This is a genomic window from Streptococcus sp. 2018110 (assembly GCF_019754115.1).
Taxonomy (GTDB): domain Bacteria; phylum Bacillota; class Bacilli; order Lactobacillales; family Streptococcaceae; genus Streptococcus; species Streptococcus hashimotonensis.
This window is the reverse complement of the sequence record NZ_JAIJZO010000002.1, coordinates 61,520-258,886: the sequence shown is the minus strand read 5'-3', so window position 1 is coordinate 258,886 and position 197,367 is coordinate 61,520. Positions and strand designations below refer to the sequence as shown.

Sequence of the window (197,367 nt, the reverse complement as noted above, 5' to 3'; positions counted from 1 at the left end):
CAGTTGGTACGGTCGGTGAAGACAATAACCTTACTGAAACGTCAACATCATTTGGTGTAGCGCCAGTAACAGGTACAGTTGCTGAAGGTGTAACAAAAATCACTTACGTCTACAAAGAAAAAGTTGAAACACCTAAGACAGGTAACGTTGTCATTACTTACGTTGACACAGAAGGTCTTGAGTTGAAGACAACTGTTAAAGATACAACTGACGGCGAAGTTGGTTCAACTTACAACACTAAAGAATCAGCGGATGAGTATCCAGAAACAATCGAAAAAGATGGCGTGACTTACAAACGTGTCGTTGCAGGTACGCACAAAGTTGGTGAAACAACAGAAGACGGTCACTTGGTAAGTTCAGATGCGGCAGAAGGAACTGTTGAAGAAGGTACTAAGACAGTCACTTACGTATACGAAAAAGTAGAAACCCCAGTTGTTAAGACAGGTTCAGTTGTAGCTCGTTATGTTATCGAAGGAACAGAAGATGAAATCGCAGATGATAAATCAGTTAAACCGACCGATACACCAGTAGATGAGCCATACGGTGATACACCACCAGCAACAATCGAAAAAAATGGTAAGACTTACGAGCTTGTTCGTACACGTACAAACGAAGGTGACGCCCCAGAAAACGGTGTTGTTAAAGAAGGCGAACAAACCATCACATACGAGTACAAAGAGAAAGTTGAAACACCAGTTGTTAAGACAGGTTCAGTCGTAGCTCGTTACGTTATCGAAGGTACAGAGACTGAAATCGCAGACGATAAGACAGTTAAACCAACCGATACCCCAGTCGATGAAGTCTATGGTGACACCCCACCAGCTACTATCACAAAAGATGGTAAGACTTACGAGCTTGTTCGTACACGTACAAATGAAGGTGACGCCCCAGAAAACGGTGTTGTTAAAGAAGGCGAACAAACTATCACATACGAGTACAAAGAAAAAGTTGAAACGCCAGTCGTTAAGACAGGTTCAGTCGTAGCTCGTTACGTTATCGAGGGGACAGAAACTGAAATCGCAGACGATAAGACGGTTAAACCAACCGATACCCCAGTCGATGAGCCATACGGTGATACTCCACCAGCTACTATCACAAAAGATGGTAAGACTTACGAGCTTGTTCGTACACGTACAAATGAAGGTGATGCCCCAAGCAACGGTACAGTTGTAGAAGGTGAACAAACTATCACATACGAGTACAAAGAGAAAGTCGAAACACCAGTTGTTAAGACAGGTTCAGTCGTAGCTCGTTACGTTATCGAGGGTACAGAAACTGAAATCGCAGACGATAAGACAGTTAAACCAACTGATACACCGGTCGATGAAGTCTATGGTGACACCCCACCAGCTACTATCACAAAAGATGGTAAGACCTACGAACTTGTTCGTACACGTACAAATGAAGGTGATGCCCCAGAAAACGGTGTTGTTAAAGAAGGCGAACAAACCATCACATACGAGTACAAAGAAAAAGAAGAAACACCAGTTGTTAAGACAGGTTCAGTCGTAGCTCGTTACGTTATCGAAGGCACAGAAACTGAAATCGCAGACGATAAGACAGTCAAACCAACCGATACCCCAGTCGATGAAGTTTATGGTGACACACCTCCAACTACAATCGAAAAAGATGGTAAGACCTACGAACTTGTTCGTACACGTACAAATGAAGGTGACGCCCCAAGCAACGGTACAGTTGTAGAAGGTGAACAAACTATCACATACGAGTACAAAGAAAAAGAAGAAACACCAGTCGTTAAGACAGGTTCAGTAGTAGCTCGTTACGTTATCGAAGGAACAGAGACTGAAATCGCAGACGATAAGACAGTTAAACCAACCGATACACCAGTCGATGAAGTTTATGGTGACACACCTCCAACTACAATTTCATTTGGTGGTAAGACTTATACACTTGTACGCACTCGTACAAATGAAGGCGATGCCCCAAGCAACGGTACAGTTGTAGAAGGTGAACAAACTATCACTTACGAGTACAAAGAAGTTGTTGATACACCAGATCCAGTTGAGAAGAAAACAGGTAGCGTCCTTGTTCGTCACATTACTGATAAAGGTGAGGTTCTTGCGGATACAACTGATGTCGTTCGTGACGGTGAGGTAGGTTCAACCTATGAAACAACAGTTGGTAATTTCGAAGGCTACACATTTGTTAAAGTTGATGAAACAGGCGCAACACCAACAGGTGAAGTTGAAGAAGGTGAGAAGACTGTAGTTTACATCTACACTAAAGTTGAAACACCAGTTGTTAAGACAGGTTCAGTAGTAGCTCGTTATGTTATCGAAGGAACAGAGACTGAAATCGCAGACGATAAGACAGTTAAACCAACCGATACACCAGTCGATGAAGTCTATGGTGACACCCCACCAGCTACTATCACAAAAGATGGTAAGACTTACGAACTTGTTCGTACACGTACAAATGAAGGTGATGCCCCAAGCAACGGTACAGTTGTAGAAGGCGAACAAACTATCACATACGAGTACAAAGAGAAAGTCGAAACACCAGTTGTTCCACCAGTTGTTGAAAAACAAGGTAAAGTAATTGTTCATTATGTTGATGAAAATGGTAATGTTATCAAGACACCAGTAGTTGATACTGAGAATGGTACAGTGGGCGGAGACTACGATACTTCAGACAATCGTCCAAAAGTGATTGTATTCAATGGAAAACGTTATATTCTTGTAGAATCTCGTATTCCAAATAATGCAAAAGGTAAAGTAGTTGAAGGTGAAACTCATGTAACTTACGTTTATAAGCAAGAAAATGAGGAGCCAACAACACCTACTACTCCACCAACTCCGAACCAACCAACAACTCCGTCAACTCCACCGGTGACTGAGACAACAAAAGTAACACCTAAGACAAGCGCAATCTTGCCAGAAACAGGTGAAAGCACATCTGCACTTGCATTGGTAGGTTTAGCTTTGTTGGGTACAGTTGCAGTGGCGTCACGTCGTCGCAAAGAAAAATAATAGGCTTTAGTTAGTAGCCCAAAGAGAAAAATCAGAAGTTCAAAGCGAACTTCTGATTTTTTTTGATGAAAATTGGTGAAGGAAGCATAACAAAAAAAGAAGGGGGTTACCCTTCAAAATACAGTAATTCTTTTGGTGTTTTTGTAAAGACTTCAAAGCCATTTTTGGTAACGTAACCACAATCCTCGATACGAACACCAACTTTTCCAGGGATGTAAATACCTGGCTCGACAGAGAAACACATACCTTCTTCGATGACCAAATCATTGCCTTCCATAATTGATGGGAATTCATGGACACTCATTCCCAAACCGTGACCGAGTCGGTGGTTGAAGTACTCGCCATAACCTGCTTTTTCAATCACAGAGCGAGCGGCATAGTCAATCTCACCAGCAGTCACACCAGGCTTAATCATATTGACAGCGGCCATGTGAGCCTCCAGAGTCAAGTTGTAAATATCTTTTTTAAACTGATCAGGTTTACCGACAGCGACAGTCCGTGTCATATCAGACGTATAGCCCAAAGTTTCCACGCCTAGGTCGAACAATAGCAGAGCGTTATTCTCGATTTTGTTTGTTGAGGGAATACCGTGTGGATTTGCGGCATTGTCGCCTGTTAAGACCATGGTCTCAAAGCTCATTTTTGAGATGCCTTGCTTCTTCATTTCAAATTCAATCTGAGCAATAATATCCGTTTCGGTTACGTTGAGTGAGATATTGTTAAACCCAACCTGCATAGCCTTATCCGCAAACTCTCCAGCAACCAGCATTTTTTCAATTTCATCACGAGACTTGATCAATTTCATAGTATTAATCAGAGGTGTAATGTCTGAAAATGGTTGGCTAAAGATAGACTGAAGACCATGGTAGCGGGTTAAATTCAAATTATCAAATTCTGCACCGATTGCTGAGAAAGATTTTTGTGGCAATTTGCTCTTGATAATCTGCCATGGATTTTCTGAGTCCATATAGCCGGCTACAGGAAAGTCAACCGTCGCAACCGCACGTTCTACATCCAAGGCAGGGAGAAAGAGTAGTGAGTCGTGGTCAGGCATAACAAAGAGCATCATGTGGCGCTCATGAGGAGCGCTATGATAGCCAGTCAGATAATAGATACTAATTGGATCAGAGAAGATGGCCAAGTCCATTTTGTTGGCTTCTAAGTAGGATTTAACATGATGTAATTTTGACATAGTGGAGACCTTTCTAGCATGTAGTGGTAAAAAAAGTGAAAATTTCGTTTATTATATAGACTATTGTTCCAAAAAATGAAAAAAATTGCAAGTATTATCAAAAAAATGGCGTTTTTCTCTTGAAAGTGGTTTCAAAAAGTGATACACTATACTTGAGTGAAAGCGTAATTTTCATAGAACTAGAACTATTGAAAGGGAGTACATAACGTATGTTAAACACTGACGATACGGTAACGATTTATGACGTTGCCCGCGAAGCAGGTGTATCCATGGCGACAGTATCGCGCGTGGTAAATGGGAATAAAAACGTAAAGGAAAATACTCGTAAAAAAGTATTAGAAGTCATCGACCGTTTGGATTATCGTCCAAATGCTGTTGCACGTGGATTGGCCAGCAAGAAGACTACCACTGTGGGGGTTGTGATTCCAAACATTGCTAATGCTTATTTTGCAACCTTGGCCAAAGGTATCGATGATATTGCCGATATGTACAAATACAATATCGTCCTAGCAAACAGTGATGAAAATGATGAGAAAGAAATCAATGTAGTAAATACCCTATTCTCAAAACAGGTGGACGGAATCATTTTCATGGGCTATCATTTGACAGACAAGATTCGTGCGGAGTTTTCACGCTCACGTACACCGATTGTTTTAGCTGGTACCGTGGATTTGGAGCACCAATTACCTAGTGTCAATATTGACTATGCTGCCGCTAGTGTTGATGCAGTCAATCTGTTAGCTAAGAACAACAAGAAAATTGCCTTTGTATCAGGGCCGCTTGTAGATGACATCAATGGTAAAGTTCGTTTTGCAGGCTACAAACAAGGCTTGAAGGACAACGGAATCGAGTTTAACGAAGGATTGGTTTTTGAATCCAAGTATAAATACGAGGAAGGCTACGCTCTAGCAGAACGTATTTTGAATGCCGGAGCAACTGCAGCTTATGTTGCAGAAGATGAGATTGCTGCTGGTCTATTGAATGGTGTCAGTGATATGGGCATCAAGGTTCCAGAAGACTTTGAAATCATTACAAGTGATGATTCCCTAGTGACCAAGTTTACCCGTCCAAACCTGACCTCTATCAATCAGCCCCTATACGATATTGGTGCAATTGCTATGCGCATGCTCACCAAAATCATGCACAAGGAAGAGTTGGAAAACCGTGAGGTAGTTCTTAACCACGGAATCAAAGTACGGAAATCAACTAAGTGATAAATGAAAATAGCACTTCATCTACTGTGAGTGCTATTTTTATAAACTAAGGAATACTCTAATCTATATAAAAATAAAAGAGCAGTCACAGTTAACGTGATTGCTCTCTCTTTTTACCAAGCAAGTGTAAAAGCGAGTTGTATATTACCTGGGGGAGGATTTTACAACATATTTTTGAGTGATTGACTGTATATTTTTGGGGGAATAGTTTGCTTATGCTTCTATCAAATATAGCATCAATCAAAATTAACTTATAAAAATAGATAAGTTAATATTTATCAGTTTTCTCAATGACACTTGCTTTATAATAATATCAAAATAAAATAAGATTAGACTGTATTTGATGTACTTTTTATCTGTTTTTTACACAACTTGACTAAGTAATTAAATCGCTACGTATGCTTGTTTTATTATAGAATACCTTATTTGCCTTTTTGGGCAATTAGGTATATAATACTTTTTGCTAAAATGAAAGGTCTTTATTGAGTATAAGGTATGATCTTGGCTTAAAGAAACCAGCTAACTCCGAAGGGATTAGGGTCTATTTAGGTATTTATTTTGTTATTCCTAATGAGAAATCAAGAATCCTATTCTGTGTGCATGTTTTATTATGGAAAAGGAACGGTTGCTTGTTGGATAGGTGGTTTTGAGGCCAGGGTGTGGGATTTTTGACAGATACTTGGGAATATACATATGAAACTATTAATTTTTTACTCATGGTTTGAACAGATTATTAATTTTTAGGAGAGTTATTATCATTTTAGGAAAGGGTAAAGAGAGATGGCAAAAATTTTAGTATTGGAAGACGACATAGCTATTAATAAGGTTGTTTGTGAATTTTTAAGAGACAGTGGTCATGATGTTTTGCCGTTGTTTGATGGTGGGCAAGCTCTAGAAGAAATTAGAAGAGTCGAATTTGATTTACTGATATTAGATATCTTGGTGCCGACATTGACAGGATTGGAGCTACTGACAGAAATTAGAAAGACTTCATCCGTTCCTGTACTGGTTTTGACGGCTTTAAGTGATGAGTATACCCAATTAGTCAGTTTTGGGTATGGCATCAGTGATTTTGTGGCGAAGCCCTTTTCTCCACTTGTTTTAATGAAGCGAGTTGAAAATATTTTGAAAGCAAAACATATTGATGAAATGATTAGAATAGGTGACATTGTCATCGATCAACAAGCTGGTTTTGTTCATATGGGGGATAAGGAAGTGCAGTTAACGAGAAAGGAATACGAGGTCTTCCTTTATCTTGCTAAAAGAAAAGATAAAATTGTGAGTCGAGATAATCTGATGATGGGAATTTGGGGGTATACGGAATTGGATAGTCGTGTGTTAGATAACCATATAAAAAATATTCGGAAAAAGTTACCAAGTTTACACTTGAAAACAATTATTGGTCGTGGTTACCAAATTGAAGAGGTGTAAATGAAGCACGCTCGTAAACAGTTTATCATTGTTACTTCATTGATTTCGATTACTTCTTTAATCCTTGTTGCCTTACTTTATTTTGCTATGCCAATTTATTATAATCAGCAGAGGCGTCAGGAACTTCGTGATAATTTTAATATGGTTATTTCTAATTTGGATGGTCAGTCGAATGAAGATATTCTGATCCATATTGAAAAGTATGATTTGAATCGTCCAGATTTATTGTATAGCCTGTTTGATAGTAATGGTGAACGGCTTTGGCCAAGAGAAGAATTGATAACTGATGATCAGGGGAGACATCCTGGCTATAAAAATCTTAGCTCATATGATGAGGTGGGGTCATGGTCGACAACACTTGTTTCTAAAGAAAATTCAACCTATATATTGATGGCGGAATATGGCTTTACTAGCCTTTCGCAAGTTAGTCAATCACTCTTGACCCTCTACCCTTTCGTGATGATTTTAATCGTTATTCTGGCACTGATTGTGGGGGCTATTTATAGTAAATTGTCTACTCGACGAATTGCTTTGATTTCAGAGACTGCACGTAAGATGCAAAGTTTAGAAAGCGGGATTGAATGTCAAGTTATTGGTCAAGATGAAATTGCTATTTTAGCGCAAGATGTGAATAGACTCTATTCAAAGCTATTAACAAGTATTGAAGGGTTGAAAATAGAAAGTGAACAGGCGCGGGTTCGAGAGCGAGAAAAATCAGAATTTCTTCGAATGACATCGCATGAATTAAAAACCCCTATTGCTAGTATGTTAGGTTTTATAGACGGGATGATTTATAATGTGGGTGAATTTGCAGATCGTGATCGTTATTTGAGAGAATGTCGGATTATTTTACAAGAGCAATCAGAGTTGGTGCATTCAATTTTAGATGCGACAAATGTGGAAATTTCTACTCGGAATCGTCAAGAGTTTTTCCAGCTAAACGAACTGCTTCAAAGTACGATGTCAAATTATCAAGCCTTAGCGCTTGTTAATCGGTATCAATTTTCGACAATATTGTCGCCGACCGCAATAAAAGGTGATCGTATTTTATTGATGAAAGCTTTGAAAAATATTATTGATAACGCTTTTCGATATAGTCGTCCAGAGGGGAAGATTAGTCTAATTTGCAAACAGGGGACATTTATCATAGATAATGAAGTGGCTCAGGTGTTGCCTGAAGAGGAAATTGCAAAAATATTTCTTCCTTTTTATAGACCAGACTCTGGTAGGGCCAAGCAGGATGGTGGGACAGGAATCGGGCTGTATTTGGTAAAGCAGGTTCTTGATAAACATGGTTTCTCTTATAGCTTTACATCGGTCGGAGATTCTACTATGCGTTTCAGGATTGATTTTGAATCCTAACCACTTTTCATTACACCACTCTCTACAAGAAATATTTTCTGGGCTTATTCTTCCTAAGGGGATAGTAGGTTTAATTGTGTAAATTTTAATGTAATTTATGTGAACGGAATAGGTAGGGAAAATATTTATATATATATAAATTATTTTAAATAGATAGGGTGACCAAAACTCTTAGAAAGGCTATGGCAACTTTCTGAGAGTTTTATTTTTTATCATGTAAAAATAGCTTTAATAAAACTGTCTTTAATAACTAGATGCAACCAATTGATATTATCTCTAAGATTTTTAATAGATCAATCATTTTGCGTATTTTGTGATGTTACACTATATTTTCATATCTATATATAAATATTGCGGGTTGTTATTTGCAAATTTTCAAAAAATTAAATTGTATTTAAAATAAGTACAAAAAACTTACAGTAAAAACAGATGGATTTGCATATATTTCCTTTCTAAAATTTAATTACAATGTTAAAATAATGATAGATAATATTGCAAAATAATTTTAGGGAATAATATTAAGGAGGTATTCCAATGGGCAGTAATGAAGATGGAAGGCGAAGTGTTGAACTGATTAAGGAGACCAAGATTCGTCTTCACAAGGTAAAGAAGCAGTGGCTACGCAGAGTAACACGTCTTATTCGCAAACGAAGGTTGACCAGAGATTTGGATGATATCAGAATTTCAAGTCCGTCGATAACAAAGGGAATAGTGTCCATAGGGGCATTGTTGAGTGGTGTAGCGACAGAGCATGCTCTGACTGAGGATGTTGTATATGCGTCAGAATATACAGAAGAAACTGCACTGGCAATGGCTGATGAAGTTGTTATGGACACGGTTGTGTCGGAGAATACTGAAGGTGCTCTCAATGAAAGTCAGTCTCTTGAAGCGGTAAATACAGATCCTCCGATGGAGAAGGTAGTGGAGGAGGTCAGTGAAGAAGGTCCTGGAGGTTCGAAGGAAGTTGTACACAACGTATCTGAGGAAGTGATGGAGGTTATTAATGACGTATCTGAAGAAGGGGAAATAGTTTCTGATCGGAGAGATACTAGTCGATTAGAAGAAGTGATAGCTTCTATTAAGGTTGCGCTAACTGAGTTGGTTAATCCAGGGGAACATATTGAAACGCAAGCATATAAGGACTATCTGGCAGCTCGTACACATTTGGAAGAAGTACTGAAACAAGCGGAACAACTTTTGCAAGATAAGAGTCGGACACAAGAGGAGTTGGATCAAGCTGTTTTGGTGTATGGTCAGGATGCAATCAATTTGACACGTTTGGCTGAAGAGTTTCGGACTTATTCGGCGAGTATTGGTAGTGGTTTTAGGCGGTTGACCAATCAGGAAGTGATTACTTCGGGAACGGTTTCATTATCCATTCCTCAGCCCGTTGAACCGATGGGCTTATCGGGAGGGCAGTTAAGAGCAAATTTAACATTCTCTATTAATGATCAAGCTAAAGAAGGTGATCAATTTACCGTAACGTTATCTAATACATTAAATTTATCTGGTAGCGGTATACCGGAAGATGTAAAAATTCCAGATATTGTGGTAAATGGAAAAGTTGTTGCAACTGGTATCTGGGATCATAGCACTCGTACAATTACCTATACCTTGAACTCAAATGTTGATAGCTTAAAGTCTGTTAGAGGTAGTATTAACTTGTCGGTGTTTGTTGACCAGAAAGAGGTGCAGGGTGAAGGGAGTCAGCAGTTTACTGTCACTTTGAATGGACAATACCAAGATAGTCAATATTCTAACGTTATCTATTCGAATCCAGCTGTGAATTTAAACGGCATGTATTCAATTCGAGCTTATCTGACGAATATTAATTTAACCGATGGAACTTATGACCATGTTATCTATCTAAACGAGAATGGAAGAAACAATAGTAATTACAATGAAATTTTGCAGATTGTTTCCAAAGGAGCATCCAGTTTTTCAGCAGCCACAACTACTATTCGTGCCTATAGTGTGCCACAAGGACAGTTTATCGATAGTATGGAGGGGGATTTTTCGAACTATGCAGATGCTTCCAGTAAAATATCATCTAGTTTTGGAGTAAATGGTAAGTCTTTGCAGTTGAATATTCGTGGTCGAACTGCTTCGCCGTTGCTAATTGTTGTTAGCAGCCGAGTTGATGTCAATTCAACAATGAATATTTTAACTGAAACAACATATGCGAACAGTGCGATGAATACTGGAAGTAGATGGACTAATGAAAACTACATGTTTTCTAATGCGGCAATTGCCAGGGGTGAATACAATTCTACCTCCATATCGTTATCCACTTCTGAGTCAATATCTACATCTATTAGTGAGTCTATCTTTGAATCTACCTCAGAGTCCATTTCTACTTCAGAGTCAGAGTCGATTATTCGATCCGCTAGTGAGTCCATATCCGAGTCGGTTCGTGAGTCAGTTTCCGAGTCCGTCTCCGAGTCGGTTCGTGAATCGGTTTCTGAGTCTATCTCCGAGTCAGTTCGTGAGTCCATCTCCGAGTCGGTTCGTGAGTCGGTATCCGAGTCCGTCTCCGAATCGGTTCGTGAATCGGTTTCTGAGTCCGTCTCCGAATCGGTTCGTGAGTCAGTAAGTGAGTCCGTCTCCGAGTCGGTTCGTGAGTCCGTATCTGAGTCCGTCTCCGAATCAGTTCGTGAATCGGTATCTGAGTCCGTCTCCGAGTCAGTTCGTGAATCGGTTTCAGAGTCCGTCTCTGAATCGGTTCGTGAGTCAGTAAGTGAGTCCGTCTCCGAGTCGGTTCGTGAATCGGTATCCGAGTCCGTCTCCGAATCGGTTCGTGAGTCAGTAAGTGAGTCCGTCTCCGAGTCGGTTCGTGAGTCAGTAAGTGAGTCCGTCTCCGAATCAGTTCGTGAATCGGTTTCAGAGTCCATATCCGAATCGGTTCGAGAGTCCGTATCTGAGTCCGTCTCCGAATCAATTCGTGAATCGGTTTCAGAGTCCGTCTCCGAATCGGTTCGTGAGTCGGTATCCGAGTCCGTCTCTGAATCGGTTCGTGAGTCAGTTTCTGAGTCAATATCTGAATCAGTTCGTGAGTCAGTATCTGAGTCCGTCTCCGAGTCGGTTCGTGAGTCAGTATCTGAGTCCATCTCCGAGTCAGTTAGCGAATCAATTTCCGAATCCGTCTCTGAATCGGTTCGTGAGTCAGTAAGTGAGTCCGTCTCCGAGTCGGTTCGTGAGTCAGTAAGTGAGTCCGTCTCCGAATCAGTTCGTGAATCGGTTTCTGAGTCTATCTCAGAGTCAGCGAGCGAATCGATTTCTGAATCTACATCTGAGTCAATCTCAGAGTCAGTTAGCGAATCCCTTTCAGAATCTGTATCTGAGTCCCTTTCCGAGTCAGTCAGCGAATCCCTTTCCGAATCCGTATCTGAGTCAATTTCCGAGTCAGTCAGCGAGTCGATCTCTGAATCTACATCTGAGTCCATCTCAGAGTCAGTCAGCGAGTCGATCTCTGAATCTACATCTGAGTCCATCTCAGAGTCAGTCAGCGAGTCTCTTTCCGAATCCGTCTCTGAGTCAATTTCAGAATCGGTATCTGAATCTCTTTCAGAGTCAGTGAGTGAATCAATTTCCGAATCTGTCTCTGAGTCCATCTCAGAGTCAGTTAGCGAATCCCTTTCAGAATCTGTCTCTGAGTCCCTTTCCGAGTCAGTCAGCGAGTCGATTTCAGAATCTGTCTCTGAGTCCATCTCAGAGTCAGTTAGCGAATCGATTTCAGAATCAGTTAGCGAGTCTATCTCAGAATCAGTCTCTGAATCAATCTCAGAGTCAGTGAGTGAGTCCCTTTCTGAATCTGTATCTGAATCAATTTCCGAGTCAGTAAGTGAATCCATTTCGGAATCAGTCTCAGAATCTATCTCCGAGTCAGTAAGTGAGTCGATTTCTGAATCCGTATCTGAATCGATTTCCGAGTCAGTAAGTGAATCGATTTCAGAATCCGTATCTGAATCTACATCTGAATCAATTTCCGAATCAGTAAGTGAATCCATTTCGGAATCCGTATCTGAATCTATCTCAGAGTCAGTCAGCGAATCCATTTCTGAATCAGTCTTAGAATCAATTTCAGAATCAGTTAGCGAATCTATTTCCGAATCCGTCTATGAATCTATTTCGGAGTCAGTCAGCGAGTCGATTTCAGAATCTGTATCTGAGTCCATCTCCGAGTCAGTTAGCGAATCCCTTTCAGAATCTGTATCTGAGTCCCTTTCCGAGTCAGTCAGCGAGTCGATTTCCGAATCTATCTCTGAATCGGTCAGCGAGTCTCTTTCTGAATCGGTAAGTGAATCAATTTCCGAGTCAGTCAGCGAGTCAATTTCTGAATCTACATCTGAGTCCCTTTCAGAATCAGTTAGCGAGTCTATCTCTGAGTCAGTGAGCGAGTCGATTTCAGAATCTACATCTGAATCCATTTCTGAATCCATTTCTGAATCCGTATCAGAATCTCTTTCAGAGTCGGTCAGCGAGTCAATTTCTGAATCCACCTCTGAATCAATTTCAGAGTCAGTGAGTGAATCCATTTCAGAATCTACATCTGAGTCAATTTCAGAGTCGGTTAGCGAGTCAATTTCCGAATCTGTATCTGAGTCCCTTTCCGAGTCGGTTAGCGAGTCAATTTCAGAATCAGTATCAGAATCTATCTCTGAATCGGTCAGCGAGTCTCTTTCAGAATCAACATCTGAGTCTATCTCCGAGTCAGTCAGCGAATCAATTTCAGAGTCAGTAAGTGAATCAATTTCCGAATCCACATCTGAGTCAATTTCAGAATCAGTCAGCGAGTCTCTTTCCGAATCAGTTTCTGAGTCCATCTCCGAGTCGGTCAGCGAGTCGATTTTAGAATCCGTATCGGAGTCCCTTTCAGAATCAGTCAGCGAGTCTATCTCTGAGTCAATTTCCGAATCAGTATCAGAATCTATCTCTGAATCGGTAAGCGAGTCTATTTCGGAATCCACATCTGAATCTATCTCCGAGTCGGTCAGCGAATCTCTTTCCGAATCCACATCTGAATCAATTTCCGAGTCGGTTAGCGAGTCAATTTCAGAATCAGTATCAGAATCTATTTCAGAGTCAGTTAGCGAATCTATTTCGGAATCTACATCTGAGTCCCTTTCCGAGTCAGTAAGTGAGTCCCTTTCCGAGTCAGTCAGCGAATCAATTTCAGAATCTGTATCTGAGTCTATCTCCGAGTCAGTCAGCGAGTCTATTTCTGAATCTACATCTGAATCTATCTCCGAGTCAGTAAGTGAATCCCTTTCAGAATCTGTCTCTGAATCCATCTCAGAATCAGTCAGTGAGTCGATTTCGGAATCCGTATCTGAATCAATTTCCGAGTCGGTAAGCGAATCTATCTCAGAATCCGTATCTGAATCAATTTCCGAGTCAGTAAGTGAATCCATTTCGGAATCCGTCTCTGAGTCCCTCTCCGAGTCAGTCAGCGAGTCTCTTTCCGAATCTGTATCTGAATCTATCTCCGAGTCAGTCAGCGAGTCTCTTTCAGAATCAGTCAGCGAGTCTATCTCTGAGTCAGTCAGCGAATCAATTTCTGAATCAGTCAGCGAGTCTCTTTCAGAATCTGTATCTGAATCTCTCTCAGAATCAGTCAGCGAGTCTCTTTCAGAATCTGTATCTGAGTCAATTTCCGAGTCAGTAAGTGAGTCAATTTCTGAATCCACATCTGAATCTCTTTCAGAGTCAGTGAGTGAATCAATTTCCGAATCAGTCAGCGAGTCTCTTTCAGAATCTGTATCTGAGTCCATCTCCGAGTCAGTCAGTGAATCAATTTCTGAATCAACTTCAGAATCTATCTCCGAGTCAGTCAGCGAATCAATTTCAGAATCAGTCTCTGAGTCTATCTCAGAGTCAGTTAGCGAATCCCTTTCTGAATCCGTATCTGAATCAATTTCCGAATCAGTTAGCGAATCCATCTCAGAATCAGTTAGCGAGTCAATTTCCGAATCTGTATCTGAATCTATCTCCGAGTCAGTTAGCGAGTCAATTTCTGAATCTGTATCTGAGTCCATTTCAGAGTCAGAATCAACCCCGCCTCGTCACTCTCAAGCTCCGCGTAGACAAGGTGCATTACCGAATACTGGTGAACAATCATCAGCTTGGGCAGGAATCCTTGGGGCAGGTCTCCTTCTTGGCGGTTTGTATAAGCGACGCAGACAGAATAGGGAGGAAGAAGAGGAGTAATTCTCTGAAAAGAAGAAAAATTAGCTAGTTTCGGCTGGCTAATTTTTTTGATAGAATACAGTTTAAAATATGAAAAAATGTAAAAAAGGGCTATAATGGTATTATGAAAGTACTATTGTATTTAGAAGGTAAAACTGTTTTAGAGAAATCAGGAATTGGCCGGGCACTTCAACACCAGATGGAAGCGCTAGATATGGCAGGCATTCCTTATACAACAGACCTGCTGGGAGATTATGATGTCATTCATATCAATACCTATGGTCCACGCTCCTGGTTATTGCTACATGCAGCCAAACGGAGTGGAAAAAAGGTAATCATGCATGGACATTCCACGAAGGAAGATTTTCAAAATTCCTTTATCGGTTCGAATACCCTAGCTCCTTTTGTAGGGAAATATCTAGCAAGCATGTACCAAAAGGCAGACTTTGTTATCACTCCTTCAGAGTATTCAAAAAAACTCATCCAGTCTTACGGTGTGACAACGCCAATTATAGCCGTTTCGAATGGTATTGATTTAGATAGATATAAGAAGGATGAACGTAAGGAAGCAATCTTTCGAGAGCATTTTAAAATTGAAGAAGGTCAGCCAGTCGTTGTCTGTGCAGGGCTCTACTTCCGACGTAAAGGAATTGAAGACTTTGTCAAGGTAGCCGAAAAGATGCCGCATGTCCGCTTCATTTGGCTCGGTTCAATCAATAAGTGGCTGATTCCGTCATATATTAGAAAAATTGTTGAGGGAGATCATCCAGCGAATGTCGAGTTTCCAGGTTATTTTAAAGGTGCTGTTTTTCAAGGTGCAATGAGCGGAGCGGATGCCTTTTTCTTCCCATCGTATGAGGAAACAGAAGGGATTGTTGTTCTGGAAGCTCTTGCTAGTCATCAGCATGTTGTTCTAAGAGATATTCCAGTTTACGATGGTTGGATTGACGAAAACGTTGCCGAATTGGGACATACAGTGGATGATTTTGTTGATTCTATTCAGAAAATCTTAGACAAGCAGGTTGATAAACGTGAGGCGGGCTACCAGGTTGCGGTTAGTCGCTCGATTGACAATGTTTCCCACCAATTGGTGGATGCCTATCGACAAGTATTGGAGATGTAAATGCGGATTGGATTGTTTACGGATACCTATTTTCCACAGGTTTCAGGAGTCGCGACTTCGATTCGGACTCTTAAGACAGAGTTGGAGAAATTGGGACATACGGTATTTATCTTTACGACGACAGATGAGGATGTGAATCGCTACGAAGATTGGGACATTATCCGAATTCCTAGCGTACCTTTTTTTGCCTTTAAAGATCGTCGAGTGGCTTACGCGGGTTTTACAGATGCCTTAAAAATTGCAAGTCGCTATAAACTAGATATTATTCATACTCATACAGAATTTTCTTTGGGGATTTTGGGGAAAATGATTGCCAAGGAACTTGATATTCCAGTGGTACACACTTATCACACCCAGTATGAAGACTACGTACACTATATTGCCAAGGGGAGGATTATTCGTCCCGGGATGGTTAAATATTTAGTACGGGCATTTTTAAAAGATCTGGATGGGGTAATTTGCCCCAGTGAGATTGTTGAAGATCTTTTAATGAGTTACAACGTTCCGATTTCTAAACGAGTAATTCCGACAGGAATTGACTTGGCAAAGTTTGATAGACCAGAAATTGGCAAGGATGAAACAGATGAGTTGCGGGAACAACTAGGAATTGCTAGTGATGAAACGATGTTGTTAAGTCTGTCTAGGATTTCTCATGAGAAGAATATCCAAGCAATCGTTCAGGCAATGCCAAAAATTTTGCAGGAAAATCCCAAGGTGAAGCTGGTCATTGTCGGAGGTGGACCTTATACAGATGATCTTCAGGAAATGATAGCGGAGCTTAATCTAGATGAACACGTCCAGTTGACGGGAATGATTGCTCCAAGTGATACAGCGCTTTATTATAAAGCTGCGGATTTCTTTATTTCTGCTTCGACCAGTGAAACACAGGGACTAACTTTCTTAGAAAGCTTAGCTTCTGGAACTCCTATTTTGGCACATAGCAATCCCTACTTAAAAAACGTTATAACAGATAAGATGTTTGGGACACTCTTTATTCGAGAACAGGAATTGGCAGATGCTGTCGTTGAGGCAATTATTGCTACACCACCAATGAATCCGTATGTGCTTGATAAGAAGCTCTATGAGATTTCTTCTACGAATTTTGGGCGCAAGGTTTTTGAATATTATCTAGATTTGAAGATTTCGTATGATTTTAGAAAAGAACATACTAATCAAGATAGTGTAGCAGAAGCTTTGATAAAAGAGGCTATTTACCTACCGCAAAAAGTAGTAGTTAAATCAACAGACACAACAGCAAAAATATTGAAAAAATCAGTCGAACAAGTAAAATCAATCCGGAATTTCTTTGAATAATTTGGAGGTTTCAAATGGAAAAACTTCGGAAAGAGAGTTGGAAGAATCTGGTTTTGGCAACTCTCATTGTTCTATCCATGTATGCAGGTGTTTATCTGATTGCCTTTCATCTGATTAGTGACACCATGCTTTCTAAGGAGCTGGTGGTTGGGAATATACTGCTCTATACTCCCATTGTGTTATTCCTAACGGGTCTTCTTTATGGATTTTTTAATGGTTTTTCTCCTAGCCTTCTTGCCTTGGTTTTACTGCTTTATCCTGTAACCATCTTTTTCTTTAAGGAATGGATTATTCTCTATCAGATTGTCTACACCTTATGTGCTCTGATTGGAAATGGGATAGGAGCTCTGCTATTTTCTCTAAGAAAGAAAATGAGGAAAAATCCTTGAAAAATCAGGAAATCCTGTTATAATAGCTTTTAGAGACTTATCAATTCTAGGAAATCTTTGAGAGAGTGTGCGGTGGGTGCAAGCACATAGAGGATAGGATTGACACTACTCGGTATGATTTTATGCAAACATAAAAGGGTGGTTCCCTTATCGCCAATCTGAGGTAGTCAGGCTTTTTAGCGTGACTGCGAATGAAGGTGGAACCACGTTACGACGTCCTTTTGCGAGGGCGTCGTATTTTCTTTTTTGACAAAACAAGGAGATGAAGTTGACCAGCATTCCACAAGAAACGATGGACCGTTGCCAAGCCATTCGCAAGGCTTACAGAGAGTTGGAAGTCAAGCACCACGATAAAGAGTGGTCCATTGAGGAAGACCTCTTGGCTTTGACCAACGATATTGGCAACATGAACCGCCTGATTATGACCAAGCAGGGTCGTTACTATGATGAAACGCCCTATACCTTGGAGCATAAACTGGCTGAAAATATCTGGTGGTTGATTGAATTAGCCGACCGCCTGGATATTGATATTCAAAAAGAAATGGAAACCTTTTTAACTCAAAAAGAAGAGTTATTGGGGATTAAAAAATAAATAAAAAAATAGAAAGGACTAGGGCCACCGTATTTGGTTGAACTGAATACGGGCTACGGACTGGGCCAAAAAGATAAACGAGAACTAGACGCTCGTGTCGTCGTTCTGTTTCCTATTTTGTCTGTGTCCGCTTAACGCCCTTTATATCTTATATTATGATTCATATTACTTTCCCAGATGGTGCTGTTCGTGAGTACCAAGCTGGTGTGACAACTGTTGAAATTGCGGAGAGCATCAGCAAGTCTTTGGCTAAGAAGGCCCTTGCTGGTAAGTTCAATGGTAAATTGATTGACACTACTCGTGCCATTGAAGAGGGCGGCACGCTTGAAATCGTAACGCCTGACCACGAGGATGCTTTGGACATCTTGCGTCACTCAGCTGCCCACTTGTTTGCCCAAGCGGCTCGTCGCCTTTTCCCAGACATCAAGTTGGGGGTTGGTCCAGCTATTCAGGACGGTTTCTACTATGACACTGACAATGCGGCTGGTCAGATTTCAAATGAAGACTTGCCACGCATTCAGGAAGAAATGATGAAGATTGTCAAGGAAAACTTCCCTTCAGAACGCCGTGAGGTGACCAAGGAAGAAGCTCTTGAGATTTTCAAAAATGATCCATATAAGCTGGAATTGATTCAGGAGCACTCTGATGACGAGGGCGGTTTGACCATTTATACCCAGGGAGAATACGTTGACCTCTGCCGTGGCCCACACGTTCCGTCAACAGGCCGTATCCAGATTTTTGAATTGCTCAATGTGGCTGGTGCATACTGGCGTGGTAAGAGCGAAAATCCGATGATGCAACGTGTTTATGGTACAGCTTGGTTTGACAAGAAAGACCTCAAAGCTTACCTGCAAATGCGTGAGGAAGCCAAAGAACGTGACCACCGTAAACTTGGTAAGGAATTGGATCTCTTCATGATCAGCCAAGGAGTTGGTCAAGGCTTGCCATTCTGGTTGCCAAATGGTGCAACTATCCGTCGTACCTTGGAGCGTTACATCACAGACAAGGAATTGGCTTCAGGCTACCAGCACGTATATACGCCACCATTGGCTTCTGTTGAACTCTATAAGACTTCGGGTCACTGGGAACATTATTCAGAAGACATGTTCCCAACTATGGACATGGGCGACGGTGAGGAGTTTGTGCTTCGTCCGATGAACTGTCCGCACCACATTCAAGTTTATAAAAACCATGTGCGTTCTTACCGCGAATTGCCAGTGCGTATCGCTGAGCTTGGTATGATGCACCGCTATGAGAAATCAGGGGCATTGACTGGTTTGCAACGGGTGCGTGAGATGACTCTTAACGACGGTCATATTTTCGTGACACCTGAGCAAATCCAAGAAGAGTTCAAAAAAGCTCTCCAGTTGATTATCGATGTGTACGCAGATTTCAACCTAAACGACTACCGTTTCCGCCTGTCTTATCGTGACCCAGAGGACAAAGAGAAGTACTATGATAACGATGAGATGTGGGAAAATGCCCAGCGTATGCTTAAGGGTGCCATGGATGAAATGGGCGTGGACTACTTTGAGGCAGAAGGTGAAGCAGCCTTCTACGGTCCGAAGTTGGATATTCAGGTGAAAACTGCCCTTGGTAATGAGGAAACTCTATCAACCATTCAGTTGGACTTCCTCTTGCCAGAACGTTTTGGCTTGACCTACATTGGTGCTGACGGTGAGGAGCACCGCCCAGTCATGATTCACCGTGGTGTTATCTCGACTATGGAACGCTTCACTGCCATCTTGATTGAAACCTACAAGGGTGCCTTCCCAACTTGGTTGGCTCCAACCCAAGTGACCATGATTCCAATCTCTGTGGAAGCTCACTTGGATTACGCTTGGAAGGTTGCCAAAGAATTGCAAGACCGTGGCGTTCGTGTACACGTGGATGAACGTAACGAGAAGATGCAGTACAAGATTCGTCAGAGTCAGACTAGCAAGATTCCATACCAACTCATCGTCGGTGATAAGGAAATGGAAGATAATGCAGTCAACGTCCGTCGCTACGGAAGTAAAGCAACGCAAACTCAGTCTGTATCAGAATTTGTGGACCATATCCTAGCAGATATTGCTCGCAAATCACGTCCAGCTGACGCTGAATAAATAGAGCAAGAAGTCCGAAAGGGCTTCTTTTTTGGTATAATAGTCAAGGAAAGTGATGGTAATAATGAAAAGAGTAATAAAAGTTATTGTAGGTCTGATGTTAGGAATTGTTGGTTTCTTTATTGTCATGATAGTTGGTTTGTATCTCTTATTTAGTCCCAGGGTGGCTAGTCGAGAGGAATTAATATCGTATCAGATGATGCTTGAACAGGGCATGGAGTCATATGGTTTCACTGGTAAGGTGGAGTTGACAAAATTTCGTCCTATAGCCATTGGTAACCCATGGGATGTTTTAGAGTATGATTATACTGAGGTTATAGATGGTCAGTCAATTACACTTCAAACCTCTGATACTTTGGTCAATAACCGAATTGAAGGACAGGAGGCATTAAACGGACTACTAAATATGACTGTCTATTTTGATGATAGTCCAAGCGGAATGTTGTATCAATTTGATGGTATCGTTGACCAAGCTATGTGGCATCAGCCGAGAGGTAAATATTTACTGAATCAGGCACAGCAGATATTTAAATTGATGGAAGAAAAAGATTTCACTTTGTTTGAAGTGGATGGTAGGCTTGAAACTCAGGATGAAAAACTGATAAAGTTTTATGAAAAGGTAGAGGAAAATCGCTATAATGGTCAGGCTTTTGCAGGTTTTTATGATATTAATTTAGACTGGCTCATGGAGGAAGAGATGGCGGTAATCGAAGTTGAATTTTTTAATAAGAAGGACCTTGGTTTAGAAAACGACTTAGTAGAGGAAGATAAATTACTAGCTGATTTAAAACAGAAAGTCGAAACATTTGACTATTCTAATGTGGAAGACGGAACCTATAGAATTGGTTTTCGTAGACCTGGAGTGCAGTCGACAAGTTTTTTCGTAACAATCAAGGTAAAAGATCATCATTATTCATTCTTAAAATAGTTGTTACAAACACAAAAACTCCCAACCAATTGGCTGGGAGGTTAGGTAGTACTCAATGAAAATCAAAATTAGGCTAGGCGACGCAGATGCAGATAGAACTGAAGTTCATCAAATCAAGTCAACAACGGCTGAGTTTGATTTTCGAAGAGTATTATTCAATACTGCTCGCCCAAGACTTCGCCACATAACGTGACAGGCTTGAGATGGCAAAGTTGATGCTAAAGTAAATCAAGGCGACCATGAGATAGAGGGCGAAAACTTGTTCTGCCTCAAAGTAGCGTCCCATGAGGATTTGACTAGAACCAAAGAGTTCTTGCAGGGCGATAACGGAGTAGAGGAAACTAGTGTCCTTGATGCCCGTTACAATCTGCGAGATGATGGCTGGCAGCATCTTGCGAATGGCCTGCGGCATGATGATATAGACCATGATTTGCACTGGAGTAAAACCCTGTGATAAACCAGCTTCGGTCTGGCCCGGTCCGATGGCGTTGAGACCACCACGGATAATCTCGGCCATGGCTGCCGTGGTAAAAATAGTAAAAGCAGTGATACCAGCAGGCGTTGACTTCATTTGGAAGACCAAGAAGACAGTGAAAATCCACAACAAGTTTGGGACATTACGCACAAATTCGATATAGATGGTCGCAATCCACTTGAAGAGTGGATTTTTTCCATTTCGCATAATGGCCAAAATCATACCAAACAGGACAGACAAGACCACGGAAATACTGGAAATATAGAGAGTGAGTCTCAAGCCGTTCCACAAGAGTTGGAAGGTTGAAGGTTTGAGTAATTCTAAAACATAATTCATCGTTCAACCTCCTATTAGTGTGAAAAAGCTGACTTATTCTTTTCTTCAATGCGGCGGCCCCAGCTTGCAACAGGGAAGCACATGATGAAGTAAAGGAAAGCAGCACCAGCAAAGGCTGGGATGTAGTTGGCATTCATGGCAGACCAAGATTTTGTCATAAACATAATATCAGCTCCAGAGATAATGGCAACAGTAGCCGTATTCTTAATTAAGTTTACTACTTGGTTGGTCAAAGGTGGCAGAATCGTAGGAATGGCCTGTGGCAATATGATGATTCGCATGGTTTCAGCCTGGGTAAATCCCTGTGAAAGTGCGGCTTCAGTTTGCCCGGTAGGCACAGCCTCAATCCCTGCACGAATGACCTCTGCGATATAGGCACCGTGATAGAGGCCCACGCAGATAACAGCTGTCCAGTAGATGGACGGCATGAGGACATAATTTGAAATCAGTGGAAGTCCATAATAAACAATCATGAACTGAACCAAAAGCGGTGTATTTTGATAGTATTCAACATAGACACGTGCGATGATTTTTAAAACTTTATTTTTACTTGAAGAGAGACTACCAAAGACAATTCCTAAAAACATGGCCATGATAAAGGCCCCGACAGAAATGGCTAAGGTAAAGAGAAAGCCTTGGAAAAAGGTTGGGAAATCCTTGAAATAACTGACCCAATTCTCCCAAGCGTAAGGACTAGTTGTTAAAACTGTCATATTGTTTCACCTTTCTATTCGTCAGTTTCTGTGACTGGTTTGAGGCCATTGGCATCATAGATGCTTTGTAGGCTACCATCGGCAGTCCATTTTTCTACGAGACTATTTAAGTAGTCGTTAAGGTCTTTGTTAGATAATTTAGTAACAATTCCATAGTCAGAAGCTGAGAAGCTAAAGTCCATGAGTTCAGATTTCGAGCTGATATACCCAGAAAGGATAGATTGGTCTACAGAAAATGCGTCTGTACGGTGAGCACGTAGCGAGACAGAGAGTTCTGGATAAGAACCAAGTTCAGCAAAATTAACTGAAATGCCATACTTATCTGCTAGTTCAGAGATGAGGGTACGTGTAATGGAACCCTGAGCTACACCGATTGTCTTTCCATCCAGGTCGGTAAAGGTCTTAATTCGACCAAGAAGCCAACGGCATCTGTGTAGTAAGGAGTTGTGAAATTGTAGAGTAACTTGCGCTCCTCGGTGATGGTAAAAGTTGCGATGACCATATCGACTTGACCGTTATCAAGCAGTGGTCCGCGAGTTTGTGCTGTAACAGGGGTAAATTCAATCTCCACCCCTAACACGTCTGCAATTTTGCGAGCGATGTCAATCTCCATTCCCTCAAATTCACCAGTATCAGGGTTTTTGTAGCCAAAGTTAGGAACGTCCTGTTTCACTCCGACGCGGAGCACGCCCCTATCGATGATAGCTTGAACCTGATCACTATTGGTTATGGATGCGGGTGTTTCTGTTTGAGCTGCTGGTTGTTTTGCGAAAACGAGAAGAATAAGTCCGAAGACCAATAATCTAATTGCAAAGAAAATGTTGATTTTTTTCTTATCCATAGACTTCCTCCTAGAGTTTTACTTTGTCAGATTCGTGGTTGATAATCTTGCTGAGGAATTGTTGGGCACGAGGCTCTGTCGGGTTGTCAAAGAAGTCATTCACATCTGTTGTATCAACTAAAACTTCTCCCTCGGCCATGAAGATGATGCGATCAGCTACTTCACGGGCAAAGCCCATTTCGTGTGTTACGACAATCATGTTCATCCCGTCACGTGCCAATTTTTGCATAACAGCAAGTACATCGCCGATAGTTTCTGGGTCCAAGGCAGATGTTGGTTCATCGAAGAGTAGAAGCTCAGGTTTCATAGCTAAGCCGCGAGCGATGGCGACACGTTGTTTTTGGCCTCCGGATAGCATAGCAGGGTAGGAATCCTTCCGATCCCAGAGGTTAACAAACTCAAGATACTTTTGAGCGGTTTTTTCAGCCGTAGCTTTATCGATTCCCAAAACCTTAATAGGTGCCAAAGTAACATTTTCTAACACGGTTTTGTGTGGGTAAAGGTTAAAATGCTGGAAAACCATGCCAACTTCTTTGCGAAGTGATACGAGCTCTTTGATAGAAGTAGAGGAAATATCATGTCCGTTGACAATGAGCGTTCCTTCATCAATTGCCTCTAAACCGTTAATCGTGCGAATGAGAGTAGATTTTCCGGATCCGGAAGGTCCAAGGAGAACGACGACCTGTCCAGGTTCGAATTCCAAGTTGATATTGCGTAGGGCGTGGTAGTCGCCATAGTATTTGTTGACATCTTTAAATTCTACTAAAGCCATAAAATTCTCCTTGCATAGTGTTTTTTAGGTATTCCCATCTTAGCACTGCCTATATACAATGTCAAGTAAATTCTGACAATTTAATGTATTGTATGTTATAAAATATGACATAGCTGTGTCAGGTGGTTTTGAAATATGAATTTTTTAGGTAAGTTTGATATAATAGAAGAAATAAAGCAAAGGTAAGATACTAATGAAAAAAATATTAATTGTAGATGATGAAAAACCAATCTCAGATATTATTAAGTTTAATATGACGCGTGAGGGATACGAAGTTGTGACAGCTTTCGATGGACGTGAAGCCTTGGAAGTATTTGAGGCCGAGTTTCCTGACATTGTCATTTTGGACTTGATGCTGCCAGAATTGGACGGACTAGAGGTCGCTCGAACGATTCGTAAGACCAGCAATGTTCCAATCTTGATGTTATCTGCTAAAGATAGCGAATTTGATAAGGTTATCGGGCTTGAAATCGGGGCGGATGATTATGTGACCAAGCCCTTCTCTAATCGTGAATTGCAGGCGCGTGTTAAGGCTCTTCTTCGTCGTAGTGAATTGGCAGAAACGCAGACAAATATTGAGTCAACAGGAACTCCAGAGTTGGTGATTGGCGATTTGGTCATTCTGCCTGATGCGTTTGTCGCTAAGAAGCATGGTAAAGAGCTGGAGCTGACCCATCGTGAGTTTGAATTGCTCCACCATTTGGCCAAACACTTAGGTCAGGTTATGACTCGAGAACATCTATTGGAAACAGTTTGGGGTTATGATTACTTTGGTGATGTTCGCACGGTGGATGTAACGATTCGTCGTCTGCGTGAGAAAATTGAAGATACACCAAGCAGACCAGAATACATTCTTACTCGTCGCGGAGTGGGATATTTTATAAAAGGAAATGATTAATCAATTACGTTATTTAATGACCACGGCAGAATTTTGGTTTGTTGTCATTTTGATTGGCTTTCTAATTGCTCTGACGGTCCTTTTGATTGAAAACTATCGGGATAATAAGCAAATTAAACAACTCAATCAAAAAGTCAATGCCTTAATTGAGGGGAATTATGCAGATGTGTTAGACATGAGGGGAAGTCCTGAAATCACAGACATGGCGAATTCTCTTAATGATTTGTCGGAGGTCATCCGCTTAACTCATGATAATTTAGAACAAGAAAAGACACGTCTGACTTCCATCCTGTCCTATATGAGTGACGGTGTTATTGCTACAGACCGTATCGGACGGATTATCATGATTAACGATATGGCCCAGAAACAGTTGGGGCTTTCTAGCCAAAAGCAGGAGCAATATCACCTGCTAGAGGTTTTAGATTTATCAGATCGTTATACATTGAGAGATTTGTTGGCTCAGACACCTGAGATTGTGATTGATCACACCAATGAAAACGAAGAATTTTTGACTTTACGCGCTAATTTTGCAACGATTCGTAGTGAGAGTGGTCTGATTTCTGGCTTGGTTGTAGTCTTACATGATATGACCGAGCAGGCCAAGGAAGAACGGGAACGTAGGCTCTTTGTGTCAAATGTGAGTCATGAATTGCGTACGCCATTGACTTCCGTCAAATCCTATCTAGAGGCTCTGGATGAGGGAGCGTTGACGGAGTCTGTTGCACCGAGTTTTGTTAAGGTATCCTTAGATGAGACCAACCGCATGATGCGGATGATTACAGACCTCCTAAGTTTATCGCGTATTGATAATCAAGTTGGTCAGATAGATGTCGAACTGATAAACTTTACTGCTTTTGTGACCTTTATTCTTAACCGTTTTGACCAAATGAAAAATGCTGATTCTGATAAGGTCTATACGATTGTTCGTGACTATCAAATCAGTCCTATTTGGGTTGAGATTGATACAGATAAGATGACTCAGGTTTTGGATAATATCTTAAATAATGCCATTAAATATTCGCCAGACGGCGGGACAATTACCTTCAGCATGAAGACCACAGATAGCCAGTTGATTGTGTCCGTCTCAGACGAAGGTCTGGGGATTCCGAAAGCAGATTTACCTAGAATTTTTGACCGATTCTATCGCGTGGACAAGGCACGATCTCGTGCCCAAGGTGGTACAGGTCTTGGTTTAGCTATTGCAAAAGAAATCGTAAAACAACATAAGGGCTTTATCTGGGCTAAAAGCGAATATGGTCATGGATCAACGTTTACAATTGTCTTGCCGTACAGCAAGGACATCGCACTAGATGAGTGGGATGATTCAGATGAGGAAGAATAGGAGAGTATGATCGGAAAAGGTTTTAATTATAGTATTTTAGCTTCGGGGTCCAGCGGGAATTGTTTTTACCTGGAAACAGATAAAAAGAAAATCTTAGTGGATGCGGGCTTATCGGGGAAAAAGATTACCAGTCTTTTGGCGGAAATTGACAGAAAGCCTGAGGATATTGATGCTATCCTGGTAACGCATGAACATAGCGATCACATCCATGGTATCGGTGTTTTAGCACGTAAGTATGGGATGGACATTTATGCCAATGAATTGACCTGGCAGGCTATGGAGAGCAAATTGGGCAAGATTGATGTGGCTCAAAAACATATCTTCGAATTGGGTGCTATGAAGACTTTTGGCGACCTAGATATTGAGTCCTTTGGAGTTAGCCATGATGCTGCATGTCCGCAATTTTACCGTTTTATGAAGGATGACAAATCCTTTGTTATGTTGACGGATACAGGCTATGTCAGTGACCGCATGGTTGGAATTGTAGAAAATGCCGATGCTTATTTGATTGAATCGAACCATGATATTGAAATTTTGCGCTCGGGTTCTTATTCATGGAATTTGAAGCAACGGATTCTATCCGATAAGGGCCATCTTTGTAATGAAGACGGTGCTGATGCCATGATTCGCTCGTTGGGAAATCGGACCAAAAAGATTTACCTAGGGCATTTGTCAAAGGAAAACAATATCAAGGAATTGGCTCACATGACCATGGTTAATCAGTTGGCGCAGGCTGATTTAGGAGTTGGAGTAGATTTCCAAGTCTATGATACATCGCCAGATACAGCGACTGCCTTGACCAAGATTTGACAAATGATACAAACTAAGTTACACTAAAATTACTAATTATACGAGGTAAAGTTGCATGAATAATTAATACTCTTCGAAAATCAAAAGCAGACGTTGTTGACTTGATTTGATGAACGTCAGTTCTATCTGCATCTGCGTCGCCTAGTCTGTTTTTGATTTTCATTGAGTATAACGCTACTTATTAGTCGTTCTTAAAACTTGTTGAAAATCAATTATTTGATAATTTAGTCTTTTAGTTTGCTTTTAGTACTAGGCAACGAGCTGCAGGCTGTACTGAAGTACGGCAAAGCGAGTTAACGAAGTAATAGAAGATAAACTAAATGACTACACAAGGGATAAGACTGCTCATAAGGGCTTACTATTCATGTGACTTTTTCCATAGGGAAAGGTCATGTTTTGCATGGCTTTTTTCTTGTGTCATTTTTTGAAGAATAGATATATCCGAAGGAAGTGTCCTCTTGATTTCCCATGATCAACAGTTTGTGGAAACATCTGTTCACAGTCAATGGGAGATAGTGCAAGCTTGTCTCGTGAAGAAATCATAAGAAAATATTTTCTGAAAAGGAGGCTCTGCCTAAAAAATATTTTTTGCCTGTGGTATAATAAGAAGGATATTTCTAGAATGAGGTCTTTGAAGTGAAAAAAAGAAAGAACAAGCCTTTGGAACACGATGGAAATTTTATTTCCCTTCGTTTAAATATTTTATTTTCTATCGTGATTTTCCTTTTCCTAGTTTTGATATTGCGTCTGGCAGACATGCAGATTATCAATCATGATTTTTATAGTAATAAGCTGTCTACTGCCAGTCAGAAAATCATCAGCAATGGCTCTATCCGTGGGCAGATTTACGATGCACAGGGAAAACCTTTGGTTGAAAACGAGATTCAGCAGGTTGTCTCCTTCACACGTTCCAACAAGATGTCTGCTCAGGAAATGAAAGAAGTAGCTAATAAACTCTTGCAGTGGGTCAATGTGTCGGACGTAACAATTACTCAACGTGATAAGGCAGACTATTATTTGGCGGATGAAGAAGTTTATCGTCAGGTAGTCGAGGCCTTGCCAGAAGATAAAAAATACGATTCTGATGGCAACTACCTGAGTGAATCGACAATTTATTCTAATGCGGTTGATAGTATCCCTGCTGAAGCATTACAATATTCTGAGCAAGATAGCAAAGCGATTGAACTGTTTAAGCAGATGAATGGAGCTACTTACTTCTCTACTGTGAATTTGGTAACAGATACTCTAACTGCTGAACAGGTTGCTCATATTGTAGCCAATGAAAGTCAACTTCCAGGCATTTCAACGACTAACAACTGGCAACGGACGATTTTACCAACTTCCCTCAGCTCTATTATTGGTACAGTAACGAGTGAACAGGCTGGTTTGCCTGCGGAAGATGCGGAATACTATCTCTCCAAGGGCTACTCATCAAATGACCGTGTGGGAACTGCCTACCTCGAGAAACAATATGAAGAAGTCTTGCAAGGTCAACGTGAGAAAAAACAAATCAACCTTGATCGAAATGGCAATGTCGAAAGTATTGAGACAATCCAAGAAGGGCAGCAGGGAAATAATATTAAACTGACCATTGATTTAGCCTTTCAAGATGGGGTCAATGCTATTTTGAAAAAATACTTTGAAAGTGAGCTGGCTACTGGTAGTGCACTTTACTCGGAAGGGGTTTATGCAGTTGCATTGGAACCTTCAACAGGTGCGGTGCTTGCCATGTCTGGATACAGTCATGAAAAAGGGGCAGGTAGCATAACAGAAGATGCCCTTGGTACTATTACAAGTGTTTTCACACCAGGTTCCATCGTCAAAGGAGCGACAATCAGCTCTGGTTGGGAAAATGGAGTTATCAGTGGCAATCAAGTCCAGTTAGACGAACCAATCTATTTTGCAGGTTCAGCACCAATTACATCTTGGTATGGGGCCTATGGTAGTTTTAATATTGATGCGACAGAGGCTCTGGAATATTCTTCTAACGTCTACATGGTTAAGATTGCCTTAGGACTACTTGGTCAGACCTATTCAGCTAACATGTATTTGAATGATGGCGATACATTGACAAATGCCATGACTAAGCTTCGTTCGACTTTTGCAGAGTATGGTTTAGGTGCGTCAACAGGTATTGACCTGCCACTCGAATCTACAGGATTTTTACCAGAAGAGTATTCGACAGCCAACTTTATTACCAACGCTTTTGGACAGTTTGATAACTATACACCGATGCAGATGGCACAGTATGCAGCGACCATTGCGAATAATGGAACACGGGTTTCTCCACACCTCGTTGAGGGAATTTATGGGAATAATGCCCAAGGTGGTTTGGGAGAATTAATTGAAACCGTATCTGGTAAGGAGATGAATCAGGTTAATATTTCCGCTGAGGATATGTCTCTTCTTCGTCAAGGTTTCTACCAAGTTGTCAATGGTAGTGGGCGCTTTAATACAGGTAGTGCTATCGGTCGTGGTGCGGCCGTGACCATCAGTGCCAAGACTGGTACAGCCGAAACCTATACAACGACAGCTTCTGGGGATGTGGTTACTGCGGTCAATACCAACGTTGTTGCTTATGCGCCTAGTGATAATCCTCAAATTGCGGTAGCAGTTGTCCTACCAAATTTGACCAATCAAAGTTCAACAACTACTAAGACAATTACTCAAGAAATTATCAATCTATATCAATCACTTCACCCAATGAATTAAGGAGGCTTATGCTTTACCCTACACCTATTGCCAAGTTAATTGATAGCTATTCTAAATTGCCAGGTATCGGTATAAAAACGGCTACCCGTTTAGCTTTTTATACTATTGGCATGGAGGATGATGTCGTTAATGAGTTTGCAAAAAATTTATTGGCAGCCAAGCGAGACCTATCTTATTGCTCTATTTGTGGTAATTTGACAGATCAGGACCCCTGTGCCATTTGCCAGGACTCAACGCGAGACCAATCTACTATTTTGATTGTAGAGGATAGTCGAGATGTTACAGCTTTGGAAAATATTCAAGAATACCACGGTCTTTATCATGTCTTGCATGGCTTGATTTCTCCCATGAATGGTATCGGACCAGATGATATTAATTTGAAAACTCTCCTCACTCGCCTGATGGGCAATGAGGTTACAGAAGTTATTGTGGCGACCAATGCAACAGCAGATGGAGAGGCTACATCTATGTATATCTCACGTGTCCTCAAACCTGCGGGAATCAAAGTGACCCGACTAGCTCGTGGCTTAGCGGTAGGCAGTGATATTGAATATGCAGATGAAGTGACCCTGTTGAGGGCTATTGAAAATCGCACAGAGCTATAGCTGCTCTGTAGTTAGATACGTTCCTAATTTTAAGATAGGATAGATATGATTTGTTAAATTATGCTATACTAAGAGTAATAGCGTTGATACAGGAAGGAAAATATATGTCAAAAGAAACCTTGATTTTACTATATGGTGGGCGTTCTGCAGAGCGTGAGGTATCCGTTCTGTCTGCCGAAAGCGTCATGCGTGCCATCAATTATGATAAATTTTTTGTCAAAACCTATTTCATTACACAAACTGGGGACTTTATTAAGACGCAAGAGTTTTCTCAAACACCGTCTGCCGATGAAAAACTCATGACAAACGCGACAATTGTTGAAGAGCAAAAAATCCGTCCGAGCGATATTTATGAAGAAAAGGCAGTCGTTTTCCCTGTTCTTCATGGACCAATGGGAGAAGACGGGTCAATTCAAGGCTTCTTGGAAGTTCTCCGTATGCCGTATGTTGGTACCAATATCTTGTCTTCCAGCGTTGCTATGGACAAAATCACTACCAAGCGTGTTCTTGAATCAGCAGGAATCTCCCAAGTACCTTATGTGGCAGTTATCGAGGGTGAAAATATCGACGATAAGATTGCAGAGATTGAAGGGAAATTGACTTATCCGGTCTTTGTAAAACCAGCTAATATGGGGTCAAGCGTCGGTATCTCAAAAGCTGAGGATTTAGCTGGCTTGCGTAAGGCACTTGATCTGGCCTTCAAGTATGACAGCCGTGTCCTCGTTGAGCAGGGGGTTAATGCGCGTGAGATTGAGGTTGGTCTTTTGGGAAATGCTGACGTGAAAACGACACTTCCTGGTGAAGTAGTCAAAGACGTTGCTTTTTATGACTACGATGCCAAATACATCGACAACAAAATCACCATGGAAATTCCAGCTAAGATTGATGAGTCTATCATGGATACCATGCGGGACAATGCTGCCAAGGCCTTCCGGGCTATCGGTGGTTGTGGCCTTTCTCGCTGTGATTTCTTCCTGACTGAAGACGGAGACATCTTCCTGAATGAGCTCAACACCATGCCAGGCTTTACTCAGTGGTCTATGTATCCACTCCTTTGGGATAATATGGGACTTGCTTACCCAGACTTGATTGAAGAGCTTGTTCGTTTGGCCAAGGAAATGTTTGAAAAACGTGAAAGTCATTTGATTTAATGAGAATGAAAAGGATTGGAAAACTTCCAATCTTTTTCTAGTTCACATTCTTGCAAAGGTTTGCAAAAAAGAATAGAATGGTTTCAAGTATGTGGAGGTGTTTATGTATCAAACGACAGTAAAAGGGGAAGGTCTGTTTCAGGCAGTTTCTCAAGGTTATGGAGAACCAGTTCATACTTTTGGTGTAACAGAGCAGGGAGAAACTCCCGTAAGCCTTGTGAACATTGGCTTAGCTGCCTGTGTGACCATGTGTGTGCAGGGCTACTATGCCAGCCAAGAAGGCAATAAAACCATGCCTGTTCAGGTGGAAAGTCGCTTGGACAATCAGCATTTTGAGGTGTTGATTGGAATTGGAGAGTCGGTTTCAGCGCAAAAGCAGAAAGAGATTCTTGCCTATGTGGAAAAGAAATGTAAAGTCAAAGCTCTTTTGAGGGAAGACTTGAAGTTTGAGACAAGTTTTTATGTCTTAGAAAGTGTGGAGTAGATGTTTTTAGCAATTGAAGAAATGCGACAAAATAAGTTGCGTTACGGCTTGATTTTAGGTTTGTTAATACTGATTTCCTACTTGGTCTTTTTCCTGACAGGTTTGGCTTATGGCCTCATGCAGGAAAACAGGACAGCAGTTGATAAATGGCAAGCAGATTATGTCTTGCTCAATTCAGAAAGTAATCGTTTGATTACAGCTTCAAAAATTGATACAGCCTTGCTTGACCAGGTGGACGCTGGTAACAAGGCCTTGATTCGCCAACAAGCTGGAGTTGCCTATGTGGATGAAAATGCCACCTCAGACGAAAAAGAAAAGGTAAACATCTTTGCCGTTGAGTCTGATAGTTTTATCATCCCCAATATTGTAGAAGGTCGTTTGTATGAAAAAACGGGAGAAGTCGTCGTAGACAAAACCTTGTCAGAAGTAGAAGGTTTTGGGCTTGGAGATCAAATCTATCTATCGGGTTCGGATGAAAAAGTGACGATTGTTGGGTATACAGATAATGCTTATTTTGGAGTGGCGCCTGTTGTCTATATGGACTTTACGGCATTTGTAGAATTGATGCAGGCTGATAAACAACAAGCAGCAACGAGTAATCTTGCCAGTGCCATTGTCGTTCGTGGAGATGTCGCATCTGTACCAGATGAGCTGGAAAAAGTTGCCATTGCAGACTTTATTGAAAATCTGCCAGGATATAAGGCACAAAATATGACCTTTGGCTTTATGATAGGATTCTTGATTGTCATCTCAGCCATTGTTATTGGTATTTTTATCTTTGTTTTGACAACACAGAAATCACCGATTTTTGGCTTGATGAAAATTCAAGGTCTTTCAAATGGCTATATTTCAGGTTCTGTACTGGCTCAAACCTTCCTACTTGCTGGTTTGGGAACCGTCCTTGGATTGGCTGGAACTTATTTGTCATCCCTTGTCTTGCCAAGCGCTGTTCCATTTGAGAATAACTGGACCTTCTATATTGTAATCGGCCTAGCACTAGTTGTATTTGCCCTATTGGGTGCTAGTTTCTCTGTACGTTCTATCTTTAAGGTAGATCCATTACGAAATCTATCTTAGGAGGTTGTTATGAAAACACTTATTTTTGAAAATATTAGTAAGACCTTCCAAGATGGCAGTCAAACCATTACGGCTCTTAAACCGACTAATTTTAGCATTGAAGAAGGCGAATTTGTTGCCATCATTGGACCATCTGGTTCTGGGAAGTCAACATTTTTGACCTTGGCAGGTGGTTTACAAACACCGACAACAGGTCGTGTTTTAATCAATCAATCGGATTATTCTGATTTACCTGAGAAAAAACGTGCCAAATTGCGCTATAAGGACATAGGTTTTGTCTTGCAGGCTTCCAATTTGATCCCCTTTTTAACAGTCGAAAAACAATTAACCTTGGTTGATAAGGTCAATAAGAAAGCTGATCCGAGCAAGCGAAACGAACTTCTATCTGAATTGGGTGTGGACCATCTCAAAAACAAGTTCCCTAAGGATTTATCAGGCGGAGAACGTCAGCGTGTAGCTATTGCCCGTGCACTTTATAACGATCCAGCCTTGATTCTAGCTGATGAACCAACAGCCAGTCTAGACAGTAATCGCGCTTTTGAAGTGGTTGAGTTATTAGCTAAGGAAGCCAAAGAGCGGAACAAATCCATTATCATGGTAACGCATGACCAGCGCATGATTGAAAAATGCGACAAGGTATATGAGATGAAAGATGGTGTCCTCACTCAAGTGCGATAAAAAATGGTATAATGGGAGCGGGAAAGAACTCAAACATTCAAAGAAGAGTTCCCCTCACTTTCAAACAGTAGGTTCGGGCTAAAATAGTCCGCTGGACTATTTTACTCCCACCCCCGTACAGCTCCAACTGTCTGGGAGACAGTTGGAGGTTGGAAATGGAGCGAACTCTGTTCGCATCAGCCGTAGAGGACAGATTTGGAGTGTAAAACACGAACAAATCTGCCAATCAACCACTGCGCTGAGATGTTGACTCAAACTTTGAGAAACGGTGCTGGGCTTGTGCCCAGCCTCTAGTTTATTGGAGAAAACAATGAAATTAACCTTACACGAAGTCGCTCAGGTCTTGGGCGCAAAAAATGATATTAGTCTTTATCCTGATACAGCACTCAACAAGGTCGAGTTCGATAGTCGACTCGTCACAACTGGCGACCTCTTTGTTCCCCTCAAGGGGGCGCGTGACGGTCATGACTTTATTCCTGTAGCTTTTGAAAATGGCTGCGCAGTAACCCTTTCGGAAGTCAGCCTTGATGTTCCCCACATCCTAGTAGATGACTGCTTGGCTGCGCTTCAACAATTAGCGGCCTACTACCTAGAGAAAACAGGGGTAGAAGTCATTGCTGTGACAGGCTCAAACGGTAAAACGACCACCAAGGACATGATTCACGATGTTCTGGCGACGACTTACAAGACTTACAAGACACAAGGCAACTACAACAACGAAATTGGTCTGCCTTACACCGTCCTCCATATGCCTGACGATACAGAAAAACTGGTATTGGAAATGGGCCAAGACCACTTGGGAGACATTCATCTCCTATCTGAAATTGCCAAACCAAGTCTATCAGTTATTACCCTTTTTGGAGAAGCCCATCTGGAATTTTTCGGCTCACGTGAAGAGATCGCCAAAGGGAAGTTACAGATTGCGGATGGAATGGAGCCAGGTAGTAAACTCTTGATCCCAGCTGATCCGATTGCGGACAAACTCTTGCCAAGCCATGTAGAACTTATTCGCTTCGGTGAGCAGGCTGATTTGCAGGTGACCAGTCTGGTCGAGTCAAAAGATAGCCTGACCTTCACCGTCAACTTTATGGACGGCGACATTTTCCTACCTGTAACGGGCAAGTACAATGCCACCAACGCAATGGTAGCAAGCTATGTGGGTAAGACCTTGGGTGTTCCTGATGAGGCCATCAAGTCGGCCCTTGCCAGTCTTAACTTGACCCGCAATCGCACCGAGTGGAAGAAGGCGGCAAATGGAGCAGATATTCTCAGCGATGTCTACAATGCCAATCCAACCGCTATGCGATTGATTTTGGAAACCTTCTCTAGCATTCCAGCCAATGAAGGTGGCAAGAAAATCGCCGTTTTGGCAGATATGAAAGAACTGGGTAGCCAATCCGTCGATCTCCACAATCAGATGATTCTTAGCCTGTCGCCTGATGTGCTAGACACCGTCATTTTCTACGGTCAGGACATTGAAGAATTGGCCCAGCTGGCTAGTCAGATGTTCCCAATTGGAAAAGTCTATTTCTTTAGGAAAAATGCAGAGCAGGACCAATTTGAAGACCTGGTGAAGCAAGTCAAGGAAGTCCTTGGTGGGAAAGACCAAATCCTCTTTAAAGGCTCTAATTCTATGAACCTTGGAAAAGTGGTGGAAGCAATAGAAAAGTAGAGAGGTGAGACCTCTCTTTTTTAGCAAGTCTTGTCAAAATGTCGAAAAGTTGATATACTGATTCCTGGGGAAAGAAAGGAATTTAATAAGATGAGTGATTTTTTTAGTAATCAGATTTCTGAAGCACCGAACCTGAACGTATTGGAACATCTGTTTCTCATGATTATTTGGTTTTTCATGCTCCATCTTTGTTTTCGTTGTTATCAAAAAAGATGGTTTCATATTGTTTTTTGGTGGCTTCAATTTATACAGATTGTCTCCCTTTATACTTGGTATATCGTAGCTGATTTTCCTCTTTCAGAGAGTCTTCCTTTTTATCATTGTCGCTTGGCCATGCTCTTTATTCTTTGGGCGAAGCCTGGGCCTTTGAAACGTTATTTTGCCTATCTGGGTCTTTTTGGATCGCTTTCAGCCTTTATTCATCCGGTATTTGACCCGTTTGCTTTTCCACACCTTACCTTCTTTACTTTTGTTATTGGCCACTATGCCTTGACCGTTAATTGTATGTTGTACCTGTTATCTGATTTAGAAGGGGAGATGTTGAAGGGGAAAGAGATAGTGAAATATACGCTTATTATGAATATACTGATTCTAGGAGTAGCTCTTTTAACTGGTGGAAATTATGGATTTTTAAGACAGGCACCTTTAGTGAATACTAATAATCTTCCTTTGAATTTCTTCTTGGTAACTTGCCTACTCTGTTTCTCTATTTTGAGTATACAAGCTATGCTGATTGCCTATTTGAAAAAAGAAAGCAAACAAATGAATTCGCAGATATTGAAAAAATAAGACTTGAAATTAGTTTTTCAAGTCTTTTTAAATGCGCCTTGTTTGTAGCTAATCCAGAAAAAGACAGGGATAAAAATAAGCATTAATCCAGAATAGATTGGCAATGTGTGACTGTTTAAGGGGTGAATTTCAATCAGATCATGTAGGAAATGGGAGCTGATGAAGAAACCGAAAACGGAATAAATAATAAGAGCCAGTCGAGCTTTTGTCAGTGGCAAACAGGCACGAATGACAGCCAGTAGACCTGTTGAACCAAGAACATAATAAGAGAGGGTTTGCATGTCATGCAAGTTTAAGTATCCAAAGACTTGCATTAAATGGAAAATAAGGACACTGAGAACAACCATGAGAGCATTTGGTAGAGCTAAGAGAAGAGATTTTCTGAGAAAATGTTTTTCTACGGGGCGGATATTTCGTTCAAAAGTTAGGATAAAAGGAGGAAAACCTTCAACAAATTGACCAATGAGGGTCATTTGTATCTGAATAAATGGGAAAACTAACAAATATTCTGCTTTACCAAGGGTGATACTAGCGATACAGATAAGGCCAAGTAAGAAAGAGTAGATTGTTTTGATAAGAAAGATGGGCGCAATGTGGGAGATGTTATTAACAACGCGTCGTCCCTCAAAGAGAATCTCAGGAATATCTCGAAATTCAGAATCTAGGAGGACTAGATTAGCGATTTGTCTAGTAGCGGGATCACCTTCTGCCATAACAATGGAACAATCAGCTTCGCGTAGTGCGAGAATATCATTGACCCCATCACCGGTCATTGCAGTAGTATGTCCCTGTGCTTTGAGGGTTTGGATGAGCAATTTTTTCTGATGTGGGGATACGCGACCGAAAATGGCGGTTGTTTCAGCTCTGGCAATTAGTGCTTCGTCGTCAACTTTGGAACAATCGATATAACTATCGTAGTCAGCAAATCCAGCTTCCTTAGCAATGTGTGAGACAGTCACAGGATTGTCGCCAGAGATTATTTTTAGTATCACCTCTTGCGAGCGAAGATAGGCTAGTGTTTCTGCGGCATCTTCTCGAATTGGGTCGGCAATTTCTAATAGAGCTAGAGGTTCAATATTCTCAGGTAGCTGATTTTGAGAAGAAGGAAGGGACTGTTGACTAAGCGCAAGAATCAGGACACGGGAACCACGAGCCTGTGCCTCAGAAACAGAAGGAGGATTTTGTGTTAGCAACATTTCTGGTGCCCCTAGAAAAATGCGACCAATGTTTTCTATTGTCATTGCTCCCCACTTTCTATCACTAGAAAATGGAATGATGTGACTAGCTTTATAGTGGTGCTCTAAATCACCATATTCTTTTCGAATGGCCTGAGCTGTTGAATTAGTATCCTCACTTGTCTGGATATAGGTAGCGAGTATCTGTTGGATAGTGTCAAGTGAATAATGGTCGGTTAAGGGGAGCAGGTTTTCGACGGTCATTTTCCCCTGAGTAATCGTTCCGGTCTTATCCAAACAAAGAACATCAACTCGGGCAAGTGTTTCGACGGAATACATTTCTTGTACGAGGACATTTTTCATTCCCAGTTTGATAACGGCAGTTAAGAGAGAAGTGATGGTTAGCAGAGCAATTCCCTTTGGTAACATACCTAGTAGGGCAGTAGAGCTGGTAATAACTGAGTCTTTTAAGGGAAGGAGTTTGATGAAAAAGGCTTCTAGAAAAAGAGCGAGCCCGAATGGAATGATAATTTTTCCTGTAAATTTAGCAATTTTATCCATATTGTAAAGAATACGAGAGACGATAGGTTTGTGAGTTTTCGCCTCAAGCATGAGCTTATTGGCATAGTTTTCTGCGCCAACATGGATGACTTTTGCATAAATCTGTCCGCTAACTAGATAGCTACCAGACAATAATTCAACCCCAGTATTTTTCACAATCAAGTCGCTTTCACCAGTTAACATGGCCTCGTTTGCCTCGGCTATACCTTCTAAAACAATAGCATCACTAGGAACTTGTTCGCCAGCAGACAGCAAGAGAACATCATCTAAGACAATATCTTCTGGTGCAATAGAGATTGTCTCGCCGTCACGAACAACTCGGATAAAATCCTTGTTCATCAGGTTGAGTTTGTCAATCATTCGTCGTGCCCGCCATTCTGTCAGCATTCCTGAAACAGCGTTGAGGACAATAACTCCGAAGAAGAAAAGGTTGGACCATGCCTGAACAGCTAGTAAGGCTAAGAAAATGGCAAAATTGAGTGCGTTAAAGGATGTAAACACATTTCGTCTGAAGATTTCCCAATTACTGGCGCTGGTCTTTGTCTTAAAATGATTGGTTTGCTGGTTTTGAATACGTTCTTGTACTTCCTTGGTTGATAAACCTTTTATTTTTTTGTTCATTATTTTATCTTTCTTTTTCTAGTATATAGAATACATCTCATACTTATTGTAACATATTTATAATACAACAGTATAGGTCTGTAGACCTATTCTTCAATAGTTTGAAAAATTCCCTTATTTCCGATATAATAAGAGAGTTGTCTAGTAAAGAATAAGGATGAATCCAATGTAAATCGAATAAGATAAGAGCTCAGCTCTGCTATGAATCAAAATACAAAAAATGAAAAGGAAACATTATGTCACTACAAGAAGAAATCAAGAAACGCCGCACCTTTGCGATCATCTCTCACCCGGACGCAGGTAAGACCACCATTACTGAGCAGTTGCTCTACTTTGGTGGGGAGATTCGTGAAGCAGGTACGGTCAAGGGGAAAAAGACTGGTAACTTTGCCAAGTCTGACTGGATGGATATTGAGAAACAACGTGGTATCTCTGTTACTTCCTCTGTTATGCAGTTTGACTATGCAGGCAAGCGTGTCAATATCCTAGATACACCAGGGCACGAGGACTTCTCAGAAGATACTTATCGTACCTTGATGGCGGTGGATGCTGCTGTCATGGTGGTGGACTCTGCCAAGGGTATTGAGGCCCAGACCAAAAAACTCTTTGAGGTTGTGAAGCACCGCAATATTCCTGTTTTTACTTTTATCAACAAGTTGGACCGTGATGGCCGTGAGCCGCTTGATTTGTTACAGGAGTTGGAAGAAGTCTTGGGCATTGCCAGCTACCCGATGAACTGGCCAATCGGTATGGGGAAATCTTTCGAGGGTCTCTATGACCTCCATAACAAACGCTTGGAACTCTATCGAGGTGATGAGCGTTTTGCAAGCTTGGACGAGGGTGACAAGCTCTTTGGTTCTAACCCATTCTATGCACAAGTTCTAGATGATATTGAACTTTTGGCGGAAGCTGGGAATGAATTTTCAGAGCAGGCGATTTTGGACGGCGATTTGACACCTGTTTTCTTCGGCTCAGCCCTGACAAACTTTGGTGTGCAGACCTTCCTTGACACCTTCTTGGAATTTGCTCCAGAGCCACATGGTCACAAGACAACGACAGGGGACGTCATTGACCCGCTTAACAAAGACTTTTCAGGTTTTGTTTTCAAAATCCAAGCCAACATGGACCCTCGTCACCGCGACCGCATTGCCTTTGTTCGAGTGGTTTCGGGCGAATTTGAACGCGGTATGGCGGTCAACCTGCCACGTACAGGCAAGGGGGCCAAGTTGTCCAACGTGACCCAGTTCATGGCTGAGGCCCGTGAGAATGTGGAAAATGCAGTGGCGGGTGACATTATCGGGGTTTACGATACAGGGACCTATCAGGTAGGAGATACCTTGACCGTAGGCAAGAACAAGTTTGAATTCGAACCGCTACCGACCTTTACCCCTGAAATTTTTATGAAAGTTTCTGCTAAAAACGTCATGAAACAAAAATCCTTCCACAAGGGAATCGAGCAACTGGTGCAAGAAGGAGCTATCCAGCTCTACAAGAACTACCAGACAGGCGAGTATATGCTAGGTGCCGTTGGTCAGCTCCAGTTTGAAGTTTTCAAACACCGCATGGAAGGCGAGTACAATGCCGAGGTAGTCATGACCCCAATGGGTAAAAAGACTGTCCGTTGGATCAAGCCAGAAGACCTGGATGAACGCATGTCATCAAGCCGCAACATCCTAGCCAAAGACCGCTTTGACCAACCCGTCTTCCTCTTTGAAAACGACTTCGCACTCCGCTGGTTTGCGGACAAGTATCCTGATGTGGAGTTGGAAGAGAAGATGTAATATGAAAAAGATTAAAGGTTTATTATTCGTTGTATTCTCTTCCATGTTAAGTATGCCAATAGTTGTTCTAGCTCAGACAACATCAGCCGCTTCTGCTAGCGACACAGACTGGAAAACATGGCTGACCTTGGTGGCTTCGGTATTAGCAGCGTCAGGGACTGCAGTAAATATTATTTTCCAGAGAAGAAATCATAAGGAATCTTTGAAAGCTCAAGTTTTGGCAAAGGCCCGTATTGAGTGGATGAAGGAAGTTCGTGAAGTGTTTACACAGTTTATCGAACGTAGTGCTGATTATGAGTTTGCTATTGTAGCAAGAGCTTCTAATAAGCAAGACGAAGCTGTGGGAGCTCAGTGTAAGAAATCCCAATCGTATTTTTGGGCTAGCTATCATCACTTAATCACTTATTTTCCAGATAGCAGTGATACTAGAAATCAACGTGTGAGAGAGACATTTGAAAAATTAGTGGTTTATTTAGACGAATTTCATAGACATATTGACGAAGACGGGGATGTATTTGATTTTCAGTCTGAACTACCTATTCTACAAGATATTCCTAGGGAGGAATATTATGACATTGTATTAAAGAACTGTACGTCAACATTAGGTAAGTATTTAAAAGAAGAGTGGGATAAGGCTAAAAATGAGGCTCTAGGAAAAACAGCTAAGTGAAACGAAATTTATAGAAAGGTTCCCCATGCGTTTAGATAAATTTTTAATGGGCTGTGGTGTGGGGAGCCGCAATGGGGTTAAACTTCTTTTGAAGAAAAAGCTGGTGACGGTCAATGGGGAGTTGGAAACCTCCCCAAACGGTAGGTAGATGAAAAGGATGATGTTATCAGGCTTTCTGATAAGATTTTGCAACATGAGACTTTGTCTATTACCTGCTTAATAAGCCTGCCGGTGTCATCTCCGCGACGGAGGATAACCATCACAAAACCGTGCTGGACTTGCTGGACGAGACAGCTCGGCGCAAGGGCGTCCAAAGAACTCGAGCAATGCGAAGAGTGATTTGATGACGCCTACTGTGTCGAGGTCCAGTGGAGTGAAACAGTCTATGAATAGACTGTTTCAGCCCGAGCCTAGATATAGAGAAGCGAGGTAAAAAGTGGGAATAGGAACTGATGGTAATCAGCTTACAGCTGTTCAGCTTTAAAAATCACTATCTACTCGAAATAATAGAGGAATAAGGCTCGGTTAATCCGATCCTTTTCTTTTACCTCGTTTATATGTTTTTTTGCAAAAAACAATGCTTTAATATAATTACATTAACAGCAAATACTCGAATCAATCGGAGGTGCCGATAGCAATGTTCCGTTACCTAAAAAAGTGTCGTTCAGAATTTTTTATCTATAGCTTGGTTTCAGTTGTTTATGCTCTGATTTTAGCAGCGACAGGTTTCGTCTATGCTCGGGTTTCTGAGTCGGCTTTGTCTGGAAATCAGCAGGTATTTTTGACAAGTTCTCTTATAGCAGTTGGATTCTTCATTTGTGATATTTATTTTGATTATTTGCCACGCTATCTCAAGTTTAAATTGTCAATCTTATCCGTTTTTGATGAGAAGGTTGAGTTATGATGTTTAAAGTCCTTAAAGCAATTAAGCATTACAAGCTTCTGAGTATAAAGGCTACATCTTGATATGAAAATCATAAAAGGACGAGCTTTGTACAACTCGTCCTTGTTTGTTATTTTTCTAGAGTAAATTCTTCATTTCCGTTAATAATGGTGGTATTTCCCTTGCGAGAATAGGAAATAATATCTTTTACAGAAATATCATATGTAGTTAGCTGGTTGATGGCTGCGTCATTAATTTTTGTAATGGTCACGGTATGGAAGAGCTGATCGACTTCTCCCTCGAAAAAGGTAGCTGAGATAGTACCAGTTTCTTGATTGTATGTGGCACCTAGTTCTTTAGCATACTCGTCTTGGTACTTATGAAATTCTTTTTCCGCCTCAGCTTGTGTAGGTAGAAATGATTTCAATTGCTTTTCATAGTCTGCTCCGAGAGCGGTTGTTAAGTATTCTTCTACGGAAATTCCTAGAGAACTTGCTTCTTTTTGTGCTTCCTCTAACATTACCTTGTAAGCTTGATCCAAGGTTAATTTTGCGATTTTAGGAATATCAAAGCTTGTTGTAGCGGTGAAGACAGCTTTCTTATCTACGACTGTCATCGTATAAGTTGCATCAATCCACGTTTTATCGATACCTGGAAGTTGATTTTGCAATTCCTTGATACTGGTTTCGACAATATCTTGTTCAGCTTGGGAATTGCGCCATGTACCGCTAATGTTGCCACTATTATATTTGAATAATGCAAGACAGGCAAAAAATACGATAATAGTCGTAAAGACAGTGATGATTATTCCAAGAATGCGCTTACGTTTCTTTTTCTGTTCCGCAACGAGTTCTTCGAAAGCTTGAGTAGCTGTGTTTTCCATAATATTCTCCTTCTGTTCCCCCTTTTTCAATATACTATAGTTTGTTTGCTCTGTCAATGGCTATATTAGTGCACAGAGTGAGGAGGAAGTATCGAGCCTCCTCGCCTTACAGAAGTAGATGAAGAAGGGGAGCGGAAGTGTTGTGACGTATGATTGACAAGGGCAAAGTAGCCTATTTTCATTATTTTGTGTTATACTATAGAAAAATACCAAAGGAGCCATATTATGGGACTATTTTCAGGTTTACTAGGTAATGCCTCGCAAATGGATAATGATAAGATTGAACAGGAATTGGAGCATGTTCTACTGGATAATGAACAGGTTGAGATGGCATTTAGTCTAGTTCGTGATTTGATTGTTTTTACAGAATATCGATTGATTTTGGTCGATAAGCAAGGAATGACTGGGAAAAAGGTATCTTATAAATCGATTCCTTACCGCTCGATTTCACGCTTTACGGTAGAAACCTCTGGTCATTTCGACTTAGATGCTGAGCTGAAAATATGGATTTCCTCGGCTGCTGAACCTGCTGAAATTCTTCAGTTTAAGAGCGATAAGAGTGTCATTGCTATTCAAAAAGCTCTGGCTTCAGCTGTCTTAGGAAAATAGGAAAAAAGTATAGAAAGTGGCTATCCGCTTTCTGCTTTTTTTGATATACTAAGGTGGACTGTTTGTGAGGAGAGAAGATGATGCAGATAAAATGGAGAGACTGCTTATTGATATGTTTTGGGGCAATCCTATATGCCCTTGTTTTGAATATGCTCATCATTCCACATGAATTTGGCGAAGGTGGGATTACTGGTGTCACCCTACTTTTGTTTTATACGACAGGGATTGAAACAAGTCTGTCCAGTTTTGTTTTGAATGGGATTTTGATTGTATTAGCCTATCGCTTTTTGAGTAAGTTAACGGTTTTCTATACTTTCTTAGCGGTTGCTACTATGTCCTTAACCATGCATTATACGACTTTTCTGCAAATAAAATGGTTGCCCTTGATTCCCTCTGCTCTCTTGGCGGGATTGGTGACAGGTTTATCAATGGCTCTAGTCATTTATGGAAACGGGTCCACGGCAGGAAGTGATATTATTGCATTGTTGTGTAATAAATATTTCAAATGGAAGATTTCCACCGTTATTCTCATTTTTGATGTATTTGTGGTAACTCCTTTGGCTTTTAAAATTGGACTTGTAAAAACATTTTGGACATTGGTAATGGTTGTCATTATCAGTAAAAGTTTGGACTGGTTCTTGCAAGCATTGAAAAGGAATAATCATAAATAAAAATACAAGAAAAACCTAGTTATGCATATATAACTAGTTTTTTTGTTATAGTCGAATGAATTAATACTCAATGAAAATCAAAAACAGACTAGGCGACGCAGATGCAGATAGAACTGAAGTTCATCAAATCAAGTCAACAACGTCTGATTTTGATTTTCGAAGAGTATAACTTTCAGACAAGGAGCTGGTACTAGAAAGTGTCGATGTATCAAAGCTAATTCAAATGACTATACAAATGATGGACTCCTCATGAAAACGTATTATTGAGTTTTTAAAGGTAAATACTAACTATTATTGTTAGATTGTGTTATACTTGGTAAGTTGCAAATCCAATATCAGTGGTTCGACCCTGATATCTTGTTACAAAAAAAGTTAGATAAGGTAGCTTCGCACTGCCTTTTAGAAAAGAGAATACATTGAAATTTACTGAATTAAATCTATCAGAAGACATTTTGCTTGCCGTTGAGAAGGCAGGATTTGAAACGCCGTCACCTATCCAGGAGCAGACCATTCCGCTTGCTCTGGAAGGAAAAGATGTGATTGGTCAAGCCCAAACGGGTACAGGGAAAACTGCAGCCTTTGGTCTGCCAACCCTCAACAAAATTGACACCAACAATCAAGCTGTTCAAGCCCTGATTATTGCCCCAACACGTGAGTTGGCGGTGCAGAGTCAGGAAGAGCTTTTCAAATTTGGTCGTGAAAAGGGTGTGAAAGTCCGCTCTGTTTACGGTGGCTCAAGCATTGAAAAACAAATCAAGGCCCTTCGCTCGGGTGCCCACATCGTTGTAGGTACACCTGGTCGTCTCTTGGACTTGATTAAAAGAAAAGCCCTCAAGCTTGACGGCGTTGAAACCCTCATTCTTGACGAGGCTGATGAAATGCTCAACATGGGATTCTTGGACGATATTGAAGCGATCATCGAACGTGTGCCAGAAAGTCGCCAGACTCTCCTATTTTCTGCGACCATGCCAGAGCCAATCAAGCGTATCGGTGTCAAGTTCATGAAAGAGCCTGAGCACGTTAAGATTGCGGCTAAGGAATTGACCAATGTGAACGTGGACCAATACTATGTCCGTGTCAAAGAACATGAAAAATTTGATACCATGACACGCCTCATGGATGTTGACCAGCCTGAATTGTCTATTGTCTTCGGTCGTACTAAGCGCCGTGTCGATGAATTGACTCGTGGTTTGAAACTGCGTGGCTTCCGTGCAGAAGGTATCCACGGAGATTTGGACCAGAACAAGCGTCTGCGTGTCATCCGTGATTTTAAAAATGACCAGATTGACGTCCTTGTTGCGACGGATGTTGCGGCGCGTGGATTGGATATTTCAGGTGTAACGCATGTCTATAACTACGATATTCCACAGGATCCAGAAAGCTATGTTCACCGTATCGGTCGTACAGGTCGTGCGGGTCAATCAGGTCAGTCAATTACCTTTGTTTCGCCAAACGAGATGGGCTACTTGGCTATCATCGAAGATTTGACCAAGAAACGTATGAAAGGTCTCAAGCCAGCAACTGCTCAGGAAGCATTCGAAGCCAAGAAGAAAGTTGCTTTGAAAAAAATTGAGCGTGATTTCGCAGACGAGACCATTCGTGGAAACTTTGATAAGTTTAAGAAAGATGCAATCAAGTTGGCGACTGAATTTACGCCTGAGGAGCTTGCTCTCTACATACTTAGCCTGACCGTACAAGATCCAGAAAGTCTGCCAGAGGTAGAAATTGCGCGTGAAAAACCTTTGCCATTCAAGTTTGCACCTGGTCAAGCTAAGGGCAAGGGTGGCCGTGGTGGTCGCGACCGTGATCGTGGTGGCCGTCGTGACGGTGACCGCAACCGAGACCGCGGAGGACGCCGTGGCGACCGCAATGACCGCAACCGTCGCGATGACAAGTTCAAACGTGACAACCGCCGTCAGGACAACAAAAAACCACACCAACGCACATCAAGTGAAAAGAAAACAGGCTTTGTTATCCGTAATAAAGGCGAGAGATAAGCTTAAAACCGCTTCATAATTGGAGCGGTTTTTGTTATACTAGAAGTAGCAAAACAGGAGGAAAGACCATGGGCGTTTTGACAATGGATAGAGCCTTTGTATTCTAAAAAACTATACAAAGGAGAAGAACATGATTACTTACAAACAACATCCTCAGCTTGATTTTCAAGCTGTCCTTGACCTCTATGCTTCAGTTGGTTGGACAAATTATACTGACCGGCCTGCCATGTTACAGAAGGCTTTGGAACATAGCCTGTTTGTTCTTGCGGCCTTTGACGGTGATCGTCTAGTGGGTCTCTTGCGAGCAGTTGGTGACGGCCATTCAATCGTTTTTATTCAGGACATCTTGGTTCTGCCAACCTATCAGCGACAAGGCATTGGTCGTCATCTTTTGGAACAAGCCATTACCCATTTTCCAGAGATTTATCAGCTTCATCTCTTGACGGACAATACTGAGAAAACGCGGTCTTTCTATGAGGCAATTGGCTTTGCAGCCGTTGATAGCCTGGATTGTGTCGCATACACCTATTTAAAATAATAAGACAATCTAAAAAAGCAGAGGCTGGGAGACCAGCCTTTTGCTTTGAGCAAATGATTTGAATTTCAAATCAAAAAGAGTAGAATAGAACTATCAATAATTAGTGATAAGGAGATGAACAATGGCAACTGTATTAATTGTAAAGGCCCACCCCCTCGACGCACAAAAGTCCTATGCCTTGCGGGCTTTGGAAGAGTTTCAAACTCGGTACGCCAGTTTGCACCCAGAAGATAACATAGAAATAGTAGATGTCTTTGAGGATCAGATTCCAGCCTCGGACAAGCCCTTGTTTGAAGCCATGGGTGCAGCCAAAAAAGGAGTTGAGATCAGTCCAGAGCAAGCCGAGCGCTTGGAGCGCTATAATGCCTTGACCCAACAATTTCTTGCAGCAGATAAGATTGTCGTGGTCAATCCCCTTTGGAACCTCAATGTGCCAAGTCAATTAGTGTCATGGATTAATACCATTAACGTTGCAGGACTGACCTTCAAGTATGGATCTGAAGGCTCTATCGGTCTGGTCAAGGGCAAAAAATTGTTGCATATCCAGTCCAACGGCGGAGTTTACGCAGGTCAAGATCCTGCAGCCCAATACATCAAGTCTATCTTTGAGTTTCTGGGATTTGAAGATGTTCATCAGGTCTTCATCGAAGGGCAATCGGCTGATCCAAGCCAGGCTCAAGCGATATTTGAAGAAGCTATGGAGAAAATTGATACAATTTTACTACATTTCTAATAAAAAAATAGCCACGCTTCATTTGGAGCATGGCTTTTTTTGCATTTCTGCGATATAGTCTAACTTGCTCTGTCGGCTGCGTTTTTTAAACATTGCCTCGGCGGACATGGCTTCCTGCTTACTAGCAAAGGCTTCTTGATAGAGCAGGCTGACAGGCAAGCGTCCGCGGGTGTACTTGGCCCCTTTCCCACGATTATGGGTAGCAAGCCGCTTCTCCACATCAGTCGTATAACCAGTATAAAGACTCCCGTCGGCACATTCCAAGACATAGAAGTAGGCCTTATTTTCCATAATAAATCTCGCGAATAGCCGGAGTGTAGTCGCCGTTTTCCTCATGGACAACCAGAGGTGGCAGGATATGCAGACCGTCTACCGAGCCGTCCTTGATAGCCTCAATCAGCAACATATTGGCCTCCTTGCTGGCCTTGGGATAGACAAACTGGATGCGTTTGGGAGCTAGTTTGTAGGTTCTCAGCGTGTCCAAAATATCTAAAAATCGATCGGGCCTGTGGACCATGGCCAAGCGACCATTGGACTTGAGCACCTGTTGGGCCACCTGACAAATGCTGTCTAGGTTGGTCGCAATCTCGTGTCTGGCTAGAAGATAATGCTCGCTTTCATTGAGGTTTGAACCCTCGTCTACCTTGAAGTAGGGAGGATTGCAGAGCATCAAATCCACCTTGGACCGCAAATTATACTGGGGCAGGTTTGCCAAGTCATCATTGATGATCGAAACCTGTTCCTCCAGACCATTGAGGGCGATGGAGCGGCGGTTCATGTCAGCAAGCCGTTCCTGCAACTCGACCTGAATAATCTGAGCTTTGGTGCGTGTGGAGGCAAAGAGGCCCACCGCCCCATTTCCACTACAAAGATCAACAATCAGCCCCTTCTGAGCAGGCATTTTTGGAAAACGCGAAAGGAGGACACTGTCGATGGAGTAGCTAAAAACCTCCCGATTTTGAATAATCTGAACATCTGTCGAGAAGAGCTGGTCAATCCGCTCTCCGTCTAATAACTCAATTTTTTGCATGGTTTTATTATACCATCTTTAGCAGAAAATCTCAGTCCATTTTGGAAGAAAAAAGGAGCGCATATCACGCTCCTTTCAATCTAACTAAAAAATTCAATCCAAGCCCCGACCAGCAAGAAAGCGATACAGAGATAGATTTGCCAATTTGCTTTCAAGGTCCATTCTTTAGACCAAAAGGTACTACGGGCCGTACCGACCGTAGCAAATAGCAAGAGTGCAAGCCAGAGGCTAGGTCCCTTATTTAGCCACTCCCCTACACTTCCTAGAAGCAACAATATCATCAAATAAAAATTCAAACTCCGATAAAATTCTTTATTAAATTCCTTAAACATAGAAAATCCTCACAATACAAAGAAGGAAATGATTATCCAACTAGCAATCAATCCAATCGTCAGATAAATCTGCCATGTTTTTTTTATCCAGCTACGTGACTTAAAGAAAGCTAGATAACCAACATAAAGTCCGACTCCAAGCTTGAGAAAATGGATAAACCAAAACGGTCCATTTACAGCAGCATAAATCACTTGTAGGATACAAAGAATGGAAAAGTAAAATTCCCAAGTTCGATAAAATGTTCTATTGAATTGTTTAAACATTCTTGTCTCCTTTCAGCTATTTACCAAAAATAAAACGCAGAAAAATAATCAATACAATCAATCCGATATAGAAGATATAACCCATGCGAGTGAGCTCCTTTTCTTCGTTGAGGAAAAAAGCCCTGAAAATATGAATAGGAATGATTATTAGAATTAGGCTTGTATACCAGAGTGGCCACTGATCAAAGCTATCATTGGCAGTTGGTAGCAGAAAGCAAATCCAAAATACCATAGAATAAAAATTACTGAAACGGTAGAAGTATTTGTTGAATCTGATTTTCATAATGACCACCTCTTTGTCATTATATCAAATTAATAATGTATAATCCAGCAAGTATATGTAAGGGGGGAGATGTTGTTATAAAGAAAAACTATAACAAAGCTTGCTGTTTTTCTATAAGTATTTTTGGATATTTTTCACACCAAATCTCCTATTTCATGCTAGACTAGATTGTAAGTTAGAATGGAGTAGATGTTATGACAGATTATAAGATTGATACGATTTTAGCGCATACGGGCATCAATAGCGATGAGAGAACAGGTGCCTTGATTTCCCCTATCCACCTTTCGACGACCTATCAACACCCTGAGTTTGGTCAATCGACAGGTTATGACTACACGAGAACAAAAAATCCGACACGTGCCAGTCTAGAGACGACTTTGGCAGCTATTGAAAAGGCCGACTATGCCCTAGCAACGAGCTCGGGAATGGCTGCTCTGGCCTTACTTTTTAATGGTTTTCCTGTAGGGAGTCAAGTGGTAGCGGCGCGTGATTTGTACGGTGGTTCCTTCCGCTGGTTCAATGAGCAAGAGAGTATCGGTAGATTTCAATTTACCTATGCAAACACCGAGGAGGAGCTGATTGCAGCCCTCACCGAAGAGACAGACTATGTTTATCTGGAGACGCCGACCAACCCACTCATGGTGGAGTTTGACATCGCTAAGGTTTCGGCTATCGCCCATGCCAAAGGTGCTAAGGTAATTGTCGATAACACTTTTTATAGCCCTATTTATCAAAATCCACTTGTTCTAGGAGCGGACGTTGTCCTACATTCAGCAACCAAGTACCTATCTGGGCATAATGATGTACTAGCTGGCGCTTTGATGACCAATGATCAAGCCCTATATGATAAGCTCTTTTATGACCAAAATACATCGGGTCCAACCCTATCTCCACTGGATTCTTACTTACTCATGCGTGGACTCAAAACCCTCTCGCTTCGAATGGAGCGGGCGACACAAAATGCTCAGAAAATTGTTGCCTATTTGGAGAAGAGTCCAGCAGTCAAGCAAGTTTACTACACAGGCAAAGGTGGCATGATTTCAGTTAAGGTGGTAGATGAAAGTCGAATTCCCCATATTCTCAACACCCTGAAAGTCTTTACCTTTGCTGAAAGTCTGGGTGGAGTAGAGAGTCTGATTACCTATCCAGCCACTCAGACCCACGCAGATATTCCAGCTGAAATCCGTCATTCTTACGGTTTGACAGATGATTTGCTTCGTTTATCTATTGGTATAGAGGATGCGGAAGACTTGATTGCAGATTTAAAAACAGCCTTGGAGGGATAAGATATGACACAGTATAATTTTATAGATAGTCCGAATCGCCTATCCCAGTATGCGGAAAAATGGAGAAAAGTAGAAGCTGATCCTGAACTCTTACCCTTGTGGATTGCAGATATGGACTTTGAGCCACTTCCAGAAATTCGCCAAGTAATCCGTGACTACGCAGATCATCATGTTTTTGGCTATCCTTATGCTAGTGACAGCCTCTATCAGTCTATTATTGACTGGGAAGATAGACAGCATGGCTATAAGATTGAAAGAGAGTCCATCCTACTCATCGAAGGAGTTGTTCCTGCTTTATCTGTTGCTATTCAATCTTTGACAGAAGAAGGGGATGCAATCCTAATTAATACACCTGTCTATCCACCCTTTGCGCGGACTGTAAAATTAAACAATCGTCAGCTTGTTACAAACTCACTTGTAGATGTGGATGGCGTTTTTAGAATTAATTTTGACCAGCTTGAAAAGGACATTGTAGAGAATCGAGTTAAACTCTATATTTTCTGTAATCCCCACAACCCAGGTGGTAGAGTTTGGACAAGAGAGGAAGTTTTGGCGATTGGACGTCTTTGTCAGAAACATGGTGTTATCCTTGTCTCAGATGAAATCCATCAAGATTTAACCTTGTATGGTCACAAGCATTATTCCTTTAACACAGTGGATGAAAGTTTTAAAGAGTTTTCAATCATCTTATCATCTGCGACCAAGACCTTCAATATCGCTGGTACAAAAAATAGCTTTGCAATCATTGAAAATCCAAGCATTCGCAAGACTTTCGCTAAGCGTCAATTGATAAATAATCAGCACGAGATTCCAACGATTGGCTTGTTAACCACGGAAGCTGCTTTCACTTATGGAGATGAGTGGTTGAAGGAGTTGAAGGTTATTTTGGAGAGAAATATAGACTTTGTTGAGGAGTATTTGACAACCCATACAAGGATCAAGGTCATGAAGCCCCAGGGAACCTACCTCATCTGGCTTGATTTTTCTGCTTATGAGTTAGAGCATGCGGAGCTCTTTGATATTCTTCATTGTAAAGCGAAGTTGATTTTGAATGATGGTTTGACCTTTGGTAAGGAAGGTAAGCACCATGCACGTCTGAATGTGGCAGCTCCATTTGATGTCATTGAAGAAGCCTGTCAACGACTTAGAAACGTTTTTGGATAAAGAAATAAGGACTAGGTGTGAGTAAAATCACCTAATCCTTATTTTTTTGCGTTTTTCGAAATTCTGTCGGGCTCATATGAAAATAATTTTTAAAGGCCGCGCTGAAGGTGAGAGGGTCTTGGTAGCCGACAGAATAGGCGATTTCAGTGATACTCCGAGAAGCATCTTCTAATAGTTGACAAGAACGATTCATTTTTACTTGTAAAATATAATCTTTGATAGAATAGCCAGTTTCCTGCTTAAAAATTTTATAGAGATAGCTTCGGCTTAGAGCTAGAAAATCTGCTATTTCAGAAACTTTAATTGGATGAGCATAGTGGTTATGGATCATCTTGATGGCTTGCTGAACATAATGCTTGGTTTGTGTTTCAGGCTTAATTAATGTTTCACTTGGAAATTCCTCGATGAGTGCTGCTAAAAGTTGATTGAGATAGCCAATTAAGACCAATTCTGTGATAGAGGGGATGGGATGCATCTGAACATGGTTAATCTGATGCATGTAGCCTAGAATTGGTGACTCTAGATTGGAGTGGAGGTAGTAGTTTTCTAGCAGTTGACTTTGATTCAGTAGGTCTTTTGCTCGTGATCCACTAAAGCCAACCCATATATAGGTCCAAGGATCTATATCATCAGCTTGATAGAAAATGGAAACATCCTTTGGAAGAATAAATAAATCGCCTGCAGCAAGATAGCTTGTTTTTCCATCAACAAGAATTTTTCCTCTTCCTTTTGTAATAAAATGCAGGACAAAATTATCACGGATAGTAGGACCGAAGGAATAGCCCTTGTCACATTGTTCGGCACCGTAATGGTCTACATTTAGGTCAAAGTTGTGACTATCAAGCTCGTTATAGATGTTCAGAATATTCATCTTACTCCTCCTTAGGAAACATTATAACATGTTTTAAATACAAAAGGCTATTAAATAAAGCGTTTTCATTTTGTAAAATAATAGCATAAAGAAGAGATGGGAGAGATGAATGTGATTGAGATTTATAATGAAAAACAGATTTTTCACCTGAAAACAAGAGAATTCTCTTATATCATCCAAGTGTTGGAAACAGGAGATCTGGTTCATCGTTATTTTGGGAAAAAAATCGAAAAATTTAGCGATGGAAACAAAATAACATATTTAGATCGATCGTTTTCTCCGAGTCCAATTACTGGGGACAGGACATACTCATTGGATGTCCTCCCACTCGAATATTCTAGCAATGGTCTGGGAGATTTTAGAACCTCAGCACTAGATGTTCGGAACGAATTTGGGGTTACTCTTGACCTAAAATACAAAGAGTATCGATTATACAAGGGGAAAAAAGAACTGAGGGGATTACCAGCAAGTTTTGGAAATCAAGAAGAGGTAGAGAGTCTTGAAATTGATCTTTATGATCAGTTGACAGATGTTACCGTAACACTTCAGTATTCTGTTTTTGAAGAAGCTTCTTATCTCGCACGGTCAGCTACAATTCAAACTGGCAAATATCCATGCAAACTAGAGAAGGTCTTGTCTGCAACTCTTGATTTTCCACATCAAGATTTCATTGTTCACAGCTTGACAGGACGCTATGCTTATGAAAAAGAGTGGACACAGACCCCATTGACAAAAGGTCAGTATTCGATTGGTAGCATTCGAGGTGCTTCAAGTCACTCAAGAACACCCTTCTTAGCACTAGCCTCACCCGATGCAAGTGAGGACAAGGGCGATGTTTATGCTGCCCACCTTGTCTATAGTGGCAACTTTACAGCATTTGTCGAAACGACAGCCGTGGAAACCAGTCGATTGGGATTAGGATTGGAAAGTCACTATTTCTCATGGCAATTGGATAAGGATGACCGGTTTCAAACTCCAGAAGTTCTCTTATCATATACTGATAAAGGATTTACTGGCATGACACAAAATAGTCATCACTTTATCACAAAACACCTCATTCGATCATCGTTTGTAAACAAACCAAGGCCCATTTTAATCAACAACTGGGAAGCGACCTATTTTGAATTTACAGAAGAAAAGATTTTACAGTTAGCTCAGGTCGCAAGTCGAGCTGGTATTGAATTATTTGTGCTGGATGATGGTTGGTTTGGTAAACGAAACAACGATGAAAGTTCATTGGGCGATTGGAAAGTCAATTTGGATAAGTTGCCAAATGGTTTGAATGGCTTAGCAGAGCGAATAAATGAGCTTGGCATGGAATTCGGACTATGGTTTGAACCAGAGATGATTTCAATTGATAGCGATCTTTATCGTGAACATCCTGATTGGGCAATTCGCACAGAAGGACGCTTACCAATCTACAGCCGAGAACAATTAGTTTTGGATTTGACCAAGCAGGAAGTTTGTGACTACATCATTGATAGCGTCTCTTCAATATTAGAATCAGCCAATATTTCTTATGTAAAATGGGATATGAACCGTAATATCACCAATATCCCTGAAGGTTTAGCAAATGACCAGCGCTTTGAGTTCCACCATCGTTACATGCTAGGTCTCTACCGTGTATTAGACCACCTTACCAAGCGGTTCCCAGATATTCTTTTCGAATCCTGTGCAGGCGGTGGAGGTCGTAATGATTTGGGAATCATGTATTACATGCCGCAAGCTTGGGCAAGTGATGATACAGATGCGATTGAGCGCTTATCTATTCAAGAAGGTACTAGTTTGATTTATCCCCCTTCCTCAATTGGCGCACACGTCTCTGCCGTTCCAAACCATCAGGTTGGTCGGATCACACCTCTTGCTACACGAGGCAATGTGGCTATGATGGGAGGAGCATTTGGTTACGAGCTGGATTTAACGAAACTTTCGGAAAAGGAATTGGATGAAATCAGTCAGCAAATCGAAACCTATCACTCCATTCGTGAGACCATTCAATTCGGTCAGCTCTACCGTCTGAAAAAGACGACCAATACCTGGGCTGCCAATTATGTTAGTCAAGATAAGAATCAAGCGGTCTTTACATTTGTAAAAATTCTTGCCAAGCCAGAAGCACCTTTGCTTCATGTTCGGTTGAAGGGGCTAGACCCAGATGCCTTGTATGAATGCCCTCAATTGGGAGAAACATTCTACGGGGATGAATTGATGAACATTGGTCTTACAATGCCACATGTTCAAAAAGATTATTTTAGTGTACAATATATTTTTAACAAAATCTAGGAGGATTTTATAATGAAAATGAAAACATTTTTAAAATGTGCATCGGTTTGTGCTTTTGCCAGCTTTTTGGTTGCTTGTGGGAATGCAAGTAGTAGCGATAAGGTAGAAATTGAATATTTCTCACAAAAACCTGAAATGCAAGCGACTCTGCAGGAAATTATTGATGATTTTGAAAAAGAAAATCCTACGATTGATGTTAAATTTTCAAATGTACCAGATGCAGGAACTGTTTTAAAAACCCGTATGGCAAATAACGAAGCGCCAGATGTCATCAACATTTATCCACAAAATGCGGACTTCAAAGCATACGCAGCGGATGGTCGTTTCCTAGAAATTGGTGATGATGCAGGTCTTAGTCATCTAAAAGATGGTGCTGTAACGCCTTATCTTGTTAACGAAAAAAATTACACCCTTCCTTTGACAGCTAATGCTTATGGTATTTACTATAATAAAGATAAGTTCAAAGAGTTGGGTCTGGAAGTTCCTACTACCTATGCAGAATTTGTAGCTTTGGTAGACAAAATCAAGGCTGATGGTAGTGCAGCACCGTTTGCTCTTTCATTGAACGATGCTTGGTCATTGAACGGCTACCATCAGTTAGCTTGGGTAACTGTTGCGGGTGGATTTGATGGTGCAGAAGATATTCTGATCCGCAGTGCAAAGGGAGCGATTCAAGATGATGCTACAACAAAAGCTGTCTTAGAACGCTTGCAACTGTTGACAGATAATGGTCAAAAAGGTGCAACAGGTGCCCTCTATGCAGATGCAGTGGCAGCTTTTGCGGCAGGAGATGCTCTCATGCTTCCACAAGGTACATGGGCAGCTACAGCTGTTAACCAACAAGAACCAGAATTTGAATATGGTATGTTTACCTTCCCTGGTGACAAAGAAGGTGGCGACTATACCATCGGTGCAGCAGACCTTGCTCTCTCAATTTCTGCAGATACAGAGCACCCAGAAGAGTCTAAAAAATTCTTAGAATACCTCTCACGTCCAGAAGTGATGCAAAAATACTATGATGTAGATGGCTCACCAACTTCAGTTGAAGGTGTAGATACAGAAGGTAAGTTTGAAGAAACTGCTGGAGTTACACAATATGCCTTCACTGACAAACACGTAGTTTGGTTGCAATCTGAATGGGAATCAGAAGAAGAGTTCTGGAATATCACTGTTGAAATGGTTAAAAATCCTAACTCAGCAGAATTAGTGAAAAAACTGAATGCATTCTTTGATCCAATGAAGTAATGAACAATAAAAAAGGTTACCTAGTAACGATATTTTATTTCTACTAGGTAGCCATTATTTTAAAATGTTGTGGAGCGCTTAATCAATTTTGGAGCAATCTCGCGATGTTGGATAGGCGAAATAATTTCTTTCTTTCGTTCTTCTATTTGCTGGCTCAAAACTTCTAAAGCTGTGTGAGAAATAGCTTTTAAATCTTGTCTGATAGTTGTCAATGGGATAATTGTTTCCGATGCAATCGGAGAATCATCAAATCCTACGATACGATAATCCTCAGGGAAATGACCATATTTTTGAAATAGGATATTGACAAAGATAGAGGCATAGGTATCGTTAGCAAAGAAAATTCCTTTGCGCTTACCTTGATAGATAGCCTCAATCGTCTCAAAATGGTGCTGTAATTCAGTTTGAATCTGATGGTAAGAACTACCTAGGTCAGTTGCAAAGATTCTGTATTCTACATCACTGTCCTGACACATTGTTTCGAAACCTTTGACTCGATTATAGGCAGGTATATTTTCTTTCAATTTTCCATTAATATGGATAAGTATATCACAGTTATTCTTGATTAAAGAACCTGTAGCTTGAATGGCTCCGAGATAGTTATCGGTTTCAATGCTAGAAATATATTGTGATTCGCGCTCAATTGAAACCACAGGAACATTGTAACTGGCTAATTCTTCAGAAGTAATGGTATGACTTAATACAATCAATCCTTCGATATTATAAGCCAATAATTCTTGGATATACTCTCGTTCGGTCTCAATATTGTCATCACCGATGAAAACTAAGAATTTGTAATTATTTTTTTTATAGGTAGCTAATATTTCTTCTAAAATAGCCGCATAAAAGTGGAGAAATAGATTTGGTATGATAATACCGATGAACTCCGTTTTACCTTTGGCTAATACTTTTGCCAGTTTATTTTCTTGGTAACCCAGTTCAATTAATGCTCTTTCAATCTTTTGTTTGCTGGCATCTGTTAATGAATCGGGATTATTAAAATATCGTGATATGGTTGTCTTTGAAAAATTTGTATGTTTTGCAATATCCGCAAATGTAACCTTTTGTTGCTTCATTTGAAAAGCCTTTCTTGTTTTCAGTATTATATAGTGAAAATCGCTATGTGTCAATCTTTTTTTAATTTAGAAAAATATTTTTGAAAACGCTTGACAATCAAAAACTAAAAGGGTAGAATACCAGTAAGTAACCGGTTACATTACAAATAACATCCGGAGGTGAAAGATGCAAAACTTGAAAAAGGCTAGAGATTATGTTTCCCAGCATCATGTTGCTTCGGATACAAGGCCACGATTTCATGTTAGCCCACCTGTTGGTTGGCTAAATGATCCGAATGGACTTTCAGAATTTCAAGGTAAAGTCCATCTATTTTATCAGTATTATCCTTATGATATCAAGTGGGGGCCCATGCACTGGGGACACCAAGTGACGGAAGACATGGTAGTTTGGAAAGATTTGCCCGTGGCTCTAGCACCCGACCAATGGTATGACCAGGAAGGATGCTTTTCAGGAAGTGCAGTGGAGCACGAGGGAAAACACTATCTAATTTATACAGGGGTTCGAAAACAAGAAAACAGTAGTGGGCAGATTGAAGTTGTTCAAGACCAATGTTTAGCCGTTGGAGATGGAGTTGATTATAAAAAAGTTAATACGAATCCAGTATTGACAGGAAATCTACTGCCTGACGGTTTTAGTAGAGAACATTTTCGTGATCCAAAAGTTTGGAAAGAAGATGGACGATACAATCTGGTTGTTGGAAACTTGGATACAGATGGGCGTGGTCAAATCCAACTATTTTCAAGTCAGAATTTACAAGAATGGTCCTATAAGGGAGTACTTGCGAGCAATGATACAGGAGAGTATGGTAGCATGTGGGAATGCCCGGACTTTTTTGAAATTGATGGTCAATCCGTTCTAATCTGCTCACCTCAACACATGAGAGCTAAAGACCTAGAATTCCATAATGGTCACAATTCAGTCTATTTTATTGGAAATTATGACAGAGAAAATCATAAATTTGATAAAGGTGAAGGAAAATCTCTTGATTATGGTTTGGATTTTTATGCACCACAAACGTGTCGTCTGAGTGATGGGAGACAGATTCTTATTGGATGGATGAAATCGTGGAATTCGATTTCTGATTTAGAAAATTTAGAGTGGCAGGCTATGATGACTCTTCCGAGAGAGCTTAGCTTAGAAGATGGTAAGCTCATCCAGCAACCGATTCGGGAACTAGAGGCTTATCGTCAAAATAAACTTCAATTTTCAACCACCATTGATGGAGTCTATCAAGAACCAGATTTGAAAGGTAGATTTATTGATTTACAGCTCAGTTTGACTGGTAAAGAATGGGCAACATTCCAAATTGATCTAGCTTGCAAAGATGACTTATATACCAGTTTCAAATTTAATCGGCAGACTAATACGCTAGAAGTTGATCGAACCTATTCTGGACTTAGATTAGATCAGAATTGTTTCAGAAAAGTAGCGGTAGACCTCCAAGATTCAATCACCTGTCGCTTTATTTTGGATAGTCATTCCATTGAATTGTTTATCAATGGAGGGAAGCAAGTGTTTAGTATGGAAATTGAAACGCCACTTGAAGCAGATGGCATTCGTTTCCAGAGTCAAGGAACGGTCACATTATCAGTTGAAAAATACGATATTATTACCAAATGACCTATTTATAGGAGGAGAAAGAAAATGAAATTTACAAAATTCGTTAAAAGTGCATCTGTGATTGCTTTTGCTAGTTTGCTAGCAGCATGTGGGAATGGCTCAGCGGGGTCTAGCGATAAAGTTGAACTAGAATATTTCTCGCAAAAACCAGAGATGCAAGCGACCTTGAAAGAAATCATTACTGATTTTGAAAAGGCTAATCCAGACATTAGTATTAAATTTTCCAGTGTACCAGATGCAGAAACCATCTTGAAAACTCGTATGGCCAACAATGAAGATCCAGATATTATCAATGTCTATCCGGTTGCGGCAGATTTTGATGCTTGGGCAAAAGATGGTCGTTTTCTAGAACTCGGAGAGGATGCTGGAGTTGGCAATTTGAAAGAGGGAGCAGCCGAATTTTACGCTGTTGACAATAAAATTTATTCTCTCCCATTGAACACCAATGTCTATGGCATCTATTATAACAAGGCTAAATTTAAAGAATTAGGCCTAGAAGTGCCAAAAACAACTGCTGAATTCGAAAAATTAGTAGCGACGATTAAAGACAAGGGTGAAACACCATTTGCGCTGTCTTTGGCTGATTCTTGGTCACTAAATGGATTCCATCAGTTGGCATGGGTGAGCGCGGCAGGAGGCTATGACCAAACTCAAGATATCCTAGTTCGGAGTGGCAAAGGTAGTATCACAGCTGACAATCCAGCAACGCAAGCAGTTGTTAAATCCTTCGAATTATTACATGACAATGGTCAATCAGGATTTTCTGGAGCTAAGTATGCCGATGCTGTCGCAGCATTTGCAGATGGCAAAGCTCTCATGATGCCACAAGGTAGCTGGGCTGCTGCAGTCATCAATCAACAGAACGCTGATTTGGATTACGGTATCTTTGCTTTCCCTGGAGAAAAAGAAGGGGATGATGTGACTATCGGTGGTGCCGACTTAGCTTTGTCAATCAGTGCCAAGACGGAACACCCAGAAGAAGCTAAAAAGTTCCTCGCTTATATGTCTAGCAAAGAAGTCATGCAAAAATATTATGATGTAGACGGTTCGCCAACCTCTGTCGAGGGAGTTGAAACAGAAGGGAAGTTCCCAGAAATTGAAGGAGTTGCCCAATATGCCTTTACTGATAAGCAAATTGCATGGTTGCATAAAGAATGGACATCGCAAAATGATTTCTGGACCATTGCTGTAGAAACAATCAAAGATCCAAAGGCAGATAAGCTTGCGGACGAATTGAATGCATTCTTTGACCCAATGAAAGAATAATTCAAGAAAACTATAAGGAGGGCTAGATTAGCCTAGCTCTTCTTTATAGTTGCTTAGGGTTAGTTTGAATCCCCCTTACCACTCCATTCAAGCTGACCCTAAGCAACTATACATTTTAGAAAAAAGGAGTACCATGATGAATCAAAAAGGATTTATTGCTAAATATTGGCCCTATCTATTTGTTGCCATACCAATTGGCTTACAGTTAATCTTTTTCTTCTATCCCCTATTTACAGGTATCTATTATAGTTTGACGGATTGGAATGGATTGACATCTGATTTCAAACTAATTGGTATTCAGAATTACTTAGATATTTTAAAAAATCCTGACTTTTATACTTCCATGACCTTTACCATTATTTTTACTATTGGCTTAGTCATTGGTGAAATTGTTATCGGAATTTGGTTGGCAACCTTGCTCAATCGTAAGATTAAAGCGGTTGGTTTCTTTAGAACCTGGTATTTCTTCCCTGCGGTTCTTTCAACAGTTACTTTGGGTTTGATTTTCGTTCAGCTGTTCAACTATGGTTTTACACAGATTGGAGAGTTCCTCCATATCGACTGGTTGATGGAAAACTTATTGGTCCAAGAACATACGGTCATTCCAGCGGTTATCTTTGTAGCTCTCTGGCAGGGGTTGGCGATGCCAGTCATCATCTTCCTATCAGGTTTACAAAGTATTCCAGAAGATGTGAAGGAAGCAGCTGCTATTGATGGTGCAAGTCGTTCTCAACAGTTCTTCAACATTGAGCTTCCATTCTTATTGCCATCTATCAGTATGGTTTTCATCTTGGCTATGAAATCAGGTTTGACAGCATTTGACCTTATCTTTGCATTGACAAGTGGTGGCCCAGATGGCAAAACAGAATCTTTGGGATTGCTCGTTTATAACTATGCTTTTGTAGACAACAAATTCTCTTATGCCAATGCTTTGGCTGTAGTACTCTTCATCTTCATTATTGTCATCTCATTGATTCAGATGAGAATTTCGAAGAAATTTGAAATTTAGGAGGACTGTCATGAATACTCAAAAACAGAAAAATTGGTGGGTCTATCTCGTGCTCTTCAGCGGTATTCTCTTCATGTTTATTCCGCTACTTGTAACGATTATAAGTTCGTTCAAACCAACCAAGGAAATCACGAGCAATTTCTTTGGTCTTCCTGAAAATTTTACCTTAAATAACTACGAACGCTTGTTTAACGATGGGATTGTACAATATTTTGGCAATTCTGCCTTGATTACGATTGTAGCTGTTGGCTTGATTTTACTTGTTATTCCAATGGCAGCCTTTGCTGTAGCCCGTCAAATGAAACGCCAGACAGTGTTTAATTTTATCTACTTTTTCTTGATTATTGGGATTTTTGTACCTTTCCAAGTGATTATGCTCCCAATGACCAAATTGATGTCTAGCCTTGGCTTGAACAATATTGTCGGCTTGATTATCCTCTATTTGACCTATGCAGTTCCTCAGGCACTCTTCCTCTACGTCGGCTATATTAAGACCATTGTTCCTGAAGAAATGGATGAGGCGGCAGCTATTGATGGCTGTGATAAATTTACCATGTACTGGAAAATCATTTTTCCACTCATGAAACCTATGCATGCAACTGTTTTGATTATCAATGCCCTCTGGGTATGGAATGATTTCCTCTTGCCCCTCTTGGTATTGAACCGTGACCAAAGCATGTGGACTTTACCACTTTTCCAATACAACTATCAAGGCATGTATTTCAGTGATTATGGACCATCATTTGCATCCTATGTGGTGGGAATTATTCCAATCTTACTTGTCTATCTTGTCTTCCAAAAACATATTATTTCAGGTATGACGAGTGGTTCTGTCAAATAAATCTAAAGGTTGACTTGTTCAACCTTTTCTAACAACGAAAAAAGAAAAGGCTTACAAAGGAGAATATCTATGAAAATTAAAAATCAAGCGATGTTGATTACTTATTCGGATAGTTTAGGCAAAAATCTCAAGGATTTGAAAAAAGTTCTTGAGGGGCCATTAAAGGATGTTGTGGGAGGTATCCATATTCTGCCGTTTTTCCCATCATCTGGTGACCGTGGGTTTGCGCCAATGGATTATACAAAGGTAGATCCTGCATTTGGAGATTGGTCAGATATTGAAGCACTAAGCAAAGACTACTATCTCATGTTCGATTTTATGATCAATCATATTTCTGCAAAATCTCCATATTTCCTTGATTTTCTTGAAAAGAAAGACGATTCAGCTTATGCGGATTTGTTTATTCGCTATAAAAATTTTTGGCCAAATGGTGAGCCAACGCAAGAAGATGTTGAATTGATCTATAAGCGTAAACCTCGTGCTCCATATCGAATTGCAACATTTGCTGATGGTAGCGAGGAGAAGGTATGGTGTACCTTTGATGAGCAACAGATTGACTTGGATGTGACTACAGAGACAACACGCCGGTTCATCCAAGAAAATCTGGAACAGTTGGCAGAACATGGTGCTTCGATCATTCGTTTGGACGCCTTTGCTTATGCCAATAAAAAAATAGGAACCAACTGTTTCTTTGTGGAGCCTGATATTTGGGAAATGCTCCATTTTCCACGTCAGTTATTAGCACCAAATGATGTAGAAATCTTACCTGAAATCCATGAGCATTACACCATTCAACAAAAGATTGCGGAACAGGATTATTATGTTTATGACTTTGCCTTGCCAATGCTGGTTCTCCACGCTTTGTATTCTGGTCATGTCAATCGTCTGGTTCACTGGATGGAGATTTGCCCTCGCAAGCAATTTACAACTCTTGATACACATGATGGAATAGGGGTTGTGGACGTTAAGGATTTGCTGACGGATGAGGAGACAGAGGAAACGCGTGAAGCCTTGTATGCACAAGGTGCCAATGTGAAGAAAATTTATAGTACGGAAGCCTATAATAATTTGGATATTTATCAGATTAACTGTACATATTATTCTGCCCTTGGCAATAACGATCAAGCTTACCTATTAGCGCGTGTTCTTCAATGTTTTGCACCAGGTATTCCACAGATTTACTATGTTGGTTTACTTGCAGGTGAAAATGATATTGAACTTTTAGAATCAAGTAAGGAAGGCCGCAATATTAATCGCCATTACTATGATTTGGAAGAAATTGAGCACGAAGTACAACGGCCAGTTGTACAATCCTTGTTCAAACTCCTTAAATTCCGCAATACAAGTCCAGCTTTCGACGGAGAGTTCTCTGTTAAGATGCTGGATGAAACAAGTATGGAAATTCTCTGGAATAATCAAGATGCAGGGGTATCTGCCCGCCTAATAGCAAACCTAAAAGAAAAAAACTTTGAAATTGTTGAAATAGAAGAGGGCAAAATTACCACAATTGAGTTATAATATGATTATATAGAAAGAGGGGGATTCCCCTTTTCTTGCGTAAATAAGATTGTACAGAAAGGATCAATCAAATGTCAGAAATACAAAAGACAGATTGGTGGAAGAAGTCCGTCATTTACCAAATTTACCCTCGTAGTTTTCAAGATTCAAATGGAGATGGAGTAGGGGATATTCGAGGGATTATCAGCCGATTAGATTATCTTCACGAGCTTGGAATTGATGCTATTTGGCTCAGTCCTGTTTATCAGTCACCCATGGATGACAATGGTTACGACATCAGTGACTACCAAGGAATTGCTCCAGAATTTGGGACCATGGAAGATATGGAAGAGCTGATTGCAGAAGGTCATAAGCGCAATATCAAAATAATCATGGATTTAGTGCTCAATCATACCTCGGATGAACATTTCTGGTTTCAAGAAGCCCTCAAAGGACCAGATAATCCCTATTATGACTATTATGTTTGGGCTGATGAGCCGAATGAATTACGCTCGACCTTTTCAGGCTCTGCTTGGGAATACGTTCCACATCTGAACAAATACTATCTCCACCAATTCTCTGTTAAGCAACCAGATTTGAACTGGAAAAATCCTGCTCTGAAACAAGAAATCTGGGATATGATCAATTTTTGGATTGAAAAAGGTGTCGGTGGTTTCAGGCTAGATGTGATTGATTTGATTGGAAAAGAACCGGAAAAATTAATTACAGCCGATGGACCGACTCTCCATCCTCTTATTCAGGAATTAAATGAGAAAACCTTTGGTGCATACGACTTAGTGACTGTTGGGGAAACCTGGAGTGCCAATCCAGAAAATGCTCAGTTATATTCGCACCCTGACCGAAAAGAATTTTCGATGATTTTCCAATTTGAACACGTAGGACTTGATCAGCAGGAAGGGAAAGAAAAGTGGGATTTGGCACCGCTTGACCCAGCTCGTCTGCATAAGGTTCTATCCAAATGGCAGACTGAACTGGTTGGTAAAGGCTGGAACTCTCTTTTCTGGAATAACCACGATTTACCTCGTGCCATTTCTCGCTTCGGTGATGATCAACCTGCATTTCGTGAGCTAAGTGGTAAAATGTTGGCTATTTATCTTCATTTTATGTCAGGGACACCTTATATCTACCAAGGTGAGGAAATTGGTATGATTAATACACCAATTACGGATATTAGCCAAGCGGACGATATTGAAACACGTCGCATGTATGCGGAACGGATTGAAAATGGCTTTACCAAGGAGGAATTGATTACTTCTATAAATGCCAAAGGTCGTGATAATGCTCGCCGTCCAATGCAATGGACAGGAACAGAAGGAGCGGGCTTCAGTACAGGTCAAGCCTGGCTGGCTTTGGGAGATACTGTCAAAGACATCAACGTTGAAAAAGCACTTGCAGACAAACAATCGCTTTTCTATACCTATCAAAAATTAATCGCTCTTCGGAAAGAGTATCCTTGTATGTCTGAAGGAAAATATGAAGTGATGGAGACTGGAAATAGCTCGGTAATGGCCTACCGTAAATATGATGAACAGGATGATTTCATTGTATTAGTAAACTTTTCAAGCCAGGAGCAGGCTTATACTATAGCTGTGGAAGAATATTCTATTTTCATGAACAATTATGAAAACGAAGAGGCGATTAATAAAGGGATGTTGAGACCTTTTGAAGCTATCGTTTTCAAAAAATAAATAAATTTGCCATATTCTCAAGCATTTTTTCAATTTTTTTGGTAAAATAGAAAAAACAAAAAAGAGAGGTTTTATCATCATGGGGAAATTCCAAGTCATTTCACACCCACTCATTCAGCATAAGTTGTCTATCCTTCGTCGTACATCTACTTCAACAAAGGATTTTCGTGAGTTGGTTAATGAAATCGCGATGCTGATGGGTTACGAAGTTTTGCGTGACTTGCCACTTGAAGATGTGGAGATTGAAACGCCAATCACTAAAACAGTTCAGAAACAAATTGCAGGTAAAAAATTAGCTATCGTACCAATTCTTCGTGCAGGTGTTGGTATGGTTGATGGTTTGCTAAGCTTGGTACCAGCAGCTAAAGTTGGTCACATCGGTATGTACCGCGATGAAGAAACCCTTCAACCCGTTGAGTATCTTGTGAAATTACCAGAAGATATTGATCAACGTCATATTTTTGTAGTTGACCCAATGCTTGCTACAGGTGGTTCAGCTATTCTTGCAGTTGATTCATTGAAAAAACGCGGTGCTTCAAATATCAAATTTGTTGCTCTTGTTTCAGCTCCAGAAGGTGTAAAAGCTCTTCAAGATGCACATCCAGATATTGATATTTACACAGCAGCTTTGGATGAAAAACTCAATGAAAAAGGCTACATCGTACCAGGTTTGGGAGATGCAGGTGACCGCTTGTTCGGTACAAAATAATTGATTAAAAGGAATCAGCTCTGCTGGTTTCTTTTTCGTTTCCTGAAATCGTGTTTTTTATTTGACCAATTTTGACTATTCATATATAATGGGTACAGAAAATCTCGAAAAGGAGTAATTTTATGATTCCAGTAGTTATTGAACAAACTAGCCGTGGTGAGCGTTCTTATGATATTTACTCACGCCTTTTGAAAGACCGTATTATCATGTTGACAGGACCAGTTGAGGACAATATGGCAAACTCTATCATTGCACAATTGCTTTTCCTTGATGCCCAAGATCCTACAAAGGATATTTACCTCTATGTTAATACGCCAGGAGGATCGGTGTCAGCAGGTCTTGCCATTGTAGACACGATGAATTTCATTAAAGCTGATGTTCAAACCATCGTTATGGGAACAGCTGCGAGCATGGGAACCATCATTGCATCAAGCGGTGCCAAGGGCAAACGTTTCATGTTGCCAAATGCAGAGTACATGATTCACCAACCGATGGGTGGAACAGGTGGTGGCACTCAGCAAACAGACATGGCTATTGCAGCAGAACACCTATTAAAAACACGTAATAAGCTAGAAAAAATCTTGGCAGATAATTCAGGTAAGACAGTCAAGCAAATCCATAAGGATGCAGAACGTGATTACTGGATGTCAGCAGAAGAAACCTTGGCTTACGGATTTATTGACCAGATTATGGACAATACAAAAGTCAAATAAGCAGTGACAAATATGTAATAACACTGACTATTCCTATTAGCTCCAACTCTTTTACAGGTAGTTGGAGCTTTTCATTTATCATTGAAAACGGTATAATATAGAAAGAGAATTTTTAGAGGAGAAGACATGTTTGAGAAGAAAAATCGCACTTGCTTAACTGTCTATTTACACTACAATCGTGATGCACGTAAACTCAGCCAATATGGAGATATTGTTTACCATTCCAAACGATTGCGATATGTTTTGGTGTATATGGATCAAGAACTAGTAGAAACTACCATATTAAAATTGAAAAAGGAGCGTTTTGTAAAAAAAGTGGTTCCTTCGTACATTAAGGAATTAGACCAAAACTTTGTAGGTAATCTATGGAGAGATGAAGAACCATCAGTCGCAGGATAGTCGGAATTAGCAGGGGATACATACCTGCTAATTTTTTATTTTAAAAATTTTTTCTTTTTTTGTTGACAATTTTCAGATAATTCAGTATATTAGATACATCGTAAAATTTAAGAAAGATTTAAGGAGTTTTCATGAAAACAAGAAAATTTGCAGTAGCGCTTGCTACATTTGCCTCTGCAGCTCTACTTGCTGCATGTGGTAATGTTTCGACAACCAATACTTCAGCCGCAGGTTCTTCTGTAGGTGATACATTTAAAATCGGCTACAACTTGGAGTTGTCAGGTGCTGTTTCATCTTATGGTCAAACAGAGGAAAAAGGTGCCAACCTTGCTGTGAAAGAAATCAATGCTGCGGGTGGTATTGACGGTAAAAAAATCGAAGTGATTACAAAAGACAACAAGTCTGAAACAGCAGAGGCAGCTACTGTTGCAACAAGCTTGGCAAGTGAAGGGGCAAACGTTGTGATTGGTCCTGCTACATCAGGAGCTTCAGCAGCCTCTATTCCAGCATTGACATCTGCTGGTGTTCCTATGATTACTCCTTCAGGAACTCAAACAAACTTGGTTGTGAACGATAAAGGTGAGGTACAAGAATACTTCTTCCGTACAACCTTTACAGATGGGTATCAAGGTCAAATTATGGCTAAATACGCTACTGAGAACTTGTCAGCTAAGAAAGTTGTTCTTTACTTTGACAACTCTTCTGATTATGGTAAGGGTGTAGCAGAGGCTTTCAAGAAGGCTTACAAAGGAGAAATCGTTTCAGAAATCACATTTGCTTCTGGCGATAAGGATTTCCAAGCTGCTTTGACAAAATTGAAAGATAAAGAATTTGATGCCATCATCATGCCTGGTTACTACAATGAAACAGGTACAATTGTGAAGCAAGCACGCGGTTTGGGTATTGACAAGCCAATTCTTGGTTCAGATGGTTTTGACTCACCACAATTTACTGAATTGGCAACTGCATCAGCAGCATCAAATGTTTACTACCTTTCTGGATTTGTAACATCAGCAAGTGAAAAAGCAAAAGCATTCTATGATGCCTATGTGAAAGAATACAATGAAGAGCCATCAATGTTCTCAGCTCTAGCTTACGACTCAGTTTACATGGCAGCAGAAGCAGCAAAAGGTGCAGCTGATTCAGCAGCAGTGAAGGCTAATCTTGCAGCTCTGAAAGACTTTGAAGGTGTGACTGGTACAATGTCTGTTGACAAAGAGCACAATGTCGTTAAATCAGTTTATGTTGTTGGTTTAACAAACGGAGAAGAATCATCTGTAGATACTATCTCTATTGACTAATAGTGGATGAAAAGAGGGAATTCCCTCTTTTTCACTTGTCAGAATGTGTAGAATAGTATACATGCGGATATAAAATTTGGTTAAAATTTCTGTAATTTTAATGATTAAACTCTCTATCTAACTTGCTTATTTTCAGAAAATTTTGTATAATGTAACAATGCTATTGAGCTCGAAAAATATTTAGAAAGATTGGTGAACCTATGCTTCAACAACTTGTCAATGGTTTGATTCTTGGTTCTGTTTATGCCCTTTTGGCCCTTGGTTATACCATGGTGTACGGAATTATCAAACTCATTAACTTCGCCCATGGTGATTTGTATATGATGGGTGCTTTTATGGGGTACTTCCTATTAAATAATTTAACTTTTATTGCAGATGGTGGAACGCGTTTCTTTGTTGCTCTCATTCTAGCGATGGTAGGGACGGCTATTCTCGGTGTCGTTATAGAGTTTTTAGCCTATCGTCCTTTGCGTAATTCAACGCGTATAGCAGCTTTGATTACGGCTATCGGTGTATCCTTCTTCTTAGAATACACTATGATTAAATTCTTTACAGCAGACGTAAAAGCCTTTCCTCAAGCAATCGAAGCTGTGACTTTTAACCTTGGTCCAGTTTCTGTTACTAATATCCAGTTGATAATTCTTGGTGTATCGCTTGCGTTGATGGTCGCTCTACAATTAATTGTCAAACGTACAAAAATGGGGAAAGCCATGCGTGCGGTTTCTGTAGATAGCGATGCAGCTCAGCTTATGGGGATTAATGTAAACCGTACAATCAGCTTTACTTTTGCTCTTGGGTCAGCTCTTGCGGGTGCTGCGGGTGTTCTCCTAGGTCTCTACTACAACCAGATTGAGCCTTTGATGGGGATGACCCCAGGTTTGAAAGCCTTTGTAGCGGCAGTATTGGGTGGTATCGGTATTATTCCAGGTGCTGCGCTTGGTGGCTTCGTTATCGGTATCATCGAAACATTCACCTATGTGATTGAATTCGATACTTTCCGTGATGCGATCGTATATACTGTTTTGATCATCATCCTCTTGGTGCGTCCAAGTGGTATTCTTGGTAAAAATGTGAAAGAGAAGGTGTAACCATGAAGCAAAATTTAAAAGTTAATGCGATTTGGTTGGCTATCTTATTGGCTGGTTTTGGGCTTATTCAAGGTCTTGTATCAGCAGGGATTCTGAATTTTTACTACATCCAGATTGTTCAGCAAATCGGTATTCAAATTATCTTGGCAGTTGGTTTAAACTTGATTGTTGGTTTCTCAGGTCAATTTTCACTTGGTCATGCTGGTTTTATGGCTATTGGTGCTTATGCAGTAGGTATTCTTGGGAAAATGATGCCAACTTATGGTGGATTTGCTATCGCCTTGATTGTTGGGATGTTAATCTCAGGTGCAGTGGCTCTTTTAGTTGGTATTCCAACCCTTCGTTTGAAAGGTGACTACCTTGCAATTGCGACTCTTGGTGTTGCAGAGATTATTCGTATTTTAATTATCAATGGTGGTAGTGTAACGAATGGTGCAGCAGGTATTATGTCTATTCCACTCTTTACAAGCTGGCCTTTAGTTTATATTTTTGTAATCATCACAACTTTGGTGACAGTTAACTTTTTGCGCAGTCCGATGGGACGTGCTACAATTTCTGTTCGTGAGGATGAAATTGCGGCAGAATCTGTAGGTGTCAATCCAACATTTGTGAAAGTTTCAGCCTTTGTATTTGGTGCCATGACGGCAGCCATTGCAGGTGGTCTCCATGCAGGATACGTTGGGACAATTGTTCCGAAAGACTTTGCCTTTATGACCTCCGTTAACGTTTTGATTATCATTGTATTGGGTGGTTTGGGCTCTATCACAGGTACCTTTGTAGCAGCCATTGTACTTGGTATTTTGAACGTATTCCTCAAGAGTTACTCTGATATTTCAATGATTATCTATTCATTAGCTCTTATTCTCTTGATGATTTTCCGTCCTGGAGGTCTTTTGGGAACTAAGGAATTCAGCGTAGTAGCTCTACTCAAGAAGAAGGAGGTTAAGTAATGGCATTACTTGAAGTAAAAGATTTAACCAAGAACTTCGGTGGCCTGACTGCCGTTGGTGATGTGACCATGGAACTTCATGAAGGGGAATTGGTTGGTCTTATCGGTCCAAATGGTGCTGGTAAAACGACTCTTTTCAACCTCTTGACAGGTGTTTATGAGCCAAGCGAGGGGACAATTTCTCTTGCAGGGACTATTTTGAACGGTAAAGCACCATCAAAAATTGCTTCGCTTGGTCTTGGTCGTACTTTCCAGAACATTCGTTTGTTCAAAAATATGACCGTTTTGGAAAATGTTTTGATTGGTCTTGGCAATCATGGTAAATCAGAAGTATTTGCAAGTTTCTTCCGTCTTCCAGCATTCTATAAGAATGAAGAAGCGTTGAAAACAAAAGCGCTTGAACTTTTGAAAATCTTCGATTTGGATGGAGATGCAGATACATTAGCTAAAAACCTTCCTTACGGTCAACAACGACGTTTGGAAATCGTTCGTGCCCTTGCGACTGAACCAAAAATTCTTTTCTTGGATGAACCAGCGGCTGGTATGAACCCACAAGAAACGGCAGAATTGACCCAACTTATCCGTAAAATCAAAGAAGAATTTGGCATTACTATCATCTTGATCGAACACGATATGAGCTTGGTTATGGAAGTGACGGAGCGGATATACGTATTGGAGTACGGTCGTTTGATTGCCCATGGTACACCAGAAGAAATTCGTAATAACAAGCGTGTAATTGAAGCCTACCTTGGAGGTGAAGCTTAATGGCAATGTTAGAAGTAAAAAATCTTTCCGTTAACTACGGTGTTATCGAAGCTGTTAAAGATGTTAGCTTTGAGGTTAATGAAGGTGAGGTTGTAACACTTATCGGCGCTAATGGTGCTGGTAAAACCTCTATCCTTCGTACTATTTCAGGACTTGTTCGTCCATCAGCTGGAACAATTTCTTTCCTTGGAAATGAGATTCAAAAAGTTCCTGCACGTAAAATCGTAGCAGACGGTTTATCACAAGTTCCAGAAGGTCGTCATGTTTTTGCAGGCTTGACAGTTATGGAAAACTTGGAAATGGGTGCCTTCCTTCGTAACAATCGTGAAGAAAACCAAGCAAACTTGAAAAAAATCTTTGCTCGTTTTCCACGTTTGGAAGAACGTAAAAACCAGGATGCAGCTACCCTTTCAGGTGGTGAGCAACAGATGTTGGCCATGGGACGTGCCCTAATGAGCCAACCAAAGCTCTTGCTCCTTGATGAACCATCAATGGGCTTGGCTCCGATCTTTATCCAAGAAATTTTTGATATTATCCAAGATATTCAAAAACAAGGAACAACTGTCCTCTTGATTGAGCAAAATGCCAACAAAGCTCTCGCTATTGCAGATCGTGGCTATGTTCTAGAAACAGGAAAAGTTGTCCTATCAGGAACAGGAAAAGAACTCCTCGCATCAGAAGAAGTCAAAAAAGCATATCTGGGTGGCTAAAAAGGTCCGGGGGACCTTTTTAGGTTGGAAATGAGAAACGCCGGCAGGCGTTTTTCTTTATATCAGGGTCCGGGGTACCTTTTTAGGTTGGAGATAGGAAAACCAGCAATGTACGTTGCTGGTTTGTCCCTCAACCCTGACGGGTTGTTTTAGGTCGGAAATAGGGGGAGTGGGAAAGAACTCGACTAGGTCAAAAAGAGTTCGTCTTCCCACCCCCGCACAGTTGATTAGGCCAGATTTGGAGTGTGAAACACGAACAAATCTGCCAATCAACCACTGCGCTGAGATGTTGACACGAACTCTGAGAAGTGGCCCTGGACTTGTTGCCCAGCCTCTTTCCTTTTATTCATTTTGGTGCCCTTTTTAGGTTGGAAATGAGAACCGCTGGTAAGCGGTTTTCTTTATATCAATGCCCGGGGGACCTTTTTAGGTTGGAAATGGGGAGCCTTCTCTCATGTTATTACTATCTATGCAGTGGTCTTCAAATATAGTATAATGAATGTATATTTGGAGGTTTGTATGATTAAAGTTGAAGAGATTTTATCGACTCTATCACCGAATCAAAAGGTTAACTATGATAAAGTGTTTCAAAAAATGGCAAGCACGTGGCAGGAAGCGGGGCTTCGACCGAAAATTCTCATGCATGTCTGTTGTGCACCATGCTCGACCTATACATTGGAGTACTTGACTCAATATGCAGATGTAACCATCTATTTTGCGAATTCCAATATTCATCCAAAGGCGGAGTACCAGCGGCGGGCAGCCGTGACGGCCCAGTTTGTCAAAGAATTTAATCAGAAAACTGGACAGTCGGTAGGCTACCTAGAAGCTGACTATAGCCCTCAGGAATTTTTCAAGAAAACTCAGCATCTCGCCAATGAGCCAGAGGGGGGAGATCGGTGTAAGGTTTGCTATGATTATCGGTTGGATAAGACTGCGGAGAAGGCAGTTGAGCTTGGTTTTGACTATTTTGGTTCGGCTTTGACAATCAGTCCACATAAGAATTCGCAGACCATCAATGCTGTTGGGATTGAGGTGCAGAAATTATACGATACCCAGTATCTTCCGAGTGACTTTAAGAAAAATGGAGGCTATCAGCGTTCAGTTCAAATGTGTGAAGAGTATGACATTTATCGCCAGTGCTATTGTGGCTGTGTCTATGGGGCTAATGCCCAAGGTGTCAATCTCGTACAGGTAAAAAAAGAAGCCTTGGAATTTTTAAAAACGCACAGAGATTATTCCCACATTCCTTTCAAGGTGCTGGATAAGAATTGATTTTCATTTCTTTTCATTAAATATTGAAATCGTTTTCGGATTTGTGGTATAATAAAGTATGATTTACCAAAGGAGGAAGTCCTATGTCTGTTAAAGATTTTATGACCCGTAAAGTTGTTTATATTTCACCAGATACAACCATTGCACACGCTGCAGATATTATGCGTGAACAGGATTTGCACCGTCTACCTGTTATTGAAAATGATAAGTTGGTTGGTTTGGTCACTGAGGGAACGATCGCAGAAGCTAGTCCATCAAAAGCAACTAGCCTATCTATTTACGAGATGAACTACCTTTTGAATAAGACTAAGGTCAAGGATGTGATGATTAAGAATGTTATCACAGTCTCAGGTTATGCTAGTCTTGAAGATGCTGCTTATCTCATGTATAAAAATAAGGTGGGGATTCTTCCAGTTGTTGATAACGGTCAACTGTATGGGGTCATTACTGATCGTGATATTTTTGCAGCTTTTCTTCATGTCTCAGGTTATGGGGAAGAAGGAGTACGCGCTCGGTTCCTTGTTGAAAATAAGGCAGGGGAGTTAGAAAAAATTATTCGATTGGTGGCAGATAAGGATTATAATATTGTATCTACTGTGCAACTTGCTACCAAGTCTGGAAAAGTTGTCATCGAAGTGCAGATTGACGGAAAAGTTGATGTTGAAGAAGTTCGAATTCTTTTCGAGGGTGCAGGTATCCAAGTGGATAGTTTGGTTCCGACTGTTGCTAAAAATATTTAAAAACCGAGATTTCTCGGTTTTTTTCTTTAGCTATCATTCTAGTATTTTAGGGGAATGTGATATAATAAAGTATATCATGTATGAGGAGGCTCTATGGGGCACAAATATAAAAAGTATAAGAAATATGGTAAAAATAATTCAGGACTTGTGGCCCTCCTTGTTTTATTGGCAATCGGTTTTGTCATGAGTTTCTGGTATATCTTATTGCCCATTGGGCTCCTAATTGGCTATTTTTACAAGAGAGAGGCTATCCAGCGTTTTTTGAATAGAGATTCTATAAAACGCTTGCAGGTATTAGCGCTATCTATTCGTTCGGGCTATGAAAAGCATCAAGAGCTCTTGGTGGAAAAGGGTGAGGATAAGGTTGTGTTACAGTTGCGAAGTAGACTGTTAGGACAATTATTTGAATTAGATCAGCTCTATCAAAAAGTTGGAAAATATCTGAATGGATATGAAAGTAAAGAAGTTGTAGATACCTTGCAACTAAAATATCATTTAAAACTGCCAGAAGCTAAAACAGAAGAAAATACTGACACACAGGTTTCTACTGGTGGTAATGCTGTGATGGATGAACAAGGCATGATAGCGGATTTAGCTCCTGAAATTCTAGAAACCTATTGTAATATTCAAAGAGACAATCTTGTTATTCTTGAAAAGCTGGAAAAGGCGACAGATAAGCGGGAAGAATTGACAGCTATCCATGAGGCCAATATGAGTCGGTTTAACGATATTTTACAGGGCTATTTGAAAATCAAAAAATCACCGAAAGATTATTTCAACGCAGAAGAACGATTGGTGCAGGCAAAATCAGCCATGGAAATTTTTGATAAGGATTTGGATGATACCATCAAACAATTTAACGAAGCGGATATGAAAGATTTTGAAGTCAGTCTGCGTATGATGAAAAGAGAAGAGGAATAGAGAAGATGTCAGGATTTAATTTCGATATTGATCAGATTGCTAATAATAGTTTATCAACCAAAGATAAGACAACAGAGCTTATTCAAGCGACTCCGACTGGAGATAATTCAAAAGTTTCTTTCTTGGCACAGTTGACACCGGAACAACAAACAGGTATTCGTGCCAAGGCTCCCCAATTGGTGGATAACTTCTTAGCTAATCAAAATGCCCTCTTGGATTTTGGTAAGGAAGCGGTAGAAGAAGTCAATGCAACGGTCAATCACATTTTGTCAGAACAGAAGAAGATTGAAATTCCACAGGTGGATGAGCTTTTGGCCAATACCAACCGTGAATTGAATGGCTTTGTGGCTAAGTATAAGGACATTTCTACAACTGCTGAATTAGAAAAGAAACCAGGTTTCTTCCAACGTCTGTTCAAGCAGACCAAGAATGATTTGCAGGAATTTTATTTTGATTCGCAGACCATTGAAAAGAAAATGGATAGCATGGCAGCCAGTGTGGTCAAGCAGGAAGAAGTGTTGGCGCGCAATATTGTTTCTGCAGAGCTTTTGATTGAAAATAATACCAAGTCTATCGAGAATTTGGTTGGGGTCATCGCCTTTATTGAAGCAACTGGTCAGGAAGCTGCAGAGCGTGCAAAATTGGCACAAGAAAACCTCGCAACTTTAGTACCGACTACAGTCGATTATCAAGTAGCTTCTGAGAAGTTGGCACGTGTAACAGAGGTTGCTAATATCCTCGAACAACAACATTCTGAGTATATGAGTCGCTTGTATGTCGCGTGGACAACGACACCGCAGATGCGTAATCTGGTCAAGGTTTCTTCGGATATGAAACAGCGCCTTGGGATGTTACGTCGCAATACTATTCCAACAATGAAATTGTCCATTGCACAGTTGGGCATCTTACAACAATCTATCAAGTCTAGCCAGACGGCAGATGCGATTGTCAATGCTAATAATGCTGCCCTTCAAATGCTTGCGGATACATCAAAAGAAGCCATCCCGATGATGGAACGCACAGCTCAGAATCCGACCCTTTCAGTAGCATCTGTTACCAAATTGGCAGAAAGCTTGGTTGCCCAAAATAATGGCATTATTGCAGCTATAGATGAAGGGCGTCAGAAACGTCGGGAGTTGGAAGCAGCTATTGTACGGTCTGCAGAAACTATCAATGATTCTGTTAAGCTACGCGATCAAAAAATCATTGCTGCTTTGCTGGAGCAAGGAAAAGAAGCACAGTCTGAGGCAGAGCAACCACTTGAAACCAATCCATAATATAAAACCTGCAGTTCAGCGAAACTGCAGGTTTTATTTAATGGCGTTCTATTGGTTTTTTATCTCGATCTAAAGTAAATCCCTCACCGAGTACTTCATGTGCGTCTGTAATGGTGATAAATGCGTGGGGGTCAATGCGATGAATAAGCTCCTTCATCTCCTGGAGCTGGCTCTTATATATGACTGAGTAAATCATGTTGACATCGGCTTTGCTGTAGAAACCTTGTGCTTTGATAAAGGTGACACCACGCTCGATTTCACAATCAATAGCCTGAGCCAATTGGTCAGATTTTTGGGAAACAATCATAACTCCCTTGCTACCATATCCGCCCTCCGTGACAAAATCAATAACCTTGGAAGCAATAGCAACCATCATTAAAGTATATAGAACTGTTCGGAGGTCTTTAAAAACAATAACAATCAGAGTTAGGATGAGGATGTCAACTGCAAGAATGATTTGTCCAATGGAATAAGGTAGGAATTTATGACCGATACGAGCAATAATATCGCTTCCCCCAGTCGTTCCGCCAGCACGGAAGATGGTTCCTAATCCTAGTCCCATAAGAATCCCACCAAGGATACTAACGAGTATCAAATCCTGTTGTAGATTGATTGAAAAATGGATTTTTTCAAAAATGGCCAACCAAAAGGTAACGCTAAAGGTTCCTAAGATACTGAGATAGAGAGTCTTCTTTCCGAGTATTTTCCACCCGAGGATGAACAATGGAATATTAATCACAATGTTCATTATCCAAGGTTGAATATGAAAAAGGTAGTAAATAATCAGCGTCAATCCAGTTGCGCCACCCTCGAATAGACGATTGGGCATGATTAAATAATTTAGCCCAAAGGCAAATAGCCCTGCACCAAGCAAAATAAGTAAAATATTTTTCAAACGAACCATAAGCATCTCCGAATATGTGTATATATCAATTTTAAAAGATTTTCTCCTTAAAAACAAGTCAATTTTCAAGTGATTTTTTGACTAATTTTTGGTAAAATGGAATGAATATCTAAGAACCAGTATTCACAAGTGAAATGCTTGGTATATATGGTCATTTAGTTTCTCTTTTATTACTTCAACGAGCGAGGAAGCGTCGTTTCCTTATTTTCAAGTTCAAACGGGAGTGGGAAAGAACTCGACTGATCTAAAAAGAGTTCCCCTCACTTCCAAGCAGTTGGCTCGGGCTAAAATAGTCCACTGGACTATTTTACTCCCACCCCCGCACAGCTCCAACTATCTCTCAGATAGTTGGAGTAAGTACTAAAAGTAAACTAAACGACTATAAGAGATAGTTTTTTGCTAATCAGGGCAGTTTTTTGAGGGAATACTGACTGTATTTTGAAAAAAACTAAGGAAGACTAGTTGAAAAACTAGCCTTAGATGGAAGTGCTGAACTGTGCATATAGGTTCTAAGAGCGAGGGAAAGATGAGAAACGGTTTTTTTATTACATTTGAAGGCCCAGATGGAGCTGGAAAAACAACTGTATTGCAACAGTTATTGCCAGCCTTGCAGGAATTGGGGCCAGAAGTAGTCACAACTAGAGAGCCAGGTGGAGTGGCTATTGCAGAAGAAATTCGCAATATTATTCTGAATCCTGCAAATACAGCGATGGATGATAAGACGGAGCTGTTATTGTTCATTGCAGCACGACGTCAGCATTTGAAAGAAAAGATTCTCCCTCCCTTGGCACAGGGGAAATTGCTCTTGATTGATCGTTTTATCGATTCCTCTATTGCCTATCAAGGATTTGGACGGGGCTTGGATATAGATGACATTCATTGGCTCAATCAGTTTGCAACAGATGGTTTAAAACCAGATTTAACTCTCTATTTTGATATTGATACAGAAGAAGGGCTGGCTCGAATTGCCCGCAATGCTGACCGTGATGTGGATCGCTTGGATATGGAAAAAGCAGATATGCATAGACGGGTGCGTCAAGGCTATCTTAGTATTTTAGAGCAGGAACCAGATCGGTTGGTAAAGATTGATGCCAGTCAGCCACTAGAGGCTGTTGTTGCAGATGCTCTGGCGGTCATTAAGAAACGGTTTGCAGAAAGAACATGAAGATTGAAGAACTTAGAAACTTACAACCCAGTGTATTTCAACGTTTTGTGACAATTTTAGAGCAGAGACGTTTGGCACATGCCTATCTATTTTCAGGTGACTTTGCTAGTTTTGATATGGCAATTTTTCTCAGTCAATCGTTATTTTGTCAGGAGAAAGAAGGCGTTCTTCCTTGTCAGAAGTGTCGGTCCTGTCGTCTAATTGAAGCAAATGAGTTTTCAGATCTTACTGTTATTGCACCGCAGGGAAATGTTATCAAAACAGATACGATACGTGAATTAGTTAAGAATTTTTCACAATCTGGATTTGAATCCAATAAGCAGGTTTTCATTATTCGTGATGCTGAGAAAATGCATGCTAACGCAGCCAACTCTTTGCTAAAAGTGATTGAAGAACCTCAGTCAGCTATTCACATCTTCTTATTGACCAATCAGGAAGAAGCTGTCCTTCCTACTATCAAGAGTCGGACACAGATTATAGGTTTTCCTAAAAATATTCCGGCCATGGAGCGAATGTTAGAAGAGGAGGGTTTGTTAAAAACACAAGCGAATCTCTTAGCTCAACTGGTTTCAAGTCAAGAAGAAGCGAAAAAGTTAGCAGAAAATAAAAACTTTTTAGATTTGATGGGACAGGCAAAGAAATTTACAGACTTGCTCTTGGTGGAGCCTACACGTGCTTATTTGCAAGTTGGAATCCTAGTGTCTTTAGCTGTGGAAAAAGCTGAGCAGGGACGTTTGTTTGACCTTCTGAGTCTGATATTATCTGAGAAAATGATGGACTCGGCAAACGTACGTGAAAAAATGGATGCTGTTCTTAAGGCTAAGAAGATGTGGCAGGCAAACGTAAGTCTACAAAATAGTCTAGAGTATATAACTCTGTAAAATAAAAGAAAGGGAGATAATGGATAAAAAAGAAATTTTTGATGCCCTAGATGATTTTTCGCAGAATCTTCTAACCACGTTGGCAGAAGTGGATGCTATCAAAAAGCATTTACAGGGAGTTATTGATGAAAATACGACCCTCCGTTTGGAAAATTCCAAGTTGCGCGAACGTTTGGAAAAAGAAGATAAGACAGGCCATAAATCTTCCAACTTTGGTAAGGAGAATTTGGAGAATATTTACGAAGATGGTTTCCATATTTGTACCTTCTCTTATGGTCAACGTAGGGATAATGATGAACCTTGTATGTTCTGTGTAGAATTATTGAATCGAGATTAGGATGAAAGTACAAAAATCATTTAAGGGACAGACGAGTTTTGGGACTTTATATCTGGTGCCAACGCCTATTGGAAACTTACAGGATATGACATTCCGAGCTGTTCAGACCTTGAAAGAGGTGGATATAATTGCAGCGGAAGATACGAGAAATACAGGCCTCCTACTCAAACATTTTGAAGTAGAAACCAAGCAAATATCCTTTCATGAACACAATGCCCATGAAAAAATTCCAGTTTTGATTGATTGGCTCAAATCTGGTCAGTCCATTGCGCAAGTTTCTGATGCAGGCCTGCCTTCCATTTCGGATCCTGGTCATGACCTGGTACGGGCAGCGATTGCGGAAGATATTCCTGTTGTAGCACTTCCAGGAGCATCGGCAGGAATTACAGCCTTGATTGCATCTGGTTTGGCACCCCAGCCACATATTTTTTATGGATTTTTACCGAGAAAAGCGGGGCAGCAAAAAGAATTTTTCCAAGAAAAAAAGACCTATCCTGAGACGCAAATTTTCTATGAATCTCCATATCGTGTGGCAGATACCTTAGAAAATATGTTGACAGTTTATGGTGATCGTCAGGTAACGGTTGTTCGAGAATTGACCAAGTTATACGAAGAATACCAGAGAGGAAGCATTTCCGAATTACTAGAGTATTTGGAAGAAAATCCACTTAAGGGAGAATGCTTGATTATTGTCGAGGGTGCTGATGAGGAAGTCTATCCTTCTGCTGACGAAGTGGACTTGAAGGCTGAGGTAGAAAGGGAAATTGCAAGCGGCATAAAACCTAATCAGGCTATCAAAGAAGTGGCCAAACGCTACCAACTCAAAAAACAAGAAGTATACGATATATATCATGGACTAGGTTAAGGCCTAGTTTTTTGTATGTTTATGCAAACTTATACTCTTCGAAAATCAAAATCATCCGTTGTCAAGAGCCTTGATGTGTGAAAAGCTCCAGTGGATCTTTTTAGCCTGTTACCTTGAAATGAGAAAGTAACAGAGTTCTATCGTCGGCTTAATGAAGCGAACACAGTTCTCTATACTTCCAGCCTTCAACTATATCCCCGCTAAGCTACTTTTGATTTTTATTGAGTAATTAATAGGCAGATAACAATTGGCGATACTCCCCAAACAGTCAAATCTGGTCATAAAATTTTCATTGAAAACTGATAAATCCCTGTGAGGCAAGCGCCTTCGTTTATGGCTAAAAGTAAGAGGAGCTTTAGAAAGTAGAATAAATATAAGAAATCCGAATATTTTTACAAAATAATCATATTTTATGGAATTGTCTGAATATTTGTGATATAATGAACAGACTAACTTAATGGAGGGATTTTATGACAATCTACAACTTCTCTGCAGGTCCTGCAGTATTGCCAAAACCAGTACTTGAACGCGCCCAAGCTGAATTCTTGGACTACAATGGTTCGGGAATGAGCGTTTTGGAGATGTCGCATCGCTCCAAGGACTTCGATGATATTATAAAAGGTGCTGAAGCAACGCTTCGTGAATTGATGGCCATTCCAGATAATTACAAGGTTATTTTCTTGCAAGGTGGAGCTTCTTTGGAATTCACAATGATTCCCCTCAATTTCGCTCAAGGCAAGAAAGCCTACTATCTTGTAGGTGGCTCATGGGGTAAAAAAGCCTATACTGAGGCTGTGAAGCTGTCTAAAACAATTGCCTTTGAACCAATTTTGCTTGGATCAACTGAAGATATTACCTATGCAGAATTGCCAACCTTCGATAAAAATGATATTGATCCAACTGCTGCTTACGTGCATTTGACAACAAATAACACCATTGAAGGCACAGCAGTTTATGATATTCCTGACACCAATGGTGTGCCAGTCATTGCTGATATGTCTTCAAACATCTTAGCAGCTCGCTATAATGTTGAAGATTTTGCCATGATTTATGCTGGTGCACAGAAGAACATTGGACCTGCTGGTGTGACAGTGGTGATTGTTCGTGAGGACTTCCTCAATGATCAACCAATGCTTTCAAGCATGTTGGACTACCGTATTCAAGCAGAAAATGACTCTCTTTATAATACGCCGCCAGCTTACTCTATCTATATTTCTAAACTCGTCTTTGAATGGGTAAAAGAAATTGGTGGTGTCGATGAGATGGAGAAAATCAACCGTGAAAAATCTGGTTTGCTTTATGACTACATCGACCAGTCTAATTTCTATACAAATCCTGTTCGCAAAAAAGAAGAGCGTTCAGTAGCCAACATTCCTTTTGTTTCACCAAGTGAGGAATTGGATGCCAAGTTTGTCAAAGAAGCAACAGCGGCAGGTTTTAAAAACATCAAAGGTCACCGCTCTGTTGGTGGGATGCGGGCGTCGCTCTATAATGCTTTCCCACGTCAAGGTGTGGTTGAATTGATTGAATTCATGAAAAAATTTGCAGCGGAGAATGCCTAATGGAAATTAGATTAGCACATCCAAATGAGATGGAGGCTATTGTCAATATTCTTGAAGATGCTCGTACGTTTCTAGCAACCTCTGGTATTAATCAATGGCAGGGAGAGTATCCAAATAAAGAGAATATCTTTGATGATATTCTTTCTGGCCAAGGTTATGTTGGTCTAGTGGACGGTAAGGTGGCAGCTTATGCCGCCGTTCATCGTGGTCAAGAAGCAGAATATGAAGCCATATATGAAGGAAAATGGCAGCACAATCATCCTGTATATACAACATTTCATAGAATTGCAGCAGCTGACGAATTTCGTGGTCAAGGAATCATACAAACTTTTTTGCAAGGTTTAATTGAAGGTCAAAAAGGACCGGATTTCCGCTGTGATACCCACGAGCAGAATAAGACAATGCAGCACATTCTAAAAAAATTAGGCTATGTCTATTGTGGTAAAGTCCCAATAGATGGAGAACGTCTAGCCTATCAAAAAATCAAGCACAAGAGCGAGCGGAGTCTTTACCAGGAAATCAGTGAAGACGACCGTTGGTTACTCGGAAATAATTAATGAAATAAAGAAAGAAAAGGCGGTAGCTATTCCGCCTTTTTAGGTAAAAATAAATGGTATTTAGCGTACGTACTTTTAACAATATCAATCAAATTGGTCTTAAGGAATTAGGTAATAAATTCCAGATTGACGGAGATCATGCAGCAAATCCAGATGCCTTTATTATTCGATCTGAAAATTTGCATGGATTTGATTTTCCTAAAAATCTAAAAGCTATTGCCCGTGCGGGTGCAGGGACTAACAATATTCCAATCGAAGAGGCAACAGAGAAAGGTATTGTGGTCTTTAACACTCCAGGTGCCAATGCCAATGCCGTAAAAGAGGCAGTCATTGCTTCCATCCTTTTGTCAGCACGTGACTATATCGGAGCGACGGCGTGGGCAAATACATTGTCAGGAGATGATGTACCTAAGCAGGTTGAAGCAGGTAAGAAGCAGTTTGCTGGGACAGAAATTTCAGGTAAGACTCTTGGTGTTATCGGACTTGGTGCTATTGGTGCGCGTATTGCCAACGATGCCCGCCGTTTGGGAATGAATGTTCTCGGTTACGACCCTTATGTATCAGTAGAAACTGCATGGACCATTTCAAGCCATGTCAAACGTGTGGATGACTTGAAAGAAATCTTTACCAATGCGGATTACATTACTGTTCATGTTCCTTTGACAGATAAGACACGAGGACTCTTCAATGCGGATAGCTTTGGTCAAATGAGAAAAGGAACAACCTTGATCAACTTTGCCCGCGGTGAATTGGTTAATAATGCTGATTTGTTTGAAGCAATTGAGGCAGGAGTTATCAAGAACTATATCACGGATTTTGGGACAGAAGAAGTGCTCAACAAGGACAACATTATCGTCTTCCCGCACGTTGGTGGGTCAACAGAGGAAGCAGAGCTCAACTGTGCCATTGCTGCTGGTCAGACCATTCGTCGTTTTATGGAGACGGGTGAAATTATCAACTCAGTTAACTTCCCAAATGTGAAACAATTCCTAGATGCACCGTATCGTATTACCTTGATTAATAAGAATATTCCTAATATGGTAGCGACGATTACAACGGCTGTATCTGAGTTGGGAATCAATATCGATAATATCATCAATAAGTCTAAAGGTGACTATGCCTATACTTTACTTGATTTGGATGAAGCTGACAAGACAAAAATCGACCAGTTGGTTGCCAAATTTGAAGCAACGGATGCAATTGTCAAAGTGCGTGTCATTCAGAATAAAAACTAATCATGCTGTATAAACAAGTCTATCATAGTCCACTTGGGCCCATGTCATTAATGGCTAGTGATAAGGGATTAAGAGGGGCCTGGTTTGAGGGACAAAAATATTTTGAACGAGGCTTGAACGAGAAAGCTATTTTAGCCTCCCATCCCATTTTAGACCAGACAGCTCGATTGCTTGACAAGTATTTTTCAGGGGATCAGGTGGACTTTTCAACCCTTCCATTAGAAGCTGTGGGAACAAATTTCCAAGAGCGTGTCTGGCAATTATTGAAGAAGATTCCGATTGGTCAGACGACTACCTATGGACAATTGGCTCAGCAACTGGGCCTTCGTTCTGGTCAGGCAGTAGGAGGTGCAGTTGGGCGTAATCCTTATTCTATTATTGTTCCTTGTCACCGAGTTCTCAATCAGAAAGGACAGTTGACAGGTTATGCAGGTGGACTGGATAAGAAAATCTGGCTCTTGCGACATGAGAATCCAGAATTTGAGGTGAAAGATGATTTTATTTTATGAGTATCCAAAATGTTCGACTTGCCGAGCAGCAAAAGCGGAGTTGAAGAGTTTGGGATTGGAATTTGAAGCTATTGATATTAAGTCAACACCGCCTAGTGCTGAAGAGCTAAAAGCTTGGATGGAGGCGACAGGACTAGAATTGAAAAAGTATTTTAATACTTCTGGTAATAGCTATCGTGAATTAGGCTTGAAAGATAAGTTTGATAGTCTTAGCTTGGAGCAGGCGCTTAATCTTCTAGCTAATGATGGTATGCTGATTAAGCGTCCCCTACTGATTCAGGATGGTAAAATCTTACAGATTGGCTATCGAACAAAATACGAAAATCTCGGTTTATAAGCCGAGATTTTGTTTATTATAGCGCATATTCTATTGAAATATATTCATGATGTTTTTTCAAAAGATAGAGCATCTGAGGCTTATCTTCTAAGAGTTTTTGGATAATTTCGTGATGGACATTGTGGAGATTGATTTTAACGCGAATCTTCATGCCTTGTTTGAAAATATGGATTTCGACATCATTGCTATCTTCCTTTAAGTAAGGCTCCAATAGCTGATAGATAGAATCATGTATCTCAGGGAAATGGATCGTTCCGTTGGCGAGTTCCTTGAAAGATGCCACTAATAAGTTCCAAGGTTCCTTAAATGAAATGATTGCTAGTGCTAGTGTCAAAAAGAAGTCACCAGTATAATGCAGGAAGCCTAACCAAGAGTTGATAGGAACAAGATAGAGCAGAAGAATTGCAATTCCAATTGCACCTGAAATGAGTCCGTCTATAAGGTTGCCTTTTGCTTCTGCTAATATGATAGTAGATAGATGATTGACTTTGGCACTCATATGGCGGTTGTATAGGTAAAGCCCCATGCAGACAAAAAACATGGTTATGGTATAAGGTAGAACGGGACCTGTAGTCATTTGATGACCGATTCCATGAACAAAGTAAGCAAAGGCTGTCGCGCTAGTTTCAAGTACAGCAAATACAAGGAGTAGTAGAGTTGCGAGAGATTTCATGATAGCGTAGAGAGGTTCTAGAAAATACAGTCCTTGAGGAAATGTCTCGGTTTTCCGATGGCTATTTTTCGATATGTAAACTGCAACTAAGGACGAAATAAATGCTATTAGAGAAAAGACTCCGTCTAGGAGGAGGGCATTTAGGTCAGTCATGATATAAACGGCAATGCCTGCTAGTCCAGATAAACCGTTCACAACAGAGGAAACAGTTAGAGATTTGCGTTCGATAATTTTATGGTCCATAATCCCTCCTTTTAATGTATATCTATATATTTATTTTACCATAAAATGACATCGCTTTCAAATCAAGCAAATTAAAACAAGGTAGAGTGATAAGAAATAAAGGCTCAAAACCCTTGCAATAGACCTACGGGTTTTAAGCCTTTAATATCTGTTATCTGATAATTGAAATCATGTTATACTCTTCGAAAATCAAAATCAGACGTTGTTGACTTGATTTGATGAGTGAAAGGCTCCAGTGGAACCTTTCAGCCTGTTACCTTGAAACAAAATAGTAACAGGGTTCTATCTGCGTAAGTAGAAACGAACTACGTTCGCTCTATCTCCAACCTCCAAAGGTTCCCCAAACCTTTGGAGCTAGTCTGATTTTGATTTTCATTGAGTATTAATATCCACTATTAGAATGAAATCTCCATTACAATTGGTGTATGGTCCTGACGAGCACCGGAGTCAATCATATCTGACTTACTTACTTTGTCGGCGATGCGGTCGCTGACAAGCCAGTAATCAATTCTCCAGCCTGTGTTGTTGATTTTACTGGTGCGGCTACGTTGTGCCCACCAAGTATAGGCGTTGAGAACATCACCGTGCAAGTGGCGGAAGGTATCTGTAAAACCTTTTGCGAGAAGATTTGTAAAACCTTGACGTTCTTCATCTGTAAATCCTGGAGATTGACGGTTACTTGCGGGATTAGCAAGGTCAATTTCCTTGTGAGCAACGTTGTAGTCACCTGTTGCAAGAACAGGTTTGTGGCTATCAAGTTTTGCTAAGTAGTCAGCATACTGTACATCCCAGATTTGACGGTCAGCAAGTCGTTTCAAGCCATCACCAGCATTTGGCGTATAAACTTGTGTGACATAGAAGTTGTCAAATTCTAGCGTGATGATACGCCCTTCAGAATCCATGGTTGTTGGAGCACCAATCTCAGGGAAGGTAATGGTTGGAGTTAGATGGTTTTTGTAGAGGAAGAGCGTACCAGCATAGCCTTTGCGAGCTGGTTCTACAGATGAACGCCAGGTATTGGCATATCCAGGGAAGTAGCTTTCCAAAATTTCTAGATGCTTTTTAGTCGGTCCCTTATCTGACAATTTTGTTTCCTGAATGGCGATAATATCAGCGTCTTCTGTCACAAGTGTATCGATGACTGCGCGTGATAATAGGGCGCGAGGAGATTCTGCAGTCAATGCAGCGTTAAGAGAATCAATGTTCCAAGAAATGAGTTTCATAATTTTCCTTTTCTAGTCTGTTACTGTTTTACATTATACCAAAAATAAAAGTTGCAGGCGAATATGGAAACTTGAAAAAATTTTTATAATTCTTGTATTATAACATTAAAATTGTGATACAATAGAACTAATAAATCTGTGTCAAGGAGGTTATTATGAAAAGAAAATTATTTGTTTTTGCCTGGTTAGCCCTAGTTTTGGAAATGCTAATCTACTACTGGTACCAGTTGCCTGCTTTAAATATTTTGAGTGTGGACTTCTGGATATTTTTCCTTCAATCTGTTGGACTGGTTTGGCTCATACTTTCCATGTTCAGCTCCAAGGGTGCTTTTCAAAAGGTGACCAAGATTTCTGGTCGCCAGAGACAAGTAGATACCTATCAGATTAAAACCTCGCAACTGCCAGCTTACTTAAAATGGTTGGGACGAATTTGGGTATTGGTTGTCCTGGCTTTGTTGGGGCTGGGGCTTATCAACTCACGTGTATTTCGTGCTAAGGATTACGCTGCTGTCATAAGCGTCAAGGATGCGGATTTTAAAGCAGATTTTCCTGAAACAGACATATCCAAATTGGCCCTTTTAGATCGTGCCTCAGCCGAAAAAATCGGTGATACTTATCTAGGTACCATTGACAAGGTCTCCCAGTTTGGCATTTCGGATGATTATCGCCAGATTACTATCGGTCAGCAACCATTCCGTGTATCGCCTTTGGAATATAAGAATTTTTGGAAATGGCTGAGCAACCATCAAGATGGGATTGGTTACTACGTGAAGGTTAATCAGACAACAGGGAAGGCAGAACTTGCCAAGTTGAGCAAAGCCATGCACTATTCAGATTCCGAATTTTTGCTGAATGATACCTTACGTCATCTTCGCCTGCAATACCCGACAACTATTTTTGGGAAACCATCCTTCGAAGTGGATGACCAAGGAAATCCGTATTATATTGCAACGATTTACGAGCCAAAATTTGGACTTTCATCAAATGATCCGATTGGTGCTATTGTATTGGATGCAGTAACAGGGGAAAGTAAGAAGTATAGTCTGGAAGATATTCCAGAGTGGGTAGACCGTGTTTATTCGGCAAACAATGTTATCAGCCGTGTAGATGACCACTATACTTATCAAAATGGTTTCTGGAATACCATTTTCAGTCAAACTGGTGTGAAAAATACAACAGACAGCTATAATTATATTTCTATCGGCTCAGATATTTATCTCTACACTGGTATCACCTCAGCAACTGCTGATTCATCCAACCTTGGATTTATTCTTGTTAATATGAGAACTCGTGAAATTACCAACTACAAATTGGCTTCGGCGACTGAAACAGCAGCGCAAGAGTCCGCAGAAGGTGAAGTGCAGGAAAAAGGCTATAAAGCCACTGCTCCAAGCCTAGTTAAGTTGGCAGATACAGCCTACTATTTAGTATCCTTGAAAGATGATGCTGGCTTGGTTAAATCATACGCTCTTGTTGATGCTGAAGATTATCAACAGGTTACTGTTAACAACGATATTGCGCTCTTAATTTCTCAAGTCACAGGAACGGATGCTTCTAGCCTTTCAGGATTGACGGTGACTGAAAATGGAGAAGTTGGTGAACAGACTGAGGTTATCAGTGGAAAAGTAGAAGCTTTAGCGAGTCAGATAATTGGTGGTGCGACAATCTACTATATTGAGTCTGAGGGCAAGATTTATAAAGTCAAAGCAACGGAAGATAGTACAGATCGTTTACCGTTTATCAAAGTAGGAGATCACTTTAGCGGTCAGTTAGATAAGAAAAATTATCTTAAAAACTTTAAGGTTAATCCAGAATAATCATAAGAAAGAGTGAGGTAGACAAGCCTTGCTCTTTTGCTTGTCATCACCCATGCGAAATATTTCAACTTATGGTATAATGGGGCGTTGTGGTTCTCTGACAGGAATCGGTAGCTTGTTCTGTCGAGTATCCCTATTCTTATTCTGAAGGAGTATTTTGTGAGTTTATTTAGAAAAAAACAAGCAGTCGGTCGCAATAGTCAAATGCGCCGGCATTTAGGCTTGGTTGATTTGATATTTTTAGGTATCGGTTCGATGGTTGGAACAGGTATCTTTACGGTAACTGGTTTGGCAGCAGCCCAGTATGCAGGTCCAGCTCTGATCATCTCAATTGTTATTGCAGCAATTTCAGTCGGACTAACAGCTTTGTTTTACGCAGAATTTGCCTCTCGTATACCGACTAACGGTGGTGCCTATGGTTATCTCTATTCGGTTTTTGGTGAATTTCCTGCCTGGATTGCTGGCTGGCTGACGATCATGGAATTCTTGACTGCTGTATCGAGCGTTGCATCTGGTTGGGGAGCTTATTTGAAAGGACTCCTGGCTAATTTTGGTATCGCTATGCCGACAGCTCTGAATGGAACTTTTAACCCCGCTGCTGGTACCTATGTAGACCTCTTACCAGTTATCGTCTTAATTTTCGTGGTAGGTGTGGTCTTGCTTAATTCTAAGGCAGCTCTTCGTTTCAATTCAGCCTTGGTAGTTTTGAAATTTTCAGCGTTGGCATTATTTATTTTAGTAGGGTTATTCTTTATCAAACCAGAAAACTGGTCGAACTTCTCTCCTTTTGGTTTTGGTGCCATTTATGGTGGACAGGCGGGAATTATGGCGGGAGCGTCTCTCATGTTCTTTGCCTTCCTGGGATTTGAGTCTATTTCATTAGCGATTGATGAGGTGAAAAAACCTGAGAAGAATGTACCAAAAGGAATCGTATTGTCTCTATCTATTGTAACAATTCTTTATATTGTAGTGACATTAGTCTTGACTGGTATGGTTCACTATACTAAGTTGAATGTAGCAGATGCGGTTGCCTTTGCACTTCGAGAAGTTGGATTGGATTGGGCAGCGAGTTATATTTCTATTGTAGCAATCCTAACATTGATTACAGTATGTATTTCGATGACCTACGCCTTGTCGAGAATGGTCTATTCCATCAGTCGTGATGGTTTGCTACCGAAATCATTGAGCCGATTGACACAAACAAGCAAGGTTCCTAAAAATGCGACCATTCTTGTGGGGATTTTTGCAGCCATTTGTGCAGGTATTTTCCCACTAGCAAGTATTGCTTCCTTCCTCAATATCTGTACCTTAGCTTATTTGATCATGCTGGCGCTGGGCATTATTCGTCTGCGTCAAGTCGAAGGTTTGCCAAAAGATGGACAATTTAAAACACCTCTTGTTCCCTTGTTGCCTATCCTCTCGATTATCATTTGTCTTTCATTTATGTTCCAATATAGTTTAGATACTTGGTTAGCATTCGTAGTATCCTTGGTCATTGGAATTTTGATTTACTTCTGTTATGGCTATCGTCATTCGGAAGCCAAATAATAGATTTCCCTTCTTTATTTGAAGGGATTTTTTGTACAATTTTTTTATAGAAATAATGGAAAACTTAAAAATAAAATAGTATAATATATATAACGGTGCAGATATATGAAAGGAGAAACGCAATGTCTAATAGCGACATTCGAGCTAAAGCAACGGTTATTCGTGAACAAACAGATGGGATGATAACCTTGTTTTTGGCACCTGTTTTGATTTCTTTTCTGTCAGGAGTGGCGGAATTTGGCTTGAAACAAATCTGGGGGCAAACTAGTACTTTCTCCTGGGGAACAACTATTGTGAAAGATGGTGTTACTTGGACTCATCATTTTATTTCTGTTGGTCCGTCAATCATATTTGATTTTATTGCACAATGTTTAATTGTGACAGCTTGTTTTCAACTAATAAGACTGGTGAGAAAGCAAAGAACCAAGGTTAGCTTCACGGAGTGTTTCACTTTACTAGATGGGAAGAATTTTTTACCAGTTTTTAGTACGACATTATTGAAAATGCTGGTCTTGTATTTAGCAAGTTTCCCTGCTGTTATTGGAATGATATTGATAAACCTAGCTTTCTATAGTACCATTGTCATCTTTGGTGCTCCTATTGATTATCAGCCTGATTTTTCAGCTTTTTTCAGTTCGTCTTATTTTCAAACAGGATTTATACTGGTATGTGTAGGGATTATTTGTAGTTTATTTGTAGGATATGGGCTCAGTCAGGTCTCTTTTCTTCTCTATGATTATTTGGAAAACAATACCTATTCTTCACCATTTAAACTCTTCAGTCAGAGCTGGCAGTTGATGAAGGGGAATAAATGGCGCCGTTTCCTCTTGGATTTATCTTTTGTTGGCTGGTTTATTGGGGTTCTTTTGACGTTTGGGTTTTTGGGACTTTACGTATATCCATACTATTGGACTTGTCAGACTATATTTTATGAAGATTTGAAGTCCAAGAATCCATTGGTGTTTTCAACTTATAAATCAGCTATCTCTTCCACAGTAGCCTAGGGAGTATGGTGGTAACAAATTATTAGGAATCCCTTCGTATTTTGGAGGGATTTTCCTGTTTTTAAGAGATGTTCTGGAAAATTAATGGATAAAGTTTTATACTAATAGTAGGATGGTAAAGTAGTCCGATGTAGATAGAATATTTGCGACGTGACTTTATAAATAAGGAGAGAAAATTGGAGGGGAATTGTGATGAGGACGAATGATATAGTATCAAGAGCGATGATGACTCGCGAGCGGACAAGAGGTACAACACTACTATTTTTGCCCTCCATTTTGCTATCTATTGTTTATGCTATACCAGTAACAATTTTTCGTCTACTGACATTTCTAGAGCTCCGTCAAAACAGTGCTTTTGTGGAGGGGCGATTGGTGTCTTCAATCAGTTTGACCTATTTAGGTGAGTTCGGCTTCGCTCTGCTGTTACAGCTGTTCATCGGTCTGTCCTGTTTTCATTTATTGGAATTGTTAAGAGGGGATAGACAGGAGTTTTCTTTAAAAGATAGTTTTTCATTTCTAAAGACAGAATGGAAGAAGCCTATCTGTACCACTTTTCTTTATTATTATTTGCTTCTTTTTATGGCTGGCCTTCCAGCTAATCTAGGGGCTGCTTTATTTATTAAAGGTTTCACAATGAGTAGTTTGATGATCTTATCTCCGGGGGCAATGGCAGAGCTGGCAGTTCATCAGCCTAGTCAATTAATGAAGATAGGGGCTCCGATTTTCCTGCTAGGAATGATTATTTATCTTTTTGTCTACTATACCTACTCACAGGTTGTTTTTGTCTTGTATGACCATTTGGATAATGCTAGTTATACTGGTCCCTTGGATGTATTTAGGGAAAGTCGCTTCTTGATGAAAGGGAACTATTGGCAACGTATTTGGTTAGATTTATCCTTTTTAGGTTGGTTTATTGGGGAATTATTGACCCTTCATTTGTTATCTTTTTTTGTAACTCCTTACTATCATTTATCTAGGACTATTTTCTACGAAAAATTAAAAAAACAAAGACTGTCAGCTGTAGAGTAGCTAACAGTCTTTTATGATGATTATAGGGAGCTTGTTTTGGGCTTGAAATAGAGGTCGTAAACCAACCAGGAAATCATTATTCCTTGGACAAGCAAGCTGATGACGGAGCCTTCTACACCAAACTTTCCACCAGATAGCCACTCAGGACCAGTGATACCGATTTGAACAAAGGCCTGACCAGCATCGGTGCCGCTGACTGGGAAAGCAAAAACATTCCCTTGGAAACAGTTCCACGCAGCGTGTAAGCCCCCAATTACCCAAATGTTGCCTGTTTTGAGCATAATGAGGCAGGCAAGAATAGCAAATAGGGTTAAATCCAAAATTGGAATGAGTGAAATAGCATTGTTTCCGAGGTGGAGAAATGTGAAGAAGAGGGAAGAAACAATGATACCAATAGGAATATTGTGTTTAGCTGAAAGTGATGAGAACATCCATCCTCTTGTTAGAATTTCTTCTGTCGTACCTTGGATAGACCAGGCAAGGATAAGGATGATAAATTCTCCGACTAATTTTGTAGAGAACTGGATGCTTGTAAATTCAATCGCGCCTAATCCCCACATGATGAGTGTACAAGTGGTCAGCATTGCAGCTCCGATTCCCCAACCTAGTAGAAAGTCTTTTCCCGCACCTTTTTTAGTAAAACCAAGTCCTGCCCATGGGCTTTTTTCAATATACCGTGCCCATGAAATGACCATCAGGCTGATAAAAGCGAAAGCGAACAGTTCAAAACTTACAGAAAGGGTCTCGCTAAATGGGAGTAGAAAGCTTATTGGAGTGAAAATAACTGCTCCAATTGAATCTCCTACTAGCAACAAAATAATAGCTACAATAGGAGAGGTGATGATGTTGAGATTGAAAGCTGATTGAGCCTTCTCATTGATAAATTCGGTTTTCATAGGACCTCCTTTTGCTAGATACTTTACTAGTTCACTATTCTACCATATTTTTCCAAAGAAGACTAGACCTAATTTCCTAGTATATGGTAGAATAGTACAAAGCTATATAAGGAGAATAGTATATGGAATTGAATCAATGGCTAAAGTCCTTCCAATTGAAAGATAATCGACTAGTGGGCCCATTCTTCTATGGCACGCCTCTTGCTCTTAGATTTGAAATCGGGCCTGCAGACGAAGCAGAAGAATTACCAAGAGCAATCTATCTTGAAAGAGCCTATGCACGTGCAGTAGAACTTTTTGAGCAGGCTAGTTCAGAATACGACTATGTGCTCCTTTCGCTCCTTCGACAGGAAGATAGGGACATAGACACCTACCTCTGGCATTTTTCATCGAAATTTAACTTTGACAAGGTTCCTGAGCCTGAGTTGATAGAAGTGGAGGACTGGACGGGAGATGTGCTAGTCTTTGAGCGCTATCTTTTCCCAGTTACCAACCAAGACCTGAACGCTTTATTGAGGGAGATTGTGAGAGCTGATCACGGTGGTTTCAACTATCTATCAAGTTCTGTTCTCTTCCTATCTAGTCAGGACAATATCATCTATCATTGCTACGATGATCGGGGAGTTGATATTGCTGTTTTAGATGATGACAAACGTTTGGAGCTCTTTACAGACTGCCATGACCTCCTATTTGACTATGATATGGAGGAGATGGAGAGAAGGGTTAGGGGGTAGGAAGAAAATGTATATCTGATGACTGTCTTCCATAGTAATTAGGATATTATAGTAAACAACTAATTTTTAGGGAGCAAATCAATGTCTTACCGTAAATTAACATCAAGAGATCGGACTTTTATCAAAGGGCAAACGGATCGCTTGCTGAATCAGATGAATAGCAATGCGGAATATTTGGCGACTGTCCAGACCTATGAGGCAACCAAGGATCGTGCCAACCAAGCCTATCTGGCAATGGAACTAGAAAATGATCCAGAGAAAAAGTTACGACTGGCAAAAGTGGTTGAAACCTATACTGCCCAAGCCCAGTCTATATTGGATGATTGGGAAGCGAGGAATAGCAGAGCTGAAAAAGAAGTTAGGAATGTAAAACTGATTTTGTGGCTGACCGTACTCTTCGCCCTCAGCTTTTTCTTCCCAGTCAATATCATTCTGGCCGTTCTATTTGCTATCTGGTTTTATCGGAATTACCTTCGTTCAAGCAGAATTGCCCAAGTGCCTAAGACTACTGCGAGCCAGTCATTAGTGACAGAAGAGGAAAGTTATGAAGACTGGTTGACAAAAAAGATAGTTACACTTAACAAAGACAAGCGTGAGTGGACAGAGGGCGTACTTGCAAAATATGACAGTTTGGATGAAATAGCAGCAGGTATTGGTAAAATTAATGAGATAGATAAAGAAGCTGGTAAGAAAATTCTCCATCGTTATCAAGCAATCTTAGCTGATATTGAAAAATTACCAGATTCTGACCAGAAAACCTATTATTTAGATTTTCATCGAGAAATGATAGCTGATTTGGAAAATGTATTTGAACAGCTCCATATCGTATAAGAACACCGGGAACAGTTCCAAACTGGTTCCGGTTTTTCGCTATTCGTCAATAGATAAGACTGAAACTATTCTTTTATAGAGAAGATAGACCTTGGCTTTCTACTCGGCTTGTATCATATGTATAGCATGTGAAGGAAGACTTGTATTTAGAACCTCTTTGTGATTTAGCTGAAAATATGATAAAATAGGATGTTGTCAATAACAGGGTTTCATTTGCTCTGAATTTGAAAGGAAAAAAGCATGACAAAAACACCGTTTTACATTACCACACCGATTTATTATCCGTCTGGAAAACTTCATATCGGTTCAGCCTACACGACCATTGCCTGCGATGTATTGGCTCGTTACAAACGCCTTATGGGGCATGAAGTCTACTATCTAACAGGGCTTGATGAGCACGGACAGAAGATTGAGGAGAAGGCAAAAGAGGCTGGTCTAACACCACAAGCCTACGTTGACGGCATGGCGGTTGGCGTCAAGGAGCTCTGGAACTTGCTAGACATCTCTTACGACAAGTTCATCCGCACGACTGATGATTACCACGAGGAAGTGGTGGCGGCTGTTTTTGAAAAATTGCTGGCGCAGGACGACATTTACTTGGGAGAGTATTCTGGCTGGTACTCCGTATCGGACGAGGAATTCTTCACCGAGAGCCAATTAGAAGAGGTCTTCCGAGATGAAAACGGCAAGGTAACAGGTGGTATCGCTCCGAGCGGTCACGAGGTTGCTTGGGTATCAGAAGAATCCTACTTCCTCCGCCTCAGCAAATATCAAGATAAATTGGTTGAATATTTTAATCGTCATCCAGAATTTATTCAACCAAGCGGTCGTCTGAATGAAATCATGAAGAACTTCATTGAGCCAGGCTTGGAAGATTTGGCAGTATCTCGTACATCATTTACTTGGGGAGTACCTGTTCCGTCCAATCCAAAACACGTTGTCTATGTCTGGATTGATGCCCTGCTCAACTATGCGACGGCCTTGGGCTATGGTCAGGAAAATACGGCCAACTTTGACAAATTCTGGAATGGAACAGTTTACCACATGGTTGGAAAGGACATTCTTCGCTTCCACTCCATTTACTGGCCAATCATGCTCATGATGTTGGATATGAAGTTGCCAGACCGCTTGGTTGCTCATGGCTGGTTTGTCATGAAAGACGGCAAGATGTCCAAGTCTAAGGGCAATGTGGTCTACCCAGAAATGTTGGTCGAGCGTTTCGGCCTGGATCCACTCCGTTACTACCTCATGCGTAGTCTGCCAGTCGGCTCTGACGGCACCTTTACACCAGAAGACTATGTTGGCCGTATCAACTATGAACTGGCTAATGACCTTGGAAACTTGCTCAACCGTACAGTTGCGATGATTAACAAGTATTTCGGCGGTCAGGTACCAACCTTTGTTGCTGACGTGACTGATTTTGATGCGGATTTAGAGTATTTTTCAAAAGAAACAGTCAGAATGTTCCACGCATATATGAATGGGGTAAATTATCCCAAAGCGTTAGAAGAAATTTGGAATTTTATTGCTCGAACCAACAAATACATCGATGAAACTGCGCCATGGATTTTGGCGAAAGAAGAAGCTGACCGTGACAAGTTGGCAGCCGTTATGGCCCACTTGGTAGCTGCTCTTCGTGTAGTGGCTCATCTCGTTCAGCCATTTATGATGACCACTTCAGATGCCATTATGGAGCAGTTAGGCATGGACAAAGTATCATCGCTTGAGAAACTGAAGTTAGAAAATCTTCCAGCTGGTTTGACAGTAGTCGCAAAAGGTACGCCTATCTTCCCACGTCTGGATATGGAAGAGGAAATCGCCTATATCCAAGCCCAAATGGGTGGCAGCTCTGCTATTTCCCAAGAGGAAGAAAAAGAGTGGAACCCAGCTGACGTGGAACTGAAAAACGAGAAAGCCGCGATCAAGTTCGAGGACTTCGACAAGGTGGAAATCCGTGTGGCCGAGGTCAAAGAAGTATCCAAAGTAGAGGGTTCTGATAAGTTGCTCAAATTCCGCCTGGACGCAGGTGACGATCAGGACCGCCAAATCCTGTCGGGTATCGCTAAGTACTATCCAAATGAGCAGGAGTTGGTCGGCAAGAAAGTCCAAATCGTTGCCAACCTCAAGCCACGTAAGATGATGGGCTTGCTCAGCCAGGGCATGATCCTCTCAGCCGAACACGATGGCAATTTAACACTTTTAACAGTAGACCCATCAGTGCCAAACGGCAGTCAGATTGGGTAAGAAAGTTCAAACACTCAGCACAGCTGGGTGTTTTTTTGCGAACTAATATAGAAAGGAGGTTTTATGTTAGTTGCACTTGATGAAGATGGACAAGTTTTTAATGTCTTGGAAAATCCTGCGCCGCAAGGTCGCTTTTGCTGTCCAGGTTGTGGAGGACTAGTCCGATACAAATCCGGAAAAGTTCTGCGTTCGCACTTTGCCCACGTAACCCTGCGGGATTGCACATACTTTTCCGAGAATGAGTCGGCCCAGCACCTGTCCCTTAAGTCTTGTCTGTACAGTTGGTTAATCAATGACGAACAAGTTGAACTTGAAAAATGCCTGCCTAGTATAGGGCAGGTCGCTGATTTATTTGTTAATAATAGTCTAGCTTTGGAAGTACAGTGTTCCAGTCTACCCATTTCTCGTTTGCAGGTGAGGACGCAAGCCTATCATGAAGCTGGTCTTCAGGTTCTCTGGTTGTTGGGAAAAGGCCTGTGGTTAAAAGAAAGATTAAGCAAATTACACAAGCAATTCCTCTCTTTTAGTATGAACATGGGTTTTCACCTCTGGGAATTGGATGATGAGAAAAAAGAATTGCGTCTTCGTTACCTTATTCATGAAGACTTACGAGGTAAGGTCCACTGTCTGACAAAGGTTTTTCCATTTGGCGAGGGAAATTTATTGGAAATCTTGCGTCTGCCATTTGCCAAGCAAGCTTTATCGCATCTTACTTGCCCGTTAGATAGGGATTTGCCTCGCTACATTGCTCAACAGCTTTATTACAAATCCCCCAATTGGTTAGCCCTACAGGCAGAGTCTTATAGCCGAGGGGAGAATTTGCTGACAAAGACGGCAGAAGAATGGTATCCCCACATCCGTCTACCCCGCTCTGCCATTGGCTTTGCCCAAATACAAAAAGATCTAAGTCCAGTCTATCAGGATTTTGACCAGTATTACGACAGTATTGAAGACAAGCAGAAACAGGTTCTATATCCACCTATAATTTATAGAAAACCAATGTAAATAGAGATAGCTGATGGAGGTGTATATATTGCTTTTGAAAATATGCTCGTTATTTTATGTTAGTCATGCTACTGTTGGTGAGGGTTGTAGACTTTATTATCCTAGTGGCGACTTGCTATAGCGAATGCCAAAAACTATTTTCCAGTTGAATAGTAACCAATAAGCCCTCACTTTCCTATGGAAAGAGGGGATTTTTTATGTTAGAATAAAGGATACGGAGGATTAATTATGTCTAAACAACGTTACGAAATTGAAGAAAAATACCAGTGGGACTTGACCACTATTTTCCCAACAGATGAAGCCTGGGAAGCAGAACTTGCAGATTTACAAGCTGAAACTGAAAAAACAAAAGAATTTGCAGGTCACTTGCTCGACTCAGCTAAAAGCCTTTTGGAAATCAGCGAAACGCAACTTGGTCTTATGCGTCGCATTGAAAAACTCTATGTCTATGCGTCTATGAAGAACGACCAAGATACTCGTGAAGGCAAATACCAGGAATTTCAAGCTAAAGCCATGGGCTTGTATTCGGTCTTTTCACAGGCTTTTGCCTTCTATGAGCCTGAATTTATGGCCATTACTGAAGAGCAGTTGGAAGCCTTTAAAGTAGAAGAGCCAGCTCTTGTTCAGTACAGCCACCAATTTGAAAAACTTTTAGCAGCTAAGGACCACGTCTTGTCACAAGAGGTGGAAGAAGTATTAGCAGCGACCAGCGAGATTTTCGAATCACCGGCTGAAACCTTCTCAGTCTTGGACAATGCCAGCCTGCGTTTCCCAGAAATCGCAGATGAAGACGGTCACTTGGTGCCACTTTCACACGGAAACTACATCCACTTTATGGAGTCTAAAAACCGTGATGTCCGCCAAGAAGCCTATGAGGCCATGTACGGAACCTACGAGCAGTTCCAGCATACCTACGCTAAGACTCTGCAGTCTAATGTTAAGGTCAATAACCTGAAAGCTCGTTTGCGGAAGTACGACTCAGCCCGTCACGCATCACTTGCAGCTAATTTCATTCCAGAATCTGTTTACGATACATTAGTGGCGGCAGTCAACAAGCACCTTCCGCTCTTGCACCGTTATATCAATTTGCGTAAGAAACTCCTGGGTATTGATGACTTGAAGATGTACGATATGTACACACCATTGTCAGATTTCAGTACCAAGATTTCTTATGAAGATGCTCTCAAAAAATGCCAAGAAACCTTGGAAATTTTCGGTGAGGAGTATTCGGCTATTGTGAAGGAAGCCTTTGAAAAACGCTGGATTGATGTCCATGTCAATGAAGGAAAACGCTCAGGAGCATACTCAGGAGGTGCCTACGACACCAACGCCTTCATGCTTCTCAACTGGCAGGATAACTTGGATAACATGTACACTCTTATCCATGAAACAGGTCACTCTCTCCATTCTATGTTGACTCGTAAGACTCAACCTTATGTCTATGGACATTATTCCCTCTTCTTGGCTGAAATTGCCTCAACGACCAATGAAAATCTTTTGACAGAAAAACTCTTGGCAGAAGTAGAAGATGACAAGGAACGCTTTGCTATTCTCAATCATTACCTAGATGGGTTCCGTGGTACTGTTTTCCGCCAGACCCAATTTGCCGAGTTTGAACAAGCAATCTATAAGGCGGACCAAGAAGGTCAAGTCTTGACGGCTGATTTCCTCAATGAATTGTACGGTCAGACTAACGAAAAATATTACGGGCTTTCTGCAGAAGAAAATCCAGAAATCCAGTTTGAGTGGGCTCGTATTCCACACTTCTATTACAATTTCTATGTCTATCAGTATGCAACAGGTTTCGCAGCAGCATCAGCTCTAGCAAACAAGATTGTCAATGGCAGCCCAGAAGACAAAGAAAACTATCTCAACTATCTCAAAGCAGGTAGCTCAGATTACTCTCTCAATGTCATTGCCAAAGCTGGCGTAGACATGACCAAGGAAGATTACCTCAACGATGCTTTCAAGGTATTTGAAGCTCGTTTGGAAGAATTAGAAGCTCTCGTTGAGAAAGGTGTGCACCTCTAATATGATTTCCTATAAACGTTCGATTGTGATACCAGTTGCAGTCAGTATTGGTTTGGTCTTGATTGGAATTGGCTTAATGACAAAGCCGGAACCAGCAGTGGTTTCAGGATTGTGTTATTTATTGCTGAATATTCCGTCAGCATTATATGCTTATTTCTTGCGCAAACAGGGAGCTGTCTTTGTCTTGAATGAGCAGTATTTAGAATATCAAAGCAGAGCAGGAGGAGACTATCAGCGCCATTCGTTAGAAGAGATTGCGGAGATTCGATACATCGTTTCTCCCGTCTATCGTGGCTATCAGTCGAAACGTTTGCGAATCGTAGGAAATAAGGGAGCACTACTTGCAGTCGTTAATTTGAATAAGCTTGATGGTGCAGATTTTAATGATATTTACCATTTTGTAGAGCAAGTAGCACCGCATATAAGATGGGATTTTTCAAATTCATAATGGAGGTATTATGTTAACGGAAGAACAGCTACAGGACATTTTTGAACTGGCGGACCTCATGTCAAATGGTGACAGGGAGCTATTTCTCCAACTTAGAGATGTGGTTTTTGCTAGTGATCCGAATCAGATTCTAAACTCTATTGAACGCATCCTAGAACCAGATTCATTCGATGATTTCTTGGATCGTGTTGGGGAGTCTGAAAAGGAAAATCTTTGGTTAATCTTGATAAAATTACTAGAGCATTTGAACTATATTTGTGTGCGTGATTATAAGGATAATCTTGAAGATTTTATCTACTTTTTTGACCGTCTTCATCAAGTCCGCAATGCAGGGATTTCTCTCAAATTGGATTCAGATGGATTAAATCCAGCTGCCTCTATTTCAGAATGGGCAAGAGTCGTTGATAGCAAATATCTTGATGAAAACTTTTGTCTAGGGGCAGTAGATATGGACACGGATAGTTACTATCTCTTTTTCAGTAAGCAAGCGACTTTTGTTCGACTTCAAGAACTAGCTGGAAATTTAGGGTATCGAATTGATTACGCCAAAAATATGTAAAGAAAAGGTGGGGAAACCTACCTTTTAGTGTGTTGTGGAAGAAAATCTTGTCGGCTTATGATATAATGGATTCTATGGTCGAATCATATAGTAAAAACGCAAATCACAATATGCGCCGTCCAGTTGTCAAGGAAGAAATTGTGGATTTTATGCGAACACGTCAGGCGCAAAATACAGGTTTTTTGAAAGAACTGGAAGAGTTTGCTCGTCAAGAAAATATTCCAGTCATCCCTCATGAAACGGTAGCCTATTTCCGCTTGCTGATGCAGACACTTCAACCTAAACATATTTTAGAAATTGGAACTGCTATTGGCTTCTCTGCGTTACTGATGGCTGACAATAGTCCGCATTCGAAGATTACAACGATTGATCGAAATGAAGAAATGATTGGCTTTGCAAAGGAAAACTTTGCCAAATATGATCAGCGCCAGCAGATTGAATTGCTGGAAGGGGAAGCCATGGATATTCTTCCGACTTTACCAGATAACACATATGATTTTGTTTTCATGGATTCTGCTAAATCAAAATATATTGTATTTTTACCCGAAGTCTTGAAAAAGGTCAAAGTAGGCGGTTTAATCATTTTGGATGACATCTTCCAAGGAGGAGATGTTGCCAAAGACATCAAGGATGTCAGAAGAGGGCAGCGCACTATTTATAAGGGATTGCAACGTTTATTCGATGCGACTTTGGATAATCCAGATGTGACTGCTAGTCTTGTTTCCATGAGTGACGGTCTCCTTATGTTGAGAAAAAATAGGGAAAATGTTGACTTAAAACATACAGAAATTTAAGAAGTTTTTAAGCTTTTGTGTTATAATAAAAGGGTTAACGAAAAAAAGGAGAGTTTCTAATGAAACAAACTAAAAAAATTCTTGCAGGTGCAGTAACACTCTTTGCTGCAGTAACACTCGCTGCTTGTTCCAATGCAGCTGATAAAGATATCATTACGATGAAAGGTGACACAATCACTGTTTCTGAATTTTATGAGAAGGTAAAAACAAATTCACAAGCCCAACAGGTTTTGTTGTCAATGGTTATCAGTAACGTATTTGAAGAGCAGTATGGTGACAAAGTGACTGCGAAAGAAGTTGATGAGGCTTATGACAAAATGGCAAAGCAATATGGTGATTCATTTGCAACAGCTCTTTCTTCAGCTGGCTTGACTCAAGAAACTTACAAAGAACAAATCCGTACTAATAAATTAGTTGAGTATGCTGTAAAACAGGCTGCTGAGAAGGAATTGACCGATGAGAACTACAAGGCGGCTTACGAGGTCTATACCCCAGAAGTAACAGCACGTGTCATCAAATTGGCGGATGAAGCTAAGGCAAAAGAAGTTTTAGCTGCAGCACAAGCTGCAGGTGCAGATTTTGCTCAATTGGCAAAAGACAATTCTACGGACACTGCTACAAAAGACAATGGAGGCGAAGTTAAATTCGATTCAACTTCAACAACTGTTCCTACAGAAGTTCAAAAAGCGGTCTTTGCCTTGGATGCAGGTCAAGTAGGAGCTTCAATTGTTTCTGCAGTTGACTTAAAAACTTATACTACTAGCTACTATGTTGTAAAACTGGAAGCGAAGTCAGAAAAATCTGCTAAATGGGAAGACTACAAGGATAAGTTGAAGGAAATTATTTTGGCGCAAAAGCAAAGTGATTCATCGTTTGTTGCTACTGTGCTGAAAGAAGCGCTCCAAAAAGCAAACGTTAAGGTTAAAGACAGTGCTTTCCAAAATCTTCTTTCACAATATGTGACAACAGAAGAAAGCAGTTCTTCATCAACGGAAAGTAGCTCTTCTTCAACAACAGAATCTTCTAGTTCTTCAGGTCAATAATTGACGCTTTACTTATTAAGAATAGATACTTGATTACTTAGTTCAGAAAATTGGCGGTTGTTGCGAGCCATCTAAGCCAAGTATCTTGCTACTTAATGGAACAATTGAATATAGGTTATGAAATGAGAATGACAAGTCATTGAATGAAGGTGGTACCGCGGTTTTTCGCCCTTCGTTTGGTTTCTTGTTATTTTTTTTGGAGGTTATCATGAAGCAATTTCAAGTGAAACAGCACTTTACCTTTGGTGGTGAAAAATTTGATATTCGTGATAGTTTTGGGAATCTTGCTTATCAAGTGGAGGGATCTTTTCTCGAAATTCCAAAACGATTTATTGTGACCAATTCCAGAGGTGGGGAAGTTTGTCAGATTACTAAGAAGTTTTTGACCTTCCTGCCCCAGTTTACCATTGATATGGCAGATGGTCATTCTTTCTACTTGCAAAAGGAATTTACTTTTTTCAAGGATCGCTATACTGTGGAAAATCTAGGTTTAATCCTAGATGGAAATATCTGGGATTTGGATTTTCGCTTGAAAAGGCCAGATGGTATGCTCGTGGCTGAAATCTCCAAAGAACTCTTTCATTTAACTTCTCATTACTCCGTTACTGTATTGGAGGACTCCTATGCAGATTTGGTCATTTCCTTGGTGGTCGCAATTGACTACATCGAAATGATGGAAGATGCATCGAATTAATCGTGAAATAATCATTCAGTTTAACTGTTTCGTTAAATTGAACCCGCCTAACTATCACTTATGAAAGGAAATGTTCAATTTAGATAATTTTCTGAATTGAACCCGTCCGAAAGGCTGGCTTCTTTCTAATAATAATTTCTCAAAATATCTAAACGAAAGGAAAGGGCATTGAGTTTATTCTGAAATGAACTCGGGCTACGGACTTTGTCAAAAAGAGAAAACCTTCCTAGACGCAAGCGTCTTCGTCAGGTTTCCTATTTTGACGTTGTCCGCTTAACGCCCTTAGTATCTTAATTTATGAAAAATTTATCTTCTGCTCAAATTCGTCAAATGTGGTTGGATTTCTGGAAATCAAAGGGGCACTCTGTTGAGCCTTCAGCAAATCTTGTCCCAGTAAATGATCCAACTCTTTTGTGGATCAACTCTGGTGTTGCAACCCTTAAGAAATACTTTGATGGCTCTGTCATTCCAGATAACCCACGGATTACCAATGCCCAAAAATCCATCCGTACCAATGATATTGAAAACGTTGGTAAGACTGCCCGCCACCACACCATGTTTGAAATGCTTGGTAACTTCTCTATTGGTGATTATTTCCGTGATGAAGCGATTGAGTGGGGCTTTGAGCTCTTGACAAGCCCAGAATGGTTTGCCTTTCCAAAAGACAAGCTCTATATGACTTACTATCCAGATGATGTGGATTCATACAATCGTTGGATTGCTCTTGGTGTTGAGCCAAGCCACTTGATTCCGCTTGAAGATAACTTCTGGGAAATTGGTGCAGGTCCTTCTGGTCCAGATACAGAGATTTTCTTTGACCGTGGTACTGACTTTGACCCTGAAAACATTGGTATCCGTCTCTTGGAAGAAGATATTGAAAATGACCGTTATATCGAGATTTGGAATATCGTATTGTCCCAGTTTAACGCAGACCCAGCTGTTCCGCGTTCTGAATACAAGGAATTGCCAAATAAAAACATCGATACGGGCGCAGGTTTGGAGCGTTTGGCAGCTATTTTCCAAGGGGCTAAGACCAACTTTGAAACAGACCTCTTCTTGCCAATCATTCGTGAAGTAGAAAAGATTTCTGGTAAGACTTACGATCCAGATGGAGACAACATGAGCTTCAAGGTTATCGCAGACCACATCCGTGCTCTTTCATTTGCCATTGGTGACGGTGCCCTTCCTGGAAATGAAGGCCGTGGTTATGTCCTTCGTCGTTTACTTCGTCGTGCTTCTATGCATGGTCAACGTTTGGGCATTACAGAGCCATTCTTGTACAAATTGGTGGAAACAGTTGGCAATATCATGGAAAGCTACTATCCAGAAGTGCTTGAAAAACGTGCCTTTATTGAGAAGATTGTTAAGAGTGAAGAAGAGTCATTTGCTCGTACCATCCACACAGGTTCACAATTTGCTGAGCAATTGATGGACAAATTGGCGGCAGAAGGTAAGTCTGAGATTGATGGTCGTGACATTTTCAAACTCTATGATACCTATGGTTTCCAAGTAGAATTGACAGAAGAATTGGCTGAGCACCGTGGTATGACCCTTGACATTGCTGGCTTTGAAGCGGCTATGAAAGAGCAACAAGACCGTGCCCGTGCTTCAGTTGTCAAAGGTGGTTCAATGGGCATGCAAAATGAAACCCTGGCTGCTATCACAGAAGAGTCGACCTTTGTTTATGGTCAAACAGCTCTTGAGGCAAGCTTATCTGTCATTGTGGCTGATAATGCGCGTACAGAAGCAGTCTCAGAAGGTCAAGCTCTCCTTGTCTTTGACCAAACACCATTCTATGCAGAAATGGGTGGTCAGGTTGCAGACCATGGTTTTGTGAAAAATGCTGCTGGAGACATTGTTGCGACTGTCATCGATGTGCAGAAAGCACCAAATGGTCAACCATTGCACACAGCTGAACTGTCCGCAAGCATTTCAGTTGGTCAAACCTACACACTTGAAATCGAAACAAAACGACGTAAGGGTGTTGAGAAGAACCACACAGCAACTCACTTGCTCCATGCAGCTCTTCACAATATTATCGGTGAGCATGCAACGCAGGCTGGTTCCTTGAATGAGCAAGACTTCCTCCGCTTTGACTTTACGCACTTTGAGGCAGTTACTGCGGAAGAACTTCGTCGTATCGAAGAAGAAGTCAATGAGCAAATTTGGAATGCTATTCCAGTTGTGACAGTTGAAACTGATATTGACACAGCTAAGGAAATGGGTGCCATGGCCCTCTTCGGTGAAAAATACGGTAAAGAAGTCCGCGTTGTTACTATCGGTGACTATTCTGTCGAACTCTGTGGTGGTACCCATGTTGGCAACACCGCTGAAATCGGTATCTTCAAGATTCTGAAAGAAGAAGGTATCGGTTCAGGTACTCGCCGTATCATTGCGGTAACAGGCCGTGAAGCCTTCCTTGCCTATCGTGACCAAGAAGATGCCCTCAAAGAAGTAGCGGCAACCATCAAGTCACCGCAGATCAAGGAAGTACCAAACAAGGTCGCAAGCCTTCAAGAGCAAGTGCGTGACCTGCAAAAAGAAAATGCTGCTCTGAAAGAAAAAGCAGCGGCAGCAGCGGCAGGTGATGTCTTCAAAGATGTCAAAGGAGCTAACGGAATTCGCTACATTGCCAGCCAAGTCCAAGTTTCAGATGCAGGTGCACTCCGTACTTTTGCGGACAACTGGAAACAAAAAGACTACTCAGATGTCTTGGTCTTGGTTGCTGCAATCGGTGACAAGGTCAATGTCCTTGTAGCCAGCAAATCAAGCGATGTTCATGCAGGTGACCTCATCAAAGTCCTTGCTCCAATCGTAGCAGGACGTGGTGGTGGTAAGCCAGACATGGCTATGGCAGGCGGTAGTGATGCCTCTGCAATCCAAACTCTCTTGAACAGTGTAGCAGAAAACTTGTAATCTATACCGAAAAACTCTTTTATCCTCTGGATGAAGGAGTTTTTTTGTAATCCATTCTAGTCATTTTGACAAATTTCATAAACTTTTTGACAAAAATTATTATTTTTTTGACAAAGATAGTTGTCAAAAAGAAAAAGAAGTGTTACAATGATATCAAGATAAAAATCAAAAAGGTTCATCTGATATGATGAACAGATAAGGAGTCACCAAATGAAACAACCTTTTATGATTACAGGAACAACCATTGCGCGTGCGGTCGAAATAGGGTCCATTCTATTATTGGTTTATATTCTCCTTTCTGATTTGCTGGGTTGGAGCGATATGGACACAGCTCTAATGACTACTCTAATTGCCTCAATTGCTTGTATCGAAGCAAGTTTACAAATGGAGAAAAAAGAAAATAAGTAAAAGGAGATAGATCGTGAAACGACATATTTCAGCTGATATGGCAGCGATTATGATTACAGGGGCAAGTATTATTGGCTTACTGATTGGAGTTGCTCTAGGACTATATAGTTTAGTCTAGCTTGTAGGAAAATGAAGGAGAAGAAGCATGGAAGCGAAAAAGAAGTTATTTGAAGTCAATATCATGGAAAATAAGAAGTTTGTGTGGGGATTGAATATTCTTGCGATTGTTCTGGTCTTCCCATTTGCTCTGCTATTTGGTAAGTTAGCGTTTTCCTTGCTGGCTAATGTAGATCAAAATTTGCCGCTTACCTTACCAGAGTTATGGATAGCAACAGTTCTATTTCCTATTTTGATAGTTGTACATGAAGCTATTCATGGATTATTTTTCAAAATTTTTTGTCCTGAAAATCTTGTTAAGTTTGGTTTTAAATGGAAATCGGGCATGGCCTATGCGACCAGTCCAGGTTCACTCTACAATAGGATGCAAATGCTAGTGATTAGCCTGGCTCCCTTTGTTGTGATTAGTTTGGGCTTGACCATGGTAGCAGTTTTTTGGGGAATGGATGTATCTCTTTATCTGATATTGGTGACTATGCATGCAGCGGCTTGTGTAGGCGATTTCTACTATGCCTATCTCTTATTGGTCAAGTTTGCCAAGGAAAATATAGCTGTCGAAGACACAGAAACAGGCTTGATTATCTACCAAGCCTAGAAAGGAAAACTCATGGAATATGTCTTAAAAAATCGGCTCAAGGAATTGCGAGCCAGAGATGGTCTCAATCAGACAGAGCTAGCAAAGTTAGCAGAAGTATCACGGCAGACCATTAGCTTGATTGAGCGGGGCGAATATACGCCCTCCGTGGTCATTGCCATGCGGATAGCACAGATTTTTAATGAAAATGTGGAAAATGTCTTTCAATTAGTGGAGGTTGGAGAATGAAACAGGGGAAACAAATTACAACAAAACAAAGATGGATGAGGAACCTTACCTATTTGTTTTTAGGGGCAATTTTTGGAGCATTTTGTGGCTTTTTTGGAGTATCGATTTCTAAGCTTGGATCACCGTCTTTTGTCAATTTAGATAATTTCTTGTTTTGTTTGCGTATCATTACTTTTGTAATTTTTGCCGGAACCGTATATTTTGGTGTTAAAGCTAATCAAAATTATAAACTTTATCATTCTGTTTCAGATGAGGATGAGGAACGGGCAGATGAACTAAATATGAAAATGTATCGTAACCTAGAATATGCGATTATAATGTTTAATGTTGCTGCGTCATTGACACTTTTAAATTTAGGATTAGGTTTTGGTTTTGCCTTCTTAGAAGAGAGTGCGATTATGTACGGATCAATATTTGATGCAGTTTTCTATGTTATTCTTCTCATTGGTCAGATTTTTATCATGAAATTAACTCAGAAAATTCGTGACTATCAGTTGTCTGCTTTTGCTACGGTAAAAGAAGTGAAGGATTTTATGGAGGCAATGGACGAGGGTGAGAAACAAGCAAACTACGAAATGAGTTTCCAAATCGTCTTCACATTGAATCAAATCGTGTTACCAGGTTTGTATCTATTCCTATTTGTACTTAGCATGCTATTGCAGGAGCGACAAATTACAGCCTTTCTAGTTGTTGCCTTTCTTCACGTTTACATCAATGTTATGCAGGTTCGCATGATCCGTCGTTACTTCAAATAAGAATGTTATGAAAGGTTTTTAGGTAATAGTTATGAAAAAGGAAAATCTACACATCAAAGCAATTCGTTATTTCTATGATATTGTTGGTGAGTTAGACGAGGTGTCTTATGCGACCTTGACGAATTTCGGCAACAATATGTATATGCTTTTTATGACAGTGACACTGGTGAGCTTTCTAGTTAGCTTTGCGCTGGGAGAAGATGTCATGGGAATCAGCCTCTTCTTGACATTGGTTTATTCTCAATTCAAACAGGACGCCATTATCAAACAGTTGGGTCTGGATAAATTGTTTGTTGCAAAGGCTGATGTGAAATTGGCTCGGAAGAAAATGATGAAACGAACTCTGTTTCAAACCCTACAGATTGCTGTCTACGGTCTGTTAGTTAGTATTGGTCTCTGGCAGTTACAAATTCCACAGGAAAGCGGGACATCTGCAGCTGAGTATTTCCAGTTTGTCACTCCCATGACAGTTGTCTTGATGACTCTTGTTGGATTCCTTAGTTTCTATATTGTTAACCGTAAGAAAATCAAGCTTATTTAGTTTAAATGGAGTTAGCTCATGAAAGTCTTTATGAAAATTTATCTTGTCCTATTAATCGGTCTTGGTATGTACGCAGTTGGCTATATTTTCGGAGAGTGGCTGGCTACTGGGCAGATAGATTTGTCAAATCTGAATATTCTATTACCGATGCTTTTAGGCTTGCCAGCTCTGCTATTGATCGAAAAAGAAAGTAATGAAAACTGACTTAGTGTATGTGAAGGAGATTGCTATGAATAGACTTGGAAATGTCAAAGATTGGAATGTGGTTAAAAATTGGAAGTTTCTCTTAGTGGGACTAGCTGTCGTTGCCCTTAATGTATTGACCCAGATGGCTATGTTTACTCTACCAAATTTTGATGGGAATAACCTTCTGATTGCTGCTGCCTTCTTGTTGGTTGCTGTAGTGCTTGGTCTTATCTTGACTGGTAAATTAGGTCTGTGGAAAGGTGAGCAGAAGTGGAGGATGGGTGCGAATGTTGGTTTTGTAGCCCTCGCCTTTATCGTTATGTTTGGTTTGAAAATAATTGGTGGGCAATTGATTATGCTGGAAGAGGGATACGGTCAGACGACTGCCAATCAGGAAATTATCAACAATTCAGGCTTGCCAACCTTAGTTTTATTTCTCTTTGCAGTTTTCTTTGCTCCAGTTTTGGAGGAACTGCTTTTCAGAGGGATTCTTATGGGGAAAGTCTTTGGTAAGGATTCGATTGTGGGATTATTGCTATCGAGTTTTCTGTTTGGACTTATTCACAATCCGACCAATATTGGATCTTGGGTTGTCTATGAAGGTATGGGCCTGATCCTGGGACTCGCCTATCGTATTTCTGGCAAATATACCAATGCACTTATTCTACACAGTCTGAATAATTTTCTCGGATTTTTATTGATGCTACTGATGCAAAGTCTGGGCTTGATATAGGAGGATAGGATGGAACTATTTTTATGGATTCTAGTAGGATTTCTATTTTTCAATTCTCTATCAGATAGGAAAAAAGTGAAGCAGTTGCAAGCTAGGGTAAAAAAGTTGCAGAAAACTACAAAAGGAGAAAATCAGATGTCAGTTTTATTGAAAGAATTGGTCGGAAGTAAGGCCAAAATCCGCTTTGATGAGGAATTTTCTATTGCTTATGAATACACCATTTTGGCAGTTGATGAGGAATGGGTTAAAATTTCTCGTGAATTAGCAAATGGGGAGCTTGAAACCAAGTTGGTTCGGGTCGATAATATTGTTGACTTGAGCTTTTAGGGAGGGAATATGTTGAAATTTATCAAACACGCCGCATTGATATTCCTATACTTTGTTGCCTATCAAATTGCTTCAGGTTTTCTAATGGTAGGACCAACCTTACAAACGATTCCTGACATTCCTGCCCAGTTGATTGATAGTACAATTTGGATTTGTGCGATAATTGGACTTGTTCTTTCCATTGCGCTCATTATTCTGTTATGGAAGTATATCTATCCACGACAATCTGTTGACTATCGTGTGACAGCTTCATGGTTCCAAAAGATTCAATGGCCGATATTACTCTATATTGCATTTTTTATCTTCCAATTTATTGTACCAGTCCCAGAAAGTGAAAACCAAAAGCTTGTAATCGAATTCGTATCAGCTTATCCCTTGATTGCATTTAGCTCAGTAGTGGTTTTTGCTCCCATTTTAGAAGAATTGATCTTCCGTGGATTTTTAGCGACCTATTTCTTCCCTAAAATGGCAGATATGAAGGCTGTTGGAATCTATCTTGTTGTAACGGGGTCTTTATTTAGTCTAGTCCATATGCCGGCAACCCTTCCTCAATTTTTGATTTATTTCACGATGGGACTCAATCTAGGATGGCTCTATCTGATCAAACGTGATATTCGTTATCCGATTGCGCTACATATGCTCAACAACGGTATTTCTTATTTGATGATTGTATTTTTAGTATAAAAAATAAGCAGCTCGGATTGAACTGCTTTTTTGATTATAAACCGTAAAGATAATCATCATCCTGCATGGCTTCTACTTCACCGAGCAGATAGCCGTTACCAACTTGGGAGAAGAAGTCGTGGTTAGATGTACCGGTTGAGATACCGTTCATAATGATTGGGTTGACATCATCTGCTGAATCTGGGAAGAGTGGATCCTGTCCCAAGTTCATGAGGGCTTTGTTGGCATTGTAACGAAGGAAAGTCAAGACTTCCTCAGTCCAGCCAACTGCATCATAGAGGGAGCGTGTGTAGCCTTCTTCGTTTTCATAAAGTTGGTAGAGCAGGTCGTACATCCAATCGCGGAGTTTATCTTGCTCCTCTTCTGGCAATTCATTGAAACCAAGTTGGAACTTGTAACCGATGTAGGTACCGTGAACTGACTCGTCACGGATGATCAGCTTGATGATTTCCGCAACGTTGGCCAATTTGTTGTTACCAAGGTAGTAGAGTGGCGTGAAGAAACCAGAGTAGAAGAGGAAGGTTTCTAGGAAAACGCTGGCTACTTTCTTTTCAAGTGGTGTACCTGTTTCGTAGATTTCGTTGATAATCTTTGCCTTGCGTTGCAAGTATTCGTTGCTGTTGGTCCATTCAAAGATGTCTTCAATCTCAGACTTGGTGTTCAAGGTTGAGAAGATAGAAGAGTAAGACTTGGCATGGACTGACTCCATGAATTGGATGTTGTTGTAAACAGCTTCTTCGTGCGGTGTACGAATATCGTTGCGAAGAGCTTGGACACCTGTTTCAGATTGAAGGGTGTCCAAGAGGGTCAAACCGCCAAAGACCTTACCAACCAGGTCTTTTTCTTCAGCAGTCAGTTTACGCCAGTCATCCAAGTCGTTTGATAATGGGATACGTGTATCGAGCCAGAATTGCTCGGTCAACTTTTCCCAAGTTGACTTGTCAATAACATCCTCAATGGCGTTCCAGTTTATGGCTTTGTAGTAGGTTTCCATCATATTCTCTTTCTTTTTCTTATACTTCAAATATTATATCACAAATAGATAGTAGCCTGTAAAAAAATCCCCTAAAAGGGATTTTTAATCGAGCGCTCATTAGTTGCTTCGCATCATGAACGACAGTGTCGTAAGGTAGTAAGCCGCTTAGGAGGGGCTGGGCAAAAAGCCCAGCTCCACTACCCAGAGTTCGTGTCAACATCTCAGCGCAGTGGTTGATTGGCAGATTTGTTCGCGTTTCACACTCCAAATCTGACCTAATCAACTGTGCGGGGGTGGGAAGACGAACTCTTTTTTTAGACCAGTCGAGTTCTTTCCCACTCCCGTTCATTCATTAGATGCTTTAGCATTAGTGTCTTACGACACGCAGAAACTGAAGACGATATTTCTTCAGTTTCGGAGTTAGTGAGGTAGCTAGCCAATCCGCTTATAGCGGTTGGCGTAGACTAGGTAGTTGGTTTGCCAACAGCTAATCTTGCTACGTCGAAATCGAGTTCGGACTAAGGACTTGGCAAAAAAGATAAATCCCTACGAGATGTAAGACATCTCTATGGTATTTCCTATTTTTGCTGTGTCCTTTTAACGTCCTCACATCTTAGATCACACAACTTTCACATTGGTTTGCGCCGACTTCTTCGCCGTCATCGGTAAAGGTACGGATGTAGTAGATAGACTTGATACCTTTGTTGAAGGCGTAGTTACGAAGGATAGAGAGGTCACGTGTAGTTTGTTTGTTCTCTTTTTTCCATTCGTAGAGTTCTTTTGGAAGCTCGCTGCGAAGGAAGAGGGTGAGGGACAAACCTTGGTCAACGTGCTCAGTCGCAGCAGCGTAGACATCGATGACCTTGCGCATATCCATATCGTAGGCAGATTTGTAGAATGGAATAGTTTCTGTTGCCAAGCCAGCTGCTGGATAGTAGATTTTACCGATTTTCTTCTCTTGGCGTTCTTCAATCCGTTGTGTGATTGGGTGAATAGAAGCAGAGACATCATTGATATAGGAAATAGATCCATTTGGTGCAACAGCTAGTCGGTTTTGGTGGTAAAGACCATCTGCCATGACTTTCTCACGTAGGTCAGCCCAATCTTGTCCGCTTGGAATGAAAATCCCTTCAAAGAGTTCTTTGACACGGTCAGATTGTGGTTGGTAGTCACCAGTCACGTATTTATCGAAATAAGTGCCGTCTGCGTATTTTGATTTGTCAAAATTATGGAAGGTTGCCTTGCGTTCGCGGGCAATGTTATTTGATTCTACCAAGGTCCAGTAGTTGAGGAGCATGAAGTAGATGTTGGTAAATTCTACGGCAGTTTTTGAACCGTAATCAATCAGGTTCTGAGCCAAGTAAGAATGAAGTCCCATGGCACCAAGACCGATTGAATGCGCCTGACTGTTTCCTGCTTCAATAGATGGTACAGCAGAAATGTGTGAATGATCTGTGACATAAGTCAAAGCGCGTGTCATTGTACGAACAGAACGTCCAAAATCAGGTGACTTCATCAGGTTGACGATATTGGTTGAACCGAGGTTACATGAAACGTCAGTACCCATGGTCAAGTATTCTTGCGAATCATTAAGAATGCTTGGTGTTTGAACTTGAAGGATTTCCGAACAGAGGTTTGACATGATAATCTTGCCGTCAACAGGGTTGCTGCGGTTAGCTGTATCGATGTTGATAACGTATGGATAGCCAGACTCTTGTTGGAGTTTGGAAATTTCTGTTTCCAAGTCACGTGCCTTGATTTTTGTCTTACGAATGCGAGGGTTTGCTACCAATTCATCGTATTTTTCTGTGATGTCAAGGTAGCTATAAGGGACACCGTATTCCAACTCAACTGAGTATGGGCTGAAGAGGTACATATCTTCGTTTTTACGTGCCAATTCGTAGAATTTATCAGGAACGGTGATACCGAGTGATAAGGTCTTCACACGAACTTTCTCATCGGCATTTTCTTTCTTAGTCGAAAGGAAGGAAATAATATCTGGGTGGAAAACATCCAGATATACTACCCCAGCCCCTTGGCGTTGCCCAAGCTGGTTAGAATAGGAGAAGCTGTCTTCGAAGAGTTTCATAACAGGAACAACCCCAGAAGCCGCCCCCTCATAGCCCTTGATTGGAGCGCCTGCCTCACGCAAGTTGCTGAGGGAGATACCGACGCCACCACCGATACGGGACAATTGCAGAGCAGAGTTGATAGAACGCCCGATCGAGTTCATATCGTCAGTGACTTGAATGAGGAAACACGATACCAACTCACCACGGCGGGCACGGCCTGCGTTGAGGAAAGAAGGAGTTGCTGGCTGGTAACGAAGGTGAATCATTTCGTTAGCCAAGTTCAAGGCCAACTCTTCATTTCCTTCTGCAAAATACAAGGCGTTGAAGAGAACACGGTCTTCCATGCTCTCCAAATAGTAGGCACCGTCGTTTGTTTTGAGGGCATACTGATTGTAGAACTTGTAAGCTGCCATGAAAGACTTGAAGCGGAAATTTTGGTCTTTCAAGAATTGATCAATTTTGATGATAAATTCTGGACTGTATTGGTCCAAAAACTCTTTTTCAAGGTAATTTTCTTCTAATAGATAAGCAATCTTGTCTAAAATACTATCAAATTGTTTGGTATTTGGGAGGACGTTTTCTTTAAAGAAGGCCTTAACCGCTTCTTGGTCCTTGTGGAGTGGGATTTGCCCATTAACAGGACGGTTGATTTCGTTATTTAAACGGAAGTAGGACACATCGCCTAGCTCTTTTAAACTCATAGTCGCAATCTCTTTCTATAAACAGTAGGGAGTTAAACCAAGGCTTTTAGTTTTCCTGGTTGAAAACCTGAGAAAACATCATTTTCAGTTTCGATAACAGGTGCAGCTGAAAAACCGAGACCTTTTACGTGATCGATAAATTCAGGCTGTTCATCTAGATTGATTTCTTTATAATCTACACTATGTTGGTCCAAGAATTTCTTGGTCATTTTACACTGTACACAATCATTTTTTGAATAGATCGTTACCATTCAATTTCTCCTTTGTCCATGAGGGATTAATAAAAAATCCCAATTTTGTTACCAATCTAGGATACAAGATTTTAAGGTTAAAGTCAAGAAGGAAGTTTATTTAAAATCACAAAATATAGTGCATAATATTTTTATAAAACACCATATATTGTACATCCGCTCATTGCCGCTAAGTCGAAAAATAGCGTTTACATAGCTGTTTCTATTTAGTTTGATAACCCTAACAATCTCTCAGTAAAATATAGATTAGCTTTTCTGCAAATGTCATAATATTTTGAAGGAAACATACTGTGTCACAAAATATAACATTTATAGTTATACATGTATTGAATATATATTACATTTTGTACTATACTATTCAATAATGCTGAAAGAGGTTATAAAATATGGAAAAATTACATAGAAAAAGCTTGTTTCATAAAGGGAAAGAATATTCATATTATGCATTGGATTCGATTTCAACGGAAGAAAAAGTGGATATTCATTCGCTTCCCTATACTATTCGTATTTTATTAGAAAGTCTTTTAAGAAAAGAAGATGGCGTGGATGTTACAAAAAATCACATAATGGAGTTGCTTCATTATCAGGCTGCATCTCCTAAAGGAGAAATCCCCTTTAAACCTAGTCGTGTTATTTTGCAAGATTTTACAGGTGTTCCTGTTGTGGTAGATTTAGCCTCCATGCGTGATGCGGTGGTGAAAGCAGGTGGAAACCCTGAATTGATTAACCCAGAAATTCCAGTGGATTTAGTCATCGACCACTCTGTTCAAGTTGATTTTTTTGGGACTGAAGATGCTCTGGAGAAAAATATTGACTTAGAGTTCGAAAGAAATAATGAACGCTATGAATTTCTGAAGTGGGCAGAGAATTCCTTTGAAAATTATCGTGCTGTGCCTCCAGCGACAGGAATTATCCATCAGGTAAACATTGAATTTCTAAGCGATGTTATTATCAACAAGGATGGCTTGCTTTATCCAGATTCTATGTTTGGTACAGACAGTCATACGACCATGATTAATGGTATTGGTGTACTTGGTTGGGGTGTGGGTGGTATTGAGGCGGAAGCTGCAATGTTGGGTGAAGCATCTTATTTTCCTATCCCTGAGGTGATCGGTGTTCGCCTAGCAGGGCAATTGCCTAAGGTTGCTACTGCAACGGATTTGGCTCTTAAGGTCACTCAACTTCTACGTCAGGAAAATGTAGTTGGGAAGTTTGTCGAATTCTTTGGACCAGGTTTATCTTCTCTCACATTAGCGGATCGAGCAACTGTTTCCAATATGGCTCCAGAATACGGTGCGACTTGTGGCTATTTCCCGATTGATGGAGAAACTTTACATTATATGAGATTGACCAACCGTTCGGAGGAGCACGTGGAGTTGACAGAAGCCTATGCTAAGGCTAATTATTTATTCTATGATGCTGAACGTTTTCCGTCTTATAGCAAGGTTTTAGAATTGGATTTATCGACAGTAGTTCCATCTATTTCTGGTCCTAAAAGACCACAAGATTTGATAGAACTTACAGATGCAAAAGCAGAGTTTCAGGCTAGTTTAATACGTGAAGTAGGTGTGCGTGGATTTGGTTTGGAGGAAGCAGAGTTAGATAAAACAGCCACGGTTAAGTATGTTGAAGGAGAGGAGCAAATTCAAACAGGTCATGTTGCTATTGCGGCGATTACCTCATGTACAAATACATCCAATCCGTATGTCCTTTTGGCGGCAGGATTACTGGCAAAAAATGCGGTAGAAAAAGGTTTGGCGGTTTCTAAGACGGTCAAGACGTCATTGGCACCAGGCTCAAAAGTAGTGACTGGCTATTTGAAAAAATCAGGTTTACAGACCTATCTAGATGCCTTAGGGTTCAATTTGGTTGGTTATGGTTGTACAACTTGTATCGGTAACTCAGGTGATCTGCGTCCTGAAGTAGCGGAGGCGATTAAGGAAGAAGATTTATTGGTTTCTGCGGTATTATCTGGAAATCGTAACTTTGAAGGACGGATTAATCCATTGGTAAAAGCTAATTTCTTAGCGAGCCCACCGCTTGTTGTTGCCTATGCTATTGCGGGAAATATGAATGTAGATTTAACAAGGGAACCGCTGGGGTATGATGAGAAGCAACAAGCTGTCTACCTTGCGGACATTATGCCAAGTCGTGAGGAGGTAGATGACTACATTGAGCGTTATGTGACTCGTGACCTTTATAAGAAAGAATACCAACAGGTATTTACAGATAGTCAGGCTTGGAATGCGATTGAAACAAAGACAGATAAGAATTACAATTGGAATTCCTCTTCTACCTATATTCAAAATCCGCCCTATTTTGACAATATGCAGGCAGATTTATCCATAAAACCACTGGAAAATTTATCTGTTTTGGCTAAATTTGGCGATTCTGTAACGACAGATCATATTTCCCCGGCAGGGAATATTGCACGATTGAGTCCAGCCGCTCGTTATCTCGAAGAGAATGGCATTGTTTATAAGGATTTTAATTCTTATGGAAGTCGTCGTGGAAATCACGAAGTCATGATGCGTGGGACTTTTGCAAATATTCGTATAAAGAATGAGCTGGCAGATGGAAAAATTGGTGGTTGGACAAGAGTTGGTGATGAGATTCTTCCTATCTATGATGCGGCTATGAGATATAAGGAAGCTGGTATCGGTAGTATTGTTATTGCTGGTAAAGACTATGGGATGGGGTCAAGCCGTGATTGGGCAGCCAAAGGTTCAAGTTTACTTGGTGTGAAGGCTGTTCTTGCTGAGTCATTTGAGCGGATTCACCGTTCAAACTTAGTGATGATGGGTGTTCTTCCTTTACAATTTTTAGAAGGTCAGTCGGCAGAAAGTCTTGGCTTGACTGGACATGAAAGCTATACAATCGACTTGCCAGAAGATGTCGGTGTTGGTCAAATTGTGACAGTCCATGCGCAAACAGGCGATGTTACAAAGGAGTTTCAAGCTCTGGTGCGGTTTGATGCAGAGGCGGATATTCGTTATTATCGCCACGGAGGTATTTTACCTATGGTAGTAAGAAAGAAACTAGGAGGAAAGGTATGACAGAAACGAATGGGTTAAAAGATGCGATTGCCTGTGATACGCGAATCAGTGCAATTGAAAATGACCGCTTGTCCTATGCAGGATATGACATTGCTGAATTGATGGAGAATAACGCTTCTTTTGAGGAAGTCATCTATCTTCTGTGGAACCTGCATTTGCCAACTCAGATTGAATTAAATTATTTTGAGAAAAGCCTGCGAAAAGAATACGCGATTTCAGATGCGATAGAGCAATGTATTCTGATTCAATCGCGGCGACATTTGCATCCTATGAGCGTGTTGCGTTCGACAGTATCTCTCCTTGGAGTATATAATGTACACGCTGAGGAGAATTCGTTAGAAGCTTTGTATGAACAATCTATTCAGATTATGGCCAAGGTTCCGACGATTATTGCAACATTTGCTCGTTTGAGACGCGGATTGGTTCCAATCGAACCGCGGGCTGATCTGGGTTTTGCGGCGAATTTTCTTTATATGCTGAACGGTGAGGAGCCGAGTGATTTGCAAATCAAAGCGTTTAACAAAGCTTTGGTGCTTCATGCTGATCATGAATTGAATGCGTCTACTTTTGCTGCGCGTGTCACGGCATCAACGTTAACGGATTTATATTCTTGTGTCACCACGGCAATTGGGACTCTGAAAGGCTCATTGCATGGTGGTGCAAATGAACGAGTGTTTGACATGTTGCTGGCTATTCGTGAGAGTGGTGATACCGAGAGATATTTGCAGAAGAAGCTGGATTCGAAGGAAAAAATTATGGGATTTGGACATCGAGTCTATAAAACGGTTGATCCTCGTCAAGAGTATTTGAAGGAGATGGCGCGTGATTTGACATTCGGAACAGACGATGAAGCGTTTTATAGATTGTCAGAGGAAGTAGAGAGTTTTATTAAAAACAAAAAAGGTTTAATTCCAAACGTAGATTTTTATTCGGCGACAGTTTACCATGTGCTAGGTATTGATAGTGATATTTTTACATTGATTTTTGCAATGAGCCGTATGGCGGGGTGGATTGCACATGTCCAGGAACAACGGAAAAATAATAAATTGATTCGTCCGCGCTCTTCCTACTTAGGTGGTAGGAATTTGGTTTACATCCCGATTGGAAAGAGGTAAATATGGCAGAAAAAATCCTGATGAGAGAGGGACGGTTAATTATCCCAGATTGTCCCGTTATTCCTTATATTGAAGGAGATGGTATTGGCAGGGATATTTGGTCAGTTAGTCAAAAAGTTATTGATGCTGCAGTGAAAAAAGCCTATGCAGGTCAACGTTCTATTCAGTGGAGGGAGGTTTTTGCAGGAGAAAAGGCTTATGAATTAACGGGAACTTCTTTGCCGAATGAGACATTGGCAATAATCCGTGAGTATTTAGTTGCAATCAAAGGTCCCTTGGGGACGCCGATTGGGAAAGGTCATCGTTCTCTTAATGTTGCACTTCGTCAAGAATTAGATTTGTATGCCTGTGTGCGCCCGATTCGCTATTTTAAGGGAGTGCCAAGTCCGCTGAAAGAGCCTGAAAAGACAGATATTACTATTTTTCGTGAAAATACAGAAGATATTTATGCAGGTATTGAATGGGAGGCTGGTTCAGATGAAGTTGCCAAAGTCATTTCTTTTCTGCAAGAAGAAATGGGAGTGGTAAATATTCGTTTTCCAGAATCTTCAAGTATTGGTATCAAACCGATTTCGGAAGAAGGGAGTAAACGCCTCATTCGCTCTGCAATAGAATATGCCTTAGAACATCAACTGAAGATAGTGACCTTAGTTCATAAGGGAAATATTCAAAAGTTTACAGAAGGCGGTTTCCGCAAGTGGGGTTATGAATTGGCGAAAGAAGAATTTGCTACAGAACTTGCAGAGGGGACTTTGGTAGTAAATGACATTATTGCGGATAACTTTCTGCAGCAGATTTTATTGGCGCCGGAAAACTTCCAAGTGGTTGCTCTTACAAATCTAAATGGAGATTATGCATCAGATGCTCTTGCGGCACAGGTCGGAGGAATAGGCATCTCACCAGGTGCTAACATTAATTATCAGACAGGTCATGCTATCTTTGAAGCGACACATGGAACTGCTCCTGATATTGCAGGGAAGGATCTGGCTAATCCATGTTCCCTCTTGCTTTCGGCTTGTATGATGTTGGAATATATAGGCTGGAAAGAAGCGGCTACTTTAATTATTCAGGCCTTGGAAGATGCTTTTATAAATAAAAATGTTACGCTTGATTTTGCTAAAATTTTGGACGTTGCTCATCTATCTACTAGTCAATTTTCAGAAGTTCTACTAGACTCTATTTAATGAAGAAAAAGTAAAATGAACCTCTCTTTGTATGACGGAAACATGAAAGAAAGGTAAAAAAATCTTGAAAATGATTTCAAAAAGTGGTATAATGTCCTTTGTAAGGGTTATCACAAATAACTCACAATTTTGTAAAAATAAAGGAGAATCCAAATATGGCTTCAAAAGACTTCCACATTGTGGCAGAAACAGGTATCCACGCACGTCCAGCAACTTTGCTTGTGCAAACAGCTAGTAAATTTGCTTCAGACATTACTTTGAACTACAAAGAAAAGTCTGTTAACCTTAAATCTATCATGGGTGTTATGAGTCTTGGTGTTGGTCAAGGCGCTGACGTAACAATCTCTGCTGAAGGTGCTGATGCTGACGACGCAATCGCAGCTATCACTGAAACAATGGAAAAAGAAGGATTGGCATAAGAATATGACAGAAATGCTTAAAGGAATCGCAGCATCAGATGGTGTTGCTGTTGCTAAGGCATATCTACTCGTTCAGCCAGATTTGTCCTTCGAAACTGTTACAGTTGAAGATACAAATGCAGAGGAAGCTCGTTTGGATGCTGCTCTAGAAGCATCTCAAAACGAGCTTTCTGTTATTCGTGAGAACGCAGTAGCTAGCCTAGGTGAAGAGGCCGCAGCCGTATTTGATGCACACTTGATGGTTCTTGCTGACCCAGAAATGATTGGTCAGATTAAGGAAACAATTCGTGCTAAGAAAACAAATGCTGAGACTGGTTTGAAAGAAGTTACGGATATGTTTATCGCTATCTTTGAAGGTATGGAAGATAACCCATACATGCAAGAGCGTGCTGCAGATATTCGTGACGTAGCAAAACGTGTATTGGCACACTTGCTTGGTGTTCGCTTGCCAAACCCAGCAACTATCGACGAAGAGTCAATCGTTATCGCGCATGACTTGACACCTTCAGATACAGCGCAATTAAACAAACAGTTTGTAAAAGCTTTTGTAACGAACATTGGTGGTCGTACAAGTCACTCAGCTATCATGGCTCGTACACTTGAAATTGCTGCTGTTTTGGGTACAAATAACATTACTGAAATTGTTAAAGATGGTGATGTATTGGCTGTTAACGGTATCACAGGTGATGTAGTGATTAACCCTTCTGAAGAAGTGATTGCAGAATTTAAAGCAGCTGGTGAAGCCTATGCTAAACAAAAAGCTGAATGGGCTCTTTTGAAAGATGCTCAAACAGTTACAGCTGACGGCAAACACTTTGAATTGGCAGCAAACATCGGTACACCAAAAGACGTTGAAGGTGTAAATGATAACGGTGCAGAAGCTGTTGGTCTTTACCGTACAGAATTCTTGTACATGGACTCACAAGACTTCCCAACAGAAGACGAGCAATACGAAGCTTACAAGGCTGTTCTTGAAGGTATGAACGGCAAGCCTGTTGTGGTTCGTACAATGGATATTGGTGGCGATAAGGAACTTCCTTACTTCGATCTTCCACACGAAATGAACCCATTCCTTGGTTTCCGCGCCCTTCGTATCTCTATCTCTGAGACTGGTAACCAAATGTTCCGTACTCAGTTGCGTGCCCTTCTTCGTTCATCTGTACATGGTAAACTTCGTATCATGTTCCCAATGGTTGCCTTGTTGACTGAATTCCGTGCAGCAAAAGCAATCCTTGATGAAGAAAAAGCAAACTTGTTGGCTGAAGGTGTAGCAGTTGCAGATGATATCCAAGTTGGTATCATGATTGAAATCCCTGCTGCAGCAATGCTTGCAGATCAATTTGCCAAAGAAGTTGACTTCTTCTCAATCGGTACGAACGACCTTATCCAGTACACAATGGCTGCAGACCGTATGAACGAGCAAGTTTCATACCTCTACCAACCATATAACCCATCAATCCTTCGCTTGATCAACAATGTTATCAAGGCTGCACATGCAGAAGGCAAATGGGCTGGTATGTGTGGTGAGATGGCTGGTGATCAACAAGCTGTTCCACTTCTTGTAGGTATGGGCTTGGACGAGTTCTCTATGAGTGCAACATCTGTACTTCGTACACGTAGCCTTATGAAGAAACTTGATACAGCTAAGATGGAAGAATATGCTCACCGTGCCTTGACAGAATGTGCAACGGCAGAAGAAGTTCTTGAACTTCAAAAAGAGTATGTTGATTTCGACTAATCATTGAAAAAAAGCAGGGAATTGAATCCTTGCTTTTTTACTGTTCACAAAAAGACTTGTCGGAGCAAGTCTTTTTGTGTGCTTAGTTTTTCTGATAAAACTTATTGTGTTGGTAGATCGGGTCAAAGGTAAGATTGATGCCTAATTTACGAAGAACGCTCTTATCTTCATCGGATAGGATAACAGTTGAATGGGCTTCGCTACCATTTAATTGCCCCAATTCTTTCATGGCACGTGCAGCAAGAGGGCTGTCTTGTGCAGTAATGGTAAGGGCGTTAAGAATCTCACTTGCATCGAGTCGTGTATTGGTCTTATCCAGATAATCTGCCTTCAATTCTTGAATTGGACGGATGTAGTTTGGTTCGATGAGAAGTGTTTCATCATCGATGTTAGCAATTTGCTTGATGGCATTGAGAAGAACAGTTGCAGTTGGTTTGAGGAGGTCTGATGTTTTACCAGTTACAATCTCTCCAGTTGGCAACTGAATAGCAAGGGCAGGGCTAGTTGTCAGCTCTGCTTTTTCGCGTGCAGCGATAACAACCTTACGATCTGCTGGTGTCACACCGACTTCATTCATGAGGAGTTCAATCTTTTTAACTGCTTGCTCGCTCACCCGCTCTGCCTTGAAATCAACCAAGGTCTGGTAGTAGCGACGGATGATTTCTTGCTTGGATGCTTCGATCGCAGCCTCTTCGTCTACGATGGAGTAGCCCACCATGTTGACCCCCATGTCTGTCGGTGAGGCATATGGTGATTTGTTCAAAATACGTTCAAAGGTACGGTTGAGGACAGGGAATACTTCGATGTCACGGTTGTAGTTGACCGCAGTTTTGCCGTAGGTTTGCAGGTGGAAGGGGTCGATCATGTTGAGGTCGTCCAGGTCGGCAGTTGCCGCCTCATAGGCCAGGTTGACTGGGTGGTGGAGAGGCAAGTTCCAGACAGGGAAGGTTTCAAACTTAGCATAGCCTGATGTTACGCCGTGCAGTTGGTCGTGGTAAAGTTGGGAGATACAAGTCGCCAATTTACCTGAACCAGGTCCAGGTGCGGTAACAACGACGAGATTGCGACTGGTTTCGATGTAGTCATTTTTGCCCATACCTTCTGGTGAGATGATGTGGTCAATATCAGAAGGATAGCCTTTGATTGGGTAGTGGAGATAGGACTTGATACCATGTTTTTCCAACTGCTTGCGGAAGGCGTCTGCGGCTGGTTGGTTGCGGTATTGGGTAATGACGACAGAACCAACATAAATATCAATATCATTGAAGGTATCAATCAAGCGGAAGACTTCTTGGTCGTAAGAAATACCCAAGTCACCACGTGCCTTAGAATGTTCGATGTTGCTAGCATTGATGGCGATGACGATTTCTACTTGGTCTTTCAACTCTTGGAGGAGTTTGATTTTGTTATCTGGTTCATAGCCAGGTAAAACACGAGCTGCGTGGAAATCTTCCAGCATTTTTCCGCCAAATTCCATATAGAGCTTGCCTTCAAACTGAGCAATTCGTTCTAAAATATGGTCACGTTGCAAATTCAAATATTTATTTGAATCAAATGCGATTTTCTTCATCCAATAAGTCCTCCAAATGTGTAATTTTCTCTGGGAAAAACAAAAATAGCTCCCTAAAACTAGGGAGCCTTTTCTCCGACCTCTCAAAAGAGGTGCCCGAACAATACTATAACAAACTGTGCTCATCTTGTCAAGAAAAAGTAAGATGGAACAAAAATTAAACAAATGTTTAAAAAATGTTTAATTTTTATAAAATTAAGCATTGACTTTATTTAAATAAAGTGTAAAATAATATTAAACAAATATTTAACATAAGTTTAAGGAGATGTTTATGAAAAAACTAGTCAACAATAAATTATTTCTATCTAGCTTTGTGGCAGACTTGATTTCTAACTTTGGAGATACGCTTTACTATCTGGCTTTGATGAACTATGTCCTGTTTCTACCAGATACCAAGTTTGCCTTGGCTATGATTACGGCTTCTGAAACTTTGCCGATTTTGGCAGGTCTCTTTATCGGGATTTGGGCAGATAAGACGAAAAATAAATTGGATACCATTCTTGCAACACTGCTGGTTCGTGTTGGTCTCTATGCCCTTGTTGGTCTATTAATGGGCTTTGCCTCGGCCCTCTGGATTGTAGCAGTCGTATGTGTCATCAACTTCTTGTCTGATTTGGCAGGTCAATATGAAAATGGTCTTTATCTGCCTGTCAGCCTGCGGGTTGTGGCAGCAGAGGATCGCGAAACAGCCATGGCCTTCAAAATGACAGTCAAATCGCTCTTGCAAATTGCCTTTCAAGCCAGCGGAGCCATCCTGATTGGTTTTATGTCCTATCAACAACTTGCCTTCTTAAACGCTGGGACCTTCTTGGCTAGTCTTGCTATTATGCTAGTGATTCGTCCTGCTATCGCTAAACTATTGAAGGAAAATCCAATCCAGCAGGCCGAGCAAGTGGAAACAGAGGCAGGGATTATCAAGGGAATGCGTCAAAGCATAAAAGAATCTTATAAGGTTATCCAAAATATTCCTGTACTAAAGGCTTCTATCATTACAATTACCAGCTTGAATGCGATTTTTACCGCCCTCTCACCATTAGCGATTCTTAATATGAAGGAGTTTCCAGATTTTGTTATCGCCAATGCGGGGACAACGGTGGCTTTGATTTCCATTCTCTTCTCAGTTGGGAGCATTCTTGGTTCCAGTCTAGGGATGGCTCTTTTCAAAAATGTTAGCTTGGTCAACCTTCTCAAGTTTTCGACTCTCATGCCTGTTTTACTTTTCCTAGGATTCTTTCTCCACAATATCTATGTGGTATTGACAGTTCTTTTTGTAACAGCTATGACTTTGGGCGTTTTTAATCCGAAAATGAATGCCTTGGTCTTAAATGAATTGCCAGAAGATAAATTGGCAACAGTTGGAGGGGGGATTGATAGTTTTTGCCAGATTGGTATGGTAGCTGGTCAAGCCTTGGTAGCTCTGCTGGTGACTCTTCTTTCTGCGACCAGTATTTCCCTTATCTTCCTCTTGCTTTCTGTGGGGTTGTTGGGCTATACTGTTCTTACAGGATCTAAACCTGAAAAGTCATTAGTGAATATTTAGAAAGAAAACTATGAAATTAGATTACCGAGATTATAGAAGCGAGATTGTCGAAAAGTTCTTTATTCCTTTAATTATCACAGAACGTGAAGAGCCGTTTGAGGCGGATTTGTCACAGAAAGAAAGAGACATTCTCAAAGATGCTTTGGACATTCGAGATGAAATAGAGGAAAAGCTGGCGGATTATCGTCAGGAAGTCAATGAGGTCTTTGTTTGGGGCCATATCTTTACAATCTTGCACACCTTGTATTTCTACCTCTTGGATCAAGGACAGGATCCAAAGACGGTTGAGGAAGCCTGTCAAATGATTTTAAAGCTGTCCCAAGATGAAGTCGAAGATGCCATGCGGACCATGTTGGCGTCTGAAAATGACGGACATCGTGAGAAGGACCTCAGCCTCATGGAGCTCTTGGAGAATACGGGTAAAAAGCCAGCTGATAAATGGTATTGGTCACTGGCTATTCGCAATCCTTTGGAAACTGTTGAGCGGTCTGTCGCTCTCTTGGACAAGATGCTTCCTATCTATCAGCCTTACTTTGAAGAGGCAAGGGCGGAGCGTGAAAAATTTGCTAAGGAATTTGACATTGAAAAACTCTATCGAGAATCCAAGCAGTTAGCCATGACCAGCCTGGATACTCTGGGTGTGGAAAACGCCCCATTCTTCGTGCTCAGTCCATGGTGCTTTTGGTTTGCTTATTATGGAAACGAACAGTTTGACCATATGAAAGTCGCTCTTTTAGCTTCCTGTCGAATTGACCAGATTATGCTCTCAAATGACGAGCTGGATCTGGATGATTTGACAACGGCTCTTAAAGTCATCAGCGATAGCACGCGTTATCAGGTCTTGGTGGAGCTGACCAAGCCCCATGCCAAGAGCAAGGACATTGCAGAACACCTGGCTATTACAGGGGCAGCGGTATCCTTCCACACCCAAAAGCTGATTAACGGTGACCTGCTCCTCTTTAATGCCAAAGACAAGAATGTCAAATACAGTGTCAATCGGGATTTACTCCAACAGGTGATTGATAAGTTGAAAGAGGATTTTGATTTGTAAAAAAGCCTTGTAAGTTAAGTCTTACAAGGTTCTTTTGTGCTTATACTCTTCGAAAATCAAAATCAGACGTTGTTGACTTGATTTGATGAACTTCAGTTCTATCCGCATCTTACGGTCACGAACCAAGTTCGTCTAATTTCCGACCTCCAACAGTCTATTCCCAGACTGTTGGAGCTAGTCTGTTTTTGATTTTCATTGAGTATTAATGATTAACCAGCTGAGCAGTTGGCAAGTGATGATGGTGATAAGGAAGACTAACCAACCTTGCTGTATTTTGGTCAGGAAACTAGTTTCTAGGAAGAAAAAGCTGATTTCGACTGGGATAACATGGATAAAATAATAATAGCTGGCGTATTCTTTGAGAAATTGGAATTTTTTCTGGCGGAAGAGGTCTGTGGTCAGGGTCCAGGCGACTAGATAGGCTGTGAATGGAATCAGGCTAAATAGAAAGTTCTTGTCGTAGCCCTGATTGAGATAGATGATTGTAGCCTCAAAAGTTAAAAGAGCTATGCAGACAAGTAGTTTGTTTTTTTGTCTGTATTGGAAAATGGGTTGATTGAGTTTGTCGGCTAGATAAAAGCCTGTCAGGACAAAAATCGGTGCGTAGAAGAGGCCGTTGCGGCTGGTGAAAAAGAAGGTTTTGTAGCTGTCAAATGCGGTCAGGAAAATCGATTCTGCCAGGTAGGAGGAGTAGGTTTCGACTGAGCCTAGAAGATAGAGAAGGCAGGCTAGACAAGCTGTAATGCGCCAGCCCCATTTCTCCAAGGAAAAATGAACGAGGACAAGACCTAGAAAGAAAGCGGGCATGTACCAGAGTTGGTAGCTGGTGCCGGTGTAGGTCAGTCCGACTAGGAGTGCGAGGGGATAGTAGGGGAAGGGGATTTCTTGGAGTGTTAGGTAGATGAGGTAGAAGGGGAGGTAGAGGATGGACCAGGTCAGGTATTGTTTGCTGTAGCGGATCAGGTATTGTTTGGAGAGGCAGGGGTAGTTGCGTCGGAGGAAGAAGCTGGCTGTGACCATGAAGTAGGGAACGACCATGCGGCTAAAGATGGATTTTTGGATGAAGTGGAGCGGGTCTGCTTCAAATAGTCTGCGACAATGGAGGGCGATGACTAAAATAGCTCCGATGAACTGGATGAGGGAGAGCAGTGATGTATTGAGTGGTTTTGTCTTATTTTGCATGTTAATATTTTTCTTTTTTCTTCCATTTTATCGAAATCTGATGAATATGTAAATGTTTGCAAAAAGATGTGGAGAGGTGCTGGCTGAAACTTAGTTGACAAGAGAAGTCCAGTGGAAAATATGGTATAATGTTAGGACGGAGTAAATGTAAACCATCTATTTCGTTTAAGTTAGAAAGGAGCATATAGATGAAAGATTTACATGCAAAATTATTGGCTGATTTTGGGATTGATTTTTCGGATTTGAATTTATTAGAAACGGCTTTTACCCATACTTCTTATGCCAATGAGCATCGCCTTCTAAAAATTTCACATAATGAGCGCTTGGAATTTTTAGGAGACGCTGTTCTCCAGTTGATGATTTCCAAATATCTCTATCAAAAATATCCTGATAGACCCGAAGGTGAGATGTCCAAGTTGCGTTCGACCTTTGTACGTGAGGAGTCTTTGGCTGGTTTTTCACGTGCTTGTGGTTTTGATCGGTTTCTTCGTCTTGGTAAGGGGGAAGAGAAGTCTGGAGGGCGAAATCGCGATACTATTTTAGGAGATGCTTTCGAGGCGTTCTTAGGAGCTCTGCTATTGGACAAGGGTGAAAAGACCGTGGAGGAATTTATCCATAAGGTCATGATTCCTCGCTTGGAAAAAGGAAACTTTGAGCGCGTGACCGACTATAAGACTGCTTTGCAGGAAATTTTGCAGGTCAATGGTGAGATTGCTATTTCGTATCAAGTAATAGCTGAGTCTGGTCCTGCCCATGATAAGACCTTTGAAGTGGAGGTATCTGCTGATCAGCGTGTGATTGGTCGTGGTCGTGGTCGCTCTAAGAAATTAGCTGAACAAGCCGCTGCAAAAAATGCTGTGGAGGCTAGAGGATAGGTATGTATCTAAAATCAATTGAAATGCAGGGCTTTAAGTCCTTTGCGGATAAGACCAAAGTCGTCTTTGACCGTGGAGTGACTGCTGTTGTAGGGCCGAATGGTTCTGGCAAGTCCAATATTACAGAAAGTCTACGTTGGGCCTTGGGAGAGTCGTCTGCTAAAAGCCTACGTGGAGGCAAGATGCCCGATGTTATCTTTGCAGGAACGGAAAGCCGTAAGGCTCTTAACTATGCCTCGGTAGTGGTGACCTTGGATAATTCTAGCGGATTTATCGCAGATAAGGCTAAGGAAATTAAGGTTGAACGCCATATTTATCGATCTGGTGATAGTGAGTACCTGATTGATGGGAAAAAGGTTCGTCTACGGGATATTCATGATCTTTTCATGGATACTGGCTTGGGTCGGGATTCTTTCTCTATTATTTCTCAAGGGCGGGTTGAGGCCATTTTTAATTCCAAACCTGAGGAACGCCGTGCAATTTTTGAAGAGGCGGCAGGGGTCTTAAAATACAAGACCCGTAAGAAAGAAACAGAAAGTAAGCTGGCACAGGCTCAAGGGAATTTGGACCGCTTGGACGATATTATCTATGAACTTGATAATCAGGTCAAACCATTGGAGAAACAGGCACAAACTGCTAAGAAATTTCTAGAATTAGATGGTCAACGTAAGGAATTATACTTAGATGTTTTGGTGGCTCAGTTGTCGCTTGGTAAGGAAAAGTTATCGGAAAAAGAAGCCGAACTAGAGTCTGTCAAAACTGAATTGACTAGCTACTACAAACAGCGTTCTGAGCTGGAGCAAGAAAATCAGAATTTGAAAGAGAAGCGCCACCGCCTGTCCGAACAATTGGAGCGTGAACAGGCAGTTCTGCTGGATTTGACCAAGTTAATCAGTGATTTGGAGCGAAAAATTGAGGTCCATAAACTGGAATCTAGTCAAAACGAATCAAGTCGTCAAGAAGCGCAGGCGCGTTTGGAAAACTTGTTGACTAGACGAGAGCAGTTGGCAGAACAGATTGAGCAAAAGCAAGAAACACTTGCGCAATTAGATAGTTCCTTGTCTAGCTTAAAAGATGATATTGCTGCGGTAGACAAAGAAATTTCCTATTTTTCAGAAGATCCTGATCAGGTTTTAGATCATCTGCGTGAACAGTATGTTGCTCTGATGCAGGAAGAGGCAGAAGCTTCAAACCGTCTGACCAAGATTCAGCAGGACATTGCCAATCAAATCAGTCTTTCTGAGAGTAAATCTGAAGACTTGGCACGCTTGCAGACGGAAAAACAAACAGCTCAAGAAGTACTTGATAAGAGTCGGAAAAGTTTAGAAGAAGCTGATCAGGTTTTACGCCAGTTACTTGAGAGCTATCAGACTCAAAAAACAGAATTGGATCAAGCCCAGACTGCTTATCAGGCTGAGCAAGGTCGCTTGTTTGATTTGCTGGATCAGTTGAAAGGCAAACAGGCTCGCCAGTCTAGTTTAGAAGCTATCTTGAAAAATCACTCCAATTTTTACGCGGGGGTCAAGGCTGTCTTGCAGGCGGCACCAAGCTTAGGAGGAATTATTGGAGCAGTCAGTGAACAACTGACCTTCGATACTCGCTACCAAACGGCTTTGGAAATTGCTCTTGGTGGTGCTAGCCAAAACGTCATCGTTGAAGATGAAGCGACTGCTAAACGAGCTATCGCATTTTTGAAAGAAAAACGGCAAGGGCGGGCAACCTTCTTACCTCTGACAACTATCAAGCCACGTCAGCTTTCTGGACAGCAAATCTCTTTACTAGAATCTTCCGATGGATTTTTGGGGCTTGCAAGTGATTTGGTGACTTATCAGCCAAATTTAGATGCGATTTTCCAAAATTTGCTAGGCACTATCGCAATTTTTGATACCATTGACCATGCCAATCAGGCAGCGCGGGCAACCAAGTTTCAAGTGCGTATGGTAACCATGGATGGAGCGGAAATCCGTCCTGGTGGAGCCTTTGCTGGTGGTAGCAATCGAAATAACAGCACGACCTTTATCAAACCAGAACTCGATGCTCTTTTAGGAGAAATAGCAGAGCTGTCTAACCAGTTGCAGGAGCAAGAAAGCTTGGTTGCAGCTAAGAAAACTAGCTTAGACCAGACCAGAGAAGCCTTGGAAACGATTAAGGCGGAGGGGGAAGAAGCTAGATTGAACCAGCAGAGCGCAAGGATTCATCAGGAACAGGCAGAAAATAGACTGGCTCAGCTATCAGCCCAGTATGACCTGCAAATGAGTCAGGTTAGTCCGACCATTTTGACTGAGCTAGAAGAGGCTGCTGCTAAGGAAGAAGTAAATGTCCAAGCCTTGAATGAGAAAAAACTAGCCTTGGATCAACAAATCAATCAAGTCCGTGATAATCGCGACAGTATTCAAGAAAGCTTGCAGAAACTACAGACTCAGAAGAGTCAACTAACTTTGGAGCAGGCTGAACTAACTAGCCAACTTCGTTTTGAACAGACAGATCTGAGACGTTTGCAAGAAGAAAAAGTGGTTGCAGATAAGGAAATTTCTCTTCTAGAGGATATGATTGACCAGAAGCTAGAAGCTCTTGAAGATACTAGTATTGAGATTCTTGAAGAACAATTGCAGGCGGCATCTGATAAGCAAAAACAGACCAATCAGATTCTAATTCGCTTAAAGTTTGAATTGGAAGATATTGATGGCCAGTTTGAAGACTTGGAAGAAAGATTGCAACAAGCTCGGACTAAGAATGATGATTTGATTCGTAAGCAGGCTAAGTTAGAGGCAGATTGTGAGCAAGCGGGCGATAAATTACGGACCTTGCTAGGCAATTTGACCGAGCATTTTAAATTAAGTTTTGAAGCCGCCCAGTCTCAGGCCAAGGAAGTTGAGAATCTTGCAGTTGCTGAACAAAGCCTCAAAGACCTAGAAAGAGCTATTCGTGCTTTGGGTCCAGTCAATTTGGATGCTATTGAGCAGTATGACGAGGTTAATAATCGCCTTACCTTCCTCAATGAGCAACGGACAGATATTTTGTCGGCGCGTGATTTACTACTAGATACTATCCATGAGATGGATGATGAAGTCAAAGAGCGCTTCAAGGTTACTTTTGAAGCTATTCGTGAAAGCTTTAAGCAGACATTTAAACAAATGTTTGGCGGTGGTTCAGCGGATTTGATTTTGACAGAAGGTGACCTATTGACTGCGGGTGTGGAGATTTCAGTTCAACCTCCTGGTAAGAAAATTCAATCTCTCAATCTTATGTCAGGTGGCGAAAAAGCCCTTTCGGCCCTCGCTCTGCTATTTTCCATTATCCGTGTTAAGACCATTCCTTTTGTAATTCTCGATGAGGTGGAGGCAGCCTTGGATGAGGCAAATGTCAAACGTTTTGGTGACTATCTCAACCGTTTTGATAAGGAGAGTCAGTTTATCGTCGTGACCCACCGTAAAGGGACCATGGCGGCAGCGGATGCCATGTATGGAGTGACCATGCAGGAATCTGGCGTGTCCAAGATTGTTTCCGTTAAGCTGAAAGATGTGGAGAAATTATGATTAACAAAATTTACGCCAGTGATATGGATGGTACCTTTTTACGAGAAGACCATAGTTTTGATAAGGAACGGTTTCGTCGTATACTGAATCAGTTTAAAGAAAAAGGTTATTTATTTGTGGCAGCAAGTGGGCGATCTATGCAAAGCCTGAAACTTGTTTTTGAAGATTTTGTAGATGAAATCGGTTTTGTGGCAGAAAATGGTTCAATCGTTGAATATCAGGGGCAGACTATCTTTATGGATGATCCAATTAGTCCTGAAATCTATCTGCCGATTATCGCGGGTATTGATGCAGGTCCCTTTGGTAGCAGTCGGTCCATGGTGCTGTCTGGCCTCGAAAACTTTTATTTATTAAAAAATGCTGAGCCTCAGTTTTTAGAAGCGATGACGAATTATTACGCACACTTTCGATTGGTAGACACATTTGAAGAAGTTCGAGAAGAGATTATAAAAATCAATGCCAAATTTTCTCCTGAGGAAATGGACGATGCCAGACGATGGTTAAATGATACATTTGAAGGTGTAACGGCCATGACAACTGGTTTTGACAATATTGATATAATTCCAAATGGTTCAAATAAATCAGTTGGATTGAGTCATCTCTGTGCTCATTTTGGAATTACCCGTCAGGATGTAGTGGTATTTGGTGATAATCAAAATGATTTGGATATGTTTGACTTTGCAGGTATGGCTCTTGCGACAGAAAATGCAAGAGAGGAAGTGAAAGCTCGGGCGGATTTGATGATTGGTCATTGCAATGATGGAGCAGTATTAGCCTATTTAGAGGAGGAAGTAAATGGCAATTAAGTTGATTGCATTGGATTTAGATGGAACACTTCTGACATCGGACAAACGGATTTCAGAAGCTAATAAAAAGGCCTTGCAGGCAGCGCGTGAGCGTGGAGTTTATGTAGTTCTGACAACAGGGCGTCCTTTACAAGCTATCGGTACTTTTCTAGAAGAACTAGATCTGCTAGGGGAGAATCAATATTCGATTACATTTAACGGTGGTCTAGTCCAGGAAAATACAGGTCGGGTTTTGGATAAGGTTGGCTTCACTATTGAAGATGTGCGCACCATCCGTCGTGTGACAAATGATTTGGACCTGCCTCTGGATGTTCTCTATGGTGGTGATGTCTATTCTCTACCATCAGCTCATGAATCACTTTATCTAACTTGTAATCCATTGCTTAATAAAATTGTGGCAAGTGATGAGGAAATGCCAGAAGATTTTGTCTACAATAAGGCAGTCTCAGCGGTAGATGCAGCATTTCTAGATGGACAAATTCCAAAAATTCCTGCAGAACTTCACGAGCGCTTCGAGATTTTCAAATCGCGTGATATTCTGCTCGAATGGAGTCCAAAAGGTGTCCACAAGGCAAATGGTTTGGCTAAGTTGATTGGACATCTGGGGATTGATCAGTCAGAAGTTATGGCCTGTGGCGATGAAGGAAATGATCTTTCCATGATTGAATGGGCTGGTCTGGGCGTTGCCATGGCTAATGCAACAGACGAAATCAAGTCTGCGGCCAATCTTGTCCTGCCAAAAACTAATGATGAAGATGGCATTGCTTGGGCCATCGAGCACTATGTATTGAATGAGGACTAGTATGGGATTATTTGATCGATTATTTGGACAAGAAAAACAAGAGGAGCAAGTCGCTCTTGTTGAAGAAGTGGAAAGGGAGCAGTCGGCTTCTAGCGAAGATGCTGTAACTACTGAAGTTGAGTCAGCTAGTCAAGAAATGGAAGAGATCCAGTCTGAAGTAGTAGAGTCTGAATTGACTGCCGAGCAGGAAGCTCAGAAACAACGAACCTTAGACATGATGGCTCAATATTATGCAGCCAAAGAAGCCGCTGCGGCTCGAGTGAAGGAAGCGCAGGAACAAGGCTTTGACCCTGCTATTCAAACCAAGGTCAAGGAAGAGCCTGTTGAGGAAGTTGCTCCAGTAGAGCAAGAAAGTGAGCAGGACAAGTACCAGCGAACCTTGAAAAAGACGCGTACAGGCTTTGGGGCGAGGCTCAATGAATTCTTTGCCAATTTCCGTTCGGTTGATGAAGAATTTTTCGAAGAGTTGGAAGAAATGCTGATTTTGTCAGACGTAGGTGTGCAGGTTGCTTCTACTCTGACAGAGGAGCTCCGCTATGAAGCCAAGCTACAAAATGCCAAGAAGACAGATGAACTCCGTCGTGTTATCATCGAAAAATTGGTGGATATTTACGAAAAAGATGGTCAATTCAGCGAGCAAATCAATTTTCAAGATGATTTGACGGTCATGCTCTTTGTCGGTGTCAACGGCGTTGGGAAGACGACCTCTATCGGTAAGTTAGCCTACAAGTACAAGCAGGCTGGCAAGACGGTCATGTTGGTCGCAGCGGACACCTTCCGTGCGGGTGCGGTAGCCCAGCTGGCTGAGTGGGGTCGCCGTGTCGATGTGCCTGTGGTCACAGGTCCAGAAAAGTCAGACCCAGCTAGTGTGGTCTTTGATGGGGTAAAACGTGCCGTGGCAGAAGGTGTGGATATTCTCATGATTGACACAGCAGGTCGTTTGCAAAATAAAGAAAATCTCATGGCAGAGCTGGAAAAAATTGGTCGCATCATCAAACGGACTCTGCCTGATGCACCGCATGAAACTCTCTTAGCACTGGATGCCTCCACAGGTCAAAACGCCCTTAGCCAAGCCAAGGAATTTGCAAAAATTACCCCATTGACAGGTCTTGTCTTGACCAAACTGGACGGTACAGCAAAAGGTGGTGTCGTCCTTGCTATCCGTCAGGAACTGGATATTCCTGTGAAACTGATTGGTTTCGGTGAGAAAATTGATGACATCGGAGAATTCAAATCCGAAGAGTTCATGCGTGGGCTCTTGGAAGGATTGGTATAGAATAGAAAAAGTAGCCAACTGCGAAGTTAGCTACTTTTTTGCTGATTCATAATTCTTGTAATTTCTTCTGCGGTGTCCACCATGCCACGCTGGTACCAAGCGGTGCAGGCACCCAGGATTGAATAGCCCACAAAGGCGTAGGAATAGGCTAGTTCCGTAGGTAATTGGGCCAGACTTTGCCTGTCTGTTAGGAGTTGGGCGATGAAGATTTCCTTTTCACTCTTGTAGAGGCAGTCAATCAAGGTCTTGTTCTGCTGGAAAAAGGAAAAGAGTGAAGGGAAGGACAGGTCGTTACCATATTCTTTTTTGTAGGCAGAATAAGCTCTTTCCAAGGCCTGTTTTAAAATAGCGTCCTTACTATCAAAATTCCGATAAAAGCTGATGCGGGTCACTCCTGCTCGATTGGCAATATCGGTAATGGTAATCTTATCATAAGCCTTTTGCTGAATAAGTTGCAAAAGGGCTTCTTGGATATAATCTTGTGCAGTCATGTTACAAACTTCCTCCTTTTGTTACATGGTTTGCCTTTGACATTGACATGGGAATTAACAAATGTTACACTTGTTACATCTTAATTGAAAATGAAGGAAATGTCAAGGAGTAATCATGACTTTAAAACGTTGGTTGGTGTTAGGGATTATAGCGATTGTTGGACTGTTAGTTGGTCGCCTGTTGGTACGGATTTTCCTCAATCTGCTATTGGGTGGAACAATCTGGGGAGGTAATTTTCTATGAGAAGGAGAAGATTTGTGGGCTTAGGAATTTTAGTATTTTTCTTGGCTGTCCTTGCTGGTGTAACTTCTAAAGGGTTGATTAAGCCAGCTTGGGCCAAGAAGTACACTGTTGAATGGTCGGAGCAGGTAGGAAGAACGGTGACGGATCTGTCCTATGGAGAGGAAGATGCCCAAAAGTTTGACCTCTATCTGCCTGCGAACACTAGTAAACAGACCTACGGACTTGTTGTCTATCTGCATGCGGGTGGGTTTACAAGCGGTGATAAAAAGGATGACCAGCAGATGTTGCAATGGCTGGCTTCTAAGGGCTATGTAGCAGCTGGTATCAACTATACCTTGTGGACAGATGAGAATGGAGCAAGTGTTACTTCTCAAGCTCAGGAAATCAAAGACAGCATTCCTCATGTGATTGAGGCGGCTAAAAATGAAGGCTATACAATTGACAAAATGGCTATTTCAGGTGGATCAGCGGGTCATGCTCTAGCTATGATTTACGCTTATCGAGATGCCAAAGAAGCTCCTGTTCCTGTGGTTTTGACCTTCGGTGGCGTTGGCCCTTCTAGCTTTTACATGGAAGATTGGGGCATTTATGGGGCGGATACCAATCATGAAGTTGCCGCAGGTCTTGTCAGTGCTATGTCAGGACAGGAGGTGACCAAAGAAATGATTGTTGACGGGAGTTACAAGGCTATTGTCAATGAAATTTCAGCAGTCCACTGGGTGACGGAAGAATCTGTGCCAAGTGTGGTCATCTACGGAAAACATGATAAGGTGCAGCCTTACGCCGCAGCCCTTCGACTAGAAAAAGCCTTGAAAGAAAAAGGTGTTGACTACCAGTTCCTTACTGCTGAACATTCTGGACATGGTCTGCAAAATGACGATGCTGCAAACCAAGCCTATATGACCTTAGTGGAAGACTATTTGGCCAAGTATCTGCCGGTGGATTAAGTTTTAGTAGTGAGTGTTGAATTGATTGGCATTCATCATTCAACAGTTAGGTTGGATTTAAGGAGAAATAATGAAGAAAGTATTCACAATTTTAGGTATCATCATTTTTTGTATCATTTCGTTAATGATTATTACCCTTAATTTTCTTTCGCACCAATCAGTAAATCCAAGAAATTTCCAAGAAAAAACGGAAATGGGTGGAGAGATTGAACAGAAGTATATGGCAAATGGAAGCTATGAAGTTGCCAAAAAAGAAGAAGGAACGCTCTTAAATTTTGGAAAATTCCTGATTTTCTATCCAAAAGAATTGGAGACAAGTGACAAGCAATACCCTGTTATTGTGATTGCCAATGGAACTGGTGTTCCACTTTCTAAATTTCCAGCTATTGCTGAACATTATGCTTCCTGGGGATTTATTGTCATCGGAACGGAAGAGCCTCACTCCTGGAATGCCTTTGGAGCTGAAATGAGTATTCGTTATTTAGAGAGAATGAATGCCAATCAAGAAGTTGCTGATAAGGAAAGTCTATTTTATCAAAAAGTTGATTTTGAAAATGTCGGCATCGTAGGGCATTCGCAAGGTGGTGTTGGGGTTATCAATGCTATCACCGACACACAGCATAAAGATATTTACAAGACTGCGGTGGCACTTTCTCCTACCAATAAAGAGTTAGCTCATAATCTATTTTGGGATTACGATGCGACAAAGATTACTATTCCGATAATGCTCATATCTGGTCAGGGTGGAGGAGATGATTGGGTTGTTACAGGAGACCAATTGGTTGACATCGCCAATGATATCCCAAGCAATAAACTTGCTATGAGGCGTAAAAATACGCCACATGGTGAAGTGTTGTACAAACCAGATGGCTATACAATGGCATGGTTTATGTGGCAATTGCAAGGTGATACAGAAGCCGCCCAAGCATTTATAGGTGATAAACCTGAAATCTTAACCAATCCGTATTATACTGACCAACTGATTGAGTTGGAAATAGATAGAAAAGAGTAATGCGGAGTATCCTATAAGAAAGTTGTTAGAAAAAAAGTCGTTAGTTCAATGAACTAGCGACTTTTTCTATCTGTATGCAGCAGTGAGTAAATGGCAATATCCACAATACCACGATTGTTTCGAGCAGCTTGTCGAAGGGTTCCTTCGTAGGTCATACCAACTTTTTGCATGACACGACCAGAAGGGCGATTTTCACTGTCGTGGACAGCCGTAATCCGTAAACAACCAACCTCTTCCAGTAAATAGCGATTGACAGCTTCAAGAGCTTCAGGCATGTAACCTTGGCCCCACCATTTACTACCCAACACCCAACCTAATTCAGCGGCCTGTACTCGTTCATCTAGACTGACGACGGAAATATCTCCAATTACTTGTTGTGTTTCCTTGAGCTCAATAATCCACCTGTACGATTTTTCTTGTGAATAAGATTGGAGACAGAAGTGGATATAGTCTTCAGTTTCTTGGAGTGTCTGATGAGTTGACCAGGTCAGATAAGTGGTGACCTTTTCATCTGAAGTCCAGTTTTGGAAAACTGATTCAACATCCTTTGCTTGAAAAGGGCGCAAAATCAGGCGTTCTGTTTCTAATACTTGTGTTCCAATATGTTGCATCTTATTTTCTCCTCAACAATGCTTCTATCCAGTCTGGTGCGTAGGCAGAAGTACAGCCTTTTGGTACTTTCATGTCCACATAGACAGCTAACTCTTTACCGATTGCAAGGCCTTGTTCTAGATAGTCAGGGTAAGCAACGGCAATCTCCACCAAGCATTGGTTCATGGTCCATTGGACAAGTGGGTCTGCGGTTTGTAAATGCTGACGAATATGGTCTAGAGTTTCTTCAATTTCTTGATTTGTTGCTGTTTTTCCAGCAAAGTATTTGGCACGAAGGAACCAGCCAATGCGTTGAAAAATGGCTTGGTCTTGAGTGAGTAAGTATTCCTCCCAGTCTTTGCTATCCTTACGTTTGCTAAGAATAATGGAAGCCAGCTTATCTAGGACGTTGACCGAAACTTGTTCATTGAGGCAAGTTTCTAAAGCAGTAGAAGTCAGCTGGTCAGGTTTTGTTTTGGCAATTTGAATAGCTAAATATTGTGCTTCAAGGACACCTGTTTGCCAGAGTGGAGCAAACAAGTCCAGTCGATTTTTATAGGCCTTGGCGATACCAGAAATAGCTCCCATCGGAACGCTGTAGTAGGGCTTAGTTTCGCCAATTTTTTCATAACGCTTGAGGGTGCCAGCATGGCTGGCTGCTTCAAGTTGGGTGAGAATAGTGTTTAATTCAGTCATAAATATCTCCGAAAAAAACTGGATTGCTCCAGTTTACATATATTATTTCAATAAGCCACGTTCACGATACCACACATCTGGCGTCCAGACCCACTTGCAACCGTAGCTTTCTAGCAAATCAAAGGCAGCCTCAGGTCCCATAGTTCCAGCTGGATAGGTGTGGAGTGGGACTTGGTTGCTTGCCCACAAATCAACAATGCGGTCAATCAAGCTCCAGCTTGCTTTCACTTCTTCCCAATGGCTAAAGTTAGTAGAATCACCATTTAGGACATCGTAAAATAGTTTTTCGTAGGCTTCAGGTGAATTGCCAAGAGCAGTTGCATTGTGGCGGAAGTTGAGTTTGGCAGGAGTAAGAGCAAAGTGGGAACCAACTTCCTTACCGTTGATAGAGAGCATGAAGCCTTCAGTTGGTTGGATGAAGATGGTCAAGACATTGGCCTCAGAAGGTTGACCAAAAATATCTTCCGCATGCTTGAAGGTGATGGTCACGCGCGTGCCCTTTTCTGTCAGACGTTTACCTGTACGGAAGAAGAACGGTACATCACGGAAACGGTCAGTATCAACGAAGAAGACACCTCCCGCAAAGGTTTCTGTCTGAGAAGCTTCGGCAATATTTGGTTCATCCAAGTAGCTAACGTAGTCTTTTCCGTCGATGGAACCTGCTGCATATTGACCACGGATAAAGTTGCGTTTGAGGTCCTCATCAGAAGGTTGACGAAGGTGTTGGAAGACCTTGATCTTTTCAGCGCGGACATCTTCCTCCTTGAAGCTGGCTGGCTTATCCATTGCTAGAAGTGAAAGAACTTGAAGGGCATGGTTTTGCACCATGTCTTTTAAGGCGCCAGAATGATCGTAGTAGCCCCCACGATCCTCAACACCAATCGCTTCAGCAAATGTAATTTGGACGTTATCGATGTAATCGCGATTCCAAATATGCTCAAAAATGATATTTGCAAAGCGAACCGCAAAGATATTTTGCACCATTTCCTTGCCTAGGTAATGGTCGATACGGTAGATTTGGTCTTCATTGAAGGCTGCTGCCAATTCATCATTGAGTTTGCTTGCGGTTGCAAGGCTAGTTCCGAAAGGTTTTTCAATAATCAAGCGTTCAAAACCTTGTCCGTCAACAATTTGCTCAGATTTGAGGTGTTTGGCAATGGTTCCGAAAAATTCAGGTGCCATAGAGAGGAAGAAGACCTTGTTGTGCTGGGTATCGTATTTTTCACACAAGTCGTCCTGCAATTTACGAAGAGCTACATAATGTTCCGTGTCATTGACATCGTGGCTTTGGTAGTAGAAATGACTAGCAAATTCATGAGCTTGACGTGGTGTGTCAGGCAGATCACCTAGTGATTCAATGACGGTTTGCTCAAAAAATTCCTTGGTCCAGGGTCTGCGAGCTGTACCAATTACTGCAAAGTTTTCCTTGATGTGTCCAGCCTTATAGAGGCGGAATAAAGATGGGTAAAGTTTGCGTTTGGCAAGGTCGCCACTAGCACCAAAAATTGTAAACAATACATGTGATGACATAATTTCATTCCTATCTGTTGAGTATAGACACTATTATAGCATAAATTGTCAGAAAATTCACTTTTTGAATTGGAATTATTAGAAAACACGGTAGACGTACGGGGAATCTGGCTGTTCAATCTGAACCATCGATTGCAATTCAAGTGTTGGGAGATTTTGTTTCAACGATGTATGGTAGGAAACCTTGATTGTTCCTCTGGCTTTTACCCAAGTATTGTTAGGAAATTCTGTGGTAGCACCCGTAGAGAGTAAGCCATATACCCCAGAATCAGCAATGCAGTGAATAATACCAAAGCGGAAAAGGAAAAATTGCTGGCTATTGTCAGGGTCATTGTAGACAAATCCAATCATTTCAATTGTTTTTCCTGAAAATTCCGTAGGATAGTCGTAGATTGCTTCCATCACTTCCATATAGTTTTCATTAGTTACGACAATGGTTTCTTCAGCCAAGTACCGATCAGCAATTTCACGCATCTGGTTTTGATAGGCAGCTTTTGTAAAATAAATAGAAGTATCAGGCTTGAGATACTGAACAGTCGTCCCTTCTTGGTTTTGTGTATTAGCATCGTTTTCTGCTGCTAGTGGGAAATGATAGCCCTTGGCAGCAACAGTTGTTGAATCCAGGCTTACCGTAGGAAAGAGCCAGGCTACAGCAAGAGGAATGAGCAATAGTCCAATGCTTGATAGTTTGGCAATTTTGCTTTTTAAATGGCTATGTACTCGAATTTCTTTTACCCAGACATACAATTGTACGATGGCAAGTATGAAAGATAAAATCATGGATAGATAGGCTAGATAGCTATAGTGCAGATTGATGTATTGGTCTAATTTTCCAGAGACATAAAGATACATGGTCATCTCAAAATAGCCTGCAAGAATTAAAAAGCGAATCATACTACACCTCCAAGTATCATACTATATCCCAAAATAACGAGAGTGATAGTAATGATAAAACCGGCTATAAATTTCCCCTTGAAATAATGTTTCATCATGAGCAAGTTTTTAACATCCACCATGGGTCCGATAACTAAGAAAGCCATTACTGGGGCGAATCCGAAGCTGGATAGTAGTGATGCACCAATAAAGGCATCGGCCTCAGAACATAGGGAAAGAAGAAAGGCCAGCAACATCATCAGTAAAATAGCTGCTAATGGACTGTGACCGATGGTAGTCAGGACAGCAGTTGGAATATAGACCTGTACGAGACTGGCAAAGAGACAACCAAAGACTAGATAACGTCCCGTATCAAAAAATTCATCAATGGCATGAATAAGTGCGAAGCCAACTTTTTGCCAACTGGTTTTATCTGAATAATCATGCTGGTGATGGTCAAATTTGCTTCCTTTAAGAATGGGTCCTTTTACGAAAAAACCAAGAATGATTCCCAATACTAGGGATACAATGATGGCTCCTAGGGCTCTATAGAAGGCGAAAAGTAGGGAGTTGCCAAAAGCGGTAAAGGTTGCAAAAAGGACGATGGGGTTAATCACAGGAGCCGTTACTAAAAAGGGGACAGCAGTATAACTAGGTACTTTTTTCTCTAATAGCCGATTGACAATAGGGACAATACCACATTCGCAAGACGGAAAAATGAAGCCGATAAAGGTTCCAAATAGAATGGCAAGAAACTTGTTCTTGGGAAGGAGTTTATGGACTTTTTCAGGGGTGATAAACACATCAATAAAGCCAGAAATCAATGCTCCAATCAACACAAAGGGCAAGGCTTCAATCATGATAGACAGGAAAATAGCCCCCGCCTGTAGGACGGAGGTAGGTAATTGATCAAGACCGAACATATTATTTTTTATCCTGATTCAAGTTGTTTTTCTCGGAATTTTCTTTTGATTTTGGATCAGGATACTCAATTTCTTCCAGTTTTTCAAATGAAGCAAATTCTTCCAGCATCTTTTCTAAATCATCTTGTCGTTTATAGGTTACAGCCATAGGGCACCTCCAAAAATTTTATATACACATTATACATTTTTTACTAAAAATTATCTAAAGGAATCTGTTTTTATTGAAGCGCAAATATAGTTCGCACCTTCAAATCATGATATAATATTCTTATGAAAACAAGAATATCAGAATTAGTTAGCGTGCTCAATCAATACGCTAAAGAGTATTATCAATTGGACAAACCTAGCGTATCAGATGCAGAATATGATACGCTTTATCGTGAATTAGTAGAACTGGAAACAGCTCATCCAGAACTGATTTTACCAGACAGTCCTACCCATCGGGTCGGGGGAAAGGTGCTAGACGGATTTGAAAAATATAGTCATGTTTATCCTCTTTTTAGTTTGCAGGATGCTTTTTCTCGTGAAGAATTAGAAGCTTTTGACCAGCGAGTTCGCAAGGAATTTCCTCAAGCAACTTATATCTGTGAATTGAAGATCGATGGTCTATCTATTTCCCTGACCTATGAAGCGGGTAATTTAGTCGTGGGTGCTACACGTGGTGACGGTAGTGTCGGTGAAAATATCACAGAAAATCTCAAGCGAGTGGCTGATATTCCTTTGACCTTACCCGAATCTGTGGACATCACTGTCCGAGGTGAGTGTTATATGCCAAAGGCTTCCTTTGACCGTGTTAACAAACAGCGTCAGGAAGCTGGTGAAGCTGAATTTGCTAATCCGCGTAACGCAGCGGCAGGAACTCTTCGCCAATTAGACACAGGTGTCGTGGCCCAGCGTGGACTTGCAACCTTCCTTTACCAAGAGGCTAGTCCATCTGAAGCGACTAGTCAGTCCGATGTGCTTCGCAAGTTAGATGCTCTGGGATTTGTGACCAACCACGAATATTGCTTGGCGGAGTCGATTGATGAGACGTGGGATTTTATTGAAAAAATAGCAGAGCGTAGAGATGATTTACCCTATGAGATAGATGGTGTTGTCATCAAGGTAAATGATTTAGCTATACAAGAAGAACTAGGATTTACAGTAAAAGCGCCACGATGGGCAGTAGCTTACAAGTTTCCAGCTGAGGAAAAAGAAGCAGAAATCTTATCGGTTGATTGGACTGTTGGCCGGACAGGTGTTGTGACACCAACTGCCAACCTTAGTCCTGTTCAACTGGCAGGAACGACTGTCAGTCGAGCGACCTTGCACAACGTAGACTATATCGCCGAAAAAGATATTCGTATTGGCGATACGGTCATTGTTTATAAGGCGGGAGATATTATTCCAGCAGTTCTGAAAGTGGTGGACAAGTATCGAAAAGAGCAAGAAATCATGCCCATTCCTAGTCATTGTCCGTCTTGTCAGAGCGACCTACAACACTATGAGGACGAAGTTGCCCTCCGCTGTATCAACCCTATTTGTCCTAGCCAGCTGATGAGTAAGTTGGAACATTTTGCAAGTCGAGATGCCATGAACATTGCGGGACTGGGTAGTTCAATCGTTGAAAAACTATTTGGAGCAGGCTTGGTGCACGATGTTGCTGATATTTATAAATTAACTGTTGATGACCTATTGACTTTGGAAGGTTTCAAAGAAAAATCAGCTGACAAGCTCTATCAAGCCATTCAAACTTCTAAGAGCAACTCAGCAGAACGCCTCCTGTTTGGTCTAGGTATTCGCCATGTCGGCAGTAAGGCAAGTAAGATTTTAGTAGAAAAATTTGGCGATTTAGAAACCTTAGCATTTGCTGAACAAGAGGCAATTGCTTCGCTAGAAGGCCTTGGTCAGGTTATTGCTAAGTCCTTGACAACTTTTTTTGCTAGTGAGGGTACGCAGCAACTTTTAGCTGAACTTAAGGAAGCTAAGGTAAACTTGACCTATCTCGGACAAGTAGTAGATGAAAATGCTGCGCTATCGGGTATGACAGTTGTACTGACTGGTAAATTGGAGCGAATGAAACGAAACGAAGCCAAGGCCAAATTAGAAGCTTTAGGGGCAAATGTAGCGGGATCTGTTTCTAAAAAAACTAATCTTGTGGTTGCCGGAACAGATGCAGGTAGTAAATTGACCAAAGCCCAGGAGCTAGGTATCGAAATAAAAGATGAGGCTTGGTTGGAGAGCTTGTAAAGGTAAAACGATGGAAGAAAGAAAACGTGCTAGACTAATATATAATCCGACCTCAGGTCAAGAAATCATGAAGAAAAATGTGGCCGAAGTATTGGACATTTTGGAAGGTTACGGTTATGAAACTTCAGCTTTCCAAACAACTGCTGAGAAAGACTCTGCAAAAAATGAGGCTACACGTGCGGCACTTGCGGGCTTTGACTTGATTATTGCGGCTGGTGGAGATGGAACGATCAATGAAGTCGTCAATGGAATTGCTCCGCTTGAAAAACGTCCGCAGATGGCCATCATACCGACTGGCACCACCAATGACTATGCGCGTGCATTAAAAGTGCCCAGGGGAAATCCTGTAGAAGCAGCTAAGGTTATTGGTAAGCAGCAGACCATTTTAATGGATATTGGTTTAGCCAAAAATCAAAAAAATGGTTTTTATCAAGAACATTATTTTATCAACATTGCTGCGGCAGGTACACTTACGGAATTGACCTACAGTGTTCCAAGCCAACTTAAGACCATGTTTGGCTATTTGGCCTATGTGGTAAAAGGAGCAGAACTCCTGCCACAAGTACAATTTACACCTGTTCGTGTAGAGCATGACGAGGGCGTGTTTGAAGGCTCGGTTTCAATGATTTTTGTTGCCTTAACCAATTCAATTGGAGGGTTTGAACAGATCGTTCCAGATGCTAAGTTAGATGATGGTAATTTTACCTTATTGATGGTTAAAACAGGGAATTTATTTGAAATTCTGCATCTGATTCGTCAAGTCTTAGACGGTGGCAAACACATTGATAGTGATTTAGTTGAATACATAAAAACCAAGAGCCTATCCATCGAAAATCTGAACCCAGATAACCGTCTACTGCTCAATCTAGATGGAGAGTTTGGTGGGGAAGCCCCTGTACGTCTGTACAACCTATCAAACCATATAGAGTTTTTCGCAGATACAGATCTGGTTTCTGACCATGCAATCACTCTTGATACTGATCAGATGAATCGAGAAGATATGGCTAAACGATTCATTGAAGAAACAGACCATATTGATGAATCTATTAAATAGGAAGAAAAGATGAAATACTCTTTTCTTTTTATTTTGTAAAAACGAATTAAACGCTTACAATGGCGGTATTTTCTTGACAAATAGATGTTTTAGGAGTATCCTTACATGGTATTAAATTTTAAAAGGAGAATTCGTTATGAGTTTAGGCGCATTGGCCCTTGGATTGGCCTGTCTTGGTGTAAGTATCGGTGAGGGACTGTTGGTGGCTTCATACCTTAGTTCGACTGCACGTCAACCAGAAATGCAAAGTAAATTGATGGCTGGTGTATTTTTGGGTGTTGCCTTTATCGAGGGAACTTTCTTCGTAACCTTGGCTATGACATTTGTCTTGAAATAGTAGAAAATAGAGAAATAGAAAAGGGGGGAACCTCCATTGGAAGAACATTTAAGTCCAACCCTTACCCTTGGTCCCGTAACCTTTGACCTGACCATGGTATTGGTTTCTGTCATTACCATTTCCATTATTTTCTTACTTGTTTTTTGGGCTAGTCGTCGGATGGAGCTCAAGCCAAAAGGAAAACAGAATGTTTTGGAGTACGTTTACGAATTGACCATCAATTTTACAAAAGGGAATCTTGGCGATGCGGAAGCAAAGCGGTATTCCTTGTTCTTCTTTACAGTCTTTACTTTTCTTTTGGTTGCCAATAATCTAGGTTTGATGACCAAATTGGAAACAGCAGAAGGACATAATTTGTGGACTTCTCCAACGGCCAATATGGCTTACGATTTCGGTTTGGCAACAATTGCAACAGTATTTTGTCATGTTGAAGGTATTCGTCGTCGCGGTTTCAAGGCGTACCTCAAATCTTTTGTGACACCCTGGGCTATGGCTCCAATGAACATTTTGGAAGAAGTGACCAACCTTGTGTCGCTTGCTCTTCGTCTGTACGGTAACATTTATGCTGGTGAAGTGCTTGTCTCTCTTCTTCTACAATTATCTCAACAAAGTGCACTTGCATATCCAATTGCCTTTGCTCTAAACGTTGTTTGGACAGCATTTTCTGTATTCATTTCATGCTTGCAGGGATATGTATTTATCATGTTGGTATCTATGTACTTAAATAAAAAAATTAGTGGTGAGAGTGAATAGGAAAGGGAAAGACAACTATGGCAACAACTATTACAATGCAATCTAGTACCATTCTTGGAAACTTTATCTTGGTAACAGCCTCATTTGCAATACTTATTATTCTTATTCGTGTTTTTGCATGGGATAAAATTACAGGTATTTTTGAAGAACGTGCCAATAAGATTGCGAACGATATTGATGCTGCAGAAGAAAAACTAACAGCAGCAGCGAACCTTGTTCAACAACGTGAAGATGAGTTGGTACAGGGACGTATTGAAAGTCAAAAGATTATTCAAGACGCGGTTGAACGCGCAAAACTAGAGAAAAAACGTATTCTTGAGCAAGCAGATGTTGAAATTCAAGGATTGAAGCAAAAAGCTCAGTTGGAAATTGAAGCTGAAAAACGTGAAGCACAAGAAAACTTGCGTGTTCAAGTTGCTGAACTGGCAGTTGATCTTGCAAGCAAAATTATTTTGGAAGATTTGGACCAACAAGCTCATAGTAACTTGATTGACCGTTATTTGGACAAACTAGGAGACAAGTAGATGAACGCTAGAGAAAATGCCATCGTGCAAAAATATGCTCTATCATTTGTTGAAAAAGTCAGTGATCATGCAGATATTTGGGATATGTATGACCAGATTTCTGACTTGATTTCCATCATTCATGATAGTAAGCTGAATCGAATCTTGCTGTCAGCGACAGTATCGAGAGAAGAAAAGGCTGACTTTGTAAGGACGGTACGTCAATCTAGTTTCTGGCAAATCAATGACTTGATTGAAGATGTTATTCGTGATGGTCATGCAGACTTGCTTCTTGAAACCCTTGAGCGTGTCCAATTACAAATCAGTAAATTTAAAAATGAATTTGAAGCCCATGTGGTTTCTGTTTACCCTTTGACTGAAGGACAAAAAGAGCGTCTTCGTCAAGTGGTTGAAGAACGATTTGCCCTACGTGTTCATAACATCTCTGAAGAATTGGACCCAAGTTTACTTGGCGGATTTATCGTTACTGTCAACCACAAGGTAATCGATGCAAGCGTTCGAACTCAGTTGAAGGACGTTAGAAAAAAACTTTAAGAAATAGAAAGTGGTGTTCTTTTGATTAATGCACAAGAAATTAGCGCTTTACTAAAACAACAAATTGAAGGCTTTCAGCCTGACTTTGACTACACAGAGACTGGTGTCGTAACCTATATCGGTGACGGTATCGCCCGTGCGCAAGGTCTTGACAATGCCATGAGTGGAGAGCTTTTGGTATTTGAAAATGGCACCATTGGTATGGCACAAAACTTAGAAACCAACGATGTTGGTATCATTATTCTCGGACAATTTACCGATATTCGTGAAGGGTCAGTTGTTCGTCGTACTGGTAAAATTATGGAAGTACCAGTTGGTTCGGCTTTGATTGGTCGTGTCATCAACCCACTTGGTCAACCTGTGGATGGTCTTGGTGAAATTCGTACTAGTAAGACTCGTCCGATCGAATATCCAGCACCAGGTGTTATGCAACGTAAGTCGGTTAATGAACCGCTTCAAACTGGTCTTAAGGCGATTGACGCTTTGGTTCCGATTGGTCGTGGTCAGCGTGAATTGATTATCGGTGACCGTCAGACAGGGAAGACATCTGTAGCTATTGATGCTATTCTCAACCAAAAAGGCCAAGACATGATTTGTATCTATGTGGCTATCGGTCAGAAAGAGTCAACTGTTCGTACTCAAGTTGAAACGCTTCGTCAATATGGTGCTTTAGATTACACAATCGTAGTAACTGCATCTGCTTCACAACCGTCTCCATTGCTTTTCTTGGCTCCTTATGCTGGTGTTGCAATGGCAGAAGAGTTCATGTATGAAGGCAAACACGTCTTGATTGTTTACGATGATTTGTCAAAACAAGCGGTAGCTTACCGTGAATTATCTCTCTTGCTTCGTCGTCCTCCGGGTCGTGAAGCCTATCCAGGGGATGTATTCTACTTGCACAGTCGTTTGCTAGAGCGTTCAGCCAAGGTTTCAGATGAATTGGGCGGTGGCTCCATTACAGCTCTACCATTTATCGAAACACAAGCGGGAGATATTTCAGCTTACATCGCTACCAACGTGATTTCTATCACGGATGGACAAATCTTCTTGAAGGACGATTTATTCAACTCTGGTATCCGTCCAGCCATTGATGCGGGTTCTTCTGTATCACGTGTAGGTGGTTCTGCACAGATTAAGGCCATGAAAAAGGTTGCAGGTACCCTTCGTATCGACTTAGCTTCTTATCGTGAATTAGAGGCCTTTACGCAGTTCGGTTCAGATTTGGATGCGGCAACTCAGGCAAAACTCAACCGCGGTCGTCGAACTGTGGAAGTCTTGAAGCAGCCATTGCATAAGCCACTCCCAGTTGAAAAACAAGTTTTGATTTTGTATGCTTTGACAAATGGCTATCTTGACTCAGTGCCGATTGATGATATCTTGGCATTTGAAGAAGAGTTGTATGCTTATTTTGATTTGCATTATGATAATCTTTTGGATGTCATTCGTACAACCAAAGATCTACCTGATACAGATGAGTTGAACGCTGCAATTCAAGCTTTCAAAGACCAGTCTGTCTTTAAGTAAAGGAGTGAATAATGGCAGGTTCTCTCAATGAAATCAAGTCAAAAATTGCATCAACTAAGAAAACCAGTCAAATCACCGGTGCCATGCAGATGGTTTCGGCTTCTAAATTAGCCAAATCAGAGCAATTAGCGCAATCCTTTCAGATCTACGCTAGTAAGGTTCGTCAGATTACAACGGATCTCTTGCGTGGAGAATTGATGGCTTCAGATACAAGCAATCCAATGCTGATTCGCCGTCCAGTTCAAAAATCGGGTTATATTGTCATTACCTCTGACAGTGGACTAAAAGGTTCTTATAATTCTAGTATCTTGAAGGCTGTGATGGGGATGATTGAACAGGATCATGACTCGAAAGATGAGTATGAGATTATTGCTATTGGTAGTATGGGAGCAGATTTTTTCCGTGCTCGTGGTATCAATCCTGTCTTTGAATTGCGCGGTTTAGCAGACAACCCAAGTTTTGAAGAGGTTCAAAAAATCATTTCTAAGTCTGTTGAGATGTACAAGAATGAACTCTTTGATGAGTTGTATGTTTGTTATAACCACCATGTCAATAGTTTGACCAGTCAGGTGCGTGTACAACAGATGCTTCCTGTAGAAGATTTGGACCACAATGAAGCAGATGGTTATACAGCTACCTTTGAGTTGGAACCAAACCGTGAGGTTATTTTGGAACAACTCTTGACTCAATATGCAGAATCAACTATTTATGGAGCGATTTTGGATGCTAAAACTGCTGAAAATGCAGCAGGTATGACAGCCATGCAGACAGCGACGGATAATGCTAAGAATGTCATTAACGATTTGACAATCCAATACAATAGGGCTCGTCAGGCAGCGATTACTCAGGAAATTACTGAGATTGTAGCTGGTGCCTCAGCCCTTGAGTAATAGAAATAGAGGAAATAGAATGAGTTCAGGCAAAATTACTCAGGTTGTCGGACCAGTTGTAGACGTTGCGTTTGCAGCAGAAGATAAACTTCCTGAGATTAACAACGCACTCGTTGTATATAAAAATGATGATTCCAAACAAAAAGTCGTGCTTGAAGTGGCTTTGGAACTTGGTGATGGCGTTGTACGGACCATTGCCATGGAATCAACGGATGGATTGACACGTGGGATGGAAGTTCTCGATACAGGTCGTCCTATCTCAGTTCCAGTCGGTAAAGAAACGCTGGGTCGTGTCTTCAATGTGTTGGGAGATACCATTGACCTTGAAGAGTCTTTTCCGGCAGATTTTGAACGTGAGCCTATCCATAAGAAAGCGCCAGCTTTTGACGAATTATCTACTTCAAGCGAAATTTTGGAAACAGGGATTAAGGTTATCGACCTCCTAGCACCTTATCTCAAAGGTGGTAAGGTTGGTCTCTTCGGTGGTGCCGGTGTTGGTAAAACCGTTCTTATCCAAGAATTGATTCACAATATTGCCCAAGAACACGGTGGTATCTCTGTGTTTACCGGAGTTGGCGAGCGTACCCGTGAAGGGAACGATCTTTACTGGGAAATGAAAGAATCAGGTGTTATTGAAAAAACGGCCATGGTATTTGGTCAGATGAATGAGCCACCAGGAGCCCGTATGCGTGTTGCTCTTACTGGTTTGACCATTGCGGAATACTTCCGTGATGTGGAAGGGCAGGATGTTCTTCTGTTCATCGATAATATCTTCCGCTTCACTCAGGCTGGTTCAGAAGTGTCTGCCCTCTTGGGTCGTATGCCATCAGCCGTTGGTTATCAGCCAACACTTGCAACTGAGATGGGACAATTGCAGGAGCGTATTACCTCAACCAAGAAGGGTTCTGTTACATCTATTCAGGCTATTTACGTACCTGCAGATGACTATACAGACCCAGCTCCAGCGACAGCTTTCGCTCACTTGGACTCGACTACCAACTTGGAACGTAAGTTGACTCAGCTTGGTATCTACCCTGCGGTGGATCCGTTGGCGTCATCATCTCGTGCGCTTTCTCCACAAATTGTTGGTGAAGAGCACTATACAGTGGCTATGGAAGTAAAACGTGTTCTTCAACGTTACCAAGAATTGCAAGATATTATTGCCATTCTCGGTATGGATGAATTATCAGATGAAGAGAAGACCTTGGTTGGTCGCGCTCGTCGTATCCAATTCTTCCTCTCTCAAAACTTCAACGTTGCGGAGCAATTTACAGGTATGCCAGGTTCTTATGTGCCAGTAGCAGAAACGGTGAAAGGCTTTAAGGAAATCTTGGACGGCAAACACGACCATCTACCAGAAGATGCCTTCCGAAATGTTGGTTCAATTGAGGATGTGGTCGCTAAAGCTGCTAAAATGAAATTCTAGAGGTGGCTTATGGGACAAATGACTGTACAAATCGTAACACCAGACGGTATCAAATATGACCATCATGCAGCATTTGTTTTGGTCAAAACGGTTGATGGTGAGATGGGTGTCTATTCTGGACATGAAGAACTGATTGCAGTTTTGGAAATCGGTGAAATGAAGGTGCGTCGTGTTGATGATGAAAACCATGTAGACTGGATTGCGGTCAATGGTGGAATCATTGAAGTCAACAAGGATATTATTACGGTCATTTCTGATTCCGCTGAGCGGGAACGGGATATTGATATTAGTCGTGCGGAACGTGCCAAATTGCGCGCGGAACGTGAATTGGAAGAAGCACAGACCGCTCGTAATATTGATATGGAGATGCGTGCAACAGTCGCCCTCCAACGTGCGATAAATCGTATTCGTGTTGGAAAACATTAATCTATATGGGATTGAACTTGGTTCAGTTCCATTTTTTAATTTCATGGTATAATGGAAACATGGTAATTTCAATTTTACAGTTTTTTAGTCATATATTGTTTATCTATCTGGCTCATCATCTCTTGGTTACAACAGTTGATTGGTCACGGTGGTTGAAGGTGACGGGGGACAATCAGCGTAAAATCAATTTGCTGATTCTCTTTCTGGCAATAGCACTAGGGTACTTGGTCTCGACTTTCTTTTTAGAATTGTTGATGATGGGACGCTCTTTTGCAAATATGTGATTTAAGTAAGAAAAGGATAAGAAATGGATACAATTATTGTTACAGGTAGTAAAAACGGTTTGAAAGGACAGGTTGAGATTGAGGGGGCGAAGAATGCCGTTCTGCCTTTATTGGCAGCAACAGTTCTAGCAAGTCAAGGGCAAACCAAATTGACTCAGGTTCCTATTTTGTCTGATGTCTATACAATGAATAATGTTGTACGTGGTCTGGGAGTTCGTGTGAAATTTGACGAGGAAACAAAGACTATCGATATTGACGCAACAGGTAAACTTGGTAGCGAAACTCCTTATAAGTATGTGAGTCAAATGCGTGCCTCTATTGTTATTCTTGGTCCGATTTTGGCACGCAATGGTTATGCAAAGGTTTCTATGCCAGGAGGTTGTACAATTGGTAGTCGTCCAATAGATTTGCACTTAAAAGGTTTGCAAGCTATGGGGGTTAAAATTAAACAGCGAGCTGGTTATATTGAAGCGAGTGCAGATAACTTGCAGGGAGCTCATATCTATCTGGATTTCCCAAGTGTTGGGGCAACGCAAAACTTGATGATGGCTGCAACTCTGGCGCAGGGCACAACGGTATTGGAAAATGCAGCGCGAGAACCTGAAATTGTTGACTTGGCTATTTTCCTAAACAAAATGGGGGCTAAAGTTAAGGGGGCAGGCACAGAGACGATTACGGTTACTGGTGTAGAAGAATTGACTGGCGCAGAACACCAAGTGGTGCAAGATCGTATCGAAGCGGGTACCTTTATGGTGGCAGCGGCAATGACTGGTGGCGATGTCTTGGTGAAGGATGCTGTCTGGGAGCACAACCGTCCACTCATTTCTAAGATGTTGGAAATGGGAGTTGAGGTGACGGAAGAAGCTGAAGGGATTCGAGTTCGTTCGCAAGTGGATAAGCTTAAACCTGTAACAGTAAAAACCTTGCCACACCCAGGCTTCCCAACGGATATGCAGGCTCAATTTACAGCCCTAATGGCAGTTGCAAAGGGTGAATCTACCATGATTGAAACGGTATTTGAGAATCGTTTCCAGCATTTGGAAGAAATGCGTCGGATGGATTTGCATTCGGAAATTTTACGAGATACAGCTATCATCACGGGAGGACAAGCTCTGCAAGGTGCTCAGGTTATGTCTACTGATTTACGAGCAAGTGCCGCTTTGATTCTGGCTGGTTTGGTTGCTGAAGGTGAGACGATTGTAGGTAAATTAACGCACTTAGACCGAGGTTACTATCGTTTTCATGAGAAATTAGCTGCTTTAGGTGCAACGATTGAACGTGTGAGTGGAGAAGATGAAAATGGATAAGGATAATCTTAGCTATGTTGGTAAAAATTTAATTTTAGTAGCAGTTGTTTTGTTGATTGCTATTTTGGTGTTTATTTTAGGATTAATGGTTGGTTACGGTGTCATAGGAGATGGAGACAATGTATTTGCGGTGTTGTCACCAGCTAAGTGGCAAGAACTAATCGGTAAATTTACAGGAAAGTAGGCTGGACCTGCTTTTTTGATGGAGAGAAAATGGCGAAGAAAAATGTAAAAAAACAAGCAATGAGTCTGCTCAGCTTATTGGCTACGATTGTTGTAGTAGCGGGGGGCTATCTTTTAAGTGATAACAAGAGCAGTAAGGTTGCTGATTATTCCTATTATGTCAATCAGTCTAAGGCAAGTGAGAGCACACCTAGTCAGGAACTGGCTAGTTCGGTATTGACAGAAGATGTAAAAAAACAACTGGGGAATTCGATTGAATGGAATGGTGCTGGAGCATTTATTATTAACGGGAATCAAACGGATTTAGATGCATCGGTTGCCAGTGTTCCTTATGGTGATAATAAGACAAAAACAGTCCAGGGAGAAACGGTTCCAACAGTAGCCAATGCGCTTTTAGCCAAATCTACACGTCAGTATAAGGACCGTGAAGAAACAGGAAATGGTCGGACTTCTTGGACACCTGCGGGATGGCACCAGGTCCATGATTTAACTGGAGAATATGACCATGCAGTGGACCGTGGTCACCTCCTAGGTTATGCTTTGATTGGTGGATTGTCTGGTTTCGATGCTTCAACCAGCAATCCTAAGAATATTGCAGTTCAAACAGCTTGGTCCAACCAAGCTAACGACCAAACTTCAACTGGGCAGAATTATTTTGAAAGTCAGATTCGGCGGGCCTTGGATAAAAATAAGCGTGTCCGCTATCGTGTGACCTTGGTGTATGCTGAGAGTGAAGACCTTGTTCCTGTCGGAAGCCATCTAGAGGCAAAAGCAGCAGATGGTAGCCTAGAGTTCAATGTGTTCGTTCCAAATGTGCAGAGTGGTCTCAGTATCAACTATCATAGTGGGGAAATTACGGTGAATCAATAAATAGTCAGACGAATTCTCTCTTGCCAAATCAAATATATCAGACGATTTTCACGTAAAATCGTCTTTTTTTGCGTATAATTAAAAATATTTATAAAAACAGTTGACAAATCATCTGATGAATATTAGAATATAGTTAAAGAAAACGCTTACGACTTTGTCGTAGAAAACATTTAGGAGGAATTTCCAATGGAAAAACATGTTGAGCAACGTGTCGAAGACGTTACTTATAACAAAGCCAAGTTATGGCAAATCATATTATTTGCGATGAACAATTCATCGACGAATATTTACTTGGTTGCCTTTACTTTTGTGACTTATTTATCGACAGGTGTGCTTGGTCTTGCAGCCCTGTTTGTTAGTCAACTCATGGGCTATATTCGTATCTTTGATGGTTTCATTGATCCTACAATCGGAGTTATCATTGATAAAACGGATACTAAGTTTGGTAAATATCGTCCTATCTTGGTTTTGGGGAATATCATTACAGCAGCTTCTCTTTTTATGATGTTAGGTTTAAGTGGAGTTAGTGAGAGTCTCCGTCTTCCTCTATTCATCCTTGTTTTGATTATCCATAAAATTGGTTATTCATTGCAACAGACCATTACAAAAGCAGGACAAGTTGCGCTTACCAATGATCCAAAGCAACGTCCAATCTTTAATATTGTTGATGGTATTGCCACAACTGTGTTGATGACTGGTAGTCAGGTTGTTGTGTCAGGGACATTGGTTCCGAAACATGGCGGTTTCACCCCAAGTTTCTTTCAAGAATTGTTCCTCGGTGTAGTAGTAATCTCAGCTGTTCTGGGTATTCTTGCTATTATCGGTATTTGGGAGAAAGACAATAAGAAATACTTTGGTCTTGGTGAGAAGACACAAGAAACTAAGTTGAAAGACTACTGGAAAGTTATCAAAGGAAACAAACCTTTGCAGGTTCTTTCAATCTCTGCAGCCTTTGTAAAATTTGTTGCCCAACTGTTTGGAGATTCCGTTATCGGAGTTATGCTGTATGGTATTATCTTCGGTGACTATGCTCTTTCTGGAAAAATGTCTATGCTTTTGATTTTGCCAGGTATTCTTGTAACAGTTGGTGCTGCGCAATTGGCTCGTCGTAAAGGTTTACGTTTTGCCTATATTACAGCGCTTCAACTTGGGATTGCTGGTCTTGTAACCTTGGCAGCAATGCTCTTTTCAGCTAAACCAGGTATGTTGGATTTGACAAATTGGAATCTCTACACAATCGGTTTCTTTGTTGTTTATATCATTGCTCGCTACGCATCTAGTGCTCCATCTGGTTTGGTATTGACCATGGGTGCGGATATTACAGACTATGAAACTTCAGTATCTGGTCGTTACTTGTCAGGTATGATTGGGACTATCTTCTCATTGACAGACTCAATTGCTTCTTCATTTGCCCCAATGGTTGTTGGATTTGTATTAGCAGGTATCGGTTTTGGTAAAGAGTACCCAACTGTTGAAACAGCATTCTCAACAGATTTGAGAATGGCACTGATTGTCCTGTTGACAGTGATTCCAGCAGCAGTATTGAGCGTATCCTTGTTCTTGATGAAATTCTACAAACTAGACCGTGAAGAAATGGCTCGTATTCAAGAGAAAATCCATGTTATGAAAGCGGCAAAAGATGAAGAACGTGTGCGTGCGATTGCGAAAAATGTTCCATTATCTGATATGGATTATGTTGATGTAACTCAATATAAGGTTGATCAATACGACGATAAATAATACATTAACGACCTAGTTGGAGGATACCAGCTGGGTCTTTCATCTAGGAGGCGGTATGAAAAAAATCTTAGCGTTTGGAGAAGTTTTGTTGCGGCTATCTCCTCCTCATTATCAGACCTTAACACAGGCCACGAGTTTAGATTGTCAATTTGGTGGTTCGGAGTTGAATGTTTTAGCCAGCTTGGCTCAGCTTGGTCACTCAGTCGAGTTGGTGACGGCACTGCCTAAGAATGAAGTGGGAAAAATGGCAGAACACTTTCTTTTTGCACGGCAGATTGGACAGAAATATGTGATTCGACAAGAGGGAAGGCTGGGGCTTTATTATTATCAAAAGGGTTTCTCTCTGAGACCTAGCCAGGTGACCTACGACCGTGATTATTCTGCTTTCAGCCTATCCAAGGGAGAAGACTATGATTTGGAAGGCATGTTTGACGGTGTTGATTGGTTTCATGTGAGTGGTATAACGGTCGCTTTGAATCCAGATATTTATCGACTGACTTTTCGTTTGATGGAAATGGCAAAGGGGCAGGGTGTTAAGGTTTCCTTTGACTTGAATTATCGAGAAAGTTTGTGGTCTTCTTTTGAAGAAGCGAGGGAGAAATTATCTCCTTTTGTGAAATTGGCAGATATTTGCTTTGGTCTAGAGCCTATTCAACTTTTCAATGAATTTGGAAAAGATGTGAAGGATGAATTGGGGTTGAAGCGCCCTTATGAAAATAAAGAAGTCTTGTTGGCGGTGGTTAAAGGTCTGGCGGAGACTTATTCTTTGCAAAGTCTTGCTTTTACCCAGAGGGAAATGACCTACAATAATGAATATTTGCTGAAAGCATACTTGTATCAAGATGGTATTCTTTATGAAACGGAAAAAGAATCCATTCAAGTTTTGGACCGAGTTGGGACAGGGGATGCCTTTACAGCAGGAATTATTTTGGGCTATTTGCAGGAAAAAACGCTACAGGAAATAGTTGACTTGGGGATGGCTAGTTTTCAATTCAAGCATACCATTGAAGGGGACATTAATGTCATCAGTCAATCAGATATTGATTTGCTATTGAAAAAAGGGTCACGTGAAATAAAACGATAGAAAGAAGGAAAAAGTATGTTGTATCCTATACAAACAAAAACACGCTCAGTTTATTCTTTAAATGGAATATGGGCATTTAAGCAAGGGAATAATGATGTTCATACTCTGTTAGATACAGATGAAGTAATGGTTGTACCGAGTTCCTTTAATGATGTTGTTGTCGATAAAGCAAAGCGCTGTTTTGTCGGAGATAATTGGTATGAACTCACGGTGGCTCTTCCTGTCGTATCAGCTGATGAAGAGTTGGTTGTGCGCTTTGGTTCGGTGACGCATCAGGCTAAAGTATATGCAGACGGTCAGCTAATCGGGGAGCACAAGGGTGGTTTCACACCTTTTGAATGCTTGATTCCATCAAACTTATACGACGCTGACCAATTCCGTTTGACAGTCTGTGCCAATAATGAGTTGAATTACACAACCCTTCCAGTAGGGAATTATAGTGAAGAAGTGGATGAGAATGGTCAAGTTGTAAAGACAGTCAAGGAAAATTTTGACTTTTTCAACTATGCTGGTATCCAGCGGACAGTCCATCTCTATAAACGTCCAAAAAATAGGATTGAGGATATTGTTATTCGGACGGAGCTAAATCAAGATTTGACTCAGGCTGTAGTAAATGTTGATGTGAAGACAGTTGGGCAGTACGATTTCATCCGTATTCATATTTTAGATCAAGTGGGACAGGAAGTAGGTCTTCTTGAAAATGGACAAATGGTCATTGAACATCCACGCCTTTGGGAAGTCTTGGATGCCTATCTCTATACTGCTAAAGTTGAATTATTTGATGGAGAAAACTTGCTAGATACCTACTCAGAACAATTCGGCATTCGTAGTGTTGCTGTTGAAAATGGGCAGTTTTTTATCAATGGAAAACCTTTCTATTTCAAGGGATTTGGTAAACACGAAGATACCTTTATTAATGGTCGTGGTTTCAATGAAGCAGCCAATCTGATGGATTTGAACTTACTGAAGGATATTGGAGCAAATTCTTTTAGGACATCTCATTATCCCTATTCTGAGGAAATGATGCGGCTGGCAGATCGTTTGGGAATCGTTGTCCTTGATGAAGTGCCAGCAGTTGGCCTGTTCCTGCTTTTCAATGCAGCCTTGAATTTGACAGGTGATTCTGAAGAAGTAAAAAATACTTGGGAAGTTATGCAAACCAAGGAGGCTCATGAGCTTGTGATTGATGAATTGATAGCGCGTGATAAGAATCATCCTTCTGTAGTGATGTGGGTTGTTGCCAATGAACCGGCAGGGCATGAAAAGGGAGCACGTGCTTACTTTGAACCACTGATTCAGCGCATGAGGGACAGGGATCCTTCTAAGCGTCCTGTGACCTTGGTCAATATTATGACAGCAACGCCTGATAAGGATGAGGTTATGGATTTGGTCGATGTTGTCTGTCTCAATCGTTACTATGGCTGGTATGTTGCTCATGGTGACTTGAAAGAGGCAGAGAAAGGGCTCCGTCAAGAGTTGGAGACTTGGCAAAAACTTTATCCTGACAAGCCGATTTTGATTACGGAATATGGTGCAGATACTCTTCCAGGTTTGCATTCGATGTGGGATATTCCTTATACAGAGGAATTTCAGGTGGATTACTATGATATGAACCATCGAGTCTTTGATTCTATTCCTAATTTAGTTGGCGAGCAGGTTTGGAATTTTGCTGATTTTGAAACCACGGTTGGTATTATTCGGATTCAAGGAAATCATAAGGGGTTATTCTCACGGAATCGTCAACCGAAGCAAATTGTTAGAGAAATAAAGAAACGTTGGACTGCCATTCCAAACTACCATTATAAGAGGAAATGAGCTATAATAGTAGCAAATAGAAAGTTGTATTGGAGGACCAAGCACATGGCGAAACCCTTGGTAGAAAAAGCATCGGAACGCTTATTGGAATTGATTTTGGAAAGAGGATATGAAGTTGGTGACAAGCTTCCAAATGAGTATGAATTGGCCCAAGATTTAGAAGTTGGACGTTCGACTGTTCGTGAGGCTGTTCGAAGTTTGGCTACTCGAAATATTCTGGAGGTGCGCCAAGGGTCGGGAACCTATATCAGCTCTAAAAAAGGAGTATCAGAGGATCCCCTAGGTTTTTCTTTGGTAAGAGACCGTGTAAAGTTGACGACAGATTTGTTTGAAGTGCGGTATTTGCTTGAACCGAGAATTGCGGAGCGTGTCGCTCAATTTGCCTCGGACGAAGATATTGCTCGACTAGAAGAAATTGTCCTTGCTATTGAAGAGGCCGTTGCTGCTGGAGACACGAAGCATCTGGAGTTGGATGTGAAATTCCACTGTATGCTGGCTGAGATGAGTGGGAATCTGGCAATGACTAGTCTGATGCCAGTCATTAATCAATCTATTCATCTGATCAATGAAAATTACTCAAATCGTCAGATGAAATCGGATAGTTTACAGGCCCACAGGAACATCTTAATGGCTATCAAGCAACGCCACCCTGTTGCAGCATATGATAGCATGTTAGCACATATAATATCAGTAAGACAGGTTGTTTTAAGCGAATGGTTCGATAAAGATATGACCTTGCATGGTCTCAATGATCGTAAATAGAAATACAAAATAGACTGCCCAGAAGAATTCTTCTGGGTATTTTTTGCTTTTTTATTGACAAATCATCTGATGAATTGTATACTATAGCTATAAATGACAACGCTTTCTAATTGGAGGTCAAGATGTTAAAGCAATTAAAAGAAAATTACTTTTTCGCAGTGATTCGCGGAAAAGATGAAGAAGATGCGAAAGAAATCGCTCGCCATGCGATTTTGGGAGGTATTCGAAATATTGAAATTACATTTTCGACTCCAAATGCAGCGACAGTTATCAAAGAATTACAAGAGGAGTTCTCAGACGATTCTTCCGTAGTCATCGGGGCGGGAACAGTAATGAATCTTAAGCTGGCACAAGCGGCCATTGATGCAGGTGCTAGTTTCCTGGTTAGTCCTCATTTTGATAAAGAAATTCAAGACTTGGCGCAAGAGGCTGAGGTATTCTACTTCCCAGGCTGTGCAACTGCAACAGAGATTGTCACAGCTAGTCAGGCGGGATGTCCTATTATCAAGCTTTTCCCTGGTGGCGTATTGGGGCCTGGATTTATCAAGGATATTCACAGTCCTGTACCCCAAGTGGATTTGATGCCTTCTGGTGGCGTATCGGTTGAAAATGTTGCAGATTGGAAAAAGGCAGGTGCTTGTGCTGTTGGAGTCGGTTCGGCTCTGGCAAGTCGAGTGCAGGCTGAAGGCTATGAAAGTGTAACGACGATTGCTCGCAGTTTTGTTGCAGCTTTGGAGGGATGAAATGAGTTTTAATGATACAAACTTTATGCTAAAAAATGAGCCTGCTAAGGAGCTTTACGGGAAAATAGCAGAACTTCCTATCTATGATTTCCATTGCCACTTGGATCCTAAGGAAATTTTTGAAGATAAGGTTTATGAAGATATCGTTGATCTGTGGCTGGGGGGTGACCATTATAAGTGGCGCTTGATGCGGGCTAATGGTATCTCAGAGGAAGAAATCACAGGTTCAGCAAGTAAATTAGATAAGTTTAAGGCTTGGGCAAGAACCTTGGAACGGGCTTTCGGAAATCCTCTCTATCATTGGAGTCATTTGGAATTGCGACAGGTTTTCGGTGTTGAGGAATTGTTGACCGAAGAAAATGCAGAGCGACTCTATCATCAGCTCAATGCCTATTTGCAAGACCATCAAGTTAGTCCACGAAAGCTAATTGCGGATGCTAGGGTGACCTTTATTGGGACAACTGACCATCCACTAGATAGCTTGGAATGGCATAAGTGCTTGGCTGAGGACCCAACTATAGATACTGTAGTGGCACCAACTTTCCGTCCAGATGAAGCCTTTATAGAACATCGAAATTTCAATCCATTTATTAAACGCTTGGAAGAAGTAACAGGGGTAGCAGTAAGAGACTTTGCAAGTTTTGTAGAGGCACTTGGTCAGCGCGTTTCCTATTTTGCTCAACACGGTTGCCGAGCAAGTGACATCAGTTTTACGGCTATTTCATACGAAGAAGCAAGCCTTGAAGAGCTTGATGATATTTTACTAGCAAGACTTGCAGGTAAAGAGGCTGGCCAATCCAGTATCAATAAATGGCAGACAGCCATCTTTAGAGAATTGTGCCGATTGTACAAGAAACATGGTTTTGTGACACAAGTTCACTTTGGTGCCTTACGGAATAACCATACCGGACTGTTTGAAAAACTTGGAGCAGATGTAGGTGTGGATTCGATTGGAGACCAGACATGTCTGACTGTGAATTTGAATCGTTTGTTAGATAACTTGGTCAAGGAAAATGCCCTCCCAAAAATGATTTGGTACAATCTCAATCCAAGTTACAACATTGCTCTGGCCAATACTTTGGCGAATTTCCAGTCCAATGAGGAAGGGCTTCGTAGCCAGCTACAATTTGGTGCTGGTTGGTGGTTCAATGACACCAAGTTGGGCATGATTGACCAGATGAATGCCTATGCAGAACAGGGCATGCTTGCTAATTTTGTTGGGATGTTAACCGATTCGCGTAGCTTTTTATCTTATCAACGGCATGATTATTTCAGACGCATTTTAGCGACTTATGTCGGCCAATGGATTGTTGATGAAGAAGTGCCTGAAGATTACAATCGTTTAGGGCGGTTTGTAGAAGCCATATCCTATTACAATGCCAAAGAATTTTTTGAACAATAAAGGAGAGTAAATCATGAAAATGTCATTTCGATGGTATGGGAAAAAGGATCCTGTGACACTTGAAGAGATTAAGGCGATCCCTGGTATGCAGGGGATTGTGACTGCTGTCTATGATGTGCCAGTTGGTCAAGCTTGGCCCCTTGAAAACATACTAGAGCTGAAAAAAATGGTAGAAGAGGCAGGACTTGAAATTACTGTTATTGAATCCATTCCTGTCCATGAAGACATCAAACAAGGGAAGTCAAATCGCGATGAGTTAATCGAAAACTATAAAACTTCCATCCGTAATGTCGGGGCTGCAGGCATTCCAGTTGTATGCTACAATTTCATGCCTGTGTTTGACTGGACCCGTTCGGACTTGCACCACCCACTTCCAGATGGTTCAACCTCTTTGGCTTTCCTCAAGTCTGATTTGGCAGGTGTTGATCCTGTGGCGGATGATTTGAACTTACCAGGTTGGGATTCATCCTATTCCAAGGAAGAAATGAAGGCTATTATCGAAAATTATCGTCAGAATATTTCCGAAGAAGATTTATGGGCGAATTTGGAGTATTTTATCAAGGCGATTATGCCAACGGCTGAGGAGGCTGGCGTCAAAATGGCCATTCACCCTGATGATCCTCCCTACGGAATCTTTGGTTTACCGCGCATCATCACTGGTCAAGAAGCCGTTGAACGATTTTTGAATCTCTATGATTCAGAGCACAATGGAATTACCATGTGTGTCGGATCCTATGCTTCTAATCCGAAAAATGATGTCCTTGCCATGACAGAATATGCTCTCAAACGCAATCGCATCAATTTTATGCATACGCGCAATGTGACGGCAGGTGCTTGGGGCTTCCAAGAAACTGCACATTTGTCACAGGCTGGTGACATTGACATGAACGCTGTTGTTAAATTATTGGTAAACTATGACTGGACTGGTGCCTTGCGTCCAGACCACGGTCGTCGTATCTGGGGAGACCAGACCAAGACACCTGGTTATGGTCTGTATGACCGAGCTCTTGGGGCAACCTACTTTAACGGTCTCTATGAAGCCAATATGCGAGCAGCAGGCAAGACACCAGATTTTGGAATTACAGTCAAAACAGTTGGAAATAAGGAGAGCTAATATGTCACGTGTTATTGAGTTTAAGGATAAGGTTGTTGTTATTACAGGTGCAGGAGGCGTTCTTTGTGGCTATTTGGCAAAAGAATTTGCTAAGGCGGGTGCAAAGGTTGCGCTTTTGGACTTGAATGAGGCTGCGGCTCAGGTCTTTGTTGATGAGATTGCAGCAACAGGTGGTGTTGCAAAAGCCTATAAATCTAACGTTCTTTCTAAGGAAAATTTGGAAGAAGTTCGCCAGCAAGTCCTAGCAGATTTTGGTCCTGTAGATATTTTAATCAATGGTGCAGGAGGCAATAATCCCAAAGCGACAACGGACAATGAGTTCCATGAAGTGGGTCTTCCAGCGGATACGAAAACCTTCTTTGACCTAGATGAGGCAGGGATTAACTTTGTTTTCAATCTGAATTATCTAGGAACCTTATTGCCAACACAGGTCTTTGCACAGGATATGATTGGTCGGTCGGGAGCAAATATTATCAATATTTCCAGCATGAATGCCTTTACTCCTTTGACAAAAATTCCAGCCTATTCAGGTGCCAAGGCTGCTATTAGTAATTTTACCCAATGGTTAGCAGTCCATTTTTCAAAAGTTGGCATCCGCTGTAATGCGATTGCGCCTGGATTCTTGGTTACCAACCAAAACCGTGGTTTGCTATTCGACGAGTCAGGTCAACCGACCGCACGTGCCAACAAGATTTTGACCAATACCCCAATGGGACGGTTTGGTGAAGCCGAAGAGTTGGTCGGAGGGGTCTTCTTCTTGGCGGATGAGAATTTGGCAAGTTTTGTCAACGGTGTTGTTTTACCGATTGACGGTGGCTTCTCAGCCTATTCAGGAGTCTAATGATGAAGATGGAATACGTATTTTGTGTGGACTCTGATGGCTGCGCCATGGACACCATGACCTACAAACATAAACTTTTTTTCGGCCCCTTGGCTGCAGATGTTTTTGATGTCAAAGATAAAGAACCGTTTTTAGCTGAATGGAATCGAGTCAATCTCTACTCTCGAGAACGTGGCATTAACCGCTTTGTCGGCTTGGTTAAAGGTTTAGAATTTGCAGGTGTGACGGGTATAGACAACTTGAAAAATTGGGTCGCGACCACAGATTCTTTGTCAAATGCTTCTCTGGAAAGATTGATAGAGGAGCAGCCGTCTAAAGATTTGGAACTCGCTTTAAAATGGTCCACTCAAGTCAATCAAGCCATTAAGCATTATAGCGGTCCTGTTTTAGCCTTCATCGGCGTTCACAAGGGCTTGGAAAAATTGAGCCAGTTAGGAAAAGTCTACGTGGTTTCTTCTGCTAATAAGGAAGCAGTAGAAGAAGAGTGGACAGACCAAGGTTTGATGGACTATGTTACAGAATTGTACTGTCAAGACCGTGGTAAGAAAGAAGATGTCATTAAACTGTTAATAGAGGAAGGGTATTGTCCTGATAAGATTATGATGATTGGTGACTCGCCTGGTGATTTGAAGGCGGCGGAATTGAACGGTGTCCATTTCTATCCTATTTTAGTAGGACGAGAGATGCAATCTTGGGCAGATTTGACAGAAACGATTGCAGATGAATTTGCTCATCAAGCATTCACAGATGAGAAAGAAACAGAATTGATACAGGCATTTTGGAATAATTTAGACGACTAGAGAGAAGGGGGAGCAGGAAAGAACTCGACCATTCAAAGAAGAGTTCGTCTTCCTGCCCCCGCACAGTTGATTAGGTCAGATTTGGAGTGTAGTACACGAACAAATCTGCCAATCAACCACTGCGCTGAGATGTTGACACTAACTTTGAGAAGTAGTGTTAGGACTTTTTACTCAGTTTCTTTTTTGGAGGCAAATATGACACATTTAGTAGATTTACGGAAGAAACCTTACAACCTTGACGAAGAGGCTATTTCTTGGATTGAAGAAACCATTGCTCAGATGACCTTGGATGAAAAAATCGGTCATCTCTTTGTCAACATGGGGAGCCAGCGGACGGAAGAATATCTGATTGGAGTATTAAATGATTATAAGATTGCTGCTGTTCGTTACAATCCTGGACCTGCTGCAGATATTTGGGAGCAAAACTATATTTTGCAGACCAAGTCTAAGATTCCTCTCTTGATTGCAGCCAATACCGAATCTGGTGGGAATGGTGCTGTTACGGATGGAACGAAAATTGGGGATGAAATCAAGATTGCTGCGACAGCCGATCCCCGCTATGCTTATGAAATGGGGAAAGTTGCAGGACTTGAAGCAGCTGCGGTAGGCTGCAATGCCTCCTTTGCACCGATTATGGACCTCAGCCGTAATTGGCGCAATCCAATCATTGCAAACCGAACTTGGGGAGCTAATGTAGACCAAGTCATTGAATTATCCAAAGAATACATGCGTGGCATTATGGAACACGGCATTGTGCCGTTTGCTAAGCATTTTCCAGGCGATGGTATTGATGAACGTGATCATCATCTCTCTTTTGCTTCGAATCCCATGACCAAATCTGAATGGATGGAAACATTTGGACGGATTTACGGTAAGATGGCTGACGCAGGTCTTCCAGGTATTATGGCGGGGCACATTCATTTGCCAAATGTTGAGAAAGAAATGCATCCAGAACGTGAATTGGATGACATGTTGCCAGCTTCGCTGAATAAAACCCTCTTGGATGAATTGCTTCGTGGAGAGTTGGGTTATAATGGAGCCATCGTCACGGATGCCAGTCATATGATTGGTATGACGGCTTCTATGCCGCGTCGTGAGCTATTGCCTACAGCTATTGAGGCAGGATGCGATCTTTTCCTTTTCTTCAATGATCCAGAAGAAGATTTGCAATGGATGAAAGAAGGATTGGAAAATGGTCTGCTTTCTGAGGAACGCCTCCATGATGCCCTTCGTCGTACCTTGGGCTTGAAAGCTAAACTCGGTCTTCACTTGTTTGAAGGTCGTCGTCAGGAAATCATGTTGCCAAAAGAAGAAGCGCTGGATTTGATTGGTAGAGATGAGGCGAAACAGCTTGCAAAAGAAGTAGCTGACAAGGCGATTACCTTGGTAAAAGCCAAACAAGAAGGAATTTTCCCTGTCAATCCAGAACGCTACAAACGGATTTTATTGGTCGAAGTGGATGGCTATAAGGGTGGTTTTGGCGCCATGATCAATGCTGGTAAGAAGAGAGCAGCCGATATGCTGAAAGAACTATTAGAAGCTCGAGGTCACCAAGTATCTATCTGGGAAAATACAGAAGCACGGATTGCCAAATTGCCAGAAGAAGAAAGACCAGCAGCGATTGCAAATGTCTATGCTTCCAAGCGTCCTATTGCCGAAATCACAGATAACTATGATTTGATTATCAATTTAGTCGATGTCAACTCAGGCGGGACAACTCAGCGGATTATTTGGCCAGCTGCCAAGGGAACACCAGACCAGCCTTTCTATGTTCACGAAATTCCAACCATTGTTGTCTCTGTTCAGCACCCATTTGCACTTGCAGATATGCCACAGGTTGCAACCTATATCAATGCCTATGATGGCTTGCCTGTCACTTTAGAAGCCTTGGTTGCCAAACTAGCAGGAGAGTCAGCATTCACAGGGGTATCGCCTGTAGATGCCTACTGTGGTTTGGTAGATACACGTATTTGGCGAGGAAAATAAGGAGGAAATAATGCCTAGATTGGTTGATTTGCGGAAGAAACCCTATTGTTTGGATGAAGAGCAGATTGCTTGGGTGGAAACTACCTTGGCTCATCTGACTGATGAAGAAAAAATCGGTCAATTGTTTGTTAATCTATTCTTCTTCGGAGGAGATGCTTTTAGCGGAAATAATTTGAGTAATCAGGAATTGATGAATCGATACCACATAGGTGGCGCACGCTATATGAATGGTAGTCCAGAACAGGTACAAGGACTGATTAACGAGTTGCAAAGCTATTCAAAAGTACCTCTCTTGGTTGCAGCGAACTGCGACTCAGGTGGAGATGGAGCTGTGAAAGGAGGAACCTATATTTCCTCAGGTGCTCAATCGGAAGCCAGTCGGGATCCTCGTATCCCCTACCTAGCAGGTCTCGTATCTGCGCGCGAGGAGACTGCATTAGGTGTAAATGTCAACTTTGACCCTTGCGTGGACATTGTTCAGAATTGGCGCAATACTATTGTCAATACCAGAGCCTACGGCACCAATGCTGATGATGTGATTGCCTATACCAGTGCCTATTTAGAAGGATTGACTGCTGAAAGAGATGTGATTCAATGTATCAAGCATTTCCCAGGAGATGGTACAGAAGAACGTGATCAGCACCTAGTCCTCGGTGTCAATGAGCTCTCCCCAGAAGAATGGGACAAGAGTTTTGGTCGTGTCTATCGTCATCATATTGAAGCTGGTGTTGAGATGATTATGGCGGGTCATATAGCTCTGCCCTACTATCATCAAACATTGAATCCAAGTTTGAAAGACGAAGATATTTTGCCTGCAACACTAGCTCCCGAATTGATTCAAGATTTATTGAAAGAAAAACTGGAATTCAATGGCTTGGTCATAACAGATGCCAGCCACATGTTGGGGATGACAGCAGCGATGCGTCGTGAAGATTATGTCCCAGCAGCCATTGCTGCGGGTTGCGATATGTTCTTATTCTTCAATAACTTAGAAGAAGATTTTGGATTTATGCTCAATGGCTACCGCAAGGGAGTGATTACTGAAGAACGCCTTCATGATGCTCTCCGTCGCATTTTAGGTCTGAAAGCCAAACTCAATCTGCATATCAAGCAAGCAGAAGGAAACTTACTAAAATCAGCTGATGAATTGGCTATTATCGGCTGTGAAGAACACTTGGCTTGGCAACGTGAAGCAGCAGATAAGGCGATTACCTTGTTGAAAGATACACAGAAAAATCTTCCAATCAGTCCAGAAACCCATCGCAGAATCCGTTTGTATTACCTAGAAGGCGAAAAAGAAGGGATTATGGCGGCAAGTACAGAAGTGGTTGATAACCTTAAAGCTGCCCTAGAGGCGCGTGGTTATGAAGTGACTGTCAATGATGGCACAACTCGAATCAAAGGAAAAACGCTGCAATACCGAGAAGAAGTTGATCTAGCCTTGACTGTTGCCAATGTCATTGGATACGGAGCGCAGAATAACTATCGTATCCAGTGGAAAACAGCCATGTCCAATGAAGTTCCTTGGTATGTACATGAAGTTCCAACCATTTTCGTTTCGCTAAACTATACAACTCACCTTCACGATGTTACCATGGTCAAAACTGCTATCAATGCCTACCATCATAATAAAAACACGATCGAATCCCTCCTTGATAAATTAGAAGGAAAAGATACATTCTATGGTGTGCCAAATGAGAATGTTTGGGCCAATAAATGGCAGGCAAAACTATAAGAACCTGTATCAACAGTTTAGCACTTTCATCTAAGGCTAGTTTTTTCAAAATACTATCTTTATGAGCGAAAAACTAGTTCAAGTGCCTCGCTTGTAAGTACATGTTCTAAATGTAAACTCCTTTCTATCCTAGATAGAGGGAGTTTTCTAGGAAGATTTCTTGCCAAACTTTCTTATTTTTGATAGAATATTCTTAATTGAATAGAAGTCTGTGAGACTAGTACACCTATGGAAACTGCCCAGGGAGTTGAGCCGTGACTGCAAGCTCAATCAGTGAAAGTTGGTCGAATTCACTCACGCAAGGACTTAGAACCTTTATTCACCGTGCGACACTTCACTTGTGAATACTGGTTCATGGAACTAAGGTCTGCCTAGCAGATGAAAACGGATGGTACCGCGTGACAACGCTCCGATACGAGTGGTGTCATGCGTTTTTTTATTGGAGGAATTATGTCAAACATTGAACAACAGTTGGCTGAATTAAGCCAAACTACACTTGAAAAGTTAAAAGAAATCCAGCACCAAGGAGAAAAAGAACTACAAGACCTGCGTGTTGCGGTTTTGGGTAAAAAAGGGTCCTTGACTGACTTGTTGAAAGGCTTGAAAGACCTATCTAACGACATGAAACCAATCGTTGGTAAGCAGGTCAATGAAGTACGTGATGTGCTGACAGCTGCCTTTGAAGAAACAGCTCAGAAGGTTGCAGCAGCCAAAATTCAACAGCAATTAGCTTCAGAAACCATTGATGTAACCTTGCCAGGTCGCCAGGTCAAGGTCGGAAAACGCCATGTCTTGACTCAGACTTCTGAAGAAATCGAAGATATTTTCTTGGGCATGGGCTTCCAAATCGTTGACGGATTTGAAGTGGAAAAAGACTACTACAACTTTGAGCGCATGAATTTACCAAAAGACCACCCAGCACGTGATATGCAAGATACCTTCTATATCACCGAAGAAATCCTTATGCGGACCCATACGTCGCCTGTTCAGGCACGGACCATGGACCAGCATGATTTCTCAAAAGGTGCTTTGAAGATGATTTCACCAGGTCGTGTTTTCCGTCGTGATACGGATGATGCGACCCACAGCCACCAGTTCCACCAGATTGAAGGCTTGGTTGTCGGTGAAAATGTATCCATGGGGGATCTCAAGGGAACTTTGGAAATGATTATCAAGAAAATGTTTGGAGAAGAGCGTCAGATTCGTCTCCGTCCATCATACTTCCCATTCACAGAGCCATCTGTTGAGGTGGATGTTTCCTGCTTCAAGTGTGGTGGTGACGGCTGTAACGTATGTAAGAAAACAGGCTGGATTGAAATCCTCGGTGCCGGCATGGTCCACCCACAAGTATTGGAAATGAGTGGGATTGACTCAACCAGGTACTCTGGCTTTGCCTTCGGTCTCGGTCAGGAACGCATTGCCATGCTCCGTTACGGTATCAATGATATTCGTGGATTCTATCAAGGCGATGTACGATTCTCGGAGCAATTTTGATGTGAGCCCTGTTTCTGATACTGAAAGTATTTAGAAACAGGACGGAAGTCGCTATAGCGGTCTTCCTACTCCCCTCACTAGTTCTAAGGTTGAAAAAGTATCGTTTTCAACCTTAGAACGTCGTAACTCCGCAGGAGTGAGTAGAAGGAAATCGTATTAAGCGACTTCCCTAGCTACCTTACTAGTATTTCAAGCAAAAAATATTGTTTTGCTTGAAATCCGTCGTAATCTGATAAAGTTAGTAAATTGTTGTTTGAGAGAAACGGTAGCCGCTCTAGCGGTCTACCTACTCCCCTCACTAGTTCTAAGGTTGAAAAAGTATCATTTTCAACCTTAGAACGTCGTAACTCCGCAGGAGTGAGTAGAAGGAAATCGTATTAAGCGACTTCCCTAGCCCAGTTAGAAAAGAAAGACAAGAGATGCAGATTGACCCAATACAATTAGAAGAAGTTTCTATTCTACAAGACCTTGCTAAGCAGACTTTTGCCGAGACCTTTGCTCACGATAATGACCCGAAAGAACTGGAGGCATTCTTCGAGGAAGCTTATTCCATGGAGGTCTTGACTAGTGAGTTATCGGATTCCAACTGCCAGTACTATTTTCTAAGAGTAGATCATCAGATAGCTGGTTATCTCAAGCTTAACCAGGGTCCTGCTCAGACAGAACAGGAGCTGGAAAATGCCTTTGAAATCCAGCGGATCTATCTCTTAAAGGCCTATCAAGGTCAAGGGTTGGGTAAGAAACTTTTTGAGTTTGCTTTGGAAAAAGCAGAGCAGTCAAGCTGTGATTGGGTCTGGCTGGGAGTTTGGGAACATAATTACAAGGCTCAGAAATTCTATTCCAAATACGGATTTGAAAAATTTGGCCAGCATGAATTTGCGGTCGGTGATAAGATAGATGTGGATTGGCTACTAAAACGGTCTTTGCACCAGAAAGGATAATATGTTAGTAAGTTACAAATGGTTAAAAGAACTCGTTGACTTTGATGCGACAAGCCATGACTTGTCTGAAAAAATGTCAACAACAGGGATTGAGGTAGAAGGGGTTGAGCAAAAGAGTGCTGGCCTGTCTAAGTTGGTTGTGGGTCAGGTTGTGTCTGCTGAGCCAATTCCTGATACCCACCTCAACATCTGCCAGGTCAATGTCGGTGAGGAAGTTACGCAAATCGTTTGCGGTGCTCCAAATGTCAAGCCTGGCATCAAGGTAATCGTTGCTCTGCCAGGAGCTCGTATCGCTGGCAACTACAAGATCAAGAAAGGCAAAATCCGCGGAGTTGAGTCCTTGGGTATGCTCTGCTCATTGAGCGAAATCGGCGTGTCCGACTCTGTGGTGCCAAAAATTTATGCGGACGGAATCTACCATCTGCCTGAAGATGCAGTCGTGGGTGAGCCAGTCTTTTCATACCTGGACCTCGACGACGAGATTATCGAGCTGTCTATCACGCCAAACCGTGCCGACGCCCTCTCTATGCGTGGCGTGGCTCACGAAGTGGCCGCTATCTATGACAGCAAGGTCAACTTCAAGCCTGTGACCTTGGAGGAAAGCGACAAGAAGGCCAGCGATGTGATTGAAGTAGCCATTGAGTCAGACAAGGTGGCTGCTTACACGGCTCGTGTCATTGAAAATGTGACTATCGCACCGAGCCCACAGTGGTTGCAAAACCTGCTCATGAACGCAGGTATCCGCCCGCTCAACAATGTGGTGGACATCACCAACTACATCTTGCTCTACTTCGGTCAGCCAATGCATGCCTTTGACTTTGACAAGTTTGACGGTAAGAAAATCGTAGCTCGTCAGGCAAAAGAGGGTGAAAACTTGGTAACTCTTGACGGCGAAGAGCGTGACTTGATTACTGATGACATCGTCATTTCCGTTGCGGACAAGGCAGTTGCCCTCGGTGGTGTCATGGGTGGTGCCAACACAGAGATTGACAACAACTCTAAGACGGTTGTGCTGGAAGCTGCCCTCTTTGACGGCAAGTCTATCCGCAAGACCTCAGGTCGCCTCAACCTTCGCTCAGAGTCCTCTTCTCGCTTTGAAAAAGGCATCAACGTGGCAAACTTGACGGAGGCTATGGATACAGCAGCCGCTATGATTGCGGAACTAGCTGGCGGTCAGGTCTTGTCTGGCATCGTTTCTGCGGGCAGCGTGGACACTTCGGATGTCCCAGTCACAGCGACTATTGATTACGTTAACCGCTCGCTCGGGACCAATCTGGACTATGCCCAAATCGCAGACATTTTCCGTCGTTTAGGTATGGAAACAACTGGCGATGCAAGTCAGTTTACAGTCGCAGTACCGCGTCGTCGTTGGGACATTCGCATCCCAGCAGACTTGGTAGAGGAAATCGCACGTATCTATGGCTATAATAATCTACCGACCACTCTTCCGAAAGAGGACGGAACAGCAGGCGAGTTGACCCTGACCCAGAACATCCGTCGCCAAGTGCGTAGCCTGGCAGAAGGTGCAGGACTGACAGAAATTATTTCTTATGCCCTAACAACACCTGAAAAGGCAGTTGAGTTTGCAGCTCGTCCAACCACAGTCACCGAACTCATGTGGCCGATGACCGTTGACCGCTCTGCCCTCCGTCAAAACATGGTGTCTGGTATGCTGGAAACGGTAGCCTACAACGTGGCTCGTAAGAACAAGAACTTGGCCCTCTACGAAATCGGTAAAATCTTTGAACAGTCTGGCAATCCAAAAGAAGACCTGCCACAAGAAATCAACAAGTTCGCCCTTGTCTTGACTGGCTTGGTAGCTGAGAAAGACTTCCAGACACCTGCTGTACCAGTTGATTTCTTCCATGCCAAAGGTATTTTGGAAGCTATCTTTGGTCACTACAAGTTAGCAGTTGACTTTGTGGCGACCAGTGAGATTGCTGCCCTGCACCCAGGTCGGACAGCTGAAATTCATTTGAATGGGGCGGTAATCGGCTTTGTCGGTCAGGTACACCCTCAAACGGCTAAGGATTACGGTATTCCTGAGACTTACGTGGCTGAAATCAATCTGGATGCGATTGAAGAAGCCCTCCAGCCTGCTCAGCCATTTACGGAAATCTCCAAATTCCCAGCGGTTAGCCGTGATATTGCCCTACTTTTGAGCAGTGATGTCAAGCATCAGGATGTCCTGGATGCTATTGCCGGTGCCGGTGTCAAACGCTTGACTAAGGTGACCCTCTTTGACGTTTACGCGGGTAGCAATATTGAGGCTGGTAAGAAGTCTATGGCTTACAACCTGACCTTCCAAAATCCTGCGGACAGCCTGACGGATGAGGAAGTGGCTAAGTACATGGAGAAAATCAGTAAGTCGCTCGAAGCACTTGGTGCTGAGATTCGTTAATTTTTAGATATTGTGAAATCCTAGTCTGTGGGCTAGGATTTTTGGGAGGGTGATATGAGTACTCAGGATATTCAAGAAAAATTTTTCCGAGATGGGAAATTGCTTGTCATTCCGAAAAAGCTGAAAAGTAAGCAGGTCTTGTTTGCTTATTTACAAGAAGAATTAGCTAAGAAAGGTTCAACATTCACCGAAAAAGAGGTTAATGCCTTTCTAGCTGAGTTTTATGATGACTATGCTGTATTGAGACGCTACTTGGTGGATTATGGCTACTTATCGCGTGATCAGTATGGTTTGGAATACAGAATAGAAGAAAAGAGATGATTGCGGTCATCTCTTTTGTCTTATACTCTTCGAAAATCAAAATTATCCGTTGTCAAGAGCCTTGATGAGTGAAAAGCTCCAGTGGAGGTTTTCAGTCTGTTACCTTTCAATAAAAAAGTAACAGAGTTCTATCTTCGCCTTCGTTTCCTAGGCTACTTTTGATTTTCATTGAGTATTACAAAATAAAAGGTTCAATCTTCAACTCTATCTGTTTGCCATACTTGGCTAGTAAATCGTCTGCCAGGGGATGATAGAGTTCTCGTAGTTGTTCAATCTTGTCAGGGAATTGCTTGCCAATGTAGTCAAACTTGCATTCGATGGTTAAGAAAAGTTGGTGGAAGAGTTCGTTCATCTCATTCAAGCGGGCAATCATTTCTTCGTCTTCTTTGAGAAAATCAGGAATTTCTGAGCGATTGTTGACAAAACCGTCGATGAGTTTTACGGGGAAAGAGCCGTATTCTAGGACAAATTCGTACATGGGTTTCTCCTTGCCTTACTATTGATAGGACTATTGTAGCATAGATTAGAATGTGACAAAAGAATTTCAACTTTATTGCAGTTTAAGTTTTGTTTAATTTTATTTTCAGTTTCATTTAAAGCTTGGTCGGTAAACTATATCTTGTAAACAAGACAGGGACCTGTCAAAATTTAGGATAGAAGAGGCACAATAATGAAAACAAGAATCGTACAAAAGCAGTTTAAGCGTAAAGAGACTAAATATATCGTTGATAAAAAAACTTTTGAACTTTTAGAAAAGGAACTTCGTCAGTACATGATGGCAGATGAATTTGCGACATCAACGATTACCAATATCTACTTTGATAATGAAGATTTTGATATGATTCAAGATTCACTTGCCAAAAAGAATGGACGTGAGAAAATTCGTATGCGTGTCTATGATGCGACACCATCTGAATCGAGTCAAGCCTTTCTTGAAATCAAGAAAAAAGAAAATAAAATTGGCTATAAATACCGTTTAACTTCAAACCCTGTTTCTGTAACAAATTATATCGAAAATGGGGTGATTGATTCTACAATCAAGGATGATAAGGTAACCTCAGAATTCGAAATGTTGAGAGAACGCTACGGGACTATTAAGCCGAAGATGTATATCTACTACGATCGCGTATCCTATAAAGGAATCGAAGACAAAAAAGTTCGTCTCACAATCGATAAGAACTTACTGTATCGAGACTACGATGTGGATGCAATGGAAGGTAAATTTGGTAAGAACCTATTAGACCCAACCAAAGTAATCATGGAAGTAAAGGTTCCTGAAGAGCGACCAGAATGGTTAGTAGCTTTGCTTGAAAAATACCAGATTGAAAAACAATCATTTTCAAAATATGGCAATGCCTATAAGCTTGCCCACAACATCACTGGAGAGGAAGTAAGCCAACATGCAGCTGTTTAATAGCATTTTTTCAACGACCAATAGTAATATTACCTTAGCGCAGATGTCCATGGTTTTTGGAGTTAGTCTATCCATGGGGGTACTCTTAGCGGCTGTTTATAAATATAAATCTAATTATACAAAGGAATTTGTCATCACATTAAGTTTAATGCCAGCTTTGATTGCTGTTATCATTGCATTAGTTAATGGTAACTTGGGAGCGGGTGTTGCGGTAGCAGGGACTTTCAGTCTAATTAAATTCCGCTCAGCAGCAGGTTCTTCGAAGGAAATGCTTGCAGTCCTCTTAGCGATGGCTATCGGTCTAGCGACAGGAATGGGCTTCCTAGGTTTGGCTGTCTTTATGACGGTCATCTTATCTGCTTGTATCTTGATTTTTGAGAACATTAGCTTTGCTCAAGTCAATCAAAATCGTCGTCATCTCTTGGTAACAGTGCCAATGAATTTTGACTATGATCAATTTTTTGAAAATCAATTTGGTAAATCTTGCAAGCAAGCCGACTTAATTTCCCTCAAGTACAAAAAGAAAAAAGAAGCGCTGATCTTAGAATATCAAGTTCTTCTAGATAAAAAAATTACAGATAAACGATTGGTAGATACAGTATTGTCAGCTGGTCCCTTGGATGTCGTATTGAACAAGCAAATGCCTAAGAAAAAATTCTTATAACGAAAATAAGCCTTGAAAACCAAGGCTTTTTCTATTTATAGAATTACTCCTCATAAAAATCAACGCTGTAATCCAGCAAGCTATCCCCGTCATAGCGGAAGCAAGCGGAAAAGAAGGGTTTGTTCTCTAATAGCCATGCTTGAAAATGGCGATCGCCTTCCCAAGTTGGTTTGGAGAGCACTTGGTCATAAGGAACCCACTCTAAATCGCCTTCGTTGCAATCGATCAAACTTCCTTCAAAACCAGTTATCTTAAAGACATAGGTGTACCAGTCTGTATTTGGAGTAAAGTCTGGGAAGGTTATCACTCCTTTTAGAGCATGCTTTGTTACAGTAAGCCCAGTTTCCTCAAAGACTTCTCGAATGGCACAAGCCTGTGGTGTTTCGCCAGGTTCTAGTTTACCACCAACTCCAATCCATTTTCCTTGATGGACATCATTTTCTTTCTTGTTTCGATGAAGGAGAAGAAATTCCTTACCATTATCAATGTAGCAAATCGTAGCGAGTTGGACGGGTTTCTTGGTCATAAAGGCTCCTTGTAGTTGATTTATCCTATTATACCACAAAGGTGGTAGTAGGGACACCTGCTTGGTGCTCTGGTAGGGGACAGTTTTGGGATTAGAATATTGAAAGCCCTTTTCTGAAAACAGTTTTTGAGGTATAATAAGAACATCAAACTATTTAGGATGCACTATGTCAAAACAAGAACAAATCGAACAAACAATTTATCAATTATTGGAATTATTGGGTGAGGACCCGAATCGTGAAGGTTTATTAGACACGCCTAAACGGGTCGCTAAGATGTATTTAGAAATGTTTAACGGCCTAGAAGAGGATCCCAAAGACCAATTTACAGCTGTCTTCTCAGAGGGACATGAAGAGGTTGTATTGGTGAAGGATATTCCTTTTCATTCTATGTGTGAACACCATCTTGTCCCATTTTATGGTATTGCACATGTAGCCTATATTCCGAGTAAGGGGCGTGTGACAGGTCTGAGTAAATTGGCGCGTGCAGTGGAGGTGGCGAGCCGTCGTCCTCAATTGCAGGAGCGCTTAACTCATCAAGTGGCTCATGCACTTCAAGATGCCCTTGAACCAGAAGGCGTTTTTGTCATGGTCGAAGCAGAGCATATGTGCATGAGTATGCGCGGTATTCGCAAGCCAGGTAGTAAGACAGTGACCACCGTTGCCCTTGGCAAATACAAGGAAGATGCCATCTTGCGCCGTGAACTCTTGTCCATGATTCACAATAAATAGGAGGTTCTATGTCAATCGAACAGTTAGCGAATCAAGTAACCATTATGGGGATTCTCAATGTGACGCCAGACTCATTTTCAGATGGTGGTCACTATAATGAGGTGGAGTCTGCCTTGGTACAAGTAGAAAAGTTGTTGGCTGAGGGTGCTACCGTCATTGATGTTGGTGGGGAGTCCACTCGTCCAGGTGCAACATTTGTGTCTGAAGAAGACGAGATTGCTCGCGTGGTTCCAATTATTCGTGCAATCAAAGAAAACTATGACTGTCTAGTTAGCATTGACACCTATAAAACAGGCACAGCCCGTGCAGCCTTGGAAGCAGGCGCAGATATTTTAAATGATGTCTGGGCAGGACTTTATGATGGAGATATGTTAGCCTTGGCTGCGGAGTACAAGGTACCAATTATTCTCATGCACAACCAGAAAGAAGAAAGCTATGCGGATGTTGTTGGAGAGGTCAAAAACTTTCTAGCCGAGCGTGCCCAAGCAGCACTTGATGCTGGTGTTTCCGCAGACCGGATTTGGTTAGACCCAGGATTTGGTTTTTCAAAAAATGTTCAACATAATCTGGACCTCTTGCAAGGTCTGGAACAGATTACTGCTCTTGGTTATCCCGTTCTATTTGGAATATCTCGTAAGCGCGTGGTAGATTATCTGCTTGGTGGAAATAGCTTACCGACTGACCGCGATCAAGCAACGGCAGCCTTGTCTGCCTGGGCAGTCCAAAAAGGCTGTAAAATGGTCCGTGTTCACAATGTCGCTGCCAACCGTGACATCGTTAAAGTTTGGGACCAATTGACTTCTGGAGGTCAACATGGATAAGATTTCTCTTAATAAATGTCGCTTTTACGGCTACCATGGTGCCTTCAAAGAAGAACAAGTTCTTGGTCAAATTTTCACAGTTGACTGTGATTTGTTTGTTGACCTGACAGCAGCTTCACAAACTGACAATTTAGAAGACACAGTTCACTACGGTATGGTCTTTGAAACCATTAAAGCAGTTGTGGAAGGCAAGCCCTACATCCTTATAGAAAAGGTAGCAGGTGTTATTTGTCAGGAGATTTTTGATCAATTTCCAAAGGTGGAGAAGATTCGCTTGGCCATTTACAAGGAAAATCCGCCCATTGCTGGACACTATGATTCTGTCGGAATTGAATTGGAGCGTGAACGACCATGAAGCATATAGCCTATCTCAGTATCGGAGGGAACATGGGCAATCGGCAAGCCTATTTACAGGCAGCCCTAGACAAATTAGCCAGTCATCCAGGTTGCCAGCTTGGCTTAGTTTCCAACATTTATGAAACTCCAGCTTGGGGTAAGACAGATCAGGCTGATTTCCTCAATCTAGCTTGTCAAGTGTATACTGATTTATCTGCTCAGGATTTTCTAAGCGTTTGCCAGAACATCGAACAAGAGTTGGACCGAGTACGGATTGAAAAATGGGGACAACGGACCATTGATTTGGATATTATTTTTTGGGATGAGGAGAAGATTCAAGAAGAGAATCTGATTGTTCCCCATCCCTACGCCCATGAAAGAGCATTTGTTCTCAAACCTCTTGCTGAGATTGCTTCTGATTACCGTCACCCAATTTTGAAAAAAGTGGTATCGGACTTACTTGCAGAACTAGGGGAACAAAAAGATATAAAAATTTTCAAATAGTTGCCTCTGATACTAGGTTTATTAGAGGATAGAATAGATAAAGGAGTTTTATGACAATTTTAGCAACTTTAGGGGTTTTATTGGCTATTGTAGCCATTATTTATTGGACATCAAAAAATTTACATGTCATCGTTGCTGCACCACTAGCTAGTTTAATCATCATTCTGACCAATCAGATGAATGTTTTGGAAGTTATGTTGGGCAAAGAGCAGTCTTATATGGCGGGCTTAGCAGGTTTTTTGATTAATAATTTTGCCATCTTTATGCTGGGGTCTATCTTGGCACGTTATATGGAGGCAAGTGGAGCTACGCAGACAATTGCCAATAGCATTTTGAAAGTAATGGGAAAAGATAGTCCCTATAAGGGCTTGTTAGCGATCACTTTGATTGCTTCCATTCTGACCTATGGTGGTGTGAGTATTTTTGTAGTCATTTTTACCTTGCTTCCCCTTTCACGCCCCCTCTTTAAAGAGTTGAATATCAACTGGGCACTTTTTCCGATTCCTGTCTTTTTGGGAGCAGGTACCTATACGATGACAACTCTTCCTGGGGCACCTTCCATCCAGAATGTCATTCCGACAAAAGTTTTGGGAACTAGCTTGACCGCGGCACCCGTTATCAGTTTGGCAGCCAGCTTGACGCTATTAATATTTGGCTTGCTCTACATGGCCTACTGCCTCAAGAAAAGTCTAGCAAATGGAGAGACGTATATGGAAGAAGAGGATGAAGCTGCAGTAGTGGTAGCTGATAAGACACCAAATCTATTTTTATCAGTCTTGCCTCTATTCAGTCTTATTGGGACGATTTTCCTAATGAGTAAAACTCCGAATGTCCTAGCAATTGGCTTGTTGGTTTCTATCCTTCTATCAGCCTTGATTTTTTATCCATATCTGCCAAATCAAAAAGAAATTTTGAATGCTGCGACAACGGCATCTATAGTGCCTGCTTTTGCAACTTCTAGTACCGTAGCATTTGGGACGGTGTTAACCTTGTCAGCAGGTTTTGCAGTCATTCAAGAATGGATTCAACAAATACCAGGATCACCGCTGATCAGTTTATCTGTTTCGACAGCATTGGTTAGTGGTATTATCGGTTCATCTTCTGGTGCGGTAGGTATTGCTTCAAGTAATTTCCTCCCTGCCTATTTGGAAATGGGGATTAATCCAGAGTTGCTGCATCGTGTAGTAGTTGTTGCATCAGCTATCTTGACAGTTGTGCCTCAGTCTGGTGTGATGATTACCTTCCACAATCTTTCGAAATTAAGTATGAAACGTGGACTCAAGTATTCGTTTATCCTAGTGACAGTTGGGCATTTGTTAGCCTTACTTGTGATTTTACTGTTGGCACCTTTGCTATATTAGGATTGATTAACAAACAAATAAAAGCCCTGCCAAATGGCGGGGCTTTTATGCACGAATAACAAGAAGTGGCTTAAGACCAAAACTTCTCTGCAATTTCTTGGCCTTGTTTAATTTTTGCCCACTGTTGCGGGATGGCCAATTCATTACCTGAATCACATGAAGCGAATCCACATTGATGTGACAAGTAGAGACGCTCTTTTGGAATAATCTTGCTTGCTTCTTCGAGTAATTTGTACACACGTTCTTCATCATCCAAATCAGAAGTTTTACTTGAAAGTAGACCAAGAACGACTTCGACATTCTTATCACGCAAGCTTTCCAAAGCTTTTAAATCACCTGCACGTTCATCATCCCACTCAAGGAAGAATCGATCGTATTTTTGGTCACGCAGGAATTTTTCAGCAATGGCTTCGTAAGTTCCGCCAGCTGCTGAGCGGCTTTCATAGTTACCACGGCAGTTGTGCGTCCAGACGGTCAAGCCAATTTCATGCCCGTAATCAATAACAGCATTATTGATAGCAACAAACTCGTCAGCCAAAGCAGCCAATGCTTCAGAATCGTCTTGTGGCAAGAAAGGTACAGGGTTAGCAGGGTCGAATAATTCCCAAAGGCAGTCATCGAATTGAACGATTTGTCCACCAGCTTCCTTGTACTGGTCTAAAAATTCTCTATAGGCAGCCAATAAACCTTCTTTCAAATCCTCACGTGTTTTATAAACTTGGTCTGGACCGACTTGACCATTGAAGAGAACAAGCTCGGTAAAGGCATGGGCAGGTCCCCATACAGTTAACTTTGTATCAGTTTCACCAGCTAGTTCTTTAACTTTTTTATAAATGTCAATGAAATGGTGATTTTTTGCTGAAAGAGGACCTGTGATACGTAATCCAATATCCTTACGTGTTTCAAAAATTTGTCCATCATGGTCTTTAAAAGGATAACCATGCTCAGCAATGTAACGCTCGATACCATCGAAGCCCCAGACAAAGTCAAGATGCCACATTGATTTTGAAAACTCACCGTCTGTTACAATATCAATACCATTTGCTTTTTGTTCAGCTACAATCGCCTCGATAGTTGCAGCTTCAGTTTCTTGATAGCCATCAAAGGCGTCGTAGAATGGGTATTGGATATTGTCACGATGCTCAATTTTACGTTTAAATTCTCCTAAGTTTGCTGGTCGAAGAAGTGAACCGACTAATTGGAATCTTGAAGTTGTCATATATGTATCTCTCTCTTTCTTTCGTTTTAGTGATGAACCTATTCTAACTCATGAGCTATCATTTGAAAAATAGTTATTTTCATGGCAAATCCATAGTTAAAAACTATAACTAGAAAAAAAGACGGAAATAACTTTCTATCATTTGTCAACTATGGTATAATCGAAAGTGCTGAAATCCGAACATTAGGAGACTTAGGAGAAAAATGAAAAAACAATCACCCTTTATAATTGCAGGAATCGTCATGCTAGGGGTCGTGATGCGTGCCCCCTTTACAGCTTTACCTGCTATTTTGACAGATGTTGCAGCAGGACTGGGAGTAGAAGTGAGTTCATTAGGAATTTTAACCTCTATTCCGCTCATCATGTTTGCTCTCTGTTCATCCTTAGCACCGCGTCTTGCGGCTAAGTTTGGCATGGAAAAACTAATGGCCCTAATCTTACTGGTTATGGTGCTTGGTTCAGGGATGCGAGTTCTCAACTTACCAGCCCTTTACATTGGTACAATGCTTGTTGGTGCTACAATAGCATTTATTAATGTTTTGCTACCAAGTTTGGTTGCGGCTAATTTTCCAAAGAAAATTGGTCTGTATACGACGATTTATATCACTCTCATGGGGGTGGCGGCAACAGTTGCATCCATGATTGCTGTTCCAATTGTATCCTCTAGTTCTTGGGAATTTTTTATTCTGTTAATTACAGGATTGGTGCTTCTGGCTTTCCTAATCTGGTTGCCTAATGTAAAAAATAACCATCGATTTGCAAGTGAGAACCAAGGAAAACAGAAATCATCTATCTGGAAAAATAAAGCAGCGATTGCCTTTTTGATATTTGGTGGGCTACAATCAGTCCTCTACTATACAGAGATTACCTGGTTGCCAACCATTTCTCAATCAGTTGGCTTTAGTAAGGCAGAAGCAGGTCTAATGGCTGGTTTCTTTAATATGACAGCTATTCCCATGTCAATGATTATCCCAGCTATTCTTTCCCGTCAGACAAAAGAAATGCGTCGAAATATCATGCTGGCTATTTCCTCTGTCACCTTGCTTGGCTTGGCTATGATGGCATTGATTCCGACCAATCTCATTCTTTGGTCAGCACTTCACATTATTTTAAGTTTTTCAAATGCAGCCCTCTTTCCTTATATGATGTTGAGCTTTACTTTGAAAACAAGCAACAGCCAAGCTACTGCTCAGCTATCAGGAATGGTGCAGACAGGTGGCTATCTCATTGCAGCATTTGGACCAGGCCTTCTCGGTTATAGCTATCCAATCTTCGGAAACTGGATGCCATTGATTCTTGCTCTGGCTATCGTCACACTTGCTATGATGTGGACTATTGTTCTGATCGAAAAAGAAGATATTATCTTATAAAGTATAATCCCTTAAGAAGGCTGGCATTTTTCTGTGAAAATGGCAGAGCTTCTAAGGGATTTTTTGTCAAACAAAAAAGCTGGACTCCTGCCAGCTTTTTAATGTGCTACACGTTTACGAGCAGCTTTTTTACGATTTTCCTCAATGAAGGCTTCTTTCTTTTCTTCTGGTTCAATGATTGTTTTGTGAACAGTGAAGACTGCGCCTGCTGCAAGAGCAACTGTAGAAAGAACACCTGTCAAGAAACCTTTACCAAAACCTTTAGCCATAGTTATTTCTCCTTTACTTGTGTTATAATAGATTTTAGCGAAAAAACAAAATATTTTCAAGGAAAAAGATGAAAACTAAAGTTATTGTGGTCATTGGACCAACTGCGGTAGGAAAAACTGCTTTAGGCATTGAATTGGCCCAGCGCTACAATGGAGAAATTATCAGCGGAGATAGCCAGCAAGTCTATCGCAAACTAGATATTGGTACGGCAAAAGCTAGTCCTGAAGAGCAGGCTGCTGCGGTCCATCACTTGATTGATGTCAGAGATGTGACCGAGGGCTATTCGGCTTATGAATTTGTAGCAGAAGCCAAGGCCTTAATTGCTGACATTACTAGTCGTGGAAAGTTGCCCATTATCGTTGGAGGAACTGGACTTTACATTCAGAGCTTGCTTGAAGGCTACCATCTGGGCGGGCAGGTTGATCAGGAGCAAGTTCTGGCTTATCGAGCGGAACTCGACTGCTTGTCTGACGAGGTTTTGGAAGCAATGGCAGAGCAGGCAGGTTTGATGGTCGAGGGAAACAGCCGACGGAGAATCATTCGTGGGTTAGAATTGAAAAAATTTGGCAAGAACTTAGAAAATACAGAGTCAGAATATGAGCCTCTTTACATCTGCCTGACGGATGACAGACAGGTTCTTTACGACCGCATTAATCAGCGAGTGGATAAGATGATGGCGGCGGGCTTACTAGATGAAGTTAGCTGGCTCTACCAAGAACACCCAGAAGCCCAAGCTGCTATGGGAATTGGCTACAAGGAGTTTTTCCCATACTTAGCAGGTCAAATCAGCCTAGAAGAAGCAGTTGATAAGGTCAAGCAAAATAGCCGCCGCTTCGCCAAACGCCAATTGACTTGGTTTAGAAATCGCATGCAGGTTCCCTTTTATTCAGTAGGAGAGCCAGATTACAAGTCGCAGATTTTCACCGCCGTGGAGGAATTTTTAAATGATTGAAACACAGAAAGAACAAGAACGTGCCCTCCTGGTCGGAGTGGAATTACAGCAGACAGACAACTTTGACATGTCCATGGAGGAGTTGGCAAGTCTTGCTAAGACGGCTGGCGCTCTGGTCAAGGGAGTCTACACTCAAAAACGTGAAAAATACGACAGCAAGACCTTTGTCGGCTCAGGGAAACTAGAAGAAATTGCCCAGATGGTCGAAGCTGATGAGATTGATACCGTCATTGTCAATAACCGACTGACGCCCCGTCAAAATGTCAATTTGGAGGAGATTCTGGGGGTTAAGGTCATCGACCGCATGCAGTTGATTTTAGATATTTTTGCCATGCGAGCACGGAGCCACGAGGGAAAACTGCAGGTCCACTTGGCCCAGCTCAAGTACATGTTGCCACGCTTGGTTGGACAAGGTATCATGCTCAGCCGTCAGGCGGGTGGTATCGGCTCTCGTGGACCAGGTGAAAGCCAGTTGGAGCTCAACCGTCGAAGCATTCGCAACCAGATACATGATATTGAACGCCAACTCAAAACGGTAGAGAAAAACCGAGCAACTGTCCGCGAACGCCGCCTGCAATCAGGTGTTTTCAAGATTGGCTTGATTGGATATACCAATGCTGGTAAGTCCACCATCATGAATGCCATGACGGATAAGCGACAGTACGAGGCGGACGAACTCTTTGCGACACTTGATGCCACGACCAAGCAGATTAACTTGGCAGACAAGTTCAACGTGACCTTGACCGATACGGTTGGTTTTATTCAGGACCTGCCGACCGAGTTGATTTCTGCCTTCAAGTCCACCTTGGAGGAGTCTATGAATGTGGACCTCTTGCTCCATGTCATCGACGCTTCTGACCCCAATCACAGTGAGCAGGAGCAGGTGGTCTTGGATATTTTGAAAGACTTGGATATGCTGGACATTCCACGTCTGGCCCTCTACAACAAGCTGGACAAGACGGACGACAGCTTTACCCCCAGTCAGTTTCCTCATGTCATGCTGTCCGCTAAGGATGAAAATGCCAAAGGCCATATACAGATGATGGTCTTGGCCAAGATTAAGATCATGTTTGAACGATTTGAGGTCAGGGTCCCACTAGCTGAAGCTTACAAGTTGCACGATTTGGCAACTCTGGCACTGATTGAAAATCGGACCTACGAAGAGGATGTGGAAGTGGTATCAGGCTATATCGCTTCCAGCAATAAATGGAAGTTGGAAGAATTTTATGATGGATTATCTTGATTTGGCAATCAAATACGGTGGCTTTACCAGCCTGGACAAGGTCTATCTGGCTAAGAAATTAGCTGATTTGACTGACCAACAAAAACTAGATTTTATCACGCCACCGCCTTCAGTTATCAACGCTTATTTTGCGGAAATCTACCAGAAACAAGGAGCAGAAGAGGCGACGGATTACTATCTGACCCTATCTCAGCAGCTCTGCCTTTTTCCAAAAGAGCCCAGCTTTGAAGAAGATAAGCCCTTTGTCCGCCTGAATTTATCTGGTAAGTCTTTCGGATTTGCCTATGTGTCGGCTGACGGTCTGGCTCAGGTTTTTTCGGAAGTAGTAGAGGAAGTGACGGATAGCTTGCTCTTTGAAATTGCCCAAGTCTTTCCCCACTATGTTGTCTTTGTGGAGGAGGGCAAGATTTTCATGAAAGCCAATCCCTTTAAGGACGCCGAATTAAAGGAAGTTGAAACAGACTACCTTTTGACCAAAGTGGAGACGACAGAAGGTTTGGTCAAGATTTCAGGCTTTAATCAGGAAGAAGTGCTGGAAGCAGCGGAAGGTTTTTCTGGTCAGTATTACTATGTCTGGTCGGGTCGCTCTGCAATTTTATATATAAAACATTAGAAAGTAAACAATGCAAATTCAATTTTTAGGTACGGGGGCTGGTCAGCCCTCCAAGGCTCGAAATGTATCCAGTTTGGCCTTGAAACTCTTGGATGAAATCAATCAGGTTTGGTTATTTGACTGTGGCGAAGGAACTCAAAATCAAATTTTGGAAACGACTATTCGTCCACGTAAGGTCGCAAAAATCTTTATCACTCACCTGCACGGAGACCATATTTTTGGACTGCCAGGTTTTTTGTCTAGCCGTTCTTTCCAGTCAAGTGAGGAGCAGACTGATATTGATATTTACGGTCCTGTTGGCATCCGTTCCTTTGTCTTGGCAAGTTTGAAAGTTTCAGGGACACGCCTACCATATCGCATTCATTTTCATGAGTTTGATGTTGATACGGTAGGTCAGGTTCTGGAAACGGACAAATTCACAGTATTCGCTGAAAAACTGGACCATACCATTCCTTGTGTCGGCTATCGTGTCATCCAGAAAGATTTGGAAGGGACATTGGATGCAGAGGCTCTGCGCGCGGCAGGTGTACCATTTGGCCCCCTTTTTGGAAAAATAAAAAATGGTCAAAATGTGACTTTGGAGGACGGCAGGGAAATCATTGCCAGCGACTATATTTCTCCTCCTCGGCCTGGTAAGGTAGTGACCATTCTTGGTGATACGCGCAAGTGTCATGCCAGTGTGCGTCTAGCGGTTAATGCTGATGTGCTGGTACATGAGGCGACTTACGGAAAAGGCGATGAGAAGATTGCTCGCAAGCACGGGCATTCGACCAATATGGAAGCTGCTCAGGTTGCCAAGGATGCTGGTGTCAAGCAACTCTTACTCAATCATATCAGTCCACGATTTTTATCAAAGGATATTAGTCAATTACGGAAAGATGCAAGTACTATTTTCGAGCAGGTTCATATTGTCAAGGATTTAGAGGAAATTGAGCTATGAGAACTATTCTAATCACAGGTGCTTCTGGTGGCTTGGTACAGGAAATGGTGCCATTGCTGAAGGATGATTTTTTGATTTTACTAGGTCGTGATGTCGAAAAAATTGAGCAGCTCTATGCTTACCATGAAAAAAAGGCTGTCTTTGATGTAGACATCCGAGATGAAATAGCTCTGACGGCATTTTTCGATGAACTGGATAGTCAGTTTGGTCAGATTGATATTTTAGTCAATAATGCTGGCTATGCCATTTACGATGATTTTGAGAATTTTTCCAGCCAACAGGTGCAGGCTATGTTTGACATCAATACTTTTGCTCTGATGACTCTATGTCGTTTGGTGGGCAAGCGTATGAAGGCAAGACGGAGCGGGCAGATCATCAATATCATTTCCATGTCAGGTTTAATAGCTTCAAGCAAGTCATCTGTTTATTCTGCGACCAAGTTTGCGGCTATGGGGTTTTCCAATACCATTCGCTTGGAATTAGCCCAGTATGGTGTGACGGTTACAACTGTTAACCCAGGACCTATTGCAACCAGCTTTTTCGACCAAGCAGATCCAGACGGAAGCTATCACGAGAGCGTCAAGGCTTTCTTACTCCAGCCAGACTATGTTGCCAAGAAGATTGTTTCAGCTATGGGGACGAAGAAACGGGACATCAATCTGCCTCGGTCACTAGCAGCTGCTCATAAACTCTATACTCTCTTTCCAAGAATAGCAGACTACTTGGCCAGTACAGTATTTAATTTAAAATAAGCATAGAAAAACGCCGAAATAAAACTCGGCGTTTTCGTGTATACTAGCTACGTTTTTTTCTACGTAAGGCGATACTGCCTAGAAGTAGGCTACCTAATGCGATAGCGATATAGTTTGTTTTTTCACCTGTTTGAGGTAGTTGTTTTGTATCGGTAGACTTGGTGGTATGTACTACTGTAGTAGTTTTTGGCGCCTCATCCAGAATATTTTTTGGCATTTCAGGTTGTGGTACAAGAATTTCTACAGCTGGTAAATCTTCTAAGGTTGCTAATTGGCTACCAAATAGGGCGTTGGACACCCAACGGAAGAAGTGAACAGGGTGGACCTTGTTTGTTGGATTACCTGCATAGATAAAGACAGGTTGGTCTTGATAATTTCCAGCGATGGCGACAATTTTATTGGCTAATTTGTCATGACCAGCCCACCACCCTGCGATATAATAATCTTTGTCAGCAATTTTAACAAGTGTTTTAAATCCTTCAGGGATGCCTTCAATCCAATTACCGGAGTTGGAGTAGAAAAGGCCATTCATGGCGTAGCCACTAGTTAAAGGATCTTTATCATCAATAATAGCCCGCATGAGACCTTCATAGTCACCACCATCTGTAAATTGTTCCGCATTGAAACCTGCTAAGATTCCTAATTCCTCCAGTTTTTGCATGGCGACACCACCTACGATGATAATTGGTTTCTTACCAAATACACCGGCATCGAATTGATCTGATTCGAGAATGATAGCATCAGCCTCATCTGGGCTATTGACAATTTCAAAGCCCATTCGTTCTACCGCAAGTGCAGCATTTGCAAGAATGGCAAAGTCACCTGCCCAACTATAAGAGTGAGAAGGAGCATACACCTTCATTGCTTTCAATTCTTGTCCAAGAGGCTTCTTATAGAGAGGCTCGCCGTATAGAGCATAGGTGTCCAGTAAGTGGCTAAATTGGTTAGTTTCCATGATGTAGCCATCGTCTGTAAGGTAGACCTTAGCGCCTGATTTGATGGCTTGATTAATGGCCTGAACGGCGCTTTCAGATGTGTTTGCGACGATATAGTAAGGCGCTTTGAAATCAATTTCCGTAGTACGTGGAGCTTTTGTCCATGTGATGTTACCTAATTTGCCGCTAAAGGCGTTTTCTTCAAATACAGCCTTGGCGCTAAAGCCTTTCATATCTGGGAAGTTGACCACCAATTCAGCATACATGGCTCCCCAAGCAGATTCATCAGAACCAGCGTAGAGGACATGGTTAGCGAATCCTCGTTTGGCTTGAGCCATATCGACAACTAGGTCGCCCTTGCGGAAGTTTCCAACATCTTCAGTTAATTCCTTGACAACAACCCCATTACGATTGAAATATTCAATCATCTTAAAGGCTTCTTGCATATCGTTGTGTTTATCGAGCGTCATAGGAATCACATAGTAGTCTGGGAAGAATTTTGGCTGGTCTTTTTTGACACGTCCGACAACAGCTCCGTCTGGTCCGACTAATTCAGACTCTGCTTTTGGATCCTCTATCTTATTGACGCCGCGAGAATAGTATTTGAGACGCATTTCCATGAGACTGTCTGGCTTGGTTGCCATATTGTGAACACCGCCCAAAACAGCAAAGAATCCAGCCTTGAATGATTCTTGGTTTCCTTCTGGAATTTCGATCGTGTGTCCAAGAATACCGTGGTACATTGCATACACCGCTGTATAGCCTGAGAAGGAATCGTCCCAACCATCTCCCCAGTGGACTTTAGGGATGGTGTAGCGTTCATATTTAGAATTTGCAATACCTGCTCGGCCCATTTCGTGAGCTTTTTCCAGCATAATATCGGCTAGTAAATCATATTCAAAGTTTGGGTCATGTGGCGGAGTGGCAGGCTCGATGAGAAATCCAGATACAAAACCATGAATATCTAAAACAGATATTGGATTCCATTTGTGGATTTGACGAACGATGGCTTGTGTTTCTGGATTCACTTGGAAACCAGTATCGCGGTTAGGGTCCAAACCATTTACTAGTGAACGCAAGTTTTTAACATCGCCATCAGGATTTTCTGTGAAATTGAACAAGAAGATAAATTTATCTAACAAATCTGTCACTTTTAAATGCAGAGTAACAGGATTTCCATCGGCATCTGTAGATGGGAAGGTAATGGTATCTTTTTGTGCAAATTCTTTGAATAGGCTAGTTACCACATCTATGCCGGGTTGTTCATCAGCATGAGTGTTGTTGATGAGAATAGGTAATTTATAGTCGAAGGTTCCAGCTTGCAACTCTTTCAGCATCTGGTCGGGTTGGGTCAGCATGAGTGGCGTTGTTTCAGTAAGATATTTATCAATACTTGCTTGATCTTTAGCCACAATAGCCATTTTAATATCTCTACCTTCAGCTGATTGACCAATTGACTCAATCCTTACTAGGCGGTCGGTCGCAGCATTATCTTTAGTTTCCTCAATCTCTGTCAACATTTCCTCATGTGTACGGTAGGCTTCATAAGGACGGAAATGAAGAGTTTTTGAAATGGTCAGGTTCCCATCGGTGCTAGTACCTTCCAACAGCATATCTTTTATAAAATGTCGATAGGTACGGCGAATATTACTCGGTGTCCGCTTACTCAAATCTTCTCCAAAGAGAGCTGCGAGCTGGATATTCAAATGAAGTTGGTTATCCTGTCTGCTTTCTTCTACTGTGATAAATGTATCGCCTGTGAAATCTCCCTCTTTCAAATTCCATGTTTTCCATTCGGAGATAGGCTTTCCATCCAATGTCCATTCTATTTTTTCAGTCGTACCTGGAAGAGTGACGGATTCTGTGATAGTGACTGCTTCCGATAGATAGACAGTTTTTGTTTCAAGTGTAATTGTATCAATAGTCGGTACGGCAGATTTTTCTTCTGTAGGATCCTGACTATCATTATTAGCTGATTTGAGCGTAGTTTCCTCGGCATTGGGCTCGGAAGATGTTGTATCTTCTTCTGTGGAAACAGGTGTAGGAGAGGTATCTGCTATTTCTTCAGTTTGTTTTTCTGTCTCCTTCCCTTCTACAAGATTATCTGTAGCTTCGCTTGTGCTAGTTTCCATGATAGGAGTCTCTTCAGGCAGTGGAGTCACCGTTTCACTAGCAGTAGTTGGCATCTCCTCTGTATTTGCGAAGACCGTTCCCTGAGTGAGGGATGCAGCTAAAAGAACTGTTGAGGCAAGCAGGACTTGATTCAACAGCCTTTTCTTATATGAAAGTTTCATGCGAACTTCCTCCTTTTGATAATGTGTACGGGGTAGTAAATTAAAACGGGTTATTTCATGCCTATCTTATCAAAAAATATATGTCTTTACAATATAAATTGAATATGTTTATATATTTAAAATATTCAGAAATATCGGATCATAAAAACTATTTATTTTGAGTAGGATAATGAACTAAAATCTGTTATAATGGTAAAAAAATAAGGGAGAGATGTATGGAAAAACTTTGGAAAATTATATACAGTCGGACCTTTATCGTCATTAGTTTGATTGTTCTAACCATTTTCCTTATTCTATGGTTGGTAGGTTCGGCAGCTACCTATATGCCTGCTTTATTGATTGTTTTGCAAATTTTTTCGATTTTTGTAGCTATTTCAATCATCAATAGACCGATGAATACCAGTTTTAAGTTAACCTGGATTGTTTTTGTCATTGGTATTCCGATTTTTGGTGCTCTATTCTATTTTATTTTGCAGTCCAACATCGAAACCAAACGCTATCGTAAAAATTTTCATAAGCAAGCACAAAGACTTAGGGAGTATAGTAAGACGTCTGAAAAGGTCATGAAGGCATTAGAGCGGGAAGATAAGGAGCAACTGAAATTAGCTCACTTCATGAGTGAGTACGTTGGCTACCCAATTCATACCAATACGGATGCCGTCTATTTTTCGACAGGTCAGGAAAAATTTGAAGCTCTACTAGAAGAATTGAAAAAGGCAGAGCAGTATATTTTCATGGAGTACTTTATTGTCGATATGGGATATATGTGGGATTCCATCCTTGACATTTTGAAGGAAAAGGCAGCGCAGGGGGTGGAAGTTCGTTTTATGTATGATGGGATGAATTCACTGACCAATCTTCCCTATAATTACTATAAAACCTTGAGAAAATATGGGATAAAAGCCAAAGTATTTTCTCAAATTATCCCAGCCTTATCTACGGTGCAAAATAACCGTGACCATAGAAAAATTGCGATTGTTGATGGAAAGGTTGCCTTTACTGGTGGCATTAATATCGCAGATGAATACATCAACAAGAAAGTGCGTTTTGGTTACTGGAAAGACGCAGCGATTATGATTAGGGGAGAAGCTGTTGCAAACTTTACGTTGATGTTCCTTCAAATGTGGAATTACAATGAAAAGACAGAGACAGATGATCTACAATACCTCAAAACGCATAAAGATTTAGAGACGGAAACCATTGATGCTGAAGGTTTCTTCCTTCCGTATGGCGAGAATCCATTTGATGGAGATGAGGTAGCCAAACGAGTCTGCCTAGACATGATTCAGTCGGCAACGGATTATATTTATATCATGACACCCTACTTAGTGTTGGATGATGAAATGATTGATAATTTGACTTATGCTGCGAAGCGTGGAGTCGAGGTTCGCATTCTGCTCCCGCATATCTATGATAAAAAATCAGCCTATTTGGCTGCTCGTACTGATTTTCCGACTTACTTGGAAGCAGGAATTGAAATCTTTGAATTCCAGCCTGGGTTTGTCCATTCCAAAGTTGTTTTGGTTGATGATAAGAAAGCTACTGTTGGTACGGTGAATATGGATTTTCGCTCTTTTTATCTTAATTTTGAGTGCGGTCTCTATATTTACAATCACTCAGCAGTTTTGGCAGCTATTAAGGATGACTTTACTCATTCCTTCAAAAAATCACAGCAAATTAACCTTCTAACCTTCCATAAAACGTACTCTTGGTATAAGCGTTTGGGAGGAGCCCTACTGCGAATTATTTCACCGTTATTATAAATTGCACTATTAGTTCTTCATGGAGCAAGGGATCGACATTCTGTTTCGGTCTTACCTTGCTCCATTTTTCTTGGAAAATGATATAATAGAAAGATAGTTTATACTCGGAAAAGTTACAGGTTACTTGTGATTTTGAGTATTAAGGAGTAAAAAAACGTGATAAAACCCAATTATGACTGGCAATTATTGACCGGTTTTTCTGATGAACAATTTATCAAAATTGCTAAAAAAGAAGGAGTGGACCCGGTAGCGGCTAAGTTGCTGTATGAACGTGGCATCCATTCGGCGGAAGATTTGCATACTTTCTTACAACCAAGCTTAGAAGACCTTCACGATCCCTATTTACTACATGATATGGACAAGGCGGTAGAGCGGATTCGCCGAGCAATCGAAGATTACGAACAAATTTTGATTTATGGAGATTATGATGCAGATGGCATGACCTCGGCATCTATTCTGAAAGAAACTCTGGAGGAAATGGGGGCAGAAGTCCAAGTTTATCTTCCCAATCGTTTCACAGATGGCTATGGGCCAAATCAATCAGTTTATAAGTATTTTATCGAGCAGCAGGGAATTTCTCTTATTGTGACGGTGGACAATGGCGTAGCGGGTCATGAAGCGATTGCCTATGCCCAGGAAATGGGTGTCGATGTTGTCGTGACAGACCACCATTCCATGCAGGAAACCCTTCCCAATGCCTATGCGATTGTACATCCAGAGCATCCAGAGGGAAATTATCCCTTCAAACATTTGGCGGGTTGCGGTGTGGCTTTCAAATTGGCCTGTGCCCTTCTTGAAACGGTTCATGCAGACTTGCTGGATTTGGTCGCAATTGGCACCATCGCTGATATGGTCAGCTTGACCGATGAGAATCGTGTCATGGTCAAATATGGTCTGTCCCTTCTCAAACAGACTGAGCGAGCAGGTTTGCAAGAGTTGATAAAGATAGCTGGTATTGACATAGACAGTATTGATGAAGAAACAGTTGGTTTCCAACTTGCTCCGAGGTTGAATGCCCTTGGGCGACTCGATGATCCTAATCCAGCCATCGAATTACTGACTGGTTTTGATGACGAAGAGGCCCATGAGATTGCTCTCATGATTAACAGTAAAAATGTAGAACGCAAAGACGTTGTCCAAGCAATTTACGATGAAGCAAAAACCATGCTCCGTCATGATAGACCTGTTCAAGTTCTGGCTAAAGAAGGTTGGAACCCAGGTGTTTTAGGGATTGTAGCAGGACGCCTACTAGAAGAATTGCACCAGCCTGTTATCGTCTTGTCTATTGAAGATGGTAAGGCAAAGGGTTCGGCTCGTTCTGTTGAAGCGGTTGACATTTTCAAGGCCCTTAAAGATCATCAGGACCTATTTATCGCCTTTGGTGGTCATGCTGGTGCAGCAGGTATGACCTTGGAAGTTGACAAACTTGAAGAGCTTGCTCTAACCTTGGCAGACTACATTATCGAAAATAAATTGGATTTATCCAGCAAGTCTTCGCTGGTCTTAGATGAAGAATTGGATTTAGAGGAATTAACCCTAGATACTCTAAAATCTTTCGAGAAGCTTGCGCCTTACGGCATGGATAATAAAAAGCCTGTATTCTACATCAGAGACTTTCAGGTGGAATCTGCAAGAACCATGGGGCAGAATAATGCTCATTTGAAACTACGCATTACTAAAGGTGCTGCTGGATTTGATGTGGTTGCTTTTGGTAAGGGTAATCTAGCCTTGGAATTTTCACAGGCCAAGGGCTTAGAACTAGCTGTCACCTTGTCTGTCAATCAATGGAATGGCAATACCAGTCTTCAGCTCATGTTGGTTGATGCTCGGGTTAATGGTGTTCAACTTTATAATATTCGTGGAAAACAACATCCTATTCCTGCAGGAGTCCCAATTTTGGACATTGAAAATCCAGTAGCAGATAACAAAGCAATTGTCTTAGCTAACTTGCCTGAGGACCTCAGTAGTCTGCGTAGCTATTTTCAGGAAAGAGAATTTGAAGCCATTTATTTTAAAAATGAAATTGCCAAACCGTACTATCTAGATGGTTATGGTAGCCGAGAACAATTCGCTAAATTGTATAAGACCATTTACCAATTTGATGAGTTTGATGTCCGCTACAAACTGAAAGATTTGGCTGGTTACTTAAAAATTAAGGACAGTCTATTGGTTAAAATGATTCAGATTTTCCAAGAATTAGAATTCGTCACGATTACGGATGGGGTCATGCGGGTCAATAAAGAGGCGCAGAAGCGAGAGATTTCAGAAAGTCAAATATATCAAGAATTGAAAGAAACAGTTATCCAACAAGAGTTGATGGCGCTTGGCACCGTTCAGGAAATTTATGAATGGCTATGTGGTCGCGTTTGATGACAGTAGAAGCTCTGGTTGTTGTTGGAGTGATTGGAACGCTTCTCTACACTTATAAGTTTATCAGGCAAAAAAGTCTGTTGAAAAATCTTGAACAGATAACCGAAATAAAGCACGCACTGATTGAATTACGGCGAGTAGGATGGTCAGAAAGAGCCATCAAAAAGGTTTTCCTGAAACAACTGTTGCCTCTAAAACAAGAAGACCTCCCAGCATTTGTTCAAAATTTCATAAAAGAAGCTGCTATTTTTGCCTCAACTAGCTTTTATCAGTTGATAAAAGTTGACAGTCGCTCTTTAAACCAAGAGAAAGCGACAGCTTTATTGGAGCAAAGTATGAATATGTTAGATTTTCCTGAGGAATTAAGTCACGGGATATTACCTGAACTTTTGCAGAAGATGGATGTGAATTGTCCTCCACACCATCCGTTTTGGCGGTACTTTGCTAAGCTAGTTGATAAGGCTTTTCCAGTTCGAGAATTAGAAGTCAAACGGCCGTTAAACAGACAGGTCCATCAACTGCGCTACCTTATTTCCTATCAGCAGGCTTTTTGGGTACGTCAGCAGTTTGGAAAAGGAAAAACAGACTGGCAGGCTCTGGTAGCCTATTTACGTAGCCTACCTCGCTGGTCTTACCGCTTACGAGAATCTGCCCGCCTACACAATAAACAACTGTTCGGCAAGAAAAATCAGAAGACCTTGCCAGTCAATATGAAGATTTTGATTCATTTTCACAGTGAATTTATCCTAAATCAAGATGGACAATTTGCCTTGATTTTAGAAGAACGACCTCAGGTCAATGGCGTGGTAAACGGGGCTTCCTTCAATTATGCCAGAGCTAATAATAAGCGCCATAGACAACTTGATATGGCTCCAGTTGGCAGGCAGGATCCCGTTTTTCGGAAAGAATTGCTACGCTCAAAGATGGGAGTCTATTTATCGCCTACTCGCTTTCGTCGCTACCAAAAAGGAAGAAATGAGGTTGGCTGGGAGCAGTCTTACTTTAATCAGCAAGGAAGCTTTTCCTATGGTGGACATAGTAGGGGAGCTTGTGTGGCGAATTTAAGGAGACGATTTGCTAAAGATATAGGTCTGAAATGTACCAAAAAACAATTTCATGGTATAATGAAGAGTAAAAATTATTTTTAAAAAGAGAGAGACAAATGAACTTAAAAGATTACATCGCAACAATTCCTAACTATCCAAAAGAAGGTATCGAATTCCGTGACATTAGCCCTTTGATGGCAGATGGAAATGCTTATAGCTATGCAGTACGTGAAATCGTTCAGTATGCGACAGATAAGCAAATCGATATGATTGTTGGGCCAGAGGCGCGTGGTTTCATTGTTGGATGTCCAGTTGCCTTTGAATTGGGAATCGGTTTTGCACCAGTTCGTAAGCCAGGTAAGTTACCACGTGAGGTTATCTCAGCTGACTATGAAAAAGAATATGGTGTAGATACATTGACGATGCATGCAGACGCAATCAAACCAGGACAACGTGTCTTGATTGTCGATGACTTGTTGGCAACTGGTGGTACTGTAAAAGCAACGATCGAAATGATTGAAAAGCTTGGCGGTATCGTTGCTGGCTGTGCCTTCTTGATTGAGCTAGATGATTTGAAAGGCCGCGAAGCAATCGGCGATTACGACTACAAGGTTTTGATGCACTATTAATCTAAGGTTATAGCCAAAACTTATAACTGGTCCTATTTTTATTCTAATTGAATTGCATAGCAACCTGTCTTATAATAAATATAAGAAAATTGGGAGGTTGCTTATGCCAATTAAAATTGAAAAATCATTACCAGCAGTTGAAATTTTGAGAAAAGAGAATATTTTTGTGATGGATAGCGACCGAGCTAGTCATCAGGACATTCGTCCTATCAAAATCCTTATTCTCAATCTCATGCCACAGAAGATAGTGACGGAGACTCAGTTGCTCCGTCTTTTGGCTAACACTCCTTTACAGCTAGAGGTTGAATTTCTCTACATGGCTAGTCACGAGTCCAAAAATACACACTCGGACCATTTGAAGCAGTTTTATAAGACTTTTGAGCAGGTCAGGGATAGCTATTTTGATGGGCTCATCGTGACAGGAGCACCAGTTGAAAACTTACCTTTTGAGGAAGTTGATTACTGGCAAGAACTTACTCAAGTTTTTGATTGGTCAAAAACACATGTTTATTCAACATTGCACATTTGTTGGGGTGCACAGGCTGGTTTGTATGCACGCTATGGTGTACCCAAACACAGTATGTCTCGAAAACTATCAGGCGTATATTGTCAAGAAGTGACTAATCCAACTAGCCCTCTTATGCGTGGATTTGACGATGAATTTCGTTCGCCACACTCCCGTTATACGGAAGTAAGAGAAGCAGATATTGCCCATCTGAGTGGGTTGACGATTTTATCACAAGGTCCAGAAGTTGGCCTATCCATTTTAGCCAGCAAGGATTTAAGAGAAATTTATAGTTTTGGACATTTAGAGTATGATAGGGATACCCTAGCTAAGGAATACCAACGTGATTGTATAGCTGGAAAAAATCCCCATTTACCGGAAAATTATTTCAAAGAAGATGACCCTACAAGCAAACCATCTCTCTCTTGGAATTTACCAGCAGCACAATTCTTTACCAACTGGGTGAATTATGCTGTCTATCAAGAAACTCCATACGACTGGCATATCTTTGAACAATCAGCCCAGTCAGCTAGTCTTTAAAGAGGAAGTAT

At 41.4% G+C, this 197,367-nt stretch carries 181 protein-coding genes and 2 pseudogenes (1 of these 183 running past the window's edge); 149 read left to right on the top strand and 34 right to left on the bottom strand.

The genetic code is table 11. From position 1 onward, the window contains the following. The coding region (locus tag K5Q34_RS03215; RefSeq protein WP_221864510.1) for a MucBP domain-containing protein at positions 1-2,990 on the top strand (2,990 nt) is incomplete at its 5' end. A gap of 106 nt (positions 2,991-3,096) precedes the next feature. Here K5Q34_RS03215 and K5Q34_RS03210 read toward each other — a convergent pair. Beyond that, a complete protein-coding gene (locus tag K5Q34_RS03210) occupies positions 3,097-4,182 on the bottom strand; it encodes a Xaa-Pro peptidase family protein (protein WP_221864509.1) in 1,086 nt (361 codons plus the stop codon). Positions 4,183-4,391: 209 nt separating this feature from the next. On the opposite strand from K5Q34_RS03210, the gene ccpA reads away from it, so the two are divergent. The 10 genes from ccpA (at position 4,392) to K5Q34_RS03155 (ending at position 20,826) form a co-directional block, all read left to right on the top strand. Next, positions 4,392-5,396 carry a catabolite control protein A gene (gene ccpA / locus K5Q34_RS03205; protein ID WP_004298830.1) on the top strand — a complete coding sequence of 335 codons (1,005 nt, stop codon included), beginning with the start codon at positions 4,392-4,394 and terminating at the stop codon, positions 5,394-5,396. Between the two features lie 780 nt (positions 5,397-6,176). After that, positions 6,177-6,827: a response regulator transcription factor gene (locus K5Q34_RS03200; protein ID WP_221864508.1), complete on the top strand. Its 651-nt coding sequence runs from the start codon at positions 6,177-6,179 to the stop codon at positions 6,825-6,827. Next, a complete protein-coding gene (locus K5Q34_RS03195) occupies positions 6,828-8,189 on the top strand; it encodes a HAMP domain-containing sensor histidine kinase (RefSeq protein WP_221864507.1) in 1,362 nt (453 codons plus the stop codon). It begins immediately after the preceding gene. A gap of 534 nt (positions 8,190-8,723) precedes the next feature. Next, positions 8,724-14,396 (top strand): DUF445 family protein, encoded by a 5,673-nt coding sequence (locus tag K5Q34_RS11980; protein WP_367303205.1) that lies wholly within the window; start codon positions 8,724-8,726, stop codon positions 14,394-14,396. A gap of 103 nt (positions 14,397-14,499) precedes the next feature. Then, positions 14,500-15,498, top strand: coding sequence for a glycosyltransferase family 4 protein (locus K5Q34_RS03180; protein ID WP_172115827.1), 999 nt, complete (start codon positions 14,500-14,502; stop codon positions 15,496-15,498). After that, complete coding sequence (locus K5Q34_RS03175; RefSeq protein WP_105105296.1) at positions 15,499-16,812, top strand: glycosyltransferase family 4 protein; 1,314 nt, start codon at positions 15,499-15,501, stop codon at positions 16,810-16,812. A 14-nt stretch (positions 16,813-16,826) separates the two neighbouring features. Further along, the gene (locus K5Q34_RS03170) at positions 16,827-17,201 is read left to right on the top strand and encodes a hypothetical protein (protein WP_029172542.1); all 375 of its coding nucleotides are present in this window, start codon (positions 16,827-16,829) and stop codon (positions 17,199-17,201) included. A gap of 292 nt (positions 17,202-17,493) precedes the next feature. Continuing rightward, positions 17,494-17,793, top strand: coding sequence for a MazG-like protein (locus K5Q34_RS03165; protein ID WP_398578126.1), 300 nt, complete (start codon positions 17,494-17,496; stop codon positions 17,791-17,793). 155 nt (positions 17,794-17,948) lie between these two features. Beyond that, a complete protein-coding gene (gene thrS / locus K5Q34_RS03160) occupies positions 17,949-19,898 on the top strand; it encodes a threonine--tRNA ligase (protein WP_221864506.1) in 1,950 nt (649 codons plus the stop codon). A gap of 64 nt (positions 19,899-19,962) precedes the next feature. Then, on the top strand, positions 19,963-20,826 hold the full coding sequence (locus K5Q34_RS03155; RefSeq protein ID WP_172115831.1) for a hypothetical protein: 864 nt from the start codon (positions 19,963-19,965) through the stop codon (positions 20,824-20,826). A 151-nt stretch (positions 20,827-20,977) separates the two neighbouring features. On the opposite strand, the gene K5Q34_RS03150 is transcribed toward K5Q34_RS03155, so the two are convergent. The 4 genes and pseudogenes from K5Q34_RS03150 to K5Q34_RS03135 all read right to left on the bottom strand — a co-directional run bounded on the left by K5Q34_RS03150 (position 20,978) and on the right by K5Q34_RS03135 (position 23,963). Further along, entirely contained in the window at positions 20,978-21,637 is a 660-nt protein-coding gene (locus tag K5Q34_RS03150) for an amino acid ABC transporter permease (RefSeq protein ID WP_221864505.1), read from the bottom strand. A 14-nt stretch (positions 21,638-21,651) separates the two neighbouring features. Further along, entirely contained in the window at positions 21,652-22,350 is a 699-nt protein-coding gene (locus K5Q34_RS03145) for an amino acid ABC transporter permease (protein WP_004298848.1), read from the bottom strand. A gap of 14 nt (positions 22,351-22,364) precedes the next feature. Then, positions 22,365-23,191, bottom strand: a pseudogene (locus K5Q34_RS03140) (transporter substrate-binding domain-containing protein). 10 nt (positions 23,192-23,201) lie between these two features. Next, the gene (locus tag K5Q34_RS03135) at positions 23,202-23,963 is read right to left on the bottom strand and encodes an amino acid ABC transporter ATP-binding protein (protein ID WP_024407012.1); all 762 of its coding nucleotides are present in this window, start codon (positions 23,961-23,963) and stop codon (positions 23,202-23,204) included. Between the two features lie 193 nt (positions 23,964-24,156). Between K5Q34_RS03135 and yycF the strand changes: the two genes are divergently transcribed. From yycF to K5Q34_RS03080, 11 genes are all read left to right on the top strand, one after another. Further along, positions 24,157-24,861, top strand: coding sequence for a response regulator YycF (gene yycF / locus K5Q34_RS03130; protein ID WP_004298854.1), 705 nt, complete (start codon positions 24,157-24,159; stop codon positions 24,859-24,861). Further along, a complete protein-coding gene (gene vicK, locus K5Q34_RS03125; protein ID WP_002935841.1) occupies positions 24,854-26,203 on the top strand; it encodes a cell wall metabolism sensor histidine kinase VicK in 1,350 nt (449 codons plus the stop codon). The genes yycF and vicK overlap by 8 nt, the downstream gene beginning before the upstream one ends. A 6-nt stretch (positions 26,204-26,209) precedes the next feature. Further along, the gene (locus K5Q34_RS03120; protein ID WP_024407014.1) at positions 26,210-27,013 is read left to right on the top strand and encodes an MBL fold metallo-hydrolase; all 804 of its coding nucleotides are present in this window, start codon (positions 26,210-26,212) and stop codon (positions 27,011-27,013) included. Between the two features lie 636 nt (positions 27,014-27,649). Further along, positions 27,650-29,725 carry a penicillin-binding protein PBP2B gene (gene pbp2b, locus K5Q34_RS03115; protein ID WP_221864504.1) on the top strand — a complete coding sequence of 692 codons (2,076 nt, stop codon included), beginning with the start codon at positions 27,650-27,652 and terminating at the stop codon, positions 29,723-29,725. An 8-nt stretch (positions 29,726-29,733) separates the two neighbouring features. Continuing rightward, entirely contained in the window at positions 29,734-30,330 is a 597-nt protein-coding gene (recR, locus tag K5Q34_RS03110) for a recombination mediator RecR (protein ID WP_053864269.1), read from the top strand. A gap of 104 nt (positions 30,331-30,434) precedes the next feature. After that, positions 30,435-31,481: a D-alanine--D-alanine ligase gene (locus K5Q34_RS03105; protein WP_024413930.1), complete on the top strand. Its 1,047-nt coding sequence runs from the start codon at positions 30,435-30,437 to the stop codon at positions 31,479-31,481. Positions 31,482-31,584: 103 nt separating this feature from the next. Further along, positions 31,585-31,965, top strand: a complete 381-nt coding sequence (locus tag K5Q34_RS03100) for an OsmC family protein (protein ID WP_014637684.1) — start codon at positions 31,585-31,587, stop codon at positions 31,963-31,965. Then, a complete protein-coding gene (locus K5Q34_RS03095; RefSeq protein WP_221864503.1) occupies positions 31,966-33,042 on the top strand; it encodes an ABC transporter permease in 1,077 nt (358 codons plus the stop codon). It abuts the gene before it with no gap. Between the two features lie 9 nt (positions 33,043-33,051). Further along, positions 33,052-33,720: an ABC transporter ATP-binding protein gene (locus tag K5Q34_RS03090; RefSeq protein ID WP_024407021.1), complete on the top strand. Its 669-nt coding sequence runs from the start codon at positions 33,052-33,054 to the stop codon at positions 33,718-33,720. 310 nt (positions 33,721-34,030) lie between these two features. Further along, positions 34,031-35,392 (top strand): UDP-N-acetylmuramoyl-tripeptide--D-alanyl-D-alanine ligase, encoded by a 1,362-nt coding sequence (murF, locus tag K5Q34_RS03085; RefSeq protein ID WP_221864502.1) that lies wholly within the window; start codon positions 34,031-34,033, stop codon positions 35,390-35,392. Between the two features lie 90 nt (positions 35,393-35,482). After that, entirely contained in the window at positions 35,483-36,181 is a 699-nt protein-coding gene (locus K5Q34_RS03080) for a TIGR02206 family membrane protein (RefSeq protein ID WP_221864501.1), read from the top strand. Between the two features lie 17 nt (positions 36,182-36,198). Here the strand turns inward: K5Q34_RS03080 and K5Q34_RS03075 are convergent, their stop codons facing one another. Continuing rightward, positions 36,199-38,538 (bottom strand): cation-translocating P-type ATPase, encoded by a 2,340-nt coding sequence (locus K5Q34_RS03075; protein WP_221864500.1) that lies wholly within the window; start codon positions 38,536-38,538, stop codon positions 36,199-36,201. 236 nt (positions 38,539-38,774) lie between these two features. On the opposite strand from K5Q34_RS03075, the gene K5Q34_RS03070 reads away from it, so the two are divergent. From K5Q34_RS03070 to K5Q34_RS03060, 4 genes and pseudogenes are all read left to right on the top strand, one after another. Beyond that, complete coding sequence (locus tag K5Q34_RS03070; protein ID WP_029171316.1) at positions 38,775-40,319, top strand: peptide chain release factor 3; 1,545 nt, start codon at positions 38,775-38,777, stop codon at positions 40,317-40,319. A 1-nt stretch (position 40,320) separates the two neighbouring features. Next, positions 40,321-40,989: a hypothetical protein gene (locus tag K5Q34_RS03065; protein WP_029171317.1), complete on the top strand. Its 669-nt coding sequence runs from the start codon at positions 40,321-40,323 to the stop codon at positions 40,987-40,989. Between the two features lie 25 nt (positions 40,990-41,014). After that, positions 41,015-41,300: pseudogene (locus K5Q34_RS11720) on the top strand (S4 domain-containing protein); the annotation flags it as partial. A 326-nt stretch (positions 41,301-41,626) separates the two neighbouring features. After that, positions 41,627-41,893 carry a hypothetical protein gene (locus tag K5Q34_RS03060; RefSeq protein ID WP_221864499.1) on the top strand — a complete coding sequence of 89 codons (267 nt, stop codon included), beginning with the start codon at positions 41,627-41,629 and terminating at the stop codon, positions 41,891-41,893. A 109-nt stretch (positions 41,894-42,002) separates the two neighbouring features. On the opposite strand, the gene K5Q34_RS03055 is transcribed toward K5Q34_RS03060, so the two are convergent. Then, a complete protein-coding gene (locus tag K5Q34_RS03055) occupies positions 42,003-42,755 on the bottom strand; it encodes a hypothetical protein (RefSeq protein ID WP_136628723.1) in 753 nt (250 codons plus the stop codon). A gap of 225 nt (positions 42,756-42,980) precedes the next feature. On the opposite strand from K5Q34_RS03055, the gene K5Q34_RS03050 reads away from it, so the two are divergent. The 5 genes from K5Q34_RS03050 to K5Q34_RS03030 all read left to right on the top strand — a co-directional run bounded on the left by K5Q34_RS03050 (position 42,981) and on the right by K5Q34_RS03030 (position 47,303). Beyond that, positions 42,981-43,364: a PH domain-containing protein gene (locus K5Q34_RS03050; RefSeq protein WP_044673869.1), complete on the top strand. Its 384-nt coding sequence runs from the start codon at positions 42,981-42,983 to the stop codon at positions 43,362-43,364. Between the two features lie 77 nt (positions 43,365-43,441). Beyond that, positions 43,442-44,035: a YitT family protein gene (locus tag K5Q34_RS03045; protein WP_050796819.1), complete on the top strand. Its 594-nt coding sequence runs from the start codon at positions 43,442-43,444 to the stop codon at positions 44,033-44,035. A gap of 416 nt (positions 44,036-44,451) precedes the next feature. Beyond that, positions 44,452-46,032, top strand: a complete 1,581-nt coding sequence (locus K5Q34_RS03040; RefSeq protein ID WP_221864498.1) for a DEAD/DEAH box helicase — start codon at positions 44,452-44,454, stop codon at positions 46,030-46,032. A 130-nt stretch (positions 46,033-46,162) separates the two neighbouring features. After that, entirely contained in the window at positions 46,163-46,570 is a 408-nt protein-coding gene (locus tag K5Q34_RS03035) for a GNAT family N-acetyltransferase (RefSeq protein ID WP_208547043.1), read from the top strand. Positions 46,571-46,691: 121 nt separating this feature from the next. Continuing rightward, positions 46,692-47,303 carry an FMN-dependent NADH-azoreductase gene (locus K5Q34_RS03030; protein ID WP_221864497.1) on the top strand — a complete coding sequence of 204 codons (612 nt, stop codon included), beginning with the start codon at positions 46,692-46,694 and terminating at the stop codon, positions 47,301-47,303. 18 nt (positions 47,304-47,321) lie between these two features. On the opposite strand, the gene K5Q34_RS03025 is transcribed toward K5Q34_RS03030, so the two are convergent. The 4 genes from K5Q34_RS03025 to K5Q34_RS03010 form a co-directional block, all read right to left on the bottom strand. Continuing rightward, entirely contained in the window at positions 47,322-47,594 is a 273-nt protein-coding gene (locus K5Q34_RS03025) for a GIY-YIG nuclease family protein (RefSeq protein ID WP_125175845.1), read from the bottom strand. Continuing rightward, positions 47,584-48,333, bottom strand: a complete 750-nt coding sequence (locus tag K5Q34_RS03020) for a tRNA1(Val) (adenine(37)-N6)-methyltransferase (RefSeq protein ID WP_221864496.1) — start codon at positions 48,331-48,333, stop codon at positions 47,584-47,586. Before K5Q34_RS03020 ends, K5Q34_RS03025 begins: the two co-directional genes overlap by 11 nt. A gap of 80 nt (positions 48,334-48,413) precedes the next feature. After that, complete coding sequence (locus K5Q34_RS03015) at positions 48,414-48,665, bottom strand: hypothetical protein (RefSeq protein ID WP_221864495.1); 252 nt, start codon at positions 48,663-48,665, stop codon at positions 48,414-48,416. Positions 48,666-48,674: 9 nt separating this feature from the next. Next, the gene (locus tag K5Q34_RS03010; RefSeq protein WP_044678615.1) at positions 48,675-48,929 is read right to left on the bottom strand and encodes a hypothetical protein; all 255 of its coding nucleotides are present in this window, start codon (positions 48,927-48,929) and stop codon (positions 48,675-48,677) included. A gap of 477 nt (positions 48,930-49,406) precedes the next feature. Here K5Q34_RS03010 and K5Q34_RS03005 point away from each other — a divergent pair, with 477 nt between their 5' ends. Beyond that, entirely contained in the window at positions 49,407-50,498 is a 1,092-nt protein-coding gene (locus K5Q34_RS03005) for a cystathionine gamma-synthase (RefSeq protein WP_221864494.1), read from the top strand. A 3-nt stretch (positions 50,499-50,501) separates the two neighbouring features. Beyond that, positions 50,502-51,662, top strand: coding sequence for a MalY/PatB family protein (locus K5Q34_RS03000; protein ID WP_221864493.1), 1,161 nt, complete (start codon positions 50,502-50,504; stop codon positions 51,660-51,662). A gap of 31 nt (positions 51,663-51,693) precedes the next feature. On the opposite strand, the gene K5Q34_RS02995 is transcribed toward K5Q34_RS03000, so the two are convergent. Further along, complete coding sequence (locus K5Q34_RS02995) at positions 51,694-52,533, bottom strand: AraC family transcriptional regulator (protein WP_002937318.1); 840 nt, start codon at positions 52,531-52,533, stop codon at positions 51,694-51,696. A gap of 105 nt (positions 52,534-52,638) precedes the next feature. Here K5Q34_RS02995 and K5Q34_RS02990 point away from each other — a divergent pair, with 105 nt between their 5' ends. After that, complete coding sequence (locus K5Q34_RS02990; protein WP_221864492.1) at positions 52,639-54,813, top strand: alpha-galactosidase; 2,175 nt, start codon at positions 52,639-52,641, stop codon at positions 54,811-54,813. A gap of 12 nt (positions 54,814-54,825) precedes the next feature. Further along, the gene (locus K5Q34_RS02985) at positions 54,826-56,058 is read left to right on the top strand and encodes an extracellular solute-binding protein (protein WP_221864491.1); all 1,233 of its coding nucleotides are present in this window, start codon (positions 54,826-54,828) and stop codon (positions 56,056-56,058) included. Positions 56,059-56,117: 59 nt separating this feature from the next. Here the strand turns inward: K5Q34_RS02985 and K5Q34_RS02980 are convergent, their stop codons facing one another. Next, positions 56,118-57,134, bottom strand: a complete 1,017-nt coding sequence (locus K5Q34_RS02980; RefSeq protein WP_024407097.1) for a LacI family DNA-binding transcriptional regulator — start codon at positions 57,132-57,134, stop codon at positions 56,118-56,120. Positions 57,135-57,300: 166 nt separating this feature from the next. Between K5Q34_RS02980 and K5Q34_RS02975 the strand changes: the two genes are divergently transcribed. From K5Q34_RS02975 to K5Q34_RS02890, 18 genes are all read left to right on the top strand, one after another. Beyond that, positions 57,301-58,755 carry a glycoside hydrolase family 32 protein gene (locus K5Q34_RS02975; protein WP_202846147.1) on the top strand — a complete coding sequence of 485 codons (1,455 nt, stop codon included), beginning with the start codon at positions 57,301-57,303 and terminating at the stop codon, positions 58,753-58,755. A gap of 24 nt (positions 58,756-58,779) precedes the next feature. Further along, on the top strand, positions 58,780-60,021 hold the full coding sequence (locus tag K5Q34_RS02970; protein WP_024407095.1) for an extracellular solute-binding protein: 1,242 nt from the start codon (positions 58,780-58,782) through the stop codon (positions 60,019-60,021). A gap of 136 nt (positions 60,022-60,157) precedes the next feature. Beyond that, positions 60,158-61,030, top strand: coding sequence for a carbohydrate ABC transporter permease (locus K5Q34_RS02965; RefSeq protein ID WP_221864490.1), 873 nt, complete (start codon positions 60,158-60,160; stop codon positions 61,028-61,030). Between the two features lie 10 nt (positions 61,031-61,040). After that, positions 61,041-61,871 carry a carbohydrate ABC transporter permease gene (locus K5Q34_RS02960; protein ID WP_009910491.1) on the top strand — a complete coding sequence of 277 codons (831 nt, stop codon included), beginning with the start codon at positions 61,041-61,043 and terminating at the stop codon, positions 61,869-61,871. 69 nt (positions 61,872-61,940) lie between these two features. After that, entirely contained in the window at positions 61,941-63,389 is a 1,449-nt protein-coding gene (gene gtfA / locus K5Q34_RS02955) for a sucrose phosphorylase (protein WP_221864489.1), read from the top strand. A gap of 71 nt (positions 63,390-63,460) precedes the next feature. Next, on the top strand, positions 63,461-65,077 hold the full coding sequence (locus tag K5Q34_RS02950) for an alpha-glucosidase (protein WP_221864488.1): 1,617 nt from the start codon (positions 63,461-63,463) through the stop codon (positions 65,075-65,077). A 79-nt stretch (positions 65,078-65,156) separates the two neighbouring features. Next, complete coding sequence (upp, locus tag K5Q34_RS02945) at positions 65,157-65,786, top strand: uracil phosphoribosyltransferase (RefSeq protein ID WP_012027487.1); 630 nt, start codon at positions 65,157-65,159, stop codon at positions 65,784-65,786. A 101-nt stretch (positions 65,787-65,887) separates the two neighbouring features. Beyond that, the gene (locus K5Q34_RS02940) at positions 65,888-66,499 is read left to right on the top strand and encodes an ATP-dependent Clp protease proteolytic subunit (protein ID WP_223375679.1); all 612 of its coding nucleotides are present in this window, start codon (positions 65,888-65,890) and stop codon (positions 66,497-66,499) included. A gap of 126 nt (positions 66,500-66,625) precedes the next feature. Next, positions 66,626-66,898 carry a YlbG family protein gene (locus tag K5Q34_RS02935; RefSeq protein WP_221864487.1) on the top strand — a complete coding sequence of 91 codons (273 nt, stop codon included), beginning with the start codon at positions 66,626-66,628 and terminating at the stop codon, positions 66,896-66,898. Positions 66,899-67,029: 131 nt separating this feature from the next. Next, positions 67,030-68,199, top strand: a complete 1,170-nt coding sequence (locus tag K5Q34_RS02930; protein ID WP_044668681.1) for an ABC transporter substrate-binding protein — start codon at positions 67,030-67,032, stop codon at positions 68,197-68,199. 200 nt (positions 68,200-68,399) lie between these two features. After that, on the top strand, positions 68,400-69,287 hold the full coding sequence (locus K5Q34_RS02925; protein WP_012027482.1) for a branched-chain amino acid ABC transporter permease: 888 nt from the start codon (positions 68,400-68,402) through the stop codon (positions 69,285-69,287). A gap of 2 nt (positions 69,288-69,289) precedes the next feature. Continuing rightward, a complete protein-coding gene (locus K5Q34_RS02920) occupies positions 69,290-70,237 on the top strand; it encodes a branched-chain amino acid ABC transporter permease (protein ID WP_221864486.1) in 948 nt (315 codons plus the stop codon). After that, positions 70,237-71,001, top strand: a complete 765-nt coding sequence (locus K5Q34_RS02915; protein WP_024384876.1) for an ABC transporter ATP-binding protein — start codon at positions 70,237-70,239, stop codon at positions 70,999-71,001. The genes K5Q34_RS02920 and K5Q34_RS02915 overlap by 1 nt, the downstream gene beginning before the upstream one ends. Continuing rightward, positions 71,001-71,711, top strand: coding sequence for an ABC transporter ATP-binding protein (locus K5Q34_RS02910; RefSeq protein ID WP_002937288.1), 711 nt, complete (start codon positions 71,001-71,003; stop codon positions 71,709-71,711). Before K5Q34_RS02915 ends, K5Q34_RS02910 begins: the two co-directional genes overlap by 1 nt. A 519-nt stretch (positions 71,712-72,230) precedes the next feature. After that, positions 72,231-72,986, top strand: coding sequence for an epoxyqueuosine reductase QueH (locus K5Q34_RS02905; RefSeq protein WP_024387922.1), 756 nt, complete (start codon positions 72,231-72,233; stop codon positions 72,984-72,986). A gap of 83 nt (positions 72,987-73,069) precedes the next feature. Further along, positions 73,070-73,726, top strand: coding sequence for a CBS domain-containing protein (locus K5Q34_RS02900; RefSeq protein ID WP_221864485.1), 657 nt, complete (start codon positions 73,070-73,072; stop codon positions 73,724-73,726). Positions 73,727-73,819: 93 nt separating this feature from the next. Further along, entirely contained in the window at positions 73,820-74,647 is an 828-nt protein-coding gene (locus K5Q34_RS02895; RefSeq protein ID WP_221864484.1) for a hypothetical protein, read from the top strand. Positions 74,648-74,652: 5 nt separating this feature from the next. Beyond that, the gene (locus K5Q34_RS02890) at positions 74,653-75,924 is read left to right on the top strand and encodes a toxic anion resistance protein (protein ID WP_105119667.1); all 1,272 of its coding nucleotides are present in this window, start codon (positions 74,653-74,655) and stop codon (positions 75,922-75,924) included. A 37-nt stretch (positions 75,925-75,961) separates the two neighbouring features. On the opposite strand, the gene K5Q34_RS02885 is transcribed toward K5Q34_RS02890, so the two are convergent. Continuing rightward, the gene (locus tag K5Q34_RS02885; protein WP_002935357.1) at positions 75,962-76,828 is read right to left on the bottom strand and encodes a YitT family protein; all 867 of its coding nucleotides are present in this window, start codon (positions 76,826-76,828) and stop codon (positions 75,962-75,964) included. A gap of 526 nt (positions 76,829-77,354) precedes the next feature. On the opposite strand from K5Q34_RS02885, the gene tmk reads away from it, so the two are divergent. The 9 genes from tmk (at position 77,355) to K5Q34_RS02840 (ending at position 84,276) form a co-directional block, all read left to right on the top strand. Next, positions 77,355-77,993, top strand: coding sequence for a dTMP kinase (tmk, locus tag K5Q34_RS02880; RefSeq protein ID WP_024384872.1), 639 nt, complete (start codon positions 77,355-77,357; stop codon positions 77,991-77,993). After that, positions 77,990-78,874, top strand: a complete 885-nt coding sequence (locus K5Q34_RS02875; RefSeq protein WP_024407089.1) for a DNA polymerase III subunit delta' — start codon at positions 77,990-77,992, stop codon at positions 78,872-78,874. Before tmk ends, K5Q34_RS02875 begins: the two co-directional genes overlap by 4 nt. A gap of 19 nt (positions 78,875-78,893) precedes the next feature. Further along, positions 78,894-79,211, top strand: coding sequence for a DNA replication initiation control protein YabA (gene yabA, locus K5Q34_RS02870; RefSeq protein WP_002935361.1), 318 nt, complete (start codon positions 78,894-78,896; stop codon positions 79,209-79,211). A 1-nt stretch (position 79,212) separates the two neighbouring features. After that, positions 79,213-80,076, top strand: a complete 864-nt coding sequence (gene rsmI / locus K5Q34_RS02865) for a 16S rRNA (cytidine(1402)-2'-O)-methyltransferase (protein ID WP_221864483.1) — start codon at positions 79,213-79,215, stop codon at positions 80,074-80,076. Between the two features lie 470 nt (positions 80,077-80,546). Beyond that, positions 80,547-81,638 carry a 3-phosphoserine/phosphohydroxythreonine transaminase gene (gene serC, locus K5Q34_RS02860; protein WP_015646952.1) on the top strand — a complete coding sequence of 364 codons (1,092 nt, stop codon included), beginning with the start codon at positions 80,547-80,549 and terminating at the stop codon, positions 81,636-81,638. Next, the gene (locus K5Q34_RS02855) at positions 81,638-82,195 is read left to right on the top strand and encodes a GNAT family N-acetyltransferase (protein WP_105095471.1); all 558 of its coding nucleotides are present in this window, start codon (positions 81,638-81,640) and stop codon (positions 82,193-82,195) included. Before serC ends, K5Q34_RS02855 begins: the two co-directional genes overlap by 1 nt. Before the next feature lie 53 nt (positions 82,196-82,248). Then, positions 82,249-83,430, top strand: coding sequence for a phosphoglycerate dehydrogenase (locus K5Q34_RS02850; protein WP_024384869.1), 1,182 nt, complete (start codon positions 82,249-82,251; stop codon positions 83,428-83,430). A 2-nt stretch (positions 83,431-83,432) separates the two neighbouring features. Further along, complete coding sequence (locus K5Q34_RS02845) at positions 83,433-83,939, top strand: methylated-DNA--[protein]-cysteine S-methyltransferase (RefSeq protein WP_221864482.1); 507 nt, start codon at positions 83,433-83,435, stop codon at positions 83,937-83,939. Beyond that, entirely contained in the window at positions 83,923-84,276 is a 354-nt protein-coding gene (locus K5Q34_RS02840) for an arsenate reductase family protein (RefSeq protein ID WP_002935368.1), read from the top strand. The genes K5Q34_RS02845 and K5Q34_RS02840 overlap by 17 nt, the downstream gene beginning before the upstream one ends. 16 nt (positions 84,277-84,292) lie before the next feature. Here the strand turns inward: K5Q34_RS02840 and K5Q34_RS02835 are convergent, their stop codons facing one another. Both K5Q34_RS02835 and K5Q34_RS02830 read right to left on the bottom strand, forming a co-directional pair. After that, on the bottom strand, positions 84,293-85,192 hold the full coding sequence (locus K5Q34_RS02835) for a cation transporter (RefSeq protein WP_024407083.1): 900 nt from the start codon (positions 85,190-85,192) through the stop codon (positions 84,293-84,295). Between the two features lie 395 nt (positions 85,193-85,587). Further along, a complete protein-coding gene (locus K5Q34_RS02830; protein WP_221864481.1) occupies positions 85,588-86,415 on the bottom strand; it encodes an exodeoxyribonuclease III in 828 nt (275 codons plus the stop codon). A gap of 155 nt (positions 86,416-86,570) precedes the next feature. Between K5Q34_RS02830 and K5Q34_RS02825 the strand changes: the two genes are divergently transcribed. From K5Q34_RS02825 to K5Q34_RS02810, 4 genes are all read left to right on the top strand, one after another. Continuing rightward, positions 86,571-88,232: a hypothetical protein gene (locus tag K5Q34_RS02825; protein ID WP_024408702.1), complete on the top strand. Its 1,662-nt coding sequence runs from the start codon at positions 86,571-86,573 to the stop codon at positions 88,230-88,232. Positions 88,233-88,391: 159 nt separating this feature from the next. Further along, a complete protein-coding gene (locus K5Q34_RS02820) occupies positions 88,392-89,780 on the top strand; it encodes an amino acid permease (RefSeq protein WP_221864480.1) in 1,389 nt (462 codons plus the stop codon). A gap of 122 nt (positions 89,781-89,902) precedes the next feature. Further along, the gene (locus K5Q34_RS02815; protein ID WP_114866660.1) at positions 89,903-90,784 is read left to right on the top strand and encodes a DUF975 family protein; all 882 of its coding nucleotides are present in this window, start codon (positions 89,903-89,905) and stop codon (positions 90,782-90,784) included. A gap of 192 nt (positions 90,785-90,976) precedes the next feature. After that, positions 90,977-91,813, top strand: a complete 837-nt coding sequence (locus K5Q34_RS02810; protein ID WP_221864479.1) for a DUF975 family protein — start codon at positions 90,977-90,979, stop codon at positions 91,811-91,813. Positions 91,814-91,833: 20 nt separating this feature from the next. Here K5Q34_RS02810 and K5Q34_RS02805 read toward each other — a convergent pair whose 3' ends face one another. Then, positions 91,834-92,709 (bottom strand): CPBP family intramembrane glutamic endopeptidase, encoded by an 876-nt coding sequence (locus K5Q34_RS02805; protein WP_221864478.1) that lies wholly within the window; start codon positions 92,707-92,709, stop codon positions 91,834-91,836. 122 nt (positions 92,710-92,831) lie between these two features. Here K5Q34_RS02805 and K5Q34_RS02800 point away from each other — a divergent pair, with 122 nt between their 5' ends. The 20 genes from K5Q34_RS02800 to K5Q34_RS02705 all read left to right on the top strand — a co-directional run bounded on the left by K5Q34_RS02800 (position 92,832) and on the right by K5Q34_RS02705 (position 110,582). Further along, entirely contained in the window at positions 92,832-93,443 is a 612-nt protein-coding gene (locus K5Q34_RS02800) for a DUF3885 domain-containing protein (protein ID WP_105120436.1), read from the top strand. A gap of 81 nt (positions 93,444-93,524) precedes the next feature. Continuing rightward, positions 93,525-94,274 (top strand): hypothetical protein, encoded by a 750-nt coding sequence (locus tag K5Q34_RS02795; RefSeq protein WP_221864477.1) that lies wholly within the window; start codon positions 93,525-93,527, stop codon positions 94,272-94,274. Between the two features lie 240 nt (positions 94,275-94,514). After that, positions 94,515-96,518: a methionine--tRNA ligase gene (gene metG, locus K5Q34_RS02790; protein WP_221864476.1), complete on the top strand. Its 2,004-nt coding sequence runs from the start codon at positions 94,515-94,517 to the stop codon at positions 96,516-96,518. 63 nt (positions 96,519-96,581) lie between these two features. Further along, positions 96,582-97,523 carry a competence protein CoiA gene (locus K5Q34_RS02785; RefSeq protein ID WP_221864475.1) on the top strand — a complete coding sequence of 314 codons (942 nt, stop codon included), beginning with the start codon at positions 96,582-96,584 and terminating at the stop codon, positions 97,521-97,523. A 228-nt stretch (positions 97,524-97,751) separates the two neighbouring features. Then, positions 97,752-99,554 (top strand): oligoendopeptidase F, encoded by a 1,803-nt coding sequence (gene pepF / locus K5Q34_RS02780; protein ID WP_221864474.1) that lies wholly within the window; start codon positions 97,752-97,754, stop codon positions 99,552-99,554. Position 99,555: 1 nt separating this feature from the next. After that, the gene (locus K5Q34_RS02775) at positions 99,556-100,002 is read left to right on the top strand and encodes a hypothetical protein (RefSeq protein ID WP_105154474.1); all 447 of its coding nucleotides are present in this window, start codon (positions 99,556-99,558) and stop codon (positions 100,000-100,002) included. 10 nt (positions 100,003-100,012) lie between these two features. Further along, complete coding sequence (locus K5Q34_RS02770; protein ID WP_024384845.1) at positions 100,013-100,561, top strand: DUF6630 family protein; 549 nt, start codon at positions 100,013-100,015, stop codon at positions 100,559-100,561. 74 nt (positions 100,562-100,635) lie between these two features. Next, complete coding sequence (locus K5Q34_RS02765; RefSeq protein WP_105183953.1) at positions 100,636-101,355, top strand: O-methyltransferase; 720 nt, start codon at positions 100,636-100,638, stop codon at positions 101,353-101,355. Positions 101,356-101,414: 59 nt separating this feature from the next. After that, the gene (prsA, locus tag K5Q34_RS02760; protein ID WP_221864473.1) at positions 101,415-102,398 is read left to right on the top strand and encodes a peptidylprolyl isomerase PrsA; all 984 of its coding nucleotides are present in this window, start codon (positions 101,415-101,417) and stop codon (positions 102,396-102,398) included. A 208-nt stretch (positions 102,399-102,606) separates the two neighbouring features. Continuing rightward, positions 102,607-103,092, top strand: coding sequence for an LURP-one-related/scramblase family protein (locus K5Q34_RS02755; RefSeq protein WP_221864472.1), 486 nt, complete (start codon positions 102,607-102,609; stop codon positions 103,090-103,092). A gap of 297 nt (positions 103,093-103,389) precedes the next feature. Beyond that, positions 103,390-106,008, top strand: coding sequence for an alanine--tRNA ligase (gene alaS, locus K5Q34_RS02750; RefSeq protein ID WP_221864471.1), 2,619 nt, complete (start codon positions 103,390-103,392; stop codon positions 106,006-106,008). Between the two features lie 210 nt (positions 106,009-106,218). Beyond that, a complete protein-coding gene (locus K5Q34_RS02745) occupies positions 106,219-106,416 on the top strand; it encodes a hypothetical protein (protein WP_044680986.1) in 198 nt (65 codons plus the stop codon). Between the two features lie 145 nt (positions 106,417-106,561). Further along, on the top strand, positions 106,562-107,128 hold the full coding sequence (locus K5Q34_RS02740) for a DUF3267 domain-containing protein (RefSeq protein ID WP_221864470.1): 567 nt from the start codon (positions 106,562-106,564) through the stop codon (positions 107,126-107,128). Between the two features lie 12 nt (positions 107,129-107,140). Further along, positions 107,141-107,356, top strand: coding sequence for a helix-turn-helix transcriptional regulator (locus tag K5Q34_RS02735; RefSeq protein ID WP_014637779.1), 216 nt, complete (start codon positions 107,141-107,143; stop codon positions 107,354-107,356). Next, positions 107,353-108,111 carry a DUF3169 family protein gene (locus K5Q34_RS02730; RefSeq protein ID WP_221864469.1) on the top strand — a complete coding sequence of 253 codons (759 nt, stop codon included), beginning with the start codon at positions 107,353-107,355 and terminating at the stop codon, positions 108,109-108,111. The genes K5Q34_RS02735 and K5Q34_RS02730 overlap by 4 nt, the downstream gene beginning before the upstream one ends. Before the next feature lie 31 nt (positions 108,112-108,142). Then, positions 108,143-108,652: a DUF3278 domain-containing protein gene (locus K5Q34_RS02725; protein WP_205040975.1), complete on the top strand. Its 510-nt coding sequence runs from the start codon at positions 108,143-108,145 to the stop codon at positions 108,650-108,652. A gap of 18 nt (positions 108,653-108,670) precedes the next feature. Further along, positions 108,671-108,856: a hypothetical protein gene (locus tag K5Q34_RS02720; protein WP_044771275.1), complete on the top strand. Its 186-nt coding sequence runs from the start codon at positions 108,671-108,673 to the stop codon at positions 108,854-108,856. A 25-nt stretch (positions 108,857-108,881) separates the two neighbouring features. Beyond that, positions 108,882-109,571: a CPBP family intramembrane glutamic endopeptidase gene (locus K5Q34_RS02715; protein WP_221864468.1), complete on the top strand. Its 690-nt coding sequence runs from the start codon at positions 108,882-108,884 to the stop codon at positions 109,569-109,571. 9 nt (positions 109,572-109,580) lie between these two features. Then, complete coding sequence (locus tag K5Q34_RS11915) at positions 109,581-109,898, top strand: hypothetical protein (protein WP_099778852.1); 318 nt, start codon at positions 109,581-109,583, stop codon at positions 109,896-109,898. Between the two features lie 9 nt (positions 109,899-109,907). After that, positions 109,908-110,582, top strand: a complete 675-nt coding sequence (locus K5Q34_RS02705; RefSeq protein ID WP_221864467.1) for a CPBP family intramembrane glutamic endopeptidase — start codon at positions 109,908-109,910, stop codon at positions 110,580-110,582. Positions 110,583-110,616: 34 nt separating this feature from the next. Here K5Q34_RS02705 and nrdF read toward each other — a convergent pair whose 3' ends face one another. The 3 genes from nrdF to nrdH form a co-directional block, all read right to left on the bottom strand. After that, positions 110,617-111,576: a class 1b ribonucleoside-diphosphate reductase subunit beta gene (nrdF, locus tag K5Q34_RS02700; RefSeq protein ID WP_029751858.1), complete on the bottom strand. Its 960-nt coding sequence runs from the start codon at positions 111,574-111,576 to the stop codon at positions 110,617-110,619. A gap of 595 nt (positions 111,577-112,171) precedes the next feature. After that, positions 112,172-114,331: a class 1b ribonucleoside-diphosphate reductase subunit alpha gene (gene nrdE / locus K5Q34_RS02695; protein ID WP_044673789.1), complete on the bottom strand. Its 2,160-nt coding sequence runs from the start codon at positions 114,329-114,331 to the stop codon at positions 112,172-112,174. 32 nt (positions 114,332-114,363) lie between these two features. Then, on the bottom strand, positions 114,364-114,582 hold the full coding sequence (nrdH, locus tag K5Q34_RS02690; protein WP_004299071.1) for a glutaredoxin-like protein NrdH: 219 nt from the start codon (positions 114,580-114,582) through the stop codon (positions 114,364-114,366). A gap of 386 nt (positions 114,583-114,968) precedes the next feature. Between nrdH and acnA the strand changes: the two genes are divergently transcribed. The 5 genes from acnA (at position 114,969) to ptsP (ending at position 122,094) form a co-directional block, all read left to right on the top strand. Beyond that, a complete protein-coding gene (gene acnA / locus K5Q34_RS02685; protein ID WP_221864466.1) occupies positions 114,969-117,638 on the top strand; it encodes an aconitate hydratase AcnA in 2,670 nt (889 codons plus the stop codon). After that, positions 117,635-118,753 (top strand): citrate synthase, encoded by a 1,119-nt coding sequence (locus K5Q34_RS02680; RefSeq protein ID WP_221864465.1) that lies wholly within the window; start codon positions 117,635-117,637, stop codon positions 118,751-118,753. Before acnA ends, K5Q34_RS02680 begins: the two co-directional genes overlap by 4 nt. A 2-nt stretch (positions 118,754-118,755) precedes the next feature. Beyond that, on the top strand, positions 118,756-119,937 hold the full coding sequence (icd, locus tag K5Q34_RS02675; protein ID WP_221864464.1) for an NADP-dependent isocitrate dehydrogenase: 1,182 nt from the start codon (positions 118,756-118,758) through the stop codon (positions 119,935-119,937). Positions 119,938-120,092: 155 nt separating this feature from the next. Continuing rightward, positions 120,093-120,356 carry a phosphocarrier protein HPr gene (locus K5Q34_RS02670; protein ID WP_002936050.1) on the top strand — a complete coding sequence of 88 codons (264 nt, stop codon included), beginning with the start codon at positions 120,093-120,095 and terminating at the stop codon, positions 120,354-120,356. 4 nt (positions 120,357-120,360) lie between these two features. Further along, positions 120,361-122,094 carry a phosphoenolpyruvate--protein phosphotransferase gene (gene ptsP, locus K5Q34_RS02665; protein WP_014637790.1) on the top strand — a complete coding sequence of 578 codons (1,734 nt, stop codon included), beginning with the start codon at positions 120,361-120,363 and terminating at the stop codon, positions 122,092-122,094. 82 nt (positions 122,095-122,176) lie between these two features. Here the strand turns inward: ptsP and K5Q34_RS02660 are convergent, their stop codons facing one another. Continuing rightward, complete coding sequence (locus tag K5Q34_RS02660) at positions 122,177-123,664, bottom strand: DUF1846 domain-containing protein (protein WP_221864463.1); 1,488 nt, start codon at positions 123,662-123,664, stop codon at positions 122,177-122,179. 271 nt (positions 123,665-123,935) lie between these two features. Between K5Q34_RS02660 and K5Q34_RS02655 the strand changes: the two genes are divergently transcribed. Further along, positions 123,936-125,204 carry an MFS transporter gene (locus K5Q34_RS02655; RefSeq protein ID WP_221864462.1) on the top strand — a complete coding sequence of 423 codons (1,269 nt, stop codon included), beginning with the start codon at positions 123,936-123,938 and terminating at the stop codon, positions 125,202-125,204. 10 nt (positions 125,205-125,214) lie between these two features. Further along, positions 125,215-126,255, top strand: coding sequence for a helix-turn-helix transcriptional regulator (locus K5Q34_RS02650; RefSeq protein WP_221864461.1), 1,041 nt, complete (start codon positions 125,215-125,217; stop codon positions 126,253-126,255). A gap of 192 nt (positions 126,256-126,447) precedes the next feature. On the opposite strand, the gene K5Q34_RS02645 is transcribed toward K5Q34_RS02650, so the two are convergent. Continuing rightward, positions 126,448-127,437 carry an acyltransferase family protein gene (locus tag K5Q34_RS02645; protein ID WP_221864460.1) on the bottom strand — a complete coding sequence of 330 codons (990 nt, stop codon included), beginning with the start codon at positions 127,435-127,437 and terminating at the stop codon, positions 126,448-126,450. 188 nt (positions 127,438-127,625) lie between these two features. Here K5Q34_RS02645 and rnc point away from each other — a divergent pair, with 188 nt between their 5' ends. The 5 genes from rnc to ftsY are packed head-to-tail and all read left to right on the top strand — an operon-like array spanning position 127,626 to position 134,732. Further along, positions 127,626-128,312, top strand: a complete 687-nt coding sequence (rnc, locus tag K5Q34_RS02640) for a ribonuclease III (protein ID WP_012028264.1) — start codon at positions 127,626-127,628, stop codon at positions 128,310-128,312. Between the two features lie 2 nt (positions 128,313-128,314). Then, the gene (gene smc / locus K5Q34_RS02635) at positions 128,315-131,848 is read left to right on the top strand and encodes a chromosome segregation protein SMC (RefSeq protein WP_221864459.1); all 3,534 of its coding nucleotides are present in this window, start codon (positions 128,315-128,317) and stop codon (positions 131,846-131,848) included. After that, the gene (locus K5Q34_RS02630; RefSeq protein ID WP_221864458.1) at positions 131,845-132,654 is read left to right on the top strand and encodes a Cof-type HAD-IIB family hydrolase; all 810 of its coding nucleotides are present in this window, start codon (positions 131,845-131,847) and stop codon (positions 132,652-132,654) included. The genes smc and K5Q34_RS02630 overlap by 4 nt, the downstream gene beginning before the upstream one ends. Beyond that, positions 132,644-133,456: a Cof-type HAD-IIB family hydrolase gene (locus K5Q34_RS02625; RefSeq protein ID WP_024399453.1), complete on the top strand. Its 813-nt coding sequence runs from the start codon at positions 132,644-132,646 to the stop codon at positions 133,454-133,456. Before K5Q34_RS02630 ends, K5Q34_RS02625 begins: the two co-directional genes overlap by 11 nt. A 1-nt stretch (position 133,457) precedes the next feature. Beyond that, positions 133,458-134,732 carry a signal recognition particle-docking protein FtsY gene (ftsY, locus tag K5Q34_RS02620; protein ID WP_221864457.1) on the top strand — a complete coding sequence of 425 codons (1,275 nt, stop codon included), beginning with the start codon at positions 133,458-133,460 and terminating at the stop codon, positions 134,730-134,732. Between the two features lie 26 nt (positions 134,733-134,758). Here ftsY and K5Q34_RS02615 read toward each other — a convergent pair whose 3' ends face one another. Further along, entirely contained in the window at positions 134,759-135,223 is a 465-nt protein-coding gene (locus tag K5Q34_RS02615) for a TetR/AcrR family transcriptional regulator (RefSeq protein WP_024392341.1), read from the bottom strand. Between the two features lie 115 nt (positions 135,224-135,338). Here K5Q34_RS02615 and K5Q34_RS11710 point away from each other — a divergent pair, with 115 nt between their 5' ends. The 3 genes from K5Q34_RS11710 to K5Q34_RS02605 all read left to right on the top strand — a co-directional run bounded on the left by K5Q34_RS11710 (position 135,339) and on the right by K5Q34_RS02605 (position 137,426). Further along, positions 135,339-135,467, top strand: coding sequence for a hypothetical protein (locus K5Q34_RS11710; protein ID WP_260619428.1), 129 nt, complete (start codon positions 135,339-135,341; stop codon positions 135,465-135,467). Positions 135,468-135,481: 14 nt separating this feature from the next. Next, positions 135,482-136,414: an alpha/beta hydrolase gene (locus K5Q34_RS02610; protein WP_024392340.1), complete on the top strand. Its 933-nt coding sequence runs from the start codon at positions 135,482-135,484 to the stop codon at positions 136,412-136,414. A 70-nt stretch (positions 136,415-136,484) separates the two neighbouring features. Continuing rightward, on the top strand, positions 136,485-137,426 hold the full coding sequence (locus K5Q34_RS02605) for an alpha/beta hydrolase (RefSeq protein ID WP_024392339.1): 942 nt from the start codon (positions 136,485-136,487) through the stop codon (positions 137,424-137,426). A gap of 53 nt (positions 137,427-137,479) precedes the next feature. Here K5Q34_RS02605 and K5Q34_RS02600 read toward each other — a convergent pair whose 3' ends face one another. From K5Q34_RS02600 to K5Q34_RS02575, 6 genes are all read right to left on the bottom strand, one after another. Further along, a complete protein-coding gene (locus K5Q34_RS02600) occupies positions 137,480-138,037 on the bottom strand; it encodes a GNAT family N-acetyltransferase (RefSeq protein WP_024392338.1) in 558 nt (185 codons plus the stop codon). A gap of 1 nt (position 138,038) precedes the next feature. Continuing rightward, positions 138,039-138,713 (bottom strand): DNA alkylation repair protein, encoded by a 675-nt coding sequence (locus K5Q34_RS02595; RefSeq protein ID WP_221864456.1) that lies wholly within the window; start codon positions 138,711-138,713, stop codon positions 138,039-138,041. A gap of 42 nt (positions 138,714-138,755) precedes the next feature. Further along, positions 138,756-140,243, bottom strand: coding sequence for a glucose-6-phosphate dehydrogenase (zwf, locus tag K5Q34_RS02590; RefSeq protein ID WP_105179485.1), 1,488 nt, complete (start codon positions 140,241-140,243; stop codon positions 138,756-138,758). Between the two features lie 78 nt (positions 140,244-140,321). Then, the gene (locus K5Q34_RS02585) at positions 140,322-141,137 is read right to left on the bottom strand and encodes a TIGR03943 family putative permease subunit (RefSeq protein ID WP_221864455.1); all 816 of its coding nucleotides are present in this window, start codon (positions 141,135-141,137) and stop codon (positions 140,322-140,324) included. Continuing rightward, the gene (locus K5Q34_RS02580; protein WP_221864454.1) at positions 141,134-142,039 is read right to left on the bottom strand and encodes a permease; all 906 of its coding nucleotides are present in this window, start codon (positions 142,037-142,039) and stop codon (positions 141,134-141,136) included. The genes K5Q34_RS02585 and K5Q34_RS02580 overlap by 4 nt, the downstream gene beginning before the upstream one ends. 1 nt (position 142,040) lies before the next feature. Then, entirely contained in the window at positions 142,041-142,187 is a 147-nt protein-coding gene (locus K5Q34_RS02575; protein WP_002936026.1) for an SPJ_0845 family protein, read from the bottom strand. Between the two features lie 122 nt (positions 142,188-142,309). On the opposite strand from K5Q34_RS02575, the gene ligA reads away from it, so the two are divergent. From ligA to K5Q34_RS02430, 29 genes are all read left to right on the top strand, one after another. Next, positions 142,310-144,268, top strand: a complete 1,959-nt coding sequence (gene ligA, locus K5Q34_RS02570) for an NAD-dependent DNA ligase LigA (RefSeq protein ID WP_221864453.1) — start codon at positions 142,310-142,312, stop codon at positions 144,266-144,268. A gap of 10 nt (positions 144,269-144,278) precedes the next feature. Next, positions 144,279-145,322, top strand: a complete 1,044-nt coding sequence (locus K5Q34_RS02565; RefSeq protein ID WP_221864452.1) for a diacylglycerol kinase family lipid kinase — start codon at positions 144,279-144,281, stop codon at positions 145,320-145,322. Between the two features lie 136 nt (positions 145,323-145,458). Next, positions 145,459-145,659, top strand: coding sequence for a F0F1 ATP synthase subunit C (locus K5Q34_RS02560; protein WP_002936021.1), 201 nt, complete (start codon positions 145,459-145,461; stop codon positions 145,657-145,659). A 36-nt stretch (positions 145,660-145,695) separates the two neighbouring features. Further along, entirely contained in the window at positions 145,696-146,412 is a 717-nt protein-coding gene (gene atpB / locus K5Q34_RS02555; protein ID WP_024407435.1) for a F0F1 ATP synthase subunit A, read from the top strand. Between the two features lie 17 nt (positions 146,413-146,429). Then, positions 146,430-146,936, top strand: a complete 507-nt coding sequence (atpF, locus tag K5Q34_RS02550; protein WP_024407434.1) for a F0F1 ATP synthase subunit B — start codon at positions 146,430-146,432, stop codon at positions 146,934-146,936. After that, the gene (locus K5Q34_RS02545; protein WP_105134224.1) at positions 146,937-147,470 is read left to right on the top strand and encodes a F0F1 ATP synthase subunit delta; all 534 of its coding nucleotides are present in this window, start codon (positions 146,937-146,939) and stop codon (positions 147,468-147,470) included. 3 nt (positions 147,471-147,473) lie between these two features. Then, positions 147,474-148,994, top strand: a complete 1,521-nt coding sequence (gene atpA / locus K5Q34_RS02540) for a F0F1 ATP synthase subunit alpha (RefSeq protein ID WP_044761584.1) — start codon at positions 147,474-147,476, stop codon at positions 148,992-148,994. An 11-nt stretch (positions 148,995-149,005) separates the two neighbouring features. After that, positions 149,006-149,884 (top strand): F0F1 ATP synthase subunit gamma, encoded by an 879-nt coding sequence (locus K5Q34_RS02535; RefSeq protein ID WP_002936012.1) that lies wholly within the window; start codon positions 149,006-149,008, stop codon positions 149,882-149,884. 19 nt (positions 149,885-149,903) lie between these two features. Then, positions 149,904-151,310 (top strand): F0F1 ATP synthase subunit beta, encoded by a 1,407-nt coding sequence (gene atpD, locus K5Q34_RS02530; RefSeq protein WP_024384813.1) that lies wholly within the window; start codon positions 149,904-149,906, stop codon positions 151,308-151,310. A 9-nt stretch (positions 151,311-151,319) separates the two neighbouring features. Continuing rightward, complete coding sequence (locus K5Q34_RS02525; RefSeq protein ID WP_002936007.1) at positions 151,320-151,736, top strand: F0F1 ATP synthase subunit epsilon; 417 nt, start codon at positions 151,320-151,322, stop codon at positions 151,734-151,736. A 59-nt stretch (positions 151,737-151,795) separates the two neighbouring features. Further along, positions 151,796-152,020 (top strand): DUF1146 family protein, encoded by a 225-nt coding sequence (locus K5Q34_RS02520; RefSeq protein ID WP_012775178.1) that lies wholly within the window; start codon positions 151,796-151,798, stop codon positions 152,018-152,020. A gap of 23 nt (positions 152,021-152,043) precedes the next feature. Then, positions 152,044-153,327, top strand: coding sequence for a UDP-N-acetylglucosamine 1-carboxyvinyltransferase (gene murA, locus K5Q34_RS02515; RefSeq protein WP_105212401.1), 1,284 nt, complete (start codon positions 152,044-152,046; stop codon positions 153,325-153,327). After that, positions 153,320-153,511 carry a DNA-directed RNA polymerase subunit beta gene (locus K5Q34_RS02510; protein WP_012775177.1) on the top strand — a complete coding sequence of 64 codons (192 nt, stop codon included), beginning with the start codon at positions 153,320-153,322 and terminating at the stop codon, positions 153,509-153,511. Before murA ends, K5Q34_RS02510 begins: the two co-directional genes overlap by 8 nt. Positions 153,512-153,540: 29 nt before the next feature. Continuing rightward, a complete protein-coding gene (locus tag K5Q34_RS02505; protein WP_136670375.1) occupies positions 153,541-154,380 on the top strand; it encodes a DNA/RNA non-specific endonuclease in 840 nt (279 codons plus the stop codon). Between the two features lie 186 nt (positions 154,381-154,566). Then, the gene (locus K5Q34_RS02500; RefSeq protein ID WP_024394643.1) at positions 154,567-156,120 is read left to right on the top strand and encodes an MFS transporter; all 1,554 of its coding nucleotides are present in this window, start codon (positions 154,567-154,569) and stop codon (positions 156,118-156,120) included. A gap of 55 nt (positions 156,121-156,175) precedes the next feature. After that, positions 156,176-157,204, top strand: a complete 1,029-nt coding sequence (locus tag K5Q34_RS02495) for a sugar kinase (RefSeq protein ID WP_172114606.1) — start codon at positions 156,176-156,178, stop codon at positions 157,202-157,204. A gap of 15 nt (positions 157,205-157,219) precedes the next feature. Next, complete coding sequence (uidA, locus tag K5Q34_RS02490; protein WP_221864451.1) at positions 157,220-159,019, top strand: beta-glucuronidase; 1,800 nt, start codon at positions 157,220-157,222, stop codon at positions 159,017-159,019. Positions 159,020-159,064: 45 nt separating this feature from the next. Beyond that, entirely contained in the window at positions 159,065-159,781 is a 717-nt protein-coding gene (locus K5Q34_RS02485; RefSeq protein WP_221864450.1) for a FadR/GntR family transcriptional regulator, read from the top strand. 122 nt (positions 159,782-159,903) lie between these two features. Continuing rightward, entirely contained in the window at positions 159,904-160,524 is a 621-nt protein-coding gene (locus tag K5Q34_RS02480; RefSeq protein WP_221864449.1) for a bifunctional 4-hydroxy-2-oxoglutarate aldolase/2-dehydro-3-deoxy-phosphogluconate aldolase, read from the top strand. A gap of 1 nt (position 160,525) precedes the next feature. After that, complete coding sequence (uxaC, locus tag K5Q34_RS02475; protein ID WP_221864448.1) at positions 160,526-161,926, top strand: glucuronate isomerase; 1,401 nt, start codon at positions 160,526-160,528, stop codon at positions 161,924-161,926. A gap of 13 nt (positions 161,927-161,939) precedes the next feature. Further along, positions 161,940-163,040: a mannonate dehydratase gene (locus K5Q34_RS02470; protein ID WP_221864447.1), complete on the top strand. Its 1,101-nt coding sequence runs from the start codon at positions 161,940-161,942 to the stop codon at positions 163,038-163,040. Position 163,041: 1 nt separating this feature from the next. After that, positions 163,042-163,881, top strand: coding sequence for an SDR family oxidoreductase (locus K5Q34_RS02465; protein ID WP_205027217.1), 840 nt, complete (start codon positions 163,042-163,044; stop codon positions 163,879-163,881). Then, positions 163,881-164,681, top strand: a complete 801-nt coding sequence (locus tag K5Q34_RS02460; RefSeq protein ID WP_221864446.1) for an HAD family hydrolase — start codon at positions 163,881-163,883, stop codon at positions 164,679-164,681. Before K5Q34_RS02465 ends, K5Q34_RS02460 begins: the two co-directional genes overlap by 1 nt. 195 nt (positions 164,682-164,876) lie before the next feature. Further along, positions 164,877-166,667 (top strand): glycoside hydrolase family 3 protein, encoded by a 1,791-nt coding sequence (locus tag K5Q34_RS02455; RefSeq protein WP_105135025.1) that lies wholly within the window; start codon positions 164,877-164,879, stop codon positions 166,665-166,667. A gap of 10 nt (positions 166,668-166,677) precedes the next feature. Further along, entirely contained in the window at positions 166,678-168,402 is a 1,725-nt protein-coding gene (locus K5Q34_RS02450) for a glycoside hydrolase family 3 protein (protein ID WP_221864445.1), read from the top strand. 450 nt (positions 168,403-168,852) lie between these two features. Continuing rightward, positions 168,853-169,896: a phenylalanine--tRNA ligase subunit alpha gene (gene pheS, locus K5Q34_RS02445; protein ID WP_172114617.1), complete on the top strand. Its 1,044-nt coding sequence runs from the start codon at positions 168,853-168,855 to the stop codon at positions 169,894-169,896. A 419-nt stretch (positions 169,897-170,315) separates the two neighbouring features. Continuing rightward, positions 170,316-170,837, top strand: a complete 522-nt coding sequence (locus K5Q34_RS02440) for a GNAT family N-acetyltransferase (protein ID WP_221864444.1) — start codon at positions 170,316-170,318, stop codon at positions 170,835-170,837. Between the two features lies 1 nt (position 170,838). After that, entirely contained in the window at positions 170,839-173,238 is a 2,400-nt protein-coding gene (gene pheT, locus K5Q34_RS02435) for a phenylalanine--tRNA ligase subunit beta (protein WP_221864443.1), read from the top strand. Positions 173,239-173,292: 54 nt separating this feature from the next. Then, positions 173,293-173,559 (top strand): DUF2087 domain-containing protein, encoded by a 267-nt coding sequence (locus K5Q34_RS02430; RefSeq protein WP_105119627.1) that lies wholly within the window; start codon positions 173,293-173,295, stop codon positions 173,557-173,559. A gap of 175 nt (positions 173,560-173,734) precedes the next feature. On the opposite strand, the gene K5Q34_RS02425 is transcribed toward K5Q34_RS02430, so the two are convergent. Next, positions 173,735-174,037 (bottom strand): hypothetical protein, encoded by a 303-nt coding sequence (locus K5Q34_RS02425; protein WP_105136012.1) that lies wholly within the window; start codon positions 174,035-174,037, stop codon positions 173,735-173,737. A 192-nt stretch (positions 174,038-174,229) separates the two neighbouring features. On the opposite strand from K5Q34_RS02425, the gene K5Q34_RS02420 reads away from it, so the two are divergent. Together K5Q34_RS02420 and K5Q34_RS02415 are read left to right on the top strand one after the other, a co-directional pair. After that, a complete protein-coding gene (locus K5Q34_RS02420) occupies positions 174,230-174,973 on the top strand; it encodes a polyphosphate polymerase domain-containing protein (RefSeq protein WP_105183920.1) in 744 nt (247 codons plus the stop codon). Further along, complete coding sequence (locus K5Q34_RS02415) at positions 174,960-175,637, top strand: DUF4956 domain-containing protein (RefSeq protein ID WP_221864442.1); 678 nt, start codon at positions 174,960-174,962, stop codon at positions 175,635-175,637. Before K5Q34_RS02420 ends, K5Q34_RS02415 begins: the two co-directional genes overlap by 14 nt. A gap of 43 nt (positions 175,638-175,680) precedes the next feature. Here the strand turns inward: K5Q34_RS02415 and K5Q34_RS02410 are convergent, their stop codons facing one another. After that, the gene (locus tag K5Q34_RS02410; RefSeq protein ID WP_024400725.1) at positions 175,681-176,163 is read right to left on the bottom strand and encodes an 8-oxo-dGTP diphosphatase; all 483 of its coding nucleotides are present in this window, start codon (positions 176,161-176,163) and stop codon (positions 175,681-175,683) included. Between the two features lie 166 nt (positions 176,164-176,329). Here K5Q34_RS02410 and folE point away from each other — a divergent pair, with 166 nt between their 5' ends. The 5 genes from folE to K5Q34_RS02385 are packed head-to-tail and all read left to right on the top strand — an operon-like array spanning position 176,330 to position 179,915. Beyond that, positions 176,330-176,893 (top strand): GTP cyclohydrolase I FolE, encoded by a 564-nt coding sequence (gene folE / locus K5Q34_RS02405; RefSeq protein ID WP_002938082.1) that lies wholly within the window; start codon positions 176,330-176,332, stop codon positions 176,891-176,893. An 8-nt stretch (positions 176,894-176,901) separates the two neighbouring features. After that, on the top strand, positions 176,902-177,714 hold the full coding sequence (folP, locus tag K5Q34_RS02400) for a dihydropteroate synthase (RefSeq protein ID WP_221864441.1): 813 nt from the start codon (positions 176,902-176,904) through the stop codon (positions 177,712-177,714). Next, on the top strand, positions 177,707-178,069 hold the full coding sequence (gene folB, locus K5Q34_RS02395) for a dihydroneopterin aldolase (RefSeq protein WP_012027113.1): 363 nt from the start codon (positions 177,707-177,709) through the stop codon (positions 178,067-178,069). Before folP ends, folB begins: the two co-directional genes overlap by 8 nt. Next, positions 178,066-178,554, top strand: a complete 489-nt coding sequence (gene folK, locus K5Q34_RS02390) for a 2-amino-4-hydroxy-6-hydroxymethyldihydropteridine diphosphokinase (protein ID WP_105212406.1) — start codon at positions 178,066-178,068, stop codon at positions 178,552-178,554. Before folB ends, folK begins: the two co-directional genes overlap by 4 nt. Before the next feature lie 50 nt (positions 178,555-178,604). Beyond that, the gene (locus K5Q34_RS02385) at positions 178,605-179,915 is read left to right on the top strand and encodes a GntP family permease (RefSeq protein ID WP_205028404.1); all 1,311 of its coding nucleotides are present in this window, start codon (positions 178,605-178,607) and stop codon (positions 179,913-179,915) included. Between the two features lie 70 nt (positions 179,916-179,985). Here K5Q34_RS02385 and K5Q34_RS02380 read toward each other — a convergent pair whose 3' ends face one another. Beyond that, entirely contained in the window at positions 179,986-181,134 is a 1,149-nt protein-coding gene (locus K5Q34_RS02380) for a cobalamin-independent methionine synthase II family protein (protein WP_044763959.1), read from the bottom strand. Between the two features lie 203 nt (positions 181,135-181,337). On the opposite strand from K5Q34_RS02380, the gene K5Q34_RS02375 reads away from it, so the two are divergent. Next, positions 181,338-182,504, top strand: coding sequence for an MFS transporter (locus K5Q34_RS02375; protein ID WP_208546662.1), 1,167 nt, complete (start codon positions 181,338-181,340; stop codon positions 182,502-182,504). 98 nt (positions 182,505-182,602) lie between these two features. Here K5Q34_RS02375 and K5Q34_RS02370 read toward each other — a convergent pair whose 3' ends face one another. After that, complete coding sequence (locus K5Q34_RS02370; RefSeq protein WP_012775205.1) at positions 182,603-182,773, bottom strand: DUF3042 family protein; 171 nt, start codon at positions 182,771-182,773, stop codon at positions 182,603-182,605. Between the two features lie 68 nt (positions 182,774-182,841). Here K5Q34_RS02370 and miaA point away from each other — a divergent pair, with 68 nt between their 5' ends. The 5 genes from miaA to K5Q34_RS02345 are packed head-to-tail and all read left to right on the top strand — an operon-like array spanning position 182,842 to position 187,274. Further along, a complete protein-coding gene (miaA, locus tag K5Q34_RS02365; protein ID WP_208546663.1) occupies positions 182,842-183,726 on the top strand; it encodes a tRNA (adenosine(37)-N6)-dimethylallyltransferase MiaA in 885 nt (294 codons plus the stop codon). Next, on the top strand, positions 183,719-184,969 hold the full coding sequence (hflX, locus tag K5Q34_RS02360; RefSeq protein WP_221864440.1) for a GTPase HflX: 1,251 nt from the start codon (positions 183,719-183,721) through the stop codon (positions 184,967-184,969). Before miaA ends, hflX begins: the two co-directional genes overlap by 8 nt. Beyond that, entirely contained in the window at positions 184,953-185,582 is a 630-nt protein-coding gene (locus K5Q34_RS02355) for a cystathionine beta-lyase (RefSeq protein WP_221864439.1), read from the top strand. Before hflX ends, K5Q34_RS02355 begins: the two co-directional genes overlap by 17 nt. A gap of 10 nt (positions 185,583-185,592) precedes the next feature. Beyond that, the gene (gene rnz, locus K5Q34_RS02350) at positions 185,593-186,522 is read left to right on the top strand and encodes a ribonuclease Z (RefSeq protein WP_044693944.1); all 930 of its coding nucleotides are present in this window, start codon (positions 185,593-185,595) and stop codon (positions 186,520-186,522) included. Then, complete coding sequence (locus K5Q34_RS02345) at positions 186,519-187,274, top strand: SDR family oxidoreductase (RefSeq protein ID WP_172114631.1); 756 nt, start codon at positions 186,519-186,521, stop codon at positions 187,272-187,274. Before rnz ends, K5Q34_RS02345 begins: the two co-directional genes overlap by 4 nt. Positions 187,275-187,317: 43 nt before the next feature. Here K5Q34_RS02345 and K5Q34_RS02340 read toward each other — a convergent pair whose 3' ends face one another. Then, a complete protein-coding gene (locus tag K5Q34_RS02340; RefSeq protein ID WP_221864438.1) occupies positions 187,318-190,503 on the bottom strand; it encodes a M14 family zinc carboxypeptidase in 3,186 nt (1,061 codons plus the stop codon). Between the two features lie 215 nt (positions 190,504-190,718). On the opposite strand from K5Q34_RS02340, the gene cls reads away from it, so the two are divergent. The 6 genes from cls to K5Q34_RS02310 all read left to right on the top strand — a co-directional run. Continuing rightward, a complete protein-coding gene (gene cls, locus K5Q34_RS02335; RefSeq protein ID WP_172114635.1) occupies positions 190,719-192,266 on the top strand; it encodes a cardiolipin synthase in 1,548 nt (515 codons plus the stop codon). Between the two features lie 156 nt (positions 192,267-192,422). After that, positions 192,423-194,636, top strand: a complete 2,214-nt coding sequence (gene recJ, locus K5Q34_RS02330) for a single-stranded-DNA-specific exonuclease RecJ (RefSeq protein WP_221864437.1) — start codon at positions 192,423-192,425, stop codon at positions 194,634-194,636. Next, positions 194,615-195,784, top strand: coding sequence for a DUF3114 domain-containing protein (locus tag K5Q34_RS02325; RefSeq protein ID WP_221864436.1), 1,170 nt, complete (start codon positions 194,615-194,617; stop codon positions 195,782-195,784). Before recJ ends, K5Q34_RS02325 begins: the two co-directional genes overlap by 22 nt. Positions 195,785-195,798: 14 nt before the next feature. Further along, complete coding sequence (locus K5Q34_RS02320) at positions 195,799-196,311, top strand: adenine phosphoribosyltransferase (protein WP_002937136.1); 513 nt, start codon at positions 195,799-195,801, stop codon at positions 196,309-196,311. Positions 196,312-196,414: 103 nt separating this feature from the next. Then, positions 196,415-197,356: a homoserine O-succinyltransferase gene (metA, locus tag K5Q34_RS02315; protein WP_014637718.1), complete on the top strand. Its 942-nt coding sequence runs from the start codon at positions 196,415-196,417 to the stop codon at positions 197,354-197,356. Positions 197,357-197,365: 9 nt separating this feature from the next. Beyond that, positions 197,366-197,367: a 2-nt sliver of a DnaD domain-containing protein gene (locus K5Q34_RS02310; protein WP_024399480.1), read on the top strand. Its footprint extends 673 nt past the window's final position; just 2 of its 675 coding nucleotides fall inside the window; only part of the start codon is in view: it crosses the right edge, with 2 bases visible at positions 197,366-197,367; the stop codon falls past the right edge of the window.

Excerpts from the sequence above, each read along its gene's own strand:
- K5Q34_RS03210 (WP_221864509.1), bottom strand. The coding sequence starts at position 4,182 with ATGTCAAAATTACATCATGTTAAATCCTACTTAGAAGCCAACAAAATG.
- ccpA (WP_004298830.1), top strand. The coding sequence starts at position 4,392 with ATGTTAAACACTGACGATACGGTAACGATTTATGACGTTGCCCGCGAA.
- K5Q34_RS03200 (WP_221864508.1), top strand. The coding sequence starts at position 6,177 with ATGGCAAAAATTTTAGTATTGGAAGACGACATAGCTATTAATAAGGTT.
- K5Q34_RS03195 (WP_221864507.1), top strand. The coding sequence starts at position 6,828 with ATGAAGCACGCTCGTAAACAGTTTATCATTGTTACTTCATTGATTTCG.
- K5Q34_RS11980 (WP_367303205.1), top strand. The coding sequence starts at position 8,724 with ATGGGCAGTAATGAAGATGGAAGGCGAAGTGTTGAACTGATTAAGGAG.
- K5Q34_RS03180 (WP_172115827.1), top strand. The coding sequence starts at position 14,500 with ATGAAAGTACTATTGTATTTAGAAGGTAAAACTGTTTTAGAGAAATCA.
- K5Q34_RS03175 (WP_105105296.1), top strand. The coding sequence starts at position 15,499 with ATGCGGATTGGATTGTTTACGGATACCTATTTTCCACAGGTTTCAGGA.
- K5Q34_RS03170 (WP_029172542.1), top strand. The coding sequence starts at position 16,827 with ATGGAAAAACTTCGGAAAGAGAGTTGGAAGAATCTGGTTTTGGCAACT.
- K5Q34_RS03165 (WP_398578126.1), top strand. The coding sequence starts at position 17,494 with ATGGACCGTTGCCAAGCCATTCGCAAGGCTTACAGAGAGTTGGAAGTC.
- thrS (WP_221864506.1), top strand. The coding sequence starts at position 17,949 with ATGATTCATATTACTTTCCCAGATGGTGCTGTTCGTGAGTACCAAGCT.
- K5Q34_RS03155 (WP_172115831.1), top strand. The coding sequence starts at position 19,963 with ATGAAAAGAGTAATAAAAGTTATTGTAGGTCTGATGTTAGGAATTGTT.
- K5Q34_RS03150 (WP_221864505.1), bottom strand. The coding sequence starts at position 21,637 with ATGAATTATGTTTTAGAATTACTCAAACCTTCAACCTTCCAACTCTTG.
- K5Q34_RS03145 (WP_004298848.1), bottom strand. The coding sequence starts at position 22,350 with ATGACAGTTTTAACAACTAGTCCTTACGCTTGGGAGAATTGGGTCAGT.
- K5Q34_RS03135 (WP_024407012.1), bottom strand. The coding sequence starts at position 23,963 with ATGGCTTTAGTAGAATTTAAAGATGTCAACAAATACTATGGCGACTAC.
- yycF (WP_004298854.1), top strand. The coding sequence starts at position 24,157 with ATGAAAAAAATATTAATTGTAGATGATGAAAAACCAATCTCAGATATT.
- vicK (WP_002935841.1), top strand. The coding sequence starts at position 24,854 with ATGATTAATCAATTACGTTATTTAATGACCACGGCAGAATTTTGGTTT.
- K5Q34_RS03120 (WP_024407014.1), top strand. The coding sequence starts at position 26,210 with ATGATCGGAAAAGGTTTTAATTATAGTATTTTAGCTTCGGGGTCCAGC.
- recR (WP_053864269.1), top strand. The coding sequence starts at position 29,734 with ATGCTTTACCCTACACCTATTGCCAAGTTAATTGATAGCTATTCTAAA.
- K5Q34_RS03105 (WP_024413930.1), top strand. The coding sequence starts at position 30,435 with ATGTCAAAAGAAACCTTGATTTTACTATATGGTGGGCGTTCTGCAGAG.
- K5Q34_RS03100 (WP_014637684.1), top strand. The coding sequence starts at position 31,585 with ATGTATCAAACGACAGTAAAAGGGGAAGGTCTGTTTCAGGCAGTTTCT.
- K5Q34_RS03095 (WP_221864503.1), top strand. The coding sequence starts at position 31,966 with ATGTTTTTAGCAATTGAAGAAATGCGACAAAATAAGTTGCGTTACGGC.
- K5Q34_RS03090 (WP_024407021.1), top strand. The coding sequence starts at position 33,052 with ATGAAAACACTTATTTTTGAAAATATTAGTAAGACCTTCCAAGATGGC.
- murF (WP_221864502.1), top strand. The coding sequence starts at position 34,031 with ATGAAATTAACCTTACACGAAGTCGCTCAGGTCTTGGGCGCAAAAAAT.
- K5Q34_RS03080 (WP_221864501.1), top strand. The coding sequence starts at position 35,483 with ATGAGTGATTTTTTTAGTAATCAGATTTCTGAAGCACCGAACCTGAAC.
- K5Q34_RS03075 (WP_221864500.1), bottom strand. The coding sequence starts at position 38,538 with ATGAACAAAAAAATAAAAGGTTTATCAACCAAGGAAGTACAAGAACGT.
- K5Q34_RS03070 (WP_029171316.1), top strand. The coding sequence starts at position 38,775 with ATGTCACTACAAGAAGAAATCAAGAAACGCCGCACCTTTGCGATCATC.
- K5Q34_RS03065 (WP_029171317.1), top strand. The coding sequence starts at position 40,321 with ATGAAAAAGATTAAAGGTTTATTATTCGTTGTATTCTCTTCCATGTTA.
- K5Q34_RS03060 (WP_221864499.1), top strand. The coding sequence starts at position 41,627 with ATGTTCCGTTACCTAAAAAAGTGTCGTTCAGAATTTTTTATCTATAGC.
- K5Q34_RS03055 (WP_136628723.1), bottom strand. The coding sequence starts at position 42,755 with ATGGAAAACACAGCTACTCAAGCTTTCGAAGAACTCGTTGCGGAACAG.
- K5Q34_RS03050 (WP_044673869.1), top strand. The coding sequence starts at position 42,981 with ATGGGACTATTTTCAGGTTTACTAGGTAATGCCTCGCAAATGGATAAT.
- K5Q34_RS03045 (WP_050796819.1), top strand. The coding sequence starts at position 43,442 with ATGATGCAGATAAAATGGAGAGACTGCTTATTGATATGTTTTGGGGCA.
- K5Q34_RS03035 (WP_208547043.1), top strand. The coding sequence starts at position 46,163 with ATGATTACTTACAAACAACATCCTCAGCTTGATTTTCAAGCTGTCCTT.
- K5Q34_RS03030 (WP_221864497.1), top strand. The coding sequence starts at position 46,692 with ATGGCAACTGTATTAATTGTAAAGGCCCACCCCCTCGACGCACAAAAG.
- K5Q34_RS03025 (WP_125175845.1), bottom strand. The coding sequence starts at position 47,594 with ATGGAAAATAAGGCCTACTTCTATGTCTTGGAATGTGCCGACGGGAGT.
- K5Q34_RS03020 (WP_221864496.1), bottom strand. The coding sequence starts at position 48,333 with ATGCAAAAAATTGAGTTATTAGACGGAGAGCGGATTGACCAGCTCTTC.
- K5Q34_RS03015 (WP_221864495.1), bottom strand. The coding sequence starts at position 48,665 with ATGTTTAAGGAATTTAATAAAGAATTTTATCGGAGTTTGAATTTTTAT.
- K5Q34_RS03010 (WP_044678615.1), bottom strand. The coding sequence starts at position 48,929 with ATGTTTAAACAATTCAATAGAACATTTTATCGAACTTGGGAATTTTAC.
- K5Q34_RS03005 (WP_221864494.1), top strand. The coding sequence starts at position 49,407 with ATGACAGATTATAAGATTGATACGATTTTAGCGCATACGGGCATCAAT.
- K5Q34_RS03000 (WP_221864493.1), top strand. The coding sequence starts at position 50,502 with ATGACACAGTATAATTTTATAGATAGTCCGAATCGCCTATCCCAGTAT.
- K5Q34_RS02995 (WP_002937318.1), bottom strand. The coding sequence starts at position 52,533 with ATGAATATTCTGAACATCTATAACGAGCTTGATAGTCACAACTTTGAC.
- K5Q34_RS02990 (WP_221864492.1), top strand. The coding sequence starts at position 52,639 with ATGAATGTGATTGAGATTTATAATGAAAAACAGATTTTTCACCTGAAA.
- K5Q34_RS02985 (WP_221864491.1), top strand. The coding sequence starts at position 54,826 with ATGAAAATGAAAACATTTTTAAAATGTGCATCGGTTTGTGCTTTTGCC.
- K5Q34_RS02980 (WP_024407097.1), bottom strand. The coding sequence starts at position 57,134 with ATGAAGCAACAAAAGGTTACATTTGCGGATATTGCAAAACATACAAAT.
- K5Q34_RS02975 (WP_202846147.1), top strand. The coding sequence starts at position 57,301 with ATGCAAAACTTGAAAAAGGCTAGAGATTATGTTTCCCAGCATCATGTT.
- K5Q34_RS02970 (WP_024407095.1), top strand. The coding sequence starts at position 58,780 with ATGAAATTTACAAAATTCGTTAAAAGTGCATCTGTGATTGCTTTTGCT.
- K5Q34_RS02965 (WP_221864490.1), top strand. The coding sequence starts at position 60,158 with ATGAATCAAAAAGGATTTATTGCTAAATATTGGCCCTATCTATTTGTT.
- K5Q34_RS02960 (WP_009910491.1), top strand. The coding sequence starts at position 61,041 with ATGAATACTCAAAAACAGAAAAATTGGTGGGTCTATCTCGTGCTCTTC.
- gtfA (WP_221864489.1), top strand. The coding sequence starts at position 61,941 with ATGAAAATTAAAAATCAAGCGATGTTGATTACTTATTCGGATAGTTTA.
- K5Q34_RS02950 (WP_221864488.1), top strand. The coding sequence starts at position 63,461 with ATGTCAGAAATACAAAAGACAGATTGGTGGAAGAAGTCCGTCATTTAC.
- upp (WP_012027487.1), top strand. The coding sequence starts at position 65,157 with ATGGGGAAATTCCAAGTCATTTCACACCCACTCATTCAGCATAAGTTG.
- K5Q34_RS02935 (WP_221864487.1), top strand. The coding sequence starts at position 66,626 with ATGTTTGAGAAGAAAAATCGCACTTGCTTAACTGTCTATTTACACTAC.
- K5Q34_RS02930 (WP_044668681.1), top strand. The coding sequence starts at position 67,030 with ATGAAAACAAGAAAATTTGCAGTAGCGCTTGCTACATTTGCCTCTGCA.
- K5Q34_RS02925 (WP_012027482.1), top strand. The coding sequence starts at position 68,400 with ATGCTTCAACAACTTGTCAATGGTTTGATTCTTGGTTCTGTTTATGCC.
- K5Q34_RS02920 (WP_221864486.1), top strand. The coding sequence starts at position 69,290 with ATGAAGCAAAATTTAAAAGTTAATGCGATTTGGTTGGCTATCTTATTG.
- K5Q34_RS02915 (WP_024384876.1), top strand. The coding sequence starts at position 70,237 with ATGGCATTACTTGAAGTAAAAGATTTAACCAAGAACTTCGGTGGCCTG.
- K5Q34_RS02910 (WP_002937288.1), top strand. The coding sequence starts at position 71,001 with ATGGCAATGTTAGAAGTAAAAAATCTTTCCGTTAACTACGGTGTTATC.
- K5Q34_RS02905 (WP_024387922.1), top strand. The coding sequence starts at position 72,231 with ATGATTAAAGTTGAAGAGATTTTATCGACTCTATCACCGAATCAAAAG.
- K5Q34_RS02900 (WP_221864485.1), top strand. The coding sequence starts at position 73,070 with ATGTCTGTTAAAGATTTTATGACCCGTAAAGTTGTTTATATTTCACCA.
- K5Q34_RS02895 (WP_221864484.1), top strand. The coding sequence starts at position 73,820 with ATGGGGCACAAATATAAAAAGTATAAGAAATATGGTAAAAATAATTCA.
- K5Q34_RS02890 (WP_105119667.1), top strand. The coding sequence starts at position 74,653 with ATGTCAGGATTTAATTTCGATATTGATCAGATTGCTAATAATAGTTTA.
- K5Q34_RS02885 (WP_002935357.1), bottom strand. The coding sequence starts at position 76,828 with ATGGTTCGTTTGAAAAATATTTTACTTATTTTGCTTGGTGCAGGGCTA.
- tmk (WP_024384872.1), top strand. The coding sequence starts at position 77,355 with ATGAGAAACGGTTTTTTTATTACATTTGAAGGCCCAGATGGAGCTGGA.
- K5Q34_RS02875 (WP_024407089.1), top strand. The coding sequence starts at position 77,990 with ATGAAGATTGAAGAACTTAGAAACTTACAACCCAGTGTATTTCAACGT.
- yabA (WP_002935361.1), top strand. The coding sequence starts at position 78,894 with ATGGATAAAAAAGAAATTTTTGATGCCCTAGATGATTTTTCGCAGAAT.
- rsmI (WP_221864483.1), top strand. The coding sequence starts at position 79,213 with ATGAAAGTACAAAAATCATTTAAGGGACAGACGAGTTTTGGGACTTTA.
- serC (WP_015646952.1), top strand. The coding sequence starts at position 80,547 with ATGACAATCTACAACTTCTCTGCAGGTCCTGCAGTATTGCCAAAACCA.
- K5Q34_RS02855 (WP_105095471.1), top strand. The coding sequence starts at position 81,638 with ATGGAAATTAGATTAGCACATCCAAATGAGATGGAGGCTATTGTCAAT.
- K5Q34_RS02850 (WP_024384869.1), top strand. The coding sequence starts at position 82,249 with ATGGTATTTAGCGTACGTACTTTTAACAATATCAATCAAATTGGTCTT.
- K5Q34_RS02845 (WP_221864482.1), top strand. The coding sequence starts at position 83,433 with ATGCTGTATAAACAAGTCTATCATAGTCCACTTGGGCCCATGTCATTA.
- K5Q34_RS02840 (WP_002935368.1), top strand. The coding sequence starts at position 83,923 with ATGATTTTATTTTATGAGTATCCAAAATGTTCGACTTGCCGAGCAGCA.
- K5Q34_RS02835 (WP_024407083.1), bottom strand. The coding sequence starts at position 85,192 with ATGGACCATAAAATTATCGAACGCAAATCTCTAACTGTTTCCTCTGTT.
- K5Q34_RS02830 (WP_221864481.1), bottom strand. The coding sequence starts at position 86,415 with ATGAAACTCATTTCTTGGAACATTGATTCTCTTAACGCTGCATTGACT.
- K5Q34_RS02825 (WP_024408702.1), top strand. The coding sequence starts at position 86,571 with ATGAAAAGAAAATTATTTGTTTTTGCCTGGTTAGCCCTAGTTTTGGAA.
- K5Q34_RS02815 (WP_114866660.1), top strand. The coding sequence starts at position 89,903 with ATGTCTAATAGCGACATTCGAGCTAAAGCAACGGTTATTCGTGAACAA.
- K5Q34_RS02810 (WP_221864479.1), top strand. The coding sequence starts at position 90,977 with ATGAGGACGAATGATATAGTATCAAGAGCGATGATGACTCGCGAGCGG.
- K5Q34_RS02805 (WP_221864478.1), bottom strand. The coding sequence starts at position 92,709 with ATGAAAACCGAATTTATCAATGAGAAGGCTCAATCAGCTTTCAATCTC.
- K5Q34_RS02800 (WP_105120436.1), top strand. The coding sequence starts at position 92,832 with ATGGAATTGAATCAATGGCTAAAGTCCTTCCAATTGAAAGATAATCGA.
- K5Q34_RS02795 (WP_221864477.1), top strand. The coding sequence starts at position 93,525 with ATGTCTTACCGTAAATTAACATCAAGAGATCGGACTTTTATCAAAGGG.
- metG (WP_221864476.1), top strand. The coding sequence starts at position 94,515 with ATGACAAAAACACCGTTTTACATTACCACACCGATTTATTATCCGTCT.
- K5Q34_RS02785 (WP_221864475.1), top strand. The coding sequence starts at position 96,582 with ATGTTAGTTGCACTTGATGAAGATGGACAAGTTTTTAATGTCTTGGAA.
- pepF (WP_221864474.1), top strand. The coding sequence starts at position 97,752 with ATGTCTAAACAACGTTACGAAATTGAAGAAAAATACCAGTGGGACTTG.
- K5Q34_RS02775 (WP_105154474.1), top strand. The coding sequence starts at position 99,556 with ATGATTTCCTATAAACGTTCGATTGTGATACCAGTTGCAGTCAGTATT.
- K5Q34_RS02770 (WP_024384845.1), top strand. The coding sequence starts at position 100,013 with ATGTTAACGGAAGAACAGCTACAGGACATTTTTGAACTGGCGGACCTC.
- K5Q34_RS02765 (WP_105183953.1), top strand. The coding sequence starts at position 100,636 with ATGGTCGAATCATATAGTAAAAACGCAAATCACAATATGCGCCGTCCA.
- prsA (WP_221864473.1), top strand. The coding sequence starts at position 101,415 with ATGAAACAAACTAAAAAAATTCTTGCAGGTGCAGTAACACTCTTTGCT.
- K5Q34_RS02755 (WP_221864472.1), top strand. The coding sequence starts at position 102,607 with ATGAAGCAATTTCAAGTGAAACAGCACTTTACCTTTGGTGGTGAAAAA.
- alaS (WP_221864471.1), top strand. The coding sequence starts at position 103,390 with ATGAAAAATTTATCTTCTGCTCAAATTCGTCAAATGTGGTTGGATTTC.
- K5Q34_RS02745 (WP_044680986.1), top strand. The coding sequence starts at position 106,219 with ATGAAACAACCTTTTATGATTACAGGAACAACCATTGCGCGTGCGGTC.
- K5Q34_RS02740 (WP_221864470.1), top strand. The coding sequence starts at position 106,562 with ATGGAAGCGAAAAAGAAGTTATTTGAAGTCAATATCATGGAAAATAAG.
- K5Q34_RS02735 (WP_014637779.1), top strand. The coding sequence starts at position 107,141 with ATGGAATATGTCTTAAAAAATCGGCTCAAGGAATTGCGAGCCAGAGAT.
- K5Q34_RS02730 (WP_221864469.1), top strand. The coding sequence starts at position 107,353 with ATGAAACAGGGGAAACAAATTACAACAAAACAAAGATGGATGAGGAAC.
- K5Q34_RS02725 (WP_205040975.1), top strand. The coding sequence starts at position 108,143 with ATGAAAAAGGAAAATCTACACATCAAAGCAATTCGTTATTTCTATGAT.
- K5Q34_RS02720 (WP_044771275.1), top strand. The coding sequence starts at position 108,671 with ATGAAAGTCTTTATGAAAATTTATCTTGTCCTATTAATCGGTCTTGGT.
- K5Q34_RS02715 (WP_221864468.1), top strand. The coding sequence starts at position 108,882 with ATGAATAGACTTGGAAATGTCAAAGATTGGAATGTGGTTAAAAATTGG.
- K5Q34_RS11915 (WP_099778852.1), top strand. The coding sequence starts at position 109,581 with ATGGAACTATTTTTATGGATTCTAGTAGGATTTCTATTTTTCAATTCT.
- K5Q34_RS02705 (WP_221864467.1), top strand. The coding sequence starts at position 109,908 with ATGTTGAAATTTATCAAACACGCCGCATTGATATTCCTATACTTTGTT.
- nrdF (WP_029751858.1), bottom strand. The coding sequence starts at position 111,576 with ATGGAAACCTACTACAAAGCCATAAACTGGAACGCCATTGAGGATGTT.
- nrdE (WP_044673789.1), bottom strand. The coding sequence starts at position 114,331 with ATGAGTTTAAAAGAGCTAGGCGATGTGTCCTACTTCCGTTTAAATAAC.
- nrdH (WP_004299071.1), bottom strand. The coding sequence starts at position 114,582 with ATGGTAACGATCTATTCAAAAAATGATTGTGTACAGTGTAAAATGACC.
- acnA (WP_221864466.1), top strand. The coding sequence starts at position 114,969 with ATGGAAAAATTACATAGAAAAAGCTTGTTTCATAAAGGGAAAGAATAT.
- K5Q34_RS02680 (WP_221864465.1), top strand. The coding sequence starts at position 117,635 with ATGACAGAAACGAATGGGTTAAAAGATGCGATTGCCTGTGATACGCGA.
- icd (WP_221864464.1), top strand. The coding sequence starts at position 118,756 with ATGGCAGAAAAAATCCTGATGAGAGAGGGACGGTTAATTATCCCAGAT.
- K5Q34_RS02670 (WP_002936050.1), top strand. The coding sequence starts at position 120,093 with ATGGCTTCAAAAGACTTCCACATTGTGGCAGAAACAGGTATCCACGCA.
- ptsP (WP_014637790.1), top strand. The coding sequence starts at position 120,361 with ATGACAGAAATGCTTAAAGGAATCGCAGCATCAGATGGTGTTGCTGTT.
- K5Q34_RS02660 (WP_221864463.1), bottom strand. The coding sequence starts at position 123,664 with ATGAAGAAAATCGCATTTGATTCAAATAAATATTTGAATTTGCAACGT.
- K5Q34_RS02655 (WP_221864462.1), top strand. The coding sequence starts at position 123,936 with ATGAAAAAACTAGTCAACAATAAATTATTTCTATCTAGCTTTGTGGCA.
- K5Q34_RS02650 (WP_221864461.1), top strand. The coding sequence starts at position 125,215 with ATGAAATTAGATTACCGAGATTATAGAAGCGAGATTGTCGAAAAGTTC.
- K5Q34_RS02645 (WP_221864460.1), bottom strand. The coding sequence starts at position 127,437 with ATGCAAAATAAGACAAAACCACTCAATACATCACTGCTCTCCCTCATC.
- rnc (WP_012028264.1), top strand. The coding sequence starts at position 127,626 with ATGAAAGATTTACATGCAAAATTATTGGCTGATTTTGGGATTGATTTT.
- smc (WP_221864459.1), top strand. The coding sequence starts at position 128,315 with ATGTATCTAAAATCAATTGAAATGCAGGGCTTTAAGTCCTTTGCGGAT.
- K5Q34_RS02630 (WP_221864458.1), top strand. The coding sequence starts at position 131,845 with ATGATTAACAAAATTTACGCCAGTGATATGGATGGTACCTTTTTACGA.
- K5Q34_RS02625 (WP_024399453.1), top strand. The coding sequence starts at position 132,644 with ATGGCAATTAAGTTGATTGCATTGGATTTAGATGGAACACTTCTGACA.
- ftsY (WP_221864457.1), top strand. The coding sequence starts at position 133,458 with ATGGGATTATTTGATCGATTATTTGGACAAGAAAAACAAGAGGAGCAA.
- K5Q34_RS02615 (WP_024392341.1), bottom strand. The coding sequence starts at position 135,223 with ATGACTGCACAAGATTATATCCAAGAAGCCCTTTTGCAACTTATTCAG.
- K5Q34_RS11710 (WP_260619428.1), top strand. The coding sequence starts at position 135,339 with ATGACTTTAAAACGTTGGTTGGTGTTAGGGATTATAGCGATTGTTGGA.
- K5Q34_RS02605 (WP_024392339.1), top strand. The coding sequence starts at position 136,485 with ATGAAGAAAGTATTCACAATTTTAGGTATCATCATTTTTTGTATCATT.
- K5Q34_RS02600 (WP_024392338.1), bottom strand. The coding sequence starts at position 138,037 with ATGCAACATATTGGAACACAAGTATTAGAAACAGAACGCCTGATTTTG.
- K5Q34_RS02595 (WP_221864456.1), bottom strand. The coding sequence starts at position 138,713 with ATGACTGAATTAAACACTATTCTCACCCAACTTGAAGCAGCCAGCCAT.
- zwf (WP_105179485.1), bottom strand. The coding sequence starts at position 140,243 with ATGTCATCACATGTATTGTTTACAATTTTTGGTGCTAGTGGCGACCTT.
- K5Q34_RS02585 (WP_221864455.1), bottom strand. The coding sequence starts at position 141,137 with ATGATTCGCTTTTTAATTCTTGCAGGCTATTTTGAGATGACCATGTAT.
- K5Q34_RS02580 (WP_221864454.1), bottom strand. The coding sequence starts at position 142,039 with ATGTTCGGTCTTGATCAATTACCTACCTCCGTCCTACAGGCGGGGGCT.
- K5Q34_RS02575 (WP_002936026.1), bottom strand. The coding sequence starts at position 142,187 with ATGGCTGTAACCTATAAACGACAAGATGATTTAGAAAAGATGCTGGAA.
- ligA (WP_221864453.1), top strand. The coding sequence starts at position 142,310 with ATGAAAACAAGAATATCAGAATTAGTTAGCGTGCTCAATCAATACGCT.
- K5Q34_RS02565 (WP_221864452.1), top strand. The coding sequence starts at position 144,279 with ATGGAAGAAAGAAAACGTGCTAGACTAATATATAATCCGACCTCAGGT.
- K5Q34_RS02560 (WP_002936021.1), top strand. The coding sequence starts at position 145,459 with ATGAGTTTAGGCGCATTGGCCCTTGGATTGGCCTGTCTTGGTGTAAGT.
- atpF (WP_024407434.1), top strand. The coding sequence starts at position 146,430 with ATGGCAACAACTATTACAATGCAATCTAGTACCATTCTTGGAAACTTT.
- K5Q34_RS02545 (WP_105134224.1), top strand. The coding sequence starts at position 146,937 with ATGAACGCTAGAGAAAATGCCATCGTGCAAAAATATGCTCTATCATTT.
- K5Q34_RS02535 (WP_002936012.1), top strand. The coding sequence starts at position 149,006 with ATGGCAGGTTCTCTCAATGAAATCAAGTCAAAAATTGCATCAACTAAG.
- atpD (WP_024384813.1), top strand. The coding sequence starts at position 149,904 with ATGAGTTCAGGCAAAATTACTCAGGTTGTCGGACCAGTTGTAGACGTT.
- K5Q34_RS02525 (WP_002936007.1), top strand. The coding sequence starts at position 151,320 with ATGGGACAAATGACTGTACAAATCGTAACACCAGACGGTATCAAATAT.
- K5Q34_RS02520 (WP_012775178.1), top strand. The coding sequence starts at position 151,796 with ATGGTAATTTCAATTTTACAGTTTTTTAGTCATATATTGTTTATCTAT.
- murA (WP_105212401.1), top strand. The coding sequence starts at position 152,044 with ATGGATACAATTATTGTTACAGGTAGTAAAAACGGTTTGAAAGGACAG.
- K5Q34_RS02510 (WP_012775177.1), top strand. The coding sequence starts at position 153,320 with ATGGATAAGGATAATCTTAGCTATGTTGGTAAAAATTTAATTTTAGTA.
- K5Q34_RS02505 (WP_136670375.1), top strand. The coding sequence starts at position 153,541 with ATGGCGAAGAAAAATGTAAAAAAACAAGCAATGAGTCTGCTCAGCTTA.
- K5Q34_RS02500 (WP_024394643.1), top strand. The coding sequence starts at position 154,567 with ATGGAAAAACATGTTGAGCAACGTGTCGAAGACGTTACTTATAACAAA.
- K5Q34_RS02495 (WP_172114606.1), top strand. The coding sequence starts at position 156,176 with ATGAAAAAAATCTTAGCGTTTGGAGAAGTTTTGTTGCGGCTATCTCCT.
- uidA (WP_221864451.1), top strand. The coding sequence starts at position 157,220 with ATGTTGTATCCTATACAAACAAAAACACGCTCAGTTTATTCTTTAAAT.
- K5Q34_RS02485 (WP_221864450.1), top strand. The coding sequence starts at position 159,065 with ATGGCGAAACCCTTGGTAGAAAAAGCATCGGAACGCTTATTGGAATTG.
- K5Q34_RS02480 (WP_221864449.1), top strand. The coding sequence starts at position 159,904 with ATGTTAAAGCAATTAAAAGAAAATTACTTTTTCGCAGTGATTCGCGGA.
- uxaC (WP_221864448.1), top strand. The coding sequence starts at position 160,526 with ATGAGTTTTAATGATACAAACTTTATGCTAAAAAATGAGCCTGCTAAG.
- K5Q34_RS02470 (WP_221864447.1), top strand. The coding sequence starts at position 161,940 with ATGAAAATGTCATTTCGATGGTATGGGAAAAAGGATCCTGTGACACTT.
- K5Q34_RS02465 (WP_205027217.1), top strand. The coding sequence starts at position 163,042 with ATGTCACGTGTTATTGAGTTTAAGGATAAGGTTGTTGTTATTACAGGT.
- K5Q34_RS02460 (WP_221864446.1), top strand. The coding sequence starts at position 163,881 with ATGATGAAGATGGAATACGTATTTTGTGTGGACTCTGATGGCTGCGCC.
- K5Q34_RS02455 (WP_105135025.1), top strand. The coding sequence starts at position 164,877 with ATGACACATTTAGTAGATTTACGGAAGAAACCTTACAACCTTGACGAA.
- K5Q34_RS02450 (WP_221864445.1), top strand. The coding sequence starts at position 166,678 with ATGCCTAGATTGGTTGATTTGCGGAAGAAACCCTATTGTTTGGATGAA.
- pheS (WP_172114617.1), top strand. The coding sequence starts at position 168,853 with ATGTCAAACATTGAACAACAGTTGGCTGAATTAAGCCAAACTACACTT.
- K5Q34_RS02440 (WP_221864444.1), top strand. The coding sequence starts at position 170,316 with ATGCAGATTGACCCAATACAATTAGAAGAAGTTTCTATTCTACAAGAC.
- pheT (WP_221864443.1), top strand. The coding sequence starts at position 170,839 with ATGTTAGTAAGTTACAAATGGTTAAAAGAACTCGTTGACTTTGATGCG.
- K5Q34_RS02430 (WP_105119627.1), top strand. The coding sequence starts at position 173,293 with ATGAGTACTCAGGATATTCAAGAAAAATTTTTCCGAGATGGGAAATTG.
- K5Q34_RS02425 (WP_105136012.1), bottom strand. The coding sequence starts at position 174,037 with ATGTACGAATTTGTCCTAGAATACGGCTCTTTCCCCGTAAAACTCATC.
- K5Q34_RS02420 (WP_105183920.1), top strand. The coding sequence starts at position 174,230 with ATGAAAACAAGAATCGTACAAAAGCAGTTTAAGCGTAAAGAGACTAAA.
- K5Q34_RS02415 (WP_221864442.1), top strand. The coding sequence starts at position 174,960 with ATGCAGCTGTTTAATAGCATTTTTTCAACGACCAATAGTAATATTACC.
- K5Q34_RS02410 (WP_024400725.1), bottom strand. The coding sequence starts at position 176,163 with ATGACCAAGAAACCCGTCCAACTCGCTACGATTTGCTACATTGATAAT.
- folE (WP_002938082.1), top strand. The coding sequence starts at position 176,330 with ATGTCAAAACAAGAACAAATCGAACAAACAATTTATCAATTATTGGAA.
- folP (WP_221864441.1), top strand. The coding sequence starts at position 176,902 with ATGTCAATCGAACAGTTAGCGAATCAAGTAACCATTATGGGGATTCTC.
- folB (WP_012027113.1), top strand. The coding sequence starts at position 177,707 with ATGGATAAGATTTCTCTTAATAAATGTCGCTTTTACGGCTACCATGGT.
- folK (WP_105212406.1), top strand. The coding sequence starts at position 178,066 with ATGAAGCATATAGCCTATCTCAGTATCGGAGGGAACATGGGCAATCGG.
- K5Q34_RS02385 (WP_205028404.1), top strand. The coding sequence starts at position 178,605 with ATGACAATTTTAGCAACTTTAGGGGTTTTATTGGCTATTGTAGCCATT.
- K5Q34_RS02380 (WP_044763959.1), bottom strand. The coding sequence starts at position 181,134 with ATGACAACTTCAAGATTCCAATTAGTCGGTTCACTTCTTCGACCAGCA.
- K5Q34_RS02375 (WP_208546662.1), top strand. The coding sequence starts at position 181,338 with ATGAAAAAACAATCACCCTTTATAATTGCAGGAATCGTCATGCTAGGG.
- K5Q34_RS02370 (WP_012775205.1), bottom strand. The coding sequence starts at position 182,773 with ATGGCTAAAGGTTTTGGTAAAGGTTTCTTGACAGGTGTTCTTTCTACA.
- miaA (WP_208546663.1), top strand. The coding sequence starts at position 182,842 with ATGAAAACTAAAGTTATTGTGGTCATTGGACCAACTGCGGTAGGAAAA.
- hflX (WP_221864440.1), top strand. The coding sequence starts at position 183,719 with ATGATTGAAACACAGAAAGAACAAGAACGTGCCCTCCTGGTCGGAGTG.
- K5Q34_RS02355 (WP_221864439.1), top strand. The coding sequence starts at position 184,953 with ATGATGGATTATCTTGATTTGGCAATCAAATACGGTGGCTTTACCAGC.
- rnz (WP_044693944.1), top strand. The coding sequence starts at position 185,593 with ATGCAAATTCAATTTTTAGGTACGGGGGCTGGTCAGCCCTCCAAGGCT.
- K5Q34_RS02345 (WP_172114631.1), top strand. The coding sequence starts at position 186,519 with ATGAGAACTATTCTAATCACAGGTGCTTCTGGTGGCTTGGTACAGGAA.
- K5Q34_RS02340 (WP_221864438.1), bottom strand. The coding sequence starts at position 190,503 with ATGAAACTTTCATATAAGAAAAGGCTGTTGAATCAAGTCCTGCTTGCC.
- cls (WP_172114635.1), top strand. The coding sequence starts at position 190,719 with ATGGAAAAACTTTGGAAAATTATATACAGTCGGACCTTTATCGTCATT.
- K5Q34_RS02325 (WP_221864436.1), top strand. The coding sequence starts at position 194,615 with ATGGCTATGTGGTCGCGTTTGATGACAGTAGAAGCTCTGGTTGTTGTT.
- K5Q34_RS02320 (WP_002937136.1), top strand. The coding sequence starts at position 195,799 with ATGAACTTAAAAGATTACATCGCAACAATTCCTAACTATCCAAAAGAA.
- metA (WP_014637718.1), top strand. The coding sequence starts at position 196,415 with ATGCCAATTAAAATTGAAAAATCATTACCAGCAGTTGAAATTTTGAGA.